Source organism: Saccharopolyspora galaxeae, assembly GCF_016526145.1.
GTDB lineage: Bacteria > Actinomycetota > Actinomycetes > Mycobacteriales > Pseudonocardiaceae > Saccharopolyspora_C > Saccharopolyspora_C galaxeae.
In genome coordinates this window covers 1-229745 of sequence record NZ_JADDUE010000008.1, presented here as the reverse complement: position 1 = coordinate 229745, position 229745 = coordinate 1, and the positions used below count along the sequence as shown (strand labels likewise).

204 protein-coding genes and 2 pseudogenes (1 of these 206 running past the window's edge) are annotated in these 229745 nt (G+C 69.6%); 101 read left to right on the top strand and 105 right to left on the bottom strand.

What is annotated here, in order from left to right:
- The 3 genes from INP57_RS19595 to INP57_RS19585 form a co-directional block, all read left to right on the top strand.
- Window positions 1-1461 carry the 3' portion of a PucR family transcriptional regulator gene (locus tag INP57_RS19595; RefSeq protein ID WP_200071725.1) on the top strand. 69 nt of this gene lie to the left of the window's left edge, so only the last 1461 of its 1530 coding nucleotides appear in the window; its start codon lies off the left edge, out of view; its stop codon occupies window positions 1459-1461.
- Between the two features lie 232 nt (window positions 1462-1693).
- Window positions 1694-2161: a GreA/GreB family elongation factor gene (locus INP57_RS19590; RefSeq protein WP_200071724.1), complete on the top strand. Its 468-nt coding sequence runs from the start codon at window positions 1694-1696 to the stop codon at window positions 2159-2161.
- Window positions 2162-2438: 277 nt separating this feature from the next.
- Window positions 2439-2693, top strand: a complete 255-nt coding sequence (locus INP57_RS19585; protein WP_200071723.1) for a hypothetical protein — start codon at window positions 2439-2441, stop codon at window positions 2691-2693.
- A gap of 91 nt (window positions 2694-2784) precedes the next feature.
- Here the strand turns inward: INP57_RS19585 and INP57_RS19580 are convergent, their stop codons facing one another.
- Window positions 2785-2949 carry a hypothetical protein gene (locus INP57_RS19580; RefSeq protein ID WP_200071722.1) on the bottom strand — a complete coding sequence of 55 codons (165 nt, stop codon included), beginning with the start codon at window positions 2947-2949 and terminating at the stop codon, window positions 2785-2787.
- A 541-nt stretch (window positions 2950-3490) separates the two neighbouring features.
- Between INP57_RS19580 and INP57_RS19575 the strand changes: the two genes are divergently transcribed.
- The 4 genes from INP57_RS19575 (at window position 3491) to INP57_RS30095 (ending at window position 7679) form a co-directional block, all read left to right on the top strand.
- Window positions 3491-3805 carry a hypothetical protein gene (locus INP57_RS19575; RefSeq protein ID WP_200071721.1) on the top strand — a complete coding sequence of 105 codons (315 nt, stop codon included), beginning with the start codon at window positions 3491-3493 and terminating at the stop codon, window positions 3803-3805.
- Between the two features lie 379 nt (window positions 3806-4184).
- A complete protein-coding gene (locus INP57_RS19570; RefSeq protein ID WP_200071720.1) occupies window positions 4185-4745 on the top strand; it encodes a zeta toxin family protein in 561 nt (186 codons plus the stop codon).
- A 151-nt stretch (window positions 4746-4896) separates the two neighbouring features.
- Window positions 4897-5109, top strand: a complete 213-nt coding sequence (locus INP57_RS19565; protein ID WP_200071719.1) for a hypothetical protein — start codon at window positions 4897-4899, stop codon at window positions 5107-5109.
- A gap of 203 nt (window positions 5110-5312) precedes the next feature.
- A complete protein-coding gene (locus tag INP57_RS30095; RefSeq protein ID WP_200071718.1) occupies window positions 5313-7679 on the top strand; it encodes a lysylphosphatidylglycerol synthase transmembrane domain-containing protein in 2367 nt (788 codons plus the stop codon).
- A gap of 36 nt (window positions 7680-7715) precedes the next feature.
- On the opposite strand, the gene INP57_RS19555 is transcribed toward INP57_RS30095, so the two are convergent.
- Complete coding sequence (locus INP57_RS19555) at window positions 7716-8381, bottom strand: TetR/AcrR family transcriptional regulator (RefSeq protein ID WP_374220957.1); 666 nt, start codon at window positions 8379-8381, stop codon at window positions 7716-7718.
- 196 nt (window positions 8382-8577) lie between these two features.
- Between INP57_RS19555 and INP57_RS19550 the strand changes: the two genes are divergently transcribed.
- The 3 genes from INP57_RS19550 (at window position 8578) to INP57_RS19540 (ending at window position 12299) form a co-directional block, all read left to right on the top strand.
- Complete coding sequence (locus INP57_RS19550; RefSeq protein ID WP_200071717.1) at window positions 8578-9381, top strand: SDR family NAD(P)-dependent oxidoreductase; 804 nt, start codon at window positions 8578-8580, stop codon at window positions 9379-9381.
- Between the two features lie 187 nt (window positions 9382-9568).
- On the top strand, window positions 9569-10696 hold the full coding sequence (locus tag INP57_RS19545) for a DUF5938 domain-containing protein (protein ID WP_200071716.1): 1128 nt from the start codon (window positions 9569-9571) through the stop codon (window positions 10694-10696).
- A 64-nt stretch (window positions 10697-10760) separates the two neighbouring features.
- Window positions 10761-12299, top strand: a complete 1539-nt coding sequence (locus INP57_RS19540; RefSeq protein ID WP_200071715.1) for an acyl-CoA synthetase — start codon at window positions 10761-10763, stop codon at window positions 12297-12299.
- A gap of 115 nt (window positions 12300-12414) precedes the next feature.
- Here INP57_RS19540 and INP57_RS19535 read toward each other — a convergent pair whose 3' ends face one another.
- Both INP57_RS19535 and INP57_RS19530 read right to left on the bottom strand, forming a co-directional pair.
- On the bottom strand, window positions 12415-13293 hold the full coding sequence (locus INP57_RS19535; protein WP_200071714.1) for a tagatose-bisphosphate aldolase: 879 nt from the start codon (window positions 13291-13293) through the stop codon (window positions 12415-12417).
- Between the two features lie 95 nt (window positions 13294-13388).
- Window positions 13389-14744 (bottom strand): FGGY-family carbohydrate kinase, encoded by a 1356-nt coding sequence (locus INP57_RS19530; protein WP_233627895.1) that lies wholly within the window; start codon window positions 14742-14744, stop codon window positions 13389-13391.
- A gap of 63 nt (window positions 14745-14807) precedes the next feature.
- Between INP57_RS19530 and INP57_RS19525 the strand changes: the two genes are divergently transcribed.
- Entirely contained in the window at window positions 14808-15371 is a 564-nt protein-coding gene (locus tag INP57_RS19525; protein ID WP_307850174.1) for an AAA family ATPase, read from the top strand.
- A 10-nt stretch (window positions 15372-15381) separates the two neighbouring features.
- Here the strand turns inward: INP57_RS19525 and INP57_RS19520 are convergent, their stop codons facing one another.
- Complete coding sequence (locus INP57_RS19520) at window positions 15382-16368, bottom strand: LacI family DNA-binding transcriptional regulator (protein ID WP_200071713.1); 987 nt, start codon at window positions 16366-16368, stop codon at window positions 15382-15384.
- Between the two features lie 308 nt (window positions 16369-16676).
- Here INP57_RS19520 and INP57_RS19515 point away from each other — a divergent pair, with 308 nt between their 5' ends.
- Together INP57_RS19515 and INP57_RS19510 are read left to right on the top strand one after the other, a co-directional pair.
- Window positions 16677-18050: a sugar porter family MFS transporter gene (locus INP57_RS19515; RefSeq protein WP_200071712.1), complete on the top strand. Its 1374-nt coding sequence runs from the start codon at window positions 16677-16679 to the stop codon at window positions 18048-18050.
- A gap of 112 nt (window positions 18051-18162) precedes the next feature.
- Window positions 18163-18390: a DUF2795 domain-containing protein gene (locus INP57_RS19510; protein ID WP_200071711.1), complete on the top strand. Its 228-nt coding sequence runs from the start codon at window positions 18163-18165 to the stop codon at window positions 18388-18390.
- Between the two features lie 178 nt (window positions 18391-18568).
- On the opposite strand, the gene INP57_RS19505 is transcribed toward INP57_RS19510, so the two are convergent.
- The 13 genes from INP57_RS19505 to INP57_RS19445 form a co-directional block, all read right to left on the bottom strand.
- Window positions 18569-18892, bottom strand: a complete 324-nt coding sequence (locus tag INP57_RS19505; protein ID WP_200071710.1) for a hypothetical protein — start codon at window positions 18890-18892, stop codon at window positions 18569-18571.
- Window positions 18893-18968: 76 nt separating this feature from the next.
- Entirely contained in the window at window positions 18969-19862 is an 894-nt protein-coding gene (locus INP57_RS19500) for a helix-turn-helix domain-containing protein (RefSeq protein ID WP_200071709.1), read from the bottom strand.
- 890 nt (window positions 19863-20752) lie between these two features.
- Window positions 20753-22057, bottom strand: coding sequence for a lipopolysaccharide biosynthesis protein RfbH (gene rfbH / locus INP57_RS19495; protein WP_200071708.1), 1305 nt, complete (start codon window positions 22055-22057; stop codon window positions 20753-20755).
- A gap of 82 nt (window positions 22058-22139) precedes the next feature.
- Window positions 22140-23084: an NAD-dependent epimerase/dehydratase family protein gene (locus tag INP57_RS19490; RefSeq protein ID WP_200071707.1), complete on the bottom strand. Its 945-nt coding sequence runs from the start codon at window positions 23082-23084 to the stop codon at window positions 22140-22142.
- On the bottom strand, window positions 23081-24067 hold the full coding sequence (locus INP57_RS19485; protein WP_233627894.1) for a Gfo/Idh/MocA family protein: 987 nt from the start codon (window positions 24065-24067) through the stop codon (window positions 23081-23083). The genes INP57_RS19490 and INP57_RS19485 overlap by 4 nt, the downstream gene beginning before the upstream one ends.
- Before the next feature lie 25 nt (window positions 24068-24092).
- Window positions 24093-25532: an NDP-hexose 2,3-dehydratase family protein gene (locus INP57_RS19480; protein ID WP_200071706.1), complete on the bottom strand. Its 1440-nt coding sequence runs from the start codon at window positions 25530-25532 to the stop codon at window positions 24093-24095.
- Between the two features lie 86 nt (window positions 25533-25618).
- On the bottom strand, window positions 25619-26812 hold the full coding sequence (locus INP57_RS19475) for a hydroxymethylcytosylglucuronate/cytosylglucuronate synthase (protein WP_200071705.1): 1194 nt from the start codon (window positions 26810-26812) through the stop codon (window positions 25619-25621).
- Complete coding sequence (locus INP57_RS19470) at window positions 26809-27381, bottom strand: TIR domain-containing protein (RefSeq protein WP_200071704.1); 573 nt, start codon at window positions 27379-27381, stop codon at window positions 26809-26811. Before INP57_RS19470 ends, INP57_RS19475 begins: the two co-directional genes overlap by 4 nt.
- A gap of 25 nt (window positions 27382-27406) precedes the next feature.
- A complete protein-coding gene (locus tag INP57_RS19465) occupies window positions 27407-28123 on the bottom strand; it encodes a class I SAM-dependent methyltransferase (RefSeq protein ID WP_200071703.1) in 717 nt (238 codons plus the stop codon).
- A 91-nt stretch (window positions 28124-28214) separates the two neighbouring features.
- A complete protein-coding gene (locus tag INP57_RS19460) occupies window positions 28215-29723 on the bottom strand; it encodes a glycosyltransferase family 4 protein (RefSeq protein WP_200071702.1) in 1509 nt (502 codons plus the stop codon).
- Between the two features lie 46 nt (window positions 29724-29769).
- Window positions 29770-30936, bottom strand: coding sequence for a DegT/DnrJ/EryC1/StrS family aminotransferase (locus tag INP57_RS19455; protein WP_200071701.1), 1167 nt, complete (start codon window positions 30934-30936; stop codon window positions 29770-29772).
- A 176-nt stretch (window positions 30937-31112) separates the two neighbouring features.
- A complete protein-coding gene (locus tag INP57_RS19450; protein ID WP_200071700.1) occupies window positions 31113-31478 on the bottom strand; it encodes a nucleotide pyrophosphohydrolase in 366 nt (121 codons plus the stop codon).
- 60 nt (window positions 31479-31538) lie between these two features.
- Window positions 31539-32576, bottom strand: a complete 1038-nt coding sequence (locus tag INP57_RS19445) for a GNAT family N-acetyltransferase (RefSeq protein WP_200071699.1) — start codon at window positions 32574-32576, stop codon at window positions 31539-31541.
- 601 nt (window positions 32577-33177) lie between these two features.
- Between INP57_RS19445 and rfbA the strand changes: the two genes are divergently transcribed.
- The 5 genes from rfbA to INP57_RS19420 all read left to right on the top strand — a co-directional run bounded on the left by rfbA (window position 33178) and on the right by INP57_RS19420 (window position 39093).
- Window positions 33178-34080, top strand: coding sequence for a glucose-1-phosphate thymidylyltransferase RfbA (rfbA, locus tag INP57_RS19440; RefSeq protein WP_200071698.1), 903 nt, complete (start codon window positions 33178-33180; stop codon window positions 34078-34080).
- A gap of 5 nt (window positions 34081-34085) precedes the next feature.
- Window positions 34086-35093 carry a dTDP-glucose 4,6-dehydratase gene (rfbB, locus tag INP57_RS19435; protein WP_200071850.1) on the top strand — a complete coding sequence of 336 codons (1008 nt, stop codon included), beginning with the start codon at window positions 34086-34088 and terminating at the stop codon, window positions 35091-35093.
- Between the two features lie 131 nt (window positions 35094-35224).
- Window positions 35225-35815, top strand: coding sequence for a TetR/AcrR family transcriptional regulator (locus tag INP57_RS19430; RefSeq protein ID WP_200071697.1), 591 nt, complete (start codon window positions 35225-35227; stop codon window positions 35813-35815).
- 66 nt (window positions 35816-35881) lie between these two features.
- On the top strand, window positions 35882-37543 hold the full coding sequence (locus INP57_RS19425; RefSeq protein WP_200071696.1) for an ABC-F family ATP-binding cassette domain-containing protein: 1662 nt from the start codon (window positions 35882-35884) through the stop codon (window positions 37541-37543).
- A gap of 71 nt (window positions 37544-37614) precedes the next feature.
- The gene (locus tag INP57_RS19420) at window positions 37615-39093 is read left to right on the top strand and encodes an MFS transporter (protein ID WP_200071695.1); all 1479 of its coding nucleotides are present in this window, start codon (window positions 37615-37617) and stop codon (window positions 39091-39093) included.
- Window positions 39094-39234: 141 nt separating this feature from the next.
- Here the strand turns inward: INP57_RS19420 and INP57_RS19415 are convergent, their stop codons facing one another.
- From INP57_RS19415 to INP57_RS19395, 5 genes and pseudogenes are all read right to left on the bottom strand, one after another.
- Window positions 39235-40407 carry a coiled-coil domain-containing protein gene (locus INP57_RS19415; RefSeq protein ID WP_233627892.1) on the bottom strand — a complete coding sequence of 391 codons (1173 nt, stop codon included), beginning with the start codon at window positions 40405-40407 and terminating at the stop codon, window positions 39235-39237.
- Between the two features lie 190 nt (window positions 40408-40597).
- A pseudogene (locus INP57_RS30540) lies at window positions 40598-40756 on the bottom strand (toprim domain-containing protein); the annotation flags it as partial.
- Window positions 40683-41363: a hypothetical protein gene (locus INP57_RS30535; RefSeq protein ID WP_200071692.1), complete on the bottom strand. Its 681-nt coding sequence runs from the start codon at window positions 41361-41363 to the stop codon at window positions 40683-40685. The gene INP57_RS30535 and the pseudogene INP57_RS30540, both read right to left, overlap by 74 nt.
- The gene (locus tag INP57_RS19400) at window positions 41263-42027 is read right to left on the bottom strand and encodes a class I SAM-dependent methyltransferase (RefSeq protein WP_200071691.1); all 765 of its coding nucleotides are present in this window, start codon (window positions 42025-42027) and stop codon (window positions 41263-41265) included. The genes INP57_RS30535 and INP57_RS19400 overlap by 101 nt, the downstream gene beginning before the upstream one ends.
- Window positions 42028-42083: 56 nt before the next feature.
- On the bottom strand, window positions 42084-42878 hold the full coding sequence (locus INP57_RS19395; RefSeq protein WP_200071690.1) for an IclR family transcriptional regulator: 795 nt from the start codon (window positions 42876-42878) through the stop codon (window positions 42084-42086).
- Between the two features lie 529 nt (window positions 42879-43407).
- On the opposite strand from INP57_RS19395, the gene INP57_RS19390 reads away from it, so the two are divergent.
- On the top strand, window positions 43408-44733 hold the full coding sequence (locus INP57_RS19390) for an MFS transporter (protein WP_295141707.1): 1326 nt from the start codon (window positions 43408-43410) through the stop codon (window positions 44731-44733).
- 63 nt (window positions 44734-44796) lie between these two features.
- On the opposite strand, the gene INP57_RS19385 is transcribed toward INP57_RS19390, so the two are convergent.
- The 3 genes from INP57_RS19385 to INP57_RS19375 form a co-directional block, all read right to left on the bottom strand.
- Window positions 44797-46188 carry an LLM class flavin-dependent oxidoreductase gene (locus tag INP57_RS19385; RefSeq protein WP_200071689.1) on the bottom strand — a complete coding sequence of 464 codons (1392 nt, stop codon included), beginning with the start codon at window positions 46186-46188 and terminating at the stop codon, window positions 44797-44799.
- 136 nt (window positions 46189-46324) lie between these two features.
- The gene (locus INP57_RS19380; protein WP_200071688.1) at window positions 46325-46828 is read right to left on the bottom strand and encodes a flavin reductase family protein; all 504 of its coding nucleotides are present in this window, start codon (window positions 46826-46828) and stop codon (window positions 46325-46327) included.
- Window positions 46829-46954: 126 nt separating this feature from the next.
- The gene (locus INP57_RS19375) at window positions 46955-48259 is read right to left on the bottom strand and encodes a flavin monoamine oxidase family protein (RefSeq protein WP_200071687.1); all 1305 of its coding nucleotides are present in this window, start codon (window positions 48257-48259) and stop codon (window positions 46955-46957) included.
- A gap of 409 nt (window positions 48260-48668) precedes the next feature.
- On the opposite strand from INP57_RS19375, the gene ribA reads away from it, so the two are divergent.
- Complete coding sequence (gene ribA, locus INP57_RS19370) at window positions 48669-49874, top strand: GTP cyclohydrolase II (RefSeq protein ID WP_200071686.1); 1206 nt, start codon at window positions 48669-48671, stop codon at window positions 49872-49874.
- Window positions 49875-49919: 45 nt separating this feature from the next.
- Here ribA and INP57_RS29695 read toward each other — a convergent pair whose 3' ends face one another.
- Window positions 49920-50288, bottom strand: coding sequence for a helix-turn-helix domain-containing protein (locus INP57_RS29695; RefSeq protein WP_295141695.1), 369 nt, complete (start codon window positions 50286-50288; stop codon window positions 49920-49922).
- 14 nt (window positions 50289-50302) lie between these two features.
- On the opposite strand from INP57_RS29695, the gene INP57_RS29690 reads away from it, so the two are divergent.
- The 4 genes from INP57_RS29690 to INP57_RS19350 all read left to right on the top strand — a co-directional run bounded on the left by INP57_RS29690 (window position 50303) and on the right by INP57_RS19350 (window position 54394).
- Window positions 50303-50911, top strand: coding sequence for a hypothetical protein (locus tag INP57_RS29690; RefSeq protein WP_233627890.1), 609 nt, complete (start codon window positions 50303-50305; stop codon window positions 50909-50911).
- A 102-nt stretch (window positions 50912-51013) separates the two neighbouring features.
- The gene (locus tag INP57_RS19360; RefSeq protein ID WP_200071685.1) at window positions 51014-51787 is read left to right on the top strand and encodes a class II aldolase/adducin family protein; all 774 of its coding nucleotides are present in this window, start codon (window positions 51014-51016) and stop codon (window positions 51785-51787) included.
- Window positions 51788-51834: 47 nt separating this feature from the next.
- Window positions 51835-53193 (top strand): MFS transporter, encoded by a 1359-nt coding sequence (locus INP57_RS19355; RefSeq protein ID WP_200071684.1) that lies wholly within the window; start codon window positions 51835-51837, stop codon window positions 53191-53193.
- 355 nt (window positions 53194-53548) lie between these two features.
- Window positions 53549-54394, top strand: a complete 846-nt coding sequence (locus INP57_RS19350; RefSeq protein WP_200071683.1) for a phenylacetaldoxime dehydratase family protein — start codon at window positions 53549-53551, stop codon at window positions 54392-54394.
- Between the two features lie 120 nt (window positions 54395-54514).
- On the opposite strand, the gene INP57_RS19345 is transcribed toward INP57_RS19350, so the two are convergent.
- From INP57_RS19345 to INP57_RS19330, 4 genes are all read right to left on the bottom strand, one after another.
- A complete protein-coding gene (locus tag INP57_RS19345) occupies window positions 54515-54943 on the bottom strand; it encodes a hypothetical protein (protein WP_200071682.1) in 429 nt (142 codons plus the stop codon).
- Window positions 54944-55103: 160 nt separating this feature from the next.
- Window positions 55104-56564, bottom strand: coding sequence for a helix-turn-helix domain-containing protein (locus tag INP57_RS19340; RefSeq protein WP_200071681.1), 1461 nt, complete (start codon window positions 56562-56564; stop codon window positions 55104-55106).
- 496 nt (window positions 56565-57060) lie between these two features.
- A complete protein-coding gene (locus INP57_RS19335; RefSeq protein ID WP_200071680.1) occupies window positions 57061-57345 on the bottom strand; it encodes a DUF1540 domain-containing protein in 285 nt (94 codons plus the stop codon).
- A 175-nt stretch (window positions 57346-57520) separates the two neighbouring features.
- Window positions 57521-57733 carry a hypothetical protein gene (locus tag INP57_RS19330; protein ID WP_200071679.1) on the bottom strand — a complete coding sequence of 71 codons (213 nt, stop codon included), beginning with the start codon at window positions 57731-57733 and terminating at the stop codon, window positions 57521-57523.
- A gap of 199 nt (window positions 57734-57932) precedes the next feature.
- Here INP57_RS19330 and INP57_RS19325 point away from each other — a divergent pair, with 199 nt between their 5' ends.
- Complete coding sequence (locus INP57_RS19325; RefSeq protein ID WP_307850172.1) at window positions 57933-58622, top strand: DUF1990 family protein; 690 nt, start codon at window positions 57933-57935, stop codon at window positions 58620-58622.
- Between the two features lie 502 nt (window positions 58623-59124).
- Here INP57_RS19325 and INP57_RS19320 read toward each other — a convergent pair.
- Entirely contained in the window at window positions 59125-59463 is a 339-nt protein-coding gene (locus INP57_RS19320) for an ArsR/SmtB family transcription factor (protein WP_200071677.1), read from the bottom strand.
- 77 nt (window positions 59464-59540) lie between these two features.
- Between INP57_RS19320 and INP57_RS19315 the strand changes: the two genes are divergently transcribed.
- Window positions 59541-60755 (top strand): MFS transporter, encoded by a 1215-nt coding sequence (locus tag INP57_RS19315; protein ID WP_200071676.1) that lies wholly within the window; start codon window positions 59541-59543, stop codon window positions 60753-60755.
- A 283-nt stretch (window positions 60756-61038) separates the two neighbouring features.
- Here the strand turns inward: INP57_RS19315 and INP57_RS19310 are convergent, their stop codons facing one another.
- The gene (locus tag INP57_RS19310) at window positions 61039-62199 is read right to left on the bottom strand and encodes a beta-ketoacyl synthase N-terminal-like domain-containing protein (protein WP_200071675.1); all 1161 of its coding nucleotides are present in this window, start codon (window positions 62197-62199) and stop codon (window positions 61039-61041) included.
- Between the two features lie 410 nt (window positions 62200-62609).
- Between INP57_RS19310 and INP57_RS19305 the strand changes: the two genes are divergently transcribed.
- Window positions 62610-65330, top strand: a complete 2721-nt coding sequence (locus INP57_RS19305; RefSeq protein ID WP_200071674.1) for a sensor domain-containing protein — start codon at window positions 62610-62612, stop codon at window positions 65328-65330.
- A gap of 7 nt (window positions 65331-65337) precedes the next feature.
- Here INP57_RS19305 and INP57_RS19300 read toward each other — a convergent pair whose 3' ends face one another.
- The gene (locus INP57_RS19300) at window positions 65338-66873 is read right to left on the bottom strand and encodes an aldehyde dehydrogenase family protein (RefSeq protein ID WP_200071673.1); all 1536 of its coding nucleotides are present in this window, start codon (window positions 66871-66873) and stop codon (window positions 65338-65340) included.
- A gap of 325 nt (window positions 66874-67198) precedes the next feature.
- Here INP57_RS19300 and INP57_RS19295 point away from each other — a divergent pair, with 325 nt between their 5' ends.
- A complete protein-coding gene (locus INP57_RS19295) occupies window positions 67199-68809 on the top strand; it encodes a GMC family oxidoreductase (protein WP_200071672.1) in 1611 nt (536 codons plus the stop codon).
- 188 nt (window positions 68810-68997) lie between these two features.
- Here the strand turns inward: INP57_RS19295 and INP57_RS19290 are convergent, their stop codons facing one another.
- Together INP57_RS19290 and INP57_RS19285 are read right to left on the bottom strand one after the other, a co-directional pair.
- Entirely contained in the window at window positions 68998-69240 is a 243-nt protein-coding gene (locus INP57_RS19290; protein ID WP_200071671.1) for a hypothetical protein, read from the bottom strand.
- Window positions 69241-69393: 153 nt separating this feature from the next.
- A complete protein-coding gene (locus tag INP57_RS19285) occupies window positions 69394-70935 on the bottom strand; it encodes a class I adenylate-forming enzyme family protein (RefSeq protein ID WP_200071670.1) in 1542 nt (513 codons plus the stop codon).
- 555 nt (window positions 70936-71490) lie between these two features.
- Between INP57_RS19285 and INP57_RS19280 the strand changes: the two genes are divergently transcribed.
- The 6 genes from INP57_RS19280 (at window position 71491) to INP57_RS19255 (ending at window position 77411) form a co-directional block, all read left to right on the top strand.
- A complete protein-coding gene (locus INP57_RS19280) occupies window positions 71491-72669 on the top strand; it encodes an acyl-CoA dehydrogenase family protein (protein ID WP_200071669.1) in 1179 nt (392 codons plus the stop codon).
- A gap of 534 nt (window positions 72670-73203) precedes the next feature.
- Window positions 73204-74589, top strand: coding sequence for a sugar porter family MFS transporter (locus tag INP57_RS19275; RefSeq protein ID WP_200071668.1), 1386 nt, complete (start codon window positions 73204-73206; stop codon window positions 74587-74589).
- A gap of 129 nt (window positions 74590-74718) precedes the next feature.
- Window positions 74719-75045, top strand: a complete 327-nt coding sequence (locus INP57_RS19270) for a response regulator transcription factor (RefSeq protein ID WP_307850170.1) — start codon at window positions 74719-74721, stop codon at window positions 75043-75045.
- 36 nt (window positions 75046-75081) lie between these two features.
- Window positions 75082-75519, top strand: coding sequence for a hypothetical protein (locus tag INP57_RS30385; RefSeq protein WP_307850169.1), 438 nt, complete (start codon window positions 75082-75084; stop codon window positions 75517-75519).
- 35 nt (window positions 75520-75554) lie between these two features.
- Window positions 75555-76037 (top strand): cytochrome P450, encoded by a 483-nt coding sequence (locus tag INP57_RS19260; RefSeq protein ID WP_307850168.1) that lies wholly within the window; start codon window positions 75555-75557, stop codon window positions 76035-76037.
- A 129-nt stretch (window positions 76038-76166) separates the two neighbouring features.
- Complete coding sequence (locus tag INP57_RS19255) at window positions 76167-77411, top strand: flavin-dependent oxidoreductase (RefSeq protein WP_200071667.1); 1245 nt, start codon at window positions 76167-76169, stop codon at window positions 77409-77411.
- 95 nt (window positions 77412-77506) lie between these two features.
- On the opposite strand, the gene INP57_RS19250 is transcribed toward INP57_RS19255, so the two are convergent.
- Window positions 77507-77983: a cupin domain-containing protein gene (locus INP57_RS19250; RefSeq protein ID WP_200071666.1), complete on the bottom strand. Its 477-nt coding sequence runs from the start codon at window positions 77981-77983 to the stop codon at window positions 77507-77509.
- A gap of 207 nt (window positions 77984-78190) precedes the next feature.
- On the opposite strand from INP57_RS19250, the gene INP57_RS19245 reads away from it, so the two are divergent.
- Window positions 78191-79840: an alpha-amylase family glycosyl hydrolase gene (locus tag INP57_RS19245; protein ID WP_200071665.1), complete on the top strand. Its 1650-nt coding sequence runs from the start codon at window positions 78191-78193 to the stop codon at window positions 79838-79840.
- A 120-nt stretch (window positions 79841-79960) separates the two neighbouring features.
- A complete protein-coding gene (locus tag INP57_RS19240; RefSeq protein ID WP_233627888.1) occupies window positions 79961-81304 on the top strand; it encodes an MFS transporter in 1344 nt (447 codons plus the stop codon).
- 16 nt (window positions 81305-81320) lie between these two features.
- Here INP57_RS19240 and INP57_RS19235 read toward each other — a convergent pair whose 3' ends face one another.
- Window positions 81321-82331, bottom strand: coding sequence for a LacI family DNA-binding transcriptional regulator (locus INP57_RS19235; RefSeq protein ID WP_200071664.1), 1011 nt, complete (start codon window positions 82329-82331; stop codon window positions 81321-81323).
- A 151-nt stretch (window positions 82332-82482) separates the two neighbouring features.
- On the opposite strand from INP57_RS19235, the gene INP57_RS19230 reads away from it, so the two are divergent.
- From INP57_RS19230 to INP57_RS19220, 3 genes are read left to right on the top strand one after another with little or no spacing between them, the layout of a single operon-like run.
- Window positions 82483-83622, top strand: a complete 1140-nt coding sequence (locus INP57_RS19230) for a cupin domain-containing protein (RefSeq protein WP_200071663.1) — start codon at window positions 82483-82485, stop codon at window positions 83620-83622.
- Complete coding sequence (locus tag INP57_RS19225; protein WP_307850167.1) at window positions 83615-84379, top strand: alpha/beta fold hydrolase; 765 nt, start codon at window positions 83615-83617, stop codon at window positions 84377-84379. The genes INP57_RS19230 and INP57_RS19225 overlap by 8 nt, the downstream gene beginning before the upstream one ends.
- The gene (locus INP57_RS19220; RefSeq protein ID WP_200071844.1) at window positions 84339-84992 is read left to right on the top strand and encodes a histidinol dehydrogenase; all 654 of its coding nucleotides are present in this window, start codon (window positions 84339-84341) and stop codon (window positions 84990-84992) included. Before INP57_RS19225 ends, INP57_RS19220 begins: the two co-directional genes overlap by 41 nt.
- 69 nt (window positions 84993-85061) lie before the next feature.
- Here the strand turns inward: INP57_RS19220 and INP57_RS19215 are convergent, their stop codons facing one another.
- The 3 genes from INP57_RS19215 to INP57_RS19205 all read right to left on the bottom strand — a co-directional run bounded on the left by INP57_RS19215 (window position 85062) and on the right by INP57_RS19205 (window position 89202).
- Window positions 85062-86096: a C40 family peptidase gene (locus INP57_RS19215; RefSeq protein ID WP_200071662.1), complete on the bottom strand. Its 1035-nt coding sequence runs from the start codon at window positions 86094-86096 to the stop codon at window positions 85062-85064.
- Between the two features lie 349 nt (window positions 86097-86445).
- Window positions 86446-88128, bottom strand: a complete 1683-nt coding sequence (locus INP57_RS19210) for a PstS family phosphate ABC transporter substrate-binding protein (protein ID WP_200071661.1) — start codon at window positions 88126-88128, stop codon at window positions 86446-86448.
- A gap of 213 nt (window positions 88129-88341) precedes the next feature.
- A complete protein-coding gene (locus INP57_RS19205) occupies window positions 88342-89202 on the bottom strand; it encodes an SAM-dependent methyltransferase (protein WP_200071660.1) in 861 nt (286 codons plus the stop codon).
- Between the two features lie 234 nt (window positions 89203-89436).
- On the opposite strand from INP57_RS19205, the gene INP57_RS19200 reads away from it, so the two are divergent.
- Window positions 89437-91416, top strand: a complete 1980-nt coding sequence (locus INP57_RS19200) for an eCIS core domain-containing protein (RefSeq protein WP_200071659.1) — start codon at window positions 89437-89439, stop codon at window positions 91414-91416.
- Window positions 91417-91554: 138 nt separating this feature from the next.
- On the opposite strand, the gene INP57_RS19195 is transcribed toward INP57_RS19200, so the two are convergent.
- Both INP57_RS19195 and INP57_RS19190 read right to left on the bottom strand, forming a co-directional pair.
- Window positions 91555-92529, bottom strand: coding sequence for a chitinase (locus INP57_RS19195; protein ID WP_200071658.1), 975 nt, complete (start codon window positions 92527-92529; stop codon window positions 91555-91557).
- Between the two features lie 48 nt (window positions 92530-92577).
- Window positions 92578-93609 (bottom strand): chitinase, encoded by a 1032-nt coding sequence (locus INP57_RS19190; RefSeq protein ID WP_200071657.1) that lies wholly within the window; start codon window positions 93607-93609, stop codon window positions 92578-92580.
- A gap of 289 nt (window positions 93610-93898) precedes the next feature.
- Between INP57_RS19190 and INP57_RS19185 the strand changes: the two genes are divergently transcribed.
- On the top strand, window positions 93899-94816 hold the full coding sequence (locus INP57_RS19185; protein ID WP_200071656.1) for a M15 family metallopeptidase: 918 nt from the start codon (window positions 93899-93901) through the stop codon (window positions 94814-94816).
- A 65-nt stretch (window positions 94817-94881) separates the two neighbouring features.
- Here the strand turns inward: INP57_RS19185 and INP57_RS19180 are convergent, their stop codons facing one another.
- From INP57_RS19180 to INP57_RS19170, 3 genes are all read right to left on the bottom strand, one after another.
- Complete coding sequence (locus INP57_RS19180; protein WP_200071655.1) at window positions 94882-95451, bottom strand: hypothetical protein; 570 nt, start codon at window positions 95449-95451, stop codon at window positions 94882-94884.
- 31 nt (window positions 95452-95482) lie between these two features.
- Window positions 95483-95647 carry a CDGSH iron-sulfur domain-containing protein gene (locus INP57_RS29685; protein WP_307850184.1) on the bottom strand — a complete coding sequence of 55 codons (165 nt, stop codon included), beginning with the start codon at window positions 95645-95647 and terminating at the stop codon, window positions 95483-95485.
- 70 nt (window positions 95648-95717) lie between these two features.
- Entirely contained in the window at window positions 95718-96356 is a 639-nt protein-coding gene (locus INP57_RS19170) for a HemK2/MTQ2 family protein methyltransferase (RefSeq protein WP_200071653.1), read from the bottom strand.
- Window positions 96357-96464: 108 nt separating this feature from the next.
- Here INP57_RS19170 and INP57_RS19165 point away from each other — a divergent pair, with 108 nt between their 5' ends.
- On the top strand, window positions 96465-97613 hold the full coding sequence (locus tag INP57_RS19165) for a carboxylate-amine ligase (protein WP_200071652.1): 1149 nt from the start codon (window positions 96465-96467) through the stop codon (window positions 97611-97613).
- The gene (locus INP57_RS19160; protein WP_200071651.1) at window positions 97610-98608 is read left to right on the top strand and encodes an iron-containing redox enzyme family protein; all 999 of its coding nucleotides are present in this window, start codon (window positions 97610-97612) and stop codon (window positions 98606-98608) included. The genes INP57_RS19165 and INP57_RS19160 overlap by 4 nt, the downstream gene beginning before the upstream one ends.
- Window positions 98609-98696: 88 nt before the next feature.
- Here the strand turns inward: INP57_RS19160 and INP57_RS19155 are convergent, their stop codons facing one another.
- The 5 genes from INP57_RS19155 to INP57_RS19135 form a co-directional block, all read right to left on the bottom strand.
- Window positions 98697-99629: a MaoC family dehydratase gene (locus INP57_RS19155; RefSeq protein WP_200071650.1), complete on the bottom strand. Its 933-nt coding sequence runs from the start codon at window positions 99627-99629 to the stop codon at window positions 98697-98699.
- Between the two features lie 76 nt (window positions 99630-99705).
- Entirely contained in the window at window positions 99706-100410 is a 705-nt protein-coding gene (locus INP57_RS19150; protein WP_200071649.1) for a GntR family transcriptional regulator, read from the bottom strand.
- A gap of 100 nt (window positions 100411-100510) precedes the next feature.
- Complete coding sequence (locus tag INP57_RS19145; RefSeq protein WP_200071648.1) at window positions 100511-101542, bottom strand: MaoC/PaaZ C-terminal domain-containing protein; 1032 nt, start codon at window positions 101540-101542, stop codon at window positions 100511-100513.
- 15 nt (window positions 101543-101557) lie between these two features.
- Entirely contained in the window at window positions 101558-102760 is a 1203-nt protein-coding gene (locus tag INP57_RS19140; protein WP_200071647.1) for a CaiB/BaiF CoA transferase family protein, read from the bottom strand.
- 68 nt (window positions 102761-102828) lie between these two features.
- Complete coding sequence (locus INP57_RS19135) at window positions 102829-104247, bottom strand: MFS transporter (RefSeq protein ID WP_200071646.1); 1419 nt, start codon at window positions 104245-104247, stop codon at window positions 102829-102831.
- A gap of 356 nt (window positions 104248-104603) precedes the next feature.
- On the opposite strand from INP57_RS19135, the gene INP57_RS19130 reads away from it, so the two are divergent.
- The 8 genes from INP57_RS19130 (at window position 104604) to INP57_RS19095 (ending at window position 116910) form a co-directional block, all read left to right on the top strand.
- The gene (locus INP57_RS19130) at window positions 104604-106298 is read left to right on the top strand and encodes a thiamine pyrophosphate-binding protein (protein ID WP_200071645.1); all 1695 of its coding nucleotides are present in this window, start codon (window positions 104604-104606) and stop codon (window positions 106296-106298) included.
- A 76-nt stretch (window positions 106299-106374) separates the two neighbouring features.
- On the top strand, window positions 106375-107574 hold the full coding sequence (locus tag INP57_RS19125; protein WP_200071644.1) for a CaiB/BaiF CoA transferase family protein: 1200 nt from the start codon (window positions 106375-106377) through the stop codon (window positions 107572-107574).
- A gap of 117 nt (window positions 107575-107691) precedes the next feature.
- Complete coding sequence (locus INP57_RS19120) at window positions 107692-109152, top strand: xylulokinase (RefSeq protein ID WP_200071643.1); 1461 nt, start codon at window positions 107692-107694, stop codon at window positions 109150-109152.
- Window positions 109153-109209: 57 nt separating this feature from the next.
- Complete coding sequence (locus INP57_RS19115) at window positions 109210-109635, top strand: pyridoxamine 5'-phosphate oxidase family protein (RefSeq protein ID WP_200071642.1); 426 nt, start codon at window positions 109210-109212, stop codon at window positions 109633-109635.
- A gap of 789 nt (window positions 109636-110424) precedes the next feature.
- Complete coding sequence (locus INP57_RS19110; RefSeq protein ID WP_200071641.1) at window positions 110425-113034, top strand: NB-ARC domain-containing protein; 2610 nt, start codon at window positions 110425-110427, stop codon at window positions 113032-113034.
- Window positions 113035-113629: 595 nt separating this feature from the next.
- Window positions 113630-113899: a hypothetical protein gene (locus INP57_RS19105; RefSeq protein ID WP_200071640.1), complete on the top strand. Its 270-nt coding sequence runs from the start codon at window positions 113630-113632 to the stop codon at window positions 113897-113899.
- Window positions 113892-114494, top strand: a complete 603-nt coding sequence (locus INP57_RS19100) for a DUF6879 family protein (RefSeq protein ID WP_200071639.1) — start codon at window positions 113892-113894, stop codon at window positions 114492-114494. Before INP57_RS19105 ends, INP57_RS19100 begins: the two co-directional genes overlap by 8 nt.
- A gap of 37 nt (window positions 114495-114531) precedes the next feature.
- Window positions 114532-116910 carry an ATP-binding protein gene (locus INP57_RS19095; RefSeq protein WP_200071638.1) on the top strand — a complete coding sequence of 793 codons (2379 nt, stop codon included), beginning with the start codon at window positions 114532-114534 and terminating at the stop codon, window positions 116908-116910.
- Here the strand turns inward: INP57_RS19095 and INP57_RS19090 are convergent.
- The 3 genes from INP57_RS19090 to INP57_RS19080 all read right to left on the bottom strand — a co-directional run bounded on the left by INP57_RS19090 (window position 116892) and on the right by INP57_RS19080 (window position 119865).
- Window positions 116892-117725 (bottom strand): methionyl-tRNA formyltransferase, encoded by an 834-nt coding sequence (locus tag INP57_RS19090; protein ID WP_200071637.1) that lies wholly within the window; start codon window positions 117723-117725, stop codon window positions 116892-116894. The genes INP57_RS19095 and INP57_RS19090 overlap by 19 nt on opposite strands.
- A gap of 74 nt (window positions 117726-117799) precedes the next feature.
- The gene (locus INP57_RS19085; protein WP_200071636.1) at window positions 117800-117982 is read right to left on the bottom strand and encodes a hypothetical protein; all 183 of its coding nucleotides are present in this window, start codon (window positions 117980-117982) and stop codon (window positions 117800-117802) included.
- A 281-nt stretch (window positions 117983-118263) separates the two neighbouring features.
- Window positions 118264-119865, bottom strand: coding sequence for a GMC family oxidoreductase (locus INP57_RS19080; protein ID WP_200071635.1), 1602 nt, complete (start codon window positions 119863-119865; stop codon window positions 118264-118266).
- Window positions 119866-120131: 266 nt separating this feature from the next.
- Between INP57_RS19080 and INP57_RS19075 the strand changes: the two genes are divergently transcribed.
- Window positions 120132-120965 (top strand): glycoside hydrolase family protein, encoded by an 834-nt coding sequence (locus tag INP57_RS19075; RefSeq protein WP_200071634.1) that lies wholly within the window; start codon window positions 120132-120134, stop codon window positions 120963-120965.
- Window positions 120966-120979: 14 nt separating this feature from the next.
- On the opposite strand, the gene INP57_RS19070 is transcribed toward INP57_RS19075, so the two are convergent.
- The 5 genes from INP57_RS19070 to INP57_RS19050 all read right to left on the bottom strand — a co-directional run bounded on the left by INP57_RS19070 (window position 120980) and on the right by INP57_RS19050 (window position 127795).
- Window positions 120980-122860: a S9 family peptidase gene (locus INP57_RS19070; protein WP_200071633.1), complete on the bottom strand. Its 1881-nt coding sequence runs from the start codon at window positions 122858-122860 to the stop codon at window positions 120980-120982.
- A gap of 176 nt (window positions 122861-123036) precedes the next feature.
- Window positions 123037-124446, bottom strand: a complete 1410-nt coding sequence (locus tag INP57_RS19065) for an Nramp family divalent metal transporter (RefSeq protein WP_200071632.1) — start codon at window positions 124444-124446, stop codon at window positions 123037-123039.
- Between the two features lie 74 nt (window positions 124447-124520).
- Complete coding sequence (locus INP57_RS19060; protein ID WP_200071631.1) at window positions 124521-126065, bottom strand: UxaA family hydrolase; 1545 nt, start codon at window positions 126063-126065, stop codon at window positions 124521-124523.
- Between the two features lie 429 nt (window positions 126066-126494).
- On the bottom strand, window positions 126495-126782 hold the full coding sequence (locus tag INP57_RS19055; RefSeq protein WP_200071630.1) for a hypothetical protein: 288 nt from the start codon (window positions 126780-126782) through the stop codon (window positions 126495-126497).
- Window positions 126783-126910: 128 nt separating this feature from the next.
- Complete coding sequence (locus tag INP57_RS19050) at window positions 126911-127795, bottom strand: DUF4231 domain-containing protein (RefSeq protein ID WP_200071629.1); 885 nt, start codon at window positions 127793-127795, stop codon at window positions 126911-126913.
- Between INP57_RS19050 and INP57_RS19045 the strand changes: the two genes are divergently transcribed.
- A complete protein-coding gene (locus INP57_RS19045) occupies window positions 127785-129527 on the top strand; it encodes a hypothetical protein (RefSeq protein WP_200071628.1) in 1743 nt (580 codons plus the stop codon). The genes INP57_RS19050 and INP57_RS19045 overlap by 11 nt on opposite strands.
- Before the next feature lie 46 nt (window positions 129528-129573).
- On the opposite strand, the gene INP57_RS19040 is transcribed toward INP57_RS19045, so the two are convergent.
- Complete coding sequence (locus tag INP57_RS19040; RefSeq protein ID WP_200071627.1) at window positions 129574-130512, bottom strand: sugar phosphate isomerase/epimerase family protein; 939 nt, start codon at window positions 130510-130512, stop codon at window positions 129574-129576.
- A gap of 114 nt (window positions 130513-130626) precedes the next feature.
- Between INP57_RS19040 and INP57_RS19035 the strand changes: the two genes are divergently transcribed.
- The 5 genes from INP57_RS19035 (at window position 130627) to INP57_RS19015 (ending at window position 135643) form a co-directional block, all read left to right on the top strand.
- A complete protein-coding gene (locus INP57_RS19035; RefSeq protein ID WP_200071626.1) occupies window positions 130627-131376 on the top strand; it encodes a GntR family transcriptional regulator in 750 nt (249 codons plus the stop codon).
- Window positions 131377-131647: 271 nt separating this feature from the next.
- Window positions 131648-132613, top strand: a complete 966-nt coding sequence (locus tag INP57_RS19030; RefSeq protein WP_200071625.1) for a tripartite tricarboxylate transporter substrate binding protein — start codon at window positions 131648-131650, stop codon at window positions 132611-132613.
- Window positions 132610-133149: a tripartite tricarboxylate transporter TctB family protein gene (locus tag INP57_RS19025; RefSeq protein ID WP_200071624.1), complete on the top strand. Its 540-nt coding sequence runs from the start codon at window positions 132610-132612 to the stop codon at window positions 133147-133149. Before INP57_RS19030 ends, INP57_RS19025 begins: the two co-directional genes overlap by 4 nt.
- Window positions 133146-134660 (top strand): tripartite tricarboxylate transporter permease, encoded by a 1515-nt coding sequence (locus INP57_RS19020; protein WP_200071623.1) that lies wholly within the window; start codon window positions 133146-133148, stop codon window positions 134658-134660. Before INP57_RS19025 ends, INP57_RS19020 begins: the two co-directional genes overlap by 4 nt.
- Entirely contained in the window at window positions 134657-135643 is a 987-nt protein-coding gene (locus INP57_RS19015) for a 4-hydroxythreonine-4-phosphate dehydrogenase PdxA (protein WP_200071622.1), read from the top strand. Before INP57_RS19020 ends, INP57_RS19015 begins: the two co-directional genes overlap by 4 nt.
- A 7-nt stretch (window positions 135644-135650) precedes the next feature.
- Here INP57_RS19015 and INP57_RS19010 read toward each other — a convergent pair whose 3' ends face one another.
- Window positions 135651-136307 (bottom strand): TetR/AcrR family transcriptional regulator, encoded by a 657-nt coding sequence (locus INP57_RS19010; RefSeq protein ID WP_200071621.1) that lies wholly within the window; start codon window positions 136305-136307, stop codon window positions 135651-135653.
- A gap of 104 nt (window positions 136308-136411) precedes the next feature.
- Between INP57_RS19010 and INP57_RS29680 the strand changes: the two genes are divergently transcribed.
- From INP57_RS29680 to INP57_RS18990, 5 genes are read left to right on the top strand one after another with little or no spacing between them, the layout of a single operon-like run.
- Window positions 136412-136708, top strand: coding sequence for an alpha/beta fold hydrolase (locus INP57_RS29680; protein WP_233627885.1), 297 nt, complete (start codon window positions 136412-136414; stop codon window positions 136706-136708).
- Window positions 136709-136714: 6 nt separating this feature from the next.
- Window positions 136715-137374 (top strand): alpha/beta hydrolase, encoded by a 660-nt coding sequence (locus INP57_RS19005; RefSeq protein WP_233627884.1) that lies wholly within the window; start codon window positions 136715-136717, stop codon window positions 137372-137374.
- Window positions 137371-138555 carry an LLM class flavin-dependent oxidoreductase gene (locus tag INP57_RS19000; RefSeq protein WP_200071620.1) on the top strand — a complete coding sequence of 395 codons (1185 nt, stop codon included), beginning with the start codon at window positions 137371-137373 and terminating at the stop codon, window positions 138553-138555. The genes INP57_RS19005 and INP57_RS19000 overlap by 4 nt, the downstream gene beginning before the upstream one ends.
- A complete protein-coding gene (locus INP57_RS18995; protein ID WP_200071619.1) occupies window positions 138555-139580 on the top strand; it encodes a zinc-binding dehydrogenase in 1026 nt (341 codons plus the stop codon). The genes INP57_RS19000 and INP57_RS18995 overlap by 1 nt, the downstream gene beginning before the upstream one ends.
- A complete protein-coding gene (locus INP57_RS18990) occupies window positions 139580-140746 on the top strand; it encodes an acyl-CoA dehydrogenase family protein (protein WP_200071618.1) in 1167 nt (388 codons plus the stop codon). The genes INP57_RS18995 and INP57_RS18990 overlap by 1 nt, the downstream gene beginning before the upstream one ends.
- A gap of 230 nt (window positions 140747-140976) precedes the next feature.
- Here INP57_RS18990 and INP57_RS18985 read toward each other — a convergent pair whose 3' ends face one another.
- Window positions 140977-141399, bottom strand: coding sequence for a nuclear transport factor 2 family protein (locus tag INP57_RS18985; RefSeq protein ID WP_200071617.1), 423 nt, complete (start codon window positions 141397-141399; stop codon window positions 140977-140979).
- 237 nt (window positions 141400-141636) lie between these two features.
- Between INP57_RS18985 and INP57_RS18980 the strand changes: the two genes are divergently transcribed.
- From INP57_RS18980 to INP57_RS18965, 4 genes are all read left to right on the top strand, one after another.
- Window positions 141637-142842 carry a trans-sulfuration enzyme family protein gene (locus INP57_RS18980; RefSeq protein WP_200071616.1) on the top strand — a complete coding sequence of 402 codons (1206 nt, stop codon included), beginning with the start codon at window positions 141637-141639 and terminating at the stop codon, window positions 142840-142842.
- On the top strand, window positions 142839-143744 hold the full coding sequence (locus INP57_RS18975; protein WP_233627883.1) for a dihydrodipicolinate synthase family protein: 906 nt from the start codon (window positions 142839-142841) through the stop codon (window positions 143742-143744). The genes INP57_RS18980 and INP57_RS18975 overlap by 4 nt, the downstream gene beginning before the upstream one ends.
- A gap of 89 nt (window positions 143745-143833) precedes the next feature.
- Entirely contained in the window at window positions 143834-144622 is a 789-nt protein-coding gene (locus INP57_RS18970) for an alpha/beta fold hydrolase (protein ID WP_200071615.1), read from the top strand.
- 163 nt (window positions 144623-144785) lie between these two features.
- Window positions 144786-145727, top strand: a complete 942-nt coding sequence (locus INP57_RS18965) for an NAD(P)-dependent alcohol dehydrogenase (RefSeq protein WP_307850166.1) — start codon at window positions 144786-144788, stop codon at window positions 145725-145727.
- A 142-nt stretch (window positions 145728-145869) separates the two neighbouring features.
- Here the strand turns inward: INP57_RS18965 and INP57_RS18960 are convergent, their stop codons facing one another.
- The gene (locus INP57_RS18960) at window positions 145870-146859 is read right to left on the bottom strand and encodes an aldo/keto reductase (RefSeq protein WP_307850165.1); all 990 of its coding nucleotides are present in this window, start codon (window positions 146857-146859) and stop codon (window positions 145870-145872) included.
- A 41-nt stretch (window positions 146860-146900) separates the two neighbouring features.
- The gene (locus tag INP57_RS18955; RefSeq protein ID WP_200071614.1) at window positions 146901-147791 is read right to left on the bottom strand and encodes an aldo/keto reductase; all 891 of its coding nucleotides are present in this window, start codon (window positions 147789-147791) and stop codon (window positions 146901-146903) included.
- A gap of 159 nt (window positions 147792-147950) precedes the next feature.
- Between INP57_RS18955 and INP57_RS18950 the strand changes: the two genes are divergently transcribed.
- Window positions 147951-148835, top strand: a complete 885-nt coding sequence (locus INP57_RS18950) for a helix-turn-helix transcriptional regulator (protein WP_200071613.1) — start codon at window positions 147951-147953, stop codon at window positions 148833-148835.
- Between the two features lie 25 nt (window positions 148836-148860).
- Here the strand turns inward: INP57_RS18950 and acnA are convergent, their stop codons facing one another.
- The 5 genes from acnA to INP57_RS18925 all read right to left on the bottom strand — a co-directional run bounded on the left by acnA (window position 148861) and on the right by INP57_RS18925 (window position 155832).
- On the bottom strand, window positions 148861-151536 hold the full coding sequence (acnA, locus tag INP57_RS18945; RefSeq protein WP_200071612.1) for an aconitate hydratase AcnA: 2676 nt from the start codon (window positions 151534-151536) through the stop codon (window positions 148861-148863).
- A gap of 267 nt (window positions 151537-151803) precedes the next feature.
- Window positions 151804-152682 (bottom strand): FCD domain-containing protein, encoded by an 879-nt coding sequence (locus INP57_RS18940; RefSeq protein WP_233627882.1) that lies wholly within the window; start codon window positions 152680-152682, stop codon window positions 151804-151806.
- Window positions 152683-152744: 62 nt separating this feature from the next.
- Complete coding sequence (locus INP57_RS18935) at window positions 152745-154244, bottom strand: tripartite tricarboxylate transporter permease (RefSeq protein ID WP_200071611.1); 1500 nt, start codon at window positions 154242-154244, stop codon at window positions 152745-152747.
- A complete protein-coding gene (locus INP57_RS18930; RefSeq protein WP_200071610.1) occupies window positions 154244-154840 on the bottom strand; it encodes a tripartite tricarboxylate transporter TctB family protein in 597 nt (198 codons plus the stop codon). Before INP57_RS18930 ends, INP57_RS18935 begins: the two co-directional genes overlap by 1 nt.
- The gene (locus tag INP57_RS18925) at window positions 154837-155832 is read right to left on the bottom strand and encodes a Bug family tripartite tricarboxylate transporter substrate binding protein (RefSeq protein ID WP_200071609.1); all 996 of its coding nucleotides are present in this window, start codon (window positions 155830-155832) and stop codon (window positions 154837-154839) included. Before INP57_RS18925 ends, INP57_RS18930 begins: the two co-directional genes overlap by 4 nt.
- A 479-nt stretch (window positions 155833-156311) precedes the next feature.
- Between INP57_RS18925 and INP57_RS18920 the strand changes: the two genes are divergently transcribed.
- The 4 genes from INP57_RS18920 to INP57_RS18905 all read left to right on the top strand — a co-directional run bounded on the left by INP57_RS18920 (window position 156312) and on the right by INP57_RS18905 (window position 159585).
- On the top strand, window positions 156312-156521 hold the full coding sequence (locus INP57_RS18920; RefSeq protein WP_200071608.1) for a hypothetical protein: 210 nt from the start codon (window positions 156312-156314) through the stop codon (window positions 156519-156521).
- A 122-nt stretch (window positions 156522-156643) separates the two neighbouring features.
- Window positions 156644-157174 carry an RICIN domain-containing protein gene (locus INP57_RS18915; protein WP_200071607.1) on the top strand — a complete coding sequence of 177 codons (531 nt, stop codon included), beginning with the start codon at window positions 156644-156646 and terminating at the stop codon, window positions 157172-157174.
- Window positions 157175-157348: 174 nt separating this feature from the next.
- Window positions 157349-157990, top strand: coding sequence for a TetR/AcrR family transcriptional regulator (locus INP57_RS18910; protein WP_307850164.1), 642 nt, complete (start codon window positions 157349-157351; stop codon window positions 157988-157990).
- Window positions 157987-159585 carry an MDR family MFS transporter gene (locus tag INP57_RS18905; protein WP_200071606.1) on the top strand — a complete coding sequence of 533 codons (1599 nt, stop codon included), beginning with the start codon at window positions 157987-157989 and terminating at the stop codon, window positions 159583-159585. The genes INP57_RS18910 and INP57_RS18905 overlap by 4 nt, the downstream gene beginning before the upstream one ends.
- A 100-nt stretch (window positions 159586-159685) precedes the next feature.
- Here INP57_RS18905 and INP57_RS18900 read toward each other — a convergent pair whose 3' ends face one another.
- The 5 genes from INP57_RS18900 to INP57_RS18880 form a co-directional block, all read right to left on the bottom strand.
- Window positions 159686-160939, bottom strand: coding sequence for an FUSC family protein (locus INP57_RS18900; protein ID WP_200071605.1), 1254 nt, complete (start codon window positions 160937-160939; stop codon window positions 159686-159688).
- A 97-nt stretch (window positions 160940-161036) separates the two neighbouring features.
- Window positions 161037-161192 (bottom strand): DUF6131 family protein, encoded by a 156-nt coding sequence (locus INP57_RS18895; protein WP_200071604.1) that lies wholly within the window; start codon window positions 161190-161192, stop codon window positions 161037-161039.
- Window positions 161193-161439: 247 nt separating this feature from the next.
- Window positions 161440-162159 (bottom strand): GolD/DthD family dehydrogenase, encoded by a 720-nt coding sequence (locus INP57_RS18890; protein WP_200071603.1) that lies wholly within the window; start codon window positions 162157-162159, stop codon window positions 161440-161442.
- A gap of 297 nt (window positions 162160-162456) precedes the next feature.
- Window positions 162457-163776, bottom strand: a complete 1320-nt coding sequence (locus tag INP57_RS18885) for an RbtT/DalT/CsbX family MFS transporter (protein ID WP_200071602.1) — start codon at window positions 163774-163776, stop codon at window positions 162457-162459.
- Window positions 163777-163793: 17 nt separating this feature from the next.
- Window positions 163794-164885: an alcohol dehydrogenase catalytic domain-containing protein gene (locus INP57_RS18880; RefSeq protein ID WP_200071601.1), complete on the bottom strand. Its 1092-nt coding sequence runs from the start codon at window positions 164883-164885 to the stop codon at window positions 163794-163796.
- A 350-nt stretch (window positions 164886-165235) separates the two neighbouring features.
- On the opposite strand from INP57_RS18880, the gene INP57_RS18875 reads away from it, so the two are divergent.
- On the top strand, window positions 165236-166159 hold the full coding sequence (locus INP57_RS18875) for a sugar-binding transcriptional regulator (RefSeq protein WP_200071600.1): 924 nt from the start codon (window positions 165236-165238) through the stop codon (window positions 166157-166159).
- Window positions 166160-166247: 88 nt separating this feature from the next.
- Here INP57_RS18875 and INP57_RS18870 read toward each other — a convergent pair whose 3' ends face one another.
- Window positions 166248-167285, bottom strand: coding sequence for a LacI family DNA-binding transcriptional regulator (locus tag INP57_RS18870; protein WP_233627881.1), 1038 nt, complete (start codon window positions 167283-167285; stop codon window positions 166248-166250).
- A 295-nt stretch (window positions 167286-167580) separates the two neighbouring features.
- Here INP57_RS18870 and INP57_RS18865 point away from each other — a divergent pair, with 295 nt between their 5' ends.
- On the top strand, window positions 167581-168804 hold the full coding sequence (locus INP57_RS18865; protein WP_200071599.1) for an MFS transporter: 1224 nt from the start codon (window positions 167581-167583) through the stop codon (window positions 168802-168804).
- Between the two features lie 239 nt (window positions 168805-169043).
- Here INP57_RS18865 and INP57_RS18860 read toward each other — a convergent pair whose 3' ends face one another.
- Window positions 169044-169652 carry a TetR/AcrR family transcriptional regulator gene (locus tag INP57_RS18860; RefSeq protein WP_233627880.1) on the bottom strand — a complete coding sequence of 203 codons (609 nt, stop codon included), beginning with the start codon at window positions 169650-169652 and terminating at the stop codon, window positions 169044-169046.
- Window positions 169653-169757: 105 nt separating this feature from the next.
- Between INP57_RS18860 and INP57_RS18855 the strand changes: the two genes are divergently transcribed.
- Window positions 169758-170807 (top strand): NAD(P)-dependent alcohol dehydrogenase, encoded by a 1050-nt coding sequence (locus INP57_RS18855; RefSeq protein ID WP_200071597.1) that lies wholly within the window; start codon window positions 169758-169760, stop codon window positions 170805-170807.
- A gap of 54 nt (window positions 170808-170861) precedes the next feature.
- Here the strand turns inward: INP57_RS18855 and INP57_RS18850 are convergent, their stop codons facing one another.
- Window positions 170862-171416, bottom strand: a complete 555-nt coding sequence (locus tag INP57_RS18850) for a TetR/AcrR family transcriptional regulator C-terminal domain-containing protein (protein ID WP_200071596.1) — start codon at window positions 171414-171416, stop codon at window positions 170862-170864.
- Between the two features lie 101 nt (window positions 171417-171517).
- Here INP57_RS18850 and bioB point away from each other — a divergent pair, with 101 nt between their 5' ends.
- Window positions 171518-172585 carry a biotin synthase BioB gene (bioB, locus tag INP57_RS18845; protein ID WP_200071595.1) on the top strand — a complete coding sequence of 356 codons (1068 nt, stop codon included), beginning with the start codon at window positions 171518-171520 and terminating at the stop codon, window positions 172583-172585.
- 3 nt (window positions 172586-172588) lie between these two features.
- On the top strand, window positions 172589-173722 hold the full coding sequence (locus INP57_RS18840) for an 8-amino-7-oxononanoate synthase (RefSeq protein ID WP_200071594.1): 1134 nt from the start codon (window positions 172589-172591) through the stop codon (window positions 173720-173722).
- A 138-nt stretch (window positions 173723-173860) separates the two neighbouring features.
- Here INP57_RS18840 and INP57_RS18835 read toward each other — a convergent pair whose 3' ends face one another.
- The 6 genes from INP57_RS18835 to INP57_RS18810 all read right to left on the bottom strand — a co-directional run bounded on the left by INP57_RS18835 (window position 173861) and on the right by INP57_RS18810 (window position 180546).
- Window positions 173861-174895, bottom strand: coding sequence for an acyl-CoA dehydrogenase family protein (locus INP57_RS18835; protein WP_200071593.1), 1035 nt, complete (start codon window positions 174893-174895; stop codon window positions 173861-173863).
- Between the two features lie 85 nt (window positions 174896-174980).
- Complete coding sequence (locus INP57_RS18830; protein ID WP_200071592.1) at window positions 174981-175835, bottom strand: phosphogluconate dehydrogenase C-terminal domain-containing protein; 855 nt, start codon at window positions 175833-175835, stop codon at window positions 174981-174983.
- The gene (locus tag INP57_RS18825; protein ID WP_200071591.1) at window positions 175832-176632 is read right to left on the bottom strand and encodes a sugar phosphate isomerase/epimerase family protein; all 801 of its coding nucleotides are present in this window, start codon (window positions 176630-176632) and stop codon (window positions 175832-175834) included. Before INP57_RS18825 ends, INP57_RS18830 begins: the two co-directional genes overlap by 4 nt.
- Entirely contained in the window at window positions 176629-177387 is a 759-nt protein-coding gene (locus INP57_RS18820) for a triose-phosphate isomerase family protein (RefSeq protein WP_233627878.1), read from the bottom strand. Before INP57_RS18820 ends, INP57_RS18825 begins: the two co-directional genes overlap by 4 nt.
- 64 nt (window positions 177388-177451) lie before the next feature.
- The gene (locus tag INP57_RS18815; RefSeq protein WP_200071589.1) at window positions 177452-179179 is read right to left on the bottom strand and encodes a dihydroxyacetone kinase family protein; all 1728 of its coding nucleotides are present in this window, start codon (window positions 179177-179179) and stop codon (window positions 177452-177454) included.
- The gene (locus INP57_RS18810; RefSeq protein ID WP_307850163.1) at window positions 179176-180546 is read right to left on the bottom strand and encodes an MFS transporter; all 1371 of its coding nucleotides are present in this window, start codon (window positions 180544-180546) and stop codon (window positions 179176-179178) included. The genes INP57_RS18815 and INP57_RS18810 overlap by 4 nt, the downstream gene beginning before the upstream one ends.
- A gap of 218 nt (window positions 180547-180764) precedes the next feature.
- Between INP57_RS18810 and INP57_RS18805 the strand changes: the two genes are divergently transcribed.
- Window positions 180765-181508, top strand: coding sequence for a FadR/GntR family transcriptional regulator (locus INP57_RS18805; protein WP_200071588.1), 744 nt, complete (start codon window positions 180765-180767; stop codon window positions 181506-181508).
- A gap of 133 nt (window positions 181509-181641) precedes the next feature.
- Here INP57_RS18805 and INP57_RS18800 read toward each other — a convergent pair whose 3' ends face one another.
- Genes INP57_RS18800 through INP57_RS18790 form a run of 3 tightly spaced genes read right to left on the bottom strand, consistent with a single transcriptional unit; the run spans window position 181642 to window position 185214 of the window.
- Window positions 181642-183816, bottom strand: coding sequence for a xanthine dehydrogenase family protein molybdopterin-binding subunit (locus INP57_RS18800; protein WP_200071587.1), 2175 nt, complete (start codon window positions 183814-183816; stop codon window positions 181642-181644).
- Entirely contained in the window at window positions 183816-184775 is a 960-nt protein-coding gene (locus INP57_RS18795) for an FAD binding domain-containing protein (protein WP_200071586.1), read from the bottom strand. Before INP57_RS18795 ends, INP57_RS18800 begins: the two co-directional genes overlap by 1 nt.
- Window positions 184762-185214 (bottom strand): (2Fe-2S)-binding protein, encoded by a 453-nt coding sequence (locus INP57_RS18790; protein WP_200071585.1) that lies wholly within the window; start codon window positions 185212-185214, stop codon window positions 184762-184764. The genes INP57_RS18795 and INP57_RS18790 overlap by 14 nt, the downstream gene beginning before the upstream one ends.
- A gap of 232 nt (window positions 185215-185446) precedes the next feature.
- On the opposite strand from INP57_RS18790, the gene INP57_RS18785 reads away from it, so the two are divergent.
- The 5 genes from INP57_RS18785 (at window position 185447) to INP57_RS18765 (ending at window position 190185) form a co-directional block, all read left to right on the top strand.
- Window positions 185447-186034, top strand: coding sequence for a TetR/AcrR family transcriptional regulator (locus tag INP57_RS18785; RefSeq protein WP_200071584.1), 588 nt, complete (start codon window positions 185447-185449; stop codon window positions 186032-186034).
- Between the two features lie 478 nt (window positions 186035-186512).
- Window positions 186513-187397 carry an isocitrate lyase/PEP mutase family protein gene (locus INP57_RS18780; protein WP_295144936.1) on the top strand — a complete coding sequence of 295 codons (885 nt, stop codon included), beginning with the start codon at window positions 186513-186515 and terminating at the stop codon, window positions 187395-187397.
- 165 nt (window positions 187398-187562) lie between these two features.
- Complete coding sequence (locus INP57_RS18775; RefSeq protein WP_200071582.1) at window positions 187563-188378, top strand: SAM-dependent methyltransferase; 816 nt, start codon at window positions 187563-187565, stop codon at window positions 188376-188378.
- Window positions 188379-188649: 271 nt separating this feature from the next.
- Window positions 188650-189315 (top strand): VOC family protein, encoded by a 666-nt coding sequence (locus tag INP57_RS18770; protein WP_200071581.1) that lies wholly within the window; start codon window positions 188650-188652, stop codon window positions 189313-189315.
- Window positions 189316-189366: 51 nt separating this feature from the next.
- Window positions 189367-190185 carry an SAM-dependent methyltransferase gene (locus INP57_RS18765; protein WP_200071580.1) on the top strand — a complete coding sequence of 273 codons (819 nt, stop codon included), beginning with the start codon at window positions 189367-189369 and terminating at the stop codon, window positions 190183-190185.
- Between the two features lie 18 nt (window positions 190186-190203).
- Here the strand turns inward: INP57_RS18765 and INP57_RS18760 are convergent, their stop codons facing one another.
- The 3 genes from INP57_RS18760 to add form a co-directional block, all read right to left on the bottom strand.
- Window positions 190204-190530: a DUF3099 domain-containing protein gene (locus INP57_RS18760; RefSeq protein ID WP_200071579.1), complete on the bottom strand. Its 327-nt coding sequence runs from the start codon at window positions 190528-190530 to the stop codon at window positions 190204-190206.
- Between the two features lie 110 nt (window positions 190531-190640).
- The gene (locus tag INP57_RS18755; protein WP_200071578.1) at window positions 190641-191060 is read right to left on the bottom strand and encodes a VOC family protein; all 420 of its coding nucleotides are present in this window, start codon (window positions 191058-191060) and stop codon (window positions 190641-190643) included.
- 141 nt (window positions 191061-191201) lie between these two features.
- Entirely contained in the window at window positions 191202-192230 is a 1029-nt protein-coding gene (gene add, locus INP57_RS18750; RefSeq protein WP_200071577.1) for an adenosine deaminase, read from the bottom strand.
- A gap of 375 nt (window positions 192231-192605) precedes the next feature.
- Between add and INP57_RS18745 the strand changes: the two genes are divergently transcribed.
- Window positions 192606-193433: a mycofactocin-coupled SDR family oxidoreductase gene (locus INP57_RS18745; RefSeq protein WP_200071576.1), complete on the top strand. Its 828-nt coding sequence runs from the start codon at window positions 192606-192608 to the stop codon at window positions 193431-193433.
- A gap of 130 nt (window positions 193434-193563) precedes the next feature.
- Window positions 193564-194340, top strand: coding sequence for a 3-oxoacyl-ACP reductase (locus tag INP57_RS18740; RefSeq protein ID WP_200071575.1), 777 nt, complete (start codon window positions 193564-193566; stop codon window positions 194338-194340).
- 143 nt (window positions 194341-194483) lie between these two features.
- Here the strand turns inward: INP57_RS18740 and INP57_RS18735 are convergent, their stop codons facing one another.
- The 5 genes and pseudogenes from INP57_RS18735 to INP57_RS29670 all read right to left on the bottom strand — a co-directional run bounded on the left by INP57_RS18735 (window position 194484) and on the right by INP57_RS29670 (window position 199254).
- A complete protein-coding gene (locus INP57_RS18735; RefSeq protein ID WP_200071574.1) occupies window positions 194484-195683 on the bottom strand; it encodes a hypothetical protein in 1200 nt (399 codons plus the stop codon).
- A gap of 187 nt (window positions 195684-195870) precedes the next feature.
- On the bottom strand, window positions 195871-197136 hold the full coding sequence (locus tag INP57_RS18730; protein WP_233627877.1) for a hypothetical protein: 1266 nt from the start codon (window positions 197134-197136) through the stop codon (window positions 195871-195873).
- A 208-nt stretch (window positions 197137-197344) separates the two neighbouring features.
- On the bottom strand, window positions 197345-197821 hold the full coding sequence (locus tag INP57_RS18725; RefSeq protein ID WP_200071573.1) for a hypothetical protein: 477 nt from the start codon (window positions 197819-197821) through the stop codon (window positions 197345-197347).
- 23 nt (window positions 197822-197844) lie between these two features.
- Window positions 197845-198678 (bottom strand): annotated as a pseudogene (locus INP57_RS29675) (NsdA family TPR-like regulatory protein); the annotation flags it as partial.
- A 33-nt stretch (window positions 198679-198711) separates the two neighbouring features.
- Window positions 198712-199254, bottom strand: coding sequence for a hypothetical protein (locus tag INP57_RS29670; RefSeq protein ID WP_233627875.1), 543 nt, complete (start codon window positions 199252-199254; stop codon window positions 198712-198714).
- Window positions 199255-199529: 275 nt separating this feature from the next.
- On the opposite strand from INP57_RS29670, the gene INP57_RS18715 reads away from it, so the two are divergent.
- Window positions 199530-199793 (top strand): hypothetical protein, encoded by a 264-nt coding sequence (locus INP57_RS18715; protein ID WP_200071572.1) that lies wholly within the window; start codon window positions 199530-199532, stop codon window positions 199791-199793.
- Window positions 199794-200492: 699 nt separating this feature from the next.
- Here INP57_RS18715 and INP57_RS18710 read toward each other — a convergent pair.
- Window positions 200493-201683, bottom strand: a complete 1191-nt coding sequence (locus INP57_RS18710) for an erythromycin esterase family protein (protein WP_233627874.1) — start codon at window positions 201681-201683, stop codon at window positions 200493-200495.
- A 181-nt stretch (window positions 201684-201864) separates the two neighbouring features.
- On the opposite strand from INP57_RS18710, the gene INP57_RS18705 reads away from it, so the two are divergent.
- The gene (locus tag INP57_RS18705) at window positions 201865-202572 is read left to right on the top strand and encodes a MerR family DNA-binding transcriptional regulator (RefSeq protein WP_200071570.1); all 708 of its coding nucleotides are present in this window, start codon (window positions 201865-201867) and stop codon (window positions 202570-202572) included.
- A 42-nt stretch (window positions 202573-202614) separates the two neighbouring features.
- Here the strand turns inward: INP57_RS18705 and INP57_RS30380 are convergent, their stop codons facing one another.
- Entirely contained in the window at window positions 202615-203811 is a 1197-nt protein-coding gene (locus tag INP57_RS30380) for a cytochrome P450 family protein (protein WP_200071569.1), read from the bottom strand.
- A gap of 245 nt (window positions 203812-204056) precedes the next feature.
- On the opposite strand from INP57_RS30380, the gene INP57_RS18695 reads away from it, so the two are divergent.
- From INP57_RS18695 to INP57_RS18685, 3 genes are all read left to right on the top strand, one after another.
- Window positions 204057-204812 carry a GntR family transcriptional regulator gene (locus tag INP57_RS18695; RefSeq protein WP_200071568.1) on the top strand — a complete coding sequence of 252 codons (756 nt, stop codon included), beginning with the start codon at window positions 204057-204059 and terminating at the stop codon, window positions 204810-204812.
- Window positions 204813-204899: 87 nt separating this feature from the next.
- On the top strand, window positions 204900-206261 hold the full coding sequence (locus INP57_RS18690; RefSeq protein WP_200071567.1) for a cation:dicarboxylate symporter family transporter: 1362 nt from the start codon (window positions 204900-204902) through the stop codon (window positions 206259-206261).
- Window positions 206258-207607, top strand: a complete 1350-nt coding sequence (locus INP57_RS18685; RefSeq protein WP_200071566.1) for a class-II fumarase/aspartase family protein — start codon at window positions 206258-206260, stop codon at window positions 207605-207607. Before INP57_RS18690 ends, INP57_RS18685 begins: the two co-directional genes overlap by 4 nt.
- Window positions 207608-207775: 168 nt before the next feature.
- On the opposite strand, the gene INP57_RS18680 is transcribed toward INP57_RS18685, so the two are convergent.
- The 5 genes from INP57_RS18680 to INP57_RS18660 are packed head-to-tail and all read right to left on the bottom strand — an operon-like array spanning window position 207776 to window position 214114.
- On the bottom strand, window positions 207776-209200 hold the full coding sequence (locus INP57_RS18680) for a rhamnulokinase (RefSeq protein WP_200071565.1): 1425 nt from the start codon (window positions 209198-209200) through the stop codon (window positions 207776-207778).
- Window positions 209201-209212: 12 nt separating this feature from the next.
- Complete coding sequence (locus INP57_RS18675; protein ID WP_307850161.1) at window positions 209213-211252, bottom strand: bifunctional aldolase/short-chain dehydrogenase; 2040 nt, start codon at window positions 211250-211252, stop codon at window positions 209213-209215.
- 32 nt (window positions 211253-211284) lie between these two features.
- Window positions 211285-212460, bottom strand: coding sequence for an L-rhamnose isomerase (gene rhaI, locus INP57_RS18670; RefSeq protein WP_200071563.1), 1176 nt, complete (start codon window positions 212458-212460; stop codon window positions 211285-211287).
- Window positions 212457-212816: an L-rhamnose mutarotase gene (locus tag INP57_RS18665; protein ID WP_200071562.1), complete on the bottom strand. Its 360-nt coding sequence runs from the start codon at window positions 212814-212816 to the stop codon at window positions 212457-212459. The genes rhaI and INP57_RS18665 overlap by 4 nt, the downstream gene beginning before the upstream one ends.
- Window positions 212816-214114, bottom strand: coding sequence for an MFS transporter (locus INP57_RS18660; protein ID WP_200071561.1), 1299 nt, complete (start codon window positions 214112-214114; stop codon window positions 212816-212818). The genes INP57_RS18665 and INP57_RS18660 overlap by 1 nt, the downstream gene beginning before the upstream one ends.
- Window positions 214115-214564: 450 nt before the next feature.
- Between INP57_RS18660 and lexA the strand changes: the two genes are divergently transcribed.
- The 3 genes from lexA to INP57_RS18645 all read left to right on the top strand — a co-directional run bounded on the left by lexA (window position 214565) and on the right by INP57_RS18645 (window position 217666).
- Window positions 214565-215218: a transcriptional repressor LexA gene (gene lexA / locus INP57_RS18655; protein WP_200071560.1), complete on the top strand. Its 654-nt coding sequence runs from the start codon at window positions 214565-214567 to the stop codon at window positions 215216-215218.
- 110 nt (window positions 215219-215328) lie between these two features.
- Complete coding sequence (locus tag INP57_RS18650; protein WP_200071559.1) at window positions 215329-216273, top strand: alpha/beta hydrolase; 945 nt, start codon at window positions 215329-215331, stop codon at window positions 216271-216273.
- Window positions 216274-216457: 184 nt separating this feature from the next.
- Entirely contained in the window at window positions 216458-217666 is a 1209-nt protein-coding gene (locus INP57_RS18645; protein ID WP_200071558.1) for a cytochrome P450, read from the top strand.
- Window positions 217667-217747: 81 nt separating this feature from the next.
- Here the strand turns inward: INP57_RS18645 and INP57_RS18640 are convergent, their stop codons facing one another.
- Both INP57_RS18640 and INP57_RS18635 read right to left on the bottom strand, forming a co-directional pair.
- Window positions 217748-218233, bottom strand: a complete 486-nt coding sequence (locus INP57_RS18640; protein ID WP_200071557.1) for a nuclear transport factor 2 family protein — start codon at window positions 218231-218233, stop codon at window positions 217748-217750.
- Window positions 218230-219123, bottom strand: a complete 894-nt coding sequence (locus tag INP57_RS18635) for an LLM class F420-dependent oxidoreductase (protein WP_200071556.1) — start codon at window positions 219121-219123, stop codon at window positions 218230-218232. The genes INP57_RS18640 and INP57_RS18635 overlap by 4 nt, the downstream gene beginning before the upstream one ends.
- Before the next feature lie 200 nt (window positions 219124-219323).
- Between INP57_RS18635 and INP57_RS18630 the strand changes: the two genes are divergently transcribed.
- The 3 genes from INP57_RS18630 (at window position 219324) to INP57_RS18620 (ending at window position 222457) form a co-directional block, all read left to right on the top strand.
- A complete protein-coding gene (locus INP57_RS18630) occupies window positions 219324-220166 on the top strand; it encodes an IclR family transcriptional regulator (protein WP_200071555.1) in 843 nt (280 codons plus the stop codon).
- 94 nt (window positions 220167-220260) lie between these two features.
- Window positions 220261-221112, top strand: a complete 852-nt coding sequence (locus INP57_RS18625) for an alpha/beta fold hydrolase (protein ID WP_200071554.1) — start codon at window positions 220261-220263, stop codon at window positions 221110-221112.
- A 160-nt stretch (window positions 221113-221272) separates the two neighbouring features.
- On the top strand, window positions 221273-222457 hold the full coding sequence (locus INP57_RS18620) for an acyl-CoA dehydrogenase family protein (protein WP_200071553.1): 1185 nt from the start codon (window positions 221273-221275) through the stop codon (window positions 222455-222457).
- A gap of 77 nt (window positions 222458-222534) precedes the next feature.
- On the opposite strand, the gene INP57_RS18615 is transcribed toward INP57_RS18620, so the two are convergent.
- On the bottom strand, window positions 222535-223320 hold the full coding sequence (locus INP57_RS18615; RefSeq protein WP_200071552.1) for an SDR family NAD(P)-dependent oxidoreductase: 786 nt from the start codon (window positions 223318-223320) through the stop codon (window positions 222535-222537).
- A gap of 111 nt (window positions 223321-223431) precedes the next feature.
- A complete protein-coding gene (locus INP57_RS18610; RefSeq protein ID WP_200071551.1) occupies window positions 223432-224610 on the bottom strand; it encodes an alpha/beta hydrolase family protein in 1179 nt (392 codons plus the stop codon).
- 151 nt (window positions 224611-224761) lie between these two features.
- Here INP57_RS18610 and INP57_RS30085 point away from each other — a divergent pair, with 151 nt between their 5' ends.
- The 5 genes from INP57_RS30085 to INP57_RS18585 all read left to right on the top strand — a co-directional run.
- The gene (locus INP57_RS30085; RefSeq protein ID WP_200071550.1) at window positions 224762-225385 is read left to right on the top strand and encodes a TetR/AcrR family transcriptional regulator; all 624 of its coding nucleotides are present in this window, start codon (window positions 224762-224764) and stop codon (window positions 225383-225385) included.
- A 30-nt stretch (window positions 225386-225415) separates the two neighbouring features.
- Window positions 225416-226171, top strand: coding sequence for an SDR family NAD(P)-dependent oxidoreductase (locus INP57_RS18600; protein WP_200071549.1), 756 nt, complete (start codon window positions 225416-225418; stop codon window positions 226169-226171).
- 124 nt (window positions 226172-226295) lie between these two features.
- A complete protein-coding gene (locus INP57_RS18595) occupies window positions 226296-227480 on the top strand; it encodes an NADH:flavin oxidoreductase (RefSeq protein WP_200071548.1) in 1185 nt (394 codons plus the stop codon).
- A 7-nt stretch (window positions 227481-227487) separates the two neighbouring features.
- On the top strand, window positions 227488-229149 hold the full coding sequence (gene casI, locus INP57_RS18590) for a steroid-22-oyl-CoA synthetase (RefSeq protein ID WP_200071547.1): 1662 nt from the start codon (window positions 227488-227490) through the stop codon (window positions 229147-229149).
- 387 nt (window positions 229150-229536) lie between these two features.
- On the top strand, window positions 229537-229745 hold a 209-nt coding region (locus INP57_RS18585), incomplete at its 3' end, for an adenosylhomocysteinase (RefSeq protein ID WP_200071546.1).

The following is a 229745-nucleotide window of genomic DNA, read 5'->3' as shown; positions in this document are numbered from 1 at the left end:
TCCCGGTCGACCGAGCTGCGGGGCGTGGTCCTGCAGGATTGCGCGGACGACCGTCCGGTGACCGGCGACGTCTACCTCGCCGTTGGCGCCGAGTCCGAGCTGCAGGCGATCCGGCGGGCGCAGGCCGCGCGGGCTTGCGTGGTGCTCGTCCGCGGTAGCGCGGAGCTGACCGAGGAGACGGTCTCGGCCGCCGAGCTCGCGGGGCTCGCCGTGATGCTGGTCGATCCCGCGGTGTCCTGGAGCGAGCTGGCGGGCGTTGTCTACGGCCTGGTGCTCGAAGGCCGCGAGACCGAGTCGGGGCGGGGGCCCACCGACTTGTTCGCGCTGGCCGACAGCCTCGCCGATGCGGTCGACGGCGCGGTCGTCATCGAAGACCGGTTGTCGTCGCTGCTGGCCTACTCGAGTTCGCACCACCAGGCCGACCCCGCGCGGCTGGCGACCATCGTGGAACGCCAAGCTCCGGCGCGGCTGCGCGAGCTGTTCGAGGTGCGCGGAGTGTTCGCCCACCTCGCGGTCTCGGACGAGCCGTTGTTCGTCGAGCCGGATCCGGCGCAGGGGCTCACCGGCCGGATGGTGGTGGCGGTCCGCGCGAATCGGGAGTTGCTCGGTTCGGTGTGGGTGGACTGCGGCGAGCCGCTGACCGGCGTGCGGCGCATGGCCCTGATCGAGGGTGCCCGCACGGTGTCGCTGCACCTGCTGCGCTCGCGCGCGAGCGCGGACCTGGAGAGGCAGGTCGAGTCGGACCTGGTGATGCGGTTGCTGGAAGGCACCGCTGCGGCCGCCGCGCTGGTCGGCAGGCTCGGGTTGCCGCCGGGGCCGCTGCGGGTGATCGCGATCCGCCCGAACGTCCTCGATGACCACTCCGGCCTGCTGCTGGCTTTCGACCGGGCGACCGCGGGCTTCGGCTGGTCGCGACCGGGCCGCAGCGCGTTGTCCGGAAACACCCTCTACACCGTGCTTTCCAGCGAGGACGTCGCGACCGCGCGGGCTTGGGTGGCCGCGTTGGGCCGGGTGCTGCCGGATCAGGTCAGCGTTTGGGCCGGGATCAGCGGGATGGCGTCGGCGGCGGAACTCTCCGCGGCGCGCCAGGAAGCCGAGGAGTGCTTGGCGCTGCACCAAAGTCGCTCGACCGATGCGCAACCGCGGGCGTACGACGAATCGTGGGACGAAATCCTGCTGCACCGGCTGCGCGCGGCGGCCGCTGCCGGGCGCACGCCTGCGCGCGGTCCGGTCGCCGAATTGCGCTCGTACGACCGCGAACACCGGACCGCTTACGTGGCGACGCTGGCCGCGTGGCTGGACGCCCAAGGCGAACTCGCCGAAGCGGGGGAGCGCCTCGGGGTGCACGCGAACACGGTGCGCTATCGACTGCGCAGGATGGCCGAGGTGACCGCGCTCGACCTGCAGGACCCGCGCAAGCGGCTGGCCATGATGATCGACTTGGCGGCCCACGAGGCCTGATGCGGCCCTGTGCGAAACCGAAAAAGACCGCACCGTGAGCTGTAGCTGACGAACAATGCTCCGGTGCGGGGCCTGGTCCATCCTGAGAGCAACGAAATCTCCGCAGCGGCCGCGGTCGCCTCGAGCGCAGCAACGGCCCGGTCGTGCGGCGCAGGCACGCTGGGATGCCCGGTGCCATTCGATGCTCGCCGGGCACTGCGAGCGGCCGCTGCATCGGAACACTGGAGTGATCATGGCCGATACCCAGCGCGCCTGGCTGACACCGCAAGCGCACGAGCGGCTCAGCGCCGAGCTCGCCGACCTGCTCGCGCCGGGCAACGGCGACACCGGAACGGGCGAGGACGGCTCGATCCCGGCTCAGCAGGAGCGGAAAGGCCGGATCAGGCAGATCCAGCACCTGCTGGCCTCCGCTGTCGTCGGCGAGGCGCCGCCGGACGACGGCATCGCCGAGCCGGGCATGGTGCTCACCGTCCGCTACGACGACGCCGGAGATGTCGAAACTTTCCTGCTGGGCACCCGCGAAGCCGAGCTCAACGACCTGGAGGTCTACTCGCCGGCCTCGCCGCTGGGAACCGCGCTGGTCGGTGCCCGGCGCGGTGAGCAGCTCTCGTACCAGGTGCCGGACGGCACCACGGTGCAAGTGACGCTGCTCGACGCCGTGCCGTACGGACGGCATGTGGAGCAGTCGATAGCGCAGTGACGACCTTCGGCTGCAACGCGCACATGCGACTGGTGAAAGCGCCGCTCGTCCGGAGGGGTCATGCCGATTTGCGGCGGACGGCGCGCAGGTCGAACGCGGAACGCCCGCACGATCGCGCTAACGCTGACAATTCGCTGAACCGCCTCTCATGTGCGCTTCAGTCGAACGTAATGCAAGCCGGTGAAGCTGTTCGTGCTCGCTTGGTGAGCAAGCTGATTTCGCCGCGCTCGGCAGCGATGTCCGAGTGCGGCGCCGGCGAATCGGGAGAGAAGTCTTGTTGAAAGCAATGCATTACCACCTGCTCGCCGCGGTGCTGGTACTGGCGGGAACGGGCGCGATCCTCAACGATCTCGCCTTCAGCCCGCAGGATCCGTCCATCTGGAACGAGCTCGGCATCGGGTTGCTGGTGTTCGGCCTGGTGGTGGCGAACTACCAGCTGAGCACGCGACTCGCGGAGCATGGGAAGACCGGTCGGTCCGGGACCGCCCGGCGTCGGACCGTCCAGCCGCATATCCCCCAGCCGCGCCGCTAGCGCTTTCCGGCGGTGGAAAGCGCATTCGAAGTGGCGCCCGTGCCACATCGGCGCGGGCGCCACCGAACTCCGATTCGGTGCCGGGTGGTCGCTACTTCTTGCAGTCCCAGCCATGGTGGTCATGCCGGCGGTGGCCGCCCCAGCCATGGCCACCGCCCCAGTGGTGGCCGCCCCAGCCGTGGCCGTTGCCCCAGCGGTGATCGCTGCCGTGGTGGCGGTTGCCGATGGACACGAACACGTTCTTCACGTTGCTCATGGTGGACACCTTTCCGCATTGCGTCGAGGTTTCTTCCCCGGGCCGAAGCAACGACCCGCCACGAGGGAACCTGTGATGCTCCGGGTGCGCCCAGAGGACTTTCGCCTCTGATGCATACCGTGCTCGACCATCGAGCGGTCCCCGCCCATCCGAGGGTTTCCGGGAACGCTCGCTGAGCCGAAGGACGAACTCGCCCGGCGAGAACTCTCCGGTTGCGCATCGGCCGGCGACGCGTTTGCGCATCGGCCGGCGACGCTGTGCGGATTTCTCGGCCGTGGTGTACGGGCGCACGCGCGTGATTTCCCCGGTAGCCGCTGAACAATCAGCGGCGCAGTCGTTCGTATCCGATGTGGATATCGGCTGCTCCGGGTAGCAGTGAGATGTCGCACCGCAGTCATCGGCAATATCGCGGACCGACGCGGGTAATCGTCTTGTTAGCGAGATCCGCGATCTCGCCGGCGAGGCCCCGGCTGCAGCAGGTTCGTTCGCCTTGCAGCCAGGGCCTCGGACAACCGCAACGAACGAGAGGAGTGCTCTCGAGATGCGCAACATCCATCGTGGCATTGCCGCCGGTCTGCTGTCCGCCCCGCTGGTCCTCGGACTCGGCGGTGTGGCGACCGCTGCCGATTACCAGCAGTACGAGACCCACGCGGGAGACGAGGGCGTGTCCACCAGCCAGACCTCGTCCAGCGCGCAGGACTCCGGCAACGGTCGGGCTTCCTACGAGCGGACCTCGGCCCAGGCCGGTGAGGACGGCGCGAGCGTCTCCGGCACGGCGTCGCACAACGGCGGCGGCCAGAACGGCGGCGGCCAGAACGGCGGCGAGGACGAAGGGCTGCTGAGCATCCTGCTCTGAGTTCCCGCCACTCCGGTCGTGTGGGCTCGCACCTCGTGCGGGCCCACACTGCTACGAGCTCCGCCGCTCGGTGTCCGAAGTGGACACCCGACGGCGGCGTGATCGGTAGCACCGCGCGGTCTCAGCTTCGTTCGCAGCACGGACTTCCTGCCGACCTCGCGAACGTGCCCGATGATGCGGCCGTGCTCGACTCCGGGTTCAGGAACCACCGCTCGTCGTCGAGCCGTGCTCTCCGTGGCCGTGCGGATGCGGTCGATACCCTCGCGGATGTGCAAGACGCGAAATGCCCGGATCGACGCGCAACAAGCCGATACCGCGCGCATCCGGCGCTGCGAGGAATCGTCCGTACCCGCCATTCGGCATCAAGCGAGGCCAAGTCGTGAAGGAATTCGAGGTCGTTCCGGTCGATCGCGAGCCGGCTCCGGTGATCTTCCTGGTGACCGGTGTGCCCGGCAGCGGCAAGTCGACCGTTGCGCGCGCCCTCGCCCAGCGGTTCGCGCTCGGGGCGCACGTCGAGGTGGACAAGTTGCAGGAGTTCATCGTCTCGGGCGGGCGCTGGCCGGGTCCGGAGCCGGAGGAGGAACCGGATCGGCAGCTGTTCCTGCGCGCGCGCAACGCGGCGCTGCTGTCGGACAGTTTCGCCGGTGCCGGAGTGGTGCCGGTGATCGACGACGTCGTGGTGCTCAAGCCCCATCTGGACTTCTACCGCGAGTCGGTGCGCACCCGGGATCTGAAGCTGGCCGTGCTGGCGCCGGATCCCGCGGTGGCCGGTGAGCGCAATCGCGGGCGGGACAAGGTGCTGGTCGACGACTGGTCCTTTCTGGACGAGGCGATGCGCGGTCAGATTCCCGGTGAGGGCGTCTGGGTGGACAACGCCGCGCTGACGGTGGAGCAGACGGTGGACGAGATCCTCGCCCGCAGCGGGGTCGCTACCGCGTGAGCGGGTCCGGCCGGAGTGGGCCGCCTCCGGTCGTCACCGTTCGTTTCCAAGCAGTCGGCTAGCCACACGTTCGAGTGAGTGCGTGTCATCGCCCGCGGACCTGCCGGTCTCCCCCGGCCAACGCACCCGGACTGCAAGGGGGACCGTGCCGATGACACCGAGCGGACCGTACGAGGGCGAAGTGCTGCACCTGTGGCTGACCGGCCAGATCGTGCAACTGCTCGACCAAGCCGGTGGCGATCCGGACCAGGCGTGCGCGGGCTTCGACGAGCTCGTCGCGCGATGGGGGCCGACGCCGATGGCACGGGCACTGTCCGAAGCCACGCGCCTCTACGACGACACCGTCGCCCCTTCCCGCCGATAGGAACCCGGCGGTCGACGTAGGCGGCCCGCGGCCGGCTCCGCGCCGCCGGTGCCTCCGACCGGCAGAACGGGGCCGGGGCCGCCTATCGTCGGGGCAGTTCCAGCGCTCGGCGGTCCCGGTGCCGATCGCGCGGCGGGTACCCGCAACGGGTGCGCCGTGCGCCGCCGGCCGGGACGAGCCGTCGAGCCGCGAGGTATTGGCGAGTGGTGCAGCGGGGGGAATCGCCGGACGGGGAGGGCAGCGCCTCCCCGGAATCCCGCCTGCGGTTGTCGATCGGGCGGCGCCCGCGGGACCTGCTGCGAGTGCTGGTCGCCGGAGCGCTGCTGACGCTGAGCGTGCTGCTGGCGCTGGTGCCCGCCAACCCCGTCGAACTCGCGATCCTGCGGCAGCTGCAGCGGATTCCCGCGGTGCCCGGCCCGTTCTGGGTCGCGTTGAGCTGGTGCGGGTCCTGGGTGGCCATCGCCGTGGTCGCGGCGGTCGCGCTGTACTTCAAGAAGATCCGGGCGGGGCTGCTGTGCGGCGCGGCAGGCGCGGTGACCTGGGGGCTCGCCGAGGTGATCCAGTCCGTCCTCGGCCCCCGCCCGGTTTCCGCCGTTCCCGCTCCGCCGCCCGGCAGCGTCCCGTTCCCCGCTACCGAGGTGGCGGTCGTGGTGGCGCTGACGGTGGTCACCGGCCCGTACCTGGGGAGCGTGACGAGGCGGATCGGCGGGGTGCTCAGCGTCCTGGTCGTGGTGGCCGTTCTGCACCTCGGGCTCTACCTGCCGCTGGGCGCGGCCGGGGGAGCGCTGCTGGGGTGGGGCACCGGGACGTTGTTCCACGTCCTGGCGGGCGCGCCCGGGCGCAAGGTCTCCGAACGGGTCGTGCAGCGCGAGCTGGAGCTGGCCGGGTGCGCGCCCGAATCGATCGTCGCCCTGCGCTACCGGCTGTTCGAGCCGCGCGAATTCGCCGTGCGCACCGCCGGCGGCGACACCCTCCGGGTCAAATCCGTGCGGCGGATGCGCAGGCGGGCCGGGCTGCTGCACGGGTTCCGGCGCTGGAACGCCTCACCCGATGCGCAGGAAGAACCGCGGCTGTCCACACCGCACCACGAGACCGAGCACGAGGCGTACGTCGGGCTGCTCGCCGAACGCTCCGGGGTGCGCACTCCCTCGGTCGTGCAGGTCTGCGACGCGAAGTTCGCGCCACCGCTGCTGGTGCTGCGGCACGTGGACGGCCGCAGACTCCCGGACCTCCCGCGCTCGGAGATCGACGACGAACTGCTGGACGCGATCTGGACGCAGCTGACCCTGCTGGCAGACGCGGGCATCGCGCACCACGATCTGCGGGCGAAGAACTTCCTCGTTGACGGCGAGGACCGCCCGTGGCTGCTCGGTTTCACCTTCAGCCACGCAGGGGCGGACGCCGCGCACCGGGCTCAGGACCTCGCGGACGCCTTGGTCTCGCTGGCTTCGGTCGTCGGCGTCGAGCGCACGGTGTCCTCCGCGGTCCGCGTGCTGCCCGCCGAACGGCTCGAGGCGGCGCTGGAACAACTCGGGCCGCTGAACGTGCCCCGCCGGATCAGCGCGCAGGCCCCGAAGGGGCGCTACCGGCTGGCCGCGCTGCGCGAAACGCTCGCGGACCGCACCGGAGTCGCGGTTCCGGGCCTGCGGTCACCGGTGCGGCCGGGCACCGTGATCGGCCTCCTGCTGATCGCCGCGGGCATCTACCTGCTGCTGCCGGAACTGTCCGGGATGGGCCGGGTGCTGGACGCGTTGCGCCGCGCCGACTGGGCATGGCTGGCGGTCGCGGTGCTCACCGGGCTGCTGGCGACCCTCATGTCGTCGATCTCCATGCTCGGCTCCAGCCCGAACGCCCTGCCGTTCTGGCGCACCCTCGCGGTCCAGGTCGCCGCCGGTTTCACCGGGCGCACGACGCCGAGCGGCGCGGGCTTCTTCGCCATCAACGTCGTGTTCATGGAACGCCTCGGGTTCCGCCGCTCGCTGGCGGTGGGCGTCACGATGCTCAACCAGGCCGCTGTCGGCGCGGTCGCCTTCGTGATCTGCGTGATCGGCCTGTTCAGCGGCGGGTTGTCCCGGATCGTGCAGAACCTGCGGATTCCGACGAGCGCGCTGTTCGTGGCGCTGGGAGTGCTGGTCGTCGCGGTCGGTGTCGTGTTCGGGATTCCTGCCGTGCGCAAGCGGATCGTCGGGTCCGCGGTGGAGGTCGCCCGCGAGCTGTTCGCGGTGCTGCGGCATCCGGTGCGGGCGGCGCTGCTGTTCGGCGGGTCGCTCGGCTACCTCGTGGTCTCCGGCGCAGGGCTGGCCGCGTGCCTGGCCGCCATCTCCGCGGATTTCTCCTGGGTGTCGGCGATCGTCGTGTTCGTCATCGGCAACACCCTCGGCCACCTCGCGCCGTCGCCGGGCGGGCTCGGAGCGGTCGAAGCCGTGCTGATCGCGGGCCTCGGGGCGATCGGTGTCCCGCCGACCGCCGCGGTGACGGCCGTGCTCACCTCGCGGTTGCTGACCTACTGGCTGCCCGTGCTGCCCGGCATCGCCATGTTCCGCTACCTGCAGCACCGCCACACCATCTGAGCTCGCCGCCGAAGGTTCGGGCGAACACCAGCAGGTTCAGCCGAACGCCAGCGCGAACACCCGGGGCAGCTCCGCTTCCAGGCGTGCGACCTCGTCGTCCCGCCCGCTGAGCGAATGCCGCAGCCCGGACTGGAAAACGCCGTCGAACACCGCGTAGGCGGTGCCGGGAGACATCGCCGGTCGCGCACCGGAAAGCTCGGCGTAGCGGGTGATCACCCGCCAGATCATCTCTTCCCGCCGCTTGTCGATCTCGCGCACGTCCTCGCGGAAGGACGCCTCGAACAGGCTTTGATTGCGCAGGTCGTACCAGAGCCGGTGCAGCGGCGCGTCCGCGCGCAGCGTTTCCAGGTACTTGGCGATGAATCCGTCGCGCAGCTGTGCGGCGCTCGTGGCGTTGTCGATCACCTCGTCGTACCTGGTGACGCACACGGCCTCGTACTGCCGGACCGCCTGGGTGACCAGGTCCTGCTTGTCCGCGAAGTAGTAGTGCAGCACCCCGTGCGAGAACTCGGAGTTGTGCGCGATCTCCCGCAGGCTCGTCCGCGCGTAGCCGAGGTCGGCCAGCGTGTGCAGCGTCGCGACGGCGAGTTCCCGGCGCCGCGCCTCGAACTTGTCGACCTGGCGGCGGGCGATCCGCTGCTGCTTCGTCTCGGTGACTTCCTCGGTGACTTTCTCGGGGACTTCCTCGGGGGCTTCGGTCACGTCCTCGTCCTGTCGGCCGGCTGCGGTGCGCGCGATGCGGCTGCCGCGAACAGTGTATCGGCAGGCGTACCGATCTTGCTTGACGACTGTCCAACGAATCCTTGACGACTGTCAAAGACGCTGTCTACGGTGCGATCCACACCGCACGGCCGATCTCGCGAGCCGTGCACGCAGCGATCTCAACGAGGAGATTCGGATGACCAGTTATGCCCTGACCGGCCGAAAAGCCCTGGTTACCGGGGGTGCGCGCGGATTGGGCGCGGGCATGGCCGATGCGCTGGCCAAGGCGGGCGCCGACGTCGTGATCGGCGACGTGCTCGAGGACGAGGGCAAGCAGACCGCGCAGTCGCTGCGCGACGCGGGCGCCACCGCGGAGTTCGTCGAGCTGGACGTCACCGACGAGGCGAGCTGGACCGAGGCGGTCCAAGGCGTGGTCCGCGAGATCGGCGGGTTCGACGTACTGGTGAACAACGCCGGCGTGGAGATCACCAGCCTGATCGTCGATCTCGATCCGGCCGACGTGCGCAAGATGCTCGAGGTCAACGTGCTCGGCACCGCGCTCGGGGTCAAGCACGGATTCCGGGCCATGCGTCCCGGAGGCGCGGCCGGGCGCGGCGGCGCGGTGATCAACATCGCGTCGGTGGCCGCGACGATCGCCTTCCCCGGCATCTCGCTGTACTCGGCGACGAAGTCGGGCATCGACCGGCTCACCCGCGTCGCCGCCGCGGAGTCCGGCAAGCTCGGCTACGGCGTCCGCGTCAACAGCATCTTCCCCGGTCTCACACCTACCGCGATGGGCAATCAGCTCGCGGCGGACTGCGCCGCGGCCGGTCTGTTCCCGTCCCCGGAAGCGGCCGCGCAAGCCGTCGTGGAGCAGACCCCGCAGGGACGCCTCGGGCAGGTCGACGACATGGCCGACGCCGTGGTCTTCCTCGCCTCCGACGCCGCGAAGTTCATCACCGGTGCGGGGCTGCCGGTCGACGGCGGCATGGGCATGTGACCGGTTCCGCGAAGCGAGTTTCACATAAGGAGTGTTTAGGAAGCGGTTTGCGTACTCCCTACGCGGCGTCGGCGCTGTCCTCGCCAGAAGACGCCTGAGAACCCGCCGGTGTTCGGCCTGAGTCCTCGCGCACCGCAAGCGGCTGACGCCGCTTCTTAAAAGAACCCAGTACGGAAGGAAGTTTTTCGTGGCCACTGACAAGCGCGTTGTCGTCTACGGCGCATCCGGCTACACCGGGCGGCTGATCTGCGAGTACCTGCGCGAGTACAACATCCCGTTCCTGGCCGCGGGCCGGAACCACCAGCGCGTCGCCGACGCCGTCGCCGCGGTGCCCGGCATCGAGACCGTCGAGTACGAGGTCGCCGAGGTCGAGCACACCGCAGCGGCGCTGGCCGAGCGGTTCCGGGGTGCCTCGGTCGTGCTCAACACCGTCGGCCCCTTCGCCCGCTACGGGCACGAGGTGGCGCAGGCGTGCCTGGACATCGGCGCGCACTACACCGACACCAACGGCGAGCAGAACTGGATGATCGACGCCGAGCAGCGCTGGGGCGCCGAGTTCGCCGCGCGGGGGCTGCTGCTCACCCCGGGGCTGGCGCAGATGTACAGCATCGGCGAGATCGCGGCCAACATCTGCCTGGAAACGCCCGGCCTGGACACCCTCGACATCGAGGTGTTCTGGAAGGGCTATCCCACGGTCGCCTCGACCAACACGATCCTCACCAACGCGGCGTTCGCCGAGGCGTACTACCTCGAGCAGAACGAATACGCGGCCTGGCCCGCGGAGGGGTGGCCCACCGAGTTGTCCGTTCCCGGCCAGCACGAGCTCGGTCTCGCGTTGCCGTGGGGCGGCACCTCGCATCCGGTGTGGTTCAAGAACGATCCGCGAGTGGCCAACGTGCGCGCGCTCGGCGGCGTGTTCAACCGCCCGCTGATGCAGGCCGTCCCGCAGATCGTCAGCTCCGCGCTGCAGCAGATGGAAGGTCTGTCCACGGCGGAGAAGTACCGGGTCATCGATGCGACATCGGCCGAGGTGCGCAGTGAGATGCCGCCGCGGGAGAACCCGCGCATCAACACCTCGCTCGACTCGGTCTACGCCTCGGGGCCGCTGGGCCGCGCGCACTGCGTGATCCACGGCAACTGCAACTACAAGCAGACCGCCCTGATGAACGTGCACGCGGCCGCGGAACTGCTGCAGCAGCCGCCGCGCAAGACCGGGTTCGCCTCCAGCTGCCAGGCCTTCGGGCACCGGGAGCTGCTGGGAACGCTGCGCGCGTTCGGCCTGGTGCTCGAGCCGATTCTGGAAGTCCACCAGTGATCCGGGTGCGCCGGCCGCCACGCGTGCCGGCCGGCGCACCGGCGACCCCCGTTTCGAGGTAGCGATGCAGCTGGCCGACTACTTGGACAAGGGCGCCTCCCTCGGAGGCGATCAGCCCTGCTTGACGACCAACGGTGAAACGCGCACCTATGCGCAGGTGCAGCAGCTGTCCCGGCGGATCGCGGGGGCGCTGCAAGGCTCCGGGATCGGCGAAGGCGACCGGGTGGCGGTGTTGTCGGCGAACGACCCGCTCGCGCTCACCTGCGTGTTCGGCGTTTCTCGCGCGGGAGCGGTGTGGTGCCCGGTCAATCCGCGCAACGAGGCGGCCGAGAACCGGCAGCTGCTGGAGATGTTCGGCTGCCGCTGCCTGTTCTTCCAGCAGAAGTTCGCCCCGCTCGTGGAGCGGATCCGCGGCGAGCTGCCGGAGCTGACCACCCTGGTGTGCCTCGACGGCGAAGCCGACGGCGCCGAGAGCTTCGACGCGTGGGTCGAACGCCACCAGCGGCAGCCGGCCGCGGTCTCGCGCACCGGCGATCAGCTCGCCATGCTCGCGGGAACCGGTGGCACGACGGGGAGGCCGAAGGGCGTTCGGCTGACCGGCACCAACATGGCGACCGCGACCGCGATGACGCTGGTGAGCTACCCGTTCGGCGAACGGCCGCGGTACCTCGCGCTCGCGCCGCTGACCCATTCCGCGGGTGTGCTCACCTTCCCGATCATGGCGCTCGGCGGCGAAGTCGTCATCATGCCGAGCCCGGACCTGGGCGAGTTCCTGCGGCTCGTCGAGCGGCACCGCATCACGCACGCGTTCCTGCCGCCGACGGTGATCTACGGGTTGCTGGAGCACCCCGATCTCGATTCGGCGGACCTGGAGTCGCTGCGGTGCCTCTGGTACGGCGCCGCTCCCATGTCTCCGGCGCGCCTGCGGGAGGCGCTGAGCAGGATCGGGCCGGTGCTCGGGCAGTTGTTCGGCCAGACCGAGGCGCCGAACATGATCTCGACGCTCGCCCCGGCCGAGCACTTCCGCCCGGACGGGTCGATCGCCACCGAACGGCTCACTTCGGCGGGGCGCCCGACCCCGCTGACCCAGGTCGCCGTGCTGGACGCGGCCGGCACCCCGCTGTCGAGGGGCCAGCGGGGCGAGGTCGTGGTGCGCGGGCCGCTGGTCATGGCGGGTTACCACAACGATCCCGAGGCCACTGCGGAAGTGAGCGAGCACGGGTGGCACCACACCGGCGACATCGGCTACCTGGACGAGGACGGCTTCCTCTACATCGTCGACCGCGCCAAGGACATGATCATCACCGGTGGGTTCAACGTGTACTCGGCCGAGGTGGAGCAAGCGCTGCTGGCGCACCCCGCGGTGCAGGACGCCGCGGTGGTCGGCCTGCCCGACGAGAAGTGGGGCGAGCAGGTGACGGCGGTCGTGCAGCTGCGCGCCGCGCAGCAGGCGACGCCGCACGAGCTGACGGCTTTCGCCAAGGAACGTCTCGGCAGCGTGAAGGCGCCGAAGCGGCTCGACATCTGGCCGGACCTGCCGCGGTCGAAGATCGGGAAGGTGCTCAAGCCCGACATCAAGAGCAGGCTCGGATCGGGCGGCTGACCGCCGACGCCGATGACCGCTGCTGCGGAATCTCCAGCAGCCGGCGGGGAAAGGCGGCGAGACGCTTCGCCGCGCAGCGCACCGGCGCCGACGGTGCCGGTGCGCTCCCGGCCCGCTACGCGTCGACTGCGGCTTCGAGTTCCCGCAACCGCGGCAGCGCCCGCTCGGTGAGCTGCCGCCCGCGGACGTCGTGGCTGACCGAGAGGCTGTCCTTCCACAGTGAACGCCCGGCCATCGCACCACCTGCACCGTTGTCGACCGCGACCTTGACCTGGCCGACGAACGTTTCGTGGTCTACTCCGGCCGACAGCACCGCCCACGGCACCCCGGCGGCGGCTTCGGTCACCGCGGCGCACGCCTCGGCCGAGCCCGGGTACTGCAGCTTCAGCACCTTCGCTCCGCACTCCACGGCCAGCCGCGCGCCATCGGCGACCAGCTTCGGGAACGCGGCCGCGTAGGCTTCGTCCGACTCGTCGTCGAGCTGGTAGGTGAGCAGCTCGACGATCAGCAGCACGCCCTCGTCCGCGCACTCCCGCACCAGGTCGCGAATCTGCTGCGCCACCAACGATTCCGGGCCCTGGCGGTCCGGGCGGGTGTAGAAGAGCATCTTCGCGACATCGCCACCGAGGTCGCGGACGCGGCGCGCCGTCACGCCGTCCACGTAGCGCGTGTGGCGCAAGCCCTCGACGGTCTCGTAGCCGGACGCGTCCATGCCGACGACCAGGCCGGTGTCCCGCGCGAGCGTGCCGTCGTCGACCACGCCGGGCAGCGCGACCTCGGCGTCGAGCAGGATGGCAGGCGCCCGGTTGGCGAGGAACCGGACGAGGTCGGCCTTGGCCTGCGCCAGCTCACCGGCGCTGATGCCGGCCTCCGGTGCGTCCTTCATCGCGGCCTTCATGCCGTTGCGCTGGTCGGCGGCGACGATCAGCATCCGGCCCGCCGGGGTGGAGATCGTCGCCAGGCCCCGGCGTTCGGGCGTCGTCAGTGCGTTCATCGGTGTTCCTCCTGCGTTTGCGGGTTCGGGTGCGGTCGGCCCGGGGAGATCAGGTCGGAGTCCGCGGGCCGGGTCTTCAGGCCGGGGCGGCGCGATCAGGCCGGGGCCGGAAGCAGGTGCGAGGCGATCCGGGCGGCGCCGAACGCGGTCTCCTGCGAGCGTTCGGATGCGGAGATCCGCGGCAGCACGCGTTCCCGGGCGCGGCGGACGCTGCGCATGTCCGCCCAACCACCGGTGAGCGTCGCCGAGCTCGCGGGCGGCAGCTCGCGGTCGATAGCGGCGATCAGCTCGCTGATCTCGTCGTTGCTGTGCCGCAGGACCGCGCCGAAGATCTCGGCGGGCGTCGCGCCGTCGGTCCGCACGGTCAGCGCGAGCTCGCCGTCGTCGTTGCGGGCACCGGAGACCGAAAGCCCGCCCGCTGGCAGCGCACCCTCGTAGGGCAGGTGCATCACGGCGGCGTCGAGCCGGTCGCGACCCGCCCGGACGGTGATGCCGGAGGTCTCCAGCGCACGCCGCAGCAGCAGCCCGGTCTTCACCCCGGCGACCAGCACGTGCTTGCCCGGCACGACGTGCCGGACCTCGTTGATGAGGTGCCCGGCCAGGCGGGCGCGGGCGGCGTAGCCGAGCGGGGCGTCGACCACCCGCAGCAGGACCTCCGCAGTGCCCATCGACACGTGGTACTGATCCGGCCGGATGGCGCCGCCGGCCTCGGCCGCCACTAGGTGGTCGTGACCGGCCACGGTGATCCGCGCACCGGCGACGGCGGCCGGGAACCGGTCCGCGACCGCGCCGAGATCCGTGCCCGCGGGTTCGATCGGCAGCAGCAGCTCGCGCGAGGCACCGAGCTCGGCGAGCATCGCGTCCCACGGTTCGCCGGTGTCCTGGTCGAGCAGGCCGGTGCGCGAGGTCAGCGACGCCTCCAGCGACGGCCTGCCGCCCAGCACGGTGGCGGCGAACTCGGGCAGGTTCAGCCAGCGGTGCCCGTGCGGCCGCAGCCCGCCGTCGCGCAGGTGCGCGAGCTTGGCCGCCGATGTCTGCGCGCCGAGGGGTAGTCCGGTCCGCCCGGCGAACTCGGCGCGGATCGGTTCGGGCAACGCCCGCACCTGCTCCGCGCCGCGCGGGTCGAACCAGGCGAACGCGGGGGCCGCGGCTCGTCCCGCCGCGTCGAGCAGCACACCGCTTTCGCCCATGCCCGCGATCGCGATCGCCTCGATCCGGCGGCCGGTGAGCCGGTCGGCCGCGCCCCGGACCAGCCGGTGCAGGGCGGTGACCAATCGCTCGGCCGGGAGGTCGGCGGTCCCGCCGGGTCCTGGACGCCAGGGTGTCGGGATCTCCTCGAGCACGAGCTCGGTCCCGTCCTCGTCGACGACGAGCATCTTGATCCCGGTGCTGCCGAGGTCGACGCCCGCCACGAGCCTGCCGCCCATCCGCCCGTCCTTCCATCCGCGCATGACTCCGGTGTCATGCACGACTATGTCACCGGTGACTTGAGTGGTTATCATCGGGACCATGACGTGCTGCTGTCAAACGGATCCGCCGTGGTGATCGCGGTCGCGGGCCCCGCCGGGAGCGGGAAGTCCACGCTCGGCCGGACGCTCGCCGAAGCGCTCCGGCTACCGCTGCTGGACCTCGACACGCTCAGCACGCCGCTGCTGGATCGCCTGCACGGGCCGGTTTTCGACGAGCACTGGCTCACGCATCCGCGCGCGGACGACATCCGCGCGGCGCGCTACGCGGCCCTGCGGGCGACCGCCGCCGAAGTGATCTCGACCGCAGGCTCCGCCGTCCTCGCCGCTCCGTTCACCGCGGAACTCACCGGCGGTCCGGAGTGGACAGAGCTGGTGCGGTCCGTCGCGCCCGCAGAACTGCACCTGGTCCACCTGCAAGGCGATCCGGAGCTGTTCGCGGCTCGGCGCGCAGGCCGCGGGGCCGAACGGGACGCGCACCGGCCCAGCACCGCCGCGCCACCGTCGCCCGCTGTACCGCACATCGCGATCGACGCGGAGCTTTCCCCGGCGCAGCAACGATTCCGCGTCCTGCGCGCGCTCGACCACCGAACGCCGGCGGACCCTGAGTGAGCCGCCTCCGTCAGCTCGCGGGCGGGAAGCAGGACTCGCGCTCGACCAGGCCGACCGGCAGCACCGTCTTGCGGCGGAACCGCCGGTTCGGGTGCTCCAGCCGGTCGAACACCCGCCGGGCCGCGTGCTCGCCGAGCAGCGCGGGGTCCTGGTCCACGACCGTCAGCGCGGGCGTGAGCAGGTCGGCCATCGGGAAGTCGCCGAAGCCGACGAAGGCGAAGCGGCGATCGCGCAGCACCGGAGCGAGCACCATGCTGCTGCGGGCGTTGGAGGAGAAGATCGCGGTCGGCGGCGTGGGCAGCGCGGCCAGCCGCTGCACGATCTCCGCCGCTCCCGCGCGGTCCAGCGCGCCGAAGACCTCGTAGTCCTCGCGGCGCGGCAGGCCGTGCGCCTGGAGCGCGCCCCGGTAGCCGAGCAGCCGGTTGCGGCTGGTCTGCACCTCGGCGATGTCGGCGACGAAGGCGATCCGCTCGTGTCCCCGCGCGATCAGGTGCTGCACCGCCAGGTGCGCGCCGCCCTTGTCGTCCTCCAGGAACGAGTCGGCGGCCACGCCGACCGGAGCGCGGTCGACGAACACGATGGGCAGCCGGTCGCGCCAGCGGGCCAGGTAGGAGTTGTCGGTGGCGACCGGCGCGATGACCAGCCCGCTCAGCGACTGCCCGAGCAGCTGCTGCACGAGATCGCCTTCGCGCTGCGACCCGTCGCCGGTGCTCGTGACCACTGTGGACATGCCGTGTTCGACCGCGACCCGGTTGACCGACTCGGCGACGGCCCCGAAGAACGGGTCGAGCATGTCGGGCACGACCACGCCGACGACGGGGGCGCGTCCGGTGCGGAACGTGGTCGCCACGGCGTTCGGCACGTAGTTGAGCTCGCGCAGCGCCAGTTCGACGCGCGTGCGGGTCTCGGGCAGCACGTGCTCGTCGTCGTTGAACACGCGCGACACCGTTTTCGCGCTCACTCCGGCGAGTGCGGCGACGTCTCGCATCGTGGTCATGGAACGGGCCGGACCTTTCGACGGATCACCGTGCGGTGCGCACGGGGTGCTTCGGCGCGCAGTCTATCCGCGCTCGGCGGCCGCGGTGTCCGACGCCCGCATCCGGCCTCCGGTGCTCAGCGCCGCGTCCCACGAACACACCGCCGTGACACCGGTGACTAGATGAAGCTTGACATCGGTGACATGGAGACGTCTACTCTGCGCGGACGGCTGCCGGCGCGCAGCAGCCGTCCGCCGGGCGTCGCGGCCCGGCCGATCGGCGCCGCGGATCGTGCTGCGGCAGGGGCGAAACTTGGGAGTCATCACGGATGAACGACAACGCCGTCGTTGAGAACCGGCGCCGGAGCCGGGGCGCAGGGGCAACGGTGATCGCGGCCTTCGGCGGGCTGCTGTTCGGCTACGACACCGGAATCATCTCCGCTGCGCTGCTCTACCTCGGGCCGGAGTTCGGGCTCGGCGACCAGTCCAAGGAGGTCGTGGTCGCCTCGCTGCTGGTCGGCGCGATCATCGGCGTCGCGGCGGGCGGCGCGATCATGGATCGCGTCGGCAGGCGCCGGACCCTGCTCGGGGTGGCGGTGCTGTTCCTGGTCGGCGCGGTCGCGTCCGGGACCGCGGGCGCGCTCGCGGTCCTGCTGGTGGCCCGGGTGCTGCTCGGGCTCGCGATCGGTGCCGCGTCGGTCGCCGTGCCCGCCTACATCGCCGAGATCGCACCCGCCGAACAGCGCGGGCGGCTGGTCTCGGTGAACCAGCTGATGATCTCCTCCGGCATCCTGATCTCCTACGTGACCGGCTACGCGCTGGCCGATGCGCAGGCATGGCGCTGGATGCTCGCCGTGGCGGCGGTGCCCGCGCTGGTCATGCTGATCGCGCTGCCGATGCTGCCGGAAAGCCCGCGCTGGCTGGTCGCGCAAGGCCGGGAGGACGAGGCACGCGCAGTGCTCTCGCGCGGGCGCGCCCGCGGCGCGGTCGACGCCGAGATCGCCGAGATCACCGCCGCGATGCGCGCGGAGAGCCGCTACAGCTTCCGCGACCTGCTCGGTTCGCGGTTCCGCCCGGGCATCGTGCTGGGCGTCGGCGTGGCCGCCACCAACCAGCTCGTCGGGGTCAACGCCGTCACGTACTACACGCCGACACTGCTCACCGACTCCGGATTCGGCGCGTCGGCGGCCATTCTGTCGTCGGTGGGTCTCGGCATCGCCAACGTGGTGTTCACGTTCGCGGGCCTGATGCTGGTCGACCGGATCGGGCGGCGGCCGCTGGTGCTCGGTGGTACGGGGCTGGTCGTGCTGTCGCTCGTGGTGATCGGTGCGGTGTATGCGTTCACCGATCTGCAGGGCGGGTGGGCCGCGGTGCTGCTGGCGTTCCTGATGATCTACCAGGCGTCCTTCTCGGCCAGCCTGGGCTTGGCGATGTGGCTGGTCAACAGCGAGGTCTTCCCGACAGAAGTGCGCGGCAAGGCGGGCAGCGCGGGCTTGGCGACGCACTGGATCCTGAACCTGCTCATCTCGGTGACGGTGTTGACGACCATCAACGCGATCACCCCGAGCGGCCTGTTCTGGCTCTACGCGGTGCTGGGCGGGCTGGGCCTGCTGTTCCTGCACCGGCGGTTGCCGGAAACCCGCGGTCGCACGCTGGAGCAGGTCGACGCGCAGCTCAACGGACGGCAACCGGTCGCAGGCTGAGCACCTTCGCGGGGATGGAGGGCGCAGCAGTGGTAGCGATCGCGGCGATCGGGTAGTCCGCCGGTGACGGCACGCCCGAGCAGACGGACGCGAGAGCGAGGGAAGGCGCAGCATGACCAAACGCGACGAAGCCCGGATCGACAAGGCCTTGCAAGGGCTCGAATTCCCCGCCACGCATGAACAGCTGATCGAGTTCGCGACCGACCGCGGGGCGGGCGCGGAAACCCTCACCGCACTCCGGGCGGTACCCGCCGGGCGCTATGCCAACAAGGAACAGGTCATCGAAGCGGTTCCGCAGGAACCCGAGGGAGACGCGCCCGGCGGCACGGCTCGCGGTTAGGGATGGTTGCGAGCGGTCGCGCGGCGGAGCCGCAGGCGTCCGCGCGAGCGGCCCGCCGCTTCGTGAAGCAGTTGACCGCGGCAGCGATGGCGACGTCGCTGAGCTGCCGCCGGGCTTGCTCTACTGCATGGGCGCGGATGCGGCGAGCGAGTACATCAGCGGCAGGCGGGCCGACCCGTCACGGCCATTCGAGGACGGTCGCGACGACGTCGACCACAGTGCCGGTGACCTCTTCAGCGAGGTCTGGGCGTTCGGCGAGGGCGAACGGGTCGGTCTCCATGCGCACGGTCACGTTGGCGCGGTATGCCTCGGCGTCGTGCTCGTCGAAGATGAACACGACATCGTCGGTGCCGTGCCAGGTGCGCCGGAAGATCATGGTTTGCGGCTCACCGCGGGCGAGTAACCGCTTGGCCGAGAACCCGGCCAGCGGTAATGCTTTGACCGCGCGCAGCGCGGGATAGGGGCCTGGTGGCAGGACAAGGGGCGGTTGCTCTGTTTGCACGAGCGGGAACGCTAGAAGCGTTCGCGGGCACTCCTGTGCCAGGTTGGCAACGCTAGCGTGGTTTCACTCGGTCAGTCTAGCGTCGTCCGCTGGGGCCGAGCCCGACTGCGTGGGCGAGGTAGCGGAGTTCGCGGCTTCCGGCCTCGCGCCGTTCGGCTCGCAGCCTGTTCGCGATCGCCTCGCGCGTGAACGCATCGTTGGCGACCCGCTGGGGCGCTTCTTGGTGAGCCAGCGTCAAAAACCGCAGTCCCTTGTCCCTGGTTCGTTTCGAGTCGAGCAGGACGCGACCGGTGTCCATCCGGAACTCGGCGCGTCGCGAGGGACTCGGGATGATCTCCACCGGGACCTGGTCGGCGAGTGCCGCCACGCGCGCATGGTCGCCTGCTTCGGCGGCCATCCGCTCAGCGTGACGGCTGGCCAACCCGGGCATCCCGGCCGCACCGAGGCGCTTGCTCGACCACATCGTGCTCGAATACGTGTGCAGCAGTGCGAGCAGGATGTTGTTGCGGTACCGGGGCTGCTGCTGCAGCGCGGCGTGCAACTCGGGGATGAGCGTGGGCAGCAGCTCCAGCTGCCCGTTGTAGTCGCTGAGTCCGTGCTGGAGGTGCTGGAGCCGGTCGATGTCCGCGGCGATCTCGGGCCACGGCCGGGCCGGGACGTCCGGATCGTCTCCGAGGTCGATCTCCAGCGCGGCCTCCAACGGCACCAGTGCCGTGTGCGCACGTCGCTCGCCCATGCCCGCGCCGTGGTCCCGTTCATCGCGGGTGAGATCGACCGGCGAGACCCGCAAGGCGTACGCCAGCGGTTCGAGCACTTTCCGCTTGTCGACCGCTCGGCGGCCGGTCTCCAGCCGACTCACGTACGAGGGGGAAAACCCGGCGAGCTCGGCGACCTGTCGCAACGTCATCTGCCGGTCCGACCGGATTTCCCTGATGCGGCGCCCGATGATGCCGGTGTCGTCGTCGAACACGGCCGCCACCTCCCGCGGGGTCGATCACAGCGTTGTCGAGGGCCACCGTACAGAGCGCGGCAGCCACCCGGGCAGCGGTGCGCGCCCGTCCTTTAGACACCCGCTTAGTACTGCAACGGCACTCAAAGCGGGTAGCCGCGTTGTCGGTAGTGGCAGTGTCGGGCTTGGTGTTGGCGTCGTCGGCGCCAGCGTGACCAGGACCAGACGTGTTGAGCCGGGTGGGGCGTCCGGGCGATGAGGTTGATCAACAGGCGGCGGAGCTCTGCTAAGGTGTAGGTGATCATGTCTGGCTGGTTGGCGCCGAATTTGGTTGTGTGGCGAGGTTTTTCGACACGGCCACGCGATCCGCGCATGCAGCCGTTCCAACTCCGCCGAGATCACATCCAGCACCATCCCGACCATGATCCACTACGATCCACAACCAGATATACCCGAGTGCCGTTGCAGTACTAGGACGTGCTTGTTGTTTTAGAAATCGAAGATCTTGTGTCCCGAGCAGCATCAGCACCTGGTCGTAGATCTCGGCGATGTTGGCGTTGCTGGACCGGCTCGCCCCGGCGGCGTCGAGCTTTTTTCTTCGCCTGCAGACCGAAATATAGCACGTGCTGGGTTGGGAGGATGTACTTCGTCCAGACGTCCTTGCCGTATTCCAGGGACTGTCCTTTGTGGCCAGAAAACTGCTCGGTATCCACCTGCCCGACCATCTCCTACCGCCTCTCGGCCAGGCAGATCCCGACAAAGAACATCGCCGAAGGCTCCTCGTCCAGTCTTTCCCAGACCGTGCGGGCCGTGATATCGCCGACCACATCCTCGGCCATGATGCGAGAGTCCAGATCGCTCCACTGGTCCACGCACTCCCCGAAACTTCCGCCACGACGAGGGGGCCTTCCTCAAGAGCGGGAACGAACGAACGAACGAACGGTGTCAACCACATGGTCAAGCATGTTATTGGTAATGCCCGGATACACACCGATCCAGAACGCACGGTGAGTGACCGCGTCACTGTTGACGAGAGCACCCGCCACGCGGTATTCGACGTCTTGGTATGCCGGATGCCGTGTCAAGTTTCCGCTGAACAGCAGTCGGGTTCGAACGGCGTTAGCCTCGAGGTGAGACTGGATCTCTTGCCGGGTGAACGACGCATCCGGTCGAACCGAAAGGACGAAGCCGAACCAGCTCGGATCACTGCCGGGCGTCGGCTCCGGCAACACCAAGCCCGGCAAGCCATCCAGCTCGGCTCGCAATCGCTGCCAGTTCTCTCGCCGCTTTTTCCCGAATTCGTCGATTCGGGCGAGCTGGCTCAGGCCCAATGCCGCCTGCAGGTCGGTCGTCTTCAGGTTGTAGCCGATGTGAGAGAAGATGTACTTGTGATCGTAGCCGTGTGGCAGGGTCCCCAGCTGCCAGTCGAAACGCCTTCGGCAGCGGTCGTCCTCGCCGGGCTCGCACCAGCAGTCGCGCCCCCAGTCACGATATGACTCGACCAACCGGGCAAGTTCCAGGCTCGAGGTCAGCACGCAGCCGCCCTCCCCCATCGTGATGTGGTGAGCCGGGTAGAAGCTGACCGTGCTCAGATGGCCGAATGTTCCGGTCGGGCGCGCCTGGTAGGCAGATCCCACTGCGTCGCAGTTGTCCTCCAGTAACCACAGGCCGTGTTCTTCTGCGAGCTCGGCTATCTCGGCCACTTCGAACGGATTGCCCAGGGCGTGCGCGATTGCGATGGCACGAGTCCTAGGGCCGATCGCAGCCGCCACGCGGTCGGCTGTGGTGTTGTACGTCTGCGGGTCGATGTCGACGAAGACCGGAGTCAGGCCATTCTGCACGATCGGATTCACCGTGGTGGGAAAGCCGGTGGCAACCGTGATCACCTCGTCCTCCGCCCGGAGACGACGGTCCCCGAGCTCCGGCGCCGTCAACGCTGACAGGGCGAGCAGGTTCGCCGACGATCCCGAATTCGTCAGGTGCGCCTTGCGCAAGCCGAAGTATTTGGCGAACGTACGCTCGAACCGCTGCGCATAGGTCCCGTGGGCGATGCGCATGTCAAGAGCTGCCTCCACCACCGCTGCGCGGTCCCGCTCGTCCAGCACCGCCCCGGAAGTCAGCACGGGGGTCGTCCCGGGTACGAATTCGCCGTCCTCGTGCCGCGCGTGGTATTCCCGCACCTGGTCGAGGATGGAGTCCTTGATGCTGCGATTCATGGCGACTCCCTGTCCGTGTCGGGTGCTGTGTCGTCCTCGTGCCTTTGGTGGCGGTATCACATGTGGCCGCCACGATCTCGCCTCACGTTCGCCGTTCTGCCGTGTCCCATAAGTCGTGCAGCGTCCGGTGCAACGAACGGGCTGGACGCCATCCCCATCGCCGATGAGCATGAGCGATATCGGCGCATTGCCAGTCCAGGCCGTCGTCAACACCCGGGTCAACGACCCCTGGGCTGCGCAAGTTCGCCGCAACGCCGCTGATCTGCACAAGTTCACGGACGAGGGTTCCGGTGTCGGTAGCTACACCGCCTCCGATGTTGACCACTTCCGGTTCCCTCTCGAAGGGATCGCCTGCGGCCCTTGCCACGGCGTCCGCCACGTCGCGGACATCGACCCAATCCCGCCACTGGATGCGGGTTGGCAGCGAGACCTCCGCCCGTTGGTTCGCTTCCTGAGCCTGTCGCAGCGTCGACACGACGCGGCCGAGCAGGCTCCTCGGCGGCACGTCGGGCCCGATCGCGTTGAACACGCGCAGCACTACTGCGGGCAGGTTGTGTTCCCGTGCGAGGGTCAGCACCCGGTCAGTCCCGGCCAGCTTGGATTTCCCGTAGTCGGTGCACGGCCCGGTCGGGGCGTGTTCGTCCAGCGCTGTGCCGCGCGGTACCGGTGCGTACTCGAAGGACGAGCCGAGATGCACCAACCAAGGACGGGGTTGCACGCGCGCCACTGCGAGAGCTAGATCCTCGGCGCAGCGGACGTTGGAGTCATCGAATGCCGCACGGGTTGGATCCCACACGGCCCCGGCGCTGTTGACCACTACAGAGGCGCCCGATCGGGTCACCAGTTCGGCGAGCTCGTCGGTACGGCTCGGGCCGGGTCGGACGGCGAACGTCCTGCAGCCTCGTACGGAACCGCCGCGCCTGCCGCCGACGACGACGTTCCAGCCGCTGCCGCGCAGCGCCTGGCAGATGTGCCGTCCAATGAAGCCGGAGCCCCCCACCACCACCGCGGTGCGTGCCGGATTCATCGGATGATCTCCGACGCGCAGTTCCGGATCCGCTCGATCAGTCGCGCCTGGCGCAGCACGTCCTCCGGCTCGTCGTGAGGTCGCGCGCTGCCGAGAACGGCGCCGGCGAACGCGCGCAGCGACGAGGCGAACTGGTCCTGCGCCGGCAATCGGATCTCTTCGACGCGGTCGTCGCGCTCGATACGGATGGTCGGCTGGTGCCACCAGGGCGGGGTGTAGGCGCGGTCAAGCACGATTCGTCCTTCGCTTCCCCACAGGGAGTAAACGCACCGGTAGGCGAACTCGAAACCGAACGACACTTGGGCGATGTGACCACTGGGTGTGTGAAGCAAGGCGTGCCCGGAAACGTCCACTCCGGACTGTGGGTCTCGAACCAGCACTGCTCCTTCCGGTTCCAGCTCTTGACCGAGCTGGAGGGTGGCGGCGCGCAGTGGATAAATCCCTGCGTCCAGCAGGGCGCCTCCGCCGAGCACGGGGTCGTATCGGTAGTCGTCCCCACACAGCGGGGGGAAACCGAACACACCCTCGAAGTGCCGCGGCTCGCCAATCGCGCCGTGTGCAACCATCTGACACACCCGCTCGTGTTGGCCGTGGTGCAGGAACATCAGGTTTTCCATGAGCACCCGACCACACTCAGCAGCCAGCGCGAGCATCCGCGAAGCTTGCTCGGCGTCCGTGGCGAAGGGCTTCTCGACCAGCACGTGCTTGCCCGCCCGGAGGGCCTTGCCGACCCATTCCTCGTGCAGCGCCGGTGGCAATGGCACGTAGACCGCGTCCACGTCGTCCGATTCGAGCAGTGCCTCGTAACTGTCCAGCGGTACGCCCCCGAAGCGCTCGGCGAATTCCCGGGCACGCTCCGGACTCCTGCTGGCCATGGCCGTCAGAGTCAACCCCGGAACGTCTCGCAGGGACGGCAGCGTGCGTCTCTGCGCGACGTCGGCGCATCCGAGCACGCCGATTCGGACCGCCTGAGATGCCGTCATCATGTCGGTGATCTGTCCCTTCCCCTCACCACAGGCTGTGTAAGCAGGCAACGAGGCTGCGGGCCTCCACGTTCAGGTAGTGGCTGTGCCGCAGCAGCGCCACGAGTTGCGGCAGGGTCACCCAGCGGAACCGTCCGGGTTCGTCGATCGGCAGGTCGTCTTCGACCTCGGCCACCACGTAGCGGTTTTCCGCCTGGAAAAATCGCCCGCCTTCTTCGGATTGGACCCGGTCGTAGCGGATTCGCTCAGGCCGCAGTTCCTGCAGTAGGTAGTCCAAGTACGGCGGCCGGTGTTCGAGCGGGAAGTCGCTATAGGTGTCGGGAATGCACTGCACGGTGGGTCCAAGCTCGACGGTGTCCATATGCCCATGCTGGACCCGCGCTTGGACAAGGAAGTGGGGCGTTCCGCGTATCCGTCTGCTCAAGAACGCCACAACACCGCGTCCGCACGGTGCCAACAGCGGTTGCGTCCATGCGGGCACCTCCCTGTTCGGAGCGATGACACGCGCACCGAGGATGCGGAAGTGCTTGCCGTCGGCGTGAGCGAGACCGCGCTCGGACACGTGCCACTTGGGCACTTCGGTCAGCGGAATACGATCGGCAACGAGATCCTGGCGGGCCTTAGCCTCGGTGAACCAGCTCAGCAGATCCACTGTGGAGTGACCGGGGTGAGCAGCGCCGACCTCGGAAGTCATCGACCGAGCCAGCGCGGTGCCGAACTCGGTCCTGTTCCCGACGGGGGAACCCAGCTCCGCGGTCAACGGCGCCGGGAGGCACGAAAGCACGGTCCGGGCGTCCATGTTCACCATGTTGTCGACGTCCAGCAGCGCGCGAAGGTCCCGCAGAGCGACCCAGCGGAAGTCGGCGGCCACCTCCACGTCCGCGTCGACCTCCACCACCATGTTGCGGTTTCGCTTCCGGAAAAACCACGACCCCTGTTCGGACTGCAGCACGTCCACCAGCACTCGTCGCCGCCCAGGCGATCGGAAGTGGTCCAAGTACCGGATAGACCCCCCGCGGTGCACCCGCATGTAATTGCTGCGGGTCGCCTGCACAGTGGGAGACAGCTGGACACCGCCGGGATTCCCGGGCTCCGCCTTGGCTTGCATCAGGCAGTGCAACACCCCGTCGATCCGCCGTACTAGGATGCCCAACAACCCGATTTCGGGCTGGTGAATGATCGGCTGCGACCACTCCGGCACCGGCGAGGTGCTCGCCTGCACGCGCAGCCCTTCCACGGAGAAGAACCGGCCGCTCTCGTGCCTAAGGTTGCCGGTGCTGTCCTGGAATTCCCACCCGCTGAGTTCCGCCAAGGGCACCTCCTGCACGGAGCAGGAGTTGTGCCGTCGTCTTTCGTCGAACCAAGTTCGAAATCCTCCGTCCAGCTGGACGGCCCGCTCAATGGCCGCGCCATCGACGACCCCCTCGTTCCGCCAGGGGAGCCCACGCTGCTCACTCGTCTCCAACCCGATTGCCTCCGACGTCTTGTCGTACGAACCCGCGGATGCGCCTGTGTGGCTCAAGCGCCGCGGGTGCGAACCGGTCCGCACTCCTACGTCTTGCCGCCGCGATCGATCAGCTTGAACAGGTGCTCGGCCACCTCGTCGGCACCGTCCGTGCCCACCGCCCGGACCAGGCCCGGCCAGGCGTCCGGTGGGGTGCGCCTGGTCTGGGAGATGGCGTCCTCGGTCCGCTCGACCAGCAGGCGGTGGACCTCATCGAGGTGGTCGAGCCCCCGTGCGATACCGCCGTAGACGACCTCGTTCGCCGCGAGCTCGCCATCGGCACGTGCTGCGACGGCCGCGAACTCGGAGACCACGAACTCCGGCCAGGGGACTCCGATTCCGTCGGCCACCGTGTCCCGGTGGAATCGGGCCTGGAAGATCCCGGCAACGTTTTGCGGCGGAAGCCGCACCAGCGGTGCCCCGGCCGTGCCGGCTTCGAGCAAGGTCATCAGTCCGGGCTGGGTCAGCACCATCTCGGACTGGCGCAATGCACGACCGAACTCCCCACGTCCGAACGGTCCCGCAGTGACCCGAAGCCCCTGCCCGTGCAGGTCGGCGAACTGCTTGACGAGCTCATCCGGGAGGTTGCCGCACACATGCACCGAGTCGAACCCGTGGCTTCGTAGCGCACGCAACACCGGCGGCACGACGAGTCGCGGATAGATCGTGACATCGTCGAGCTGAGGGCTCCGCAGTCCGCCGAGCACTACCAGCGCACGACCCGCCTCTGCAGACTCCACCGGTGTTGCCGACCCCAGGCTGCCGTCCGGGACCACAGCGCCGACCCAGTGCAGCCCCTCAACCCGTGTGAACAGTTCCCGCGCCTCTTCCGGCAGCTCCGGGCACCGCTGCGCGCAGTACACCGACACGTCGGCCGGCAACCAGTCCGTGTCTCCCGACGTCCACAGGAACGGCAAGGCATCGACGAACACGGTGGGCACACCCACGGCCTCCAACGCCTTCGCCGCGGGCGCGTCGAGAACCGAGAGCGCCGCCGAGATCCCTTCCGCTCGCGCCACTTCCGCGTAGGACTTCGGATCGTCCTCGCTGAGCTCGTACCAGCGTTCGATCCCGGAGTCCCGCAGCAACGGTCGGCCGAGACCGCTGCTCATTCCAACGAAGCGCATCGGGCGCGTCGTCTTCTCCCGGATGCGTCGCACGAGTGTGTCCAGGAGGCCCGCGCTGCCCCAGCCGAACTCGACACCGACGACAGCGACGGTCACCACTGATTCCGCGTTCATGCTGTCACCGTCGCGTCGCCGTTCCGGCCCGTCTCGGTCGGCACGACGTACGCCAGAGCCGAGTCCAGGTCCGCGTCGCGCCACGGCGACGGTCCCCACGCTTGTTGCCGCTCGATTAAGCGCAGTGTTGCGGCCACGATCGCGTTGGCGCCGGCCTCGTCGAGCCCAGCTGGCAGCGAGATCTGTTCGACCAACGTGATCGAGGCCAAACCGCGCAGCATGGGACTCGGTTCGACGTCTTCGTCTGCGGCGAGCACCACGGGCTTCCGTAGCAGGGAAGCCCATCCGAGCTCGAGCGCGACGCCGGTCGAGACGGGATTCCCCACGTAGGCGCACACCACGTCGCAACTCACCAACCCCCGCAAATCGCTGGGTACGCACTGCTCCGGGGGCAGACCCTTCGCGCCCCACCCCTCGTTGTGGTGGGCATTGAACACCGCCGCACCGGCGGTCAACAGCTGTTCGCGCAGCTGACCCAGCCGTTGTCGCCAGTGCTCGGTCACGTGCCCTTCTTCGTTCATGAACTGAACGAAAGGGGCTGCCAAGAACACTCTTGCCCGATCGGCCATGCCGGCACCTCCACCACGTTGTCGCTCAACCCGCGTTCCTGAGTTCCATCACGATTTGGCCGCGCCACGGCGTGCGCACCAACCGTCCGTCGCCGTAATGCGCGAACCAGGTCGCTCGCGGATGCAGTCCTGCGGCGCCCACCAGCTCGGTCACCTCTCCGTGGTGGGTCAGGTGAACTGGGGTCGTCACGGCTCGACCATCGATCAGGCGGGTCGTGTGGAAGTCGCCACCGCCTCGCCCCACCAGATCAGCAAAGACGTTGACCAGTACGCGCCGCACTCCGTATTGCGCCACGTTGTAGCGGTTGTTGAGGTCCAGGAAGATGGCGCCGTCGGGCGCCAGCAGTCCGCGGAGGTTGCGCAACCCCTCGAGGCGCTGTTGAGCCGACATATGTCCGAAGATGTTGCCCAGACAGGTGACAAGATCGAAGCCGCCCTCTAGGGCACGGCACTGCTCGTTATCCGAGACGTCGACCTGGCGCACCTCGGCGTTGGGAACGGTCTGACCGGCGCGGCGCACCATCTCGGCACTGTTGTCCGTCAGCCACAGGTCTTCGACGCCGAGTGCGCCAGCCAACCGCCCCACCCGAGCGCCATCGCCGCAGCCGATGTCCAGCATCCTCCGCACACCGGTCCAGCGTGTCCTCAGCAGGCGATCCACGGTGTCCAAGTACGGTCTGCGCTCTGCAGCGACCAGATCGTAGTGCTCTGCCAGTTCGTCGTAGAACGAGGAGGAGTCCACGAAACCAGATTTGCCGCTGCTCGCACCGTTCGACCTCATATCAGAACTCCCCTCCAACTGCACGCCGTGCGCAGTGGCCACACGCCTCGCCTCATCGGGTAGTTCCCAGCTCGTGCGTGTCGGTCTGCAGCGCCACGTAGGTGGCGACCTCTTCGAAGTCGAAACGCCCCCATTCGGCGGCTTCGGCCAGCGCCGTGTTGACGGCCTCCGGTGCCGTGTCGCGGAACGCTCGCCACACCCGGTCGGCAGCCTCGTTGAGAGCGTCACCGTCCCGTCCGGCGACGACTCCCGCGTAGTACCAGCGACGTGCACCTTGGCCGAGTCGCCGGAAGTGCTCGGGAGCAGCGGCGAGCACATCGCGCTCGCGTCGGTGCTCGGACTCCCACGCCTCCGTCGCCGGCGCAACACGGTCCCGATGCGCGCGGAACTCCTCGTACAGGAGGCGGGTCAGCGGGGACCACGGTTCGAACTCCGTCAAGGGGGCCTTGTGCTGCGCCCGCCGGTACAGGTCGTAGTAGTCATCGGCCAACGAGGCCCAGTCGAAGCGGTGCGCCTTCTCTCTCCCAACCGCGACGAGCCGCTCGCGGTAGTCGGTGTCCCGGAGCAATCGCAAGATGCCCTCGGCGAGGGAATCGGGGTCCGGAACGTCGATGAAGTGCGCTCCCCCCTCGCCTTGAAGGTATTCGGTAATGCCACCGGTGCGGGTGGCGATGACCGGGCAGCCCGCGGCCTGCGCCTCGACATTGACCAGACCGCCGCCCTCGGCAATTGAGGGGACGGCGGTCAGCGACGCCCCGCGCAACAAGGACGCGGCCGCATCGAGCTGCACCTCACCGAGGAACACGACGCGGTCGCGCACGCCGAGTTCGTCGGCCAACGCAGCCAGCTTGCCCCGCTCCGCTCCGTCACCCGCGATCACCAGATCGTGCCCGGGAATCTCGGCGGCCACCGTTGCGAACGCACGCACCAGCCGGTCGACGCCCTTCGACGCCTCCAACCGCCGCAACGACAACAGGTAAGGCCGGGGATGCGGATAGGGTGCAGCCTCGGCGAAGAAGGCGTAGTCGATGCCCACGTACGTGGCCTCCACCGGTGCGAGCTCGGGCATCGCGGACTCGGTCAACCGTGCGAGATCTGCGGAGGCGGCGGTGACCAGGTCGGCCTGCTGCATCGATTGGGGAACGAACTCCTGTCCGGTGAGCCAGACCTTCTCCGGTTCCGGGTCGCGCGGATCGGGAATGTCCCACCCGCCGATGGTGAGGACGACGGGGGCACCGCAGAGGCGAGCGATCATGAGCGCGTAGGCTGGCAAGGGTCGGCGTAGTCCGATCGCGTGCACCGCATCCGGCGGGTGCTCGCGGATGAGCCGCCCGACGGGTTCAGTCGTCTCGGAAAACTCCGACGGCAACAGCGGACTGGTCACGCGGTGGACCACGATGCCGTTGATGACCTCGGTCTCCGGCAGATCGTCCGGCCACCGCTTGGTCAACACGTGCACCTCGTGGCCCTCATCCACGAAGCGCTGCCCGACCTGGTTGATCGGATCCTGGCAGCCACCGGTGAGCGGCAGGTAAATGCTGCAAACAAATAGGATGCGCATGATTCACTCCAACAAGAACGTAGCTCAGTGGTGGCGCTACAGGGATTCAGATGGCGGCGCGAGAACGATCAGTCAGATGTTCGGTGATCACTTCGCACACCGCATCTACATCGTGCTTACACAGTCCCGCATGCACCGGAAGCGACAGCGTTCGACGCCAGAACCACTCCGTTTGAGGCAATTCCGCCGGCGTGTACATCGGATGGGAGTCGATGCGACGGAAGTGCACTCCCGTCTCGATTCCCGCCTTGTCCAACGCGTCCATAAGCTCGTCGCGATGCTCGACCAGCACGGGCAGGACGAAGTTGCCACTCGTCACACCGAAGGGACGATCCAGCATTCGTACGCCGGTCAAACCGCGCAGGTGACGGGTGTACCGGCGGACAAGAGCGGTCCTGTACGCGTTGATCTCGTCGAGCTCCTCCAACTGAGCCAAGCCGATCGCTGCGTGGATATCGCTCATGTTGTACTTGAAGCCGACTTCGTCGACCGCGTAATCCCAGCGAGCACTGGCCGGAGCGCTCTGCGCTGTTCGAGGCTTGTCGATGCCGAAACGACGTAACCGAGCCGCACGGTCGCGGGTGTCGGCATCTGGCACGACCAGCGCTCCGCCCTCGCCAGTCGCCAGGTTCTTCGTGGCGTGGAAGGAGAACGCTTGATAGGTCGCCGCTGACCCGATCGGGCGGCCCCTGTACTCGGCGCCGCACGCGTGCGCGCAGTCCTCGATCACCGCGATCCCGGTCCTCCGTGCTACGTCGTAAATGGCATCGAGGTCGCACGGGGTCCCCGCATAATGAACGATTATGACCGCGGCGGTGCGCGGTGATAGCACCGACTGCAGATGCTCCGGATCGATGTTTCCGGTACTCGGATTGATATCGGCGAACACCGGCATGGCACCCTCATACAGCACCGCGTGCCCGGTGGCGATGAAGGTGTTCGCGGGCAGCACAACCTCGTCGCCCGGCCCCGCGCCCGCCAGGCGCAACGCCAAGTGCAGAGCGGCGGTACCTGAGTTCACGGCGACGACGTGGTCGGACCCGACTTTCTGGCCGAATGCGGCCTCGAATTGCTCGGTAACCGGGCCCAGCCCCAGCCAGGGCGATTGCAGAACTTGGGCCACCCTCTCTTGGGCCCCCGGCGGAACTGTCGGGTGGAACAGAGGAATGCGATGCGGAACGGAAGCGGATTCGTTCGGGTGCGTGGTAGTCAATTTTTCTCCATCGCAGGAGAGGCCCGGTGAGGCCAGGGCTGCTCTTCGTGCCGTGTCGCGGTTTGCCGACCGCGAGGGGCGACGGCCAGCCCTAGCCGCGGGACGAGGACGCGAAGGCTCTCGACGGCTAGGTCGCGATGGTGGGGAAGCGTGCGCATTTCCGGGGCGTGGGCGCTCTACTCGGTCTCGGCTAGCTCGGTGTACTTCGCCGTGTTGCCCCGCGCCTTGTCGGCAGGGTAGCGACGTTCGTTCACGGCGAGCTTCTCCTCCGCGACCTCGACGATGTCGATCTCGGCGTTGCGTGCCAGTCGCAACAAGTAGTTGAGGATGTCGGCGAGCTCGTAGCCGAACTCGCGGCGGAACCGCGGGTCGGCCAACTCCCGCTGCGCGGCCTCGCCGTCTCGCCACTGCAGGAGTGCGAGCAGCTCTCCGCACTCGCCTCCGAGCGCCATGGCCAGATTTTTCGGGTTCTCGAACCGCGCCCAGTCGCGTTCCTCGACGAAGGCGAACAAGCGGTCGGCGTAGCGGTGCAGGTTACTCATGCATTGCGTCCCTTCGGGGTGGCGGGAGGCGGGATTCGGACGTGTGGGATGAGCGTCCGCTCAGCACAGGGCCTGTGCTGAGCTAGGAGGCACTCGAAGGCTCCACTGGACCATGCAGTGATCATCGCGGTAAGCACCCGGAAGCAGCGCCTCGACCTGCCAACCGTGCTGCTGCATGACACGTGAGACCATGGAGTCTGGAGGCTGGTGGGAATACATCCGTCCGCCGCTCGGGCAAGCGTAATGCGGCAACAAGACAAGCAACTCGGACAGTGCTGCCGCGTCGCTGGCGCACAGCGGCATCACCTTGACTGCCCCGCCCTTCTTCGGTCCTGCGGCCGCAACCCCGCGCACCTGCCCACCACCGTCAACCGCAACGCGCACGTCCTTGTACTTGACGTTGACGTCAGCGATGTGCCGCCGCCGGTATGCCGCGACGAGCGCATCGACCCAATCCGCGCCCAATCCCTCGCACACTGGGTCGAACGCTGACAGCACCAGCGAAGACAGTGCCGGTACGTCCGCATCGGCAAGCGGACGCACGGTCAGCGCACCTTGACCTGGACGTTCACGGGACCGCCGCAGTTCTTTGTAGAGAATGAGCTCGCACACCCCGCGCTTGTACTGCTCAAACGCCGAGCCGGCCAGGACGAAGCCGTGGTGCCGGAAGAATCCAAGCGCCGAATCGTTGGTCTCGGCCACCGTGCAGTACAGCTGGCGGGCTCCGAGTTCGCGGGCGAAGCGCTCAGCAGCATCGAGCAACATCCGGCCACCGGTTCCGCTCCGCCGTGCCGTCGGATGAACGATCAACGGGCTGATCTTGACCGTCCCTTGTCGCTTGTGGACGAGGTGCACCAGTCCGAGCTGGTTCCGCCCGTCGGTGAGCACAAACATCCTCTGCAGCAGGGAGAAGTGGCCGTTCCGATCGACACCACCGTTGAGGTGGGTGTCCAGAACGCGATCTGCGTGTGCGACGTGATCGCCGTCGTAGTGATCGGAGAGCGCTTGGTCGAACAGCGCATGCACGAACTCCCGATCGCACTCCGCGGCAAGTCGCACGCAGTTGTGCTCCCCTGTCGTCCCCACGGCATCGCGCACACCCCGCTCCTCGACCGCTTCGCGCGACACCCCGGCCGCCACCTTGGCAGATGTTTCGGAACGAAGCGTTCGACCACCACTACCGGATATATCCGCAGCCACGAACGATACCTCCAAGCCCCAAAGTCCCAGAACAAGCGAATACGACCGTGCCCAAAAATGACCGCGCGACGAGCTGCAAATACCTCGCTCGCTAACGCGTTGTGATTCGCACCCCCAAGCCCGTGAAGCTTTCCCCAGTTGCCAGACTAGCTATCCGTACGGCGTGGTGCGGACACTAGTCAAGAACCACGAAACGGGCAACCCATCACAGTGTTTAACTATAAATCCCAGCCTCTACACCCAAATGGAGCATTACTAAACCCAGACGCGCGCGGTACCAATAGTTTTCGGGTAGAAGCAAGCCGATGTCACAGGTGTGATAAGATTCACGCGACTCCCCATCCCTTGGCGGTACGGACACCACCCGCTACGCTTAGCGTCGAGCTGACCTGCTATTTTTCTGATCGCGCTCGCCGGTGCCAATCGAACGCGATCAGCAAGCCAGCGAGCATTTCGCTCACAGGATAAAGAATTTTCGACGCGAATGCCTGGGGGGCATATGAAGGGAATCGTGCTGGCCGGCGGAAATGGTTCGCGGCTGCGCCCGATTACTCGAGTCGTTTCCAAGCAACTACTGCCAGTCTACGACAAACCTCTGATCTACTACCCGCTCTCGGCACTCATGCTGGCAGGAATTCGAGAGATCCTGATCATATCCAAGCCCGCAGACCTTCCACTGTTCCGCCGGTTGCTCGGCGACGGTAGTCATCTGGGAGTGAGCTTCGACTACGCCGAACAACCTGAACCGAAAGGGCTTGCTGACGCGTTCCGCATCGGCGCCGACTTCATCGGCGCGGATCCGGTCGCCCTCGTTCTGGGAGACAACATCTTCTATGGTCAGGGGTTTCCTGACGTACTGCAATGCGAACGCAAGCGGGTGGACGGCGTCACGCTGTTTGGGTACGGGGTCGCTGATCCGCGCCGCTACGGCGTGGGTGAGCTCGGAGCCGATGGCGAACTGCTGTCGTTGCAGGAAAAACCGGAGCACCCGCGTTCGAACCAGGCCATTACCGGCTTGTACATGTACTCCAACGATGTTGTGGAGTTGGCGTACGAACTGGAACCGTCCGCGCGCGGCGAACTGGAGATCACCGACCTCAATCGCCGCTACCTCGGGCAGGGACGCGCGCGACTGAGCCCCCTCGGCCGCGGGTTCGCCTGGCTGGACGCTGGCACCCATGATTCGTTGGTCGAAGCGAACCAGTTCGTCCAAGTCCTCGAACAGCGGCAGGGTGTTCGCATGGCGTGTCTGGAGGAAATTGCACTGCGCATGGGCCACATCGACGCCGACACATGCTACGCGCTCGGCATCGTGCAAGAGGATTCGGACTATGGCCGCTACGTCGTCGAAGCCGCACGCCGGTTCGCGGAGCGACCGCTCGCTACGATCGTGGAGGCATGATCGTCATGCGCATCCTGGTAACAGGCGGCGCCGGCTTCATCGGCTCGCACTACGTGCGGCAGGTCGCGGCCAAGGTGTATCCAGCGTTCGCTCAGGCGAGATTGGTGGTGCTGGATCGACTATCTTACGCCGGGAGTTGGGACAATCTCTCCGACGCCACCGACACGGGCGATGTCGAGGTGGTGCACGGCGACGTCGCCGACCCCTCTGCTGTAGAGCGAGCAATGTCCGGAGTAGACGTCGTCATCCACTTCGCCGCTGAGTCACATGTGGACAGATCGATCACTGGGGGTGAGGAATTTGTGCACACAAACGTGCTGGGCACCCAGATTGTGCTCGAGGCGGCCCGTCGACATGACGTGCAACGGTTAGTCCAGATCTCCACTGACGAGGTGTACGGGTCAATCAAGCAAGGATCGTGGGACGAGAGGGAGCCATTGGCCCCAAGCTCGCCGTATTCAGCGTCAAAAGCGAGTGCCGATCTGCTGGCATTGGCCTACTATCGCACGTATGGATTGCCCGTGTGCATCACGCGGTGCTCCAATAACTACGGACCGAACCAGTTCCCGGAAAAAATGATACCCCTTTTCGTGACGAACTTGCTGGACGGGCTCCCGATACCGTTGTACGGAGATGGGGAAAATGTGCGGGACTGGCTACACGTGGACGACCACTGCCGCGGCATTCAGTTGGTGGCCGAATCCGGTCGGGATGGCGAGGTGTACCACATCGGCGGAGGCGCCGAGCTGACCAATCGACAGGTAGTGGAACGACTGTTGTCGGCCACCGGACGCGACTGGTCGTGGGTGCAACGGGTTCCTGACCGCCCGGGCCACGACCGACGTTATTCGCTAGACTACACTAAGACCGCTCGGGAACTAGGCTATCAGCCGAGAGTGGATTTCGAGACAGGACTCGCCGGGACGGTTCACTGGTACCGCAAGCACCGCCAGTGGTGGGAACTTCGAAAGGGGCCGCAGCGGCAGCAGGGCGTGGACCTCCCCCCACGCTGAGTCAACGGAAGGTGACTCGTCCGGACCGATGCGCCCGCAGGCTGTCCCGATATCTGGCATCGCCGCCGCGCACCTATCGACCACCCTGCCCCCGTCGCCACCACTGTCACAGCTGTGATAGCTTCATTGTCATGGTCGCTGCCACGTCCACGTCCGCGAAAAGCCGCATCGTTGAGGCGGCCGTTCGACTCGTCGCGCGTGGGGGAATCGCCGAGGCATCGCTGCGCAAGGTGGCCGATGAATCCGGCATCAACATCGGGTCCGTGCGGTACCACTTCGGCACCGCCGAGGGGCTGCTGGTAGCCACCGCCGAGGAAATCGGCGCACGGATGTCACGGCGGCTTGACTCCGCCTTGCCTGAGCCCGTCGTCGACCGGTACGCGACCGGCCCCCGAGGGCTGGTCGAAGATGTCTGCCGTGCCGTGCTGCCGGTATCGGAGTCCGACCGGCCGGAGCTGATCGTTCTGGTCGAGTTGATCCACGCGGCGCGCCTGCGTCCGGAGTTTCGGACCCTCTCGACGCGGATGGGGGACGACCTGCGCGCGGTCCTTCGCAGGGTATTGGAAGCTGTGCGGGTCCCCGATGCGACGATGGAGGCAGAGCGATTGAACGCGCTGGTCGGCGGTCTCACATTCGAGCTGGTTTACCCGCATGGCTCGCACGACCCCGACACTCTGTTCGTCGTGCTGCGTCGACACATCGCCGGGATCGTTCCGGCATAGCCGACGAGGCAACACGCGCACGGCCGAGTACCTCGATCCTTTTCACGTTCCAGGGAGTCGATCGCTTTGGGGCACGTTGAGCTGCAGAAAGTGCACTACGTCTTGCCCGATGGGCTGGTGCTTCTCGACGACGTCTCGTTCCGCGTGGGCGACGGCGTCAAAGCCGCGCTGATCGGCGCCAACGGTGCCGGCAAGACGACGTTGCTCCGCTTACTGTCAGGCGGCCTCGCTCCTACCGATGGCACCGTGACCAGCACCGGCGGGCTCGGCGTGATGCCCCAGTTTATCGGCCATGCCCGTGAAGACTCGACGGTGCACAGCTTGCTGGTGTCGCTGTCACCGCCTCGCGTGCATGCAGCGGCCGAAAGGCTGGAACAGGCGGAGAACGAGCTAATCGAGCGCGACGATGACGCCTCTCAGATGTCGTATGCGAACGCGCTTACGGAATACACCGATGCGGGCGGCTACGACGCCGAGGTGGTGTGGGATCTCTGCTGCACAGCGGCGCTCGGACACCCATACGACTCGATCAAATTCCGCGAATTGAGACATCTCTCGGGCGGGCAGCAGAAGCGGCTCGCGCTAGAACAGCTGCTACGCGGTCCCGATCAGGTCTTGTTGCTTGACGAACCGGACAATTACCTGGACGTGCCGGGCAAGGAGTGGTTGGAACAGCGACTGCTCCAAACCCCGAAGACGGTCCTGTTCGTCACCCACGACCGCGAGTTGTTGCATCGCACCGCGGAACGCATCGTGACCCTTGAACTGGGCGCGGTGGGCAACCATGTGTGGGTGCACGGTGGCGGATTCGCCACCTACGACGAAGCTCGTGACGAACGTATGTCCCGACTCGACGAGCTGCGGCGCCGTTGGGAGGAAGACCGCGCCAAGCTCGTGCGTCTAGTGAACGATCTCAAGCAGAAGGCGACCTACAACGACGGCATGGCCGCTCGCTACCAGGCCGCACGCACGCGCCTACGTCGCTTCGAGGAGGCCGGCCCGCCCGAGGAAGTCCCCCGCAAGCAACGCATGCGAATGCGATTGCGCGGAAACCGCAGCGGAAAGCGCGCCGTGATATGCGAAAATCTCGCTCTCGACGGTCTCACCAAACCGTTCGACGCAGAGTTCCGCTACGGTGAACGAATCGCCGTACTTGGCGCTAACGGCACCGGCAAGTCGCATTTCCTACGGCTGCTGGCGCGCGGCGGCAGCGACGGCCAGCAGGAACCATTCGACCAGCACGCACTGGCTCCGGTCTCCCACACCGGAGTCGTTCGTCTGGGTGCCAGGGTGACAGCAGGGATGTTCGCGCAAACCCACGAGCACCCTGAATTCAACGGACGCACACTATTAGAACTGCTCACCGCAGGCGGACAACGTCGGTCCGGGATGCCGCGGGAAGAAGCCAGCCGTGCACTCGCGCGCTACGACATCGTGCACGCTGCGCAGCGGCCGTTCGACACGCTTTCCGGAGGGCAGCAGGCCCGCTTTCAGATCCTCCTGGTGGAACTGGAGGGGGCCAACCTCCTGCTGCTCGACGAGCCCACTGACAACCTGGATCTGCTCTCGGCCGAAGCGCTGCAGGACGGCTTGGAGGGATTCGTGGGCACAGTCGTCGCCGTGACGCACGACCGGTGGTTCGCGCGCTCGTTCGACAGGTTTCTGATCTTCCACGACGACGGCCGAGTCCGCGAATCCTCCGAACCGATCTGGGAAACCGAAACCTGAATCCACAACCGAGGTCAAAGACGGCCGTGTTGCTGGAGTAGCACTGCCACCACATGACAACGAGGACACCGATGACACAGATTTCGCCGACCAGCAGTCGCCGCTGGTGGGCCCTGGCCCTGCTGGCCACGACGCAGTTCATCGTCGTGCTGGACATGACGATCGTGAACGTGGCGCTGCCCTCGATCAAGGACGCGGTCGGATTTTCCGACCACGGGCTGCAGTGGGTCGTCAACGCGTACCTTCTGACCTTCGGGGGCTTCCTGCTGCTGGGTGGCCGCATCGCCGATCTGGTGGGGCGTCGCCGAGTGTTCGTTCTCGGGCAGCTGGTGTTCGGGCTCGCCTCGCTGGCCGTCGGACTCACGGAGATGGCCGGGATGGTCGTCGCCGCGCGAGCCGCACAAGGGCTCGGCGCCGCCCTGCTCGCACCGACGGCGTTGTCACTGGTCGCGACGATCTTCACGAATCCGGACGAGCGCAACCGCGCGATGGGGGTCTGGGCGGCAGTAGCCGGTAGCGGCGGCGCAGTCGGGGTGCTGCTCGGCGGCATCCTCACCGACCAGCTCAGCTGGGAATGGGTCTTCTGGGTCAACGTGCCCGTCGCTCTCGCCGCAGCAGCACTGACACCGCTGGTGATTCCGGAAAGCCGTGACGAGCAGCCCTCACCGAAGCTGGACATCACAGGCGCCGTAACGGTGACCGGTGGCCTGCTGCTTTTCGTCTACGCCCTCGTCAGCTCGAAGTCAGTCGGCCGGACGTCGCTACACACACTTGCGCTGCTAGCGGCCGCGGTCCTGCTACTTGCGGCCTTCCTTGTGATTGAACGCCGCTCCGCACACCCTCTGGTAGAGCTGCGATTGTTCCGCCACCGCTCGGTGAGCGTTGCGAACCTGGCCATGCTGATCTTCAGCGCCAGTATGTTCACGATGATGTACTTCCTCTCCTTGTACATGCAGCAGGTTCTCGGGTACACGCCGCTGCAAACCGGGCTGGCATTCCTCCCGCAGGGAATCGGAATTATCGTCTTCTCCCAGATCGCCGGAACACTACTGGGTCGCCTGGGCACGCGCAGCACACTCACCACCGGGCTGGGCGTGGCATCCGTGTCGCTAGCCTGGTTCGCTGGCATCTCGACAGACGGCAATTTCGCCGTCGACGTTCTCGGGCCGTCAGTGCTGTACTCCGTCGGCGCAGGGCTAGCCTTCGTCGCGATCGCCAGTGCCGCTGTGTCGGAAGTACCGGCTGAGGACAGCGGTCTGGCCAGCGGGTTGATCAACGTTAACCAGCAGATCGGATCCGCGCTCGGCCTGGCGGTCGTAGCCACGCTAGCCGCTTCCCACACGGACCGGCTCGCAGAAGGAGCAATTCCCGGTCCGCTCGCCCTCACCTCTGGGTTTCGGTTCGGCTACCTCCTCGGCGCCGCCCTTGCCGCGCTCGCCGCACTATTCGTGGTCATCGCGGCCCCCCGGACTCGGGCCCCCGGACGCACGGAGGAAGCCGGACGCTCCATCGATACGGAGAGCCCGACCAGCAATGGGCGATCCAGCTGACCGCTTACGATCCCAGGCGCCCAATAGCGGTGTTGCTGCAGAGTCCCCTGCGGACTGAAGTCGGACCCGAAACCTCCACCTGCTGGCCGTAGCAACCGGAGAACTGCCGCCACCGGCTGTTCTAGCTCAGTGGCCTCGGCTTTACAGCTCCGGCTCGTGCGGCTCGGACTGCGGCGGTTCGAGTTCGGGCGGGGCAACCTGGTGTTCTTGTTGGAGCCCGTGCTGTGGGGACAGGTCCGCCTGGGCGTGCTGGGCGGCCGGCTGCATGGCGGCCTGCCTTTCGGTGGCCTCTTGTTGCCGGTTGGCGTCGGGCAGCTGAGCGCGGACGCGCTGCTCTTCGCGCAGGGCCTCGTGCTCGCGGTCGGCGCCCGCCGCGTGCTCGCGGAGCCGATCGGCCTCACGCACCGCGCGCTCCAGGGCCTCGGCGTCGCGCTCGGTTGCCAGGGGCCGAGCGTGCTCGTCGCCGCGCTCGGCCGCAGCAGCGCGGGTTAGCAGCACCCGGCGCTCGGCGGCATTACCGGTCTGGGCCTGCATCTCGCCGAGCCGTTCGGCCTGGGCGGTAGTTTCCTGCTCGCGCAGACTGGTTATCTGCTCGGCGAGCTCGGCGCGGCGCCGCAGGGCGAAGCGGCCGAGCCCGTCGCGTTCGGCCTCGGCCAGTGCGCGGGCCTCGGCGGCGGCCGCGGCCCGCTCGATCGTGGCGCGCCGGGTTTCGTCGAGCTCGTCGGCGTCGCGGGCGAGTTCGGCGCGCGACCGGAGGTCGGCCAGGTGCTCGTCCAGCTCGCGCGTGTGCGGGCCGGTGCCGGCGGCGATGTCTTCGCCGAGCTGTACCGCCTGGGCATCGGCAGTCTGGACCTGCTCGCGCAGCTCGCGCAGGCGGGTCTCGGCCGTGCGGACTCGCTCGGCGAGCTCGTCCTCGCCGAGCCTGCCGTGTTCGCGCTGGTGCCAGACCGCGGCCGGTGCGGCGGGTTCGGGCAGCTGCTCGGCGGCCACGGCGGGGTCGAGCGCCGCAACCCCGTCAGTCGGGACGGCGGCGTCCAACTCGGCCGGGCTCGGCTCTGCGTGATCGTCGACCGCGTCGACCGGCTCGGCGGCGAGGTGCTCCGGCGCATCGGGCTCGTGTTGGGCGAGCTGCACCGGGCCGCCGAGGTCAACGGGCGCGGTGGTGAGGCGGTGGTGGGCGAGGCGCTCGGCCATGCGGCCGGGGTCCACGCCGAGCTCGTGAGCGAGCCGGGCACCGGTGGTGACCGCGTCGGCCGCCGGGACCTCCCGCAGCGCCGCTGCTGCCGCATCGGCCGCGGCGATCCGACCTCTCAACCTCCTCGCGGTGCTGGGGCACGTGCTTCTCGAAGTACGTCTCGATGGCACGCTCGCCCAGGAAGTCCGCCGCGCTGCGCTGCTGTTCGATGTCCAGGAACGGACGGACAGCCGCGTCGGGGTCGCCAGCGTGCTGCTTTGCCCATTCGTTCGGGTCCGCCCCGTGCGGCAGGCTCACCACCCGGATCTGCTCGAACCGACCGGCGGCGCGGTGCACGGTGCGCTCGGCGGCCGCTTGCCCGGCCGCGTCCCCGTCCAGGGCGATCACCGCGCGGTCAGCCCCGGCGGCACGCACCGCGTCCAGATGGGTTTCGGTGACCGCGGTGCCGCTGGCCGCCAGCGGCACGATGTGCTGCTGTGGGTCCGCCCCGGCCAGGGCCAGAACGTCCATCGTTCCCTCCACCAGCACCGGCACTCCACCGGCCGCGACCGCGGCGCGCTGCTCGTGCAGCCCGAACACGCTCTCGGATTTCTTGAACAGCGCCGTTTCGGGGGGGGTTCAGGTATTTCGGGGTCCGGCTCTTGTCGAAATTTTCGTGCGGCGGTCGGCCGGCGAACCCGGCCACGCGCCCGTCGGCGTCGCGGAAGCCGACGACGATCCGGTCGCGCATCCGGTCGATGAGGCTGCCGGTGCGGGACTGCTTGGCCACTCCGGCGTCGAGCAGGTCTTGCTCGCTGAAGCCCTGGGCGCGCAGGTGGTTGGTGAGGTGGCGCCAGCCGTCGGGCGCATAGCCGATGGTGAACCTCTCGCGCAGCGTGTCGATCTCGTCGCCGAAGCGGCCGCGGAGGTAGTCGAGCGCCTCGGGGTGTGCGTCGAGCTGCTCGGCGTAGTACTCGCTGGCCGCGGTGGTGACCTCAGGGATAGCGGAAGCGGGCGTCGTCGGCGACGAGCGCGGCGTAGCGCTGGAACGGGATCGTGTCGTGTTCGTGGACGAACTCGATCCGCAATCCGGCACCGGCGACGGCGCTGATGACGTCGCCGAGGGTGTGGTGCCACTCGGTCGCGGTGTTGTGCGTCGTGGCGGCATCCCAGTCGGCGTACGAGCCGGGGGAGTCGTAGGTGCGCGCGCCGCGGGCGAAGTAGTCGCGCGCGGCGGTCGTACCGCGCTCGTCGTCGAGCACGTCGGTCAGCGGGTGGAACTCGGCGAGGTAGAGCCGCCCGCCCGGGCGCAGCAGGTCGGCCGCGGTGCGGGCCCAGCGCTCGATGTCGGGCAGCCACATCAATGCACCGTTGCCGGTGTAGACGACGTCGAACGCGTTCATCCCCAGCGCGTCGGCCGCGTCGTAGACGTCGGCGGCCACGAATCGGGCGCGTTGGCCGAGGCCGAGTTCGACCGCGAGACCGGTCGCGGTCTCGGTGGCCGGTGCGGAGAAGTCCACGCCGGCCACGCGAGCGCCGCGGCGTGCCCAGGACAGCGTGTCCAGACCGATGTGGCACTGCAGGTGAACCAGGTCGAGACCGGTGACGTCGCCGAGTTCGTCGAGCTGGAACCGGTCGATGTCCTCGTCTCCGGCGCGGAACCCGTCGAGGTCGTAGAAGGAACTGGCGGCGTTGATCGGGACCCGCTCGTCCCAGTGCTGCCGGTTGGTCTCGACCTGGTCGGGTGTGCTGGCGCTCATGCGCGGACCGTACAACCGCGCCGGATCATGCCCGCAAGCGAATTCCGCGCCGGTGCTCAGGCGCTCGTCGAATCGCGCCAGAACAGCTGGGTGAGGCCGGTGACGGTGCTCTGCATCTGCTGCAGCGCATCGGGGATGCGCGCGCGGCCGAAGCGGTTCCGCGGGCCGTTGAGGGTCAGGATCGCCAGCAGGGTGCCCGCGCTGTCCCGGATCGGGCTGGACACCGACAAGAGCTCGGGCTCGAGCTCGTTGTCGATGATGGCGAAGCCCTGCTCGTAGACCTGCTCGAGCTCCTTGAGCAGCGCCTCGCGGTCGGTGATGGTGTGCTCGGTGAACGCTTCGAGCTCGTCGGGGACGGTCCGGCGCAGCGTCTCGATCGGCTTCTCGGCCAGCAGCACCTTGCCGGTGGAGCTGGCGTGCATGGGGTAGTGCTGGCCGACCAGGTTGCGGGCCAGCACGCCGACGACGTGCGAGCCGGCGGCTTCGGCGACCAGGTCGAGCCCGTCCTGCGAGTTGGGGACCGACAGCGTCACGGACTCGTTGAAGTTGTCCGCCAGTTCCTGCAGCAGCGGCTGCGCGTGCGCGACGAGACCGGCGTACGGGTCGGCGCGGCGGCCGAGACGGGCGAGTTCCCAGCCGAGGACGTAGTTGGTGTCCACGCGGTCGACGAGCCCGCCCTTTTCCAGGCTGTGGAGCAGCCGGAACGCGGTCGGCCTGCTCAGCCCCGCGGCTTTCGCGAGCGTGGTGGCGGTGGCGCCGGTGCGCGGTTGGGCGGCCAGTTCGCGGAGCAAGCTGACGGCCTTGGTCACCGACTTGTTGGCCATCTCGGTCGGCTCGGGCGCGTCGCCCATCGCGTTCCCGCCTCCTGCTGGTTCGGGCCGCAGCCCTGGACCTCCGGTGCGCAGAACAGTTTAACAGGGGCGTTCACAAAGTGGACGCGATGTCCCGCGTCGCCGGTCCGAGGCGGCCGCGAAGCGGTGTTCGGCCGAGGTAGGGGCGACGTCGGTTCGGCCGCGTGCACAGGTCGTGCACGAGCGGGCACAGCTCCGCTCGCGCGGTCCTGTCCAGCGGCGCTGGTTGTTCCGGAACCTCCACATGGCGGTTTAGTTAGTGAACGTTCTGTTTGGAAACGGGCCAAGCGTGCCGTGGCGATCGGCTCTGGTCAATGCATCGGGGCAGGTTTGAACGCTTGACGTGAATACATGGCCCCTGTCGCTTTCTCGGCCACTTTGTTCACATTATGAACTCTCGTACCCGGTTGAGTTCCCGGAACGGGGCGGTCGGCACCGTGTGACGGCACAGCACAAGCATCTCCCGCCCGGGACCGGTACAGGGGGCGCGGCCATCCCGCGGGCGTTTCACCAGGGAAGGAACCAGCTGGTGACCACAACCAACGCAGTCGCGGACACCGCGCGCAGCCAGCCGGACAGGAGACGGTTCCTGATCCGGCTGACCGTCGTCGTAGCGGGCGGCATGTTCATCGACGGCTACATCCTCGGCATCGTCGGCACCGTGATCAGCGCGATCACCACCGACCTGAACATGTCGGTGTACGGCGAGGGGCTGATCGGTGCGGCCGCGCTGATCGGCATCTTCGCGGGCGGTCCGCTGGGCGGCTGGCTCGCGGACAAGTTCGGCCGCAAACCGATGTTCACCCTCGACCTGGCCATGTTCGTGGCCTGCTCGGTGCTGCAGTTCTTCGTCGACTCGAGCTGGCAGCTGTTCGTGGTCCGGCTGCTGATGGGCGTCGCGATCGGCGCGGAGTACTCCATCGGCTGGCCGCTGATGGCCGAGTTCGCGCCCGCGCGGCTGCGCGGCCGGTGCCTGTCGTTCGCCGAAGTCGCCTGGTACGTCGGGTTCGTCGTGGCCTTCGTCGTGGGCTGGGTGCTCACGACCTCGTTCGGCGCCGACTGGCGGATCGTGCTCGGCACCAGCACGGTGCCCGCGGTGATCTTGCTCTTCGGCAGGCTGGGCCTGCCGGAGTCACCGCGCTGGCTGATGAACAAGGGACGCGTCGCCGAGGCCGAGCAGATCGCCGACACCTGGATCGAGGATCGCTCCGACATCACCACCGAGCAGCAGCGCCGCGGCACGTTCGGGATGCTGTTCTCGGCGCAGCACTGGCGCGCGACGGCGTTCATCTCGATCTTCTGGTTCTGCACCGTGACGCCGTACTTCGCCATCGCGACGTTCTCGGCCAGCGTGCTGGAGCAGTACGGCCTCGGCGAGGACGGCCTGGTCGGCGCCATCGGGGTCAACGGTGTCGCGCTGGCCGGTGTCGTCGTTTCGTGCCTGCTCATCGAGCGCATCGGGCGCCGCAAGCTGACGATCCCGCAGCAGTGGGTGTGCGCGGTCGTGCTGGTGGTCATCGCGCTGTGGGCGTCGGCGCCGCCGACGATCGTGCTGGGCTGCTTCTTGGTCTTCGCGTTCGCCAATGCGATGTGCACCGCGCTCACCGGCGTGTATCCGGGCGAAGTGCTCCCGACCGAAGTCCGCGGGATCGGAACCGGCTTCGCGACGGCGGTCAGCCGTGTCGGCGCGGCGATCGGCACGTTCCTGTTCCCGTGGTCCATGCAAGACCTCGGCGGCGCGGCGACGATGCTCATCGCCGCCGGGGTCTGCGTCGCCGGTGCGCTGGTCTCGCAGGTGCTGGCTCCGGAAACGACCGGGCGCACGCTGGGCGAGATCTCCACGGAACAGCAGTAGCCGCGGGAAGGTGGCGCCCGGTGCCGGGCGCCACCCTTCTCTCGGAACGGTGAGCGCTCGCGATCAGTGCCCGGCGGCGACCGTGGGGCGGGGCGCGAGCTTGCTGCCTGGGTGGTCGTCGCGCAGCCGCACGGTTCCGGGGCCGTGCAGCTTTTCGCGCAGGGTCTTGCCCTCGTACTCGGTCCACATCGCCTCGCGGCGCTGCAGCTCGGGCACGACGAGCTCGGCGAAATCGGCGATGTCCTGGTACTTCACCGCGTGGCCGAGGTTGAAGCCGTCGATGCCGGTCTGCTCGACCCAGCTGATCAGCTCGTCGGCCACGGTCTGCGGGGAGCCGACGATGGTGGGCCCGCTGCCGCCGATGCCGATGAATTCGGCGATGTCGCGCGGGGTCCACTCCTTGTCCGGGTCCATCCGCGAGAACAGGTCGACCATGGTCTGCCCGGCGTCGGTCTTGACGTGCCGCAGCGGCACGTCCGGATCGAACCGGGACATGTCCAGCGCGGTCCAGCCGCTGTAGCGGGCCATCGCGCCGGAGTAGCTCACGAGCTTGCGGTACCGCTCGTACTTGGCGTGCGCCTGCTCGTCGGACGGGGCGACGACGACGTTGAGCATCTGCAGCACCCGCAGCGATCCCGGATCCCGCCCGGCCTCGGCGGCCTGCGAGCGCAGCGCTTCGACCTGCCGCTCGAGCGCGGTCTTGGACAGCGCGTTGACGAACACGCCCTCGGCGTGCGCGGCGGCCAGCGCGCGGCCCTTCGACGATCCGCCCGCCTGGAAGATCACCGGGGTGCGCTGCGGCGAGGGTTCGCAGAGCGCGAAGCCGGGCACGTCGAAGTACTTGCCGTGGTGGTCGATGTCGTGCACGCGCTGCGGATCGGCCCACGTGCAGCGGTCCTTGTCGCGGACGACGGCGCCGTCCTCCCAGGAGTTCTCCCACAGCTTGTAGCAGACCTCGAGGTGCTCGGCGGCCACGTCGTAGCGCTCGTCGTGCGGGGTCAGCTGCCCGTTGCCGAGGTTGCGCGCGGCGCTACCGGCGTAGGAGGTCACCAGGTTCCAGCCGATGCGGCCGTCGGTGAGGTGGTCGAGGGTGCTGAACTTCCGGGCCAGCGCGTAGGGGTGCTCGTAGCTGGTGGACCCGGTCAGGCCGAACCCGAGGTGCTCGGTGGCCGCGGCCATCGCCGAGACGACCAGGGACGGGTCGTTGGCGGGCAGCTGCGCGCCGTCGGCGAGCGCGCCTGCCGGGCTGCCCTGGTAGACGTCGTGGTAGCCGAGGTTGTCGGCGAAGAACACCCCGTCGAACCGGGCCTGTTCCAGCAGCTCGGCGTATTTCGTCCAGTAGTGGACGTCGCCGTAGCGGTGGCCCTGGTCGTCGTCGTGCCGCCACAGCCCCGCGGAGAGGTGTGCCGGGCCCTGGAAGTCGAAGGCGAACAGCCGGATGCGGCGAGACGGCATCGTTTGCTCCTGTTTCCGAACATGAAGGGAAAAGGTGGTCTAGTGCGGCGAGGCAGCCGCGCGCTGAGCGGGCGCGGCCCGAAGTCCACAGTGGATGGTGTGCCGATGTTCGCGGAGCCATCGGCGAGCGCAGTGATCAGACTCGGAGCTCGCGGTATCCGCCGAGCCGGCCGCGGTGGAACACCAGCGGCTCGCCGCCACCGGCGTCCAGTCGGCGCACTTCGGCGAGCACGATCACGTGGTCGCCGCCTGCCAGCTCCTGCACGGTCTTGCAGTCGATCCAGGCGTGCGCCCCGGCGATCAGCGGGTTGCCGTCGGCGGATCCGTGCCAGTCCACCGCGGCGAACTTGTCACCCTGCTTGCTCGACATCGCGCCGCAGACGTCGTGCTGGCCGTCGGCGAGCACGCTGGCGCTGAAATAACCGGCCGGTCGGATCTTCGGCCAGCTGCTCGACGTGGTCGCGACGCTGAAGCTGACCAGCGGCGGATCCAGCGACAGCGATTGGAAAGTGCCGACCACGAGTCCGGCGGGACTTCCGGTGGCGTGTTCGCGTCCGGCCACTACGACGACGCCGGTGGGCAGATGTCCCATGACGTCCCGGAAATGACGTGGCTCGATCGTTGGAGACGACAAGGTCATGAGCTTTCCTCCCAATCCAGGCTGCTGGAACCAGCGGTCGTTTCGGCATTTCCCGGTCGTTGCCTGGTCCACGGCGAAGCCGCTGACCAGCGGGTACGCACGCGGTCGGCACCGCCACCGGCGCCGCTACGCGCCTCCTCCGGAAAACTCCGCGTTGATTTCGCGGGCCACTCGGGTGCCGCTTTCGATGGCGCCGTCGATGAATCCGGCCCACACGTTGGCGACGTCGCTGCTCGCGAAGTGCAGGACGCCTTCGGCGCGCTGCTGCTCGGCGAAGTACCCGGTGAGCTGGCCGGGCTGCTGGATCAGCCAGGTCTCCCGGGAATGCGGATCGGCCATCCAGTCGTGTCCGGTGACTTCCAGGACTTCCAGGTCGTCGCGCCAGACGCGAAGCGCGGCGCGGACGGCGTCGATGTCGTGCGGCGAAATCCGGCGCGAGTCGGCGCCGAAGGACACCAGCACGGCGTCGTCCTCGCCGAGGAATTCGGTGCGCACCACCGAAAGCGGGTGCGAGGCCGAGGAATAGGCGAAGAACGGTTTGATCGGCCCGCGGACGCGGATCCAGACCTTCACGCCCTTCGAAGCCGTGCCTTCGGCGGTCGCGGCGCGCTTGGCGGGGCTCAGCGCGGGGGAGACGTCGAGTTCGCCGAGGATGTTCTGCGGCAGCGTCAGCACCACCCGGCCCGCGTTGATCCGATCTCCGGCCGTGGTGGTCACCACCGCACCGTGCGAGTCGTGCTCGATCCGGCGCACTTCGGTGGAAGTGCGGATGTCCGCGGTGGTGTCGGCGGCGATCGACTCGACCAGGCGGCGGGTTCCGGACGCGAGCCGGAACACCGCTGACGCCTCGTGCATCAGGTGCCAGGAACCGGCCGTGGCCGCGGTCCAGCGCAGTGCGCTGGTGAACGCCCCGTCGGCGGGCGGGGCGTTGAAGTGCCCCACCCACGCGGCTTCGTTGGCGCGGTACTGCTCCACCGGCAGGTTCAGCTCGTCGAGCTTGTGCTGGAGGCTGAAACCGTCGACGGAGTCCAGATCAGCCGCGGACAGCGGGGAATCCGGCCGCGGGATCCAGCGCATCGTCTGGTCCAGCAGCCCGCGCATCCCCGGGTCGATCAGCTCCATGAAGCCGTCCAGCGAGCCGGTGCGGACCTCGTCGCCCGCCAGCCAGTAGGCCTGCTCGGGACGCGGCCCGCGGGTGACCTCCAGGCCGTAGCGGGTGACCTCGGACCACGCGTGCGGCTGCACCCAGTGCAGCCAAGTGCCGCCGATCTCCAGATCGCGGCCGAGCCGGTGGTCGGTCCAGACGCGGCCGCCGAGGCGGTCGCGGGCTTCGAGCACGGTGACCCGCAGACCTTTCCGGCCGAGTTCGCGGGCGGTGATCAGGCCGGCGATCCCGGCACCGACCACTACGACGTCTGCTTGCTCGGTCACGTGAGAGCACTCCCTCGCAGTCGTGTGGGGACCGGCTGATTGCGGACCGGCCGGGACTTGCTGCTCGCGCCGAGTTCTTCCGGGCGGTCCGGTGATCCGCACGAAGCGGGTGCACGAGCGATGGCCGCCCACGACCAGGATGACTCGACAACGAACAGATTGTTCAATATACGAACACTGTCGTCGATATTGTGGGCACGGCCGCCGACGCCGTCAAGGGGCTCGTCGGGTGGCTTTCCATAGGGATGGCGGGGAAATCCTTGACGTCGCCGAGGGCCAGTGCCACTATCCGTGAACGTAACGTTCATTAAGTGAACGTCTTGCTCGGTATGTCGTCCGACGGTTCAGCGCGCACTCGTGCCCGACGGCGTGCGCGCACCGAGAGATAAGCGCGTGCAGGAGAAGATCGATGCCCAGCTCGAGCATTGCCGAAGCCCTCGCCGCCCTCGCGGCAGGCGGAAAGGTCCTGGTCGTCGACGACGAGGACCGGGAGAACGAAGGCGACCTGATCATGGCCGCCGAGCACGCGAGCACCGCCGAGGTCGCCTTCTTCCTGGAGCACACCTCGGGATTCCTGTGCGTGGCCCTCGACGACCGGCGGGCCGCCGAGCTCGAACTGGACCTCATGGTCCCGGCGGGCGACGAAAGCCACGGCACCGCGTTCCTCGTCAGCGTCGACTACCGGCACGGCACGAGCACGGGCATCAGCGCGGGCGACCGCTCGGCGACCATCCGCGCGCTCGCCGACCCCCGGCTCGCGCCTGCCGAGCTGGCTCGGCCCGGTCATGTCCTGCCATTGCGCGCCAAGCCCGGCGGGGTGCTGGAGCGGGTCGGGCACACCGAGGCCGGAGTCGACCTGTGCCGCGCGGCGGGGCTCAGCGGCGCGGCGCTGCTGTGCGAGATCGTCACGCCCGACCGCGAGCGGATGATGCGCCGTCCGGAGCTGGACGGGCTCGCCGCCGAGCACGACATCCCGATGATCTCGATCGCCGCGCTGGTCGATTGGATGCGCGACGGGCGAGGTGTCCGCCGCACCGGTCAGGCTTCGATTCCCACCGATATCGGGGAATTCCGCGCGATCACCTTCCGGGAGACCGGCGGGGTGGAGCACCTCGCGCTGGCGATGGGCGAGGTCGGCGGCGAGGACGTGCTCGTGCGGCTGCACAGCGAATGCCTCACCGGCGACCTGCTCGGCTCGCTGCGGTGCGACTGCGGCGCGCAGCTGCGCATGGCGATGGAGTCGATCGCAGCCGCCGGGCGCGGCATCGTCGTGTACTTGCGGGGGCACGAAGGCCGGGGGATCGGCCTCGGGCACAAGCTGCGCGCCTACGAACTCCAGCAGTACCAAGGCATGGACACGCTGGAGGCGAACCGGGCGCTCGGGCTGCCGGTCGACAGCCGCGACTACGTCCCGGCGGCCCGCCTGCTCGCCGAACTCGGCGTCGGATCGGTGCGGCTGCTGACCAACAACCCGGACAAGTGCCGCGCACTCCTGGAATGCGGCATCGACGTGCGCGAACGGATCCCGGTCGAGGTGGCGCCGAACGAGCACAACACCCGCTACCTCGCCGCCAAACGCGACCGGATGGGCCATTTGCTCCAGCAGCTCGCCTGAGCCTCCCGCCGGGAGCCGTCGGCTTTGCTGGCCGGACTGAGCGGATCAGCGATCGGCCGCTGCCGCGTGCAACTCGAGTTCGAGCACGAGCCGCTGCGCCGGGTCGCCCAGGTCGAGCGCGAAGAGTTCCTGCGCGCGGCGGAGCCGCTGGCGCAGCGTGTTCTGGTGGATGTGCAGGTCCGCGCTGGCGGCGCCGACATCGCCGAAGCGCCGCAGGTAGCAGCGCAGGGTGGCGGCGAACGCGGTGGAATGATCGCGGTCGTGGCCGGTGATGCGCTCGCCGTCCCCGCTGCGCAACAGCGGCTCGGCGCGGACGGAATCGACGAGTCGCTTGTGGACGAGTTCCACGCGCAGCTCGTCGGTCGTGTAGTGCCGCGGTGCCGCTCCGGAATCGCGAAGGTGCCCGAGAGCCACACTTCGCCGGAGAGGTGGTCGGGCAGCGCTTCCTGCGGCACCTGCCTGCGGTCCGGCAGGTTGGAGTAGGCGACGATCGTCTGACCGGTGTCCATGATCGCGATCGCGCCACCGGTCGCGGCGGCCGCCGAATTCGCCAGCACGAACAGATCACCGCCTGCCGCGGGCGCGGCATCGCCGCCCGGGTGCGTTGCGAGCAGGGTGGACATCAGCCGTTGGACACTGCTCCACGGCACGCGGTCGTCGATCGACACGACCGTGACGCCAGCGCGCCGTGCCCGGCCGAGGAAGTCGGCAGGTGCTCGCTCCCGGGCCTTGATCACGAGGACGCCCCGGGAATCGCTCGCGATGCGAACGGCGGAATCGCTCTCCGCGGCATCGCCGGTGTTCAAGCCGACGCCGAGCAGCAGGTGCCCCGGTCCGCCCGCTTCTCCCGCGTGCCGGTCGAGCAGTTCGACCCCGCGCACCGCCACGGTGTCGTCGCCGCTGACCGAAACTTGGACCACGTCGTGACGCAGTGCGCTGACCAGGTCGGAAAGCGGCAGTACCGGGCTCATCGTCGCGCACGTCCTCGGGCGTTCGACCTGGCAATGTCGATCCCGACGTTATCCGAACATCGATGATGTCCGGATCTACGTTGTTCCTGCGCGCACCGCCGGGCATGTTGGTTTCTCGGAAATCGCGGGCGGATCCGCGGACGACTCCCGGTCTCGAAGGAGGCGGCGATGACCGCTGTGCATCCCGGAACGATGGCGACCAAACCGATGAGCGAGGCGGAGTGGCAGGCCCGAGTAGAGCTCGCCGCCTGCTACCGGATCTTCGACCACCTGGGCTGGGTGGAGATGATCTTCAACCACATCACCGCGCGAGTTCCCGGCGAGCCGGGACACCTGCTGATCAACCCGTTCGGGCTGATGTACCACGAGGTGACCGCTTCGAACCTCGTCAAGATCGACCTGGACGGCAACGTCCTGTCCGATTCGGAGTGGCCGATCAACGAGGCCGGGCTGCTGATCCACTCCGTCATCCACGCCAACCGCCCGGACGCGCACTGCATCATGCACACCCACACCACCGCGGGCACCGGCGTGGCATGTCAGCGCGACGGCCTCGACCCGGACAACTTCTATTCCGCGCAGCTGCGCGACATGGTGGCTCACCACGACTTCGAGGGCATCACGGTCGACCCGGAGGAGAAGCCGCGGCTGGTCGCCGATCTCGGCGAGCGGAGCCTGATGATCTTGCGGAACCACGGGCTGCTCGCGCTCGGGCCGACCGTCCCGGCCGCCTTCGCGGCGTTGTGGACCCTGCAGCGCGGATGCGAGATCCAGCTCGCCGCGCAATCGGGCGGCCGTGCGCTGACCCCGGTCACCGAGGAGGCCGCGATCAGGTCGACGCGGGAGTCCTTCCAGCTGGGCGACCGCACCGAATCGGGGCAGAGCCTGTTCGACGCACTGCGGCGCAAGATCGACCGGATCGACCCCGGCTACGCCTGCTGACATCGCCGCTTCGCCGGTTCAACGACGACCTGACGATCGGATCCACCATGCCCGAGACCACCGCCACCAGTCGCGCGGAGCACCGCAGAATCGCCATCGCCGCCGCAGCCGGGACCACCATCGAATGGTACGACTTCTTCATCTACGCCCTTTGCGCCGGTCTCGTCTTCAACACCCAGTACTTCGCGGAACTCGGCGGGGACGCGCTGCTCGTGTCTTTCGCGACCATCGGGATCAGTTTCGTGTTCCGGCCGTTGGGAGCCGCCGCGGCCGGGCATCTCGGTGACCGGATCGGCAGGCGCGGGACGCTCATCTTCACGCTGCTGCTGATGGGCGGCTCCACCACGCTGATCGGCGCAATCCCGCCCAGCAGTTCCATCGGTGTCGCCGCTCCGATTCTGCTGGTGCTGCTGCGCATTCTGCAGGGCGTTTCCGCGGGAGGCGAATGGGGCGGAGCGGCATTGCTGGCCGTCGAGCACGCGCCGCGGAATCGGCGCGGGCTGTTCGGCGCTTACCCGCAGCTCGGTGCGCCCGCGGGGCTGCTGCTGTCCAACGGCGTGCTCGCCGCGGTCAGCGCCGCGACCTCGCAACAGCAATTCCTCGCCTGGGGATGGCGGATCCCGTTCCTGCTCAGCGTCGTGCTGATCGCGGTCGGCTGGTTGATCAGGGTGAAAGTCGCCGAAAGTCCCGTGTTCCGGCAGCTCCAGGACTCCGGCGGCCGGTCGCGCAGTCCGCTGGTGGCGGTCGTCCGGCGCAACTTCCCGATGCTCGTCGCGGGAGCACTGCTGTTCGCCGCGAACAACGCCGCCGGGTACATGACGACCGGGGGATACGTGCAGAGCTACGCGGTCAACACGCTGCGCCTGCCGCAGTCGGCCGTGCTCCTGGCGGTCATGGCCGGCGCTGTCGTGTGGCTGGTGACCACCTTGCTCGCGGGATGGCTTTCGGATCGACTCGGCAGGCTGGCGGTGTACCGGATCGGGTTCGGCATCCAATTGGTGTGGATGTTCCCGTTCTTCGCCCTGCTCGATTCCGGGAACATCGCGCTGCTGTTCCTCGCGCTCGTGCTCTACAGCGTCGGCCTCGGGCTCACCTATGGCCCGCAGGCGGCGCTCAACTCCGAAATGTTCCCCGCCTCCGTCCGCTACAGCGGTATCGCGCTCACTTACGCGACCGGTGCAGTGCTCGGCGGTGCATTCGCGCCCATGATCGCGCAAGCGCTGCAGTCCAGCACCGGTACGGTGCATTCCGTCGGTGCCTACCTCGCCGCTGTCACAGTGGTCGGTCTCGTCGTGGCTTGCGTTCTGAAAGACCGCTCCGGCATCCCCCTCACCCAAGAACGGCACGACACCGGATCGCACTCCGCGCACCCGGGCGGTGCTCGCGGCGGTGACCGAGCTCCGTGACGGTCCTGTGTGGACGGTTCGCGCCGTGCGCCGGTAACCCATGGGCGGGCCCGGCGCATCGGCGGCGACACGGCCGAACGGGTTCCGCTCGCAACGTGATCTTGTCCCCGGTCCGGAGATCGTTCATAGTGGCGGAGCAGCCGCAGTCGCGCCGAATTCGTCGCCGGTGAACGGAGCGTGCCGCCATGGAATCCGCGATCCCCCCGCACTTGGCGGACGAACGGACGCGGCCGGAGCACAAGTCGGGCGCGTTCCGACCGCCGTATCCCTCGTTCTCGGCACGGTTCGACCCGTCGGTGCAGCAAGTCGTCATGGCGTACTTCGGGGTGCAGCACTCCGGAGCGAACCGCCTGCGGTGGCCGAGTCCGCGCTGGCGCGGCTGGCAGGCACGGCGGCTTCGGCGCATCGCGAGCGGGCCCGGTACGTCGATGCGGCCGGCTACCGCACCACGGTGGAGATCCGGTATTGGACCGACCCGGCGGAGTACTCCGCATGGCTGGCGGACAACGACTTCTGGACCGCGGGACCGGCGAGCGAGCAGGCCGGGTTCTTCCTGGAAGTCGTGCAACCGAGCGTGCGGCGGTTCGAGACGCTGTTCTCCAATGATCGCCCGGAAGGCATCGCCGTCGCCGGTGCGGGGCTCAGCGGCGAGATCCGGGAACACGGGTACTGGGGCGGTGCGCGCGACCGGATGCCGCTGGCGCAGACGGATCCGCTCGCCCCTTCCGGAACAGTCGCGGCCCGGCGCGACGGCGACCGCGTCACGGTGGTGCCGAACAGCAACGTGTGCCTGATCCGCTCGGGCGAGGAATGGACCGAAACCGACGGCGACGAGCGCCGGATGTACCTCGAAGATGTCGAACCCGCGCTCCGAGCGGGCATGGACTTCCTCCGGGACGAGGGACTGGCGATCGGCTGCTACGCGAACCGGTACGCGCGAGTCCTGGCCGAGGACGGCAGCGAGACGGACAAGAGCTTCGGCCTGAGCTGGTGGCGCAGCCTCGAACACCTCGAAACCTGGGCCGAGTCCCACCCGACGCACGTGGCCATCTTCCGGGCGGCGCTGAAGTACCTGGCGGCGATGGGGCCCGCGGCGCGTCTGCGCCTGTACCACGAGGTCACGGTCGCGGAGCCGTTCTGGACGCGGTTCGAATACCTGGGTTGCCACTCCAGGACGGGATTGTTGCGCGCCGTTTCGTGACGGTTTTCGTTTCGGGTGCGGGCATTGCGGATGTGGCCCGTCGCGCACGTTGCGGCACCGCGATGTGAAGCGGCGGCGGCGCATGTGCTCCGCCGCCGCTTCCTCCCCCGCGCGGGAACGTCAGTCTTCGATCGCGCTCAGACTCTGCCCGTTGCTGCAGAAGTCCGGCCCCCAGCGCTGCTCGCAGACGTACATGCTCCCGATGTCGACGCCGACCTCGCCGCTGTTGGTCGTGTAATCGGTGCACCCGTCCCCCGGGCCGGTCCGGTCGTAGTAGTACTCGCCGTTTTCCGCGGCACCGCTGAAGTGCACGTAAACGGCGTGTCCATCATCCTCTCGGTCGCAGACTCTGAAGTGGTCGTGTTGGCCATCGGAGAACTGCGCGAAATCGGTGCCCTGTTCCTTCTTGTAGTAGTAGTCGTGCTGGTCATCCTGCTCGGCCGTGTCCTCGATCGTGAACTCGAACGCCGGACTCGAAAAGCCGACGAGCGCCGCGCCGAGAACGATCCCCGCCGTGGTGCCGCTGACCAGCGAACTTCGCTTGATCATCGGTGCTTCCCCAGTAGTGCATAAACTCCCCGCGGCCTCGAACGGAAGTCGCTGTCCGCGTCCCGCTCGAACGCGGCTTGCGAATCAAGACGTTAGCGGCGCTATTCGCCCCGGCCAATGTGCACGCCGATCAATTTCGGGACCCGATTGTGCACGGTGCTCAGCCGGTACGGGCGGCGGTGATGTCCAGCGCGTGGACGACGTCGTAGATGCCGCTTCCGATGGTCAGCAGGTCGAGGCTCAACGCGGTCTCGGCTGCGAGCAGGTGCGCGCGGACCGTGTTGCGGCTGATGTCCAAGCGGCGGGCGGCCTGCTGGGCGTCGGCGTTGGCGTCGATCCAGCCTTGCAGCGTGCGGCGATGCCGGGCTTGCAGCGGCCGCAGCAGGGAGTCGGCCCAGGCGAAGACGGCTTCGGCGCGCATCAGCTCGTCGAGTGGCTGCGGTCGTTGCCGGTCGTCCGCGTCGGCCCCGGCGCAGGAGCCGGTCAAGGCCAGCGCCAGGTTGACGGTGGCTCGGTCGCGGACGTCGTCGAGATCCAGTTCCAGCGCCCGTTCCACCCGCCCGAGGTGTGCGGCGACGGTGTTGCGGCTGAGCCCGAGCAACCGCGCTACGCCGGATCGGGGCAGGCCCATGACCAGCCGGGTGATGTCCGCGCTGGTCTTCGGAACCGAGTCCAGCGGCCGCAGCAACGCCCGGGCCCAATTGAGCGCGGGCCGCTGGGCAAGGACGCCTTCCAGCCGGGACCGGCCGTGGTAGGAGGCCACGCGGTCGGCGGTGGTGCGGGCGGCGGCCAGCGCGTGGACGGCCTGGGAGTATGCGGCGGCCGTCGCGTTGAGCGGCTGAGCGGCGCTGATGCCCAGCGCATAACCAGGGTTGTCGCGGACCAGGCGGCGCAAGAGTCCTGCCAGCCCCGGGTCGCCTTGACCTTCGCGCTCGGCGACGAGGCAGATCAAGTGCTCGTTGATGACCGGGCAGTGCACCATCAGATCGCCGCCGTGGAAACCGGCGGGATCCTGGTGGAGCACGGGAAGCCGGTCCCGGTCGGTCTGCGGGCAACGCAGCAGATAGATGCGCAGACCGGTTGCCTCCAGCAGCGGTGGAACGGCACCGCTGTTCATCCGGCGGGCCAGCACCGGCTCGCCCGCCAGCAACGCGTGCAGCACGCCTAACCGCACCTGGCGTGCCTTGTCCTGGTAGCCGCGGTTGGCCAGGTCGCCGTCTTCGGCTCGGCGCAGCAAGGTGAGGACGCTGCCGGCGTGCGAGGTCAGCGAGATCGCCTCGGGTGTCGGCTTGGAAACCCCGGCCACCACGAGCACTGGGTGCGGCTCACCGGACCCGAGCGCTTCGCAGTGCACGTGCAGCTGTTCGGTCTCGGTCGCGGCCGAGGCCAGCTGTCCACCGGCCATGCGTTCGAGCAGCGCAGCGAGCGCGGGCAACACCTCGCGCGGAAAGCCCGTGGTGCACGAGCGGACCGTTGCCCCGTACTCGACCAAAGCGACCTGGGCGCTCGTCTGCCTGCGCAGCCAGTGGAGAACCTTGCGCTCGTCCGGCGCGTCCCCCGATCTCGTCTGGCGCCGCACCTCGCGGAGCAACCCGTCCAAACCCGCACCCGCCACGACCATGCACCTCCCTGCGCCGAGCGTCCTCGCCGGTCAGGGGTGCTCGTCCCGGGGAACCCGGACTCCTGCATCTACTGCAAGCTTCCGACGACGACGCCGATCGCGGGCACGATAGCCGAGTTTTCGACGCGCAGAAGCCGGATTCCGGCACGATTCCCACGCAGGTTGGCCGCATCATCGGCTTTTGGAGCAGTATCGCGAGTTACCGCAACGCAGCGGTCACCGCCGTCGATGGGAGCGGCCTGCTCCGCACTCGGCGCGCGGGAGCCGGACTGGCAGACGGATCCGGGATATCGGGCGGAACACCGCGCAACTGCACCCGTGCGCGCATGAAACATCGCGGGTGGCCGTCGGCCCGGATACGGCTGACCGGCGGCCTTCCCGCGATGCTGCTCCCGCCCTCAGCGAGCGTTTCGCCTTTCGGCGTGGTCGATCCCGGGGCGCGGTGCGTTGTTCTTGTCGTGCGAGTGCGATCTCGGCGCGGCCGGGACCGCGGCAGTCACGCCGGCTGGTACGTCAGGCAGTCGACGATGTCCCGCTGCAGACCGACCGTGATGCCGGGTGCTTGGCATTCCAGGTCGACGTTGTGCTCGCAGTTGGACATCGTGCACGCGCCGACACGGCCGGTGGCGGACGGATCGCCGCCGCGCTCGGCCGCGGTGGTGAAGGTGTCGCACCGGGCGTCGGACTGCTGTCCCACGGTGATGGCCAGCGCGTGGCAGGTGTGGTTGTTGTTGTAGGCGCACTTCTCGGCGGTGCATTCGGTGACGGCGGGCATTTGCATGGGTTCCTCCTCGTGGTGGGATCCGCTCACTGTGCACCTGAGCGGGCGCAGCTGCGACATCAACTTCGCCCGTGGCAAATGACGGCCGGGTGTGCAGCGTGGGCGCGCACCCGCCCGGTGTCGATCCACAGTGGATGGCGAGTGTCCGGATAGCAGGACCCTTGTCGGGCAGTGCTTATTCGTGCTGCCCCACGGAATCGCCGATCAGCCAGAACATCGGCGGCCACAGGCCCACGAACAGCGCGCGGCGCTCCGCGTTGCCGCGCGCGCTCTGATCCACCGTCTTGGCCCGGATCCACAGCCCGATGCACAGCGCTATCGAACCCATCGACAGCAGGTGGAAATGATCGCTGCGAAGCCCCGAGCGGTGCAGCAGCTTCACCATCATGGCGCCTCCGCGGTGTTTCTCGCCGTCACTGCGGGTACGTCGAAAAGCGTAGTGGCACTCCGCTCGAAGCACAGGGGCTCGAAGCACAGGGGCCGAAGCACAGGGGTCCGAACTGCAGGGGCCGAAGCGCAGGGTTCCGGTGCCCCGGGTTCCGGTGCACAGGGAAGTGGGTCCAGCGTTGATGCGTTCGGGAACCTTGGTGGCGCGGTGGTTGCTCGGCACCGCGCTGGTGTCGTGGCGCTACCTGTGGCAGATCACGCCGCTGCACCGCAGCGAGTGCCTGGGCCGGGTGCCGGACGACACGCCCCCGCCGCTGCCTGCGGAGTTGCACGACGACCGCCTGCAGACCGCCGACGAGGGAGTGGGGTCGTTCTACCACCGCCGGTTCCGCGTGGAAATCCTCGACGCCGTGCTCGGACCCGGTGCGCTGATGCGGCGGGTGGCGGGCGAGTTCCAGCGGTTCGTGCCGTCCGAGGTGGTCGGTGTGCGCATCGGCGAGCAGGTCAGCGGCCCGCTCAAGGTCGGTGACGAACTGGTCGTGGAGATGCCGGGGCCGTGGGACGGCCCGGTCCGCGTGGTTCATGCCGCGGACACGTGCCTGCGGCTGGCGACGCTGCGGGGACATCTGGAGGCGGGCCAGGTCGAGTTCCACGCCGCGCGCGACGGCGACGTGCTCACCTTCGAGGTCCAAGCGTGGGCGCGCCCGAGCACGCGGCTGGTGCGGTGGCTCTACAGCAGCGTCCGGTTGGCCAAGGAAGCGCAGCTCAACATGTGGGTGCGCTGTTGCCGGGCCGCGGCGCGGGAAGCCGGTGGGCACCCGAGCAACGGAGTGGTGATCGAAACCCGGCAACTGCCCGAGGACGTCCGCGTCCAGCCGGACACCGCGTGAACTCGTTCGCCGACCCGCAGCAGGAGCGTTCGCGGAAATTCCGGCCGTGCGAGCCGGAACGTCCGCCACGCCGTGGCCCTTGCCGCGGGCCGGCGGGGTTCAGCAACCGAGCACGAACGGATCGCGAGCGGCCGATTCGTCGGTGTTGATCCACCCGTCTTGAGCCGGGTGCACTCGCGGACCGCTTCGGTGCGGGGACGCTGTGCTTGAACCCGGCACGCGGCGGCTTCGGGGACATCGCGCGGAAGGTGTTCACCGTCCCGATGTCCAAAGTGGACGACAGCCGGTGCGCGCGGGCGAGGTCGCGGGTCCGGCCCCGGGCCGCCAGGCCGTAGGGGAGTCGTTGGCGAGTTTGACGGCAGTACCTGTGGACCCGTTCCGCGGCGAGAACCGCCGAGCGCCCGCTCAGCCGGAAGTAGTCAGTGGCGCGCGGGTCCGGCGGCGTTCGCCGCTGCACCCGCGCTCCCATGTGGACAGTGCGCTGCGCCGCTCCGCGGCGGGCTCACCGCTTCGGGGGCGCGGCGTCGAGCACGGCGCTGAGCAGTCCGGGGAAGCGTTCGCCGAGTTCCCGCTCGCGCAGCCGGCTGGGGCGCGCGGTGCCCGCCAGCCGGGTCGAGACGATGCCGCTCTCGCGCAGGATGTGCATGTGGTGCGAGACGGTGGAGACCTTGATCGGCACGTCCAGCGCCGAGCAGGTGGATTCCCCCGCGGTTCGCAGGCTGCGCACGATCTGCAGGCGCGCCGGCTCGGCCAGCGCCTGCAGCACGACCCCGACGTCCAACTGCGCGAGGTCCGGCTGCGGCAGCCAGACTTCCTCGGATCCCGCCCTTGCGATGTCCATTGCCTCTTACGATACCCGTCGAAGCAGTATTACGATGATCTTCGTAATAGTCGACGTTCTTCGGAAGAGGGGGAAGGGTGACCCAGAGCGTTGCGGCGGGCACGCGCTGGCGCGCCCACGCGCTGGTCCTGGCGTTCGGCACGTTCGCGGTCGGCACCGACGCTTACGTGATCGCGGGCGTGCTGCCGGAACTCGCGCACTCGCTGGACATCGGGGTCGCCGCCGCGGGACAGCTGGTCACGGTCTTCGCGATCGGCTACGCGGTGCTGTCGCCGATGCTGGCCGCGTTGACCTCGCACTGGTCGCGGCGCACCGTGCTGCTGACCGCGCTGGTGCTGTTCGCGCTCGGCAACGTCGCCACCGCGCTCGCGCCCGGCTACGGTGCGGTGCTCGCGGCCCGGTTGCTCGCGGCGGCCGGCGCGGCGATGTACACCCCGAACGCCGCGGCTACCGCTGCGGCGCTGGCCGGTGCGGCCAAGCGTGGGCAGGCCTTCTCGATCGTCAACGTCGGCTTGTCGTCGTCGCTGGTGCTCGGTGCCCCGCTGGGAACGGCGATCGGGGCGCTGTGGGGGTGGCGGGCCACCATGTGGTTCCTCACCGTGCTCGCGGTGCTGATCGCGCCGATCATCGCGTGGCGGCTGCCTTCGGTGCAGCTGCCCGCCGCGGCGGGCCTGCGGCAGCGGTTCGCGCCGCTGGGAGATCGCCGGGTGCTCGGTGCGCTGGCCATCACGGTGATCGCGTTCGTCGGCATCTTCATCCCGTACACCTACATCAGCGTGGTGTACGCGCCGGTGATCGAAGGCAGGCAGGACCTGCTGACCGTGCTGCTGCTGGTGTTCGGCGTCGCGGGAACCGTCGGGAACCTCACCGCAGGGCACGTCGCCGATCGGCAGTGGCCGCGCCGGGTCGTCGTCGCGGTTGCGGTCCTGCTGGCCGTGGTGTTCGGGATCGCCGTCGTGGCACGGGAATCGCTGCCTGCCGCCATCCCGGTGATCGTGGTCTCCGGCCTGCTTTCCTGGTCGGTGCTCAGCCCTCAGCAGCACCGGGTGGTGGCGCTGCGGCCGGAGGCGTCCGCGTTGGTCGTCTCGCTCAACGCGGCGGCCGTCTACCTCGGGGTGTCGCTGTCCGGCGTGCTCGGCGCGGCCGGGCTGAACCTGCTGGGGCAGGCTGCGCTCCCGCTGCTCGGTTCGGCGTTCCTGATCGTGGCCGCGCTGCTGACCCTGGCCACCGGCAGGCCCCGCGAGCCCGAGACCGTCGAGCAGTCCCCGAGCGCGTCGGCGACCGGCAGCTGAACCGCGTCGCGCTGGACTTCCGGAGACCGGGCACATCTGGCGTTCACCGAACCGGTGCAGCCGTTCCGAGCCGAGCAGGGCAGCCGCGGCGCCGGTCGCCTGATGTCCAACGGCGACCCGCGCTCCTCGGAGCCGTCAGTCCCGTTCCTCGTGGTCGTGCGTTGCGCGTCCCGGTTCGCCGACGTCGAGCCGTCAGCGAACCGGTGGGTCGATCTCGCGCACGCACCGGGAAGAGCCGCGCCGGATTCCGCCGTTCCGGAAGTGGCCGCGAGCGCTGACCGGATCAGGCCGGTGGTGCGAGGACGACCGCGGAGTTGTGCCCGCCCAGGCCCAGCGACGCCTTGACGGTGAGTCCCGGCTCCGCGGGTGTCGGCCCGTCCAGCAGCCGCGGGTGGCCGGACGCGACCGCAGGCGGCGCCGGGATGAGCCCGTGCTCGTAGCCGAGGGCGGTCGCGCTGATCTCGACCGCGGAGGCAGCGCCCATGCAATGACCCGCGAGCGGCTTCACCGAGTAGATCCCGGCTTCGGGGGAGAACAGCTCGTCGAAGACGGCTGCCTCGGCGCGGTCGCACTGCGCGGTGCCGGGACCGTGGGCGTTGAGGTGGGCGACGTCGGCCCCGCGGACGCCGGAGTTCTCCAGCGCCTCGGAGAAGCAGCGGCTCACCTCGGTGTGCCCCGGGTCGACGGAGGTGACGTGGTGGGCGTCGTGCGACATCGCGCCACCGAGCAGGTCGGCGTAGGGGCGCGGTGAGCGCTTCGACAGCACCATGCCGACCGAGGCCTCGCCGATCACGAATCCCCGGCTGCCTTCCTGGAAGGGCCGGCAGGCGTCGAGCGGTTCGGCGTCGGTGATCGCGACCCCGAGGCGGTTGAAGTGCAGCACGTGCTCGGGGGTGGCCATCAGGTCGGTGTTGATGAACACGACGTCGTCCACCACTCCCGCATCCAGCCAGGCCTTCGCGGTCAGCAGGCCCGAGTTGCCCGCGGCGCACATCGCGGAGATGTTCATCGCCGGACCGTGGAAGCCGAACTCCTGCATGAACGTCGACATCGGGGTCGAGGGCATGAGGCCGAGGTAGTCGCGCACCCGCGCGTCCGATTCCTTGGCCGTGTAGAAGTCGTTCCACAGGTCGGTGTCGCCGAGCACCGTCGCGTGCAGCAGGCCGACGCGCCGTCCGGGCTCCCAGCCGCGGCTTTCGGCGTCGCTGATCGCTTCCCGGGCGGCGCCGCGCATGGCCCTGGCGAAGCGGCTCGGCCCGTCCGCCTCGTCCCCGCCGTCCGGAACACCGGCTACCCAGGCCGTCTCGTCGCGGCCGGGGCCGTGGCCGCCGGTGCGGGTGGCGGCCGGCTTGCTGCCCGCCAAGCCGTCCCAGAGGGCTTGGCGGCCCCATCCGTAGCCGGTCACCGCTCCGATTCCGCTGATTCCGCAGTGCTGCACGCTCATCGCCCTCCTGTCGGCGAGTCCTCGCCCACCGGGTCGTCGGCGGGCATCGCGCCCGGGGACCGTCTCGACGTCGGGTCGAACCGTACGGTGCCCGGCCACTCGGCAGCGTGAAGAAAAAACCGCGAGATCACTACCAAATGTGCGCGTCGTCGCTCATTCATAAACCCACACAGACTAAGATCGCCCTACAGTGAACATCCGCTATCGCTGTATGTATTCAAATTCGCGGTCTTCCCGGGCATTCCGAAGATCGGGCCCCGGCTGCTGCGGCCGGTTGGCGCAATGGAATCGTGGGAACCCCTGGGCCGATCGGGGCAGGACGAGCGACTTGCGCAGTGCGCCAGTTCGTCGTGGACTCGGGGAGTGTCCAGCCGTGCCGGGATGTACCCGAAGTCGCAACTGGACTGATCATGGAATTCGATCCGCGCGCGAGCCGGTCCCCGGACGATCTCGACCAGCAATTCCTCGATCTCGCGCTCGCCGTGCACAACGCGGTCGGCTGGTCGATCGAGCACGCAGGCGCGGACGTGGCGTGGATGCCGGGCATGGATGAGCTGCTGGGAATGGCCGGTGGCGCCGAGCGCGACGTGCAGGCCCGGTTGCTGGAACTGCTCGAACCCTTCCGGGCAGGCGCGGACACGACCGCCCGGGGGCAGGAGCTCGACCTGGAGCACCAGGTCTCCGGCCCGGACGGGGAAGTCCGGGTGCTGCACTTCCACGCCCGCCCGACGGGCCGGACCGGCGGGCTGATCGGGCTCGTCCGGGACATCACCGCGCTGCACCGGGACAGGCGGGCGCTGGCCGATCTCGCCGGGCGCTACCGGCTGCTGGTCGAACTCAGCCCGGACGTGATCCTGGTGCACCAGCACGAGATCATCAGGTACGCCAACACGGCCGCGCGCACCATCCTCGGCGCCGACTCCAGCGAACAGCTCGTCGGGCGCGACCTCACCGACATCGTCGCCCCGGCCACCATCCCGGAGATGCGCGAGCGGATCCGGTCGCTGACCCACCCCGGTGCCGCCACCGCGCGGTCGCAAGCCGACCTGCGGCGCCTCGACGGCGTCCCGGTACCGGTGGAACTGGTATCGGTGCTGACCAGCTGGGAAGGCGCACCGGCGCTGCAGGTCGTCGCCCGCGACGTCACCGCGCAGAAGGCCGCCGAGGCCGCGCTGCGCTACCAGGCCGCGCTGGTGCAGCACGTCAACGACGCGATCATCGCGACGGACCGCAACGGGCTGGTCACCAGCTGGAACCCCGCGGCCGAGGAGGTCTACGGGGTGGCCGCGGAGCAGGCGCTGGGCAGGCACGTAGCGGAACTCGTCGGCGCACCTCTGCAACCCGCCGACGTGCTCGCCATCGGAGGCGCCACCGAGACCCGGCACCGGCACAGCGACGGCTCCGCGCTCGTGATCCGGCTTTCGGCGGCCGAGATGGGTTCCGGATACGTGCTCGTGTGCGGCGACGAAACCGCGCGGCGGCGCGCCGAGCAGGACTTCGCCACCGTGGTCGACGCGCTCGACGAAGGCGTCATCGTGGTGGGCCCGGACGACGTCGTCGAGTCCGCCAACCCCGCCGCCGGGCGGGTGCTGGGCGCGGACACGTCCGCGATCGTCGGCTCGTCCATCGATACGTGGCGCCTGTTCGACGAGACCGGGACCGAGCTGCGGCCGGACGAGGACCCGTCGCGGACCACCCGGCGGACCGGGCGACCGCAACGCTGGCGAGTGCTGCGCCTGGAGCGCTCGGACGGGCACGGGGCTTGGCTGGCGGTGAACTCCAGGCCGCTGAACCCGCTGGAGAACCCGCTGCGCCGGGTGGTCACCTCGTTCACCGACATCACCGAGGCCCGGGCCAACCGGGAACGCCTGCAGTACGAGGCCAACCACGACCCGCTGACCGGGCTGGTCAACCGCACCCGGGTCCTGCAGCACCTGGGAGCGCCGCGGGAGCCGAGGCCGCTGGCCGTGCTGTTCCTCGACCTGGACAACTTCAAGCGCATCAACGACTCCCTCGGCCACGCCACGGGCGACGAGGTGCTGCGGGTCGTCGGGGAGCGGCTGGTGCGCACCGCGCCCGACGAGGCGCTGGTCGGCAGGCTCGGCGGCGACGAGTTCGTCGTCGTGCACAACGAAAGCGCCGAGGCGGTGCTCGGCGAACTCGGCGAACGGCTGCTGGCGACGCTCACCGAGCCGATCCACGTGCAGGGCAGGCGACTGCACGTCGCCGGGAGCATCGGGGTGGTGGTCTCCCGGCCGGGCGATGCGCGCGTCGCCCAGGACGTCCTGCGCGATGCGGATGTCGCGATGTACCAGGCCAAAACGCGCGGCGGCGCCCGGTGCGCGTTCTTCGGCGTGGAGTTGCGGGAACGCGTGCAGCGCAACATGGCGCTGGAACAGGATCTCCGCCACGCCGTGGAGCAGGACCAGCTCTGGGTCGCCTACCAGCCCATCGTCGATGCGGCCAGCGGGCGCACGGCGGTCGTGGAAGCGCTGCTGCGCTGGGCGCATCCGGTGCACGGGACGGTCTCGCCGGGCGAGTTCATCCCGCTGGCCGAGGAAAGCGACCTGATCGACCACATCGGCGCGCACATGCTTCGCGTGGCGTCCCGCCAACTCGCCGCCGAACGCCGCCGCCACCGGATCGACCTGCGGCTGAACGTGAACCTCTCACCCCGCCAGCTCGAAGACCACCGGCTTCCCGAGCTCGTGCGGCAGGCGCTGGCCGAGTCCGGCCTGCCCGCGCACGCGCTGTGCTTCGAGATCACCGAGCACGCGCTCATCCACGACCCGGATGCGGCGAACCGGATGCTCAACGGCCTGCGCGAGCTGGGCGTGCGGCTGGCCATCGACGACTTCGGCACCGGCAACTCCTCGCTGGCGCAGCTGTGGCGGCTGCCGGTGGACACCCTCAAGATCGACCGGTCGTTCGTGACCGAACTCGGCGAGTCCGACCGGCTCGGGGTCATCGTCACCAGCATCGTCGCCATGGCCCACGCGGTCGGTCTGGAGGTGGTGGGCGAAGGCGTCGAGACGCCTCGCCAGCTCCAGCTGCTGCGCGAACTCGGCTGCGATCAGGTGCAGGGCTTCTACCTGGGCAAGCCCGCGCCGCTCGCGGAACTCCTGCCCTGATCCGCGGTCACGACAGGAACCGCCGCACGATGCGGTTGCCGAACCCGTAGCGCACCAGCGAGTCGAGGTTGCGGACCACGCTGGGCGTGTAGGGGTACCAGATGTTCTCCTTCTTCAGCGGCCAACGGCTCAGCAGCAGCGGCTGGGGATGGGTGAACCCGCGCAGCGCGTCGGTGCCGTTGACCTGCCCCAGACCGCTGTCCTTGCGGCCGCCGAACGGGGCTTCGGCGACGCCGTAGATCACGGCCGCGTCGTTGTGCACCACCGAGCCGGTCGTCAGGCGCGCCGCGATCTCCCGGGCCCTCCTCGTGCTCTTGGTGAACACGCTCCCGCCGAGGCCGTACGCGCTGTCGTTGGCCCGGCGCACCGCTTCCTCGTCGTCGCGCACGCGCATGATGGCCGCCACCGGCCCGAAGGTCTCCTCCCGCATGATGTCCATGTCGTGCGCAGCGCCGACGACGACCGTGGGCTGGAAGTACAGGCCCTCCGCGGACCCGCGCTCGCCGCCGACGGCGATGGTGGCGCCCTTCTCCCCGGCGTCCCGGACGTGCCGGGTGACCACGTCGAGCTGCTTGTCCGAGAACAGCGGGCCCATGTCCTTGTCGCCTGCGCCGTAGCTGATCGCTGCCGCTTTTTCCCGCACCAGGCGGATGAATTCGTCGGCGACCTCGTCTGCCACGTAGATCCGCTCGACGCTGAGGCAGACCTGACCGGTGTTGAACATCGACAGGTACACCGCGCCGTTGGCGGCTCGCTCCAGATCGGCGTCCGCGCAGACGATCATCGCGTCCTTGCCGCCCAGCTCCAGGGTGCACGGGATGAGCCGCTGCGCGCTGCGCGCCGCGATGGTGCGCCCGGTGGGCACGCTGCCGGTGAACGAGATCTTGTCGACCTGGCCGTCGACCAGTGCGGCGCCGGTCTCACCGTCGCCGTGCACGACCTGCACCAGGTCCTCGGGAACGCCGGCCGCGTGCAGGATCCGCACCGCCCACTCGGCCGATCGCGGAGTCATCTCCGAGGGTTTGAGCACCACCCCGTTGCCCGCCAGCAGCGCTTGAACCACGGGATTCAGCGACAGCACGAAGGGCGCGTTCCACGGCGTGATCACGCCGACCACGCCGAGCGGCTGGTAGTGGATCCGCAGCTTCTTCAGCGGGCGGATGTAGCCGTGCACCTTGCGGCGCTCGTCGCGCAGGTCCCGGTGCGCCCGGCTGCTCCAGTGGTTGAGGAAGTCGCAGGCGGGCACGATCTCGATCGCGAGCGCTTCGGCGCGCGGCTTGCCGGTCTCGGCCTGCAACGTCGCGATGATCTCGTCGCGGCGCGCGACCAGTTCGTCGACGGCCGAGCGAACGATCGCGGCGCGTTCCTTGACCGGGCGGGCCGCCCAAGCGGCCTGCGCCGCCCGCGCGCGGCTGATCGCGTGGTCGACGTCGTCCTTGCTGCTGATGTCGAGTTCGCCGACGCACTGCTGGTCCACCGGACTGTCCAGGCGCAGGCGCCGGTGCCCGTCGGGTGCGCTGGGGAGCGGGTTCGCGATGGCCATCGGCTTGCCTCCGGGGACGGCGCGTACGGGCGGGTTTCGCCGCACGCGGACTGGAGCCGCCAGCGGCTGCTGGACTATGTAACAGGTTCTAATTCAGCAGTGGGCCGCTGCCTGAGCGGAGTCGGGGCATATCCGCGGACTGTAGAGGCGCGGGTACGGCAGCACAAGGCTCGTTTCGCGGCCGTCCGGGTTTTCCGGTTCGGTTCAGATCGCAGCCGAATCGCGGCGCGGAGATCCGCTGCCCATGGACAGTCGTTAGAACGAGTTCTACTCTTCGTCGGGAGATCGCGTCGCTGCACGCGGACCGACGGAGAAGGGCGCCAAGATGTCTCAGGCTGACTACGTCGTGGTGGGCGCCGGCAGCGCGGGCTGCGCGGTCGCGCGCAGGCTCGCCGAGGGCGGATCATCCGTGGTCCTGGTCGAGGCGGGGCCGCGCGATGACCGGGGACCGCTGAAGAGCCTGCTGAGCATCCCGGGCGCCATCGCGCCGCTGCAGTCGACCCCGCAGCTCAAGAAGCACTTCGACTGGGGCTACAAGTCGGTTCCGCAGTCCGGCGCGTGGCAGCGGGTGATCCCGCAGACCCGCGGTCGCGTGCTCGGCGGGTCCAGCTCGGTCAACGGGATGCTGTTCGTGCGCGGCAACCGCAAGAACTACGACGACTGGGCCGCCGACGGCTGCAAGGGCTGGTCCTACGACGACGTGCTGCCCGCGTTCAAACGGCTCGAGGACTGGGAGGACGGCGAGTCCGAGCTCCGCGGCGGTGGCGGTCCCATCAGGGTTCGGAAGGTCCGCAAGCTGACCGATGCCGCACGCGACTTCATGGACGCCGCCACCAGCCGCCTCGGCGTGCCGCGGATCGACGACTACAACGGCGAAAGCCAGGAAGGCATCGCGCCGTTCCAGCTCAGCGCCGATCGCGGCGTGCGCTACTCGTCGTCCAAGGGCTACTTGCACGACGACCGGCCGGGCAACCTGGTGGTGCTCACCGACGCCACCGTCGCCAAGGTGGTCTTCAGCGGTTCCCGTGCGACCGGCATCGAGGTCGCCGACAAGCGCGGCGACAAGAAGGTGATCAGCGCAGGCCGCGAGGTGGTGCTGTCGGCGGGCGTGTTCGGCTCCCCGCAGATCCTGATGCTCTCGGGCATCGGTCCTGCCGAGCACCTGCGCTCCCACGGCATCGAACCGCGCTCGGAGCTGCCGGTCGGCGACAACCTCCACGATCACCTGTTCGTTCCGGTGTCGTTCCGGATGGACTCGGCGCTGCGCAAACCGACCGCCTCCTACTTCGCCCGCGGCCTGCTGCGGGAGTGGTTCCGGCCGGGCTCGGGATGGGCTGCGGGCTCGCAGTTCGAGGCGTCCGGTTTCGTGCGCACCTCCTACGCCGGTTCGGTGCCCGACTTGCAGCTGCTGAGCCTGTACTGGGTTTACCCGATCCCGAACCAGGACTCCGACAAGATGGTCCGCCCGCCCACCAGCAAACCCGGGCAGAGCGTGTTCCCCACGCTGATCTATCCGCAAAGCCGCGGGACCGTCCGGCTGGGCAGCGCCGACCCGAAGGCGGCACCGCTGATCGATCCCGCGTACCTGAAGGAGCCGCAGGACACCGAGGTGCTGCTGGAAGGCGTCCGGATGGTGCGGGAGACGATGGCGGGTGTCGGGGACAGCCAGGGCGAGATCGGGCCGGGCGAGCAATACCGCGACGAGCAGGAGATGCGCCGGGCACTGCCCAACTTCGTGCACAGCGTGTACCACCCCGTCGGCACCTGCCGGATGGGCGCGGACGAGCGGGCGGTGGTCGGCCCGGACCTGAAGGTCCGCGGCGTCGAGGGGCTGCGGGTCGCCGACGCCTCGGTCATCCCCTCCATCACGGGTGGCAACACGAACGCCCCGTCGATCATGATCGGCGAGCGTTGCGCCGAGGAGATCCTGAGCTGACGTCCGCCGCAGGCGCGCCGCCTGCCTCCGGAAACGCGAAAGTGCCCGGCCCCACGAGCGGGACCGGGCACTTTCGCGTCGGCAGCGGGTGGCTCAGCTGCTTTCGCCCGCAGGTGGGCCGGCCCCGCCGGGACCGGCCACCACGCTGTCGAACCCCTCAGCCGCCCTGCTCGTCAGCTGCCGAGCCCTTAGCCGCCGAGCGAGTGCAGCGCGTCGAGACCGCCCACACCGGAATCGATCTCCACTTGGTCGTGCTTCCCACCCGAGCACAACATGATCGGGTCGTCGTTGGTGACGTCCAGCGCCGGGGTCCCGATCCCGCCGCCGTCGATGCACTCGTGGAAGTCCACGGCCCCGGCGGCCCCGGCCGATCCGAGCAAGGCCGCGCCGACGAAACCCGCGGTGACAAGGATTTTCTTCGTGGTGAGCACTGTCGTTCTCCCTCCCCTAGGCGTACGACACCGTGCATCGGCAGACTCCCGGACACCGGGCTCGTCCGCCCGCCGGAATTCCCGCCCGGGCGAAGGACGCTCACCCACATCGCTGTTCGTCCACGTCGGACCGCCCCGCGACGGCCAGGTCGCTCAGCGCCCGCGCACGGGAGCGCCCCACGCGGTCTGCTCGCGCAGCTGCCGCTTCAGCAGCTTGCCGCCGGGGTTGCGCTGGAGCGGTTCGGTGCGCACGTGGACGTACTGCGGGATCTTGAAGTCCGCGAGCGAGGCGGCGAGGTGGTCCAGCACCGCGGGCACCGAAAGCCGCTCGTCCTCGGACGCGGCCACGACGACGGCGCCCACCTTCTCGCCGAGCACGTCGTCCGGTACGCCCACCACCGCGGCGTCGGCCACACCGGGCGCGCTGGCCAGCGCGTTCTCCACTTCGACGGAGTACACGTTCTCGCCGCCGCGGTTGATCATGTCCTTCGCGCGGTCGACGACGTGCACCAGCCCGTCCTCGTCGATGCGGGCGAGGTCGCCGCTGTGCAGCCAGGAACCGGCGAACGTGCGGTCGGTCGCCTCCGGCTTGTTCCAGTACCCGGCGACGACGTTCGGCCCGCGGATGAGCAGCTCGCCCACACCGGCGGAATCCGGCTCGTGCAGCGCCAGATCGACCACGGGCGCGGCGAAGCCGACGGAATCGGTGTGCTCGGTCGCCCACTCGTGCGGCAGGTAGGTCGCGATCGAGGACGTCTCGGTGAGCCCGAAGCCGTTGCCCACGCGGGCCTGCGGGAACGCCGCCTTGATGCGCTCCACCAGCGAGGGCGCGATCGGCGATCCGCCGTAGCCGACGCGGGTCACCGCTCGCACGTCGAAGTCCGCGAAGTCGGGCTGGCTCAGCGCCAGCGCGTAGATCGCGGGCACGCTGGTGAGCACGTTGATCCGCTCGTCGACGATCGTGCGCAGGAACGGCCGCACGTGGAACGCGGGCAGCACCACGGTGGTGCCGCCCAGCGCGATCTGGACGAGCAACTGGGTGTTGCAGCCGGTGACGTGGAACAGCGGCACCGAGATCAGGTTCCGCTGCCGCGGGCCTTCCGCCCGGTCGATCCCGTGCACCCGCAGCACGGTCTCCACATTGGACAGGAAGTTCTCGTGGGTGGTCATCGCCCCCTTCGGGAAGCCCGTCGTGCCGCTGGTGTAGAAGATCGCCGCCAGCTCGTCGATCTGCAGGTCACCGGCCGCGTACGGCTCGCCGTCCGGCAGCGGGGCTTCCGGGCGCAGCACGGTTTTGGCGCCGGAGTCCGCCAGCACGTAGTCGATCTCGGGCTGGGCGAAGCGGATGTTCACCGGCACCGCGACCGCCCCGGCGAGTTGCGTGCCGAGGAAACCGAGCACCCAGCCGACTCCGGCGGGCAGCAGGTTGGCCACCCGATCACCGCGCTCGACGCCTGCCGCGCGCAGCCCGCCGGCCACCCGCGCCGCCCGGTCCCAGAGCTGCTGGTAGGTCAGCCGCTCGCCGTCGACCTCGACGAGGGCTTCCTGGCCGGGATGGTCGCGGACGGTGGCGCGGAACATCTCCACGAGCGAGGAGGGGAGGTCCGCGTAGTGGGCCACGCCCTGCTCGTCGCGGAACGTGCCGGAGGTGTCGAATGGTGCGGCGCCGCGCGGATGCGGGTCGATCGTGGTCACCTGCCGCTCTCCTTCCCTGCCTGCTCCCGGTTTTCGCCCGTTTTCCGTGATCGCCCGTTCTCGGTCGTCCGTTCTTGATCGCGGGAGCGTCGGCGCGGGTCTCGCATCGGGATCGTGCGGAGTCGCTGGTCGGTCCGCCCCGTGCCGGGGCGTCCTCGCTGATGTGCAGGTCGTGCCAGCCGGTACCTCGGGGCGATTAGATTTCACCGCGCGGGTGGCGTCAAGGCGCCGACCCCGTTGATCGTTCCAGCGGCCGTTCGGGTGCGTCGCGTTGATGTTGTCGACACCGTCCGATGATCGATGGTTGAATATCCGTTTCAGCGTTCTGATGAGTTCGAGTGCGGGCGCGAGATCTCGTCGGCTACTGGGTCTCGTCGGCTACTGGGTCTCGTCGGCTACTGGGGTGGAGCCGAGTTCCTCGGCTATCGGTGATCGAGCGGGAGTTCCACGCTCTGATCTTGCAAGTGTATCCGGCGAATCCGGCATTCCCGGCCCGGCTTTCTCGGTCCCGGCTTGCTCGATCCGCGTACCGCTTTCGCCGAAGAATGGATCATCATGGCACAACTGCACACCAGTCCCGAATTCGAGGCGCTGTCCGCCCGGCTCGACGACATCGCGCCGCTGCTGCAGGAGCAGGCCGCGGCGAGCGAGGAACTCGGCCGCCTCACCGACGAGGTCGGCGCGGCGTTGTGGGGCAGCGGCGCGTTCCTGACCAGCATTCCGCGGGAGCTCGGCGGCTACGAGTTCGCGCCGCGCCAGATCATCGACACCGTCGCGCGGGTCGCTTACGCGGACGCCTCGGCGGGCTGGGTGTTCATGGCGCTGCAGATGCTCACCGGCACGACGGCGGGCTTGCTGGGTCCGGCCGCGGCAGCCGAGTTGTTCCCCGATGCCCGCAACGGGCGGCACGCATTGTTCGCCGGGCAGGGGACCAAAATGGGGGATGCGGTTCGGGTGGACGGCGGTCACCGGATCAGCGGGCACTGGCATTTCGCCTCGGGCGTTTCGATGGCCAGCCACATCCACACCTCGGCGCGGTGCGCGGAAACGGGCGAGGCGTTCATCTTCGCGCTGCCGCTGGAACAGGTGACGCTCATCGACAATTGGGATGTGCTGGGCCTGCGCGCCACCGCGAGCATCGATTACGTCTGCGAGGACGTGTTCGTGCCCGACACCCACTCGCACGGAATCGCGACCACGGACGCGCGCCACGGCGGCGCGCTCTACCGCGTCGGCCTGTTGAACATGGCCTGCATCATCCACACCGGCTGGGCGCTCGGGGTCGGCAGGCGGCTGCTGGACGAGCTGCGCGAACTGGCCGCGAAGAAGTCCGGTGCACCGGGCGCGACGGTGGACACCGACCACTTCTACGCGGAGTACGCGCAGGCGGAGGCGAAGCTTCGCGCGGCGCGCGCGTGGGCGATGGAAGTGTGGGCGGGCAACGAGGACGCGCTCGACCGCGGCGGGATGCTGTCCACGGAGCAGGAAACGCTCAGCCGGCTCGCGCTGAGCAACGCGACCTGGTCGGCGCACGCGGTCGGGCAGACCGCGTACAAGTGGGCCGGTACCGCCGGGTTGCGAAGCGGCGCGCTGCAACGCTTCTTCCGCGATCTGCACGCCGGTACGCAGCACGTCACTTCCGGGCCGCTCGTGCTGCAGAACTGCGGCAAGTGGTTGTCCGGCCTCGCGCCCGAGGGCCGCTGGGTCTTCCTCGACCTGCAGGAGCAGGGGTGAGCGGGTGGCGGCGAGCACTGAGCGGGACCACCGGCTTTTCCGGGCACCGGCCGATTTTGAGCGGATCGGACAAAATTCGCCGAGTGTGCGCCGAAAAGCGCAACGGACTGGTTCTCGCCGACTCACCTTTTCGAGATGCCCATTGCGAAAGTGGTGGATGTACGGACCGGAATGCTCGTGCCACTCTGTCCGGCACTGCCGGTACCAGGGCCATGGTCCCAAGACCGCTGCACCGGCTCCGTGCGGAAAGGAAGTCCACATGGGGGAGTCGCACGACCTTCGCGGGCCCGGTGCGGTGCGCCCCGCTCCGGAGGTGATCGGCGGGGACGGTGCCTTCCGGAACCGGGCCTTCCGGAACCGGGCCTACCGGAACCGGCCCTTCCGGGATCGGATCTTCCGGAACCGCTGCTTCCGGCCCGCTCGGCCGATAGCATCGCCGCCTCGGCATCGCCGCGGTGGGGGGCCGCAACAACGCCGTCCCGGCCAGGAACGCGCGGGTTTCCGGCTTCTTCCTGCGGCAGAAGGGAAATGGTCATGGTAAGTGGGGATGCTGCGGAGAGATACGGCGCGCAGCGGCTCAGCGGCCCGGTGCTGGTGGTGCTCGCATCGGTCATCGCGGCCTTCGGCGGTTTGCTGTTCGGTTACGACACCGGCGTCGTGGCGGCTGCGCTGCCGTTCATCACCGACGCCTTCGCGCTCGACGACACGATGAAGCAGGTGGTGACCGCCTCGCTGCTGGCAGGCGCCGTGGTCGGGGTGATCGCGGGCGGGGCGTTGTCCGACCGCTTCGGACGCCGCACGACCCTGCTGGGCGTGACCGTGCTCTACGCGCTGGCCACGGCCGCTTCCGCGATCGCACCGGCGACCGGGTTCCTGATCGGCGCGCGGTTCTTCCTCGGCGTCGCGATCGGCATCTCGTCGCTGGTGGTGCCGACCTACATCGCGGAGATGTCGCCGCCGAAGAACCGGGGCGCGCTGGTGTCCCTGCACCAGTTCATGGTCACCGTGGGCATCCTGATCGCCTACCTCGTGGGGTACGGCCTGGCCGGGGAAGCCAGCGGCTGGCGGTGGATGATCGGCGTGGCCATCGCACCCGCGGTGCTGATGTTCCTGGGCGTGCTGATCCTGCCCGAGAGCCCGCGCTGGCTCGTCGCGAACGGGGAGCAGGAGCGCGCTCGCGGCGTGCTGGCGCGGACCCGTCCGGCGGAACGCGTCGCCGACGAGCTCGCGGAGATCATCGAGACCGTCCGGGAAGAGGGGCGGATCACCTACCGGGAACTGCTCGGCCCGCGCTTCCGGCGGTGGATCTCGGTGGGTGTCGTGGCCGCGGGCGCGAGCCAGGTCGTCGGCGTCAACGCGATCATCTACTACGTCCCGACGATCCTGGAGGACGTCGGCGGGTACGGGAAGACCACCGCCATCGGCGTCTCCGTGGCGGTGGGCATCGTCAACGTGCTGTTCACGATCCCCGCGCTGCTGTGGATCGACCGGATGGGCCGCAGGGTGTGGATCCTCGGCGGCACCGTGGTGATCATCGTGGCGCTGGCCGCGCTCGGGGTGGTCTTCCTGTTCCCGTTGCAGAGTACCGGGACGTTCGTCGCGCTGCTGATCGTGCTGATGGTTTACGAGTCGGCGTTCGCGTGCAGCCTCGGGATCGCGATCTGGCTGGTGAACAGCGAGATCTTCCCGAACAACGTGCGCGGCAAGGCGGCGTCGTTCGGGATCGTCACGCACTGGGGCCTGAACCTCGTCGTGTCGCTGACGGTGCTCACCCTGATCAACTCGATCGGCGCGTCTGGCGTGTTCTGGCTCTACGGCGTGCTGGGCGTGCTGTGCTTGGTCTACCTCTACCGGTGGCTGCCGGAGACGAAGAACCGCACGTTGGAGGAGATCGAAAACGATCTCACCAAGACCGGGTAGGCCCAGGCGGACTGACCGGGTCAGCGCTCGTTGCGGCCGGCGGCTGTCGAGCCGCCGGCCGCTTCTCGTCCGCACCGCCTTTCCGATCCGTTTCGAGCGCCGTAATGCCTGATTTCTCGCGGCATCGCGGTGCCGGACCGCTCCGGCAGGGCCGAAGGCGTGATGGTGCTGCTGCAGCCCGACGAGGCGCAGCGCTCCGCGATGGTCACCGGCAAGGAGAAGCTGCTCAGCGAGATCGACGCCCGCATCCTCGAAGGCGTCGCCGCCGGGGAGTCCACCGTGCAGCTGGCCGCCGAGCTCTACCTCAGCCGCGGCGGCGTCGAGTACCACGTGACCACCCTGCTGCGGAAGCTGAAGGTCACCAACCGGCCGGCGCTGGTGTCCAAGGGCTACTCGATGGGCATCCTGGACGTCGGCCAGTGGCCACCGCGGGTGCTGCCGGAATATGTGAAGTGACCCGGGTGTGCCCATTACGCAGGAGGGTGCGGATTCGTGAAGGCGCGTGAAGAGGCGACGAGGTTGTGGCGGCGGCTCGGGCGGACGTTGGGCGGACGGGCGCCGGACGACCAACAGCCTGCCGATGAGCCCGGACCCGCGCAGCGGGAGCAGGTGCCTTCCGCGCGCACCATCGACGGCTCCGCGGTGCGCAAGTTGATCATCGCTTGCGACGCGGGAATGGGCAGCAGCGCGTTGGTCGCCGCCCAGCTCTCCGAGCAGCTCGGACCGCACCGGGTGGCCGTCGTGCACGCGTCCGTCGGGGACCTCCCGGCGGACGCCGATCTGGTGCTGTGCCAGGAAACCCTGCTGGAGCGGGTGCGCAGGGAGGACATCGGCGGGGCGGTGCTGCTGGGTTTCCGCAGCTTCCTCGGCGACCCGGTTTTCGACGAGGTGGCGCAGGCGGTGCGGGACGGCGGCCGCCTTGGCGGCTGAGCACCGGCCGCCCCGCCCGCGCTGTCCGATTGCGGGTGCGCAACTGTTCGGCCTGCGGCACCGACCTGAAGATCCTGTCGAACAACCCGGACAAGCTCCCCGCGGCGATGAGCGATCCCGGCAAGATGGCGATCGCGGTCGAGGAAGTGCTGCGAGCCGCCAAGGCGGGCAGCTCGATGCTGCCGCGCTACGCCACCGACGACGTCGAGGTCGGCGATGTGACCATGCGCGCAGGGGACCTGGTGCTGCTGGACTTCACGCTGTCCAACTTCGACGAGGAAGCCTTCGACCGCCCGGAGGAGTTCGACACCACCCGCGCGCCGAACCCGCACCTGACGTTCGGGCACGGCATCTGGCACTGCATCGGCGCACCGCTGGCGCGGGTGGAGGTGCAGACGGCGTTCACCACGCTGTTCCGGCGGCTACCGGATCTGCAGGTCGGGGTGCCTGCCGACGAACTGCGCCACGAATCCGGGCAGCTTTCCGCGGAACTGCTGGAACTTCCGGTGACCTGGTGACCGCGCCCGTCCGTGCTCCGCGGACGTCGTAGCCGCCGGTGCCACTGCCGGTAGTCTGATTCGCGGATCTCGGCGATGCTTCGGCGTGGTCGAGGTCGAGTCGGGAGGTCGTCCGGACAGGAGGTTGCTGTGCAGGTCATCATCGTCGGAGCGGGGATCGGCGGGCTGACCGCGGCGCTGCGGCTGCACCAAGAAGGCATCGGTTGCGTCGTCTACGAGCAGAGCGAGCAGAGTGCCGAGCTGGGCGTCGGGATCAACGCGTTGCCGCACGCGGTCAAAGAGCTCGCCGAACTCGGTCTGCTCGACTCGCTGGACGAGATCGGGGTCCGGACCCGCGACCTGTACTACGCGCACCGGCTGGGTCCGGTGATCCTGCGCAAGCCGTGCGGGCTGGACGCCGGATTCACGCTTCCCCAGTTCTGCCTGCACCGGGGCAGGTTGCAGGGCATGTTGCTGCGGGCGGTCCGGGAACGGCTCGGCGCCGACGCGGTGCGCACCGGGCACCTGCTGACCGGCTTCGACCAGGACGCGAGTGAAGTCCGGGCGCACTTCGACCGGCGCGGTGCTGCGCCGGTCACCGTGCGCGGCGACGTCCTGGTCGCCGCCGACGGAATCCACTCGGCCGCGCGCTCCATCCTGTTCCCCGCGGAAGGAGCGCCGCGGTGGAACGGCGTCCTGATGTGGCGCGGCGCCACCGACTGGCCGGAGTTCGACGGCGGTCGTTCGATGATCGTCGCCGGTGGCACCGCGGCCAAGCTGGTGATCTACCCGATCGCGGAGGGCCGCAGCGCGGGCACCAAGCTCACCAACTGGGCGGTCTGCATCCGCACCGGGCAACCCGGTGCTGCGCCGCCGGAGCGGCAGGACTGGGCCAGACCCGGCGACCGGCGAGAACTGGCCCGGCACGTCGAGCGGTTCTCCTCGCCCGCGGTCGACCACGCCGGACTGGTCGCGGCCACCGAGGAGATCTTCGAGTTCCCGATGTGCGACCGCGATCCGCTGCCCGCCTGGTCGCATGGGCGGGTGACGTTGCTGGGCGACGCCGCCCACCCGATGTATCCGATGGGCTCCAACGGCGCCGGTCAGGCGATCCTCGACGCCACCGCTCTCGGCGGGCACCTGGCGCGGTGCTCCGACCCCACCGAGGCACTGCTGGCCTATCAGGACGATCGCCTGGCGGCCACCAGCGAGGTGGTGCTGCGCAACCGCGAAGGCGGACCGGAGAACGTCATCGACGAGGTCGAACGTCGTGCGCCGCAAGGCTTTTCGCACATCGACGAGGTGATCGACGCGGCGGAGCTCGAGGCAGTCGTGGCCGGCTACGCCCGGGCGTCGGGTTCCTCGCAGCAGCAGGTGAACGAGCCCGGTCGGTGACCTCCCGGGCGCCGCAGGCGCCTTTCTCCCGACCGGGCGCCGCAGGCGCCGTTCGCCCGACCGGCGCCGCAGGCGCCTTGCGCCGAACCGGTCGCTCAGGCGCCCTCCACCGAACCGGGCGGCAGGAAGTCGACGTCGTGCTGCGCCGACACCCGGACCACCTCGGCCGGGTCTTCGAGGTCGTGCAGCTTGTCGAACAGCTCCGCGAGCCGTCCCGCCGGGCTCACCCAGAACAGTCCGCGGGCGATGTTCTCGCTGCGGTTGTAGTAGGCGTGCGGGAGGCCCTTCGGCATCAGCACGGTGTCGCCGGGGCCCGCGGTCTCCCACTCGCCGTCGAGGTAGAGCGTGAACACGCCCTCCAGGATGTAGATGTGCTCGTCCTGGGTCGGATGTACGTGTGGCGGTACGCCGGTGCCCGGCGGGTCCAGCGTCTCGAACGCGAAGCTCGATTCGCTGGCCGCCTTCATGGAGTAGGTGTGGCCGAGCACGTTCCACACCTTGTTCCGCATGCCCTCCCGGGCCGGCGTGATCCCCTTCGGCAGGGGACCGAGCACGATTTCGTCGCCGGTCATCACACTTCCTGAGCCGATGGTTCGTCGGCTACGCACTCTGCGCCATCCCGTTGCCCGTGTACAGCCGCCAACGGGTGATCACGGGTGTGCTCCACCCGGCCGATTCGCCGTGGAAATTGCGCGGTGCGTGTTCCGCTCGAGGTGGCGGATGCGTACATTGATCTACTCTGCATACGTAGTCAAGACGGTGGGAGCGGGATCATGGTGGTGTCCAGGCGATCGTTCGTGCTCGGGACCGGTGCGGCACTCACGGGTGTGGCATTGGGTCCGCACTCGGCGTGGGCCGCGCGCGGAATGTCCGGTGTGGACGGTCCTTCGTGGCTGGCCGACACCGTGCTGTACCAGATCTATCCGCAGAGCTTCGCCGACACCGACGGCAGCGGCATCGGCGATCTGCGCGGCATCATCGAGCACCTCGATCACCTGCAATGGCTGGGAATCGGTGCGATCTGGGTCAACCCGGTGTTCCCCTCACCGCTGACCGACGCCGGTTACGACATCGCCGATTACACCGGTGTGCATCCGCGCTACGGCGACGAGGACGACGTCGCCCGGCTGGTCGAAGCCGCGCGCAGCCGCGGCATCCGGGTGCTGTTCGACCTCGTGGCCGGCCACACGTCCGACCAGCACGGCTGGTTCCTCGACTCGCTGCACGACGACACCGATCAGCGCTACGTCTGGGCCACACCGGACCAATTGCCCGGCGACGGCACGCTCCCGGCGGATTTCGTCGCCTCGCCAGGTCCGCGCGCAGGCGCGTTCCTCAAGAACTACTACGACACCCAGCCCGCGATCAACTACGGCTACGCGCGCATGAACCCGGACGAGCCGTGGCGCCAGCCGGTCGACGCCGAAGGTCCGATGCGCAACCGCGCCGCGATCCGCGAGGTCATGGATCACTGGCTGCGGCTGGGGATCTCCGGGTTCCGCTGCGATCTGGCCGCCACCTTGGTCAAGGACGACCCCGGCTGGCTCGAGACCGGCAAGCTGTGGGGCGAGCTGCGCGAGTGGGTTCGCCGACACCACCCGGACGCCGTGCTGATCTCCGAATGGGGTGATCCGGCCACGTCGGTGCCCGCGGGTTTCGACGCCGACTTCTACCTGCCGGTCAACGGTCCGGGCGACGGCGCACCGTGGAAGTCGTTGTGGCACGAGAACCCGTACTTCGGCGCCGAAGGCACCGGCACGGCGAAGATCTTCGTGGACGCGTGGACCGAGGCGACCGAGAACATCGGCCGCGGCCGCATCATGCTGCCGACCGCCAACCACGACAGCGCGAACCGGCTCAACGACGGCGTCCGCACGCCGGAGGAACTTCCCGCCGCGTTCGCGTTCCTGCTGACCTGGCCGACCATTCCCGCGATGTACTACGGCGAGGAGATCGGCATGCGGATGATCGAGGGCCTGCCCGATGTCGAAGGCAGCGCCGGACGCCAGCGCAACCGCACGCCGATGCAGTGGGACGCCGGGCCCAACGCCGGATTCTCCGGCGCACCCGCCGAAGACCTCTACGTCCCGATCGACCCGGACCCGAACCGGCCGACCGTCGAAGCGCAGCGCCGCGATCCGGGTTCGCTGCTGCACTTCGTCCGGCGGCTGCTGGCGTTGCGCAAGCGGTATCCCGAACTCGGCACGCAGGCCGACGTGCGGGTGTTCTCGGACGGCTATCCGCTGACTTACCTGCGTGGCGACCGATTCCTGGTCACCGTCAACCCGCGCCGCGACCACGCGACGATCACCGTTGCGGACGGCCGCGTGCAGCACGCCCGGCCCGTCGAGGACAGCGGTGTCCGCCTGGACGGCGAAGCGATGACCGTTCCGGGATTCGGCTACGCGATCCTCGATCTGAACGGCTGACCGGATTCGTTGCGGTTTGCCCGCACCGAATCTTGACGGTACGGGGGCCGCGGGCTAGCCTCCGACGAACTTCATACGTATGCACAATGTCCACCGGCGTCGTGACCCCTGGAGATGCCCATGTCAGTCGGAATGCCGGGCCCGCCAGCCCCCGCCCTCGCGGCAGACCAGCAGCAGGCGCCGGCGAAGATCCGCCGAGCGGTCTACGCGGGCGGCGTCGGCAACTTCGTCGAGCAGTTCGACTACGGGCTCTACGGCTACATGGCGCCGATGCTGGCCTCGTCGTTCTTCCCGGGCGGCAACAGCGCGGCGACGGTGATGAGCACCTACGCGGTCCTCGCCGTCGCCTGCGTGTTCCGCCCCCTCGGCGGAACGCTCGTCGGCCGCTGGGGCGACCGCGTCGGCCGGAAGAAGGCTCTGCTGTGGACGATCGTCATGATGGGCGTGTCCACCGCGCTGATCGGCGCCCTGCCGACCTACCAGCAGGTCGGCTTCCTGGCACCGCTGCTGCTGGTGCTCATCCGGACCTTCCAGGGGATGATCTCCGGCGGTGAGTACGTCGGCGCGGTCGCGTTCATCATGGAGTGGGCGAAGCCGCACCAGCGCGCCTACTACACCTCGTACGCCTCGAACAGCTGCTTCCTCGGCATCCTCGGCGGCGCGGGCGTCGCGGCGCTGGTCAGCACCGCGTTCGAGCAGCCGGTGCTGGAATCCTGGGGCTGGCGGATCCCGTTCCTCGCGGTGCTGCCGCTGTCGCTGCTCGGGTTGTGGCTGCGCAGCCGCATCGAGGAGACGCCGGAATTCATGCGCGAGACCGAAGGCGGCACGAACATCGTCAAGGCGCCGGTGCGCGAGGCGCTGCGCGAGCAGTGGCGCCCGATCCTGGTGTTCTGCGGAGCCTCGATCATGCTGGCGATCCTGTCCTACACCTGGGTCACCTACTACCCGGAGTACCTGACCAGCAATGTCGGGCTCACCCGCTCGCAGGCGCTGCTGTCCAACCTCATCTCGGTGGCCGTGCTGATGCCGCTGCTTCCGCTGGCGGGCAAGCTCTCGGACCGGATCGGCCGCAAGCCGATGCTGATCATCGGTGCGCTGGCGTGCATCTTCCTCGTCCCGCTGGCGTTCGCCATCGGCGAGCAGGGCAGCTTCACCGCCGCGGTCGGCAGCCAGCTCGTCTACATCGTCCCGGAGTTCTTCCTCACCGGGATCGTGACGACGTGTTCGGCCGAGCTGTTTGCGACCCGCACCAGGTTCAGCGCGAGCGCGATCGCCTACAACAGCTCGTTCTCGATCTTCATGGGTGTCACGCCGTTCATCGCGGCGTTGCTGGTCGACGGGTTCGGCACGATCTACGCGGTGTGGGCCTACCTCGCCGCGGCGGCGGTGCTGGCGCTGGTGGTGGTCACGGTGTTCATGAAGGAGACGTACCGCAGCGAGCTCGGCGCGAACAAGTTCGCCTGAACCGGCCCGTGACCGGTCATCCGCGGCGGGTGGCGGGAGGCGCGTGGGTTCCTCTGCGCACGAGTTCCGGTGCGAAAGCCACGCGCCGCGCGGGATCGCCCGCGTCACCGGAGAGGCGTTCGACGAGCAGCCGGGCGGCGGCCCTGGCCATCTCTTGGAGGTCGTAGCGGATCGTGGTGAGCGAGAAGGCCTCCCAGGACGCCATCGGCAGATCGTCGAAGCCCACCAGCGTGAGCTCATCGGGAATGCGGACGCCCGCCCGCAACGCGGCGTTGTAGGCGCCGATGGCCACCACATCGTTGCCGCAGAACACGGCCGTGAGGTCCGGATCAGCGGCGAGGAGTTCGGAAAGCCCGAGGTAGCCGGTGTCGAAGTCGTAGGAACCGCGGCGGATCCGGGTCGCGGGCAACGCGATGTCGGCCTCGGCGAGCGCGTCCACGAAACCGGCTTCGCGATCCCGCCCGGAGCTGGTGTCGGTCGAGCCGCCCAGCAGCGCGACCCTGCGGTGCCCGAGCGCGATCAGTTCCTCGGCGGCGAGCCTGCCGCCGCGTTCGTTGTCGACCACGGCCGAGTCGGCGCCGTCGCGCCCGTCGACGCGGTTGAGGAACACGAAGGGGATCTGCTTGCGCCGCAACGCATCGGGGAGCTCGGAGCCACTGGTCGCGGTCGTCAGCACCGCGCCGTCGATGGAATGGTCGAGCAGTCCCTCGGTGGCCAAGGCGTCGTCGGAACGTTCCGCCAGCAGCATCATGCGGTAGCCGCAGCGCTCCAGCTCGTCGTGCAGCGGACCGATCAGGTGCGGGTAGAACGGATTGGTCAAGTCGCTGACCAGCACGCCGATCCGGCGAGTGGTGTGCGTGGACAGGCTCCTGCCTGCCTCGCTCGGCACGTAGTTGAGGACCTGCGCGGCGTGGCGGACGCGGTCCTGCGTCGCCGCGGAAACCCGCGGATCACCGCGCAGCGCGCGCGAGACCGTCGCCTGGGACACGCCCGCGAACCTGGCGACGTCGTGACTCGTGATCGACATGGAACCTCCTGGAATACGGAGTCTAGTCGGCGTCATCGGTCGAGCTCTTGCACGGTGTTCGGCCCGGTCAGCACCCGGTTGGTCATTGACCGCCGCTCCGTCGCTGCGGTAGTACATACGTATTCATAGTTTTTGATCGGAGGGAGCGGGGATGCAGCAGCAGCCGGTACGGGTCAGCGAGGCCGAGAGCGCGCGGCGGACGATCCGGCGCAGCGATTTCGTGTCGTGCGACCAGGCGTTCATCGACTGCCGCACACCGGGTTCGCAGCGCAAGGAGAACTACGCGATGATCGGGCCCGGGGTGTCGCAGAACTCCAAGCAGGTCATCAACCTCCGCGAGCCGCACGGCTACAACATCGGCGCGGCCGCGATGCCGCAAGGGGTCACCAACAACCTGCACCTGCACTTCACCGCCGAGGTGTTCCTGTGCTTCCGCGGCGAGTACCTGCTGCGCTGGGGAGCTGACGGGGACGAGGGGGAGCTGGTGCTCCGCGAGGGCGACATCGCCTCGATTCCGACCTGGATCTTCCGCGGCTTCACCAACATCGGCCCGGACGACGGGTGGCTGTTCACCTCGCTCGGCCACGACGAGACCGGCGGCATCATCTGGGGCCCCACCGTGTTGCGGGACGCCGCCGGGCACGGGCTGCACCTGACCGAGGACGGCCGGCTGATCGACACGGTCGCCGGGGACGAGCCGCCGGACGACGTCGAGCTGGTGCGCCCGATGGCCGAGTCGGACATCGCGCGGCTGCGGTCGTTCTCCGCCGAGAAGATGCGGCGGCGCGTGGTGACCCAGGACGACCTGGAGTGGTGCTCGAGGCCGTTCCTGGATTCGGTGGTCACCGGCGGCGGTGCGGAACTGGCGCTGGTGGTCGGCTTCGGCATGACCGAGGACCTCGACCAGGAACCGCGGATCTACAACCCGCACGGGCACAACATCGCCTGGCTGCGCGCCGAACCCGGTGCCGGGATGCTCGGGCACCGCATCGAGCAGACGCAGGTGCTCATGGTCAAGGAGGGCCGCTGGGAGGTCACCCTCAACGACCACGAGCCGGTCGCGGTCCAGCTCGGCGAATGGGACATGCTCTCGGTGCCGCCCGGCGCGTGGCGCAGCATCCGGAACACCGGGGACGACACCGGCAAGCTCGTGGTGATCAATTCCGGGGATGGGCGGGTGCGCCTCGACTGGGACGAGGAAGTGGTCAAGGCCGCCGCCGATGCCGGGTACTCCATCGACCACAACGGCTACGTCGCGCCGTACGCGCTCGTGCCGCGCGCTCGTGGCTGACACGGTGGTGCTGGTGCCCGGGATGCTCTGCGATTCCGGGCTGTGGGCCGGGGTCGAGTCGCGGCTGGAACTGCCGGTCGTGCACGCGGAGCTGGACCGCCCGAGCGTCACCGGCATGGCCGAGCACGTGCTGTCCAGTGTGGATGGTCGAGTCGTGCTCGTCGGTCTGAGCCTCGGGGCGATCGTCGGGTTCGAGATCGCGCGACTGGCCCCGGAGCGGGTAGCCGGGTTCGCCGCGCTGGCCACGAACGCCGCCGCGCCCAGACCGGAGCAGCACGAAGGGTGGCGGCAGGCCGCCCGGCGCACCGAAGCCGGAGAATTCGCTGCGGTCGTCGAGGAAATCCTGCCGACCATGTACGCCGGGCAGCGGCCGTCGCCGGAGTTGGCGCGGGAATTCCGGGAGATGGCCGAGCGGATCGGCCCGCGACGGTTCCGCACCCAGCTGGCCGGCCAATCCACCCGGACCGACGCACGCGCCGTGCTGCGCACGATCAATGTTCCGTCCCTTGTGGCCTGCGGTACCGAGGACGCCTTGTGCCCACCGCGGATCCATCGCGAAATCGCCGACCACCTCGGCGACACCGAATTGCACGTGGTGCCCGCGGCCGGGCACCTGTTTCCGCTCGAAGCGCCCGATACGACCGCCGGATTGCTCAACGGGCTGATCCGGCGGTGCACTTCACCGATCCTGACCGAGGAGAACGACTTTGCCCGAAGTGTTGAAGCGCCCGGCGCCGCAGCCGACGGCGACCGATGACTCCGCTCCGCGTGACGAGGCCTTGCGCGAACGGGTCCGCACGATCATCGAGGACGTCCGCGTCCGCGGTGACGAAGCGGTGCGCGAGCATTCGCAGCTTTTCGACGGATGGGCCCCGGAGTCGTTCCGGCTGAGGCCGGACGAGATCGAGCGGATCGTCGCCACGGTCGGCGAGCAGGCGCTGGCCGACATCCGGTTCGTGCAGTCGCAGGTGCGTGCTTTCGCCGAGCACCAACGGGAATCGATGCGCGACATCGAGGTCGAGACGCTGCCGGGAGTGCGGCTGGGACATCGGCACGTGCCGATCGACGCCGTTGGCGCGTACGTGCCCGGTGGCCGCTACCCGCTGACGGCGTCGGCGCACATGACGATCGTGACCGCCAAAGTCGCCGGAGTGCCGCGGGTCGCGGCGGCGACTCCGCCGATTCGCGGTGAGATTCCGGCGCCGACGATCGCCGCCATGCACCTGGCCGGGGCGGACGAGATCTATCTGCTCGGCGGTGTGCAAGCGGTGGCCGCGCTGGGATTCCGGCTCTTGTCCGCCACCGCCGTCGACCGCAGCTACCACGTGCTGGAAGCCGCCGTGGCGGATCTCCCGGCCGATCCGGGATGAGCCCGGATCGCGCGCAGGTTCCGCAGCGAGGGCCGCCGAACCTGCGCAGCACCAGACGACGGCCGGCGCTCAGCCAGCGAAGCGGCGGACGCTGTTGACCTGGCCCATGTACTCGACCTCTTCGACGGTGACGTCCTGGCCCTCGGTAGGCGCGTGCACGATCTTGCCGCCGCCGATGTAGATCCCGTTGTGGCTGCCCGAGCTGTAGAAGAAGATCACGTCGCCGGGCTTCATCTCGCTCTTGGAGACCTTCTTGCCCGCCGACATCTGCGCCTTCGTGCCACTCGGCAGCGAAACACCGGCCTGCTGGTAGGACCACTGCACGAGCCCGGAGCAGTCGAACTGGCTCGGCCCCTTGGCGCCGAAGACGTACGGCGAGCCCTGCTTGCCCAGCGCGGCGTTGGCGGCCTGGATGGCGACGCCGGCACCGCCGAGCAGCCCGACGTTGCTGCTACCGCCGGACATCGATTCCTGTTCCTGCGCGCTGAGGCTGTTGTACTGCTGCTTGACCTTGGCGACCTGGGCGTCCGCTTCGCCCTTCTTGGCCGCGATCTCACCTTCCAGCCGGGCCGCGTCGGCCTCCGCCTGCGTGGCGCGGTTGCGCGCGTCCTGGGCCTGCTGCTCGGCGCCTTCGGCGCGGTGCGTGGCACCGGACAGGGTCTGCACAGCCTTGTTGTTGTCCTTGCCCAGCGCGTCCAGCGCCGAGGCGCGATCCAGGAAGTCGTTCGGCGACTCGCTGACCAGCAGCGCCGAGAGCTTGCTCATCCGGGCGCCCTGGTAGGACGCGCTGACCAGGCCGTCGACCTGCTGGCGGAACCGCTCCTCCTCGGCGCGCGCCTGCTCGGCGACCCGACCGGCCTGTTCGGCTTCCGCGTTCGCGCGGTTGAGGTCGTCCTGGCGCTTGGCGTGCTCGTCCTGCGCGCCCTTGTACGCCTCGGTCAGTTCCTCGGCCTTGCGCCCCAGGTCCTTGAGCTGCTTCTGGGCGTCCGACGCGTTGCCGGGCGGCTGCGCGATCGCCGCAGGGGTGGACACGCCGACGGTGGTGACGACCACCGTGGCGGCCAGGGCACCGCCCATCGAGCGCTTCAATCGGGACGACGACACTGAACGCACAAGACTCCTTTGCTGCTCCCACCGCCTCATCGACCCCCGACCGTCCGAGGCGCTATGCCCGAATGGCACCGAACCGGCCACGGTCCAACCGATTCGGCTCGATTCGCGTCCGCCACCTAATCGGTGACCGATCATCGCGAAGCCGCGCACAGGCTACGCAAACCGGTACCGCACGGTCCACAAGTGGGGGGTGTCGTGCCGCACAAATCGAGCTTTTCCGCTCGTGCGAGGCGGTTGTGAAGTTGCGGTGAGATCGGCGAGCGGTGCGCGGGCGATCACATTGCGGGAAACATCGGCGACGTTGTGCGATCAGCGAGATCCTTCCGCGGTGTCGAAGTGCTCATTGAGCGCGGCAGTCGGCAGTCGCTTTCCGGTCGGCGCATGGCGGGTAACCGGCGTCGCGCAGCATTCCCAAGGCTGGTTCCGCGGCCATGTACTGCTTGAATTTCCCGAGCAACGAGTCGGGGGAGACCGGTTCCGCGGTGTAGAGCTGCTCCACGGTCCAGAAGCGGTAGCGCGGAACGTTGTCCGGTTCGGGACGGGTCGCGTCGATCGGCACGACGGTGAGGTTCGCGTCCTCGGCGACTTCCCGGGCCGCGGCGCCGGCGTCGGCGTAACCGATCGCCCCTGGAGTGGTCCCGACCCTGTTCAGCAGGGCTTCGGTGTCGGCGGCCTGGCAGTGCACCGGTGCGTCCTGCCGGGACAGTTCGCGGCTGTCGCACATCGGCAGCGGTCCGCTCGAAGTGCCGGGCGCGATCTTGCGCTCGAACGTGCGGCGGGTGCCGGAAGAATCGTCCCGGTCCACGATCTTGATCGGGCCGGGGGAACCGCCGGCCACCTGACTCCAGTCGGTCTTCTCGCCGGAGAAGATGGCCCGCAGGTCGGCGGTGCTGATCTCGTGCACCCCGGCCTCGTTGTTCACCACGATCGCGTAAGTCACCAGGGCGACCGGTGCCGGCGGTTCGGACGCGGCGGTGTCCGCGGCCCGGCCGTCGGAGAACACCGCCCGGTCCGGAGCCGAATCGCTCCGCGCATTGCGCAGCGCGTCGAGTCCGTCGATGCTGCTGGTCGGGGCGACGTTTATTTTCGCACCGCTGCAGTCCTTCTCGTACTCGTCGGCGATCTCTTCGACGATCGGCAGGAACGCGCTGGAGCCGGTGATCTGGACTTCGCCGCTCGCGCAATGCGCGGGTTCGCGGGTGATCACGCCGAACAGCGAAGTGCCGATCAACGCTCCGGTGAGCAGCACGCTCAGCCCCACCGCCAGCCGGGTCCAGGTCAAGCGCGGCTGCGCCTTCTCGTCCTTGAACCAGCCGTTCTCGATGCGGCCGTCGACGCGGATCGTCTTGGTGATCTCGCCCGCCGGCGCGTCCTCGGGCTCCTGCAGTACCACGACGAGCTTGAACTTCTCGTTGCGCCGCAACGAGAGCCGGGTCAGCCGGACCCCGTGCCACTGCGGTCCCAGCTCGGTCGCCGGGGTCTGCTGCGCCGGTTCGATCGAGCTGGACAGGCGGCGGGCGAGCCAGTCCCGCAGGGCGCGCAGGTTGTTGCCCGGTTCCCGCGGCTGCTCCCGCCGGTTCGCGGCCTCCGGTGCCGTCTCGTCGGAGAAGAAGACCAGGTTGTTCTTGGCGCGCTGGTGCAGGTCGTCGGTGCTGGCCTCGGAGATCCGCGCGTCCCACACCACGCGGCGGCCGAAGGTGCACGAGATCGGCGTCTCGAAGTCCTTGCGCTCGATGTCGAAGCTGCCGACGTTGCGGATCCGGATGATGGCCACGCTCATCCGGTCCACAGTGGTGGTCAGGTGCCGCAGTCGCGGGTCCGCTTCGGTGGAGGCGATGTCCTGCGGGATCGGGTTCAGGCCGATCTTCGAGTTGTACAGCACCCGGTAGTCGATGCGTTTGCGCCGGATGACGAACCGGTCCGCCAGCGGCGCGGTGATCGTGATCAGAATCGCGAGCGCGATCGCGAGCGGGGTGCCGGGTTCGGCGACGATGCCGCCGAGTCCTGCCCACACACTGCCCATGTCCGTCGTCTCCTCGTGCGGCCGGTCGGCGACTCGACACTAGGAGCGATCACGGTCCGCACCGGGCGGATACGTCTGCCGTTCATCTGCTCTTCACCGGACGTCGGGTTCGCGAGGCCGGTCGAGGCGCATCGGGGCGGTCGCACTGCGACCAACGGAGCAGTGCAGCTCCGGGGGCTCGCCGAAGGCTTTCCGGCGAGCGACTCGAACCGTTCAGCCTTCGGCTTTGTAGCCGACCGCGGCGCAGACGACGGACTCGTCCGCGGTGTTGAACAACTTCTTGCCCGTTCCGGGGCTCGCGTCCTCGGGATGCCATTCCGGGGCCCAGGCCATCCCGGGCTCGATCAGCTCGAAGTCGCCGAACAGCGCGCGGGTCTCGTCCCAGCTCCGCAGCCGGACGGGATTGGCGGTCTGGTCGTAGCGCTGCACCAGCTGCAGGTACTCCGCGGCCCGCTGCGGCTGCGCACCGTCCACAGTGGCGTGTGAGATCGCCAGGTACGACCCGGCGGGCAGCAGGTCGCGGTACTGGACGAGCGCCTGCTCGACCTCGTCGTCGTCCGGCACGAAGTGCAGCACCGCGATCATCAGCAAGGCGATCGGTTCCGCCGGATCGACCACACCGGTGGCGCGCACCTGCTTCCACAGCGACTTCGGGGAACGCAGATCGGCCTGCACCACGGCGTGCCGTTCCGGGTCGCCGTGCTTGTCGAGCAAGCTCTGCGAGTGCGCCACCGCGACGGGTTCGTAGTCGACGTAGACCACCCGGCTGTCCGGGGCGACCTCGTCGGCCACGTGGTGCACGTTGCCGACCGTGGGCACACCCGAGCCGAGGTCGACGAACTGCCGCACACCGCGTCCGACCAGGTGCCGCACGATGCGGTGCAGCAGGTAGCGGTTGGCCAGCGCGACCGGCCGCACGATCGGGAACACCTCGAGGATCGTCTTGCCGAACTCGCGGTCGATCGCGTAGTTCGCCTTGCCGCCGAGGTACCAGTCGTACATTCGCGCAGCGCTCGGACGTTCGAGATCGATATCGCGTCCTCCCGTGCCGGCAGGTGTGTTCTCGGCCGCCATCAACGCTCCTCGCCGCCCGACTTGATCAACGAGCCGAGTGTATCTAGCCGCACCACCCTGGCTGAACCACCGCTTGATCGCGCCGGTGTCGAGCGCGTACCTGGAACGGGGTGCAGGGCTGCCCTTTCGGGCAACGGGTTGTGTCCGTCGACGGCTATCGATTCCGTGCCGTTTCTGCTGCCATGCGGGAAAGCCCTCTGGCGGAAGGTCTTGATCCGGGACGGAGACGGGCGGATGTACGCACACGAGCAGGATCCAGGACGGCGGGGCGTGACGACCCGATCGGCACGGCGAAACCCGGTGGAGGGGTCGGCACCGGGACTGCTCGCACTGCAACGCCTGGTGGGTAATGCCGCAGTCGCCGGATTGGTGCAGCGCACCGCCGTCGATCGGGCACTGGGTTCTTCGGGTGCGCCGATGGCCGGGCATGTTCGCGCGGACATGGAAAAACGGCTCGGTGCGGATTTCTCCGATGTCCGCGTGCACACCGGATCGGAGGCGGCGAGCGCCGCGCATTCGGTGCAGGCGAGAGCCTTCACCGCGGGTTCGCACATCGTTTTCGGCCGAGGCCATTACGACACCACGTCCGCAGTGGGCAAGCACGTACTGGCACACGAGCTGGCGCACGTCGTGCAGCAGCGCACCGGGCCGGTCTCCGGGACCGACACCGGTGACGGGATGAAAATTTCCGATCCGGGCGACCCGGACGAGCGCGCCGCCGAGGCGGACGCCACGCGGGCGATGCGCGGCGATCCGGCACCGGAACGGGACGCCCGGACGGCCGGGCCGAATAGCGGCGGACCAGATGTCCTCCAGCGCGCCGTCGGTGCCGAGCTGGAGGAGAACCATTGGCGCGTCAAGGATGAAGCGGGCAAGCCGGTCCCGAAAGGCACTGCGTTGGTGCACCGTCCGTACTTTCAGCTGCAGGCCGAGTTCGGCGGGGCGGAACAGTCCAACATCGAGATGGTGACCAACCCGCCAGGCGTGGTGAATCGCAACGAGTGGGACAAGATGCTGAAAGGAATGATCGCGCTCAAAAAAGAATTGCTGAAGCAGCGTCGCCAGTTCTCCGCGGGTGTGCTGAAAGGTGGTGTGGACGAGTATCAGCTGCTGCCTGCGCGAATTTTCTCGCCGAGTGTGCAGGTGACCGCCGGGGTGCCGCTCGCGGCGATGCACCAGCTGTTCACCGAATTGGAGGGACTCGGGGTCAAGATCACGCCCCGGGGTGATGTTCCGCAACAGCGACGTCCGGAAGGTGAAGCGCAGCGTCTCGGACCTGTCGTCGAACCGAGCAAGGATCTGCTCGGCTTCATAAACCTGCTGGACAGCTACCTGGAACAGGGTGCTGTGGACGCGAGGCGGACCTTTCCCAAGGGCGTGTTCCCCGTGCTGGCGCGCACCGATTTCGCGGCGATGTTCGGGATGTTGCCCGAGGCGGAACGGAACGCAATCGCGGCCGATGTGGACGCCTGGGTGCGGTTGGTGGCGGAACGACCCGAGCTCAAGGATCCACTGGAAGAGGATCGGCTGCTGAACCAATGGTTCGACGACCCGATGGACGACAGCCGAGCCATGGAGATCACCACCACCAGGACCGAGTGGCTGACGGAAATGGTTCCGCGCGACGGCCGCCCGGGACGGGATCTGCTGACCGCGCACGGCAAACTGGGCCCGGACGATGCGGGGCTCACCGACAGGGAGAAGGCCGAGCGACTCGCGGCCGAGGTGCGCCAGGACGTCAACCCGAAGCGCCGGGACGTCATCCCGAAGATCGGCGAGGGCGTCGGTCAACGCCCGTCGACCGAGCCGATCCCCATCCCGGAAGAAGGGCACGAGCTGCGAAAGCTGATCGACGAACTTCGTGAACTGTATGCCGGGATGGGGGCGCTCAAAACCAGGACGGACCAGGTGAAATACACCGGAGCCCGCTCCATGACTCCTGCGGCCATCGTCGAAATCAGGCAGACCGGGTCGGGGAAGTGGGAGCACCAGCTCGAAACGGTCTACCAAGCGGTCGAGCACGCCATCTCGACCGGTGGCACTTACACCAACGAACTGACCGATGAGCAGCAGCGCTTGCGCAGGAGTGGTGAGCAGGAGCGGAAAGCGGCGACGAAGTCGCTGGCACACCGGATCAAGATCCGCGTCAAGGCTCTCCTGCAAGCTGCCCGGCCGGACAAGGCCGGAAAGCGGCCGGCCGGGCGAAACGGCTGATCGCGCCGCGCTGCGCCGGTTCGTCGTTGCGCCCGAGGTGACGCGACCGCACCAGACGCGGTAACCGATCATCGTGCAAGCCGAAGGGCCGTCCCCGGGTGGGAACGGCCCTTCGGCTTGTGGTCGATCGGTCCCGGATCAGCCGGTGAAGTCCTGGAGGATCTTGGTGAACTCGTACGGCTGCTGGTCGATGCTGCTGCAGGTTGGGGAGACGCCGCCGCCGGGGCAGCTGCCGTTGTCCCGGCCCGCGGACCAGAACGACAGCAGCCCGATCTTGTTGGTGTTCGCCCACTCGACGAGCTGCCTGGCGTTGTCCTGGGTGAAGACGTTGCCGTTGTAGTTGCGCCCGATCATCGGCGTCACGCCCAGCTTCGCCTTCAGGTCGGCGTCGCTGAGGTCCGGCCAGATGCCCTTCATCTGCTCGAGCGTGCTCTCCGCGGCGGCGATCACCGCGTCGCCCCATGGCTTGCTGGAGCCGAACTCCATCGCCATCGGGTTCACGGTGACGTCGACGCCGTGCGCGGCCGCGCTCTGCAGCACCTGCAGCGAATACGGGTCCACGCCGGTTTCGTCGCCCTGCACGCGCAGCGTGTAGCTGACCTCGGTGCCGCGTTCGGCCTGCAGCTTGGCCAGCGCCTCGTTGACGGTGTCCTGCGGGATGTTCGCCTCGACGTCGACGTCGAGGTGGTTCGAGCCGGTGGCGTCGAGGATCTGCTTGTAGGCGCCGAGCAGTTCGTCGGCGGTGCCGCAGACGCTCTCCAGGTACGGGCCCATCGCGCCACCGGTGGCGACGGCGACTTCGCCGCCCTGCGCCCGCAGCTGCTCGATCTGGCCGAGGACGGCGGGATCGTCCAGCGCCTTCTCACCGCCCCACATCGGGGTGCATCCGGCGGCGCTGCCGAGCACGAACGCCAGCGTGAAGGTCTTCTGCCCGGTGGCTTCGGCGATCTCGGGCAGGGTGGGCTTTTCCTGCGTGACGTCCACGTATGGCGCGGTTTTCAGCGCAACGGGCTCGGGTGCGGCGGGTTCGGGTGCGGCGGCGCTCGTGCCCGCGGTCAGCGGGAGCAGCGTCCCGGCGGCGAGCACCGCGAACAGCTTGGTGAACAGTTTCATGCTGGTTCTCCGGGGAATCGCGGGTGGGGGATCACTAGTACTGCTGGATCACTGGTACCGAGAAACGATCTTGGTGAATTCGTAGGGCTGCTGCTCGACGCTGCTGCACTTGCCGTCCGCCCAGCCGACGGGCTCGGTGCAGACCCGGTCCCGGTTCATCGACCAGTACGACAGCCGCCCGATCCGGTGCTGCTCGGCGTAATCCACCAGCGCGCGGAAGGTGTCCTGGGTGAACAGCTCGCTGGGCTGGTCGGTGTGGCCGTTCATCAGGATCACGCCGGTGCGCGCGTAGGCGGCCGCGTCGTCGAACTCGGGCTGCAGTTCGCGCAGCTGGCGGTGGAAGGCTTCGGCCACCGAGATCGCGCTGTTGGCCATGTCGTTGCCCGGACCGCCGTAGTCGAAGTCCATGATCTTGAACAGGTCGATCTCGGCGCCCATGTCCTTGGCCCGCTGGATCTCCGCCTTGCCCGCCTCGTTGAGCCCGACGCTGGTCATCGGCAGCGTCAGCGTCACGTGCAGGTCGGGATTGCGCTGCTTGAGGGTCTTGACGGCTTCGAAACGCTTGGTCTCCCCGGGCACGTCGCCGAGGTCGTCGCCTTCGATGTCCAGGTCGATGTGCGTGAGCCCGTACTTGTCGATCACCTGCTGGTAGGCGTCGGCCAGCGCCGCCGCGTCCGGGCAGGCGGCGCCGAGCTCGATGCCGTTGTAGCCGCCGAAGGACACCGACACGTCGCCGCCAGCCTGGCGCACCGCGTCGACCTTCGCCTTGACCGCGGTGTCCGCGGCGACCTCCTGGCCGGGTTTGCCGTCCCAGGTGGGGGTGCAGCTGCCTGCGCCGGGTGCGAGGACGAAGGCGAAGACGAAGTCCTTCTGCCCGCTGGCCCGCATCGCTTCGCCGATGTCCTGCGGGTCGCTGTCCAGCGGCATGTAGTACGGCGCGGTGCGCAGGTCGCCCGGTGCGGCGGGCGCTGCCGTGACCGGTGCTGCCGTGGCGGGCGCTGCGGTGGCGGGCGCTGCGGTGAACGGCAGTGCGAGCACGCCTGCCAGCAGCGCCGCCCAGTGGATCGGTCTGTTCCTCACGGAAGTGCTCCCGTCTCCCGGCCCGGCCCATCGGACCCGGCGGTGGTGCGGTGCGGAGCCTCCGGCGCGCGGCGCGTTCGGCGCGGCTCGTGCGCTGCGGGTCTCCGCTGCGGGCTGGCAGGAACTTAGGTGGACTAGACCACTGAGTCAATGGATCACGACCGCATCCGGGTGAAGGTTCGGCCACCCTCCGCAGCCCGGCCGTCCTTCCGCGGCGTCCCGCTGCGCCACTCGTCCGACCGGGCGAGGTCGCTACCCGCGGCGGCGCGCGAGTGCTAGATACACGGCCATGATCCGATCAGTTCTGCGGCGCCGGCTGCGGGGCGCGGCGCTCGCGGTGGTGATCGTGCTCGGGCCGCTCGCGGCACCGGCGCACGGCGCCGAAAACCCGGCTGCCGCGAGCCACCCCGCCGCGAGCCACCCAGCCCCGAGCCACCCAGCCGTGGACCAAGTCGCCGCGGGCCGGGCCGTCGGCGAGCGGCCGCCGGAAGTCGTCGCGCTGCGCGACATCGACCCGACGATCGCCCAGGAGATCCGGTACGCGGGGTGGCACAACTTCACCGGCGCGCCGGTGCCCGGTTACCCGCAAGCCCCCCTCGGTGACCCGCAAGCCCCCCTCGGTGACCCGCAAGCAGAGTGCCTGCTGACGAGGCAGGCGGCCGAAGCCCTGCACGCCGCGCAGCAACAGCTGGTGCGCAGCGGCCACGGCCTCAAGGTCTACGACTGCTACCGGCCGCAGCGGGCGGTGGACCACTTCGTGCGGTGGGCCGCGGACTCCCGCGACCAGCGGATGAAGGCGGAGTTCTACCCGGCGGTGGACAAATCACGGCTGTTCGCCGACGGCTACATCGACGAGAAATCGGGCCACAGCAGGGCGAGCACGGTCGACCTCACGTTGGTCCGGCTGCGCACCGCGCCGCAACGCCCCTACTTCCCGGGCGAACCGCTGACGCCGTGCACGGCCGCGCCGCAGCAGCGATTCCCGGACAACGGCGTGGAAACCGGTACCGGTTTCGATTGCTTCGACCCGCTGGCGCACACCGCCGATCCGCGGGTGAGCGAGCTCGCCAAGGCAAATCGGCAGCGGCTCAGCACGACCATGGAATCCGTCGGCATGGCGAACTATCCCAACGAGTGGTGGCACTTCACCCTGGCTGCCGAGCCGTTCCCGGACACCTACTTCGACTTCCCGATCTCCCGCGGCTGACCGGCGCAGCGCTCGCACCGGGCGGTTCCACCGCGGCGAGCGGACCCCTCGACGCTCCTGGTGGCTCAACCTCGGCGGGTGATCTTGTCTAGCTGGCGCAGCACGGTCTTGCGCGCTTTGTGCTCGCGCTCGTGCCGGAGTGCCTGCTGCGCCTCGGGCGCGGTCAGCTTCCGCGCGCGCTGGGCCGCCTCGCGCGCGGAGAGCGCGTCCAGCTCGGCGACCTTGCGCGCGGACTTGGCCGCCTGCGGGTTCGGCGAATGCTGCTCACCGCGCCGCGACCCGGCCCGCTTGGTCCGCTGCGCTTCCCGGCGCTCGTGCGGTGCGAGTTCTTCCCACGCCTGTTCCGGGAGGTAGCGCTCGGTCCGGCCGTCGTGGCGCGCGTTCGCCGAGCCCGACTCGGTCATCCAGCGCTGCTCGGTCCACTCGGCCAGGTCATGCTGCTGCGCGGTCGGCCGCTGCGGGTGCCGGTAGCCGCCGCCGTGCTTCTCGTACTCCTGGGTGAGCAGCTGGCTCTTGCGCGCCGACCACTGTCCCGGCGCCCCGCCCTTGTCGGCGGCCTTGAGCTCTTCCTTCAGCCGCTCCCGAAGCTCGGGGTGGGTGTAGTCGGCTTGGTAGGTCTTGCGGTCCTTTGCCATGTTCCCGGATACCCACCTCGGGCCGTCGGGTTCACGTCTCGCGGACCCGCTTGCGGTGGCTGGTGTCGCAGAAGGGGTAGTCCCGGCTGCGGCGGCACGCGCAGATCGCCACGGTGAACCGGTCGGAGTCGACCTCGGTGCCGTCGTCCAGCACCAGCCGCACCGGCCCCTCCACCAGCACCGGGCCGTTGCGCACGAGCGTGACGCGGCGTCGTTGCCCGCCCTCCGGGACGGGGTGTCGTTGCCCGCCCGCCGGGGCGGTGCGTTCAGTCCGTCCGGTCCCCACGGATCACCACCAGCTCCTCTTCCCGCTGCCCGGGCATGATCAATCCCGAGTCCTCGAACGCGGTTGCCCGATCGTGCAGCACCGGCCCGAAATCCTGGTTCCGCCGATCCACGACGGCGGCTTTCAGATCCGCGCGGTGCAGGCGTTGCAAGGTCGCGTCCGGATCGGCGAGGGCGGAGTGCACCATCAGCAACGTTCCACCGCGCGCCAGCAGTTCCGGCGCACGATCGCAAATCCGGTCGACCAGCTTCCGGCCGTCCGGGCCGCCGTCCCATGCCCGAGCGCGACGGCGGTCGGGCGCGGAAGGCACGTACGGCGGGTTGGCCAGCACCAGGTCGAACCGCTCCGGGTAGTGCAGCAGCAGCGCGTCCCCCCGCCGCACCCGAACCGGCATCAGCAGCGCGTTGAGCCAGGCGGTGACGACCGCCCGGGCGGACACGTCTACCGCCGTCACGCGCGCGGCTCCACCGCGGACGGCCGCGACCGCCAGCGCCCCGGTGCCGGTGCCCACGTCCAGCACGTTGCTACCCGGGTGGATGCCCGCCTCGTCCAGCGCGTCCGTCAGCAGTCGGGTGTCGCCTTGCGGGCGGTAGACACCCGGCGGTTCGAGCAACTGCATAGCTCACGGGGTACCTGCCTCCGCCGCCGCGGAAACCGGGTTTCGCCCGCCGGTGGGGTGGTTATGCCGTTGGCCGATTCGTGCCGGACGCGGCGGAAGGAGCTACGGATGCGGACGCTCGGCGGGGACGATTCCGCGGAGCCGGGCCGCACCGTCGGGGTCGAAGAGGAGTTCCTGCTGGCCGATGCGCACACCGGTGCCCCGGCGGCGCGCGCCGGGGCGGTGCTGGGCGCGACCGGCCGGGACCTCGCGGGCGGAACCGTGCTCCAGCCGGAACTGTTCAGCAGCCAGGTGGAAACGGCCAGCGGAGTCTGCACCGCGCTGTCCGAGCTGGACGCACAGCTGGTCGCCGCCCGCGAGCGGCTCGCCGCGGCCGCGCGGCCCGCCGATCTGCGAGTGCTGGCGGCGGGCACACCACCGTTGCCCGGATCCGCTCGCCCGGCCGTTTCCGCCGGGGACCGCTTCGAGCGGGTCGCGCGCACCTACCGCGCCGCCGTTGCCGACTACCAGGCGTGCGGCCTGCACGTGCACGTCGGCCTGGCGGACCGGGAGCTGGCGGTCGCCGTGCTCAACCACCTGCGTCCCTGGCTTCCCGCGCTGCTGGCGCTGTCGGTGAACTCGCCGCTGCACCTCGGTTCGGACACCGGGTACGGGAGCTGGCGGATGGTGCAGCAGTCCCGCTTCCCCGGTTCCGGCGTGCCGCCGCAGCTGCGCTCGGCCGCCGACCACGACGAGCAGATCGCGAAGCTGGTGGACTGCGGCGTGCTGGTCGACCCGGCCCAGTCGTTCTGGCTGGCGCGGCCGTCCCCGCACCTGCCGACGATCGAGTTCCGGGTGGCCGACACCGCGATCACCGCGCGGGAAGCGGTCGCGCAGGCCGCGCTGTGCCGCGCTCTCGTGCGCACCGCGCTCGCCGAACTGCGCGCCGGCCGGGAGGCTCCGCCGGTGCGCGACCAGTTCGCGCGGGCCGCGGTGTGGTGCGCGGCCCGCGACGGCCTCGCCGGTTACGGCGTCCACGTGTCGCGGGAATGCCGGCTGCCCGCGCCCGATCTGGTGTCCGAGCTGATCGAGCGAGCGGCGCCCGCGCTGGCCGAGACCGGCGACCTGCAACGGGTGCGGTCGGTCGTGAGCGAGCTGGTCCGGCACGGCACCGGCGCGCAACGCCAGCGGGCCGCGGCCGCGGCGGGCGTTCCGGAGCTGCTGGACCTGCTGGCCGCGGGCGCCGATTCCCGCACCGAACGAGGAGCGCACGCATGACGGTCATGACCGATGCCCCCGCACTGCCCACTCCGCGCGGCCCGCTGTCGGCGGCCGTCGTCGACGCGCTCGGGCAGCCCCCGCCCGGCCCGGTGCTGCCGCTGCTTCAGGCGCGCACCGCGGAGCCGTTCGGCGACGACCTCGCCCTCGCCCTGCACACTTGCTACGAGCTGCACTACCGCGGTTTCCGGGACACCAGCCCGGAATGGGAGTGGGAGCCGGGACTGCTCGGTTTCCGCCGCGAGCTCGAGCGCACCTTCCTGGACGCGCTGCGCGCCGCCACCGGCGGGTCCGACGACGTCTCCGGCGTGCTGGACGACCTGCTGGTGGAACCGGTGCCGGGCAACGGCGTTTCGCACTTCCTGCGGGACGAGGGCGAATGGTGGCAGCTGGGCGAGTACTTCGCGCACCGTTCGATCTACCACCTCAAAGAGGCCGACCCGCACGCCTGGGTCATCCCGCGGTTGCAGGGCCGGGCGAAGGCGGCGCTGGTGGCGGTGGAGTTCGACGAATTCGGCGGCGGGCACGGCGAACGGGTGCACGCGCGGCTGTTCGCCGATCTGCTGGCCGATGCCGGGTTGAACCCGGGTTACCTGCACTACCTGGACGACGTGCCCGCGCCGCAGATCGCACTGGTGAACCTGATGTCGATGTTGGGGCTGCACCGGGGATTGCGCGGCGCGCTCGTCGGCCACTTCAGCGCAGCGGAGATCACCACCGCCCCGAGCGCCCAGCGGCTAGCCGATGCGCTGCGCCGCCACGGCGCCGGGCAAGCGAGCGTGCACTTCTTCACCGAGCACGTCGAGGCCGATGCCGTGCACGAGCAGGTCATGCGCCGTGACGTGATCGGCGACCTGCTCGACCGCGAACCGGGCCTGGCCGCGGACGTGGTCTTCGGCATCGAGGCCACCGGCGTGCTGGAGGGCAGGCTTGCCGAGTGCCTGCTGGGTGCTTGGCGGCGCGGCGAAAGCTCACTGCGCCACCCGCTGCCGTGAGCGGGGCGGTCGCCAGAACCGTTGGGACGGAACGGATCCGGTCCACCCGCAGCGTTCCGCCCACAATGTACTGAATTGTTCGACGTCGTCACGCGAGCGGTGCGTGGGCCCATCCGACGGCGGTCTTCCGGCCGTCCTGGTTCTGCACCCAGACTTCGCTTTGCATGTGTCGTTGCCCGCGGTGCTCGACCGGGCCCAGGATCGCGCCGCGGGCGGTGACCTCGTCTTCGACGTAGAACGGGCGGATGAACTTCACCGACAGGTGCCCGCCGCCGATCCAGGTGCCGCTGTGGAACGCGGTGAGCATTTCGGACAGGTAACCGACTTGCTGCATCGCTTGGGCGACCGTGCGGTCCATCCCGGACCGGGCCGCGCCGGCGGTGTCGGTGTGGATGTTGGAGAAACCCCGGCCGCCCCAGGAGAAAACGTACATCTGCTCCTGCGTGACCTGTTTGTGCACCGGGGCGATCGGAGTCCGCGCCGCGAGGTCCCAGGACGCTTCCGCGGCTGGTGCGACATCGCGGACCTCGCCGGTGACCACTGTGGACGGAGTTGATGCGGTGCTCGCGCCGACCACATCGGCCGCGTGCACCCGCATGATCTCCGTGCCGCGGTGCTTGAGCAGCAAGCGCCCGTCCGCGCCGCGGGCCTCGGCCTCCATCACCACGTAGCCTTTCCCGCGCCGCACCGCGGTTTCCACGTACCGGCCGCTGAGCGTCACCGTCTCGCCGATCACGACCGGCGAATGCAGCGAGATCTCCTCGTGCGTGTGCAAGCCCTGGGCGGTGTTGCCGTCGTAGGCGGCGTAGAACAGGAAAAGCAGCTCGTTGGACAGCACTATCGGGCTCGCCGCGGGCCGCCCGCGCGCATCGGTCAGCCGACCTGCGGCCGGGTCGTCCTGGGCGAAGGCGTAGTTGCGCACCATCCGCTCGTCCACGACCACGTCGAACGGGCCGAATATCTCCGGGATCTCGATGTTCTCGAAAGTCGCCTGCTTCGTTCCGGTCCACCACTTGTTCATGGCCACTCCTGGTGAGGGGGCGCTCTCGCGCGCGATCGCCGCGACGAGGCGCCGGTTGTGCGACCGCAGCCGCTGATCAGGCGTCGAGCCGGACGACGAACGGGAATTCCGGCCGGGTCCAGCTCAAGGCGTATTCGACGGCGAGGCCGGATTCGTCGTGCGCGGTCCGGTGCGCTTCGGTCAGTGGCGCGCGCACCGCGACCTGCAACAGCCCGGCGAGCTCCTTGGTGGCGGCGCAGGCGGTGATCTCCTGTTCCGCCCAGCTGACGGCCACGCCGCAGCGCTCGGCCAGCGTGCGGTACAGCGATCCCGCGACCAGCTCGGCGCGGGCGAGCCCAGGCGCGGCCGCCACCGGAACCCAGGACTCCTGCACCGCGGCGGGAGTTCCGTCGACGGTGCGCAGCCGGAACAACCGGACCACTTCGGCGGTTTCGTCGAGCCCGAGCACCTCGCCGACCCGGCCGGGCGGGTGCACCACGGCGCGCCGCAGCTCGGTGGTGGTGACCTCCTCGGCGACCTCGTCGCCGAACGGACCCAGCCGGTTGAGCCGCCGGGACCGCACGCGCGGCGGGGCCACGAAGCTTCCCGCGCCGCGCCTGCGCACCACCAGCCGCTCCCGCACGAGCGCGTCGAGGGCCTGGCGGACGGTCATGCGGCTGACGCCGTAGCGCTCGGCGAGTTCCTTCTCGCTGGGCAGCCGATCCTCCGGCGGCAGCGAGCCGGTGGTGATCTGCTCGAGCAGATCACCTCGGATGACCTCGTACATCGGGCGCGTGGCCACGGCGGGAAGCTCCTCGGGGTGGTGGGATGACCGGCGCGGTTGACGGCCGCCAGGGTAGCCCCCGGCCACCGGGCCGGCCGCATTCGTCGCGGACGCAAGCTCAGACTCCGAGAGCCGCGGTCCGCAGCTCGTGCGGGGCCGCCGCGGGAACTTCGGCGCGCGCCCAACCGGCGGTGCTGAGCTTGCCGTCCGCGCGCCGCACCCACACTTCGACGTCGACGCCGAGCCGGTCGGCGTCCAGTTCCTGCACGCCCGCGACCACACCGCCCACCTCCAGCGGATCGAAGACCTCGACGGGATTGAGGAACTTCACCCGCAGCCAACCACTGGTGAACATGCTCGACCCGAAGAACCTGGTCAGCATGCCGGTGATCAACCCGCACTGCTGCTGCCCCTGCACGATGGGAATGCGCAGCCCGGACGCGCGCGCCACCGCCAGATCGCTGTGGGTGTTGCGGACGTACTCGCCGCAGCGGGAGAACACCGACGCCTGCTCCTGCGTGATCGTGACGTGCAGCAGGGGCAGTGGCGCGCCCGGACGCACCGACGACGTCCCGATGACGGCCGTAGCGGCGTCCTCGTCGTAGCTGCCGTCCACGACCTTCCCAGCGCCCTGCCCGCCGGTGCCGTTGCGGCCCGCGACATCGCCGGGCTGGGTGCGCAGGATCTCGATGCCGCGGTGGCGCAGGATGCTGCGCCCGTCGCTGCCGGTCGCCCCGGCTTCCATCACGACGTAGTCCTGGCCGCGCTTGCTGTAGGAGTCGACGTAGGTACCGGACAGCGTCACCCGCTCGTCCAGATGCGCGGGGTCGTCGAACCAGAGCTGTTCCTCGGTGTGCAGCCCCACCGTCCGGCTCGCCGCGTAAACCGTGGTGAACAGCTGGACGAGGTCGTTGGACAGCAGACCGGCGTGCGCGATCCGCCCGCCGAACGGGCTCGGTCCGAAGTGCCACGGGTGGTAGTCGTCCTGCGTGAACGCATAGCGCTTGATTTTGTGGTCGTCGGCGACAACGGTCGCCGGGCCGAGCGGTTCGGGGATCTCCAGGTTCTCGAAGACCGGTTCCTTCAGACCGGCCTCGAGCTCCACGCCCCGGGCCACTAGGCGCGGATCGGTCAAATCTCGCCAGGTCATCCGATTCCCTCCATCTCAGATCACGCCTGCGGCGCGCAGGGCGGTGAGCCGGTCGGCGTCGAAGCCGAGCAGGCGGGCATACACCTCGTCGTTGTCCTCGCCCGGCAGTGGCGGTGCTTTGCGGACCGCGCCGGGTGTCGAGCCGAGTTTGAGCGCCAGGCCCGGCAAGGTGAGCGGGCCCAGCTCGGGGTGCTCGACCTCGATCATCATGTCCCGCTCGCGGACCTGCGCCGAGTCGGTGGCCGCGGCGACGCTGTTGACCGGGGCGTACGGCACGCCCGCGGCGGACAGCAACTCGCCGAGGCGTTCCACGGTGTGCAGCCGCGTGAAGCCGCGGACGATGTCATCCAGCGCTTCGACGTTCGCCAGCCGCGCGTGCTGGCCGGCGAAGCGTGGGTCCGCGGTCAGTTCCGGCTTGTCCATCGCGGCGGCCAGCCGCGGGAACAGCGCGTCCGTCCCGGCGTGCAGGTACACGTGCCCGTCGGAGGCCGGATAAGCGTTGGCGGGAACGGTGATCTGGTCCCGGTTGCCGCTGCGCTCGGCGTCCTGACCGAGCATCCGCCACGCCGTGGGCAACGTTCCCATGCAGGAGAAAAGCGCGTCCAGGCAGGAGATGTCCACGTGCTGGCCGCGGTCGGTGCGGGCGCGGGCGGCCAGCGCCATCATCGCGCCCATCACGCCGTGGAACGCCGCGATGTGATCGGCCACGAACGCACCGGCCAGAGTCGGCGGGCCGTCCGGCGTTCCGGTCATGCTCATGATCCCGGACGCGGCCTGCGCGATGGCATCGAACATCGCGCGGTCCCGGTTCGGGCCGGTCTGGCCGAAGCCGGAGATCGACACCAGCACGGTGCGCGGGTTGGTCTCGTGCAGCCGGTCCCAGCCGAGCCCCATCTTCTCCAGCGTGCCGGGCCGGAAGTTCTCCACGACGAGATCGCTGCCGCGCACGAGTTCTTCCAGCACTGCCAACGCTTCCGGGCGTCGGGTGTCCAAGGTGATGCCGTGCTTGCTGCGGTTGTAGTTCAGCGTGTAGAGGCTGTGGCCGTGGTAATGCGGCACGTGGCGGCGCGAGTCCTCCCCGCCGGGACGCTCCACTTTGATCACTTCGGCGCCCATGTCGCCGAGGATCTGGCAGCAAAGCGGACCGGCGATGAACCGCGACAGGTCGAGTACGCGCAAACCGTTCAGCGGCGGAGCCTGCTCGGAGGCTGCTGTCATGGTGTTCCCCTTCCCGGCGGCGGGTCCGTTCCTGCTCGAAAAAGACCACAGTGGACGAGCTGGCAGGATCAGCCGCGGGGCGCGGCGGCGCTTTCGACGGTCGTGTCCGCATCGTCGAGCCCGGTCTTGCTCGTCTCCGGTGCCAGCCACGCGCAAACCAGGCCGATGAGGATGAACCCGCCGGTGATGGCGGCGACCGGCCACGGATCGCCGCCGGTGGCGATCAGCAGCGCGGTGGACGCGGCGGGCCAGAGCCCGATGAGGATCCCGGGCAGCTGCGCGGCCAGCGAGATGCCGGTGTAGCGGACCTTGGTGCCGAACAGCTCCGCGAAGAACGCGGGCTCCACCCCGTACATCGGCCCGACCGAGAGCACGTAGAACCCGACGTAGACCACGTACATCAGCACGACCGAATTCGTGTCCAGCGCCCAGAAGAACGGGAACACCAGCACCGCACCGGCCACGGCGCCCACCGCGAACAGCGCGCGGCGACCGTACCGGTCGGAGGCGATCCCGGACGCGCCGTAGCCGAACAGCGCGAGCACGGCGGCGAGCGTCCCGGCCAGCAGCACGTCGGTCTCCGGCAGGTCGGTGTAGCTCTTGGCGTAGGCGAGGCCGATGGTCAGGATCAGGTATCCGGCGAACACCTCGCCGAGCCGCATCCCCATAGCCAGCAGCAGCGGCTTGCGGAAGCGCCGGAGCACCTGGCGCAGCGGCAACTTGTCGGCCTCGGCGGAGTCCTGCTCGACGCTGCGCTGCGCCGCGCGGAACGACGGCGTCTCGGTGAGTTTGAGCCGAATGACCATACCCAGCGCGATCAGCACCCCGCTGAGCAGGAACGGCACCCGCCAGCCCCAGGAGAACAACTGCTGCTGATCCAATGTGGACACCCAGGCGAAGATGCCGGTGCTCAGCACCAGTCCGACCGCGTTGCCGATCTGCGGGAAAGTCCCGTACAGCCCGCGTTTCCCTTCTGGCGCGAACTCGACGGCCACCAGCGAGGCCCCGCCCCACTCGCCGCCGACGCCGAGCCCCTGCACCAGCCGGCACACCACCAGCAGCACTGGCGCCCACACGCCGATCGCCGCCGCGGTCGGCAGCAGTCCGATGAGGAACGTCGCGGTGCCCATCATCAGCAACGTCGTGACCAGTGCGGCCTTGCGCCCGATCCGGTCCCCGAGGTGCCCGAACACGATGCCGCCGATCGGGCGGGCGAAGAACCCGACGCCGAACACCGCGAACGCCGAAAGGGTGCCGATCAGCGGATCGTCGCCGGGGAAGAACAACCGGCCGAACACCAGCGTGGAGGCGGTGCCGAAGATGAAGTAGTCGTACCACTCCACGGCGGTGCCGACGAGGCTGGCGAACGCCGCGCGCCGAGCGAGGCGCCGGGACGCGTAGCCGTCCGCGCCGCTGGGTTCGTCGCGGGCACCGGCTTCCTCCGGGCCGGGCGGTTGTGCGGGTGAGGATGCCGGACCACTGACCATGTGCTGACTCCGTTGTCACTGCGGTTGAGGTCGCTGCGGTTGCTGCTCGGATTTCTGCTGCCCCGTCGCCAGGGGGCGGTGTCGCCGCGTGCGCTGCGGGCCGGCCGGACTCGGGACGAAAGAAGACTAGACAACTAGTCTGGACACGGTACAGTAAAGCCCCGGCGCGCAGCGCCAGTCAAGAGGTCCCTGCCCCGCGAAGGTCCGCGGCCCCGCAGGATTTTTTCCCGCACACCGGCCGATTCCGAGGCCGGTTCCCCGGATTCGACGTGCTCGGGCGGCCCGGCTCGCACGGCTGCGCCCGCGACAACCCGCCGTAGCACCGGCGGAAACGCTCAACGCGAAGGGATGCACGGATGTCGGAGAAGTTCACCGGCGGGCGGCTCGTCGTGCGGATGCTCGAATCGCTCGGCGTCACCCACGTTTTCGGCGTGGTCGGCGGGCAGACCCTCGCGATCACCGACGCCCTCATCGACACCCCGTCGATCGAGTTCGTGCACACGCGGCACGAAGGTGCCGCGGCGGTGATGGCCGATGCGCACGGCCGTCTCACCGGTCGTCCCGCGGTGGCCATCGCCACCACCGGGCCGGGTGCGACGAACCTGCTCACCGGTGTCGGCGGCGCGTTTCGCGACTCCAGTCCGGCGATCATCATCACTTGCAACAACAACGGCGAGAACATCCACAACGACGACGCGCAGAACGCCGATCACGTGCAGCTGTTCAAGCCGTTGACCAAGTACTCCCGGCTGGTCGCGCACGGTTCGGCGATCAAGCAGGCGATGGCGGAGGCGTACGTGAACGCGATGACCGGCAATCCCGGTCCCGTCCACCTCGACTTCGCCCGGGACACCATCGAACAAGCGCTCCCGGAGGCACCGCCGGTTCCCGCGGTGCACCCCGCGCGCGAGTGGGTGCAAGACCGCCCGATCGCCGCTCCGGACCAGATCGAGGCCGTCGCCGAGCGGGTGCTCGCTGCCGAACGTCCGGTGCTGTGGCTGGGAAACGGCGGCAACCGCTCGCGCGCCTGCGATGCGGTGCTGGCGCTGGCCGAGGCGCTGAACATCCCGGTGGTGACCACGTTCAACGGGATCGGCGCGGTGCCCACAACGCATCCCTTGGTGTTCGGCGCGTTGTCCCGGATGGGCACGAACCTCAGTTCCCGCGTGGTCGCGGAGTCGGATCTGGTGCTGGCGCTGGGAAACAGCCTCAACGCGGTCTCCACCGGCCGGTGGCGGCTGCGGCTACCGGAGATCGTGCAGGTCGACGTGGACCCGGCGGTGATCGGGCGCTACTACGCGGAGAGCACCACCGGTGTCGTCGGCGACCTCGCCGTGTTCAGCCGCGACCTGCGCACGGCCACCGCAGGGGGAGCCGAACGGGCGCGCGCCGGCCGCGCCGGATGGATCGAGCAGCTCCGGCAGGCCGAGCGGGATTGGTGGCAGCTCTCGGAATCCCGCACCTCGGAAACCGAAGGCCGGATCGCGCCACCGGCCGCGGTCCGCGCGCTGCGCGAGGTGTCCCCGGCCGAAACGGTGCTCATCCCGGATGCGGGCAACCCTGGGGTGTGGTCGTTCCTGTGGGAGATGGACCTGCCGCACCGCTACCTCAAACCCGTCGGTTTCGGAAACATGGGTTTCGCGCTGCCCGCCGCCATCGCGGCCGTCGCGGTCGAGCCGCAGCGGCCGGTGCTCGCGCTGATCGGCGACGGTTCGCTCGGGATGAGCCTGGGGGAGCTGGAAACGCTGGCGCGCGGGGGCGGGCCGGTGGTGCTGGCCGTGTTCAACGATTCCAGCTACGGCAACATCCGCCAGGAGCAGGAGTTGCACTTCCGCGGCCGCACCACCGGAGTCGACTTCGGCGAGATCGATTTCGCGCAGGTCGCGGCCGGGATGGGGGTGGCGGCCCTGCGCGTCACCGAGGTCGGCGAGCTGATGGCCGCCGCGAAGGACGCCTTCGCCACCGCCCGCCCGTTCCTCATCGACGTCGCGCTGGACCGCACGGCGAACGCCTGGACCTATCCCGCGTTCGCGCCGCACCGCCCGGCCTGATCCGGGTGCCGGTAGCGGGATCGATGTGCTCCGATCGCGCCGGGCGGCCCGCCCGGCGGCAGGGAAGGGGAAGGCAATGACGCCATCCGCAACGCCCGGCCCGCTCGGCGGGCTCAAAGTGCTCGACCTGTCGAGGTTCATCGCGGGACCGGTCTGCGCGCAGATCCTCGCCGATTTCGGCGCCGAGGTCGTCAAGATCGAACGTCCCGGCGGTGAGGACGCGCGCCACCACGAGCCCTACTACCGGGGCGAGAGCGTCTACACGATGCTCTACAACCGCAACAAGCACGGCGCCACGCTCGACACCCGCCACCCGAGCGCGGCCGCGATCCTCGAAGACCTGGTCCGCTGGGCCGATGTGGTGGTGGAGAACTACCGGCCGGGCACGATGGAGCGGATGGGGCTGGGCTACGAGCGGCTGACCGAGCTCCACCCGGAGATCATCCTGGTGTCGGTCTCCGGGTTCGGCCAGACCGGCCCGATGGCGCAGCGAGCGCTGTTCGACGCGATCTCGCAGGCTTCCTCCGGGCTGATGTCGATCACCGGTGAGGCTTCCGGCGAGCCGACGCTGACCGGCACCTACATCGCCGACTACGTCAGCGGCTACCAGGCGGCGATCGGCGCGTTCGCCGCGCTGGCGGACAAGAAGGAGACCGGGAAGGGCCAGCGGGTCGACGTCGCCTCGCTGGATTCGATGTTCGCCACCCTCGGCACCCGCCTGATCGCGCACCTGATGCTGGACCTGGACATGCCGCGCAGCGGCTCGCGGGACCTGCTGACCGCACCGGTCAACGTGTACCGGGCCCGCGACGGCGACGTCTACATCCAGGCGGGCACCAACGGCCTGTTCCCGAAGCTGTGCCGCAGCATCGGCCGCACCGACCTGCTGGAAGTGCCCGAGTACCGCACCGTCCCCGGACGGATGGCGGATCAGGAGACGCTGGAGCAGGCCGTTGCGGACTGGGCGAAGACCCGCACCTGCGCGGAAATCGGCGACCTGCTCGACGAAGCGGGCGTCCCGTGCGCGAAGGTCGAATCCGTCGCCGAGGTGGCCGCTTCGCCGCAGATCGCCGCCCGCGAGATGATCGCGGAGGTCGAGCACCCCGATCTCGGAGTGCTCCGGTTGCCCGGCAACCCGGTGAAGATGGACCGGAGCCAGCCGACCACCCGCAAGGCGCCGCCGCGGGTCGGCGAGGACAACGAGTACGTCTACCGCACCATCCTCGGCCGCACCGAGGAGGAGCTGGCTGAGCTGCGCGACAGCGGTGCATTGTGAACCGCGTGCTGAACGCCCGTCGCCGAACGAGCGCGCACGCGGCCGGTGCCGCTCGAAACGCACCGACGGGCGCGGGTCGGGCAGCGGGCCGCGAGGTTGGAGGTCCAGGATGAGCGGATGCCGATGAGTGCCGCGCAACGCGGTGTGGTCGCCGTCGACGCAGGCACGTCCGCGGTCCGCGCGGCGCTGGTCACCGAATCCGGCGAGGTTCGCGACCGCAGCCGCGTGGAACGCCCCGACCGCGGTGGCGAGCACTTCGACGCGGAGCGGTTGTTCAGCGACGTGGTCTCGGCGGTCGCGGCGCTGGACCTTACGGGCCGGACGGTCTCCGCCGTGGTGATCACCGCGCACGTCGGGACGGTCGCGGTGGACGAGGGGCTGCGCCCGGTGGACCGCGCGGGCGGCTGGTCCGATCCGCGCGGCCTCGCCGAGCTGCAGGCGATCGACGGCGAGCTGCGCGAAGCGCTGCTGCAGGCATCGAGGCGCCCCGCGCTGAGCGGCGGATTCCTCGCTCGCGCGCTGGCGCTGCTGCGCACCCCGGAAGCCGCTGCCTGGGTGCGGCACCTGCTCACCCCGAAGGACTTCCTGGTCGCCAGGCTCACCGGCGAGATCGTCACCGACGGGGTGCACGCCGCCTACACGCTGCTCGCGGACGTCACTGGCCGGTCGTGGAACGAGACCGCAGTTCGTGCGCTCGGGATCGACCAGGCGTGGCTGCCCCGGCAAGTGCGGCCCGCGGACGTCGTGGGCCGGGTGCACCGCGAGGCTGCCGAGCGCTGCGGACTGCCGTCCGGGACACCGGTGCTGGCGGGCGGGCCGGACGGGTCGATCGGGACGGGCCTGCTGCTCGGCTCGGACACCGGTGCCATCGCCGATGTGGCCGGCACGACCGACATGGTGGGGCGGCAGCTGGACGACGCGGATTCGGCACCGCCCGCGGCGATGCTGAATCCCGCGCTGATCGGGGACCGCTGGCTGGCGGGTGGCGCGTCCGGGATGACCGGGGGCGCGGTGGCGCGCTGGCGCCGGCTCCTCGGTCGCGTCGAGGACGACGAGTTCGAAGCGGTGCCGCCCGGCTCCGAAGGGCTGGTGGTGTTGCCGTCCACCACCGGCAGCCGGTTTCCGCGCTGGCGCCCCACCGACCGAGGTGCCGTGCTCGGCCAGACCCCCGCGCACTCCGCGGCCCATTTCCTGCGCGCGGCGCAGGAAGGTGCGGCGTTCACCGTCCGGGAAGGGGTGGACCTGCTGGACCCGCCGTCCAACGGCGCACCGCGGCCGATCGTGCTGGCAGGCGGCATCACCCGGTCACCGGTCGCCGCCCGGTTGCGGGCGGATGTGCTGGAGCGGACCACCATGGTGTGCTCCGACCCGGACGTCACGCTGCTCGGCGCCGCCGCGGTCGCCCTTGTCGCCACCGATGCGGCCGGGAACTTGGACGAAGCCCGCACGCTGCTCGGTTGCCGACTGCACGCCATCGAACCCGACCCGGCGCGAGCCCGGCGATACCGCGACCTGTTCGCGTCCTGGCGCGCCGTGCGGGACAGCATCGAACCCGCGCCGGCGGCGTGCTCGTCGTGAGCTGCGAGCTTCCGCGGACGCGGGCGATCGTCGGTGACCGCCGCTATCTTCGAGTGCATGGCACTGTCTGCACAGGAACGAGAGCAATTCCTCGCCGAACCGCACACGGGATCGCTCGCGGTGGCGTGGACGAACGGTCGCGCGCCGATGACGGTCCCGATCTGGTACCACTACTCGCCCGGCGAGGAGCTTTGGATCAGCACCGGGGCGCAGTCGCGCAAGGCCGAAGCGATCCGCGCCGCGGGCCGGTTCAGCCTGCTGGCGCAGCGGATCGAGCCGACCGTGCGCTACGTCTCGGTGGAAGGTCCGGTCACCCGGATCGAGGCGGGGAGCGAGGAAGCCTCCCGGCGCATGGCCGAGCGGTACCTGCCGCCGGAGGCGGCCGCGAACTTCGTGGAGTACGAGCGCACGGAGCTCGGTGAGCACGTGACCATCTACATGCGCCCGGAGCATTGGCTGTCGGCCGAGATGGGGTCGTTCTAGCAGGAAGTCCGGTGGCGGTCCCGCACGACCGCAGGCTCCGCCGCTCGCGAACCGGCCCGGAACGCGCGCCGATACCGGCCACAGTGGACACTCCGCGATCGGAGCGTCCACTGTGGCCGATTCATCGGCCGTCGCGGACCAGGGCAATGATTTCGGAATCAATTTGTTTGCGGCAGTGCTGGTTCAGTAAGCAACGATTATTGTTCGTGCGCCCGGCCGAGTTCGGCCGGGACGAACTTGCGCTCGTCATTCGTCGTTCGGAAGCGACCGCTCGTCGATCGGTATGCCCGCTCGTCGCAATCCTGCTCGATCCCGCAGCGAATTCAAGTTCAAGTAAGTTGACTGTCCCGCATCAGGACTGGATTAATCGCCGGTATCGGCGATTGCTGCATATTCCGAAGAAGCGTGTGCGGACGTTGTGCCGGGGAGAAGTGGTAGCGAGCGACAACTGATCAACTTATCGCAGGAGGCGTGTTCGCGCGCCTCCCGGAGCGCACAGCACCGGGCCGAGTCAGGGGTGCGAGCTCGGTCCGCCTCGGGCGAACCGCAACGGCGTGCCCGTTGCGTGCTCGCTGATGGAACCGTCGCCCGGGTGCTTTCGGGCGGAATTCGCGCGCTGCCGGAGCTTCTCGTTCCGCAGCGGTAGCCCATGTCCGCCCGTTCTGCCTGCATCGGGCATCGTCCCCGCGATGTCCGGGCGGCGCTTCGGTTCTTCGGCGTTGTGCGGCCGGAACTCGAACTAGTCGGACGTGTGGACCGGTCCGGTCCGCGGAGAGGAACTGTAGATCCTTGTCGGAAAGGTCGGAAGGCGACGACGCCGCAGCGGAAGTGGCGTCGACGTCGAACCAGGTCGGCGACCACGTCGGTCTGGCGATGCAAGTCGGCGGCAGTATTTCCGGTGGTCTCACGATCAACACGGGCGGATCGTCGTCGGTTCGCCCGAGCACCGGAGACTCGTTGCCGATTCCCGCGCATTCCGCGGTGCCTCGCCCGGAGCTGCTCGACGAACTGATCGAGGCATTGCGCGGTGCCGCCGGAACCGAGCTGCCGACCGGCGTCACCGGGGACAGCGGGTTCGGCAAGACCACGCTGGCCACAATGGCGTGCCGCGACGCGCGGGTGGCCGAGTCGTTCCCCGACGGCGTGCTGTGGACGACGATCGGGTACGACGCCGCCGGGCCGGACCTGGCGACCAAGCTCAACGAGCTGTCCGAGCGGTTGTCCGGAAGCCGCCCGTCGTTCACCGGCCCGGACAAGGCCGGTGAACATCTCGGCAACCTCGTGGCGGACAAGCGCTGCCTGCTGGTGATCGACGACGTGTGGCGGCGTTCGCAGCTGGAACCGTTCGCGGCCGCGGGCACGAACTGCCGCAAGCTGGTCACCACCAGGTTCCCGGAGTTGCTGGCGCAGGGCGCCGCGCCGGTGACTGCCGGGGCGATGCAGCCGGACCAAGCTCAGGCCGTGTTGTGCGCGGGGTGGTCGACGCACCATCCGGATCAGGTGGATCCGCTGCTGGCCCGCACGCACGGGTGGCCGTTGATGCTGGCGCTGGCCAATCGTGCCGTGCACAAGTACGTCAACGGCGGGCGTTCGCTTTCCGATGCGGCGCGAAAAGTGGCCGATCGGCTCTCCCGCGGTGCGCAGGAGGTGGACCGCACGGCCGTGACGCAGCGCTGCGACACGGCCTCGGCCATGATCGAGCTGAACCTGTCCCTGCTCGGCGAGCAGCACCGGCAGCGGTGCTTCGACCTCGCGATCTTCCCCGGGGACGCGTTCATCCCGCCCGAGACGTTGCGGACGTACTGGGGTCGTGTCGCGGGCATGACCGCGGACGCGGTCGAGGATCTGCTCGCGCGGCTCGACGAGCTGGCCTTGGTGCAGCGGTGCTGGGTCGGCGACGCACCCGCCGTTCAGGTGCACGATGTCGTCGGTGACTACCTGCGCAAGCGGGTCGGCGCCGAGCTGCCCGAATACCACCGGGCCTTCCTGGGTTCGTTCCAGCCGAAATCGGCGGGGAAATCGGGATCGGGAGCCGCGGCGGTGTCGCCGGAATCCGATCCGTACCTGCGCGCGCAGGGCCATTTCCACCGCCGTGCGGCGGATCGGTCCCAGCCCGGAGTGCAGATCCCGGCGAGCTCCGCGCTGGCCCGGGAATCCGCGGGGCGCAAGGCGTCGCGCGGCCGCCGGGTGCGCCGGACGGTGTTGGTGGGCGTTCCGGCTGCCGTGGTGCTGTCCGCGGGAGTCGCGTTCGCCGCGCAGCTGGACGTCGGCCGCGACGGGCCACCGGCCGAACCGCCGCCGGTGCGACAGATGCCGCCTGCGCAGATTCCCGGGCCGCCACCGGCCACGACGCCCAACCCGGCACCCACGCCGGAACCTCCAGCCGCCGCGGAGCCGCCACCGCAGGCACCGCCCGCATCGTCGGCCGAGTGCGACCGCCCCGACTGCGATCTCCCGGCCCGTTCGACGGCTCAGGCCGGGGACGGCAGCCTCGTCACGCTTGGGAGCGGCCCGGGCACGGTGCACCGATACGTGCAATCTTCCGCTGCAACGGCACCGGAACCGGACGGCGATCTCGGTGTGAGCGCTATGGCCGAAACCCGTCCGGTGCTCGTGCCGGACCGCAACGGAAGGCTGGTCGGGTTCGTGACCGACACGGCCGGGAGGCTGCTGTACAACCCGAACGTCGAGCCGGGCGTTCCGTCGCAGGCAGACGACTGGAAAGAGATCGCGACCGGCATGTCCGGCACGCCGGCGGCGGCCCAGGACCGCAGCGGGAACCTCGTGGTGATCACCAGGGACTCCGGCGGGAGCGTCTGGCGACTGGCGCAGAACGAGGGCTGGAAACGCAAGATGCTGGACGGAACGCTGACCGACGAGGACCCGAAGGTCCACCGGGACGATTCGGGCTTCTTGCGCGTGTTCGTGCTGGACAGGAGCCACTACATGCGCACATGGGCGCAGGAGGTCTCCGGCGACTTCAAGTTCCGGGAGCCTCCTCTCGGCAACGCCCAGCTGCACAGTCCACCGGCGGTGATGATGATCGACGACCGGCTGGTGCTGTTCGCGCTGGACGGCAATCGCGCCTTGCGGCAGCTGCCCGAGAGCCGGGACCTCGGCCCCAACCAGTGGCCGCAGGAGTGGTATCCCGTTCCCGAACTCCCAGACGCCTACACCGGCCTGCCGATCGTGGCGTCCGACGAGTCCGGAGCCGTGAACATCTTCGTCCGCCACCAAGATGATCCGAGCCGGGTGTCCTACGCCCACCTCGGAGGCATCCCGGACGAACTCGGCACGCGGATGCAACCGATGCTCTCCGCAACGCTCCAAGGCGGCGCGTTGGTCGTGCAAGGATGGCGCCCGAACGGGGCAGCCGTGGTCAGCGAGCCCCCTGGCTGAGCACCTGGGGTGCGGTCGCGGCACCATGACCGGTCCCAGCGCGGACGAACCTCCTGCGCGCTGACGGTCGCCGCGACCCCGGCGGCGGAAACCCGGGCCGTGAGCGGAAATTCGCTCACGGCCCGGATCGTCCATAGTGGAACAGAAGCCGCGTTCACCGGACGACCGGATCCGGTGGCCCGCCGGCCGGCGCACAGTGCACCCGTGGAATCGTCTCAGCGCGTTCGCGGCGGTGGCGGAGGTTGCAAAGTAGGCGGTCTTCCCGTCCAAGTAGATGAGTTGCGGGCCTGCATCGTGCCGAACGCACTGGAGATCAGCGCCTGGACTTCCTCGCTGACCGGGTACTCGGTAGCGGTGGCCGCCCAGGAAATCACCTGCGGTTGACCCGAACAGCGGCGACCGATCGACGTGGTGGGTTCACCGAACCGGGCCGGACATCGACTCCGAACGTTGGAACATTGATCGGGTCGCGCCGCCGACCATGATCAACATGGTACTGTACGCGCCGGTAACGGCACGAACAGTATCGATCGAGCTGTGGACGGCCGGTATTCCGCTCTCCACGCGGCCGTTGGCGGTATCGGAGGTGGGGGAGATGGCCCGGAGCTGGGAGGCGGATCCTTCGTCGCCGCTCGCGCGGCGGCTGGGCAAATCCGCCAGGGAACTGGGAACCAGCGGCGACGACGACGGTTGCCCGGACGTCTGGGAACTGGCCAACGGCGATGTCGCCGTGATCGGCCGCGATCTCACCGGCGAGTACGCAGGCCGGTTGCCGGACGGGGCGATGGTGGCCGCCGACGAGCGGCTCGTGGTCGTGCCGCGCGCGACCTTGCTGGCCGCCAAGGAGGACATCCCCGATGCGTGAGCTGCTGCAAGCGGCGCGCGGTGCGCGGTTGCCGCTGAAGGACTACCAGGCGGACTTCCAGCAGCACTTCTGGCGGATCGGCGCGGCCGGGTTCTGGAAGCTGGAACGGCAGCAGACCTTCGCCGAACCCCGCAGCCCGAGCTGGCAGGCGTTCGCCCGCGGTGCGTGGGACGAGGCGATGCACCGCCTCGAAGACCAGCGCCCGGAAATCGCGGACTACTACCGCAGAATCGCCGAGGCCGGTTTCCGCACCAAGCGCGTCCGGGTGCTCGCCGAACCGCTCACGCCGTACCTGCGCTGGGAGCTGCAACTGCTGCGGTTGCGCAGCGAGTACGGCGCCGGAATGCGCGTGGTGCGCGAGGACCAGGTCGAGCGGTTCGAGGAATCCGGCCCGTTGCCGGAAGTTTGCACGCTCGGCGACGAAGTCATGTACGAGGTCCGCTACGACACCGATGGCGCGCTCGCGGGCGGAATCCGCTACCGCGACCCCGAACTGATCGCGCGCTGCCGCGGCTTCATCAGGGACCTCTACGACCGCGGGGAGGAGTTGGCCGCGTTCGCCGACCGCTCCGGGCTCGTACCGGGCGTGCGGTGACGTGACGGTTGTGCCGCGACGGGGGTGACCCGAGCAGATGGAGCAGGCGCACGGCCGGACGTCCCGGAACCGCTCGGAGATCTCCGGAGATGCTGCCGATGTCGTGCAGGCTGGACGCGTGTACGGCGACGTCCACTTCCACGGCGGCGACCGCGCGCCGGTCGACACGCCGCAGCAACTTCCCGGGAACGTGCGGAGTTTCGTCAACCGCGTCGCGGAGACGGGCGATCTCGACGCGGTCCTCGAGGACGCCGATCCTCCCGGGGTGGTCGTGATCACCGGCACCGCCGGGGTCGGCAAGACTTCGCTGGCGGTGCACTGGGCGCACCGGGTCCGGCACCGCTTCCCGCAGGGCCAGCTGTACGTGAACCTGCGCGGCTACGACCCGGGCGAGCCGGTGACCGCCGGGGAAGTGCTGGACCGCTTCCTGCGCGCGCTCGGCGTACCGGCCGGGTCGATCCCGGCCGAGCCGGAGGATCGCGCCGCGCTCTACCGCTCCCGGCTGGCCGACCAGCGGATGCTGGTGCTGCTGGACAACGCGGGCTCGGTCGGACAGGTGCGGCCGCTGCTGCCCGGGACCTCGGATTGCCTGGTGATCGTGACCAGCCGCAGTCGGCTGTCCGGGCTGGTGGTGCGCAACGGTGCGCGGCGGGTCGACTTGGGCGTGCTCACCGCGGACGAGTCCGCCGAGCTGCTGCGCGAGCTCACCGCGAGCTACCGCGCGGCCGATGACCAGGCCGAACTGCTGGAGTTGGCGCGGCTGTGCGCCCGGTTGCCGCTGGCGTTGCGCATCGCCGCGGAACGCGCCGCCAGCAGACCGCTGATGAGCCTGGCGGACCTGATCTCCGACCTGCGCGACGAATCCTCGCTCTGGGACGCGCTCACCGCCGAGGACGACGAGGAATCCGACGCCGTGCGCACCGTCTTCGCCTGGTCCTACCGGGCGTTGCCGCAGGACGCGGCGCGGCTGTTCCGGCGGCTTGGGCTGCATCCCGGCCCGGAGTTCGGCACCGACGCCGCGGCCGCGCTGCTGGACGGCTCCACCGCGCAAGCCAAGCGGTTGCTGGACGTGCTGGTCGGCGCGCACTTGATCGACCAGCGTGCGCCGGGTCGTTACCAGCTCCACGACCTGCTGCGCGCCTACGCGGCCGACCAGGCGTTGCACGAGGAGTCCGAGCAGGACCGGTGGCTCGCCGTGCGGCGAGTGCTCGGCTGGTACGCGCGCTCGGCCGGTTCGGCGTTGGGCGTGATCTTCCCGCACGCCCGGCGCCCGGAGTTCGCGCCAGGGGACCGGATCGCATTCGACGACCGCACCCGTGCGCTGGAGTGGTACGAGGCGGAACGGGTGAACCTGGTCGCCGTGGTGCGGGCCGCGGCCGAGCACGGTGCGCACGAAACCTCCTGGCGACTGGCCGCGTTGCTGCGCAACGCGCACGCCAACCGCAACGAGTTCGACGACTGGTTCACCACCGCCCGGATCGGGCTGGCCTCGGCCGAGCAGATCGGTGACCGCTACGGCGCGGCGGAACTGCACGAGAGCCTCGGCAAAGCGCATCTGCAATGCCGCGGACTCGCCGACAGCGAGCGGCACCACCGGGCGGCGCTGGAGATCCGCCGGGAGATCGACGACCGGCCCGGCCTGCTCGCCTCGATCAATGCGCTGGGCCTGGTGGCGCTGCGCGCCCGGGAACTGACCGAGGCCCGTGCGCGTTTCGAACGCTGCGCAGACCTGGCCCGGCAAGCGGGCGACGTCGGCTGGCAGGCATTGGCCGCGTGCAACCTCGGGGAGGTCCGGTGCGAACTCGGCGACATCCCGGCCGCCGCGGCGCAGCTGAACACCGCCCTGCGCAGGTACCGGGAACGCGGCGACCGCGCCCGGGAAGGCAACGCGCTGTTCCTGCTCAGCCGGGCGCAGCGCGAATCGGGCGACGCACCGGCCGCGCACTCGGCGATCTCGGAAGCCCTCGCCCTCGCCGCGGAATTCGGCAACCGCATGTGGGAGGCGTACTGGCTGACCGAGCTGGCCCGGGTGCAGCGCGCGCTCGGAACACCCGGCGAGGCGCTGAGTTCCTACCAGCGCTCCTTGGTCCTGCAGCAACAGCTGGGCGACCGCAGCCGGGAAGCGATGGCGCTGCACGGCATCGGTGAGACCTACCGCGAACTCGGACGTTTCGGCGACGCCGCCGACTTCCACCGGCGCGCAGCAGCGATCCACCGGGAACTGGGCGACGACTGGCAGCTCGCTGCGGCCGCCGATGGTCTCGCAGCCGCCGCAGCAGCCGGTGGTGAGTCGGAGCGAGCGGTGGATTCCTGGCGGGAGGCCGCGGGCTGTCTGAGAGCTTTCGAGGACCCGGTCGCGATGGCGATGCGCGAGCGGGTCGCGCGCCGGATCCGCGATCACTCCGCGCAAGCGTAATCCGTTATCCACAATGGACCGTCCGCGCACTCGACCCGGACACCGTCGCCCGGAGTCGTGCTGGTGCGCAGGATCCGCACCTGCTTCCCGTTCAGCCGCGCGGTCGGGCTCCTTCGCATGAACCGGTTGGTGCGCACCTGGTTGTGGATGTCCGTGGCGCGGTTCGACCAGTCGACGACGGAGAAACCGGGCTCCAGGTATCCGGCCCGAGTGGCCGCCGACTCGTCCTGCGGTTCGCCCTGATCGCCTGCCGCGACCCGGCCCAACGCGGTGCCGAGCAGCTCCCGGACGACCGGTTCGATCCGTTCCCACAGCAGTTCTTGCGTCATCTCCTCGTCGAGGGGAATTCCGCTGCGTTGAGCCAGAATCGGCCCGGCGTCGAGCTGCTCCGTCATGCGGTGCACGGTCACGCCGATCGACGGATCGCCGTTGCGCAGCGCCCAGTGCACCGGCGCGGGACCGCGGTATCGCGGCAACGACGAGGGATGCACGTTGAGCGCGCCGTCCGGCAGGCTCCGCAACAGGTCTGCTGGAAGCGGCCAGTTGAACCCGTAGACCACCGCGAGATCCACCTGGTAGCCGCGCAGCGCGCCGGTCAATCCCGCGGCACTGCCGGGAACCAGGAAGTCGACGTCGCCGGGTATCGAGCCGAGCAGCTCACCGGCGGCCTTCCCGGTCCGCGCCCGCCCGGGCCGCTTCGCCGCGGTGTGCACGTAGGCGACGGGGGCGTAGCCGTGCTGTTCGCAGCATTCGTGCAGCGCGGCGAACTGTTCGGCACCGAACGAGAACAGCGCGGCACGCTTCGTGTCCGACATGCTGTTGATCATGGCACGGCGGCGGTGACCGGGAAATGACCGCCAGGTTCGCGAACGGTGCGGTGCGACCGCGCTCAGGGGCGCTTGCCGAGGCGCTTGGCGTGCTTGCAGTCGGGGCAGGTGACGCTGCCGTGGAAGGTCTTCGTCCGGTACGTGTGCTCCGGGAACGCCTTGCCGCACAGCGAGATCGCCCGGCTGTCCCAGATCGAGACGTTCGCGCGGTGGGTGATGCCGTCGTGCATGACCTCGGCTTGCATGAGCTTACCTCCCAGTGTTGCTTCCTTCTTCCGAGCTAATCCCTCCCCGATGGGACGCATATGAAATCACCGGCGGTAACTGGGAGGCAATGAATTTTCCCGTGTTGCTCCGTTGTGCGGTCGTGTTGCTGCGACGAACGGTTGGTCGTGTTCGGGCAGTCGAGGTTCTGCCCGTAGCCGTGCGGATTTCGGACTGCTCTATCCGAGTGTGATGACGCGGTGGACGCCGCCGACCGGGGAACGGCACCAGCCCTCGCCGGCGGTCCCGCAGTCAGCCTTGGTCAGGCGTCTTCGAGGATGTAATCGGCCGCGTGCCAAGCCAACGCCGTGACCGGCCCGTTGAGGTTGCCGGAAACCATGATCGGCAACACCGAGGCGTCCACTACGCGCAGCCCGGCCACACCGCGCACGCGCAGCCGCGAGTCGACCACGTCGTCGTCGTTCGGCCCCATCGCGGCGGTCCCGCTCGCGTGGTAACCGCAAGCGCCGCCGAGCAACCCGGCGTCGATGATCTCCTGATCGGTCTGCACGTCGTCCCCGGGCGAGATCTCGTGCTCGATCCGCTGCGCGAGCGGCGCGGTGCCGAACAGCCCGCGAATCACGCGGAAGGCGGCCGCGGAGGTCGTTCGGTCGTGCTCGGTGCTGAAGTACCCCGGATCGATATCCAGCGGCGCGTCCGGATCCGCCGAGGTGATGCGGACGCCGCCCGCGCTGTCCGGCCGCAGCAGGTAGGCGATGCACACCATCCCCGGCTCCTGCTCGAGCTGAATGCCCTTGCCGGGTTCGGGCGGCAGCATCGAGTACGGCGCGACTTGCAGCTGCGCGTCGGGGCGGGCGAGCTCGGGGCGGGTCTTGAAGAATCCGACGATGTCGAACGACGGCGCGGCCATCGGCCCGCCTCCGGTCGCCTGGTACTCGGTCATTGCCCGCTGCTGGGCCTCCGGCGTGTTCAGCAGCCGGTTGTACCCGATGTCCTCGGCGAGCCGGAACTGCGCGTAGAGCACGCGGTGCTCGCGCATCCGGGCGCCGACGTTCGGGCTCTCCGCGGCGATGCCGACCCCGGCGGCGCGCAGCGTCTCGCGATCACCGATCCCGGAGAGCTGAAGGATTTTCGGCGTGGCGAGCGCCCCGGAGGACAGGATCACCTCGCGGATGGCGCCGTATTCGACGGCCCGCCCGTCCTGCCTGGCTCGCACGCCGCACGCCCGGTCACCGTCGAGCACGACCCGATCGACGTCGGTGCGCAGCGCGACGGTCAGGTTCGGCCGGTTCATGACCGGGTGCAGGAACGCGGTCGCCGCACTGCACCTGCGGCCGTCGCGGATCGTGGCCATCGTGTAGCCGATGCGTTCCTCGTCGGTCTCGTTGAGGTCCCGCGCCCGCTGCCAGCCGAGTCGGGTACCGGCGGTGAGCACGTCCTCGAGCAGCGGGTCACCGCCTTCGGCGGTCGAGAGCTGCAGTGGGCCGCCCGCGCCGCGCGCTTCGGTGGCGCCGAGCGGGTTGTCCTCGATCGTGTTGAAGACCGGCAGCATCTCGTCCCAGCCCCACCCCGGGTTGCCGAGCTCGGCGATCGCATCGTGGTCGGCGCGGTTGCCGCGGTTGTAGACCATGCCGTTGACCGAGCTGGACCCGCCGAGCGTCTTGCCGCGCACCCAGTGCTCGACCTGCCGGGCCGGTCCGAACGGGCGAGTCGGGTAGTGCCACGCGGTGCTGGGATCGCCGATGAGCTCGGCGAATCCGCGCGGCATGGCGATGAGCGGGTTCGCGTCCTGCTCGCCCGCCTCGATCAGCAGCACGCTGACATCGGGATCGGCGGAGAGGCGGTTGGCGAGCACGCAACCAGCTGTTCCGGCGCCGACGATGATGTAGTCGAACCGCGTCATGGAGGTGCTCCTTCCCGATGGTGGTGCTCGGCTTCCAGTCCGGCGTGCGCCGAACTCGGGCGAAACCGCTGCGCGGGTGAATCCGGGGCGCGGCGCGAAATCCGGGAAAATTCGTGCCGGGACCTGGCGCGTGCGCGTTCCTATGATGCTCTCGAACTTTCCTGGTCGTGCACACCTCGAAGAGGACTCATGCGGAAATCAGCTCGCTTGCTCGCCGGTACCCGCACGTCGTTCGGCCTCGGCGTGGCCTGCCATCGGGGGATTTGATGGTCGCCGGGACATCGCTGCGGACCGCGCTGGCGGCGGTGGTGGCAGTGCTGCTCGCGCCCTCGGCCGCAGCAGCCGGGCCGGGAACCGTCGAAGATCCCGGCAAGAAAGGTGTCAGCGCGACCGATGTGTCCGGTGTGGACGAAGCGCTCGGCGACGCCGGTACGAGCTGGTTCTACGACTGGTCCGCCGATGAGCAGGGCATCGCAGCACCGGAGGGCACGGAATTCGTCCCGACGATCTGGGGCGCCGATGCGGTCAACCGGCAAGAGCTGGACGAGGCGAAGAATTCGGGCTCGACGCTGCTGAGCTTCAACGAACCGGACATGGTGGAGCAGGCGAACATGTCCGTCGAGCAGGCACTCGATTTGTGGCCGCAGCTGCAGGAAACCGGGATGCGGCTGGGCGCACCCGCGGTGGCCACCGGTGCCGATCAGGAAGGCGGCTGGCTCGACCGGTTCATGCAGGGCGCGGCCGAACGCGGCTACCGGGTCGATTTCATCCCGCTGCACTGGTACGGCGCGGATTTCTCACCCGCGGCGACCGAGCAGCTGCGCAGCTACGTCCAAGCCGTTCAGGACCGCTACCGGAAACCGGTTTGGCTCACCGAATACGCGCTGATCGATTTCTCCGGCGCGACGCCGCGCTACCCGAGCCAGCAGCAGCAAACCGAGTTCGTCCGGAACTCCACCGCGATGCTCGAAGAACTGCCGTTCGTCGAGCGCTACGCCTGGTTCACGCTCTCCACCGAAACCAGCCCCACCGGCCTCTACGACGGCGCACACCCCAACCCGACCGGCAACGTCTACCGCGAGGCCGGGAACACGGGCTAGTCCCGGCCGGGCGGCTACGCCCGTCCTCCCAGGTGTCGCGCGAGGAAGCGCTCCGCGGCGCGGAACATGGCGATCAGGTTCTCCGGGTTGACGAAGCTGTGGCCTTCGTCGGGGAAGACGAGGTAGTCCACATCGGCCTCGCGGGCGCGCAGCGCGTCGACGATCAGGTCCGATTCGGCTTGCACGACCCGGACGTCGTTGGCGCCCTGCACCACCATCAGCGGGGTGCGGATCTCGGGTATCCGGGTGATCGGGGAGCGGGCGAGCATGTCCGCTTCCTGCTGCGGGTCGCCGGGATCGCCGACGTAGCGGAACCAGTTGGCGATCAGGCCCGGTTTGGCGAATTCCGGCACCGTCCGCATGAAGTTGGCCAGGTTCGAGATGCCGACGTAGTCGATGGCCGCGGCGAACCGGTCCGGGGTGAAGGTGATGCCGACCAGGGAGGCGTAGCCGCCGTAGGAACCGCCGAAGATCGCGACGCGGTCCGGATCGGCGTACCCCCGCTCGACGGCCCAGTCGACGCCGTCGATCAGGTCGTCGTGCATCGCGCCCGCGAATTCCCCGATCGCGGCCCGCATGTGGGCCTTGCCGAAGCCGGTCGAGCCGCGGAAGTTCACCTGAAGCACGGCATAGCCGCGATTGGCCAGCAACTGCACGGCTTTGTCGCACCCCCACGAGTCCCGCGTCCACGGTCCACCGTGGACCATCAGGACCATCGGCAGTCCGGAGGGCTCGATCCCGACCGGCAACGTCAGATAAGACGGCAGCGCCAGCCCGTCGCGCGCGGTGATCGTGACCGGGTGCATCGCGGCCAGCGAATCCGGGTCGAGGTGCGGGTAGGGGCGGAACAGCAGCCGGCATTCACCGGTGGCGTGGTCGTAGAACCAGGTCACACCGGGATCGCGGTCGCGGGTGAAGGAAACGATCCAGCGCAGGCCGTTCTCGTCCGAGGAGACCTCCGCGAGATCGCCATCGGAGAGCGGTTCGAGGTTCTTGAGCACCTCGGCGAAATCTGGATCGAAGGCGTGGATCACCTGGCGCTCGCCGAGATAGCGCGCGCCCAGCAGCTCGCCGGTGCCCCGTTGCCGGATCAGCGGCGATGGCAGGGCCGCGAAGACGTGCGCGCGGGTGTCGAGGTCGAAGCTCGGGTGGCTGTCGACCTCGGTCTCGGCACCGGTGGTCAGGTCGAGCCGGACCAGGCGGGTCCGGTCGGTTCCCCGATTGGATCCGATCCATGCCGCGGTTCCGTCCGGAGTGATCTCGAACGGCCAGACGCCCACCGGGTAGTCGTCGCCGTCGAAGGTCGTGATCCGGTGCGGTTGAGCGGTTTCACCGTCCCAGCGGGACAACTCGATGTCGCCGTCGGCGGTGTAGCGCAGTGCGAACAACTCGCGGCCCGCGGTGAGCCAGGACGCGACGTCGCCGGGATTCCGCGCCAGCAGCGTGAGCTCGCCGGTGGCGATGTCGAGTTCGTGCAGGTCGAATTCGGCGGCTTTGCGGGCGTTCAGGTGCAGGACGGCTTTCCCGGGACGCGTGGCGGGCTGTTCCAGCGCCAGGGTTCGCACGCCGGGAAACGGGGTCATGTCGACGGCCGGGGCGTCCGGGTCGTGCAGATCCACCCGGTGCACGTGCCAGTTCTCGTCGCCGCCCTCGTCCTGGGTGTAGAGCAGCCAGCGCGGTTCGTTCGTCCACTGGTAGCTGAGCACGCTGCGGGAATCATCAGCGGTGACGCAGCGGGGTTGAGCACCGGAGTCGAGGTCTTGGACCCACACGTTGAGCCGGTCCCGCCACGGCGCCAAGTAGGCGATCCTCGTTCCGTCCGGCGAAATCGATGCGCCGGCACGTTCCGGTTGGCCGAAGAAGTCCTCGACCGGCCGCAGATCCGGCAGTGCCATGTCGTTCCTCTCGTTCGGTGACGCGCGGTGAGCCGTGCTCCACGAAAAGCCGTGCCGCTGCGGCACACTCAAGTGCGCGCAGCGTGATCTGCGGCACCTTTCGCGGTTTTGCACGGCCGTTGGCGTCTCCGGCCGGGAGGAGGGGACCGTGGAGCGAGCGGTTCGGACCGGGGTGCTCAGCCGAACTCGACGCCGACGGTGGTCAGCAGCGTGTAGACGCCGAGCAGTCCGATCGCCGCGCTGCTGATCACCAGGGCCGCGTTGAACGCGCGGCTTCCGCGCAGCCGCGGGTCGGTTTCGGTGTTGCGCAGGTACCACACCGCGACCACGACACCGACCAGGAACAGCGCTCCGGAGATCCCGCCGACCTGGACCATGACCACCGGTTCGGACAGCAGCAGGTAGGCCGCGCTCCAGGTGATCGGCAGGGCGACGGTGAAGATCCGCAGCCACCTCGTCCGGGCCCGCTGGTCGGTCCAGTCCAGCACGCCGAGCAGGGCCAGCGTGTTGGTCCACACTCGAGCCCAGGAGGGCAGCGAGGCCCACAGCGTCGAGCCGAGCACCGCGATCGCGCCGATCAGGAACAGCACGCCTGCCCAGTTTCCAAGGGTGTCGGTGTACATCCTGGACAGCGTGGTGAGCATCCCGTTGCCCTCGGGAACGAGTCCCTGCGGGTGCAGCACGGCCGCGCCCATGACGAAGAAGGCCAGCGTCGCCAGCGTGTAGACGACCCACGACAGCAGCGCGTCCCGGTACATCACCCGGATCCAGCCGTCGGCCCGCTTCGTGCGGGCATCGCTGCCGTCGGCCGGACCGGTCCAGCGCGCGTAGCCCTTCTCCAGGCACCAGTACTGGTAGGCGATGATCTCGTCGGACCCGATGCCGGTGATGCCGAACGCGGCGATCGCGACGCCCACCACCCCGGGCGGAATGCCGAATGAGAGTCCACTGAGGACATCCGAGGTCCCGTAGGCGAACGGCGTGAACGGCAACCCGGCGGCGATCACCACGGTGATCACGACGAAGATCGCGACCAGCGCGGCCGCACCCCGTTCGATCAGGGAGTAGTGGTTGGAGTAGAGCAGGACGATGGTCGCGGCGGCCAGCGCCACCGTCCACACTGCAAGCGAAGTCGTCCCCAGTGGATCGCCGCCCACCGGCGCCAGGATGCTGCACGCCGTTGCGGTCGCGCCGATGACGCCGCCCAGCTGGATCAGCTTGGCCACCGCCATGATCAGCCACAGCACGGTGATCCACCCGATCCGCCCGATCCGGGGCGCGACCTTGTTGCACCCGGTCATCACCGGCTGGCCGGTGGAGATCGTCCAGCGGGCGAGCTCGATCTGCACGGCGACCTTGACGAACGTGCTCACGATGATCAGCCACAGGATCGCGAATCCGGCCTCGGCGCCCAGCGCCGTGGTCGCGATCAGCTCGCCGGAGCCGACCACCGAGGCGCTCACGATCAACCCTGGACCGAAGAAGCGCAGGCTCGCCCGCCAGGTCCGGGGCGGTTCCCGGATCTCGTCGGCGGTCAGCGCGTAAGGATCTCGTTGCGTGTCAGGCGATTCCGCGTAGGTGGACATCACGAGCCTCCAGGCAGGGGAGAGGCGCCCGAGCCGGCGAGTGGCCTATTCCGCCGCTCAGCGGGATTCCGGTTTCACATGACGGTGCCGAGGTGCCACGGGACGAATTCCTCCTCGCCGTAGTCGAATTCCTCGCTCTTGGTGCGTTCGCCGGAGGCGACCCGCACCACGTGCTCGAAGATCTCGTCCCCGAGTTCGTCGATGGTGGTCGCGCCGTCGACGACGCCTCCGCAGTTGACGTCCATGTCTTCGCGCATGTGCTCGTACAGCGGGGTGTTCGTGGCGAGTTTGAGGCTCGGCACCGGGGTGCAGCCGAAGGCCGACCCGCGGCCGGTGGTGAAGCAGACGACGTTCGCGCCGCCCGCGACGATCCCGGTCACCGACACCGGGTCGTAGCCGGGCGTGTCCATGAAGACGAAACCGCGGCTGCTGACCGGAGCGGCGTAATCCACGACGTCCCGCAGCGTGGTGGTCCCGCCCTTCGCCACGGCACCGAGCGACTTCTCGAGGATCGTGGTGAGACCGCCCGCCTTGTTCCCGGGGGACGGGTTGTTGTCCATCGAGCCGCCGTTCTTCGCGGTGTAGTCCTGCCACCAAGCGATCTTGTCGAGCAGCTTCTCGCCGACCGCGCGGCTTTCGGCGCGACGGACCAGCATGTGCTCGGTGCCGTAGATTTCCGGTGTCTCACCGACGATTCCGGTGCCGCCCTGCGCGACGAGCCGGTCTACTGCCGCACCGAGCCCGGGATTGGCGGTAATACCGGAGTACGAGTCCGATCCGCCGCAGTTGGTGCCCAGCACCAGCTCGCTCACCGGCACGGTGCTGCGCCCCGCCTTGTTCGCCTCCGGCAGCATTTCGGTGAGCCGCGCGACGCCTTCGCGCACCGTTTTCGCGGTGCCGCCCAGTTCTTGGATCGTGGTGGTGACCACGGGCAGGTCCGCCCGCAGCGGCACGTCCCGGGTCAGCTGCACGATCTGGTTGTCCTCGCACCCGAGCCCCAGCACGAGGAATCCGGCGAAGTTGGGGTGGGTGAGGTAGCCGCGCATCACCCGCCGCAGCACCTCGATCCCTTCGCCGTCCGGCGCCATTCCGCATCCGGTGCCGTGGGTCAGCGCCACCACGCCGTCGACGTTGTCGAAGTCCTCGAGCGCTCCGGAGAACCGCACCTGCTGCGCGATCCGCTTGGCCGCGGTGGCCGAGCAGTTGACGCTGGTGAGCACGCCCAGGTAGTTGCGGGTGCCGACGCGCCCGTCCGAACGCACGTAGCCCTGGAAGGTGGTGCGTCGCGGCTCGGGGACCACGTCTTCCGCGCGCGCTTCGGCGGCGAACTCGTAATGCCGCTCGAACTCCCGGTATTCGAGGTTGTGCAGGTGGACGTGCTCGCCGTGCCGGATGTCGACCGCCGCGAAGCCGATCACCTGCCCGTAGCGGCGCACGGGCTCGCCAGCCGCGACCGAACGCACCGCGATCTTGTGCCCGCGCCGGACCTCCTCGCGGACGCTGATCAGCTGTCCACCTGCGCGGACTTCGAGTCCCTCGGCCAGATCGGACCCGGCGATCGCGACGTGGTCGGACTCGTGCAAGTGGACGACCGTCGGAGCTTCCGCTGTGGCAGCCATCGGCACTCCGTATTTCCGCGGTACAGGGGTATTTCCGGAGGTATAGAGCCTTTTCGGAGGTACAGGCCTTTTCGGAGGTACAGGGGTCTTCCGGATCGGATGGGTGTCCCGCGATGTCGCCCGCTGTTCGGGGCGTCCGGGCTGTTCGGAGGTTCCGGGGTGGGTGGCGCTTCCCGGGCCGGAGCGGTGTTCCGGGTCTGTGTAGGCTGTGTCACGACCGGGTCGATCCGGAAACGCTAAGGTGGCGGCGACCGGGTGTCAACGTGCCGAGCGGATTCTCCGCGCGGCCGAACGAGATCCGGGCTTCGCCTGCGCTTCTGCCCTGGCCGCGGAAGCGGTCACTTCCGGTCCACATCGGACACTGGAAGATCGCCGACGGGCGAGCATCCGACCGGTACGGCGCACCCGCCGCGTTACCGCTGTGGGCGGTTACCCGCCGCCGATTCCGTAGCGGATGAAGAACTCGTGCTCCACGTCCGGAGCGTTCAGGACGGAGCCGGGAACGGAATGGTCGGGCTGCTCGCCGCTGGTGTCGGCCAGCGGCACGTGTGGCGGCAACCCGGTCACGCGGACACGCTTGCCTGCGAGCTCGCAGTACTCGACCGGCGGGTCACCGGTCAGCTCGGCCACTTCGCGCTCGGCCTGCGCCGCGCAGACGGTGCAGGTCCCGTCCGCGTCGGCCGAAGCGCTGTCGCGGCCGCATTCCTGGCATCGCATGTTCTTACCGTAACCACTCCGTCGCGGCGCTGTCAGCGAAACCGCACGATATGGGCGTGCGGTAGGCATTCGTCCGCGCGCCCGATGCGACCGCCGGAGCGCGCTGCTGACTCGCCGCGCTGGAACGATCACCGCGCCCTGTTGGCGTGCCACATGGTGTGTTCGCGGCTGATCGCCGTTTCGGCGTCGACCACGGCGTCGGACCACTCCTGCTCGTCGAGGTCGTGCGAGAGCTGGTCGCGGACCGCCGCGAGTTCGTGCGAAGCCAGCACGTAAGCGGTCGCGGTCGAGTTGTGCTGGCGGGTGGAGTTCCACGCGGCCAGCGCCGAGACCAGTGCCGCCACGATTCCGGCGAGGTCGAAGTCGACGAGGCCGAAGGCCTTGGCCAGCGCGCCCGCGATACCCGCCACTTCCATGATCAACGTCAGGGTCCAGAAGATCCGCGCGCGCCGGTGGTGGTAAACGGCCTTGTCGGCGTACCAGTCCTGCTGGTCGCGCACCCGGCAGGTCAGGTACGCCTCCTTGCGCGCGGCCAGCGGGGCACTTCGCATCGCGCGCATCCGCTCGCTGATCGCCGGAGCCGTGCTCGGCTGCGGCGGAACCTCCGGCATGTTGCGTTGCAGGGCGCGGATGCGCTCGACGAACTCCTCGTCGGCTCGCTCGCCGTTGAACGGAGCGGCGGCCGCGACGTAGCGCCAGGTCAGGGTTTTCAGCGACTCCGCGAGAGCACGGCCTTCGTACCAGAGCTTGTCCGGCCGGTTCCCGGCCACGGCCAGCTCCACGGCCATCACGCCGATGAAGGCGAGTGCGGTCCCCACCGCGTACAGCTCGATCCCGCCGCCGACGGGAAGTTCGAACGCGGCGAAGACGGCAGCCGCGACGGTGAGCACCAGCCGGGCTCGAACGGCGCGCAGATAGCTGCGTTGCTGTGCCACCGAGACGGCATCCGCCGCCTGGAACAGCCCCGGGTAGTCCTGGGGTGCCAACGACTGCAACCGATCGGTGCTCGACATCCACGCTCCGCACATTGGGGATGATTCAGTCGATCTCGCGGCGGGCGCATTCGGAAAGCCGCCATTCGGGTGTAATCTGCAGCGCTGCGGATTTCGGCGGCGGTGTTCGCGCGCGAATATGCATAACGGCGGCTGGTGTGCGCCGAATTGTCGGGTTCATTGCGCCGACGTAATCGCGGTGATGGGCCCGGAGCCGCCTGCAACATCGTCGGTCGATACTCTTCGGCCTCCACCGGCGGTGTGCGACGGATCCATCGAGACGGCGACGACGAAATCCGACGATAGGACGGGAATGGCAGAACGGGACCCCTCCCAATCGCCTGCTGCGCTCGAGCGGTCTCTACAACGTGGCAGACGGCTGGACAGGTGGGGCTCGGTCGCAGTGCTGGCGGGCGCTGTGTGCCTGCTGGCAGATTTCCAGCACGACTCGATCTGGCTGGGCGCACTGGAGTTTGTGGTCGGCTTCGCCTTGGTCGGCGTCGGAGTGTGGGCGCTGGTGCGCGGTCGCCGGCACTTGACGCCGGTGGTGCCCGGCCTTCGGTTCTTGCCCGCGGACGCGCGGGTCGTGCTGTATCTCCGGTCGTTCTCCGATGATCGAGGCTTCGCGCGGATGGGGGGAACGCGGATTCGCGACGTGTTGCAGTGGCCGCCGACACTGGCCGATCTCCGCACGGAGGAGCAGCAGGTCGCCCGCGGGGTCGCGGCGTTCGGCCGGATGGTCGCGCTCGGCAAGCCCTCGGATCAGCTACCGCAACCCGGTGCCGAGCGCAGCTACGTCGCCGACGAGCAGTGGCAGGACGAAGTGCTCACCGGGCTCGACCGGGCCGGCCTGGTCCTGCTGGCCGCCGGTCCGGGGAAGGGCCTGGAATGGGAAGTCGATCAGGTGGTGCGGCGTGATCCGGCTCGGCTGGTGATCCTCGTCAGCCGGGACCGGTCGCAGTACGCGCAGTTCCGGGAATCAGTGCACCAGTACTTTCCGAAAGGATTGCCGGACTATCCGCAGCCGCGGGCGCGGCACCGCCTGTTCCGGGGCCGGTACGTCCGTGCCGCGATCTGGTTCGATCCGGACTGGACACCACACCTGGAAATGCTCGACGGCAAATACCCGCTCAGCGGTGCCGCCACCCGGACGCAGCACGCATTGCCACGCGCGTTGCGGCCGGTTTACGAACGGGCCGGTGTGCCGGTACCGCGCAAGAACAGGCCGACCAAGCCGCGGCCGAAGGAGGTGGTGCTGGGCGTTGTGCTGTTCGCTCTCCCGCTGCCCGCTCTCGTAGTGACGTTCTGCCTCCTTTTTTACAGCGCGGCCCTCGGGGTGGTGAAGTTCTTGGTCGGCCCCGGCGGCTCCAGCGGCGGAGGCGGCACCTACACCAGCAGTGGCCTGCTCGCGACCGGCAATCCCACCCTCGACTTCCTGATCATAACCCTGTTGGTCCTGCTGATCTGGCCGTTACCGGTGGCCTTGTGGATGCGCCGGGTTTTGCGCGGCGGGCCGGTGGCCATTCTGATGCTGCAAGTGGCCGGTATTTCGCAGGGAATCGCGCTGCTGGTGTCCGCGATACCGTTGGGAATTTTCTTTCTGATAGCCGGTGGTCTCGCGAGCTTGACGTTCGGTGTCGCGCCGCTCTGGCTCGGGATCAACACATTCGTGGTCAATCTCGCCGCCCCGCCCATCGCCACGCTCCTTTTCCTTCGCCGCGACGTTCGAGAATGGGCCGAATCGCGAACGTGACGGGCAACGAAAGGTTGCCGGTGTCGCACCGAGAGGAGCGCGACGTTCAGGCGGCGGCCAGCTTCACGGCCAATACCCGGCGCAGGTAATCCCGGTTGCGGGCGGAGACGCCGAGGCCGTCGCCGCCGTAGTGCTCGGTGCAGATCGGGCCGTCGAAACCGGCTTCCAGCGCGAGTTCCAGCGCTTTGCGGTAGTCGATGGCGCCGCTTTCGACCGGGGCCGGTGAGGTGGCGTAAGCCCCGGTCGCGGGGTCGTGGTCGCGGTAGTAGTTCTTGATCTGCCAGTAGTTGGTGTAGGGCAGGGTCGGCACCAGCAGCTCCTCCCAGTGCGGCATCGGACGGTGCAGCCGCACCAGGTTGCCGATGTCCGGGTTGAGCCCGACGTTCGCCAGGCCGATGTCGCGCACCAGCCGGACCGCGCTTTCCGGCGTGCCGAGGAAGGTGTCCTCGTACATCTCCAGCGACAGCGCCACACCCCGGCCCGCGGCGCGCTGACCTGCGGCGCGGAACCGCTGCACGGCCAGTTCCCAAGCGCGTTCGTCCGCCGGGTCGTCGCCAGCGCCCGGCTGGTGCCAGAACCAGACCGCGGCGCGCTGCGCATCGGTCAGCGGCCGGTGCAGCCCGGCGCAGACCACTCCGGCGCCCAGCTCGGCCGCGGCGTCGATGCTGCGCAGCAGGTAGTCGAAGTTGGCGGCCCCGGTGTCCGGGTCGAGCACGCTGCGCCGGGTCACCGACAGCGCGGAGACGGCCAGCCGGTTTTCCTGCAGCGTGCGGGCGAACTCCTGGCGGCGCTGCGGGCTCAGGTCGGCCGGGCGCAGCCAGCTGTCGGTGAGGTCGAGGTGCTCGAACCCCTCGGCGGCGACCTCGCGCAGCACTCGTCCCCACTGCTGCGCGGGCAGATCCTGCACGGAGCGGCCGTCGCGGGTGGTGCCCGGGAATTGCAGGAGCGCGGCGCCGATCGGCCAGTCCTGAGCGGTGTGCGGCATGGTCCTCCGGCCTCGTGCGGGGAAAGCGTCGATCCAGATCCAACACCATATAGGATCTATGTTGGGCCCGGTAGGCTCGGCGAGTGCAGCCGTTTCGCTAGGATTTCGGGTGCGATGACCAGTGATGACAACCGCGCGGCGGCCGTGCGCCCGCCCGCCCGCAAGCAGCCTGTGGTGGCGCGGCGCGCGCTGCGCGACGGCGTCTACGACGCGATCTTGGAGAAGCTGCTGGACGGCTCCACGCCGCCGGGCAGCTCGCTGGGCATCGACCCGCTGGCGCGTGAGCTGGAGGTCTCGCCGACTCCGGTGCGCGAAGCGCTGGTGCAGTTGGAGCACACCGGCCTGGTCTCGCGGGTGGCGCTGAAGGGCTATCGCGTCGCCGAGCCGATGACCGACGAGCAGCTGGCCGAGCTGTTCGACATGCGCAGCGTGCTGGAGACCGCCGCGGTCGAACGCGCCGCGGCCAACGCCGACGACCTCGTTCCGGAACTGCGGGTCGCGCACGCCCAGCACGTGCTGTGCGCGCACCGGGTGCGCAAGCTGCGCGGGCCGGGCGAGGAATCCGGTGCGGGGCCGGGCGATTTCGCGGATCTGCGCGAGTACTTCGCCGCGGACTGGGAGTTCCACCGCACGATCATCCGCGCTGCGGGCAACCGATTCCTGCTGCAGAGCGCGGACTCGCTGAGCGCGCACGTGCACCGGCTGCGCCAGACGGCCGACCGCGGCACGATCGACATCGATCAGGCCGTCGACGAGCACGCCGCGATCCTCGCCGCCTTCGAGTCCGGCGATCCGGAGCAGCCGAAGATCGCGATGCGCGAGCACCTGGCCGCGGTCGCCGGGCGGTCCCGCGCGGGCGGCTGAGCCGCAGACACCCAGCGCTGGTCAAGCGGCGGGTCCGCGCTTTCGTCGGCCGGGGCTCAACTCCGGTCGGCGCGCGCCGGCGCATGAGCGGAGGCCGGCGGGCTTCGGCAGCGGTCCGCCCGGGCCGCTTCGGCCGTTTCCCTTGCCGCGGCTCTTGCCAAGAACCGCACGTGCACCTTAGCTTGCTCGCACATATCCAATAGGATCTCGGATCTGCGGCTCCGCATCATGCCGTCGCTGCGAGGTCCGTGCGGGACAGAAGGCTCTGACGATGAGGTCATCCCTGCGCTTGGCACTGGCGTTGGCCGGCGCCGTTTCGCTCGTCTCGGGGTGCTCGACGCTGAACGCGCGCCCCGCCGTCCCCGACGATTGGACTCCGCGCGGGTCGGTCTCCGCAGTGGTCGCGTTCGCGCCCGGCGGCGGCAGCGACCGGTCGGCGCGCGTGCTCGCGCAGGGGCTCAACGAGCTCGACGCGGGTTTCAACGTCAACGTCGAGAACACCGACGGCGGTTCCGGCGCGGTCGGGTGGGCGACCTTCCTGGCCGAGGAGGGCAACGGCAACGCGCTGCTGGTCGCCGAGACCGCGCTGAACACCTTGCCGCTGGTCTACGACGTGCCGTTCACCTATCGCGACTTCACCCCGCTGGTGATGTTCGCCGAGGACTCGCGCATCGTCGTCGCCCGCAAGGACACCCCGTACAACAGTTGCTCCGAGCTGGTGGCCGCCGCCGGAAGCCGGTCCATCAAGACCGGTTCCAGCGGCAAAACGGGAGCGGATGCCTTGGTCGTGGCGGAGTTCGAGCGCAACGGCGGGAAGTTCCCCGTGGTGCCCTACGGCTCCACCGGTGAAGTGATCACCGGGTTGCTCGGCGGGCAGATCGAGGCCGCTCCGGCCAGTGCTTCCTCGGCGAAGCCGTACTTGGAAAGCGGTGACCTCAAGGCGCTGTGCACGCTGAGCGGCGAGCGTTACGACGACCCCGTGCTCGGCTCGCTGCCCACTGCGCGGGAGCAGGGCCTCGACGCGCAAGTGACGATGTGGCGCGGGATTTTCGCTCCGGGCGGGATCGACGAGGTGCAGCGGGAGTACTGGATCGACGCGATCCACCGGGCGATGCGGTCGCAGGCTTATCGCGACTACCTGGCCGAGGACCTGCTCATTCCGGCGGATCTCGCGGGCGCGGACTTCGCCCGCTACCTCGACGAGTACGACCGGCGGATGCGCGAGGTGTTCCGATGAGCGACGTGCAGGACGTGCAGGCCCGGGGACGTCGTCCGGTGCTCGCCGCGCACCTCGTGCTCGCGGCGGTCGGTGCCGCGTTCTTCCTGGGATCGTTCGCCTATCCCTGGACCAATCCGGAGGACGGCACGATCGGCGCGGCGGTTTTGCCCCGCACGGCAGGGTTTCTGCTGCTGATCGTGGGAATCGGCCTGTGCAGGCAGGAGTTGCGGTCGGGTTCGGTGCTGGAAGGTGACGGCCATGTCGCGGCGGAAGCAGCGCACGATTCCGCGCAGCTGCGCGAAATTCGCCGCAAGCTGGTGTTGGTCACGGCCGGGATGTTCGTCGCAGCACTGCTGATTCCATTCCTCGGAATGCTGCCCGCGTTGGCATTGCTGACGTTGTGCCTGACCAAGTTCGTCGAGCGGTTGCGCTGGCGGACCTCGGTGGCGGCTGCGGTGGGCGTGCTCGCGGTCTCCTACGTGCTGTTCATCGTGGTGCTGCGGGTGCCGTTGCCGTTCGGCCTGCTGGATCCGGCCGTGTGGAGGGCGTCGTGATCGAGCACATCATCACCGGCTTCGGTGCGGCGCTGAGCGCGGAGAACTTGCTGTGGTGCTTCGTCGGCGTGCTGCTGGGCACGATCGTCGGCATCCTGCCTGGGCTGGGCTCGGCGACCGGGGTGGCGATCCTGATCCCGGTCACGCTGACCTTCGACCCGCTGACCGCGCTGATCATGCTCGCCGGGATCTACCACGGTTCGCAGTTCGGCGCGACGATCACCGCGATCCTGATCGCCACGCCGGGGGAGGCGTCCTCGGTGGTGTCCACTCTGGACGGCTATCGGATGGCGCGGCTGGGACGGGCCGGTCCGGCGCTGGCGATCTCCGCGCTCGGTGCGTTCGTGTCCGCGATGGTGTCGCTGGTGGCGCTCGCGGCCGTGGCGCCGGTGTTCGCCCGGCTGGCGCTGGACTTCGGGCCGCCGGAGATGCTGGCGGTGATGATCCTCGGGTTGTGCACCATCGTGGTGTTCTCGGGAAGAAACCTGTTGCTGGGCACCGGATTGGGCCTGGTCGGCGTGCTGATCGCCTGCGTCGGCGTCGATGTCGGCTCCGGCACGCCCCGCTACACCTTCGGGCAGGTGCAGCTTTTCGGCGGGGTGCCCTACGTGGAGGTGATGATCGGCCTGTTCGCCATCGGTGAGCTGCTCAACCAGCTGCACATCGGCATGGCCGAGCCGATCCGCACCCGCTTCCGCGACCTGCTGCTGACCCGCGAGGACTTGCGCCGCGCCACTCCGGCCACGGCGCGCGGCACGGTGGTGGGCTTCCTGCTCGGCTGCCTGCCCGGAGCCGGTACGACGCTGGCCTCGTTCATGGCGTACGGCGCGGAGAAGCGATTTTCCCGCAATCGCAAGAAACTCGGCACCGGCGCCATCGAAGGGGTGGTCGCTCCCGACGCCGCGACGAACGCCGCCTCCAACGCGAACTTCGTGCCGACGCTGGTTCTCGGCGTCCCTGGCGGTGCCACGACCGCGGTGTTGCTGGGTGCTTTCCTGATCTACGGCATCCAGCCGGGCCCGTTGTTGTTCGAGAACCAGCCGGTGCTGATCTGGGGCTTGCTGGCCTCGTTCTTCATCGGCAACCTGATCCTGCTGCTGTTGAACCTGCCGCTGGCGCCGGTGTTCGCGCAGCTGCTGCGGGTGCCGTACTCGATCCTGTATCCGCTGATCATCGTCACCAGCCTGGTCGGCGCGTACTCGGTGAAGAACAACATGCTCAGCGTGTGGATCGTGCTCGTGTTCGGCCTGGTCGGCTACGCCATGAAACGGCTGGGGATGCCGGTGGCGCCGCTGGTGCTCGGGCTGGTCATCGGGCCGCTGTTCGAGAAGGCGCTGGTGCAGACCTCAGCGCTCGGTGAAGGGGACGTGCTCTCGCAGATCGCGGGCAGCGGCACCGCGCTGCTGGTGCTCGCCGTGGCCGCCGCGCTCGCACTCGGACCGGCGTTGATGCGGGCGTTGCGCGGGCGCGCGCCCGCGAGCGCCGAACAACAGGAGGAGAAACAACCATGACCGCTGCCAGGCCGCGCGTCGCGGTGACCCTCGGAGATCCGGCCGGGATCGGTCCCGAGCTGATCGCCCGCCTGCTCGCCGATCCGGAAACCACCGCGGCCGCGGACATCGTGCTGATCTCCGACGAGGACGAGCTGAAGGTGGCAGGTGCGGATTCCGGCGCGCCCATCGCCTTCGCCACCGAGCCGGCCGACGGCTTGCCGCTGCTGCACGACAACGGCTCCGCCCGGCCGGTGCCGAGGTTCCGGCGCCGCGAGTCCACTGCGGAGGGTGGTCGCTGGTCGCTGGCGAACCTGCGCAGCGCTCTGGACATGGCCTGTCGCGGCGAGGTCGACGCGATCCTCTTCGCCCCGCTGAACAAGACTTCGCTGCACCTGGCGGGAATGACCGAGAACGACGAGCTGCGCTGGTTCGAGAAGGTGCTCGGCGTCGAGGGGTTCACCTCGGAGCTGAACGTGCTACCCGGGCTGTGGACCGCGCGGGTCACTTCGCACGTGTCGATCGGACAGGTCGCCGAAGGAGTCACTCGTGAAAACGTGGTGTCCGCGGGGAGGTTGCTGCACGAGGTCCTGCTTGAGTCCAGTGTGGACCATCCGCGGATCGGGGTGTGCGCGCTGAACCCGCACGCGGGTGAAGGCGGCAAGTTCGGCCGCCACGAGATCGAGATTATCGGACCAGCGGTCGAAGACCTGGCGGGGGAGGGGATCGACGTCCGCGGCCCCTTCCCATCGGACACGATATTCTTGCGTGCCAAGGAATTCGACGGAATCCTGACGATGTACCACGATCAGGGCCAGATCGCGATGAAGCTGCTCGGCTTCGACGGCGGGGTGACCATCGCTGGCGGCCTGCCGGTGCCGATCTGCACTCCGGCGCACGGCACGGCGTTCGACGTGGTCGGCGAAGGCGTGGCCAACACCGGATCGGTGCGCAACGCCTTCGACCTCGCGGTGCGGATCGGCGGCCGCAGGCGCGTCGGCTGACTCCGGACTACTTCCGCCTGCGTGCGGAGATGGTCGCGGCGGCATCGCCCATCGCGCCGAACAGCTCCGTGGCGTCCTCGACCAGCTGCTCGCGGCCGACTTCGAGCGCTCCGTCGGTCCAGGCCAGCAGGAGTTCGCTGAAGCCGCCGACGAGTATCGAGCCGGTGAGCATCCCGACCTGCTCGCTCGCGGGCGCGTTGCGTCTGGCGCTGTCGGCCTGCACGTAACCGGCGATGCTGAACCCCGTCTCCAAGCGGCGGCGGTTGAGCTTTTCGTTGCCCAGCGCCTCCACGTACAGCACCCGCGCGCGCCGGTGGTCCTCGTCGACGAAGCGCACCGTCGTTTCCACCACCGCCCGCAGAGCCGCCCGCGGATCTTCGCCCACCGCCCGCACAGCAGTGGTGACTTCGGCGTGCAGCTCGGCGACGAGCTGGTCGTACAGGGCCACCACGAGGTCGTCGAGGTCGTCGAAGCTTTCGTAGAAATAGCGCGGATTCAGCCGCGCGGACTGGCAGATCGCGCGCACCGACGTGGCCGACCAGCCTTCGGTGCCCAGCAGTTCCAGGGCTGCCGCCAGCAGCAGCGAGCGCCGTTCGGCGACCCGGTCGGCGGCGGGGACGCCCGCCCAGCGGGTCGGTTTCGGATGATCGTCGGAGGTTGGCAACGCCCGTAACCTTAACCTAGAGTCTGGAAACGGGCGTTACCAGAATGGCCGTGCGGCTCGCGCCCCGCACGGCCGCCCATTTCCCGCCTGCCGAGGGAGCCGCGATGCCGGAGCGCACAGTCGCTTGCCAGGGTGTTGATCTGCACGTCGTGGAGGAGGGCAGCGGGCCGCCGGTGATCTTCGCGCACGGTTTCCCGGAACTCGCCCACTCCTGGCGCCACCAGCTGCCCGCGGTCGCCGCGGCCGGGTATCGGGCGGTGGCGCCCGATCAGCGCGGCTACGGCAAGACCTCGCGGCCGCACCGGATCGAGGACTACGACATCACGCACCTGGTCGGCGATCTCATCGTGCTGCTCGACGACCTCGGCGAGCAGAAGGCGATTTTCGTGGGCCACGACTGAGGATCGATGGTCGCGTGGCACACGGCGCTGCTGCATCCCGACCGCGTCGCGGGAGTGTGCGGGATGAGCGTGCCGTTCCAGCCGCGCACGCCCATTCCGCCGACCGAGGCGATGCGGGCGCGGTTCGCGGGCTCGTTCTTCTACATCCTGTACTTCCAGCAGCCCGGTGTCGCCGACGCCGACCTCGGCGCCGATCCGGAAAAGACGATGCGACGGCTGCTGTCGGGAGTCCACACCGACGTCGACTCCCCGGGTGGTCTGGTCTCCGCCGACGACGGGCGGGGATTCGTGGAGCGCTTCCCGGAACCCGCGGCGCTGCCGGATTGGCTCAGCCAGGCCGAATTCGACTTCTACGCCGCGGAGTTCCGCCGCACCGGCTTCACCGGCGGGCTCAACTGGTACCGCAACTTCGACCGGAACTGGGAACGCACGCCGCAGCTGGAAGGTGCCCGGGTCGAAGTGCCCAGCTTCTTCATCGGCGGCGCCGCCGACCCGGTGCTGGCCGGAGTTTCCCCGTCCACGCAGGAGCAGTGGCTCACCGACCACCGGGGCAACGTGCTCGTCGACGGTGCGGGCCACTGGGTTCAGCAGGAAGCGCCGGACGAGGTCAACGCCGCCCTCCTGCGCTTCTTCGATTCCGTCAGCCGCAACGAGGTGACCGCATGACCGATGGCAGGCCCCTGAACTTCGGTGTCTTCTACGCCCCCTTCCACCCCGTCGGGCAGGACCCCACGCTGGCGCTGGAGTACGACCTGGAACGGGTCGAGGCGCTGGACCGCTTCGGCTTCGACGAGGCGTGGTTCGGCGAGCACCACTCCGGCGGCTACGAGATCATCGCATCGCCGGAGATCTTCATCGCCGCAGCCGCGCAACGCACCCGGCACATCAAGCTGGGCACCGGTGTGGTGTCGCTGCCGTACCACCACCCGTGGCTGCTGGCCGATCGGCTGGTCACCCTGGACCACCTCACCCGCGGCAGGCTGATCTTCGGTGCGGGACCGGGCGCGTTGCCGACCGACGCGCACATCATGGGCATCGATCCGGTCGATCAGCGCCGCATGATGGAGGAATCGCTGGAGACGATCCTCGCGCTGTTCCGCCGCGAGGAGCCGATCGACCGGCGTACCGACTGGTTCGAGCTCAACGAAGGGCGCTTGCAGGTGCGCCCGTACTCGTGGCCGCATCCGGAAGTGGCCGTGGCGGCGATGGTTTCGCCGTCCGGGCCACGGCTTGCGGGCAAGTACGGTGCTTCGCTGCTGTCGTTGTCGATGTCGGCAGCGAGCGAGGGGTTCGCCGCGATCGGCAAGGCCTGGCAGGTCGTCGAGGAGCAGGCGCAACTCGCCGGGCAACCGGCACCGGATCGGTCTACCTGGCGCGTGCTCGGCACGATGCACCTCGCCGAGACCAGGGACCAGGCCATCGAGGACTGCACCTACGGGCTGCCGGAGTTCGCGAACTACTTCGGCGGCGGAGCGGGTTTCGTCCCGCTGGCCGAGAACACCGGCGGCGAGCCGAAGTCGCGCCGCGAATTCGTCGCGGACTACGCCGAATCCGACAGCGTTGTCATCGGAACCCCCGACGACGCCATCGCCTACATCGAGCGCCTGCTGGAGCAGTCCGGCGGCTTCGGGACGTTCCTGCTGCTGGGTCACGACTGGGCCGCGCCGGACCGCACGATCAACTCCTACCGGCTGTTCGCCCAGTACGTCCTGCCGCACTTCAAGGGCCGGTTGGCCGCGCCGCGCGCGGCGCAGCAGTGGGCGGTGGACAAGCGCGATCAGCTCTTCGGCCGCGCGGGCCAGGCGATCAGCAACGCGATCGAGTCGCACGTGCGGGAGAAGGGCTGATGCGCGCCGCCGTGCTCAACGCGGGCCGGATCGCGGTCCGCGACGACGTCGCCGCCCCGCGGCCCGGCCCCGGTCAGGTGCTGGCGCGGGTGCGGGCGTGCGGGATCTGCGGTTCCGACCTGCACTTCGCCCGGCACGGCGAGCGGATGCTCGCGCTCGGCAGGGAAATGGACGGTACGGGCGGCTCGGCCGATCTCGTCGAGCTCGACCGCGACGTCTACATGGGACACGAGTTCTCCGCCGAGGTGCTGGAATTCGGCCCGGACACGGAGGAATCCGCGCCGATCGGCGCGCACGTGACCGCGATGCCGCTGCTTACGAGTCCGGGCGGTATCCAGCCGATCGTCTACTCGAACAGCGTCAACGGGGGTTACGGCGAGCAACTGCTGTTGTCCTCCCAATTGCTGCTCGAAGTCCCCAATGGACTTCCCGCGCACCACGCGGCGTTGACCGAGCCGATGGCGGTCGGCAGCCACGCGGTGAATAAATCCGGGATTCAGCAAGGCGAAAACGCTTTGGTGCTCGGCTGCGGACCGGTCGGGCTGGCGGTGATCGCGGCGCTGCGGGTGCGGGGCATCGAACCGATCCTGGCTTCCGATTTCTCGCCCGCGCGGCGGAATCTGGCCGCGGACATGGGCGCGCACCGGACCGTGGATCCCGCCGCGGAGACTCCGTGGGGCGCGGATGGTGACGGGCCGCTCGTGGTGTTCGAGGCCGTCGGCGTGCCGGGAATGATCAACGACGTGCTGCGTCGTGCACCGCGCGGGACGCGGGTGCTCGTGGTCGGCGTGTGCATGGAAAACGACACGATCAGCCCGTTCTTCGGGATCAGCAAGGAGATCAACGTCCAGTTCGCGCTGGGGTACGACCCGGCTGAGTTCGCGCGGTCGCTGCGTTCGATCGCCGAAGGGGAGATCGACGTGGCACCCCTGATCACTGCGCGGATACCGCTCGACGACATCGGCTGGGCCTTCGAAGCCCTCGACCGCCCGGAAGAGCACTGCAAGATCATCGTGGAGCCGTGATGACAGACTGGACCGAGGTCGCGACCGGGCTGGCCGCGGAATTCGCCGAAACCGCCGCGGAAACCGACCGAAGTGGACAGTTCCCGGTGCGGAACATCGAGCGCATGAAAGAGGTCGGCTACCTCACCATCGCGGTGCCCGAGCAGTTCGGCGGCGGTGGGGCCGACCTCGCGACCGTCGCCGCGTGCCAGCGGATCCTCGCCGGCGGCTGCGCCTCCACGGCGCTGGCGGTCAACATGCACGTCTTCGGCCTCGGCTCCGCGGCCGAAGGCTGGTACGCCGGAGATCGCGGCGCCGAGCAGCTGTTCCGGATGGTCGCGGGCGGCACGATCGTCGGCGGCAGCCTGACCGATGCGGCCACCGGCCTGAACGTGCGCACCTCGGCGACACCGGCCAAGCCGGTCGACGGCGGCTACGTCATCTCCGGGCGCAAGTCGTTCTGCTCGCTGGCTCCGGTGCTGAACTTCTTCTGGGGCACCGCGGCCGATACCGAGACCGGGAATCTGCTGCTGTTCGGCCTGAATCGGGAAACGCCGGGCCTGAACTTCGTGGACACCTGGGACACGATGGCGATGCGCGGCACCGGTTCCTGGGACGTGGTCTTCGATGACGTCTTCGTGCCCCATGCGGCCGTGCAGCAGGATTTGGCCGCCAATGACGAAGAACTCGTCTGGGATGCCGCCAGGGAACGCGGATTCTCCTGGTTCGCCTTCACCATCGCCTCGATCTACCTCGGACTGGCCCGCACGGCCGTGCGCTTCTCCTACGACCGCGTGACCAGCCGGACCGTCACCGGCGCTTCGCTGCCGATGGCGCGCCAGCCCGCGCAGGTCTACGGCGCGGCCGAGATCGAACTGCTGCTGCGGCCCGCGGAGGCGCTGGTCGCGGACGGGCTGCATCGCCGCGCCGAGACCGGGCTGCTCAGCCCGGCCGACCTCAACACGATCAAGCACGTGGCCGTGAACGCGGCCGACGAAGCCGTGGACCGCTGCATCCGCATGGTCGGTGGCCAGGGCATTTTCCGGAAGCTGCCGCTGGAGCGGTACTACCGCGACGTGCGCGCGGGCCAGTTCCACCCGCCGAACAACGACGTCGCGCTGGAAACGATCGGCAAGGCCGCGCTGAACATCGATCCCGGCGCCGAGCCGCGCTGGCCAACGGACTGAGCGCCATCCGGGGTGTTCGGAGTGAACGGACCGCTGGTCCGGCTAGATTGGTCAAACGGTCCGTTCACTCGGACCCTGTTCGCGCGGTGCGACACCGGTAGGCCGACGCGCCGAAGCTGCATCCGGAGTGAACGGAACTCTGGTCCCACTGGATTGGTCGAACAGGCCGTTCGCTCAGGGACGTCCGATCGAGCGGGCAGGCCCGCTCCCGGATTCCTGGAGCGGGCCGATCACTCGGCGGGTGCCAAGCCTTCGGCGACGAGTCCGGCGTGGACGGCCTCGCCCAGCGCGGTGACCGCGCTCAACGGCCGGACCATGACCGTGAACTCCGAGATCAGGCCGTCGTCGTCGAGGTGGATCAGGTCGATGCCGTGGATCTGCTTGCCCGCGACGGTCGCCCGGAACACCAGCACGTGCGCGTCGGTGGCGTCGCCCGCATCGGTCTCCGCCGTGCCGCCAAGGTCGCCGACGTAGCGGAACTCCTCGAAGACCCGGTGCATGAGCACGCCGAACACGCCGAGGACCGTGCTGCGGCCCTCGAACGGCCGGAACTTGATCGGGCTGAACATCCGCGGTTCGGCCGCGAACAGCGGCTCCAGCGCGGCGACGTCGCGCTGCTGCACGGCGGTGCGGAAGGTGTCGATGGTGTCCACGCGGGGTCCTCGCTCGTCGGGATGATCAGGTGCGGCGCCGACGATACCTGCGGCGCGCACGACCTCGATCGACGTTCGGCCGCGGGTCCGGATGGCGGGCGCGGTTCCGGAGCCTGCCTTGACCTGGTGATCAGCGTCGAGAACGTGCCTAGGATGGTGTCACGATCAGCAACCGCAGCAGCCGCAAGATCGCAGCCGCGTCGTGCTCTCGCTGCGGTCCGGACGAAAGGAACACGGATGTCCACTCCGGACAGGCACGATCCGTCCACAGTCGACGAGCTGACCTGGGCGGTGCACGGCGGCAATTCCTCCGACGCCTTCGGTGCGCTGCGCACTCCGCTGGTGGCGGCGAATTCCTACGTGCTGCCCGAGGACGCCTCGCAACTGAGCTGGTCGGACTCCAGCGAGCTGATCTACGCGCGCAACGGGCACATCAACCAGCGCGCGCTGGAGACCAAGCTCGCCGCGCTGGACGGTGGGGAAGAGGCGGTGGTCTTCGCCAGCGGCGTCGCCGCGCTGCACGCCATGTTCTTCACGCACCTGCGCAGCGGTGATCACGTGGTCGTGTCGGCAGTGGCCTACGAGGCGGTGCACCGGTTGTTCGCCGAGCTGCTGCCGGAGCGCTACGGCATCGAGGCGACGTTCGTGGAATCCACCGACCTCGACGCGGTGCGCGCGGCGATGCGCCCGGACACACGACTGGTGCACGTCGAAACCATCGCGAATCCGACCACCGCGGTAACCGACATCGCCGCGGTCGCCGAGATCGCGCACGAGGGCGGTGCGCTGCTGAGCGTGGACGGCACGTTCACTCCGCCCCCGCTGTACCGGCCGCTGGCCGACGGCGCGGACGTGGTGATCCACTCGCTGACCAAGTTCATCAACGGCCACGGCGACGCGATGGGCGGCGCGGTGATCGGCTCGCACGAGCTGGTCGGCAAGATCCGCGGTGATGCGGGCGTGGACGTCGGCGGGGTGCTCGCGCCGTTCAACGCCTGGTTGATCATGCGGGGTTCGGTCACGCTGCCGCTGCGGCTGCGCCAGCACCTCGCGAACGCGCAGCGGATCGCCGAGTTCCTGGCCGCCGAGCAGCGGATCGCCTTCGTCGCCTATCCCGGGCTGACCGACCATCCGCAGCACGAGCTGGCGAAGCGCCAGTTCGGCGACCGCGGCTACGGTGCGGTGCTTTCCTTCGCGCTGGAAGGCGATTCCGAGGTGCAGAACCGGTTCGTCAACGCACTGCGAGTGATCACATCCGCGGTCTCGCTCGGGCACGACGAGACGCTGATCGTGCACGTCGCACCCGGCACGCGCGGCGGGGACAAGTACTACCCCGAACCGTTCCAGCGCTACGGGCACCTCCGGCTGGCGGTCGGCCTGGAGGAGCCGGGCGACCTGATCGCCGACATCCGCGCAGCGCTCGACACCGCACTGCCCGCTTGACCAACGGGAGAGTCATGCTCACCGGACTCAGCGCGTTCCCGCTCACCCCCATCACCGACGACGGCGTGGACGAGGAGGCGTTCGCCGCGCTCGTCGGGCGGCTCGCGGCCGCGCGCGTCGACTCGATCACCGCGCTCGGCTCCACCGGTTCCTACCCGTACCTCGACCGCGAGGAACGTGCCCACGTCGCGCGGCTTGCGGTCGAACACGCCGGGAACACCCCGGTGCTCGTCGGAATCGGCGCGCTGCGCACCCGCGGCGTCCTCGAACTCGCGGAGGACGCGCAGGCCGTCGGAGCTTCTGGAGTGCTGCTCGCGCCGGTGTCGTACCAAGCGCTGACCGCGGACGAGGTGTTCGGGTTCTACGAGGACGTCGCGGCCGAGCTGTCGGTGCCGCTCGTGGTCTACGACAACCCGGGCACCACGCACTTCACCTTCACCGACGAGCTCTACGCCCGCGTCGCCGAGCTCCCGAACGTCGCCTCGATCAAGATCCCCGGAGTCCCTGCCGATCCGGGCGAGGCCGGGCGGCGCGTGTCGCGGCTCCGCGCGCTGCTGCCCGCGGTGACGATCGGGGTCAGCGGTGATCCGCTCGCCGCGACCGGGCTCAACGCCGGGTGCGACGCCTGGTACTCGGTGCTGGCCGGGACGGTGCCGGAACCTGCGCTGGCGATCACTCGCGCCGCCCGCGGCTGCGCTGCGGCGTCCGCAGCCGCGGAATCGGAGCGGCTGCGACCGCTGTGGGAGTTGTTCGCCCGCCACGGCAGCCTCCGCGTCGTTTCCGCGATCGCCGAGCACCTCGGGCTGGTCGGGCACCCGAACCTGCCCCGCCCGCTGCGTGGTCTTCCCGATGCGGACCGTGCCGCGGTCGCAGCGGTCGTCGACCGGCTTGAGCTGCGCTGAGCAACCGCAGCTCGACGGACGTGGGGCCTTCGCCCGGGCTGAGCGCGTGGAGGTTCCGGCGGTTCGCCTGCGAGCGGTAGGCTCCGGCCGTGCAGCATGATCAGATTCGAGGCGCTGACCTGGCGTTTCAGCAGTCCGGCAGCGGTGACCGCGACCTCGTGCTGGTGCACGGCTTCCAGCACGACCACAGGGCGTGGAGCCCGCTGGTCGACCGGCTCGACCAGGAGCGATACCGGTTCACGCGGTTCGACCTGGTCGGCTGCGGCGCGAGCGGACGCCCGGCCACGCCGCAGCGCTGCACGATCGACGAGTACGCCGCCGACCTCACCGCGCTGTGCGACCGGCGCGGCATGGACCGGCCCGTCGTGATCGGGCACAGCCTGGGCGGTGTGATCGCGCTGAGCGCCGCCTTGGAAGATCCTGAGCGGTTCGCCGGGATCGTGCTGGTCGCCCCGTCGTCGACCTCCGGTTTCGACTTCCTGCCCGATGAGGCCAGCTTCGAGGCGCTCGCGCACCCGACGCGGGAGCAGCAGCAAGCGTTCGCCCGCGCAGCGTTCCGCCGCCCACCGCCCGAGGAATACCTGCGCGACCTCATCAGCGCGGTCGAATCGGCGTCGCCGGAACACATGGAGGGCGCGGCCCACGCGATGCGGACGTTCACCCGCCAACCGGACCTCGCCGCCCTGGCAGCTCTGCCGACACTGCTGGTCTGCGGTGATCGCGACAAGCACATACCGCTGCGCAACCACCTCGCCACGCAGCAGGCCATCCCGCGCTGCGGTTTGCAGGTGTACTACGACATCGCGCACGTTCCGTTCGTCGAAACTCCTGACACCTGCGCGGCCGACATCGAACGATTCCTCGCCACGATTCCGTGAGCACCGGTTCGGGCCGGAGTCCGCTACGGTTGTGAAACCGAACATCCTGCTTGCCGGGGGAGTGGGCCATGAGGAGCACCGTGGGCTGGCAAGCCGACGGCGCCGGGACCGCGTTGCGGCGGTTCCGCTCGCACGTCGGGAACTGCGGGACGACGACGTCGCCGTGCGCGTGGACTACTGCGGCGTCTGCCATACCGATCTCCACGCCGTCCGCACCGGCAACGGCGAAGTACCGGTCGTGCCCGGTCACGAGTTCACGGGAGTGGTGACCGACGTCGGGCGTGCGGTCACCCGATTCGCCGCCGGTGACGGGGTGGCCGTTGGCAACATCGTCGACTCGTGCGACGTGTGCGCCATGTGCCGGGCAGGGCAGGAGAACTTCTGCCACGAGTTCCCGACCCTGACCTATGGCGGCACCGACCGCCACGACGGAACCACCACGCTGGGGGCCTACTCCCGCGAGTACGTCGTCCGCGACCGCTTCGCCTACCCGCTTCCCGCCGGGCTCGATCCCGCGTCCGCGGCTCCATTGCTGTGCGCGGGGATCACCGTCTGGGAGCCGCTGCGGGCCCTCGGTGTCGGGGGCGGCACCCGAGTCGCGGTGGCCGGGCTCGGCGGCCTCGGGCACCTCGCGGTGAAGCTCGCCGTCGCACTCGGGGCGGAGACCACGGTCATCAGCCGATCCGCCGACAAGGCCGACGACGCCCGCCGCCTGGGTGCCCACGACCTGATCGCGTCCACGGACCGACGAGGAATGACCGCGGCTCGGGACAGGTTCGACGTCGTCATCGACACTGTGGCCGTCCCGCACGACGTCGCCCCTTACCTCGGACTCGTGGCCCTGGACGGAACCCTCAGCCACCTCGGACACCTGGGCTCGGTCACCGTGCAGGCCACCGATCTGCTGATAGGACGCAAGAAGCTCAGCTCGGCGGGTAGCGGGGGCCGTCCCGCGACGGCCGCCATGCTCGAGTTCTGCGCCGAGCACGACGTCACCGCGGACATCGAACTCGTCCCCTCAACGCGCGTGCGCGAAGCTCTCGACCGCTTGGCGCGCAACGACGTCCGCTACCGCTTCGTGCTCGACATGGCCGATCTGACGTAGTCCATCGCGGAACACGCGTGCGCGGCCCCCGTGCCAAGCTTGGGCACGGGAGCCGGTTTCGCATCACAAACCGGAGAATTTGGCTCTGTACCGCCCGAATCTCCTTCTGTAGCGCGGTTTCCCGACCGCGCCGACCGCGGCCTCACAGGCCGACCATCGACATCCCGGTGGCGTTGTAGCGGTCGCCCTGGACGCCGACCTGGGCGGCGAGGGCGTCGAGGTCGGCCACCTCGTCGGCGGACAGCGCGACCTGCGTGGCCGAGGCGTTCTCGTCGACCCGCTCGCGGCGGCGGGTGCCGGGGATCGGCACGATCCACGGCTGCTGGGCGAGCAGCCAGGCCAGCGCGATCTGGCCGGGCGTGGTCGCCTTCGCTTCGGCGAGGGTTCGGACGTGGGTCACCAGCGCCTCGTTGGCATCGATGTTGTCCGCCTCGAACCGCGGGATCGTGGTGCGGATGTCGCCGGCCGCGAACTCCGTCGAAGCGTTCACGGTGCCGGTGAGGAACCCCTTGCCGAGCGGGCTGAACGGGACGAACCCGATGCCGAGTTCGGCGCACGCGGGCAGCACCTCCGGCTCGGGATCGCGGGTCCACAGCGAGTACTCGCTCTGCACCGCCGTGACGGGGTGCACCGCGTGCGCCCGGCGGATCGTGCCCGCCCCGGCCTCGGAAAGTCCGAAGTGGGCGACCTTGCCCGCGTCCACCAGTTCGCCGACCGCGCCCGCGACGTCCTCGATCGGCACGTCCGGGTCGACGCGGTGCTGGTAGAACAGATCGATCCGGTCGATGCCGAGCCGTTGCAGGGATTCGTCGGCGACCCGCCGGATCTGCTCGGTCCGGGAGTTCGTCCCGTTCATCCGGCCGTCGGTGATGTTCCAGCCGAACTTGGTGGCCAGCACCACCTGCTCGCGAAGCGGTGCCAGCGCTTCGCCGACGAGCTGCTCGTTCACGTACGGGCCGTAGACCTCGGCGGTGTCGATGAAGTCGATGCCCGCTTGCTCGACGGCGTAGCGCAGCACCCCGATCATGTCGTCGCGATCACCGGGGTTGGGCCCGTAGCCCTGCGACATGCCCATGGCGCCGAGACCGACCGCGGACACTTCCAGTCCTTGGCCGAGCGTGCGTGTGTGCACCGGTTTCCTCCTGTGCTGATCTTGCGACGGGCCGAAAGCGCTCAGGCTTCGGGAACGTCGATGGCGAAGTTCTCGCGGTTGATGTCCTCTGGTGCCGGGCCGCCGCGGACACCGGTGTCGAGCGCGTCGATCGCGGCCAGCTGCCCCGCGGTCAGCTCGAAGTCGAACACGTCGAAGTTCTCCGCGATGCGCGACGGCGTCACCGACTTCGGGATGATCTGGCGGCCCTGCTGCACGTGCCAGCGCAACATCACCTGCGCCGGGGTCTTGCCGTGCGCGGCGGCGATCTCGCCGATCGCGGGATCGGCGAGGGTGCTCTTCCCGTACTCGCCGAAGCCGGGGTAGAAGGTGATGCCGCCGATCGGCGACCAGGCTTGATTGCGGATGCCGCGCTCGTCGTCGTAGGCCAGCAGCTCGGACTGGCGGAAGTACGGGTGCACCTCGATCTGGTTGACCGCGGGCACGACCTGCGTCTCGGCCAGCAGCCGGTCGAGGTGGTGCGGCATGAAGTTCGACACGCCGATCGCGCGGACCCGGCCGTCGGCGTGGAGCTTCTCCAGCGCGCGGTATGCCTGGATGGTCAGGTCGAACTCGCCGGGCAGCGGCTGGTGCAGGATCAGCAGGTCGAGCCGCTCGGTGCCGAGCTTGCCGGTGGCCTTGTCGAAGGCGTGCAGCGTCTCGTCGTAGCCGAAGTCGTTGATCCAGACCTTGGTCTCCAGGAAGACCTCGTCGCGGTCCAGGCCCGAGCGGCGGACCGCCTCGCCGACCTCCCGCTCGTTGCCGTACGCGGCCGCGGTGTCGATGAGCCGGTAGCCGGTCTCCAGCGCCGCCTGCACGGCCGCGGTGGTCTCTTCCGGCTCTGCTTGGTAGACGCCGAACCCGATGGCGGGCAGCACCACTTCGTTGTTCAGCGTGAGGTTCGGAATCGTCATGTCCTCGACGCTAAGCCCGCCACCACCGGCCCGGCAGTGTCCGCAGAGCCGGGTACCGGCAGTACCCCCGTGCCGCCGGGCGCGGGCTCAAGGGCGTCGCGGGCTCAAGGGGTATTGCCGGACCCTCCCTCCCGCGCGCGAGGTGCTTAACCTGGAGGTATGGGCCAGACGGAGCACCGCGCCGAGGTCCGCGAGTTCCTCAGCTCGCGGCGAGCGCGCATCACCCCCGAGCAGGCGGGGCTGCCCGCCTACGGCGGGAAACGCCGGGTCAAGGGCCTGCGCAGGGAAGAAGTCGCGATGCTCGCGGGCGTGTCCGTCGACTACTACGTGCGTATGGAGCGCGGCAACCTCTCGGGCGCTTCCGAGCCGGTGCTGGACGCGCTGGCCCGCGCCCTGCAGCTCGACGAGGCGGAACGGGACCACCTGTTCGCGCTCGCGCGGGCCTCGGGGCAGAGTCCGAAGCGCCGCCGCGCCTCGCCGACCAGCGTGCGGCCGACCGTTCAGCACGTGCTCGACGCGATCACCGAGGCCCCGGCGTGGGTGCGCAACGCGCGCCACGACATCGTCGCGATGAACCGGCTCGCCCGAGCGCTCTACTCACCGGTCCTGGAAGATCCGCGCCGCCCGGCCAACACCACGCGGTTCGTCTACCTGAACCCGGCCGCCCGCGACTTCTTCGTCGACTGGGACCTGATCGCCAACGACGGGGCGGCGATGCTGCGCCTGGAGGCGGGGCGCAATCCGCACGACAAGGAGCTGATCGAGCTGGTCGGCGAGCTGTCCACCCGCAGCGAGGTGTTCCGCCAGCGCTGGGCATCGCACGACGTGCAGTTCCACCGCAGCGGGCAGAAGCGGCTGCACCATCCCGTCGTCGGCCAGCTCGACCTCGACTACGAGTCGATGGAACTGCCCTCCGAACCGGGCCTGACGCTCAACGTCTACACCACGCCGCCGGACACGCCCACCGCCGACGCACTGAAGATGCTCGCCAGCTGGGCCGCGACTCAGGACCTGGTCGAGGACGCGCCCGGCGACCACGGCTGAGCGGCGCCCGCTCGGGGCGGTGCCGTTACTCGGCGGCGGGCAGTGACTTGCGGACCACGTAAGGCAGCGTTCCGCCGTGCTCGAGGTAGCTGATCTCGCTGTGCGAGTCGAGGCGCAGCCGCAGCCGCAGTTCCCGAACCGCTCCGCCGAGCCGGGTGATCGTCATCGTGACCCGGTTCAGGCCCACTTCGAGTGCGTCCGGGACGTGCAGGTCGAGTTCGTCGCCGGGGTGGAAGCCGTGGTCGTCGGCGGATTCGCCGGGCTCGAACACCAGCGGAAGCACGCCCATGCCGATCAGGTTGCTGCGGTGGATCCGTTCGAAGTTCTCCGCCACCACCGCGCGCACGCCGAGCAGCGACTGGGCTTTCGCGGCCCAGTCCCGGCTGGATCCGGCGCCGTAGTTCCGGCCCGCGATCACTACGAGCGGGATTTCCGCGGCATGACAGGACATCGCGGCGTCGTAGACCGGGCTGACGTGCCCGGCCGAGTCCAGCGCGCGGCCGCCGGATCCGGATTCCTCGCGCAGCAGCAGGTTTTCGACGGCTCGGTTGGTGAACGCGCCGCGCAGCATGACTTCGTGGTTGCTGCGCCGGGTGGAGTACTGGTTGAGATCGCGCGGTTGAGTGCCGCGCTCGCGCAGGTACTCGCCCGCGGCGCTGTCCGCGGGGATCGCACCCGCGGGGGAGATGTGGTCGGTGGTGACGTCGTCCCCGAGCCACAGCAGGACCCGGCCGTTCCGGAAGCCGAGCCCGGCCGGGGGAGTGCGGGAAAGTCCCGTCAGGTAGGGAGGTTTGCGGATGTAGGTGGAGTCCTCGTCCCACGAGAACCTGGTTCCCTCCGGCGCGGGCAAGGCGTGCCAGTGCTCGGTTCCGTCGCGGAGCTTCGCCGTGTTCGCGCGGAAGAGCTCCGGTTGCACGGAGTCGGCCACGACGCGCTGAACGTCCACATCGGACGGCCAAAGGTCCGCGAGGTGCACCGGATCCCCGTCGCGGTCGTGGCCGATCGGGGTGGTGGTGAAGTCGTGCAGCACCGACCCGGCCAGGGCGTAGGCGACCACCAGCGGCGGCGAGGCGAGGTAGGCCAGCGAGATCTTCGGGTTGATCCGCCCGGCGAAGTTGCGGTTTCCGGAAAGCACTGCGGCAGGCGTGAATCCTCGTTCGACCAATGTGTCCATATCGGACTGCAACGGCCCGGAGTTGCCGATGCAGGTCATGCAGCCGAATCCGGCGACGTGGAAACCGGTGTCGGCCAGCGCCGCGAGCAGTCCGGCCGCGTCGAGGTAGTCGCTGACGACGCGGGAGCCCGGTGACAGCGAGGTCTTCACCCACGGCTTGGCGCGCAGGCCGCGCTCGGCGGCACGCTGGGCCAGCAACCCTGCCTGCACCATCAGCGCCGGGTTCGCGGTGTTGGTGCAGCTGGTGATCGACGCGATCGCGACCGCGCCTGCGGGCACGGGTTCCGCGAAGGACCTCGGTTGTTCGGAAAGCCCGAGTTGCCCAGCGGGTTCCTCGGAGCCGCCCGACGCGGGTTCCGGATTTCCCGCAGCCGCGCGGAAAGTGCCCGGCACGGCCGAAAGCGGGACGCGCTCGTGCGGCAGTCGCGGACCGGCCACGCTCGGTTCCACGGTGTCCAGGTCGATCGTGATCGTCTCGTCGTAGACCGGTTCCGGTTCGGCTCCGGTGCGGAACAATCCCTGCGCGCGCAGGTATTCGGCGACCACTTCGCGGTGCGCCGCGTCCCGGCCGGTGAGCGCGAGGTAGTCCAGCGCGTTCTGGTCGAACGGGAAGAACGCGCAGGTCGCGCCGTACTCCGGAGCCATGTTCGAGACCGCGGCGCGATCGGCCCAGCCGATGCCGGTCGCGCCGGGGCCGACGAACTCCACGAACTTGTCGATCACGCCGTGCGCGCGCAAGACCTCGGTCACCGTGAGCGCCAGGTCGGTGGCGGTCACGCCGCTGCGCAGCCTGCCGAGCAGCCGGACGCCCACCACGGTTGGGAACGGAACGACGACCGGTTCGCCGAGCATCGCGGCCTGCGCCTGCAATCCGCCCACGCCCCAGCCGACGACGCCGATCGAGTTGATCATCGGTGTGTGGCTGTCGGTGGCCACCAGCAGGTCCGGGTGCAGCAGCGGCGCATCTCCCGCCGGGTCGGTCCACACCACGCGCGCCAGCGACTCCATGTTGACCTGGTGGATGATCCCGGTCCCCGGCGGCACCACCCGGAAGTTCTCGATGCTGCGCTCGGCCCACCTGATGAACTCGTAGCGCTCGCGATTGCGCCGGAAGTCGATCAGCAGGTTGCGCTCGGCGGCGTCGGCGGTGCCGTACTCCTCGGCGATGACGGAGTGGTCGACGGTCAGGTCGACCGGGATGGCGGGTTGCAGCAGTGCCGGGTCACCGCCGAGGTCGGCGACGCCGTCGCGCATTCCGGCGAAGTCGGCGAGCGCGGGCAGGCACGTCGTGTCGTGCAGCATGATCCGGTTCGGGTGCAGCGGCACCTCGCAGTCGCCGCGGCGTTCGAGCGCGCGCCGCAGGACCGCCTCCAGCGAACCGGGGGCGCGGCGGGCGACGTTCTCCAGCAGCACGCGGATCGCGTAGGGCAGCGTGGCCAGCTCCCGCTCCGCGGCCAGCTCCAGCAGCGGAACGTACCGATACGCACGCTCTCCAACGGCAAGTTCAGCAGTCCGCGCAGCACCCATACAGCGATTGTACTAAACCGCTCACAAGTACAACACTCGCTGGAAGTGGCCGCCCCCGCGCCGACACGCCCGTACGCCACCCGAGCAGCCCAGGCGCATTCCGAGTGAACGGAACTTTGGTCCGGCTAGATTGGTCGAACGGGCCGTTCACTCGGGAGTTCCGGCGCGGGTGGCGCGGCGCCGACACGCCCGCGCGTCGCGCGATCAGCGGGGGTGCGTTGGGAGTGAACGGAACTTTGGTCCGGCTAGATTGGTCGAACGGGCCGTTCACTCGGATTGAGCGGCGGGGATTCGGGTTTTGAGCTCGCGGACCTCGTCGAGGTGCTCGTGCAGGAAGCGGGCCGCGGCCGCGTGGTCGCCGGTTTCCAGCAGATCGAGCAGTTCCAGGTGCTCCCTGGCCTGGCGGACCAGGCGTTGCCGGTCGGTCTGGTGCCGGTACTCGACGAGGCGGCGCACCCGGTTGACCCGGCAGACCGCGTCGAGCAGGTAGGCGTTGCCCGCGCAACCCACGATCATCTCGTGGAACTCGGCGTTGACGCGGAACAGCTCGCCGCGCGGCAGCAGCAGCGCGTCCCCGCGCAGCAACGATTCCTGCTGCTTGCGGTGCAGCGCGAACTTCTCCGCGTCGATCGCGAAACCCGGTTCGCGCACCGCCGCGGGCTCCACGATCATGCGGAAGCGGTAGCTCTGATCGTGCGCCTGCGCGGTGGACAGCAAGTGCTGGAACGCCCAGCCGCGGCCCGGCCTGCGCCGGATCAGGTCCTCGCGCTCCATGCGCAGCAGTACCCGATCGGCCTCCCGCGTCGTGAGGCCGTAGCGGCGGCGTACTTCGGCGGTGGTGAACTCGCACGCGAACCGGCCGCTGAGGTAGTCGTCACCGATCCGGAAGTAGGCGTCCTCCTCGTTGTCCGGTCCCGCGGAAAGGTCCACGTGGGCCAATTCGCGAGCGGCGCGAGTGAGGAAGTACCCGCGGTTCGGTTCCTGCGCGACCAGCCCGAGTTCGGCGAGGTAGCCGAGCGCTTTGCGCACCGGCGACCGCGAGATGCCCAGCGCGTCGGCGACCCACTGCTCGCGCACGTGCGCGCCCCGGTCCAATTCGGAGCGTCGAATCAGGTCGACGACCTGCATCGCGATGCTTGGGGGCATGATCTCCTCGCCGGTCTGGTCGCCGACCATGCTAATCGGGCGGCTCGCAAACCTCCGCCCGGTCAGGCGGCGGTTCGCCGCGAGCGCCGCCGCAGCACGAGCGTGCCGACCACGGCGACCGCCAGCACCGCGTACAGGCTCACCGCGATGGGACTGTCGAATAGCACGAGCACGTTGCCCTGGCCGACGGCCATCGCCCGGCGCAGCTCCTGCTCCGCCAGCGGCCCGAGGATGACGCCGATCAACACCGGCGCCAGCGGAACCCCGGTACGGCGCAACAGGAAACTCAGCAGACCGACCAGGTAGACCAGCACGATGTCCGATACCGCCAGCTTCGACGCGTAGGCGCCGAGCGTCGCGAACACGGCGATCGCGGCGTACAGGTAGTGCTGCGGGATGCTCAGCAGCTTCGCCCAGACCGGCGCGAACGGCAGGTTCAGCACCAGCAGCAGCACGTTGCCGATGAACAGGCTCGCCAGCAGCGCCCACACCAGCTCGCCCTCGTCCTGGAACAGCAGCGGCCCCGGCTGCATCCCGTACTGCTGGAAAGCGCCGAGCATGATCGCGGTGGTGGCCGAGGTGGGCAGGCCCAGCCCGAGCAGCGGGACCAGCGACACCGCGGTGGTCGAGTTGTTCGCGGCCTCCGGCGCGGCGACGCCCTCGATCGCGCCCCGGCCGAACTCCGAACCGCCGCGGCGCCGCGCCAGCCTCCGTTCGTACCCGAGGGACAGGAACGTGGGGATTTCCGAGCCACCGGCCGGGATCGCGCCGAACGGCAAGCCCAGCGCGGTGCCGCGCATCCACGGCAGGAACGACCGGCGCACGTCTTTGCGGTCGAGCCAGGGCCGCCCGGTGTCGATGTCCTGCAGCCGCTGCCCGCTGCGGTTGCGCGCGGCGACGTGCAGGACTTCGCCGATGGCGAGCATTCCGACGGTCACCACGACGACGCTGATCCCGTCGAGCAGCGGACCGGATCCGAGCGTGTAGCGCGCCACGCCGGTCTGCGCGTCGATGCCGACCACGCCCAGCGCCAGGCCCAGCCCGAGCGCGGTCAGCCCGCGCACCGCCGAGTCGGCGACGACCGCCGCGGTGGCCGCGAACGCGAACAGCACCAGCGCGAAGTACTCCGCAGGCCCGAACCGCAGGGCGAAATCGACCAGGAACGGCGCGCAGAACACCACCGCGACGCAGGCGATCGTGCCGCCGACGAAGGAGCCGATCACCGAGGTCGCCAGCGCCTGCGGCGCACGGCCGCGGCGGCTCATCAGGAAGCCCTCGAAGGCCGTGGCCATCGACGAGGACTGCCCCGGCGTGTTCAGCAGGATCGCCGTGGTGGCGCCGCCGAACTGCCCGCCGAAGTACACCCCGGCGAGCATGATGAACGCGCCGGTCGGCTCCAGCCGGAAGGTCAGCGGGATCAGCATCGCCACCGCCATCGAGCTGCCCAGCCCCGGCAGCACCCCGACCGCCGTGCCCAGCACCACGCCGACGAAGCACAGCAGCAGGTTCACCGGCGTGAGCGCGTCGGCGAACCCGCTGAGCAGGAGGTTCCAAGCGTCCATCACAGCACCTCCGGCAGCAGGCCGACCGGCAGCGCGATGCCGAGCCCGGCGGTGAAGGCGAGCTGCACGGTGCACGAGAACACCGCTGCCACGCCCAGGTCGAACAGCGCCCGCGAACTGCCGAGCGCCCGCGCGACGCCCCAGAACAGCGCTGTTCCGGCGGGAATCCAGCCGAGCAGCAGGAGCACCACGAGGTGCACGGCCAAGGTGGCGACCACGAGTCCGAACGCGCGCCGGTCGAACGACGCCTCCGCGGCCGGTGCGCTGACCGTCGGCTTTCGCACCGCTTGAATGGTCAGGACGCAGCCCAGTGCGATCAGCAGGACGCCGACCGCGATCGGGAACCACTGCGGTCCCAGGTAGCCGACGTTGAGCGGCAACGGCAGCCGAAGTCCCTGCAGCACCAGGAAAAGCCCGGTCACGAGCACCAGTCCTGCGAGCACCCGGTCCGCCCGGGGCGAGTGCGGGTCGGCTGCCTCGTGCTGCCCGGTGCTTTCGTGCTGCCCGGTGTTTTCGTGCTGCGCACTGCCTTCGGGCTGCCCGGTGCCTTCGGGCCGCGCGGGTTCCTCGTGCTGCTCGCCGGAAGCGGTCGTCATGCCAGCCCCAACCTTTTGGTGATCTCCCGGATCCGCCCGGTCTCCGCCCGCAGGTAGCGGTCGTATGCCGGGCCGTCCACGAACGCGTCGATCCAGTTGTTGCGCCGCAACGCATCCCGCCACTGCGGGGTGGCGACCAGCTGCCGGGCGAACGCGCGCATGTCCTCGGCTTGCGCCGGTGTGATCCCCGGTGCGGCGGCCAGGCCGCGCCAGTTCGACAGCACGATGTCGATCCCGGTTTCCCGCAGGGTCGGCGCTCCGGGCAGATCGGCGGTGCGCTGCGGCGCGGAAACGCCCAGCACCCGCAGCTGCCCGGCGGTGACCTGATCGCTGATCTCGTTCGTGTTCGCCACCCCGACGTCGAGGTGGCCGCCGAGCAGCGACGCCACCATCTCGCCGCCGCCGGAGTAGGCGATGTAGTTCAACCCCGCAGGCCCGACCCCGGCGGCGCTCGCGGCCGAGCCCGCCAGCAGGTGGTCCAGGCTGCCGATCGAGCCGCCCCCGACGACCACGCCTCCCGGATCGGCCCGCCACCGGCCCATCAGGTCGTCGATGGTGCGCAGCGGGGAGTCGGCGGGAACGACGATCGCGTCGTAGTCCTCGCTGATCTTGGCGATCGGGGTGGTGTCGGCGACCTCGGCCGGCGAGCCGTTGATCTCGACGCCGCCGAGCATCGTCGTGCCGGTGAGCAGCAGCGTGTTCGGATCGCCGGGCTGGTTCACCAGCCGTGCCAGGCCGATCGTGCCGCCCGCGCCTTCCACGTTGAGGACTTCGCTCGCGGCGGTGAGGTCGTTGGCCTGCGCCGCGTTCTGCAGCTCGCGGGCGGTGGTGTCCCACCCGCCGCCGGGCGCGGCCGGAGCGATGATCTTGAGCTTGTCCCGCGCTCCCGCGCCGGAGCCTGCGGACTCGTGCGCCTCGGCGATGCCGGCGACCACCAGCACCAGGCTCAGCATGGTCACGACCGTGCGCAGCAGGATCTTGCGTGTGGTCACGGTGTCGACCTCCGTCCCGCGCGGCGGGCGCCGTCGGCCGGGCAACGATCGGCGGTGATCGCCATGGGTCTCCTACGCGCCGCTCCTGGTCGGCGCTCCGGTCGAGCGCCCCAGGTGCAAGTCGTACTAAGTTGCGAGTCCGAACAATAAGCATCGGGCGGGTGGCGGTCAACGGCCGGTGTCCGCGAAGTGCTCCGGCGTTGGTCCGGGCTGCGGGTGGATCCGGAAGCCGCGATCCGCCGCGGAGGGCGCTGCTGTCTAGCTACGTTCGCGTTGCCCGATGTGGTCCGTTGGCCAAGCGCGCGATCCGCTGAACGGCGGTATCCACAATGTCTGTCCACTATGGATCGGCTGAATGGAAAAGCCGCCGCCCGCCCCGGTTTTTCGGCGCTAACACGACGCGGCCGCACCCGCGTACCGCGTCATCGGGAGCCGGTACCGGCTGGAGAGCAGCACATGTCGCGGTGCGATGGGGGACCGTGTGGTCGAATACCGACGAGTTGCTGCACCGCCCGGTGGCGGTCAAAGAGCTGAAGCTCTCGCCGGAGCTTCCCGCGGACGACGCCGCCGAACTCCAGGAAAGGCGCTTCGCGAAGCACGCGCGAGGGCCGTGCTGGCGCAACCCGACGTCTCACCGCCGCCGCGCCGATGAAATCGCCTTCCTGAACTGGTTCCGGTTCCACCGCTGACCGCTCCGGGCGATCACCCGTTGCGGTGCGTCGTCGGGCCGAGGTGGGCCGAGCCGGGTATGACGTTGCGCGGAATCGCCGATCTCGACACCGCAAGCCGGCGATCCGGACGGAGGAAAGTCATGAACCGATCTCATCTCGTCGCCATCGGCGCGCTGGCGGCGCTCGGGTTCGCCGCGGCCGCGCCCGCGTTCGCCCAGGGTGAAGCGGCCCCCGGCGACATCGTGCATCGCGGCCAGATCGCGAGCGCGGCCGACGGCACCCGCTGGGTGCTGGACGGCGACACCGGGCCGCAGATCGACAGTGCGCAGCTGAAGAACCGGCCCGAGTACACCAGCCACAAGTGGATCATCTCCGATGCCGGTGGCGACCACGTGAGCATCAAGAACGCGAAGACGAACAAGTGCGCGGCCACCGAGCTCGTCGAGCCGGACTCGGCGGTGCAGGTGCGTCCGTGCGAGCAGCACGACGACTTGCAGAAGTGGAAGGTCGAACCGGGCGACGGCGGAACTCTGGTGATCACGCCGAAGAACGATCCGGCGCTGGCGGTTTCGGTCCGCGAGCTCAGCAAGCCCGGTGGGCGCAGTCCGCTCGTGCTGAAGGACCGCGCGAGTTCGGAAAAGTCCAGGGAAAGCCTGTTCACCCTGCCCTGATCGAACGCGCCGCCGCAGCCCAGCGGCCGAGAGGGCCTTCGCGACGCACCATCCGCGAAGGCCCTCTTTTTTTGTCCCACGCACCCGAGCGACTGCCGCAGCAGGTCGCGAGCGCGACAGGGCGAACGACCCCGCCGTCTGCACTCAGCAAGCCATAGTGCAAGAATGCACTCCGTGGCTGATGGTGCAAACCCGGGTTTCCAGCGTCGGATGCGCACGGCGCAACGGCTGACCACCGCAGCGCGCCGGCGCACCGCCGAGCAGGGCCTGCCCGGCTTCACCGTCGACGAGATCTGCGACGAGGCGGGCATCTCGCGGCGCACCTTCTTCAACTACTTCGCGTCCAAAGAGGACGCAGTGCTCGGCTTCACGACGCTGTGGGACCAGCACGAACTCGAGGAGCGGTTCGCCGCCGAGGGCGCGGGGAACGCGAGCGGGCTCTCCGAGCGGTTGCCGGAGGACTACGCCGCGCTGATCGTCGCGCGCTGGACGGAGATCGGACTCACCCCGGAACACGTGGCCGACCTGGTCGCCGCGATCGACCGGGAGCCCCGGTTGCTGTCCCGGTTGTTCGAGTCGCTGCGCGCCCGCGAGCGGGCCGACGTCGAGCTGGTGCAGCGCCGTGCGGGTCTGCCCGCGGGGGATCTCCGCGCCGAAGTCGTCGTGCAGGTGGTCAGCGCGCTCGGGGGCGCCTGCATGCGGGAGTTCCTCTGCCCCGGGAACTCCGACCCGTTGCGCACGATCATGGAACGTCGGCTGGGGGCCGCGCGGGGGGTCTTCGCGGGGGCGCTCGGCCAATCCGGAGGAATGACATGAGCGAACCCGACTCCGGCCCGAAGCTGCTGCTCACGCAGCGGCGGGTGTGGATCATCTTCAGCGCGCTGATCGCGGGGATGCTGCTGGCCAGCCTGGACCAGACCATCGTGTCGACCGCGATGCCGACCATCGTCGGCGATCTGGGCGGGGTCGAGCACCAGGCGTGGATCACCACCGCTTACCTGCTGGCCACCACGATCGTGATGCCGATCTACGGCAAGTTCGGCGACGTGCTCGGCAGGCGGCGGCTGTTCCTGGTCGCGATCGCGCTGTTCACGCTCGCCTCGATCGGCTGCGCCCTGGCCGGTGACTTGTGGACCTTCGTGACGTTCCGCGCCGCGCAGGGACTCGGGGGCGGCGGGCTGATGATCCTGTCGCAGGCGATCATCGCCGACATCGTCCCGGCCAGCGAACGCGGCAAGTACCTCGGCCCGCTCGGCGGCATCTTCGGGCTCGCGGCCGTCGGCGGTCCGCTGCTCGGCGGCTTCTTCGTCGACCACCTGTCGTGGCACTGGGCGTTCTACATCAACGTCCCGGTCGGCATCATCGCGTTCGCGATCACCTACTTCGCGTTGACGCTGCCCAACAAGCGAGCCACGCAGCCGTTGGACATCCCCGGTGTGGTGCTGCTGGCGGCGGCGACCACGAGCCTGATCTTCTTCACCGACTTCGGCGGCGACGCCGCGCACGGCTGGAGCGCGCCGGAAACCTGGATGTGGGGCGCCGGGCTGGTCGTGGCCGCGGCGCTGTTCGTGTTCGCGGAGTCGCGCGCGACGGACCCGATCATCCCGCTGTCGCTGTTCCGCAACCCGATCTTCATCAACGCCACCGCGATCGGGCTGGTGCTGGGGCTGAGCATGTTCTCCGCGCTCGGTTTCCTGCCGACTTTCCTGCAGATGTCCACCGGAACTTCGGCCGCGGTCTCCGGCATGGCGATGCTGCCGATGATGGGCGGGCTGATGCTCACCTCCATCGTCTCCGGCCGCCGGATCACCAAGACCGGGCGCTACAAGCTGTTCCCGATCCTCGGCACGATCGTCACCGGCATCGGCATGGTCGCCATGACGAGCCTGTCCGCCGAGACGCCGGTGTGGTTGCTGTGCGCGTTCCTGTTCGTGTTCGGCGCGGGCCTCGGGCTGATCATGCAGGTCGTCGTGCTGGTGGTGCAGAACTCGGTGAGCCCGTCCGTGATCGGCACCGCGACCAGCACGAACAACTACTTCCGCGAGGTCGGCGGGGCGCTGGGCACCTCGGTGTTCGGCACCATCTTCTCCACCCGGCTCACGGAGAACCTGAAGGTCATCTTCGCCGGTGCCGGAGCATCGCCGGAACAGGCGCAGAGCGCGGCGGGCTCGGTGGCCCCCAGCGCGCTGGAACAACTGCCCGCGCCGATCAAGGACGCCATCGTCGGCGCCTACGCCGACGCGCTGGCCCCGGTGTTCTGGTACCTGGTCCCGTTCATCGGCGTCGCGTTCCTGCTCGCGCTGCTGCTCAAGCAGATTCCGCTGTCGGAGGTCGCAGGCCTGGTCGCCCGCGGCGAGGCGATCGGCGGCGAGGAAGCCGAAGCCCTCGAAGTGGCCCGGCGCTCTTCCTGACGTGACGTTGCGGGCGCCGTCGACGCTCGTCGTCTCGGATAGTGCGTTGTCGGTGCTGCAGGAGTTCTGCCTCCACGACGCGGTTGTGGTGTAGCCGAGGTCATTCGCTTCGTTCCGCAGCGGAGCCTGCGGTTTGGGGTTCTTCCCGGTCGGGTTCGAGCAGGTGTGACAGGGAATGGCGGGCGTGGATGAACTCTTCGACCAAGCGGTGCGCGTCGGTTTGCAGGGCGCCGTAGATCGGCCATTGCCGCGGGCTGTCGAGCGTTTCGTCCCCGGCCTGTTCGGCGAGCTCGCGGTAAGCGCGTTCGGCCCGGGAAGTGGCGTCGTCGAGTTCGCGCAATTGTGGCGTGTCGTCGGCGCTGTGCAACCGGCCGAGGTTTCGAGCCGCTTCGGCCGCTGCAGCGAGCAGTTCGGCGTAGCCGATGATGAACCGGTGGTGTGCCCGGTCCTGCGGGTGGTCGGTGGCGGCGGCGTTGTGCACGCCGCGCAGGCCGGAGTTCAGTTGCTCACCCGCGCGCTCCAGCGCGTTGAGGATCGTGCGGTGGCCGGCGAAGGAGGTGGAGTCCCGCATGAACAACCTGCGCGGGTTGAACCGCATGGTCTCGGCGGCGTGCTCGACGGTGGCGCGCGCCTGCGCCACCGACTCCGGCAACTGGTCGGCGCGGTGCTGCCACGCCTGCGCCGATTCCCGGTCCGGCACACCGCCGTGCAAGCCCTCCGACACGTCGGTGAGCAGGTCGCACAGCGAGTGGGCCAGTGAACCGATGCCGTGCTCGGCGCTGCGGTAGCGCATCGGCGGCACGATCACGAGGTTGGTGAGCACTCCCAGCGCGCAACCCAGCAGCACCAGCCCGGCGATGCTGGCCAGCTGGAGATAGCTGGCGGAGAGCGCGGGTGACTGGGTGAACGACGAGTAGGCGAACAGCGCGGCCACCCCGACCTGCGGTCCCTGCTGGCCGAGTTTGCGCCAGCGCCCGAAAACCAGCGCGACCAGGATCAGTACCGCGAACGTCCACATCGCGGCACCGAGCGTGGGCGTGAGCACCCCGGCCAGAACCACGCCGGCCACCATCGCCGCGGCGTAGCGGGCGGACTGGTCCACCGACTGCGACACCGTCGCCTGCACCATCAGCAACGCGGTGAACGGGGCGAACGTCGCCGAAGGCGCGTGCAGCAGGTTGTTCGCGATCAGCCAGGCCACGGCTGCCGCGAACACGCTCTTCACGATCGACAACATCGCGTCGCGGTCCCGGCCGGCGTGGCCCAGACCTCGCCGCAGCGTGCCGATGAGGCGTTCGGCGCGTTCCTTCGCCCGGTGGACCGCGGTCCGTCCGGTCGTGTCGCCTCCGGTCATGGCTTCGCGTCGCCCTCGGAACATCGGGGCTCGGTTCGTGCGCACGGCGGGGCGATGCGGGTTCCGGTCCATCCGCACGCCAGTCCACTGTGGCCGGTCAGAACCAGTGGGCGCGGCCGCCGACCTTGGTGCCCATTCGGCCGAGCACGAACAGGACCAGGCCCGCGACGATCAGGATGCCGCCGATCGTGTAGAGGACGGGGACGCTCAGCACCAGGCCGAGGATCAGCAGGATGACACCTAGGGTGATCACGGGGATCTCCTCCAAGCGCAGTGGGGCAAGACCCTCTTCGCCTACCCGGTGATCCGGGATGTCAATCACTGGGTCGGCTGATGCGCGTAGTGCCGATCGCGACTGCGCTCGGTCCGTCGTGGCAGGGCGGCGGAAGCTCGGGTGCCGCGCGGCGGCGGAAGTTCCGGTGCCGCGCGGCGGCGGAAGTCTCGGTGACCGGCGCAGCGAACCCGAGTTATTCCACTGTGGATAGATGTCGGATCGAGCGTCAGCGGATGGTGAATCCGCCGTCCACCCGCAGGTCGGTGCCGTTGACCATGGCGGCCTCTTCGGTGGCGAGGTAGGCGACCGCGGCCGCGATCTCCGCCGGCTCGGCGAACCGGCCCGCCGGGATGTCCTCCCGGTGCGCCTCGCCAGCGGGGTTGTCCCAGGCGGCGCGGCCGAGCTCGGTGAGCACCACGGTCGGCGAAACCGCGTTGACGGTGACGCCGCTGCGCGCCCACTCGAAAGCCAGCGTCCGGGTCATGCCGAGGATTCCGGCCTTCGAGGCGCTGTAGGCGACGTGCTGGTCCAGCGCGACGCTCGCGGCCTGCGAGGCGAGGTTGATGATCCGCCCGGAGCCCTGCTCGACCATGCCGCGCCCGACCGCCTGGCACATCAGGAAACTCCCGGTGAGGTTGATGTCCAGGGTCGCGCGCCAGTCGTCCATGACGATGTCGGCGGCCGGTGCCAGCCGGGCGACACCGGCGGAGTTGACCAGCACGTCGATCCGGCCGTGCCGGTCGAGCACCTCCCGTACGCAGTCCTGCACCGAGTCCGGTTCGGAGACGTCCACCCGGTGCGCCGAAGCGCACGACTCCGGCAGGTCGGCGACGAGGTCGGCGCCCGCGACCGTGGCCCCGCGTTCGGCCAGCACGCGGGTCACCTCGGCGCCGATCCCGGAAGCCGCTCCGGTCACCAGGGCCACTTTCTGCGTGAGTTCAAACATGGCTGAGTCGTCCTTGTACGTGGTTTCCGCCCGGAGGCGGCGAAACACCTGCGTCGCGCACCGGCGGCCTCCGGAGTGAACGGACCGCACGCCCAATCTAGTGGGACGAACAGGCCGTTCACTCGGAGAGAACCGGTTGGACGGGTGGGGTTGGGGTGTTCGGTCTTGCTGAGCGAACGGACCGTTGGTCCCACTGGTTCAGGCGAACAGGCCGTTCACCCGGAAACCCGGGCGCCGGTCGGCACCGGACCAGCCGCTTGCCGGGCGAAGCCGCCGGATCCGGTGCCGGGCGCAAGGTCAGGCAGTCGCCGCGGCGGGCTTGCGCCGCCGGTTCTCGTCCTCCGGCACCTTGAGGAAACCGACCATCACGAAGGCGGCCGCGTAGAGCACCACGAACGCCCAGACCACGCTCACGTTGCCGAGGCCGACAGCCAGCACGACGGCGGGCACGGCCGAACCGAGGAACGCCGAACCACCGGCCGCGGTGGTGTACATGGCCATCGCGGCGCCCTTGTAGTCCGGGGCGAGCGCGGGCATGATCGCGCCCATCGGCACGAACCCGGCCAGCAGCGCGCCGAACAGGCAGCCCGCGGCCGTGGCGGTCCAGAAGCCCCACGACGTTCCGGCGGGCACCCAGTGCGCCACGTACCACCAGGCCAGCAGCCCGACCGCGGAGCCGAACACGCCGAACCACTGCACGGTGCGCCGCCAGCCCCAGCGGTCGCCGATCGCCCCGAACACGGCGTTGACCAGGATGTTGGACGCGTAGACCAGCGTCGTCATGATCAGCCAGCGGGACTGGCCCCAGCCCAGCTCCTCGGCGATCACCGTCGGCAGGATGATGAACATGCCGTACTGCGGCGCGGTGTTGATCAACCGCACCAGGAAGCCCATCAGGATCTTCGGCCGGCGCACGGTCAGCTGCAGCCCGGCGGTGAGCACCGCGGCGGTCGAGTTGCCCGCCGGTGCGATGCGGCTGTCGCCGTGCGGCTCGCGCACCGCGAACTGGCCGAGCAGGAAACCGATCACCACCAGCGCGATGGAGGCCACCATCGCACCGGTCTCACCGGCGGTCCCGCCGCCGAAGGCCGGGATCATGCCCAGCGCGTACAGCGAGCCCAGCGTGGGCAGGCCGCCGGTGAACATGACGTAGAACCAGCCGACCGCCTTGCCGTTGCGCTCCACCGGCGTGACCACGTTGACCCAGACCAGGAACGCGAACGCGAACAGCGGGTAGCCGAAACCGCGCAGGAAGTAGGTGAGGAACACCAGGGGCAGGCTGCCCATGGCGAGGCTGGCGAGGAACAGCAGCTCGAAGACGATCCACACGGCGGCGCCCAGCTGCATCACCCGGCGCGGTCCCCACAGGTCGGCGAGCGCTCCCGACAAGTAGCTGCCGATCAGCGCGGCCAAGCTGTACATCGAGATGATGGTGCCGACGGTGGCGGTGCCGGAGCCCAGCACCTCGCCCATGTGCGGTTCGATGAAGTTCGTCTCGGTGCCGTTGCCGGTCATGAAGATCAGCACGGCGAGGAATCCCCAGCGCAGCGAGTGCGGGATGCCGATCCGGTCGAGGAAGGTCTCGCGGGCTGGACCGGTGGTGGTTGCGGTGTTCATCGTGTTCGTCCCCGTATTCACTTGTTGGGCAGGATCGAGACCTTCACGGACGCGCCCGAGGTGTCCGCGACCAGGTCCAGCGCCTGCTGGAACTCGCCCAGCCCGACCTGGTGGGTGCAGATCTGCTCGACCGGGATCTTGCCCTGCTCCAGCAGCTTGATCGCGGCGGGCCAGCAGTGCGGCCCGAGGTGCGCGCCGAGGACGTTGAGCTCCTTGTCGTCGGAGATGATCGACCAGTCGACCGTCACGTCCGAGCCGAACACCGAGTACTCCACGTACGTCCCGAGCTTGCGCAGCAGGTTCAGCCCCTGGCCGACCGCGGGAGTGGCACCGGTGCCCTCCAGGTAGACATCGGCCCCGTAGCCCTCGGTCAGCTCGGCGACGCGGGCGACCACGTCGTCCTTGGCGGGGTTGAACGTCACGTCGGCACCGCACTGGCGCCCCAGCTCGAGCTTGTCGTCGTCGAGGTCGAGCGCGACCAGGGTCATCGGGTTCTTCTGCCGGGCCCCGGCGATCAGGCCCAGGCCGATGGGGCCGCAGCCCGCGACGACCACCACGTCGCCGAAGCTGATGCTCGCCCGCTCCACCGCGTGCAGCGCGCAGGACAGCGGCTCGGCGTACGCGGCGTGGTGCGGCTTGAGCTCGTGCGAGACCTTGTGCGCGCGTGCGTTGATCGGCACGAGCGTGTACTGCGCCATCGCGCCGTTGTAGTTGCGGAAGCCGAACATGTCGTGCGGCCCGCACATCCAGTACTGGCCGCGGCGGCAGTAGCGGCATTCCTCGCAGGGCACGATCTGCTCGCAGGCGATCCGGTCGCCGAGCTCCACCCCGTGGTGGTCCAGGCCCTTGCGGTCACCGGCCACGACGACCCCGACGAACTCGTGCCCGGGGATGACGCCCTTCTGCGCCCAGGCGGCGCGGTTGTCGTCGCCCCAGAACTTCGCCGCGCCGTGGTAGCACTTCAGATCACTCGCGCAGACGCCGACCGCTTCCACCTCGATCAGCAGCTCGCCGTGATCGGGCGTGGGCACGTCCACCTCTTCGAGCCGGTAGTCCTCCGGGCCGTGCACGACTACCGCCTGCATCCGGCTGGGAATGGATTGCGGCACCTTTGCCTCCATTGCTGGTCAACTGTTGAAAAAACGGCCTGCGCTGCAACAACAGCGGACCGTAGGCTCGCACGACGTCGCAGGCGCCGGGTGCCGAGGCCGCCGGTGCCGAGTCCCGCTGCCGTCCGGTGGAGGGCGGCTCACCCCGGACGTGACCAGCGAGAAGGCTGCTCGGCCCGGCAGCTCGCCGGCCGGGTGTCCCGGCCTGGCCCGGCCAGCAGCCACGCACCGATCTCCCTCACTCGATCAGCCCAACGTCAGGCGAAGTGCGGTAACCTTCCGTTCAATACCGCTCATACGTCAATAGGCGTCGCTCAAATGAGCGGTCACTCGGTAGGACGGGGGAGCACGTGGGACCGGAGCGCCAGATCCTCGCCGCGCTCGTCGCAACGCAGCACTACTTGAACAAGCAGACCAAGTCGCAGATCGCGGAAGATCTGTCGCTGTCCCGGTTCCAGGTGGCGCGGCTGCTGGAGGCGGCGCACTCGGAGGGCATCGTGCGCATCACCGTCGAGCTGCCCTCCGGCGTGGACGCCGACCTGTCCAACCGGCTGCGCAGGCACTTCGGTCTCAAGCGCGCGCTGGCGGTGTCGACTGCCGATGAGCCTGCCACCCGGCGCAAGCAGCTCGGCCAGGCCGCCGCCGACCTGCTCACCGACGTGGTGACCGAGGACGACTGCCTCGGCATCGCGTGGGGCCGCACGCTCAGCGCGATCCCCGGTGCGCTGAGCAAGCTGGCGACCTGCCCGATCGTCCAGCTGACCGGGGTCGCGGGCACGATCTCGGAAAACACGATGGAGCTGGTCCGCCAGATGTGCGCGGTCAACGGCGGGCACGCGAACCCGATCTACGCGCCGCTGGTGGTCGCCGACGCGGCCACGGCGCGCGGGCTGCGCGGGCAGGCCGGGATCTCCCGGGCGCTCGAACTGCACGGGATGGTGACCCGCGCGGTGGTCGGCGTCGGCAGCTGGGACCCGCCGGACTCGCAGCTGCACGATTCGCTGCGGGTGGAGGAGCGGCGCAAGCTCTCCGGCCGGGGAGTGCGGGCCGAGATCTGCGGGACGCTGCTCAACTCGGACGGCGAGGTCGTCGAGGGGCTGGAGGACCGCTGCATCGCCGTGCCGACCGCCCGGCTGCGCGAGATTCCCGAGGTGATCGCCGTCGGCGGCGGCAGTGCGAAGATCAAGGCGGTGCTCGCCGCGATCCGCTCCGGGTTGATCCACGGGCTGGTCACCGACGCCAGGGTCGCGGGCGAGCTGCTGGCGCTCGGTTGAGCGCGCCCGGGCTGATCGGTGAGCGCCCGACCGGCCCCTGAGCGCCCGACCGGCCCCTGAGTCCCCGGCTGACTCCTGAGCGCCCGGATCAGTCCGTTGCGCGGGGTGGGCTCGTGCTGCCGCGCACCGTGAGTTCGGGAGTCAGCACGACGTCGGTGCTCGTGGCGCGTTGCTCGTCGAGGCGTTCGGTGCAGGAGCGGATGGCGAACTCCGCCATCCGCCCGGTGTCCTGGTGCACCGTAGTGAGGTCCACATAGGACAGACCGGCGCTGTGGCTGTCGTCGTAGCCGACCACGGAGATGTCGCCGGGGACGTGGACCCCGGCCCGCAGCAGCGTGGTGATCAAGCCGCCGGCGCACAGGTCGTTGCCCGCCAGGACCGCCGTGGGCAGGTCGAGCCTGCTGAGCAGTTCCCGTGCCGCGTCGGCTCCGGACTCCTCGGTGTAGTCGCCGGGCAGGACCTCGATGTGCGCGTCGAGCCCGTGCTCGCGCATGGCCGCGCGGTAGCCGTCGCGGCGTTGCGCGGCTCCCGGCAGCGTTCCGCCGTCGACGTGCGCGATCTTGCGGTGTCCGAGGCCGATGAGGTGGCCGACGGCCAGCCGAGCGCCTCCGGTGTCATCGGTGCGCACGCTGTCGATCCCGGCGGCGCCGGTGTGCTGGCCGATCTCGACCACGGGAATGCGCTCGGCGATCCGGCCGAGGTGCGCGGGCGCCTCCACGGCCAGCCCGATGAGGATCAGCGCTTCGCAGCGCAGTCCGAGCAGCTCGTCGACGGTGTGGCGCACGTTGCGGCTGGGCAGGATCGCGCTGAGCACGATGCTGTAGTCGAGCCGTGAAGCCGCGGCGTAGAGCGCTTCCACGACGTGCGGGTCCAGCGAATGCCCCAGCGTGAACAGCACGCCGAGCTGGCGGCTGCGTGCGCGGCGCAGCAGCTGGGCGGCGATGTCGGCGTGGAAACCGAGGTCTTCGGCGACGCGCAGGACGTGTTGCCTGGTGCGGGGGTTCGGCCCCGGCTTGTCGCCGAGGACCAGCGAGACGGTCTGGCGCGAGACACCCGCCTCGGCTGCGACATCGGCCATGGTGGGGCGCTTGCCACGGGCGGTGTTCCGGTCCTGCGGACCTGGCATTCCCGTTCCTCCTGGCCGACCCGTCCGACCGGCCGCTGCTGACTTGTCGCTCCGGACGGCCGCGCGGTCACCGGCAGGGTACTCGTCGCCGTTGCCGCGAGTGCTCGCGAGTCACATCACAGGGGCGTGGCTTGAAGGCCGCGCGGATCGACTGGAACCCTGTATTTGGCACGTGCTAAAAGAGCTGCTCCGCGGTCGGTCCCGATCGCCCGAGCGCCAGGGCGGGTGCCGCGTGGTCGGCCCGGTGTCGTGCCGCCGCTTCCCGATCTCATCCCGTCGTGAAAGGTCATGTTCTATGGCTCCGGCGTTGCTCGCGCTCGCCCTGGGCGCGTTCGCCATCGGCACCACCGAATTCGTGATCATGGGGCTGCTGCCGCAAGTGGCGGCAGGGCTGTCCGTCCCGGTCGCCGACGCGGGGAACCTGGTCTCCGCCTACGCGCTCGGCGTCGTGCTCGGCGCACCGCTGCTCACGGCGTTGAGCACCCGGTTGCCGCGCAAGAACGCGCTGGTGCTGTTCCTGGGGATCTTCGCGCTCGGCAACCTCGCCACCGCGTTTGCGCCCGGGTACGGGACCGTGTTCGTCGCACGGATGCTGGCGGGGCTCCCGCACGGCGCCTTCCTCGGCGCGGGAACCCTCGTCGCCGCGCACCTGGTGGGACCGGCGAAGCAGGCGACGGCGGTGGCGCGCGTGCTGCTCGGGCTGACCGTCGCCAACATCGTCGGCGTTCCCGGCGGCACGTTCCTGGGGCAGCTGTTCGGCTGGCGGGCGGCTTTCCTGGTGGTGGCCGCGATCGGCGCGCTGGCCGTGCTCGGAGTGCTGGCGTTCGTGCCGAGCGTGCCGATGCCGCAGGGGATCGGCCTCAAGCGCGAGCTGTCCGCCCTCGGCACGCGCCAGGTGGTGCTCGGCCTGGTCACCGGCGTGTTCGGCTTCGCGGGCGTGTTCGCGGTCTACAGCTACATCTCGCCGATGATGACCGGGCTCGCCGGGCTGCCCGAGTCCGCGGTGCCGGTGGTGCTGGCGCTGTTCGGCGTCGGCATGACCGCGGGCTCGCTCGTGGTGGGGCCGCTGGGCGATCGGGCGCTGCGGCCGACGATCTACGGTGCGCTGGCCACGCTGGCGGTCGTGCTGCTGGTGTTCAGCTTCGCCGTGCACACCGCGTGGTCGGCGGTGCTGATGACGGTGGTGCTGGGCGCGGCCGGGTTCGGCGTGACCGCCCCGCTGCAAGTGCTGATCATGCAGAAGGCGGGCAACGCGCCGACGATGGCCGCCGCCTCGAACCACTCGGCGTTCAACCTCGCCAACGCGGGCGGGGCGTGGCTCGGCGGCGTCGGGATCAGCGCCGGGTTCGGTTACACCTCGCCCGCGATCATCGGCGTGGTGCTCACGCTCGTGGGGCTCGCCTTCGCGCTGACCGCGGGCCGGATGGACCGCGGCGGTGCGTCGGCCGGCCCGCGGCTGGTGGCCAACCGCCAACGCCAGGGGTCCACCGAGGCGATCAGCGCCGCCGAGCGGGACTGACCGGCAGCACTTCGTTTCAGTACGATCTTTGGTCTTGTCTTGTCAGCGGCGGAGCCGCTGAGCAGTGGCCATGCAAGCAACCGGCACCGCGGCGGGTTCTCAGCGGCTTCCTCGCGAGGACAGCGATTTCGCCGCGTATGGGCATACGTCAGAAATCGATCCCGGAGCGAGGAAGGCGCTGAGGTTCCGCTACCGGCACCGCCACGCAGACCTTTCTGGAAAAACTCCTTAGTGACGACCTAAAGACGGCTCGGGTCCCCCGCGAGCCGATGCCCGTAGATCGCGCTGCGGGCTGCGCGGGTGGATTTGCGCACGACCAGTTCCGCGGAGTAGCCGTGCTTGGCGAAGACGCCGTCGAGCCAGAACATGCCGTAGCCGTGCGCCTGGGTGAACAGCTGCTCCATCAGCTCCAGGGCGTCCTGCGGCGTGTCCGAAACCTCCAGGCAGCGCAGCAGGAACTGGTCGGTCAGCCGCCGGGTCTGCTCGTGCAGCTCGGCGTACCGGGGACCGTGCAGGCCGTCGGCGTAGATCAGGTGCATCCCGGCGCGGCGTTCGATCAGGTACTCGGTGTAGGCCCCGGCCGCGGCGGCGAGCGCGTCCGCGGCGTCGGTGTGCTGCTCGGCGGCGTGCTGCACGCGCTCGGTGAGCAGCTGGGCGGTCGTGGTGGCGACGGCGGCCAGCAGGCTCTCGCGTTCCGGGAAGTGCCGGTACGGCGCGCCGGGGCTGACGTTGGCCCGCCGGGCCGCCTCGGCGACCGAGAAACCGGCCACGCCCCGTTCGGCGATCAGCTCCAGCGAACTGCGCACGAGCGCGGCCCGCAGGTCGCCGTGGTGGTACTTGCCGCCCATGCCGTGGATCACGTCCTCCGGTCGGAATAAGTGGCCGTGCCGCTATGTATTGATGTAAGAGGGCTCTCACGCGAGCCCTTCGCAGAGCTGTTCCTTGGAGGGTTCATGAGCACGACCACGCACGCTATCGCCGCGCCGACGCCGGGGGCACCCCTCGCGCCGACGACGATCGCGCGACGTGATCTGCGTCCGGACGACGTATTGATCGACATCGCCTACGCGGGCATCTGCCACAGCGACATCCACCAGGCCAAGGGCGACTGGGGCGAGGGCATCTTCCCGATGGTGCCCGGCCACGAGATCGCCGGCGTGGTCGCCGCGGTCGGCTCGGACGTGACGAAGTACCAGGTCGGCGACCGGGTCGGCGTGGGCTGCATGGTCGACTCCTGCGGCGAGTGCGAGTACTGCCAGCAGGGCACCGAGCAGTTCTGCGTCCAGGGCAACGTGCAGACCTACAACGGCGTCGGCTTCGACGGCGAGAACACCTACGGCGGCTACAGCAAGCAGGTCGTGGTCAAGGACGCCTTCGTCTGCCGGATCCCGGACGGCATCGGGCTCGACGTCGCCGCTCCGCTGCTGTGCGCAGGCATCACCACCTACTCCCCGCTGCGCCAGTGGGGGGCCGCGCCCGGCAAGCGGGTCGCCGTGATCGGTCTCGGCGGGCTCGGGCACGTGGCGGTGAAGCTGGCCGCGGCGATGGGCGCCGAGGTGACGGTGCTCAGCCAGAGCCTCAAGAAGCAGGAGGACGGGCTCAAGCTCGGCGCGCAGGACTACTTCGCCACCGCCGACGAGTCGACCTTCGAGACCCTGCGCGGGCGCTTCGACCTGATCCTGAACACGGTCTCGGCGAACCTCCCGGTCGACTCCTACCTCGGGCTGCTGCGCGTCGGCGGCGCGATGGTCAACGTCGGTGCGCCCGGCGAACCGCTGTCCTACAACGCCTTCTCGCTGCTGGCGGGCAACAAGGTGCTGGCCGGATCGATGATCGGCGGGCTGCCGGAGACCCAGGAGATGCTGGACTTCTGCGCCGAGCACGGCATCGGCGCGGAGATCGAGCTGATCTCCGCCGACCAGGTCAACACCGCCTACGAGCGGGTCGAGAACAGCGACGTCCGCTACCGCTTCGTCATCGACACCGCCACCATCGGCGCGTGATCTCGGGCCCTCGTCGCTCCGGTCGCGCGCCGGAGCGACGAGGGTGACTCCTCGCTAACCGTTCACCCGGGAGCGCAGGCCGTCCAGCACGAGTTCGAGGCCCTGCTCGAAGTCGGACGCCCTGGCGGGTTCCCGGTCGATCGCCCCGGCGCTGGCGGCCTGCAGCGCGGTCTGCTCCTCCGCGGTGTGCCCGAACACGAGGTGCAGCAGGGCGCGAGTGGCGACGTCGACCACGTCCTGCGGAAGGCCACCGTCGCGCAGCGCCGCGCGCAGCTGGCCCGCGGGCTCGCCGGCGCCGAGCCCGAAGGTGTGCGCGGTGAGCACCACTTCGGCGCCGTCCCGGTAGGCGAGCATCGCGTCCCGCAGCTCGCCGCAGAGCTCGACCACGCGCCGGTCCCACTCCTCGGCCCGCCGCGGCCGCTTGCCCCGGGCCACGATCTCGTCGGCGACTGCGGTCAGCAGCGTCTGCTTGTTCGGCACGTGGTGGTACAGCGCGCTCGGTTGCACGCCGAGCTCGGTGGCGAGCCGGCGCATCGTCAGCGATTCCAGGCCGTATTCGTCCAGCACCGCGATCGCGCGGTCCACGACGTCGCTGCGGTGGTAGCGCACCCGAACCCTCCCCGGTTGACCGGTCGATCCCGCCATCCTACCCTGAACACCGTTCAGCTGAACGCTGTTCAGGTTGCTGTCCTCCGACACCGGGAGAAGCGATGCGCGCCACCTTCCAGCAGCTCGCCGATGGCGTCCTCGGCGGAACCCCCGCCACGCCCGAAGATGCGCTCGCGGTGCTGCGTGCCGACGACGCCGAACTGATGTCCGTGGTGGCCGCGGCGGGCCGGCTGCGCCGCGCGCACTTCGGCAACACGGTGAAGGTGAACTACCTGGTCAACCTGAAATCCGGGATGTGCCCGGAGAACTGCAACTACTGCTCGCAGGCGCTCGGCTCGGACGCGCCGATCCTGAAGTACTCGTGGCTGTCCACCGACGAGGCGTTGCAGCAGGCCGGGGCCGGGTTGCAGGGCGGAGCGGGCCGGGTGTGCCTGGTCGCCTCCGGCCGCGGACCGTCCAATCGGGACATCGACAAGGTCGCCGAGATGGTCGGCGCGCTCAAGGGCGAGCACCCCGATGTGGAGGTCTGCGCCTGCCTCGGCTTCCTGAAGGACGAGCAGGCCGAGCGCCTCAAGGAGTCCGGTGTGGACGCCTACAACCACAACATCAACACCGCGGAGAGCAACCACGCGAACATCGTGCAGACGCACACCTACGCCGACCGCGTGGACACCGTTGAGAAGGCGAAGGCAGCGGGCCTCTCGCCGTGCTCCGGTCTGATCGCCGGGCTGGGGGAGACCGACGAGCAGCTGGTCGAGGCGGTGTTCGCGTTGCGGGAGCTGGATTCCGACTCGATCCCGGTCAACTTCCTGATGCCGTTCGACGGGACCCCGTTCGAGAACACCTGGGAGCTCACGCCCGCGCACTGCGTGAAGATCCTGGCGATGGCGCGGTTCGTCTGCCCGGACCGGGAGGTGCGGATCGCGGGCGGCCGCGAGATGCACCTGCGCTCGCTGCAATCGATCGCGCTGCACGTCGCCAACTCGATCTTCCTCGGGGACTACCTCACCTCGGAGGGCCAGGAGGCCAAGGCGGACCTGGAGATGATCCGGGACAACGGTTTCGTCGTGCTCGGATCCGAGGAGGACTTGGCCCAGCGGTCCGCAGCTCCGGTCGATCCGGCGATCCGCCGCCGCGGGGCGGGCACCGCCGTGGTGCCCAACGCCTGACCGATGAACGGCTGGCCGCAATGGTTGGCCGAGCGGCGCAGCGTGCGCGAGGACGCCGGTTTGCAGCGCACGTTGCGGCCGCGGGCGGCCGACGAAGACTTCATCGACCTCGCGGGCAACGACTACCTCGGGTTGAGCCGCCATCCCGAGGTATGCCGGGCGGCCGCGGACGCGGTACTGGAGTGGGGTGCGGGCGCCGGCGCCTCCCGCCTGGTCACCGGTACGACCACGCTGCACGCCGAGCTGGAGCGCGAACTCGCCGAGTTCACCGGACGCGAGGCTGCGCTGGTCTTCTCGACCGGATACCACGCCAACCTCTCCGCGGTGACCGCGCTGGCGGACAAGCAGACGCTGATCGTCTCCGACGCGCACGTGCACGCCTCGCTGATCGACGCGGCGCGGCTGTCCCGGGCGGCGATCGAGGTGGTCCCGCACAACGACGTCGCCGCGGTCCGGGCCGCAGTGGCCGAGGCCGGTGACCGGCGCGCGATCGTGCTGACCGAGTCGGTCTTCTCGGTGCTCGGCGACGCGGCGCCGCTCGCGGACCTGGCCGCGGTCTGCGCCGAGCACGACGCGCTGCTGGTCGTGGATGAGGCGCACGGGCTCGGTGTCGCCGGGCCCGGCGGTCGCGGGCTGGTGCATGCGCAGGGCCTCGCCGGGAATCCGCAGGTGGTGGTGACCGCGACGATGTCCAAGTCGCTCGGCGCGATGGGCGGTGCGGTGCTCGGCTCGGTCGCGCTGATCGATCACGTCACGAACGTCGCCCGCCCGTTCATCTTCGACACCGGCCTGGCACCGGCTCCCGCCGCGGGTGCGCAGGCCGCGCTGCGCGTGCTGCGGGAGCGGCCGGACCTCCCGTCATGGATCCACCGGCGCAGTGGCGAGCTGGCCGAGCGGCTCGGCGTGCGGTCGTCGGCGGGCGCGGTGCTCTCGGTGCCGATGCCGTCGCCGCAGGTCTCGGTCGCCGCGCAGGCAGCGGCGCGCGCTCGCGGAGTCCGGGTGGGCTGCTTCCGGCCGCCGTCGGTGCCGGACGGGATCTCGCGGCTGCGGATCACCACCCATGCCGGGCTGGACGAGCAGGCCTGGTCGGACGCGGTCGAGGTGCTGGCGAGCATCGCCGACGAGCACCGGCGGTAGCCCGTACGTCCACAGTGGACGACTCGGGCGATTCCGCCGTGCCGGGTGTCGGACACCTGCGGCCGTCGCGGTTGTCGGCGACGCGCACCGGACGAACCGCCGTGGGGAACGGTCAGGAAACCCGGCGATGCGTGGAGATCACCCCGAATCGCCCGCCAGCCGCGTCAGGATGCCGTCCTTGATCGCCGGTCGGGACGCCGCGACGAGCGTGAAGGTGGCCTCCCGCACCAGCCGCTGGCCGTGCGCGCCCGCCAGCAGCGCGGAACTGCCCGCGGCGGTGACGACCCCACCTGCCGCGCGCAACGCCAGCTCAGCGGCGTCGGCTCTGGCCGCGGCGATCGTGGAGTCGTCGCCGGAGGCGGTGCTTTCGGCGAAAGCGGCATCGAGCTGCTCGCGCACCGCGTCCCGCTCCGCCTCGAGCCGGTCGGCGGCCACCGGGCGTCCCGCCTCGGCGATCAGCCTGGTGCAGCGGCCCGCCAGCCCGAGCGGCATGGCGCCGTTGAGCCGCGCGCTCGCGGACTGCGCGGCCAGCACGTCGGCCAGCGGGACCTCGTCGAGCACCCGCTCGGTCGGCAGGTGGTAGCCGTCGAAGAACAGCCGCACGGTCGACGATGCCTGCGCTGCCACCAGAGTCAGCGGTTCGACCCGGATGCCGGTGGCGGGAGCGGCGTCGATGAGTCCGTCGACGACCATTTCGCCGTGCCGGGCCGACAGCCGCAGCACGTCCACCAGCCCCCAGCCGGTGACGAACGGCGCTTCGCCGTCGAGCCGGTAGCCGCCGTCGACCGGGGTGGCGTGCAGCCGCGGCGGCTGCGGGATCGCCCCGGCGAACGAGACACCGCCGCGCAACTTCCCGCGCACCGCATCGGCGAGGTGGCGTTCCCGCAGCTCCGAGCGGTCCGTGGTGGCCAGCCCGCGCACCACGCCTTGGTGCTGCGCCCAGGTGAACGCGGTCGCGAAGCAGCCACCGGCGAACGCCTCGAAGATCAGGGAACGCTCGGCGAGGGTGATCTCCGGCCCGCCGTGCTCGGCCGGAGCCGCCAGGCCGTAGAAGCCCTCCGCGGCGAGCAGGTCGAAATGCCTGCGCGGAACGACGCCCTCTGCATCCACTGTGGACGCGTCCGGGAACAGCACGTCGTCGGCCAGGGCTTGCGCCCGCTGCACGGTAACCACGCAGCCGAGGTTAACCCGCCGCGGGCCGCCGTCGAGGCGTTCCGCATCGTGGCGTGGTGCACCGAGCAGGCACGGCTGCCCGCGCTCAGCGCTCGATGCGCTCCAACCGGAGCATCCGGGTGATCACCGCGTCCAGCTCGGCATCGTCGAAGATCTTCTTCCAGTCGTCCTTGACGATGCTCTCCCGGCCGTAGTCCATCGCGATCTTGCAGGCGTCCGAGAACGGGTTGTCGCCCTTGAGCGTGTTGGCCAGCGCGACCTGGGTGTGCCCCAGCAGCATCGCCCGCGCGGCGGGCTCCGGGACGCCGACGGTGTGCACCGTCTCGTGCAGCGCTTCCCGCAACAGGTCGCCGACCATGCAGGCCACCGTCTCCACCAGCGTGGGCTCCAGGTAGGCCAGCTGCTTGACGGTCACCCAGTGCACGTCGAGCACCGGCGCGTACATCGCGCGGATCACCGATTCCGCGACGGCCCGGTGCTGCTCGTCGCCGGACTCGATCGCGGCGACGACATCCTGCGGCGCGGCGATGCCGCCGAAGGTGTCCGCCAGTTCCTCCGGAGTCTTGCGCTGCAGGAACACCGAGGGGTGGCACGGGTGCGCGACCACGTACGCGAGGTCGTCGCGCTCGGCGAGCAGGTTCGCGTACGCCGCGGCCGGATCCAGGGTGACCAGCACCGAGCCGGTCTTGAGCTGCGGAACGACCTGCTCGGAGACCGCGCCGAGCACCGTGTCCGGCACCGCCAGGATCACCACATCGGCGTCCTTGATCGCGACCGCGGTCCCGGTCACCTCCCGGCCCGCGCCGGTGACCCGCTGCTGCCCGGCGGGGGAGTTCTCGCTGTAGTACACGGTGTGCTCGGTGCGCTGCAGGTTGTCCGACACCCGCATCCCCATCTTGCCGCCGGCCCCGATCACGGCGATGGTCAACTGCTCGGTCATGCCCGCTGCCTCCTCAGGTGCTCCAGGTTGTGCGCGGTCCACTCGCGTTCGACCGCGCAGGTCGTGTGCGCATCGCCCTGCCAGGGCAGCCAGTGCTCGATGACCTCGTTGATGCCGCGGTCTTGCGGGCGCACCTGCCGCAGCAGGTGTTCGCGGTCCAGCAGCCCGTCGCCCAGCGGTGCGCCGATCAGCGAGAAGCCCACCCAGCCCGGCGACCGGACGAACTCGAAGTCCTTGACGTGCACGTTCCGCACGTGCGCGGCGGTGCTTTCCACCACCGAGGCCGGGTGTTCCAGCGCGGCGACCACGTTGGCCGGGTCGAGGCAGATGCCCAGGTGCGGATCGCCGACGCGCTCGACGAGCTCGACCAGCGTGCCGGTGGGCACCTGCTCGTAGGTCTCCAGCGCGATCGTCACGCCCGCGGCCGCGTACTCGGGCAATACCTCGCGGAGCCTGCGTTCGGCCTCGTCCAGGTCCGGCTTGTCGTCCGCGGTGTGCATCATCGAGCGCACCAGCCGCGCTCCCAGCAGCTCGGCGAGTTGCAGGAACCGCCGCAGGTGTTCGGGTTGCAGGCCGCGGGTGCCCAGTTCCAGTTCGACGCCGAGCCGGTCGGCGGTCGCGCGCACCGCCCGCAGCTGCTCGCCGGACATCGACTCCAGCGGCGGGTAGTCGCAGATCTGGAACAGCGACACCCCGTGCCGGGCGGTGTCGGCGAGCATGCCGGTCAGCGACAGCGGTTCCGGCGCGTGCTCGGACCACTGCCAGAAGTAGGCGTAGGTGCTCAGCCCGATCGTCATGGTGCGGACACCTCGTCCAGGATCTGCTCGAACGCCCGCGGATCGTGCGCGAAGCGGCCGAGGAACAACCCGTCCACCGAATCGCCCAGCGCGGTCAGCAGCCCCGGCTTGGCGCTGCCGCCGTAGATCACCCGGCTGCCGCTCAGCGCCGGGTCCGCCGCGACACCGGCGCGCAGCGCCGCGCAGACCTCGCCGATGAACTCCGGCGACGCGGGCTCGGCGGCGCCGATCGCCCACTGCGGCTCGTAGGCCACGACGATCGGGCCGAGCACGCCGTCCGAGCGGGCGGCGTGCAGCGCCGAGTCGAGCTGCGCACGGCAGGTCCGGATCGCCCGCGCCGGTTCGCCGCGGTCCTCCTCTCCCAGGCACAGCACCGGAGTCAGCCCGTTGCGCAGCGCGGCCGCGGTCTTGCCGGCGATCACCTGCTCGTCCTCGCCGAAGATCCGGCGCCGCTCTGCGTGGCCGACCTCCGCGTAGCGGCAGCCCATTTCGCGCAGCTCCGCACCGCTGACCTCGCCGGTGTAGGCCCCTTCGTCCTCCCAGAACAGGTCCTGGGCGCCGATGGCCACCGGCGTCTCCTGGCAGCGCTGCACGGCCGGGGCGAGCGCAGGGAACGAAGGCAGCACGAACAGCTCGGCCGCCGACTCGCGGACCGCCGGGTGCCGCCCGGCGATCTCTGCGATCTCGGTGCAATACCGCAGCGTGCGCTGGTGGCCGAAGTACATCTTCAGGCTGGTGCCGATCAGCCGGGTCATCGGTTCTGCTCGCATTCGTCCTCGGCGATTTCCCGCAGTGCGCGGGCTTTTTCGTGCTCGGTGCTCATGCGCCTGCTCCCGCGCTGAGCTCGGCCTGCACCGAGCGCACGATCAGCGCCAGCGACACCGCACCCGGGTCGGGCGTGCCGAGGCTCCGCTCCGCCAGCGGCCGGGCGCGGCCGAGCTGCGGGCGCAGCGAAGCGGTCGCCTCCGCTGCCTGTTGCGCGGCGGTCGCGGCCAGCCCCGAAGCGGTCGTCAGCGACGATCCGGCGGCGAGCGCGCGTTCCAGCTCATCGGCGAACGGCACCAGCGCGTCGACCAACGTCTTGTCGCCGAGCTGCGCCTGCCCGAGGCGGATCACCGCGTCCTTGGCGGCTCGTACACCTGCTGCGATGCTCTGCGCGGAGAGTGCGGAATCGTCGCCGAACTCGGCTCCCAGCGCGCGCAGCGCCGCACCCCACAGCGCTCCTGAAGTCCCGCCAGCCTGATCGGCCCATTCGTCGGCGGCCCGGCCGAGCAGGGTGCCAGCGCCCGCTCCGCCCGCGGCGGCTTCCCGCGCGGCCAGCACCGCGGCTTCCGCGCCGCGCTGCATCCCGATGCCGTGGTCGCCGTCGCCCGCGACCGCGTCGATCCGGCCCAGCTCCGCGGCATTGTCGTCCACAGTGGATTTGACGGTCTCCAGGGCGGCCAGCACCCGCACCGCCGCGGCGCGGGATTCCGCCGAAGCGCGCGGAATCTCTTCGAGCTCCAGCGCGGCCTGCGCGGACTCCGGACCGTCTTCGGCAGCCGGGAGCTTGCGGTAGGCGGGGGAGTCGGCGGGCGCGCGCCAGAACCGCTCCAGCTCGTCGTCCAGCCAGCACAGCGTGAGCGAGGCCCCGGCCATGTCGAAGCTGGTCACCAGCTCGCCGACCTCCGGTTCGACGACCACCAGCCCGGCTTCGGCCAGCAACTCGGCCACCCGCCGGTAGACCACGAACAGCTCTTCGTACTTCACCGACCCGAGTCCGTTGAGCAGCACCGCGACCCGGCTGCCGGCGACCTGCCCGACCCCCTCGGGCACTTCCGCGAGCACCTTCTGCACGAACAGCTCGGCCAGCCCGTCGGCGGTGGGGACTTCCTGCTCGTCGATGCCGGGCTCCCCGTGAATTCCCATGCCCACGGCCATTTTTCCGTCGCCGACGGTGAACAGCGGCTGGTCAGCGCCGGGCAACGTGCACCCGCCGAAGGCCACGCCGAAGGATCGGGTGCGGGCGTTGGCGTGCGCGGCGACCCGGGCGACCTCGTCGAGGCCGTAGCCTTCCTCGGCGGCAGCGGCGGCGGCCTTGAACACCACGAGATCCCCGGCCACGCCACGACGCCGGTCCACATCGGACGGTTCCGCGCTGGAGACGTCGTCGGTGACCACGACCGTGCGGCAGCCGATTCCGTCGCCGATCAGCCGCTGCTCGGCGAGCCCGAAGTGCAGCACGTCGCCCGCGTAATTGCCGTAGCACAGCAGCACTCCGCCGCCGTTGTCCGCCGAGGCGGCCACCGAGTGGACCTGCCTGGCCGACGGCGAGGCGAACAGGTTGCCCATCGCCGCCCCGTGCGCCAGCCCGGGCCCGACCAGGCCGCCGAACGCGGGGTAGTGCCCGGAGCCGCCGCCGATCACCACGGCGACCCGGCCTGGCGGGGTCTGCCCGCGCCGGATCACTCCGCCGGAGACCTGGCGGAGCCGGTGCTGCTGGGCGGTCGCGAAGCCGTTCAGCATTTCCGCGGCGAACGCGCCCGGATCGTTGAACAGTCGTGTCATGGGTTCTCCTGCCGGTGTGACGATCGGTCGGCGGCCGTGCGGGTCTGCTCACCCGTCCGGTCTCCGCGGCCCAGCAATACCATCAGCACTGCCGAAAGCAGCAAGAATCCGCCCACGACGAACATCGGCAGCACGTAGGAGCCGGTCCAGTCGAACAGCGCGCCGGTGACGTAAGGCGCGACGAACCCGGCGAAGTTGCCGACGGTGTTGATCAGCGCGACGCCCGCGGCGGCGGCCATTCCGCCGAGGAACCGGGTCGGCAGCGTCCAGAAGTTCGGCAGCGCGGCGAAGATCGAGCACGCGGTGACCGTGATGACCGCGATGGTCAGCTCCGGCGAGCCCGCGAACAGCGCCAGCGGCACGCTGACCGCGCCGAGCAGCGCCGGTCCCCAGATGTGCCAGGGACGCAGACCGCGCCGGGTCACGTCCCGCGACCACAGGTAGAGCACCACGGCGGCGGGCAGGTAGGGCACCGCGGTGATCAAGCCTTCCTCGAACACGCCGAAGCTGGTGGAGAACCGCTGCTCGAACCGGCCGATGATCGCGGGCAGGAAGAACGCCAGCGTGTAGAGCCCGTAGATGAACCCGAAGTAGAGCATCGACAGCGCCCACACCCGGCCGTTGCGGAACACCGCGCGCACTCCGCCGCGGCCCGCGGGTTTCTCCTGCTGCTCGGCCGAAAGTTCCGAAGTCAGCCAGTCCTTCTCCGCGGCGGTGAGCCATTTCGCCTGCGCGGGGCTGTCGGCCAGGTAGAACCACGCGACCACGCCCAGCACGATCGCCGGGATCGCGACACCGAAGAACATGAACCGCCAGCCCTGCAGGCCGAACACGCCCTGCTGCTGCATCAGGTAACCCGCCAGCGGCGCACCGAGCACCGTGGTCAGCGGCTGCGCCAGGTAGAACAGCGCCAGGATCCGGCTGCGGTAGCGGGCGGGCACCCACAGGCTCAGGAACAGCACCGCGCCCGGGAAGAACCCGGCCTCGGCCACACCGAGCAGAAAACGCAGCACCGCGAGCTGGGTGAAGTCCTGCACCCACGTGAACAGCAGCGCCACCGCGCCCCACGACACCATGATCCGGGCGAGCCAGCGGCGCGCCCCGACCTTCTGCAGGGCGATGTTGCTGGGCACTTCCAGCAGCAGGTAGCCGATGAAGAACACGCCGGAGGCGAAGCCGAACTGGGCCGCGGTCAGGCCGAGGTCGCTGCGCATCCCGTTCGGCGCGGCGAAGCTGATCGCCGTGCGGTCCAGGTAGTTGACGAAGAACATCAGCGCCACGAACGGCACCAGGCGGACCGCGACTTTGCGGATGGCCGCCTTCTCCACGCCCGGGCGGCGTTGCCGCGAGGTGGTCGAGGTGTCCACATTGACTCCTTGCTGCGGTGCGGGAGCGTCCGGTGCTCGGCGGAGCGGCCGGAGCGGTCCGGGCGGCCGTGGTCTGGCGGCCGGAGTGGTCCGGGCGGGCCGGAGTGCGGGGCCGGGAATGCGGGATCCGCGAGCCGCGGCCAGTATTGAAATCCAGCGACGAACCTGTCAACCGGTTGACCAATTTTGCCGCGACGGATCTTGCTAGGCTCGGTCCCATGTCCACTCCGAACGGGTCCGAGGCCGCGGGCATCGGCGAAGCGCTGGGCAGCGTGCCCGCGGGTACCGCGGTCGGCGAGGTCGCCAAGCGGCTGCTCGACCTGTTCACCGCCGGGGACCTGCAACCCGGCACCCGGCTGCCGCCCGAGCGCAGCCTCGCCACCTCGCTCGGCGTGGGGCGCTCGGCGATCCGCGAAGCGTTGGCGGCGCTGGAGATCCTCGGCATCGTGGTGGTGCGCCCCGGCTCCGGGACGTACCTGCGCGGCAGCGCTTCGGAATTGCTGCCGCAGACGTTGAGCTGGGGATTGATGCTCGGGGAGCCGCGCACCCGCGAGCTCGTCGAGGTGCGCAACGGGCTGGAGGTGCTGGCCGTGCGCAGCGCGGCCGAGCGGTGCACCGCAGAGGACCTGGCCGACCTCGCCGCGCAGCTGGACGGGATGCGGCAGAACCTCACCGACTTGGCGAAGTTCGTCGAGGCCGACCGGCTGTTCCACCTGCGCATCGCGGTGGCTTCCGGCAACGTCGTGCTGCAGCAGCTGTTGCAGAACGTCCGCTCGCTGCTGCGGATCTGGGTCGAGCGCGCGCTGGCCGACCGGACGCACGCGGAACTCGCGCTGTCCGAACATCAGGGGATCTACGACGCACTGCGCGCAGGCGACGCCGATGCGGCCGCCGCCGCGATGAGCGCGCACATGGGCACCGCCGCCGGACGGCTGGCCGAGACCCTGGACCAGGACGGCTGAGCAGCGGCGCTGCTCGGTCACCGCTGAGCGGCTTCGCCGCTCAACGACCGGAAGTCAGGATCGGTGTCCACTGGGGACGAAACGGCGTGCCGCCGGGAGCCTCGGATCGAAGCTCCCGGCGGCACGGGGCAACTCACTGCTCCAGCAGATCTTCCAGCATGATGGGGATGTTGCGGACGCGGATGCCGGTGGCGTTGTACACGGCGTTGGCCACCGCCGCCGCCATGCCGACGATGCCGATCTCGCCGACTCCGCGCGCCCCGAGGGTGTTCTGCAGCGTGTCGGGATACTCGACGAACTGCACGTCGACATCGGGGATGTCGGCGTTGACCGGCAGCAGGTAGCCGGCGAAGTCGCCGTTGGCGAACCGGCCGTCCGGCTCGATCTCCAGGCCCTCGTGCAGCGCCGCCGACACGCCCCAGATCATGCCGCCCGCGAGCTGGCTGCGCGCCGTCTGCTCGTTGATGATCCGGCCCGCGTCGAACACGCCGGTCATCCGCGAGACCCGCGCCTCCCGGGTCCACTTGTGCACCCGGACCTCGCAGAACTGCGCACCGAACGAGCTGAACGAGTGCTTGGTCAGCTCCTCACCGGGCGTGGACGAACCCGTCGCGGAGATCGATGAGCGGCCGACCGCGCGCAACAGCTCGCCGAAGGTCATGCTGCGATCACCGGCGAGCAGCCTGCCCGCTTCGTAGACCACCTCCATGCCCTCGAACGGCGAGCCCGGCGCCGCCGCCAGCTCGAGCAACGCGTCGGTCACCTCGGCGGCCGCGACCACGACGGCCGAACCGGCGCTGGCGGTCGCGGTCGAACCGCCGGACATGCCCCCGGGCGGCAGCGCCGAGTCGCCCAGCCGCGGCGTGATCAGCTCCTGCGGGATGTCCAGCGATTCGGCCCCCACCAGCGAAAGCACGGTCAGCAGGCCCGTTCCCGGGTCGGCTCCGCTGGTCGCGACTTCCGCCCGGTCGTCGGCGTGCAGCGTGATCCCGACCGTGGCGGGGAACCGGAGGGCCGGGAACATGGCGGTCGCCGTGCCCTGCCCGACGAGCCAGTCGCCATCGCTGCGTTCCCCCGGCGGGCGGTGCTGCCAGCCGAACCGCCGCGCACCGGTGCGGAAGCACTCGTCCAGGTGCTTGCTGGACCACTGCAGGTCTTTTCCGGGCGGTGCCGCCGAGTTGTTCCGCAGCCGCAGCTCGATCGGGTCCATGCGCAGCGCGACGGCCAGCTCGTCGATCGCGCTTTCCAGCGCGAACGAGCCGGGGGCCTCGCCGGGTGCGCGCATGAACGTGGTCGGCGGGAGGTTCAGCGGGACGATCTTCTGGCTGATGGCCAGGTTCTGCGTCGCATACCACTCCCGCGAGGTGCCGTGCGAGGTCGGCTCCACGAACGACCGGTCCGCGGACGTGCTGCACGTCGAGTCGTGCCGCAGCGCGATGAGCGTGCCGTCCCGGTCCGCGCCGAGGGCGATCCGCTGCACAGTGGCGGCGCGGCCGGCGGTCGCGGTGAAGACCTGCTCGCGGCTCAGCGCGGCCTTGACCGGCCTGCCGAGCGCCCGAGCCGCGGCCGCCGCCAGGAACGCCGGGGTCGAGGTGACGCCCTTGCCGCCGAAAGCCCCGCCCACGAACGGATTCACGGCCCGGACCGATGACGGGTCCGCTTCCAGCGCGTCGGCCACCTCGGCCGCTTGCAGGTGGGCGCCCTGGTTTCCACTGTAGACCGTCAAGCCATCGGAATCCCACAGCGCGACCGCGGAATGCGGCTCCATCGGGGCGTGGTTCTGCGTCGCGGTCCGATAGGTCGCGTCGACCACCACCGGGCTGCCGGCGAAAGCGTCCTCGATGGACTCGACGCCGTCCGCGAGAACGCTCAAGGAGGGCGGCGATCCGTCCATGGCGGGCGGTGCGTCCTCCGCGGTGGTGAGCCCTTCGTCCAGCGAGGTCCGCGCGGGCCGCCGGTGGTAGGAGACCTCGATGCGCATCGCCGCGTCCCGCGCCTGCTCGAAGCTCTCGGCGACCACGAACCCGATCGGCTGGCCGTAGTAGCTGACTTCCTTGTCCTGCAACGGAACCCAGACCTTGCCGGCGACCGACGAGGTCGGTGTGCGCAGCGGCAGCGGCTCGAACGGCGTGTACACGCCGAGCACGCCGGGGGAGCTGCTCGCTGCGGTGACGTCCATCGCCGCGATCTCCCCGTGCGCGATGGTGCTGACCACGACGTATCCGTGGGCCATGCCGGGGAAGTTGCGGTCGGTCCCGTAGTCGGCCCTGCCGGTGACTTTCAGCGGCGCGTCCAGCCGGTTGACCATCAGTGGCTCCCCTCGGTGAGTTCGAGCAGGGCGCGGACGACGGTCCGCCGCAGCAGCGGAACCTTGAAACCGTTCGACGCCAACGGGCGCGCGCCCTCGGCCGCCAGCGCAGCGGCGTCCTCAAAGGACTCCAACGTGGCGGGCGCGCCGCGCAACGCGGCTTCGACGGCGCTGAGCCGCCACGGCACGGTCGCCACACCGCCGACCGCGACCCGGGCGTCGGCGATCTTCTCGTCCTGGACGTCCAGCGCCACCGCTGCCGAGCCCAGCGCGAACTCGTAGGACTGCCGGTCGCGGACCTTCACGTAGGTCGAGCGGGAAGCCCAATCCAGCCGCGGAACCACGACCTCGGCGATCAGCTCACCGGGCCGCAGGTCGTTCTCCACCTCGGGCGAATCGCCCGGCAAGCGGTAGAAATCGGCCAGCTTGACGGTGCGCTCGCCCGCCTCGCTGATCAGCCGGAGCTCCGCGTCGAGCGCGGTGAACGCGACGGCGACGTCGCTGGCGTGCGTCGCCACGCACGAGTCGCTGGTGCCCAGCACGGCGTGCATCCGGTTGGCGCCTTCGAGCGCGGGACAGCCGCTGCCCGGTTCCCGCTTGTTGCAAGGCATTTCGACGTCGCGGAAGTACGTGCACCGGGTGCGCTGCAGCAGGTTCCCGCCGATGCTGGCCATGTTCCGCAACTGCTGCGAGGCGCTCAGCAGCAACGCTCGCGAGATCATCGGGTACACGCCGGGATGCGCCGCGACGTCGCTCATCCGCTCGAGCGCACCGATCCGCAGCCCGTCTGCGGTGTCGATGCCGCGCAGCGGCAGCGCGTTGATGTCCAGCACGTGGCGCGGTGCAAGAACATTGAGCTTCATCAGGTCGACCAGCGTGGTTCCGCCCGCGACCGGCGTTGCCGGTTGCGCGAGCGCGTCCTGCACGGTCTCCGGGGCGGTGAGTTCAACGGGGCGCATCGGCCTGCCTCGCTTGTTCGATCGCGGCGACGATGTTCGGGTAGGCCGCACAGCGGCACAGGTTGCCGGACATGAACTCGCGCACGTCCGGGACATCCTGCTCGACCGCGGCGGCGGCCGACATGACCTGCCCGGACGTGCAGAACCCGCACTGCAGGGCGTCCTGCTCCACGAACGCGCGCTGCACCGGATGCAGTTCGTCCCCGGTGGACAGTCCTTCCACGGTCGTCACGGGCTGGCGCACGGTGGCTGCCAGGGTCAGGCAGGACAGCACCGGACGGCCGCCGACGTGCACCGTGCAAGCGCCGCATTGCCCCCGGTCGCAGCCCTTCTTCGGGCCGGTGATGCCGAGGCGTTCCCGCAGCGCGTCCAGCAGCGTGACGCCGGGATCCACCTCCAGATGTTCCGTTCGATCGTTGATTTCGAGCGAGATGTCCAAAAGGTCTCTTCTCCGCAGCTACTTCGCGGCCGCGCGGCACGGGTCCGCGGGCCTTGCGGCACATTGGTGGGAGACGGCCACGCCGAGTCGGCGGCCGGGCAGTGCAGTGGATGTACAGAAGCGGATAATCATCCGCTATGTGAACCGAGACTAGCGGATTAGAATCCGCTTCGCAACGAAGGCGGCGCACCGGCTCCGGCGCGCGCCGCGACTCGCGGAGTACGGAGGAACGATGGGGACCGGCTCGGTCAACTCCCGGCGCGCGGACACCCGGCGCAACCACGAGTGCATTCTCAACGCGGCGGCCGAGTCGCTGGCCGAGTCGGGCGAGCTGTCGTTCAACACCATCGCCAAGCAGGCCGGTGTCGGCGTCGGCACGGTGTACCGGCACTTCAGCGCCCCGGAAGAGCTCATCCTCGCGGTCTACCAGCGCGAGGTCGACGCCCTGGTCGAAGTCGTGCCGAAACTGCTCGAAATGCACCCGCCGCAGCAGGCCTTCCGGGTGTGGACGACCGACCACCTGACCCATTACATGATGACCAAGCGGGGTCTCGTCGACGCCCTGCGCGCCGCGACCGCATCCCGCGGGGAGTTGCCCGCGAACACGCACCAGATGGTGCTCGGTGCGGTCGCCGAACTGCTGACGGCGAACATCGCGGCCGGGACGGTGCGCGCGGACCTCGATCCGGAGACGGTGTTCCGCGGGCTCGGCGGACTGCTTTTCCTCGATCCGAGCGGCGATTGGCGCAACCAGACCGAGAACCTCGTCGATCTGGTTTGGCGGGGGATGCGCCCGGACGAGGACGGCGCGCCCCGCTGATCTCTCGGCGGCTACGACGAACGACGGGCCGGGCGGTTGGAGAACCGCCCGGCCCGTCGCGTTGCTGTTTCCGGTCTTGCTGAATCGTGGTTGGTGCTTGCAGGTTCGGTGCTCAGCCGACCGCCAGGGCGGTGAAGAGCATTGCGATGGCCAGCACGCCACCGGCGATGATGATGATCAGGCTCGTCGTCTTGCTCATGGCCGCTCACCCTCCGGACCGCAGCGCGGCGCGCGCACTCGGGGCGACCCGCCCGGATGTGCCATGAACTGCGAAAATCGTTGAGGCGCGAAGAACGGCGCGGTGCGAATGAGACGTAGTTCGCACAACCCCACCCCCGCAGTTGAGGGGGCCGGCGCAGCGCGAGCGAAGCCCGTGCCGCGGATCCGAGCGCGGGATCGCGCCCTCGCTCCCGCCGGACCGGAGCGCCGGTCGAGTGCGCGACGATGCGGGGAGAACGTTGCGACCAAGGAGGAACACGTGTCGGAGTTCGCCGGGCCGCGCCCGAACGTCCGCAGGAAGCTCCGCGAATCGCTCACCGACGCCGCACCGGTCGTCGCGCCGGGCGTCTACGACGGCATCACCGCGCGGCTGGCCGAGCAGGCGGGTTTCGGCGCCGTCTACCTCAGCGGGTTCGGGGTGGCCGCGTCGCTGCTGGGCAGGCCGGACATCGGGCTGGTGACCGCGACCGAAATGGCCGACACCGCCCGGCGGCTGTCCCAGGCCGTGGACGTGCCGCTGATCGCCGACGCGGACACCGGCTACGGCAACGCGCTCAACGTGGTGCGCACCGTGCACGACTACGAGCAGGCCGGGGTCGCCGCGATCCAGCTCGAGGACCAGGAGTCGCCGAAGCGCTGCGGCCACATGTCCGGCAAGAGCGTGCTCGACGTGGACGAGGCGTGCGCCAAGATCCGCGCCGCCGTCTCGGCGCGCACCGACCCGGACCTGCTGATCATCGCGCGCACCGACGCCGCCGCGGTGCACGGCCTGCCCGCGGCGATCGAGCGGGCCCGCCGGTTCGCCGCGGAAGGCGCGGACGTGCTGTTCGTCGAAGCTCCCCGCACCGTCGAGGACATCGAGACCGTGGCGCGCGAGCTGTCCGGGCACTGCTTGCTGTTCAACCGCGTGGAAGGCGGCAACACCGCCGAGATCCCGTTCTCGCGGCTGGCCGAACTCGGTTTCGGCGTGGTGATCTCGCCGGTCAGCGCCCTGTTGGCGGCGACACCGGCGATCCGCGGAATTTTCGAGACGTTCCGCGCGCAGCACTCGACGGATTCGCGGGACATGGAGACTTTCCAGGGATTCCTGGAGACGATCGGGTTGCCCGGCATCCGCGAGCAGGAGCAGCGGTTCAGCTCTTGAGCGGCTCGGCCGCGCGCTGGTCGGAACGACGCAGCGCGTTGCGTCGATCGCATCCGGTGGCGATCCCTCCTTTTACGCGCGCGGACACCTTTGCGATCATGACCGGGTCGGCGCGCCAGGCGAACCGGGGACCCTGGGTGCGGACGGATTCGGAGGGGTAGCAGGTTGAGTCAGAACGCGGCCGACGATCACCGGACAGGCATCGATTCGACCGTGCCGCATTCGGCTCGGTTCTGGAACTACCTGCTCGGCGGCAAGGAGAACTACGAGGTCGACCGGGAGATCGGCGACTACGTCCGCGAGCACTTCCCGCGGATGGTCACCGTGGCCCGCGAATCCCGGTTGTTCCTCGGCCGCGCGGTGCGGTACGCGGTCGAGCAGGAGGGGATCCGCCAGTTCCTCGACGTCGGCACCGGCTTGCCGACGGCCGACAACACCCACGAGATCGCGCAGCGCTGCGCGCCCGATGCCCGGATCGTCTACGTGGACAACGATCCGCTCGTTCTCGTGCACGCCCGTGCGCTGCTGACCAGTTCCCCGGAGGGTGCGACGAACTACGTGCACGCCGACGTGCGCGAACCCGCGGTGATCCTCCGCGAAGCCGCCGCGACCCTGGATTTCGCGCAGCCGATCGGGCTGGTGCTGATGGGCGTGCTCGGCCACGTCGCCGACACCGATGAGGCCGCGAGGATCGTCGCGGAGCTGCTGGAAGCGTTGCCGCCGGGCAGCGTGCTCGTGCACTACGAGGGCACCGACACCCACGAGGAAATGGTCGCCGCCAACGACCAGTACGCGACCAGCGGCGCGATTCCTTACGTCGTGCGCACTCCCGATCAGGTCCGCGAGCTGTTCCGCGATCTCGAACTCGTCGAACCGGGCGTGGTTCCGGTGAGCCTGTGGCGCCCGGAGGTCGACGATCCGCGCGCGGACGTCGACGGCTACGGCGGCGTCGGCCGCAAACCGGAACCCGGGAACGACTAGCTGCGGGGCGCCCGGCGTTCCCTGGACGCGGTACGACGCGCGGCCCTCTCGTGCGCTTGGCGAAGCAGCGAAATCGCGCCCTCTACGTGTGTGCCCCGAGGCTCGCATCGTCGCCGCACTCATCGCCCAGCGCGCCCTGGCGCTGCTTCGCGCAGGCAGCACCATGTCCGAGATCATCGGTGGTCGCCAGCCCGCGCAACCGTGACCGGACGCGACGAAGCCGTCCATCCCTTGTGGTCGGTACCCCTCCTGACGTTTAGGCTGGCGAACGATGTTGCGGATCGATCACATCGCGCTCGGGGTGCAGAATCTGTTCGAGGGAGCCGAGCGGCTGCGGGCCGAGACGGGCCTCGGGGACCGCGAAGGCGGCTGGTTCCCGAACATCGGCGCGGCCAACCGCATCGCCGCGCTGGGTCCGCGGCAGTACCTCGAAGTGGAGAGCGTCATCGATGCGGTCACCGCCGAGCGCACCACAGGCGGGCGGTGGTTCCTCGACCAGCTCCGCGCAGGTGACGTGTTCCTCGGCTGGTGCGCGGGCGTGGACAGCCGCGAGGAACTGGACCGCTACGCCGAGTGGTTCGGCGTGCCGGTCGAAGAAACCGTGACCCGCGTGGCCGCGGACGGCTCGGTGCGCGGTTCGCCGCGAACGCCGAGCGCTCCGGAAGCGTGGCGCCGCGGACTGCCGAACGTGTTCCACATGGACCCGGACACGCACCCGGCGAACGACGCGCCGCACGGCCGGGAACCCGGCGGGATCGCGTGGATGGAGGTCGGCGGCACCGAGCGGGACATGCGCGAATGGCTCGGCTCCGGCGTCGACGATCTGCCGCTGCGGTTCAACCACCGCCCGCACGGGGTGTACGCGGTGGCGGTGCGCAGCTCGCCCGAGGAGCACGAGACCGTCATCCGCAGGCGCCCGGTGCTGCTCGGGCAATGATGACGGCGTGAATCCTCCGCGAGACCTCGCAGTTCGGTTACGGTTTCGGGCATGGATCACGACGCGGAGCTGGCCGCCCAAGTGGCGAACGCGGACTTCGACCGCGCCAACATCGCCCGGATGTACGACTACCACCTCGGCGGGTCGGCGAATTTCGCGGTGGATCGGGAAATGGCCGATCAAGCGCTGCGGATCGCGCCGACCGAGCGGGACTACTGCTGGGCCAACCGCGGATTCCTCGGCCGGGCCGTGCGGCATCTGGTGACCGAGGAAGGGATCGACCAGTTCCTCGACCTGGGTTCCGGCGTGCCGACCGTCGGCAACGTGCACGAGATCGCGCAGGAGCACAACCCGCGCGCCCGCGTGGCCTACGTGGACTGGGAGGTCATCGCCTGCCACCACGCCCGCTACCTGCTCGGCGAGAACGAGCAGGTGAGCGTCACCGAAGCCGACGCCTGCGACGTGGAGACGGTGCTCGACGCGCCGGGCGTGGCCGGACTGCTGGACTTCGACCGGCCGATCGCGGTGCTGGCCTTCGGGATCCTGGACATCATTCCCAGCCCCGACGGGGCGGCGCTGGTGACCCGCTACCGGGACAGGTGCGTGCCGGGAAGTGCGCTGGCGGTGTCCAACAACGCGCAGATCACGCGCACCGATGAGGAAGTCGCCGGGCTGCGCTACCTGCTGTCCTCGACTTCCACGCCGCAGCTGCACCTGCGCACACCGGAGGAGGTCGCCGCGCTGATGCCCGGCTACACCCTGCTCGAACCGGGCGTGGTGCCCGCTGCGAAGTGGCGGCCCGACGAGCCGGTCACCGAGGAAGAAGCCGCCCGCGGCAACGTCTACGGCGCGGTCGGCATCCTTCGGTAACCGCGCGGGTAGCGGCTGTCAGGGCTGTCGCTGGTCGGTGTCGATGTGGTCGTGGTGGCGGTCTTCGACGGCGCGCCGCTCTTGTCGCCGCATGCGGCGCCTGCCCGGACGTGCGGTGCGGTCATTGGCGAGAACGACCGCCACCCACGGCAGCGCCCCGGTGACGATCACGATGGCCAGCGCCAGCCACCAGATGTGCGCGAGGAGTCCGGCGGCCGTGAAGCCCACCAGGTGCACCACCATCAGCACGGCGTAGACGCGCTTGCGGTGCCGCTGCTCCTCGTCGAACGACGGTTCGGCGTCGGTGATCAGCGCCGGGTCGTCCGATTGCCGTCCGCGTCGCATCGGCACCTCCCGCGTCGGTCGCCTCGTGGCGAGCCGCCGCGGGGCACCTGAGAGGCTTACCCGCGGCGGGGCGCGGGTTCACCCGCGCGGCGGCCCGAACTCGGCCCGTTTCAGACCGCGAAGACCTGCGAGTCGTCGGCGAACGCCTTGAACTCCAGGGCGTTGCCCGCCGGGTCGTGCAGGAACATCGTCCACTGCTCACCGGGCTGCCCCTCGAACCGCACGTAGGGCTCGATCACGAACTCGGTGCCCGCCGCGCGCAGCCGGTTCGCCAGCTCGTGGAACTCCGGGACGGTCAGCAGCAGGCCGAAGTGCGGCACCGGCACGTCGTGACCGTCGACCGGGTTGTGCACGGCCGAGCGGCGTTCGGGCGCCAGGTGCGTCACGAACTGGTGGCCGTGCAGGTTCCAGTCCACCCAGGTCTCCGCGCTGCGGCCTTGGTCCAGTCCGAGCACCTCGCCGTAGAAGTGGCGTGCCGCGGACAGGTCGTCGACGGGCATGGCCAGGTGGAAGCGGGGGATGGTGCTCATGGGTGTGCTGCCTTCCTGCGCGTGGGCGGGCGGTGGATCGCACAACGTCGGCGGGGAGTCGCCGACATCTCACGAAGACGCCGGGAACCGGCGCAGCGTCGAACCGCCCGGACCCTACGATGCTGCGCCGGTCCGCGGCCATCACCCCTGGTTGTGCCCGGCCAGCACGGCGTCTATTTCGTTCGTCAGCCTCGCCTTCTTGCCGAGTTCGAGGAAGCCGGCCTGCACTCCGTTGCGAGCAAGTGCGGCCAGGTCGGTGCGATCCAGGCCCATCCGGTTCGCGGTGCGGTACTCCTGGGTGAGGTCGGTGCCGAACATCGGCGGATCGTCGCTGTTGAGCGTGACCAGCAATCCCTCCCGCAACATGCGCGGCAGCGGATGATCCTGCAGACCGGCCACCGCACGAGTGCACAGGTTGGAAGTCGGTGAGACGTCCAGCGGAATCCGATGTTCCCGCAGGTGCTCCAGCAGCGCGGGGTCGCTCATGCTGCCGATGCCGTGGCCGATCCGCTCGGCGCCCAGGTCGCGCAGTGCCGACCAGACCTGGTCCGGCCCGCCCGTTTCCCCGGCGTGCGGCAGGCTGCGCAGACCCGCGGCCCGCGCGCGCTGGAACAGCTCGGCGAACGGTTCCCGCGCCACTTCCAGCCCGCCGACGCTGAAACCGACAACACTAGCCGGACCGTGCGCCAATACAGCGTCCAAAGTGGATGATCCTGCTTCGACGCCGAAATCCCCGGCGAAGTCCGGCACCCAGCGGACGGTGATGTCGTGCTCGGACTCGGCCGAGGTGCGTCCTCGCTCGAGCCCCGCGAACACGACGGCGGGCGGGATGCCGCGCCGGAGATGGCCGGACAGGCTGAAGTTCATTTCCGCGTAGCGCACGTTCTGCCGCGCCAGTGCGCGAATGGTTTCGGCGGCCAGCAACGCGAAATCCTCCTCGTCGCGCAGCACGCGAGCGGCGCTGCGGTAGACGTCGAGGAAGTGCGGAAAGTCCCGGAACTCGTACCAGGAACGGATCTCTTCCAGCGATTGCGGCAGGTCGGCGATGCGGTGCTTGCGGGCCAGTGCCAGCAGCGTGCCCGGCTGCATCGACCCTTCCAGGTGCACGTGCAGCTCGACCTTGGGCAGGGCGGTCAGGAAGTCTTCGAGCGAGCTGTCGGTGGTGTGCATGACCGGTCCTTCCGGCGATCGGCACTCTCTTTCCGAACCGCGAAGCGCGGTGAGACCCCGGAACCGCGAAGTGCGGTGGCATCGGCTGGATCTCAAGCCCGTCACCAGGCGAGATCGCCGCGCTCGTGGTCCTGCCCGTAGAGCGGAAGTGCGGGCACGACCCAACCGACGACGCTGTTGGTCGGCGCGCGGGTCTGCACGTCGGGCAATGCTAGATCACGCTGCGTGCCGAGTCGACCGCCGGCATCGTTCCTGGCCACCCGCGCATGCAGGTGCTGCGGGCGCGGGCGCTGCTGCGATCGGGTACTTGCCGTGCATGGAGAGTGCTGATCAGGATGGTTTCGCCGTGATCGCTACCTGGCGGGAGACGTCATCTTGGGAGCACTGACCGGAAAGATCGCACTCGTTACCGGATCCGCCCGCGGTCAGGGCCGCTCGCACGCGACCCGGCTCGCGGAGGCCGGGGCCGACGTGATCGCGGTGGACCGCTGCGAAACCGTGCCGGAGATGCCGTACGCCATGCCGGATCCGGACGACCTCGCGGAGACCGCGCGGCTGGTTCAGAACCACGATCGCCGGATCGTGACCGCTCAGGTGGACGTGCGCGATGGTGACGACCTGGCTTCCGTGGTGGCGAAGGGCGCCGCGGAACTGGGCGGTCTGGACATCGTGGTGGTCAACGCCGGGATCTCGACGGTGCTGGCTGCCGAGGGAACCTCGGACTCGCAGACCTGGAACACCATCGTCGCCACGAACATGACCGGCGTCTGGAACACCGTGGAGGCGGCTCTGCCGCCGCTGCGCGAAACCGGCCGTGGCGGGTCGATCATCATGACCGGATCGACCGCGAGCTTGAAGGGCCTGGTCGGCGCGCCCGGCACTCCCGCGGTGCTGGCCTACACGGCGGCCAAGCACGGCGTGGTCGGCCTGATGAAGTCTTACGCGGTGGGGTTGGCGAAGGAGAGCATCCGGGTCAACACCGTGCATCCGTCCGGTGTGGACACTCCGATGCTGGAGAACGACTCGCTGCGCGAGTATTTCGCCGAGCATCCCGCGGACGCGGAGATGCTGCGCAACGCGCTGCCGGTCAAGATGCTGCAACCCGGCGACATCAGCGATGCCGTGCTGTGGCTGGCCTCGGACGCTTCCCGCTACGTCACCGGTGTGGGGTTGCCGGTGGATGCGGGGTTCCACGTCCTTTGAGCCCGGGTCGCACCGGCTCGAGGTGCGTTTCGTCCGCCACTGCGGACGTTTCGGGGATTTCGGGCGCACGGCCGCGAACGGGCGGGCCCGGGATCGCATCGCCACCGGCGGGCGCCGATACCGTGTGGCCATGGACGAACGTGGTCAATGGCTCACCGATCGGCTCGTGCTGGTCACCGGCGGCGGGCGCGGCCTGGGCAGTTCGATCGCGCGGGCGTTCGCCGGGCAAGGCGCTCGTGTTGTGCTCAATTACCGGCGCAGCCGCGAACGGGCGGAGGCGCTCGCCGCGGAGATCGGCGACCGGGCGCTCGCGGTGCAGGCGGACGTCACCGACGAGCAGCAGGTGCACGCGATGTTCGAGACGATCGCGCAGCGTTTCGATCGGCCGGTGACGACGGTGGTCAACAACGCGCTCGCGGATTTCTCGTTCAACGGCGAGTCCCGTTCGCACGCCGGGGAAATCGGCTGGGGCGAGTTCGACGCGCAGTTCCGCGGTTCCGTCAGCGGCGCGCTGCACACGACACGAGCAGCGTTGCCGCAGCTGCGCGCGCAGGGCACCGGGCAGATCATCAACATCGGCACGAACCTGTTCCAGCGCCCGGTCGTGCCGTATCACGACTACACGGCGGCCAAGGCCGCGCTGCTGTCGCTGACCCGGACGTTCGCGGCGGACCTCGGCCCGGACGGGATCACCGTGAACATGGTCTCCGGCGGCCTGCTGCGCACCACGGACGCCAGCGCGGACACCCCGGAGGAGGTCTTCGACGGAATCGCGCAGGCCACTCCGCTGCGCAGGGTGGTGACTCCGGAGGAGTTCGCCGATGCGGTGCTGTTCTTCGCCTCGCCGTGGGCGCGCGCGGTGTCCGGGCAGAACCTGGTCGTCGACGGCGGGCTCGTGAACGGCTGACGCGGCCGGTCGCCGCGATCCGCGCACGAGTCCGCACACATCGGATTCGCGGATTCGGTCGGCGGTGCAATGCTTTTCGCGGTGCACGTCCGCTGTGGACCGTCGAGACGGTCGGCCATCGGTGCCCGCATTGCAGCGGCCCGTCATTCCCGGTTGCGGCGACCGATCCGGGCGAGCGCGGATTTCGATTCCGCCAGCACCCGGTACGCGCGGGACAGCGCGGCGTCCTGCTCGCACAGGTGGCGCAGGCTTTCCCGCACTCCGCTGGGCGCTTCCGGGCGTCCCAGCGCGCGTTCGGCCGTCGCCTCCAGCTCGGCATACCGTTCGGCCAGCCCGGCGAGGGCTTCGACGGCGACCTCGAGCACCTCGCCCTGCTCGGCCTGGTCGGGGTGCTGCGCCGGCCCGCCCGCGTCCGGCGCGGGCAGCAGCTCCTTCAGATCACCGACGACGTGGTAGCCGCGCCGGATCAGCTCGGCGACCATCCGGTCCGCCCGCTCGTGCACCCATTCCCGGTCCTCGTCCGGCAGTCGCAGCGGCGTGCGGGACGAGCGCTGCCCCAGGATCTCGGTGGCGATCCCGTACTTGACCACGCCGTCGTGCCCCGGCCAATCGATGCGGCCGTCGAGCTGCTGGTTGAGGCGGTGCACCAGCTCGGTCTCGGCCACCCCCAGCGACCGGTTCGGCCGCTCGACGGTGGCGTCGAACGCGGCGGGGTCGATCTCCAGCAGCTCGCAGAAGCGCTCCCAGAGCAGCTCCGGCGGCTGCTCCGGCGGAACCGTGACCACGTGGACGCGTTCGGCAGGCACCTCGGCCGCCCACCTGCGCAGGATCGCGGGCAGGTCCTGGCGTTCCCAGAACAGCTCGCTGAGGTAGTGCGGTTCCGGGCCGCCGCGAACGCCCGCGACGAACTCGGCGAAGCTGAGCACGTGCCGGTTCTTGATGTCCTCCTGCCACACGGCCGGGATCTGCCGCGCCAGGTCGCGGGCGGTGCAGACCAGGTGCAGCTCGGCGAAGGCCAGGTCGGACACCGCCCGCTCGACGGCCGCCGGGTCGGCGGTGCAGAACAGTTCGTGCGAGAGCACCACCGTGCCCGGCCACTGCCGCGCGTCGTCGACGAGCCGCGCCCACGCGCCCGGCACGTTCTCGTCGAACCAGTCCTCCTGGAACTGGACTCCCTGCAGGTCCATCGACGCGTGGAAGTGCGCTTCCGGGACGTCGCCCGGGTAGCGCACGCCCGCCGCGGCCAAGGAGTCCTGGTTGCGCCAGAGGACGTCCTGGAGATAGGTGGTGCCCGTCTTCGGGGAACCCAGGTGCAAGTACACCCGGCGGCCGTCCTGAGTCATAGCGGCCCGACGATAACCAGCCGCCCCGACCGGTCCGCTCGCGGCTCGCGGAGGCTCAGCTCCGGTCACCCCGGGTTCGGGCCGCGCACCTCTCGGTGCGCAGCGAGGCCAGCGGCGGCGGAGCAGGTAACCGGCGCGGGTGCTGCCGCCGCGTGCTCACCGCACCGGTGTCAGTGCAGCGGCGGGGTCACCGCGTCGGGCGCCGGTCGCTTTCCCGTTGCAGCGCGCGGAAGTCTTCGATCCACCCGTAGCTGCGCCCCGGCAGCCCGTCCGGCCCGGGTTGCACGGTTTTGGACGCGAACAGGCTGTTGAACAGCCACGGCTTCGAGTTCTTGTCCCAGTTGGTGACCATCGCGTCGTCCTGCGCGATGCCGTAGGTGGCCAGCGCGAGCTTGCCGGTGTCCCGGAACCGCTGCACCTGGTTGCGCAGGAAGTGCTTGTGGTTCTCGTACCAGGGGCTCATCGACAGGAAGTCGTTCCACTGCTGCTGCGGGAACCGCTTGTCGATCGCGGCGTCGACGACCTGCCACACCTTGGTGTCCGCCGGGAAGCCGTATTGCTTGGCGAACTTCCCGGAGACGGGCTGTTCCATCTGGTCCTCCCAGAACAGCACCAGCGAGAACTCGGTGGCCAGGAACTTCTGGTCGGGCCGCAGCTTCGGCAGCACGTAGTCGAGGTACTTCTGCACGTTCTCCGGCTTCGCCACGTGCGGGTGGATGTCGACGCCTTCGATGGCCGGTGTCTCGCGCACGAAGGTCATCCACCGCTCGGTGGCCGGGGTGTGCCATTCCGGCTCGTCGAGCCGGTTCAGCGCGCCCATGTACAGCCGGGTCTTGCAGTTCGGCCCGAACTCGCGATCGCGGTAGGAGATGACGTGCTCGGCGACCGCCTCGTAGAAGTTGTTGAGCTTCTCGTTCTTGTCCTGATCGCGGGTCTCGAAGAACGGCTCGTTGCCGATCGTCAGGATGTCCATCCGGTTCATCGCGGCGGGCAGCACCTTGTCCACCCTGGCCAGTTCCTCGTCCATCGCCGGGGTGCCGGGCTGCGGGATTTCCTTTTCGTGGTACTGGAACTTCAGCGACAGCAGCGTTCCGTAGCCCCGGTCGGCGGCCTCGAGAAGCTTGCTGATCTGGGGCTGCTTCGCCGGATCGTCCTTGTCGGCGTCGCGCATCGTGTAGAAGCCGCGCAGCCAGCTGGCTTCGACTTCCTGGAGTTCGGGGAAGGTGACGATCTCCGCGTCGCCGTTGAAGTTCGCGCCGAGCACGCCGTCCGGAGCGGCCGAGCCGGTGGGACGGGCTTGGGTGGCGTTCCGTTGTGCGGCCGGGGAACTGCAGCCGGCGATCCCGAGCGCTCCCGCAGCGCCCACGGCCCCGAGCAGCCCGCCCAGCCGGCGTCGCGAGATGGCTTTCGGCTCGCCCGGCCGAGACGAGTGTTCCGGACGGTGCTGCTGCATGGGTTCCTCCGCGCGCTGTCGGCTGTGCGTACTCCTTCTCCGGAAGCTTCCCACCCGAGCACCGGTGACCCAGCGGTGCGCCACTTCTGCCGTCCGGTTCAGGGAATTCCCTTCGCTCGGTGGTTCAGCGCTGCTGCCGCGCGTGCGATCGGCGCACGACTCTGCGCAGCCTCGATTCCCGATGGTGACCTGCGGAAAAGGGTTGTGATCAGTCGCGGGCGGCGCCTTCCGGCCACACGATGGTGAGGGGAATGCCGCGTTCGCGTGCGGCGTGCACGACGTCGCCGGTACCGCCGTGGCCACCGGCGGGCTGACCGTCCCAGACCGCGAGCATCTTGTCGACGGAGCTGAGGACGTGTTCGCTCGCGGCCATGTACGCGTCCCGGTTCGACTCGGCGAACGGCATGGTGTGCACCTCGGCCGCCTTCCCGAGCAACTCCTCGAAATCTGCCGCGTTGTCCGGTTTCACCTTGCGTGCGCGGTAATCGGCGGCGGGTAGCACGACTTCCAGCGAGCCGCCCGCCTCGAGCACGGCCCGCGCGAACAGCTGATCGGCACCGCGCGCGAGGCAGCTCAGGCCGGTCAGACCGGCGTCGTACCCCGCCAGCTCAACGTCCAGCACCTCGCGCACCAGGACACTTGTCGCAGGGGTGAGGTTCGTGTGGCCGGTGATTCCGATGCGCACGGTCGACACCTTTCATTCGGGGCTCAAGCAGAGATCACATCACGTACCGCGTCGCGGGTACTACGTACCTTGGGTGAGGTGCCGAACCGTTGGGACTCGCGATAGAAGTCCCGTAGCTTTTCGCCTACGCGGCCCGAGGACCATGTTGCCGCGATCGGTAGTGCCGACTCGATCAGCTCGCAGGAGCGGTCGGGTTCCGCAGTGACGAGGTGAGCTCGGGCAAGCCCGATCAAGTCGAATGCTCGGTTCCGCACGAAGGACGGATCGCGAAGAACGAGCGCACGTCCGATGTAGTCCTGCGCATGGCGTGCCTGCTGGGGTTGTGCGCTGGTGACGGAGAGATCCCGCCAGCGTGCACCGAGCACTCCGTACAGCTCAGCCACGTCGAGCCCGTGCGCGTTTTGGTCGACGCCGTTCGGATCGTCCTCGGCGAAGTGGTCTTCGGCCAACCTGGCTGCTCGCCGAAAAGGTTGCACGGAACCGGTTTGTGCGTAGGCCCACGCTTCCCGCGTTGCTAGCAGTGACCGAAGTCTTGGGCTGGCCGCTCTGCGGGCGCCGTACTGCGCGAGCTGTACCAACTCCAGACCGTCTCCTGGCTGCCCGAGGTCGAAGCAGTGGCGAGCGAATGCGGCGAGCGTGCTTGCGGCGAAGGTGGCATCACCACCGACTTTGGCGAACTGCACCGCAAGCGAGTAGTACCGCTGAGCGGCCAGGTGCAGACCGGAATCCCACGACATCGATGCCGCTATCCGGGCCAGCTCGGCACCGACGAGGAAAGCTGGCTGCGTGTTGGGGCCGTCGCCGATGTCTCGAAGACGATCAGTGAGCTCATTGAGTTGGGCGAGCACGGCCTTGCGGGTGAACCGTCCTGCCGGTGACTTGCTCCAGGTCTAAAGCTGGCTCGTGATGTCCTGCCAGCTTGCGAGTTCAGCCTCAGTGATCACCGAATTGCCTGGAAAGCGGTAGTTCAGCGGAGCCAGCCAGCCTCGAAGAGGTTCGGTAAGAACAGCACCAGCAGCGGCCGTCGCCGTACCCAGTGCTTCGCGGCGTGAAAGTGTCACATCCCGGCTCGTCAGTTCCTCGGCAACGGTTACTACCTCAGCAGGATGCCATGCAGTGGCCGACAAGTCGGTAGTCGCGGCGGGTGAAGGTTCGGTGCAGTGCTTGCGGGGAGTGAAACCGAGGTCCCGATCGGTCTTCGCGCCGAGTACAGCACGGAAACCCGCTCGATAGGCACTGCTGGGCCAGCGCACTTCTCCTCGTTCGTATCGGGAGACCTGATGCCGATCAAGGTCGTAGTGCTTCCCGGTAGCCGTGTACAGGTGCCGGTTGACCTCTTCAGCAAGTTCGGACCGCGACATGCATTCACCAGGAACTCGGCGGGAGTTGATTGCTTCGCGCGCGGCACGCAGGAGCGAGTTCGGAGTGGGCATCGCCTCTCCCTTCGAACACGGACTGTGTCAGAACTTATACCATGGGTCACATTGAGATCTGTCCCGGCATGACCCGGAATCCGTGTCGAACCGTTAGCGCTCGACACCGAACATGGGGGCATGACCAGGAAGAACAAGCTCCGTTTCGATCAGCGGCATGCAGCTTCGGAGGCAATTTCCACGGCCGGATTCTTGCGGGAACCTGCTCAGGTGGCTCGGTTCGCGGTTCCGGTGAGTTACTTTCGGCCGCAGCGCTGTGTTTGGGCGGTGCCCCAATGAGCGCGCCCGACTACCCGGTGCGTGTGCGCCTCCGGGCCGGTGTGGTCGGTGAGGCGAAGCGGGTCGTGCATATCACGATGTCGTTGCCGGGTGGTGGCTATGTGGCGTTGTGCGAAGTGCGGCTGGCGGGCGCGGATGCCGAGTTGATCTCGGATTTGCTGGGGATGCCGTGCATGGTGTGCACGCGGATTCTGGCGTTGCGATCGCAGGTTGCCGATCCTGCGGAACTCAACGGGCCGCGCCCGGAGGTCGAGCCGTGATGGCGTGGATGACGTCGGAGTGGTGCTCGACGTGGCACGTGGTCGACCGGGTCGCGTGTGGTCGGGTCGTCGTTTCTACGTGCGGGCATCCGCTGGTCGGCCGCATGTCGCGGGTCCTGAGTGGACCGTTGCCCGCGGACTCGCGCGCGGTGTGCCAGGCGTGCGTGGCGGTGACCGGTGCCTGCGCCGAATCGGACAGCACCCGGGCCGCGGTGCTGGCGACCGCACTGGATGCGCTGGCCGGACGCGGATCGTTGTGCGCACCCGGACAGTCGCCGCCGGAGTCGGCAAGCGGGCTGCGAATCGAGTGGCCATGCGGCGATCCGCCCGATCAAGCGGTCCATCCGGGACGTGCGGGGAAACTCCGCCGCTGCACCGGAAAATGGCTCGCTGTCGCCTAGCCTCGCCAGACTCGGGTCGCCGCTGCCCCCCCCGGACCGGCGGCCCGCGCCTCGCCGGGCGAGCGCCCTGGCGAGGCACCCAATCCCCGGCGCCCGCACCCCTCCCCGCGGTCGCCGGTCGGCCGGGCAGCGGACTCCCACTTCCACCGCTGCCCGGCCCCTCCCATCCCGGGTGAACGGACCGTTTGACCAATCTAGTGGGACCAAAGTTCCGCTCACTCCGAACGCACCCGCCGGACTTACCGAGTGAACGGACTGTTGGTCCAATCTAGTGGGACCGACGGTCCGCTCACTCCGGTCACGTGGTGCGAGGTTCGGAAGCGCCGGTGATGAACGCGATCGCGTCGATGCCGTCGAGGTCGGCTGCGGCGAGTGGGAAGTAGCCCGTTTCCGGCGGGATTCCGGCGCGGGCTTCGAGCGAGTGGTGCGCGAACGCCTCGCTCAGCGGTGCGGGGAAGAGCGCTCTGTCCGGAGTGGACTTCGCCAGGACGCCTTCGGCGGTTTCCGGGGCGGGGGCGGTGATCCCCGACTCGGCGGCCGTGCCGAGGTAAGAGGCGATCACGGCGTAGCCGGTCCCGATTCGTGCCGCCGCGCCCGCACCCCCGCTCCACCAGCGCAGGTCCATGTCGCCGAGCCGCAACGTGCTCGGATCGCGCCGGAGGTGCTGGTTGTGGGCGAAGACCAGCGTCGGGCCGCTTTCGGTCGCTGCGATGGCTCGCAGATTGGCCGCCATCATCGCGTCCCGGATCGCCAGCATCCGCGACATCCGCTCCGATTCGGACGGTGCGGAGTCGGCCATCACGGCGTGGTAGCGCAGCAAGCCTTGCGCAGTGCGCGCGAACAGCCGGGCGCGGTCGTGCTCGCCCGGTGACGCGACTTGTTGCAAGCCAGGCGTTTCCGATTCCAGCACGCCGACGAGGTCATCGGTGATGACACGAAGTTCGCGCGCCTCCGGCGAATTTCCCGTGCACCGGGCCGGATCCAGCATCGCATCCGGATGGGTCCACGCAGCATCTTCGCCGAGCAGCACGTCGATGGTGTGCATGTCATGCGGAATGCGACTCGGGGAGAGGTGCGCGGTTAGGTGCTCGTACAACGCCGAGAGCGGTAGCCGCGGGCTCGACGCGCCGCTCATCTCCATCGGAGCGTCGAACCCGTAGAAGCGGACCTGGTCGTGCGGGGCGCGATCCTCGTTGTGCTCGCGCAGCCAGATCAGCAGCTCCCGGTTCGATGGCAAGTCGCCGAAGCCGTGGCTGAACCCCGTCGCGAGCACTTCGTCCAGGTCGTCGCGCTCGCCGGTGACGTAGTCGTCGACGGCCAAGCCGGCCAGGCAATCGCTTTCGATCGCGACGGAGCGGTAGTCGTGTTCCGACACCAGGTGCCGCAGCACCTGGTTGCGCAGCAACGGGAAAGCTTCGGCGCCGTGCATGGGCTCACCGAAGCCGAGCAGTCGCGGTGGTTCCGGTCTGGAGGCCAGGAACCCGTCCAATGCAGCTCCGAGACCAGTGCCTGCCCGCGTGAAGTGCTGCCCTAGTGAGCTGATCGATGGTGCCATGGAATCCCTTCGGTCGATGCGCACCCCTTCGATCGTATCGTTGAACTTCCGGTTGAAACTTCGAACAGAGACTCACCGGTAAAATGCCTCGAACCTTCAACGGGAGGGCAGCGGTATGTGGGAGGGTCGGTTGCGGCCCGCGGATCTCGCGCGGGAGCACGGCCTCTCGACGCAGGCGGTGCGCAAGTACGAGCAAGCGGGCATCCTGCCCCGGGCCGCGCGCGGACCGCAGGGATACCGGCGATACTCCTCGGCCCACGCGCAGGCACTTCGCACGTTCGTCGCACTGCGGCCCGGCTACGGGCGGCGCGCTGCTGAGATCCTGCGCGCCGTCAATTCCGGTTCGGAGGAAACGGCATTCCGGCTCATCGATCAGGGTCATGCCGAGTTGGCGCGGGACCGTGAAACCCTCGACGAGGTAGCTCTGGCGCTGAGCGAACTGCGACCGATGCCCGATGAGCAGCCCACGCCACCCACCATCGGCAAGCTGGCGCACCGGCTCGACCTGCATCCGGCGACCCTCCGAAAATGGGAGAACGCGGGGATTCTCCGCCCGCAGCGGGATTCGGCGACCGGGTACCGCCACTACGGTCCCGAAGCGGTGCGCGATGCGCATCTGGCGCACCAGCTGCGACGGGGCGGATACCTGCTCGACCAGATCGCCGCGGTGGTCGCGCGCGTGCGCGACGCGGGCGGCGTCGCGCCGCTGGAGGAAGCCCTGCGCACCTGGCGCTCCGCTCTCCAGCAGCGGAGCAGGTCGATGCTGGGCGGCTCGGGCGAACTCGCCCGCTACCTCGAACTCGGTGCCAGCGTCGAGCGGTAACGCAGCACGAAGCGTTGCAGCACAGCGGTTTCCGCATCCGGATCAACCACCGTGCAGCAAGACCGGGAACTCCTGCAGGTCGTTCTGTGTGAGCACGGGCTGGTTCTGCACCGCGGGCACTGCCGCGCGCAGCCGGGGAAACCGCTCGAACAGCGCGGGAAGCGCGATACCGGCCTCCATTCTGGACAGTCCCGCTCCTGGGCAGACGTGCGGGCCGTGGCCGAAGGTCATGTGCCTGGCCGCATCGGCGCGGTCGATGCGGAACTCGTCCGCGTCCGGCCCGTGATGCCCGGTGTCCCGGCCGATCGCGCGATACGACAGCACGACTCCATCGCCTTCGCGGATCACCTCGCCACCGACTTCGATGTCCGCGGTGGCGAACCGCATCAGCAGGTGCGTGGTCGGCGTGTCCCAGCGCAGCGCCTCCTCGATCACCGCATCCCAGCCGATTTCGCCGGCCAGCACCATGCGCAGCTGATCGGGGTGGTCGAGCAGCGCCCGCACGGCGTTGAGGATCAGGCTGACCGTCGTCTCATGCCCCGCGCCCACCATCGCTTTGAGGTTGCCGAGCACTTCCTGCTCGGTGAGCGGTTCGCCGCCTTCCTCGGCCGTGATCAGCGCACTGGTGAGGTCGTCGGCGGGTTCGGCGGCACGCGCCCGCACCAACTCCAGGAAGATGTCGTCGAGTTCGGCGAAGACCGCCAGCCGCTCGTCCTGCGGCGTCAGCATCGAGAAGAACGCCTTGTAAAGCGTGTGCAGCCGAGCGCGCAGGTCGGCCGGAACGCCCATCAGCGCGCTGATCACCGCCATCGGCAACGGCTGCGCGAACAGCTCTTTGAGATCGACCGGGCCGTGCTCGCCCTGTGCGGCGAGTTCGTCGAGCAGCTCCCGGACGGTGCCGGCGATCAACGGCCGGATGTTCTCCAGCCGCCGCGGCGTCATCGCCTGCGCCGTCTTCGCGCGCAGTCGCCGGTGTTCCGCTCCGTCCACTGTGAACATCGAGCGCCCGGGGTCGATCATGCCGATCAGCGGCCAAGCACGGGTGACCGCACCGGTGCGCCACAGCTTCCACCGCCCGATGTCTTTGACCAGCCGCGGATCGGTGAGCAACCGCCTGGCTTCGGCGTGGCGGGTGACCGACCACGCGGGTACGCCGAGCAGCTCGACGCGCACCAGCGGACCGGCCGCGCGCAGCGCGCGGGTCTCGCCGTCGAGATCGCGCACCAACGGATCGATCACGATCGGATCGGTGCTGCTCGCCGGTCCATCGAACGGGTCTGACGCGGAAGATCTCATGATTCCCCCTCGGGCAGCGGACCCGCGAGGACGCCGGATCCGCGACCATTCGACGGCGCCAACCGTAACGCCGGGCAAATCCGGGCGAGTGCGTTTTGCGGTTTTCGGCAGGAGTTCGTGGGCCGAGTGATCAACCGGTCGTATGTCGCGGCGTATCAACCTGCGCGCGACGTGGGATGCTGTGCGGTATGGACGCGCGTGCTGTGAACGGGGCGAAGGAGCCGCGCTACTTGCAGATCGCCCGCGGCCTGGCGGGCGAGATCGCTCACCAGCGCTGGGCGGTCGGGGAGCGGATGCCGCCCGAGCCGGAGCTGGCGTCGTCGTACCAGGTCTCCCGCGAGACCCTGCGCAACGCGCTGCGCGAGCTGGAGTCGCGCGGCCTGGTCTCGCGGCGCAAGGGGGACGGAACCCGCGTCGAACGGTCCGCCCCGGCGCAGCGGTTCGACACCTCGCTGGGCAGCCTGGAGGAACTGACCCAGTACGGACGGGACGCGGTCCGGGAGATCACCGCCACGCAGCGGATCACCGTGGACGCCGAACTGGCCGCGGTGACCGGGCTCGCTGCCGGTGCCGTCCGCACGCGGCTGACCACGCTGCGGCGGGCGCCGGACGGTTCGGCCGTTTCCTGGTCGCAGGTCTACCTCTCGCCGGACGACGCCGCGGCCATCGCCGACGACCTCGGCAGCAGCACTCGGCTGATCAGCGATCTCGTGCAGGAACGCACCGGGCGATCCACCCACCGAGTCGTGCAGCAGGTTCGCGCCGTCGCGCTGCCGCACGAGCCTGCCGACGCGCTCGACCTGGAACCGGGCAGCCCCGGACTGGAGTTCGTGCGCTGCTACTACGACCCGGACGGCGAGCTGTTCGAGGCGACCGTGGGCGTGCACCCCGCGGAGACGTTCAGCTACCGGACCACGCTCGTGCGGTCCGGCCCCTCCGCGTAACTCGCGGTCCGTCGGTTGACAACCGGCCCAACCGCACCGCAATGTGTCTAGACATAAAATGTGTCTAGACGCAGAGGGGTGTCGAGCATGGGATCAGCGGAGCAGCCGCCGCCGGGCCGCCGCCCGAAACGCCGCTGGTACGCGGGAATCGGCAACCAGGTGCTGATCTCGATCGCGCTGGGGATCGCCGTCGGCGCGGCGTTTCCGCAGTTCTCGGCGAACCTGAAGGTCGTCGGGGACACCTTCCTGGATCTGATCAAGATCGGGGTCGCGCCGCTGGTGTTCCTCACCGTCGTCATGGGCATCACCGCGGCGGGCGATCTGAAGAAGGCGAGCCGGACCGGGCTGGTCGCGCTGATCTACTTCGAGGTCGTCTCCACCGTCGCCCTGCTGCTCGGGCTGCTGGCGGGCAACCTCTCCGGCGTCGGCATCGGTGCCGGGGCGCTCCAGGGAGCGGGCGCGGCCGAGGAGGTCCCCTCCGGCGAAGGCGGCGACGAAGGGTTCCTCGCCACGGTCGTGCCGGACAACTTCGTCGGCGCGTTCAGCTCCGGCCATCTGCTGCAGGTCGTCGTGATCGCGGTGTTGCTCGGTATCGGCGTGCTGACCCTCGCGCCGCCGGTGCAGGCGCGGTTCACCGCGGGTCTGGAAACGGTCTCGGAAGGGTTTTTCGCGCTCATCAACGTGATCATGCGGCTCGCGCCGATCGGGACCTTCGGTGCGATCGCGTACTCGGTGGGCACCAACGGTTCGGCGATGCTGCTGGCGCTGGCCGAGCTGGTGGCGGAGTACTGGATCGTGGTGATCCTGTTCGTCCTGGTCGTGCTCGGCGGGATCTGCCTCGCGGCGGGGGTTAGCGTGCTGCGGCTGCTGCGGGCGGTGCGCACCGAGCTGACCCTGGTGCTCGGCACCGCCTCGTCCGAAGCCGGACTGCCCGGGCTGCTCAAGAAACTCCCGCGGATGGGCCTGTCCCGGCAGACGGTCGGCTTGGTGATGCCGACCGGATATGCGTTCAACCTGGACGGCACCTCGATCTACCTGGCGCTGTGCACGCTGTTCCTGGCCAACGCCTACGGCGTGCCGATGGGTGTGGAACAGCAGCTCGGGCTGCTGCTGATCATGCTGCTGACCTCGAAGGGCGCGGCCACGGTATCCGGCGGCACGTTCGTCGTCTTCGCCTCGACGGTGGCCGCCACCGGATACCTGCCGGTGGACGGGGTCGCGATCCTGTTCGGCGTCTACCGGGTGATGTCGATGGCCATTTCGGCCTGCAACACGTTCGGCAACGTCGTCGCCACCGTGGTCATCGCGCGGTTCAACGGCGACCTCGACCGCGCGCGGCTGCGCGAAGTCCTCGCCGATCCAGCCGTGCTCGACCGCGAAGCCGACGAGTCCGAGCCCGCCGAACCGTCCGCGCGCACCACAGCCGCGACCTCTGGGAGTCCACAGTGAACAGCTCAGTCTTCGATTCCTTCCTCTACCGCGACATGTTCTCCACCGCCCAGATGCGCGAGGTCTTCAGCGACACCGCGTTCGTCGCGCGCATGACCGAAACGGAGGCCGCGCTCGCTCGAGCGCAGGCGAAGACCGGTGTCGTGCCGCACGAGGCCGCGCAGACCATCACCGACTCGGTCCTTCCGGATTCGCTCGACCACGAGCGGCTGCGCGTCGAGACCGGGAACGTCGGTTACCCGGTGCTGCCGCTGGTCACCCAGCTCGCCGAGCAGTGCGGCGAGGCCGGCGGCTACCTGCACTGGGGAGCGACCACTCAGGACATCATGGACACCGCCACGATGCTGCAATGCCGCGACGGGCTCGACCTGGTCGCGGCGGCCTTGGACCGGGTGCGCGCTGCGCTGCGCCGACTGGCCGCCGAGCACGCGGACACCGTCGCGGCCGGCCGCACGCATCTGCAGCACGCGCTGCCGGTGACGTTCGGATTCCGGGCCGCCGTCTGGGTTTCGGCGCTGGACCGGCACCGCGAACGGCTCGCGCAAGCACGTGAACGGGATCTCATGGTGCAGTTCGGCGGCGCTGCGGGAACCCTCGCATCGTTGGGCGACGGCCCCGAAGGACTCGCAGTGCGGTCCGCGCTCGCGACCGAGCTAGGGCTGCGCGACCCCGGGATCACCTGGCACGTCGCGCGCGACGGGCTCAACGAGATCGTCTCGCTGCTGGCCGCGATCGGCGGCTCGCTCGGCAAGATCGGGTGGGACGTGATGATGATGTGCTCGTCGGAGTTCGGCGAACTCGCCGAGCCGTTCGTGCCCGGCCGCGGCGCCAGCTCGACCATGCCGCAGAAGCGCAATCCGATCTCCAGCGAACTGCTGGTCGCCACCGCGAAACTGCTGCGGGACAAGGCTTCTTCGATGCTCGACGCGATGATGCAGGACTTCGAGCGGGCCACCGGCCCGTGGCACCTCGAATGGGCCGCCGTGCCGGAAGCCTTCCAGCTCGCGGCTTCTTCGTTGCACCAGGCCGAATTCATGCTCGGCGGGCTCGAAGTGGACGTCGACCGGATGCGGGACAACACTTCGCGCACCGGCGGCCTCATCGTGGCCGAGGCCGTCATGATGGCCGTCGCGCCCGTGCTCGGGCGGCAACGCGCGCACGAAGTGGTCTACGACGCTTGCCGCAACGCGATCGAGCGGGGCGACGACCTCGCCCGCGAGCTGCGCCACCATCCCGAACTCGTCGAGCAGCTCGGAGAGAACCGCATCGACGAGCTCTGCGACCCGGCCAACTACCTCGGCAGCGCCCGCGCCATGACTTTCGACGTCGTCGGCCGATCGGAGTGAACGGAGCACCGCAGCTCGGAGTGAGCGGACCGTTGGACCGGCTGGATTGGACGAACGGTCCGCTCACTCGGAACGCTCCAGTGCGGGCAGCGTGGCGCCGACTCGCGCATCAGCCACGCGAACGGCGTAGGTGGGTTCGGAGCGAACGGGATTGGTCTAGCAGTCCGTTCACTCCTGGTGGAACGGGGTGTAGGTGCGCAGGTCGCAGGTGCGGCGCACGAGTGCCCGCAGGGATTCGAGGCTGCCGGTGATCGCGCCGGCGGTGCGGGCCTGCACGAGGATGTTGCCGAGGGCGGTGGCCTCGACCGGGCCGGCGATCACCGTTCGGCCGGTCCGATCGGCGGTGAGCCGGCACAGCAACGCGTTCTGCGAGCCGCCGCCGACGATGTGCACTGTGGACATTGAACGGCCGGTGAGTCGTTCGACCTGGTCGATGGAGTGCGCGTAGGCCGCCGCGAGGCTTTCCAGGATGCAGCGCACGAATTCGCCGCGGGTTCCCGGAATCGGCAGGTCGTGCTCGGCCAGCCACGCCGCGATGCGCGAAGGCATGTCGCCCGGCGGCAGGAACCGCGCGTCGTCGGTGTCGAAGACGGGGACGGCTCCAGGCGGCACCTCGGCCGCCTCGGCCAGCAGTGGCTCCAGCTCGACCGACGGGTCGGTCCTGCTCCACTGCGCGACGGACTCGCTCAGCAGCCACAGCCCCATCACGTTGTGCAGGTAGCGGATCCGGTCGTCGACACCGCGCTCATTGGTGAACTTCGCGGCACGGCCCGCTTCGGACAGCACCGGCCGGTCCACCTCGACACCGACCAGCGACCAGGTACCGCACGAGATGTAGGCGAAATCCTCGCCTTCGGCGGGCACTGCCACGACCGCGGAAGCGGTGTCGTGCGAACCCACCGCGGTGACCGGCAGCGGCCGATCGGTGCCCAGCTGCGCGCAAATCTCCGGTGAGACCTCGCCGATCCGGTCTCCCGGCGAGACCAGCGGCGGCAGCAGGCCGTGCTCGACTCCGAGCCGGTCGGTCAGCTGCCGCGACCAGTCGCCGGTGCGCACGTCGAGCAAACCCGTCGTGGAAGCGTTCGTGCGTTCGGCGACCTGCTCCCCGGTGAGCCAGTAAGTGAGCAGATCCGGGATCAGCAGCATCCGATCCGCCAGCGCCAGGAAACCCGAACGCCGGTCCGCGGCGAGCTGGAACGTGGTGTTGAACGGCAAGTGCTGCAAGCCGTTCAGCTCGTACAACTCCTGCGGAGAAACCAACTCGTGCACGGCATCGACCGCCGCGGCATTGCGGTCGTCCCGGTAGTGGTGCGGCTGGCCGAGCACGCGGCCGCCGCGCAGCAACGCGTAGTCCACTGCCCAGGAATCGATGGCCAGACCGGCCAAACTCGCTTCCCGCAACGCTGTCGCTAGCCCGTCGCACATGTCGCGGTACAGCTCCAGGACGTTCCAGTGCAGCCCGTCGCGGGTGCGCACCGGCCGGTTCGGGAACCGGGAGACGGTGCGCATCCGCAACTCGTCCGGGCCGACGTGGGCGAGCATCACCCGGCCGCTGGTGGCGCCGAGGTCGACCGCGGCCACCGCATCACTCATGCCGCCTCCTCATCAACGCAGGAACGCTGCCGCGACACCTGCGTCGACGGGCACGTGCAAACCGGTCGTATGGCTGAGATCCCCGCCCAGCAGGGCGAAAACCGCGTTCGCGACGTTTTCCGGCAGCACCTCCCGCTTGAGCAGCGTGCGCTGCGCGTAGAAGGCGCCCAGCTCGTCTTCCGGAACCCCGTACACCTTCGCCCGCTGCGCACCCCAGCCACCGGCGAAGATCCCGCTGCCGCGCACCACGCCGTCGGGATTGACCCCGTTGACCCGGATCGAGTGCGCGCCGAGTTCGGCGGCCAGCAGCCGGACCTGGTGTGCCTGGTCGGCCTTGGTGGCCGAGTAGGCGATGTTGTTCGGCCCGGCGAAAACGCCGTTCTTCGAGACGATGTAGACGATGTCGCCGCCGAGTTCCTGTTCGACGAGGACTTTCGCGGCCGCCTTGCTGACCAGGAACGAGCCCTTCGCCATCACGTCGTGTTGCAGGTCCCAGTCGGCCGCGGTCGTCTCCAGCAGCGGTTTCGACAGCGACAGCCCCGCGTTGTTGACCACCACGTCGAGTCCGCCGAAAGCCAGCACGGCCGCCTCGACCGCGGCCGCGACGGCGTCCTCGTCGGTCACGTCGGCGGCCACGCCCACGGCCACGTCCGCCGAACCGAGTTCGGCCGCTGCCTCCCGTGCCTTGGCTCGGTCGACGTCGGCGAGCACGACGTTGGCGCCGTCGCGGGCGAGTCGTGCGGCGGTGGCCTTGCCGATGCCGGAGGCGGCACCGGTGACCAGCGCGACCTTGGTCGCGAGCGGCTTCGGCGCCGGGCGCCGCTGGAGCTTCGCCTCTTCCAGGGCCCAGTACTCGATGCGGAACTTCTCACGCTCGTCGATGGGGGAGTAGTGCGACAGCGCTTCCGCTCCGCGCATCACGTTGATCGCGTTGACGTAGAATTCCCCGGCCACGCGGGCGGTTTGCTTGTCCGCGCCGTAGCTGAACATGCCCACGCCGGGAACCAGCACGATCGCCGGGTCCGCGCCTCGCATCGGCGGTGAGTCCACAGTGGCGTGCCGCTGGTAGTAGGCCGCGTAGTCGGCGCGGTATCGCTCGTGCAGCTGCCTGAGCCGCTCGGCCGATTCCTCGATCGAAGCGTTCGGGGGCACGTCCAGCACCAGCGGTTTCACCTTGGTGCGCAGGAAGTGGTCCGGGCAGCTGGTGCCCAGCTCGGCCAGCCGGGGATGCTCGGAGCGAGCCAGGAATTCGAGCACTTCCGGACTGTCGGTGAAATGCCCGACCTGGCGCTTGTCGGTGCTGACCAGCCCGCGCAGCACGGGTGCCAGCGCGGCGGCCTTCTTGCGCCGTTCGGCTTCCGGCAGCGGCTCGTAGCCGTCGAGCACCGGGCCGAACGGCCCCGGCTTGCCGTGCTCGGCGATGTATTCGGCCGCGGTGTCGATGATCCACAGCGAATTGCGTTCGCATTCCTCGCTGGTGCCGCCCCACGCGGTGATCCCGTGTCCGCCCAGGACGGTGCCGATCGCGGCCGGGTTCCGCCGCTTGATCTCGGCGATGTCCTCGCCGAGCTGCCATCCGGGGCGGCGCCACGGAATCCACACCACCTTCTCGCCGAAGATCTCGCGGGTGAGTTCCGGCCCGTCGGCGGCGGTCGCGATGGCGATCCCGCTGTCCGGGTGCAGGTGGTCGACGTGGTCGGCCTCCACCAGCCCGTGCATCGCGGTGTCGATGGACGGCGCTGCTCCGCCCTTGCCGTGCAGGGTGTGGTCGAAGGCCGCGACCATCTCGTCCTCGCGGTCCACGCTCGGGTACACATCGGACAGTGCGCGCAGCCGGTCCAGCCGCAGCGCCGCGAGCCCGTCCTCGGTCAACGTCCCGAGATCACCGCCGGAACCCTTCACCCACAGCAGATCGACCGGCGCCGCGGTGACCGGGTCGATGTCCCGTCCCTTGGCCGAAGTGTTGCCGCCCGCGTAGTTGGTGTTCTTCGGGTCGGCCCCCAGCCGGTTGCTGCGGGCGATCAGTTCTTCCTTGACTGCCCTGAAATCCACGCGGTCGTCGTCCTTTCCTGCTCGGTCGTTCATCAAGCACCCCACCCGGCCTGCGCGCCGCCGACGCGTTGCTCGGCCAAGTGCTGCTGGTGTCCGGATTCGGCGTAGGCGCGCAGCGGCTCGGCGGGCAGCCCGCGCGAGGCGCGCCATTGCGCGAGGGCCGGTCGCACATCGGTCTGGAAGGCGTCCATCAGCACCTCGTTCGCACCCAGAACATCGTGCTGTGCCTGCGCTTCGGCCAGCGCCGCGCGGTCGACCAGCAACGCGCGCGCGGTCATCTCCTGCACGTTGAGCACCGAGCGGATCTGCCCGGGGATCTTCTCCTCGATGTTGTGGCACTGGTCGAGCATGAAACGCACCGGCGAGTCCTCGTCGAGCCCGCCGCCCGCGACGACCTCGTGCAGGATCCGGAACAGCTGGAACGGATCGGCAGCGCCGACGATCAGGTCGTCGTCGGCGTAGAAGCGCGAGTTGAAGTCGAACGAGCCGAGTTTCCCCAGCCGCAGCAACTGCATCACGATGAACTCGATGTTCGTGCCCGGCGCGTGGTGCCCGGTGTCCAAGCACGTGAACGCCCGCTCGCCGAGCGCGCTGACCTGCACGAACGACGTTCCCCAGTCGGGCACGTCGGTGTGGTAGAAGGCCGGCTCGAAGAACTTGTACTCCAGCACGAGCCGCTGCTGCGCACCGAGCCGCCCGTAGATCTCGGCCAGCGACTCGGCGAGCCGGTCCTGCCGCGCGCGCAGCGAGTCCTGGCCCGGGTAGTTGGTGCCGTCGGCGAGCCAGATCTTCAGATCGGTCGAACCCGTGGCGTGCATGATGTCGATGCACCGGAAGTGGTGGTCGATCGCCTTGCGCCGCACCGCGGGATCGGAGTGCGTGAGGCTGCCGAACTTGTAGGCCTCGTCCTGGAACGTGTTGGAGTTGACCGTGCCCAGCGCGATGCCGAGTCCTTCCGCATGCGCCTTGAGCGCGGCGAAGTCGTCCACGTCGTCCCACGGGATGTGCAGCGCCACCTGCGGTGCCAGTCCGGTGAGTTCGTGCACCTTCGCGGCGTCGGCGATCTTCTCCTGCGGCGTGCGCGGCGTGCCGGGCGTGCCGAACACCTTGAACCTGGTGCCGGAGTTGCCGAACGCCCAGCTGGGCAGCTCGATGGACTGGCGAGCGAGGGTGTCGGTGATCTCGCCGAAACCAGCCGGGGTGGTCATTCTCGGTCTCCTTCGCTCGGGTCGTGCACATTGGACGCGAGTTGGTCTTCGAGGTGGAAGACCTCTTCGAGGATCGTGGCCGACCGGTCGGCGCGCCCGCCGATGAACAGCTCGGCCATGTGTTCCTCCCAGACCGCGGCGACCTGCGACGCCGCGAGGCGGGCGTCCGAGCGGTCCGCGGAGTCGGTTTCGTAGTAGCCGATCAGCAAGCCGTCGGGTCGCAGGAACAGCGAGTAGTTGCGCCGTCCGGACGCTTCGATGGCACGCAGCATCTCCGGCCAGACGGCCGCGTGCCTGCGCCGGTATTCGTCGAGGCGGTCCGGATCGACTCGCAACTGGAAACAGACTCGGGGCATCAGGCCACCACCGCGTCCGATGTGGGCGCTGTTCCGTAGCGCTCCTGCTCGATCTGGCGCAGGCTCTTGCCCCGCGTGCGCGGAGTCCACAATGTACCGATGAGCAGCGATGCGGTCAGCAGCGCGAGGATGAGCAGTCCGAGCCCGTCCAGCCCGATCCGCGTCAGCAGCACCGGGAACCACACGCTCAGCAGCCCGACCAGCACCCGCGCGGCCAGGAACAGCACTCCCTGCGCGCTGGCGCGATACCGGGTCGCGAACAGTTCGCTGGTCCACAGCCCGTAGAACGCCTGCGCGCCAACCCCGGCGGACACGCCCCAGCCGATGGCGAAGAACAGCAACGTGAAGGTGTTCGCGGGCGCGTAGATCAGCGCGGCCCAGGCGAGGATGCCGAGCGCGGCGCCGCCGCAATACAGCCATCGGCGGCTGACCCGGTCGGCGAGCAGCATGAACCCGAGGTAGGTGGCCGCGCTGGTGCAGCCCCACAGCAGGACTTGCAGCAGGTATTGCTCGGTCTCCGAGGTGACGCCTGCGGCGTCGTACACGCGCGGCTGGAAGATCCCGGCCTGCCCGGCGACGGCGTTCCACAGTGCATAGACGCCGAACAGGAACAGCAGTGCCGTCAGGTTCGCCTTCTTGCTGAACAGGCCGCGCAGGCTGCCCAGGAAGGACATCTGCGCGCCCGGTTCCTCGTTGCGGCTGCGCCAGATCTCGGACTCCGCCAGCCCGCGGCGCACCCACCAGGTCACGGCCGCGACCACGAACAGGTGCGCGAAGATCAACCGGCTGCCGAGCAGTCCGAGCGGGCCGACGAGCACGGCCAGCAGGTAGCCGATCATCGGCCCGATCGACCACGCCAGCTGCGCGGTGCCGACGTGCGCGGCCCGCTGGTGGTCGGGGGCCTCCTCGGCGATGTAGGTCCACGACGCGGTCACGCCCGCACCGACCGCGATGCCGGTGAGCACGAACGCGGTCAGCAGCATCCCGTAGGAGACGGCGAACACCGCCAGCAGCACGCCAAGCATGTACAGCAGCAGGTCGTAGGTGTAGATGAACTTCCTGCCGTAGCGGTCGCAGAGCGGTCCGCCGATGGCCGCGCCGACCGCGGCGCCGAAGGCGTTGGCGCTGAGCGAGGCCAGCAGCCCGACCGCGAGGTCGTCCAGGCCGAACCGGTCCTGCCACAGGCTCAGGCTGGTGGCGATGGCGATGATCGAGCCCGCTTCGATGTAGTTCGACATGGCGACGGCGATGGTGGCCCGCCAGCCCGTCGTGCGCTTGCTGCCTGATCGGACCCCCATTGGTCCTCCTGTCCATCGGCCTTGATGTCGCAGGCGCCGGGGTGGTGCCGCACGGTAGGTGAATCGTTTTAAAGTGCGGACCACCATAGGGGCAGGCGGTGCCGCCGACAAGGCCCCGTTCCGCTCAGCGGTGAAACTCCCGTTATATGCCGGGAAGATCGATGTCACCGCGAGCTGTTTGATCGCTGTGGGTGGGTTGCGGATCGATGTTCCCGCGGGCATGTGCTGAGTTGATGTGTAACGGTTCAATCGGATGGATCGGAGTGGCCAGCAGGTGCGCGCGAAGGCGGCTCGGTGCCGGTCACCACGCGCGGTCGCTGACGCGGGCCGCAGTGGCGGGCCGGGGCGAGGCAATCACGGGCCGGACGATGCAGCGACCGGCGAGCCGCGCGCCTCGCCGAACCCGTGCCGGTGGCTCGTTTTCCGGTGCCGGGATTTAAAATTCGGCGGATGACCGCATTCGATGATCTCGAGCACCTGGACACCTCCACGTTGCCGCCGCGCCAGCAGCGGATCCTGGTCGCGATCCGGGACTGGGTGGTGCGCTACGGATATTCGCCGAGCACCCGCGAGATCGGTGACGCGGTCGGTCTGCGCTCCTCGTCGTCGGTCTCGAAGCACCTGGCGAGCCTGGAGGAGAAGGGTTTCCTGCGCCGCGGCACCTCGGTGTCCCGGCCGATGGACGTGCGCGCTTTCCTGCACGAGCCGCGCGCGGCGGAACCGGCCGACGACTCGGTGACCGTGCCGGTGGTGGGCGACATCGCCGCGGGCGCGCCCATCGCGGCGGACGAGCACACCGACGACGTGCTGGCGCTGCCTCGCGAACTCGCCGGGCGCGGCACCGTGTTCGCGCTGCGTGTGCGCGGTGACTCGATGGTCGACGCGGCGATCTGCGACGGGGACATGGTCGTGGTGCGCCAGCAGCCCGAGGCGCATTCGGGCCAGATCGTCGCCGCCATGCTCGACGAGGAGGCGACGGTGAAGGTGTACCGCCGCCGCAACGGGCACGTCTTCCTGGAGCCGCGCAACGCGGACTACGACGTCATCGACGGTGACGAGGCCGTGGTCCTCGGCGTGGTCGTGTCGGTGCTGCGCAGCTTCTAGTTCCTCGGGGCCGCGAGTCCATAGTGGACGACGGTGCCGGGCTTCCCGATCATCGCCGCACTGGCGGCCGTCGGTAGCGTGGCCACCGGCAACGGCGACGGGAGGACACGATGGCGAAGCTCGATCTGCGCGTGCGGCTGCTCGGCCGGCTGATGAAGCTGCGGCCGGTTACGGACCTCGACGAGGCCCGCCTGCTCGAACTCCAGCAGAAGACGGTTCCGCGAAACGCCGCGACCGACCTGCTTTTCGGCGGAGTCGCCGACGGCGTGGCGCTGACCGATGGCTCGGCCGAGGGCGAGACCGGCCGAATCGCGGTCCGCAGCTACCGGCCGCGCGGTGCCACGGGCGCACTGCCGCTGGTGGTCAACTACCACGGCGGCGGCTGGACGCTGGGTTCGCTGAGCCAGTCGGACTGGTTGTGCAGCCAGGTGTGCGCCGCCACCGGCGCGGTGGTCGTCTCGGTCGACTACCGGCTCGCGCCCAAGAACCGCTGGCCCGCGGCTCCGGAGGACTGCTACGCCGCCCTGGTCGACCTGGTGGACCGGGCCGCCGAGTTCGGCGCGGATCCCGAGCGCGTCGCGGTGATGGGCGACAGCGCGGGCGGGAACCTCTCCGCGGTGGTCAGCTTGATGGCCCGGGACCGCTCCGGGCCGCGGATCTCGCACCAGGCGCTGATCTACCCGGGGGTCGACCTGACCCGCAGCAGCCCGTCGATCGATGAGAACGCCGACGCCCCGATCCTGAGCAAGGCCGACACCACCGTGTTCCGCGATCACTACCTCGGCGGTCAGGACCCGCGGCACCCTTATGCTTCGCCGCTGTTCGCGGACCTTTCCGGGCTGCCGCCCGCGCTCGTGCAGATCGCCGAGCACGATCCGATCCGCGACGACGGCGCGCGTTACGCCGCGGCGTTGCAGGAGGCCGGAGTGCCCACCCGGCTGACCGAGTACGTGGGGATGCCGCACGGCTACCTGTCGTTCCCGCGCCTGTGCCGATCGGCCCCGCAAGCCCTGGCCGAGATCTGCGCGCAGCAGCGGGCCGCGTTCGCCGGTTAGTCGCCCGCCGCCGCGGATTCGGCGCAGCTGTCGCACGTGTCGCACCGCGACGAGCCACGCCGCGGGCGGACTCGAAGCGGTTTAAATCAGCTGAATTAGATGCTACGGTGCAACTAAATGGCAGGCGCCGAACGCGGGTCCGCGAACGGCGGGCCGGTGCGACGAATTCAGCGAGGGGCGGCCGATGACCTCAGTGGAACCCAAGCGCTACCCGTTCAGCGAACCCGAACGGCTCGATCCCGAGCCGTTGTTCGCGGCGTTGCGCGCGCAGCAGCCGCTGATCCGCGTCCGGTTGCCCTACGGCGAGCCCGCGTGGCTGGCGACCCGCTACGACGACGTCAAGCTGGTGCTCGGCGATCCGCGGTTCTCCAGAGCGGCCGGGGTGGGCCGGGACGAACCGCGGTTGCGGCCGCACCTCGGCGCCACCGGCAACATCCTGAGCAAGGACCCGCCGGAGCACAGCCGGCTGCGCAGGCTGGTGATGAAGGCGTTCACCCAGCGCAGGGTGGAGCGGTTGCGCCCGCGGGCGCAGGAGATCGCCGACGGTCTGGTCGATCGGATGGTCGCGGCCGGAACTCCCGCCGACCTGGTGGAGGACTTCGCGCTGCCGCTGCCGATCACCGTCATCTGCGAGCTGCTTGGCGTGCCGTTCGAGGACCGGGCCGATTTCCGCGTGTGGTCCGATGCCTTCTTGTCCACCACGAAGTTCACGCCCGAGCAGGTGCGGGAGTGCGTGGACCTGTTGCGCGAGTACATGACCGGGCTGATCGCCGAGCGCCGCGAGCAAGGCCGGGACGATCTGCTCAGCGCGCTGGTCGCCGCGCGCGACGAGGACGACCGGCTCTCCGAGGACGAGATGCTCTCGCTGGCGGAGTCGCTGCTGGTCGCGGGGCACGAGACCACTGCATCGCAGATCCCGAACTTCGTGTACGTGCTGCTGCGGCATCCCGACCAGCTCGCGCAGCTGCGCGCCGACCTGACCGCGGTGCCGCGCGCCGTGGAGGAATTGATGCGCTTCGTCCCGCTCGGGGTCGGTGCGGGCACTCCGCGCTATGCCCTCGAAGACGTCGAACTCGGTGGCGTGACGGTGCACGCGGGTGAGCCGGTGCTGCCGACCACGACTTCGGCCAACCGCGACGAGTCGGTCTACACCGACCCCGAACGGCTCGACCTGGAGCGGGAGGCGCAAGCCAGCCACGTCGGTTTCGGGCACGGGCCGCACCACTGCCTCGGCGCGCCGTTGGCTCGGATGGAGTTGCAGGTCGCGCTGGACACGCTGCTGCGGCGGCTGCCCGGACTGCGGTTCGCCGGTTCCGAGGACGGAATCGAGTGGAAGAACGGGTTGTCCACCCGCGGACCGGCGCACATGCCGGTCACCTGGGGCGAGCATTAGGACGCTTTCCCGGTGTGCGGCTGGTACTTCGCGGAGACGCGCCTCTCCGAAACACGATCAGCAACGTGCGGCGCAGCGTGCTCACCGGTTCAGCACGCCCGCGTCCGCGAGCAGTCGCCGCGCTTCGGCCCGGCCGTCGAGGAGCCGGCTGGTGCGGCGCACCACGCGCCAGCCTTCCGGGCCGCGACGCAGTTCCCAGCGGTTCGCGGTGGCGCGCCGGACCCGGAACTCCGCGCCGTGCTTGGTGATCAGCTGCGAGTGGCAGGTCGCGACCGCGTGATCGCCGTCGAGCACGACGTGCGGGAGTCCGGCGAAGTGCGCGCAGCCGTCGGTGATCAGCCGTTGGTGCGCTCCGGAACGGACCATCGCGGAAAGCTGGGCGTGCCCGTGCATTCCCCCGGTGTCGACGTCGTAGTCACCGTCGGCTTCCCACAGCTGGGCCACGGCTTCGGCGCTACCGCTGTCCACGAGCGGGCCGTAGGCGGCGATCAGCCGGGTGATCGCCGCTTCGTCCTCCAGCGCGCGCAACCGGCGCTCCAGCAGTTCGAGGCGTTGCACATCGGTCATCGTGTTCCGTCCGATCTCGCGTAGTCGAACGAGAATCCGAGTTCCCGCCCGATTTCGCGCAACGCGGCCAGCTGTTCGCAGTAGTGCTCCGCGGAAGCCGCGGTGATCCGCACGCCGGCGATGGTCGCCCCGGCTTCGCGCAGCCGATCCAGTGCGCGGGCGGCCGATGCCGCGGCGCCGGTCGGATCCAACGCATGGTTCGGGCTCAGCACGACGTCGAACCCGGCAGGCGGCTCGGCCCGCGCCAGCAGCGAGGAAATCTCCGCCAGCGGCAGGCCGAACGGCACCCACCCGTTGCCGAGGGTGAGTGCGCGCCGCAACGAGCGGCGGGTGCGCCCGCCGACCCACATCGGGACTTCGTCCTGGACCGCGTGCGGTTCGACCACCACGTCGTCGAAGTCGTAGAACTCGCCGTGAAAAGCCGCCTCGCGGGCGGAAAGGCAGGCGCGCAACGCCCGCATCGCCTCGTCGGCCCGCGCGCCGCGGTCGTCGAACGGTGCACCGAGCAGGTCGAACTCCGCCCGCAGGCTGCCGACTCCGACGCCGAGCACGAGCCTGCCGCCGCTGAGGCGATCCAGCGTGCCGTAGCGCTTCGCGATGGCGAGCGGATGGTGGTAGCTGAGCACCACGACCTGAGTCGCCAGCCGGATGCGGCCGGTGTGCGCGGCGAGGTTGCCGAAGGTCGCCAGCGGGTCCCAGTAGGTGCCGCCGCGCTGCGCGGCGTCCTCGGCGGGAACCGCGACGTGCTCGCTGCAGGTGAGGTGGTGGAAGCCGAGGCGATCGGCGGTCGCCGCGATCAGGGCGAGCTGGTCGATGCCCGCCTCGCGCTCCCACTCGTCGTGCGAGCCGGGCAGTTGCACCACGACCGGCGTGACGATCCCGATCCGCACTGCCGACCTCCCTGAACACGCATGGAGAACGTGTTTCTACAACGGTGCACGTTGCGGCGCTTCACGATGTCCCGTTCAGCGGGAGTTTCCCGTGCTGCGCGGGCTTTCTCGGCGCCGGTGACGCCTTCCTCCGCTCGCGGCGCGCTGTTAGGTTGGCTACCAGAATTCGTTTCAATTCCGGTTGGCTCGGGAGGTCGACGATGACCGCTGGCAGTTCCCCGACCGCGGCCGGTCCGCCGCACTCGATGGTCGAGCGGATGACGCTGATCATGGACACCTTCGACGGACGCAACCACCACCGGAGCCTGGAGGACATCGCGCGGTTCAGCGGGCTGCCCCGGTCGACGACGCACCGGATCCTCAACCAGCTCGCCGGGCTGGGATGGCTGGAGCACACGTCGTCCGGATACCGGCTCGGCAGGCGGGTGCTCGACCTCGCGGGGCCGGATGGCGAGCACGGTGCGATCCGCGAAGCCGCCGCGGCGGTGCTGCACGAACTGCAGACCCGCACCGGCATGGTGGTGCACTTGGCGGTGCTCGCCGGGTCGGAGGTGTGCTACCTGGACAAGGTCGGCGGTCCGGCCGCGGCCGCGGTGCCTTCGCGGGTCGGCGGCCGCGCGCCTGCGCACTCGACGGCGCTGGGCAAGGCGATGCTGGCGGTGCTGGAACCGGAACAGGTCGATTCCCGCGTGGCAGGCCGGATGACCCGGTTGACCAGCAGCACCATCGGTGACGCGGCAGGACTGCACGCGGAGCTGAGCCGGATCCGGCAACGCCGCGGACTCGCCTACGAACGCGGGGAATGCGCTCCCGGCATCGCCTGCGTCGCGGCCACCGTGCACGGCCCCGACGGTTCGCTCGCGGCGTTGTCGGTCGTCGGCGGTCCGGCCGCGCCGCTCGAGGCGCTCGGCCCGCTGGTGCTGAACGCGGCCCGCCGCGTTTCGCTGAACCTGGCCCCGGAACCGCCGAACCAGCGGCCGGCCGGTGCCCCGCAGCCCGCGGACCGGCTGGTCGCCGCCCGCGAGCCGGGCGGCTCGGGCTGACCGGGGGCGCTCCCGCTGATCGGGACTGCGGCTCCGCCGCACGCGGGCGCGGCAATACCGTCCACCGGCAGGCGCGATGGGCTGAGGACGGGACATGGACCACGAGTCGACGGCGCGGGAACTGGCGACGGATCAGGGAGTGCTGCGCTACCACGAGGCGGGCGAGGGCCCGCCGCTGCTGTTGCTGCACGGTTCCGGTCCGGGCGTGACCGGCTGGCGGAACTTCCGCGGCAACCTCCCGCGTTTCGCGGAGCGATTCCGCTGCCTGGTGCTGGAATTCCCCGGTTTCGGCGTCAGCGACCCGACCGACGAGCACCCGATGCTCGCGGCGGGCAACGCGGTGCTGCGGTTCCTGGACGGGCTCGGGCTCGATCAGGTCGACGTGATCGGCAACTCCATGGGCGGGCTCGTCGCCACCCGGGTCGCCATCGCGGCTCCGGAGCGCGTCCGCAGGCTGGTGACCATCGGCGGCGTCGGCGCGCAACTGCTCAGTCCCGGGCCGGGCGAGGGGATCAAGCTGCTCGCGGAGTTCACCGACGAGCCGACCAGGGAGAAGCTGGTCCGCTGGCTGCGTTCGATGGTGCACGACCAGTCGCTGGTCACCGAGGAACTCGTCGAGCAGCGCTGGGCGCAGGCCACCGATCCGGACACGCTCGCCGCGGCCCGCCGGATGTACAGCAGCAAGGCGCTGGCCCGGCAGGCCGAGGCGATGGCCGCTTCGGACGCGCCGCCGTACTGGTCGCAGCTGCACAAGGTGCGTGCTAGGACGTTGCTGACGTGGGGCCGGGACGATCGGGTCAGCCCGCTGGACATGGCCCTGGTGCCGATGCGCACCATTCCGGCCGCCGAGCTGCACGTGTTCCCGGACTGCGGGCACTGGGTGATGATCGAGCAGCAGGAGGCGTTCGAAAGCGCCGTGCTGGCCTTCTTGGGCCGGGAGGGCTGAAGGCGTCGGTCCGTTGTGGACGGACGGGGTCGTGCCCTGATTCCGCGCGGCACCGCCACCGGCGTGCATCGGCGATATCGCGCCGTAGCGCGGTTTCCGGCGGTGCCACGACGCGTGACATGACGGTCCTATGTGGATAGAAGGCCGGAAGTGGGAGGACATGGGCATTCAGGTGGTCGAGGCCGTCTCGGCTGCAGCGGACCGGATCCGCGAGCAGGCTCCGCGCAACGAGGCCGCTGGCAAGCTGACCGGCGAAGCCGCGGCCGCGTTGCGCGAGTGCGGCGTGATCCGGATGCTGCAGCCGCGCGAGCACGGCGGCATGGAAGCGCACCCGCGCGAGTTCGCCGAAGCGGTGCTGGCCATCGCCGCGCTGGACGGTTCGACCGGGTGGGTCGCCGGGATCGTCGGCGTGCACCCGTGGGAGATGGCGCTGGCCGACCCGGCTCTGCAGCAGGCCATCTGGGGTCCGGACCAGGACACCTGGATCGCCTCGCCGTACGCGCCGATGGGCGTGGCACGGCCCGTCGACGGCGGCTACTTCTTCAGCGGGCGCTGGCAGTTCTCCTCCGGAACCGACCACTGCGACTGGATCTTCCTCGGCGGCCGCGTTGCGGAACCGGACGGCACGCTACCCGAAGCGCCGGAACACCTGCACCTCGTCCTGCCGCGTGCGGACTACGAGATCGTCGAGGACTCGTGGGACGTGGTGGGGCTGCGCGGCACCGGCAGCAAGGACATCGTCGTCGCGGACGCGTTCGTCCCGGCGCAGCGCGTGATCCCCTTCCGCAAGCTCGTCGACGGCACCGCCGCGCGGGAGGCCGGACTGGCGAACCCCACCTACCACGTGCCGTTCTCCTGCGCGTTCCCGCTCGGCATCACCGCGGCGGTCGTCGGCATCGCGGAGGGCGCGCTCGAACACCACCTCGCCTACCAGCGCGGCCGCACCCAGATCACCGGGACCAGGATCAAGGACGATCCGTACGCGCTGACCGCCATCGGCGAAGCCGCCGCGGAGATCTCCGCGTCCCGGACCGCCCTGCTGGACAACGCTTCCCGGATGTACGACCTGGTCGCCGCTGGGCACGAAGTCACCTTCGAACGGCGCGCGATCGGGCGCCGCGAGCAGGTGCAGGCGGCATGGCGCGCGGTGCGGGCGGTCGACGAGATCGTCGCGCGGTCCGGTGGGAACGCGATGCGGTCGGACAACCCGATGCAGCGCTTCTGGCGCGACGCGCACATGGGCCTGGCGCACGCGATCCACGCGCCCGGAGCGGTGCTGCACGCCTCGGCGCTGGGGCAGCTGGGGCTGCAACCGCCTCCGGGCCCGTTGCGCAACATGATCTGACTGCGGAGCGAGTGAACGGCCTGCTCGTCCAATCTATTGGGACGAACGGTCCGTTCACTCCAGGTGGAAGACGCCGCTCAGCCGCCGATCAGGCGCCGGGTCGCCTCGTGCGCGGCGAGGATCCGGTCCGCGCGGGGGAATTCGTTGCGCTTGCGCGCCGCCCGCTCGTTGCCACCCGCGATCCGCACCGGACCGTCCGCGAGGTGCTCGAGACCCTCCCGCGCCACGTCATCGGGTTCGGCGACGTCGAGCCCGGGCAGGTCCAAGCGCAACCCGGCGCGCTGCATCGCCGGGGTCCTCGTGACGCCGAGCACCAGTTCCAGCACGTGCACGTCGAACTCGCGCAGCTCCAGCCAGAGTCCTTCGGCGAAGACCCGGCCGAACGCCTTCACCGCGGAGTAGACGCTGATCTCGGCCTGGCCCATGAACCCGGCCATCGACCCGACCAGCAGGATTCCGCCGCGCCGCCGGTTCTTCATCGCCTCGCCGAAGTGCCGCGCCAGCGCGAGCTGCGCGGTGATGTTCAGGTCGATGACCTCGCGCGTGCGGTCCGGATCGCCGGTGACGAACTCGTGCCCGTAGGTGTTCGCGCCCGCGTTGAAGATCAGCAGGCCGACTTCGAGGTCATCGGTCGCGGCGTGGATCTCGTCCAGCGCGGCCGGGTCGAGCAGGTCGAGTTCGAGCGTGCGGGCCTCGGCTCCGGCGGCGCGCACCGCTTCGGCCGTGGCTCGCAGCGGTTCCGGTTTGCGGGCGATGAGCACGCTGTTGATGCCGGCATCGGCCAGTCGCCGCGCGAACGACTCGCCGACGCCTTCCGAACCTCCGGCGATGACGGCCCACGGGCCGTAGGTCGAGCGGTCCATTGCTTGCGCCTTTCGACTGCTTCCGGTGTGCGGCCGTGCTCTTTCCGGTTGCGGAACATAAGTGCGCGCGCTCGCCGCCACCGACGCGATCTCGCTGGCCGGGACCGGTGCTCAGGTGCACGTGCCCGCAGGCGGCCGTCCGGCGCGGACCGCGTCCACGAACCGCTCGGCGTCCGGCAGGGACTCGGCCAGCACCTGCCGGTGCTCGGCACCGTCGTAGACCCGGTAGCTGACCTGCCCAGAACGGCGGCACAACATTCCGACGAGCTGATCCGTCCCCGGCTTGCCGACCAGCGCGTCGTCGGTGCCCTGCAGGACCAGCGTCGGTACGCCGAGGGCCAACCGGCTCGGATCCTGGCTGCGCAGGTACGCGGTGAGCGGACCGAGCTCGGCGTCGTCCCGGAACACCCGCTGGGGCCGCATCCGCGCCGCGGCCTCCCGGACGTCGTCCTGGCAGCCGGTGCGACCGACCTCGAGCAGCGGGCGGATCTCGTCGGCGACCAGCTCGTCCGCGGCGATGCCGGGGTCGGCCGCGGCCGCGCCGAGCAGCAGCGGGGACAGGAACGGCAGCGCGGCGGTCACCTCCGGAGTTCCGGCCCGGGCGCGGAAGAACTCCGCGGTCCGGTCCACCTGGAAACCGCCGGGCGCGATCGCCACTGCGGCACGCAGCGGCACCTCCGAACGAACCCGTTCGGCGGCCGCGAACAGCGCCGCCTGGCCGCCTTGGCTGTGCCCCATCGCGAACCAGTCCGCGCCGATGCCGGGGTTCGCCCGCCGCGCGGCGCGCACGATGTCGACGACCGTGTTCGCCTCGCTCACGCCGTTGAGGTAAGGGTGCTCGCCGGGCGTGCCGAGACCTTCGTAATCGGTACGCACCACCGCGTAACCGGCCGCGACCCAGCGGTCCAGAACCTGGTCGACGAGTCCGACGTAGGAGTGCGCCGGTCCGCCAGGACGGTCCGCGGACGGGGCGCAGGCATCCGCGGTGCCGGTGGTCCCGTGCGCCCAGCTGATCACCGGCCAGCCGCCCGGTGGTGGCGCGGCGGGAACCGAGACCGTTCCCGTCACGGTGATCGGCTCGTCCCGCGCGTTCGCGGAGCCGTAGGTGATCAGCGCTTCGCTGCGCGCGCTGGGCAGCCTTCGGTGGTCGAGCTCGACCGCGCTCGACAGGCTTCCCCGCGTCGGGGCGAGCTCCGGCTCCTGCCGGACACCTCCGGAGGAGCAGCCGGAGGCGGTCAAGCCGACCGCGAGCAGCGCGGTGAGCACGTGGTTCGCGACAGACCGGAGCATGCGGTCCTCCCGGGCCGGATTCGCTGCCGCCGAAGAAAACCGCGCCGCGGCGTCCCGGCGGCGGTCCGGTCCCACTCACCGGTACCGGCCCGGCCGGCGCCGGTCCGAGTCGGATACACATGGGCCGGACGAGGCGAACGGAGGGGTGCCAGTGCCGCGCATCGCCGAGGCGAGGACGGCTGCGGAGCCCAGCTCACCCGGCCAGGTCGAGCGGCGCGAGCGCATCCTGCGCGCCGCCGCGCACATCGGCGCGGAGAAGGGCCTCGAGCGGGTGCAGATGCACGAGGTGGCGAAGGACGCCGGGGTCGCCATCGGAACGCTCTACCGCTACTTCCCGTCCAAGACCCACCTGTTCACCGCGGTGATGGCCGACCGGGTCGAGCGCTTCGACGAGCGCACCCGGTCCGGTCCCGACCCGGCTGCCGAACCGGCGGAAGCGGTCGCGCAAGTCCTGGTCAGCGCCAGCCGGGAGCTGCTGCGCAAGCCAACGCTCGCGGTGGCCATGCTGCAGTCGTCGAACACCGCGAACGCCGCGACGGTGCCCGACGTCGGCCGGATCGACCGGACCTTCCGCGGCCTGATCCTGCGGGTGCTGGGCATCCGGACGCCCACCGCGCAGGACATGGCGCTGGTGCGGTTGCTGCTGCAGCTCTGGTACGGCGTGCTGCAGGCCAGCCTCAACGCACGAGTGTCCATTGTGGACGCGGAGTCCGACATCCGGATGGGCGCCGAGCTGCTGCTGGCGCCGCGCTCGAACTCATGCGACCGGAGCTGACCGCCCGCGGAGGCGAGACAGGAGGCCACGATGGGAGATCTCGACGGCAAGGTCGCGATCGTGACCGGCGCGGGCCAGGGCGTGGGCCAGGGGATCGCGTTGGCGCTGGCCGGCGCCGGTGCGTCCGTGGCCGTGCTGGGCCGCACGGAGTCGAAGCTGGCGCGGACCTGCGAACTGGTGCGCGAACGCGGTGCGAACGCGGCGCCGTTCGGCTGCGACGTCACCGATCTGGACGCGATCCCGGGGCTCGTCGCGGACGTCGTCTCGGCCATGGGCGGCGTGGACATCCTGGTGAACAACGCTTACTCCGGCCTCTTCGGACCGCTGCTGTCCATGAAGGACAACGACTTCCAGCGAGGATTCCGAAGTGGACCGTTCGCCACCTTCGCGTTCATGAAGGCGTGCCATCCGCACCTGGCCGAACGCGGCGGGAACATCATCAACCTGGTGACCTCCGCGATGGTGCGCTGGGATCCGTCGAACTACGGCGCCTACGCGGCGGCCAAGCAGGCGATCCGATCGCTGACCCGCACCGCCGCCGCGGAATGGGGACCGGACGGGATCCGGGTCAACTGCATCGCCCCGCACGCGCTGTCGCCGAGTCTGGAGGCGTGGGCCGAGGCGAGACCGGCCGAGGCGGCGGAATTCCGCAAGACGATCCCGCTGCGGTACGTCGGCGACTGCGAACAGGACATCGGCGAGGCAGTGGCGATGCTCGTCGGCCCGCAAGCTCGGTACCTGACCGGAGCCACCATCCCCCTCGACGGCGGCCAGGCGGATTTCTGAGCGCCTGCCTAGACGAAGTTCAAACCGCAGTCCGCACTCCCGGTCAGCAGGATCGCGACCCGGACCCGGCGGCGCTGCGGGCTAGCTTGGCGTGGCGTCCGCGCAACCGAACGGAGGTTCCCGAGTGAGCGAGCCGCAGTCCGCACCCGACCCGCTGCAACCCGCCCGGCTCGGCCCGGTGACGCTGCGGAACCGGGTGCTCAAGGCAGCCACTTTCGAAGGCAGGACGCCGAAATCGCTGGTGTCCGACGACCTGATCGAGTTCCACCGCCAGGTCGCGGCCGGGGGCGCCGGGATGACCACGGTCGCCTACTGCGCGGTGTCGCCGGACGGGCGCTCGGCCAAGCACCAGCTGTACTGGCGTCCCGAGGCGCTGCCGGGGCTGCGCCGCCTCACCGACGCGGTGCACGACGAAGGGGCCGCGGTGTCGGCCCAGCTCGGGCACGCCGGTCCGGTCGCACCGGCGTTGGAGCTCGGATCTCCGGCGCTGTCGGCGTCCCGCCGGCTGCACGCCGCGAGCATGAGCCTGACCAAGGCCGCCTCCGCCGCCGACATCGACCGGATCGCCAGGCAGCACGCCGAGGCGGCCGAGCAGGCGATCGAGTGCGGCTTCGACGCGGTGGAACTGCATTTCGGGCACAACTACTTCATCAGCTCGTTCCTGAGCCCGAACCTCAACCGCCGCAAGGATTCCTACGGCGGCGAGCTGCGCAACCGGGCCCGTCCGGCGTTGCAGACCGCCCGCGCGGTGCGGGACGCGGTCGGGGACCGGATCGCGGTGCTGGCGAAGCTGAACATGGACGACGGGGCGCCCGGCGGGTTCTGGGTCGACGAGGCCGCGCAGGTCGCGCGCTGGCTGGAAGCCGACGGCAGCGTCGACGCGATCGAGCTCACCGCGGGCAGTTCGTTGCGCAACCCGATGTACCTGTTCCGCGGCGACGCGCCGCTGCAGGAGTTCGCCGGTGCGATGAAGCAGCCCGTCAAGCTCGGCGTGCAACTGGTCGGCAAGGCCCTCATCCGCAGCTACCCGTACGAAGATGCGTTCTTGCTGGAACAGGCCCGCCAGATCCGCGCTGCCGTCCGGCTGCCGCTGGTGCTGCTCGGCGGCATCACCAGTAAGGAAACCATGGACCTGGCGATGTCCGAGGGCTTCCAGTTCGTGGCGATGGCCCGCGCGCTGCTGCGCGAACCGGACCTGATCAACCGAATTCAGGCGGGCGAACGCGACAAGTCGTTGTGCATCCACTGCAACAAATGCATGCCGACGATCTACCGGCGGACCCGCTGCGTGCTCGTGCCCGAGGGGTGAGCGGCCGATGGAACGGACGATCGCCGACCAGCTGTTGGCGCGGCAGGGCGACCGCAAGGCGGGGCTGCGCACCAGAGAGCGCACCTGGAGCTGGGACGAGGTCGTACAGGAGAGCGCGGCCCGGGCGGCCATCGCCCGCGAGTTCCGCGCCGACGGCCCGTTCCACATCGGCGTGCTGCTGGAGAACGTGCCGGAGCACATCTTCTGGCTCGGCGGTGCCGCACTGGCCGGAGCGACCATCGCCGGGATCAACCCGACGCACCGAGGTGCGGACCTGGAAGCTCAGGTCCGGCATGTCGACTGCCAGCTGATCATCACCGACCGGACCGGTTGGGACCGGCTGGCCGGGCTCGACATCGGCGTCCCGCCGGAGCGGTTCCTGCTGGTCGACGAGCCCGGGTACGGCGAACTCGTCACCGCGCACGCCGAACCGCCGCATGCCCACGACGGCGTCGACGAGTCCGCGCTGTTCCTGCTGCTGTTCACCTCCGGCACCACCGGGACCTCGAAAGCCGCGCGGTGCACGCAAGGACGGCTCACCCGCCTCGGCTACGCCACCGGCGAGAAGTACGGCGTCACGGCCGACGACGTCTGCTACTGCTGCATGCCGCTGTTCCACGGCAACGCGCTGATGGCGCTGTGGGCTCCGGCGCTGGCGGCGGGTTGCACCGTGTGCTTGACGCCGAAGTTCTCCGCTTCCCGGTTCATCGACGACGTCCGGTACTTCGGCATCACGTACTTCACCTACGTCGGAAAGTCCATCGCCTACCTGCTCGCGACACCCGAACGCGACGACGACGGCGACAACACGCTCACCCACGCCTTCGGCACCGAAGCGTCCCCGGAGGACCAGGCCGAGTTCGCCCGCCGCTTCGACTGCGTGCTCCAGGAGGGCTACGGCTCCAGCGAGGGCTCCGGGCACGTCCGCAACGATCCGGACGCGCCGCCGGATTCCCTGGGCAAGCCGTCCAGCGAAGCGGTGGCCGTGGTCGATCCGGACACGTTGGGCACCTGCCCGCCCGCCCGGCTGGACGAGTACGGGCGGCTGCGCAACCCGGGCGAGGCGATCGGGGAGATCGTCGACAAGGCGGCCGCCGCCCGGTTCGAGGGCTACTACAAGAACGAAACGGCCGATGCGCAGCGGGTCCGCAACGGCTGGTACTGGACCGGTGATCTCGGCTACCTCGACGAGCGCGGTTTCCTGTACTTCGCCGGCAGGCAGGGTGACTGGATCCGGGTCGACGGCGAGAACTTCTCCGCGCTGCTGGTGGAACGGGTGCTGCGGCGGCACCCGGACGTCGTGCTGGCCGCGGCGTTCGCGGTTCCCGATCCGCGCACCGGCGACCGGGCCATGGCGGCCGTCGAACTGCGCGGCGGTGCCGAGTTCGACCCGGCGGAGTTCGCCGGTTTCCTCACCGCGCAACCGGATTTGGGAACCAAGGCGGTGCCGCGGTTCCTCCGCGTCTCGACCGGACTCCCGACCACGGGATCGGACAAGCTGCGCAAGAACGTGCTGCGCGAGCGGGCCTGGCGGTGCGCGGACCCGGTGTACTGGTGGACCGGCCGGGGCGGCCCGGACTACCGCTTGATGAGCGACGAGGACAAGTCCGCGCTCGAAGCCGAGTTCGCCGCGCACGGGCGGCAGCGCGTGCTCCCCGCGGATTCCTGAGCACGCCCGCGCGGGGGTCGGGAGCGGCGTTGACGCGTCGCTGCGGAGCCTGCCACACTTGATGCCAAATCGATCTCGGGCTGCAATCGAGCCACCCTGCGACCCAGTCAGGTCGTGGTGTCGGCCGATGGTCGAGAGGCGCTGCAACGGACCAAGTCCGCCACGCTCGACCACCGGTGCAGCCGGAAGGACGGTGAAGGGCGCCTCCGAGAGGAGGCGCCCTTTTCGCATTTCGGCCGACCGGTGTTGCCGCGGAAGCAGGGGCGCTTCTGCGAGCACTCGTTCGCTTTCCCGCGCACGGCGCGGAAGTCTTTCAAGCCATGCGCTCGTGGTGCGTGCGGCACCACGCGCCGTGGCCAACTCGCTGAGGAACGGAGCTGAAGAATCATGAGCGTTAATTTGCAGAAGGTCAATGGCCTCGATTTCGCCGTTGCTGATCTGGGTTTGGCCGAGTCGGGTCGGCATCAGATTCGGTTGGCGGAGCATGAGATGCCGGGTTTGATGGCGACTCGCCGGGAGTATGCGGATTCGAAGCCGTTGAAGGGCGCGCGGATCGCAGGTTCGTTGCACATGACGGTGCAGACGGCGGTGCTCAT

Excerpts from the sequence above, each read along its gene's own strand:
- INP57_RS18680 (WP_200071565.1), bottom strand. The coding sequence starts at position 209,200 with ATGAGTGATGCGGTGGCCGCGGTCGACCTCGGCGCCACCAGCGGCCGG.
- INP57_RS19450 (WP_200071700.1), bottom strand. The coding sequence starts at position 31,478 with ATGAGTAACCTGCACCGCTACGCCGACCGCTTGTTCGCCTTCGTCGAG.
- INP57_RS19515 (WP_200071712.1), top strand. The coding sequence starts at position 16,677 with ATGAACGACAACGCCGTCGTTGAGAACCGGCGCCGGAGCCGGGGCGCA.
- INP57_RS19005 (WP_233627884.1), top strand. The coding sequence starts at position 136,715 with ATGGTCGCGTGGCACACGGCGCTGCTGCATCCCGACCGCGTCGCGGGA.
- INP57_RS19165 (WP_200071652.1), top strand. The coding sequence starts at position 96,465 with ATGCGGACGCTCGGCGGGGACGATTCCGCGGAGCCGGGCCGCACCGTC.
- INP57_RS18935 (WP_200071611.1), bottom strand. The coding sequence starts at position 154,244 with ATGGACGCTTGGAACCTCCTGCTCAGCGGGTTCGCCGACGCGCTCACG.
- INP57_RS19565 (WP_200071719.1), top strand. The coding sequence starts at position 4,897 with ATGACACCGAGCGGACCGTACGAGGGCGAAGTGCTGCACCTGTGGCTG.
- INP57_RS19195 (WP_200071658.1), bottom strand. The coding sequence starts at position 92,529 with ATGAAACTGTTCACCAAGCTGTTCGCGGTGCTCGCCGCCGGGACGCTG.
- INP57_RS19170 (WP_200071653.1), bottom strand. The coding sequence starts at position 96,356 with ATGCAGTTGCTCGAACCGCCGGGTGTCTACCGCCCGCAAGGCGACACC.
- INP57_RS18770 (WP_200071581.1), top strand. The coding sequence starts at position 188,650 with ATGTTGCGGATCGATCACATCGCGCTCGGGGTGCAGAATCTGTTCGAG.
- INP57_RS18890 (WP_200071603.1), bottom strand. The coding sequence starts at position 162,159 with ATGTTTGAACTCACGCAGAAAGTGGCCCTGGTGACCGGAGCGGCTTCC.
- bioB (WP_200071595.1), top strand. The coding sequence starts at position 171,518 with ATGCGCGCCACCTTCCAGCAGCTCGCCGATGGCGTCCTCGGCGGAACC.
- INP57_RS19125 (WP_200071644.1), top strand. The coding sequence starts at position 106,375 with ATGACGCCATCCGCAACGCCCGGCCCGCTCGGCGGGCTCAAAGTGCTC.
- INP57_RS18630 (WP_200071555.1), top strand. The coding sequence starts at position 219,324 with ATGACCGCTGGCAGTTCCCCGACCGCGGCCGGTCCGCCGCACTCGATG.
- INP57_RS18915 (WP_200071607.1), top strand. The coding sequence starts at position 156,644 with ATGAACCGATCTCATCTCGTCGCCATCGGCGCGCTGGCGGCGCTCGGG.
- rfbB (WP_200071850.1), top strand. The coding sequence starts at position 34,086 with ATGCGCATCCTGGTAACAGGCGGCGCCGGCTTCATCGGCTCGCACTAC.
- INP57_RS19065 (WP_200071632.1), bottom strand. The coding sequence starts at position 124,446 with ATGTCCACCTACGCGGAATCGCCTGACACGCAACGAGATCCTTACGCG.
- INP57_RS19510 (WP_200071711.1), top strand. The coding sequence starts at position 18,163 with ATGACCAAACGCGACGAAGCCCGGATCGACAAGGCCTTGCAAGGGCTC.
- INP57_RS18865 (WP_200071599.1), top strand. The coding sequence starts at position 167,581 with ATGGCTCCGGCGTTGCTCGCGCTCGCCCTGGGCGCGTTCGCCATCGGC.
- INP57_RS18955 (WP_200071614.1), bottom strand. The coding sequence starts at position 147,791 with ATGACGATTCCGAACCTCACGCTGAACAACGAAGTGGTGCTGCCCGCC.
- INP57_RS18795 (WP_200071586.1), bottom strand. The coding sequence starts at position 184,775 with ATGCGCCCCGTTGAACTCACCGCCCCGGAGACCGTGCAGGACGCGCTC.
- INP57_RS19100 (WP_200071639.1), top strand. The coding sequence starts at position 113,892 with ATGCGTGAGCTGCTGCAAGCGGCGCGCGGTGCGCGGTTGCCGCTGAAG.
- lexA (WP_200071560.1), top strand. The coding sequence starts at position 214,565 with ATGACCGCATTCGATGATCTCGAGCACCTGGACACCTCCACGTTGCCG.
- INP57_RS19025 (WP_200071624.1), top strand. The coding sequence starts at position 132,610 with ATGAGCGACGTGCAGGACGTGCAGGCCCGGGGACGTCGTCCGGTGCTC.
- INP57_RS18755 (WP_200071578.1), bottom strand. The coding sequence starts at position 191,060 with ATGAGCACCATCCCCCGCTTCCACCTGGCCATGCCCGTCGACGACCTG.
- INP57_RS19360 (WP_200071685.1), top strand. The coding sequence starts at position 51,014 with ATGACCGCTGTGCATCCCGGAACGATGGCGACCAAACCGATGAGCGAG.
- INP57_RS19330 (WP_200071679.1), bottom strand. The coding sequence starts at position 57,733 with ATGATGGTGAAGCTGCTGCACCGCTCGGGGCTTCGCAGCGATCATTTC.
- INP57_RS19420 (WP_200071695.1), top strand. The coding sequence starts at position 37,615 with ATGACACAGATTTCGCCGACCAGCAGTCGCCGCTGGTGGGCCCTGGCC.
- INP57_RS18980 (WP_200071616.1), top strand. The coding sequence starts at position 141,637 with ATGTCCACTCCGGACAGGCACGATCCGTCCACAGTCGACGAGCTGACC.
- INP57_RS19250 (WP_200071666.1), bottom strand. The coding sequence starts at position 77,983 with ATGACCGGCGACGAAATCGTGCTCGGTCCCCTGCCGAAGGGGATCACG.
- INP57_RS19105 (WP_200071640.1), top strand. The coding sequence starts at position 113,630 with ATGGCCCGGAGCTGGGAGGCGGATCCTTCGTCGCCGCTCGCGCGGCGG.
- INP57_RS19430 (WP_200071697.1), top strand. The coding sequence starts at position 35,225 with ATGGTCGCTGCCACGTCCACGTCCGCGAAAAGCCGCATCGTTGAGGCG.
- INP57_RS18815 (WP_200071589.1), bottom strand. The coding sequence starts at position 179,179 with ATGACACGACTGTTCAACGATCCGGGCGCGTTCGCCGCGGAAATGCTG.
- INP57_RS19155 (WP_200071650.1), bottom strand. The coding sequence starts at position 99,629 with ATGAACAAGTGGTGGACCGGAACGAAGCAGGCGACTTTCGAGAACATC.
- INP57_RS18820 (WP_233627878.1), bottom strand. The coding sequence starts at position 177,387 with ATGACCCGGCTGATCGGCACCAGCCTGAAGATGTACTTCGGCCACCAG.
- INP57_RS19580 (WP_200071722.1), bottom strand. The coding sequence starts at position 2,949 with ATGAGCAACGTGAAGAACGTGTTCGTGTCCATCGGCAACCGCCACCAC.
- INP57_RS19475 (WP_200071705.1), bottom strand. The coding sequence starts at position 26,812 with ATGAACGCGGAATCAGTGGTGACCGTCGCTGTCGTCGGTGTCGAGTTC.
- INP57_RS19185 (WP_200071656.1), top strand. The coding sequence starts at position 93,899 with ATGATCCGATCAGTTCTGCGGCGCCGGCTGCGGGGCGCGGCGCTCGCG.
- INP57_RS19395 (WP_200071690.1), bottom strand. The coding sequence starts at position 42,878 with ATGGGCGACGCGCCCGAGCCGACCGAGATGGCCAACAAGTCGGTGACC.
- INP57_RS18840 (WP_200071594.1), top strand. The coding sequence starts at position 172,589 with ATGAACGGCTGGCCGCAATGGTTGGCCGAGCGGCGCAGCGTGCGCGAG.
- INP57_RS19335 (WP_200071680.1), bottom strand. The coding sequence starts at position 57,345 with ATGCAAATGCCCGCCGTCACCGAATGCACCGCCGAGAAGTGCGCCTAC.
- INP57_RS19060 (WP_200071631.1), bottom strand. The coding sequence starts at position 126,065 with ATGGCTGCCACAGCGGAAGCTCCGACGGTCGTCCACTTGCACGAGTCC.
- INP57_RS19460 (WP_200071702.1), bottom strand. The coding sequence starts at position 29,723 with ATGCGCATCCTATTTGTTTGCAGCATTTACCTGCCGCTCACCGGTGGC.
- INP57_RS19310 (WP_200071675.1), bottom strand. The coding sequence starts at position 62,199 with ATGAGCGTGCAGCACTGCGGAATCAGCGGAATCGGAGCGGTGACCGGC.
- INP57_RS19535 (WP_200071714.1), bottom strand. The coding sequence starts at position 13,293 with ATGAACGCACTGACGACGCCCGAACGCCGGGGCCTGGCGACGATCTCC.
- INP57_RS18950 (WP_200071613.1), top strand. The coding sequence starts at position 147,951 with ATGGGCCAGACGGAGCACCGCGCCGAGGTCCGCGAGTTCCTCAGCTCG.
- rfbH (WP_200071708.1), bottom strand. The coding sequence starts at position 22,057 with ATGAATCGCAGCATCAAGGACTCCATCCTCGACCAGGTGCGGGAATAC.
- INP57_RS19575 (WP_200071721.1), top strand. The coding sequence starts at position 3,491 with ATGCGCAACATCCATCGTGGCATTGCCGCCGGTCTGCTGTCCGCCCCG.
- INP57_RS18825 (WP_200071591.1), bottom strand. The coding sequence starts at position 176,632 with ATGACGATCGGGCTGAGCACCTACGCCTACTTCTGGCAGTGGTCCGAG.
- INP57_RS19115 (WP_200071642.1), top strand. The coding sequence starts at position 109,210 with ATGGCACTGTCTGCACAGGAACGAGAGCAATTCCTCGCCGAACCGCAC.
- INP57_RS18900 (WP_200071605.1), bottom strand. The coding sequence starts at position 160,939 with ATGACCGGAGGCGACACGACCGGACGGACCGCGGTCCACCGGGCGAAG.
- INP57_RS18885 (WP_200071602.1), bottom strand. The coding sequence starts at position 163,776 with ATGAACACCGCAACCACCACCGGTCCAGCCCGCGAGACCTTCCTCGAC.
- INP57_RS18730 (WP_233627877.1), bottom strand. The coding sequence starts at position 197,136 with ATGCAGCAGCACCGTCCGGAACACTCGTCTCGGCCGGGCGAGCCGAAA.
- INP57_RS18645 (WP_200071558.1), top strand. The coding sequence starts at position 216,458 with ATGACCTCAGTGGAACCCAAGCGCTACCCGTTCAGCGAACCCGAACGG.
- INP57_RS18625 (WP_200071554.1), top strand. The coding sequence starts at position 220,261 with ATGGACCACGAGTCGACGGCGCGGGAACTGGCGACGGATCAGGGAGTG.
- INP57_RS19075 (WP_200071634.1), top strand. The coding sequence starts at position 120,132 with ATGGTCGCCGGGACATCGCTGCGGACCGCGCTGGCGGCGGTGGTGGCA.
- INP57_RS19130 (WP_200071645.1), top strand. The coding sequence starts at position 104,604 with ATGTCGGAGAAGTTCACCGGCGGGCGGCTCGTCGTGCGGATGCTCGAA.
- INP57_RS19295 (WP_200071672.1), top strand. The coding sequence starts at position 67,199 with ATGTCTCAGGCTGACTACGTCGTGGTGGGCGCCGGCAGCGCGGGCTGC.
- INP57_RS18600 (WP_200071549.1), top strand. The coding sequence starts at position 225,416 with ATGGGAGATCTCGACGGCAAGGTCGCGATCGTGACCGGCGCGGGCCAG.
- casI (WP_200071547.1), top strand. The coding sequence starts at position 227,488 with ATGGAACGGACGATCGCCGACCAGCTGTTGGCGCGGCAGGGCGACCGC.
- INP57_RS18620 (WP_200071553.1), top strand. The coding sequence starts at position 221,273 with ATGGGCATTCAGGTGGTCGAGGCCGTCTCGGCTGCAGCGGACCGGATC.
- INP57_RS18690 (WP_200071567.1), top strand. The coding sequence starts at position 204,900 with ATGGGATCAGCGGAGCAGCCGCCGCCGGGCCGCCGCCCGAAACGCCGC.
- INP57_RS19275 (WP_200071668.1), top strand. The coding sequence starts at position 73,204 with ATGGTAAGTGGGGATGCTGCGGAGAGATACGGCGCGCAGCGGCTCAGC.
- INP57_RS19550 (WP_200071717.1), top strand. The coding sequence starts at position 8,578 with ATGACCAGTTATGCCCTGACCGGCCGAAAAGCCCTGGTTACCGGGGGT.
- INP57_RS19205 (WP_200071660.1), bottom strand. The coding sequence starts at position 89,202 with ATGGCGGCCGAGAACACACCTGCCGGCACGGGAGGACGCGATATCGAT.
- INP57_RS18610 (WP_200071551.1), bottom strand. The coding sequence starts at position 224,610 with ATGCTCCGGTCTGTCGCGAACCACGTGCTCACCGCGCTGCTCGCGGTC.
- INP57_RS18715 (WP_200071572.1), top strand. The coding sequence starts at position 199,530 with ATGAGCGCGCCCGACTACCCGGTGCGTGTGCGCCTCCGGGCCGGTGTG.
- INP57_RS19305 (WP_200071674.1), top strand. The coding sequence starts at position 62,610 with ATGGAATTCGATCCGCGCGCGAGCCGGTCCCCGGACGATCTCGACCAG.
- INP57_RS19485 (WP_233627894.1), bottom strand. The coding sequence starts at position 24,067 with ATGACGGCATCTCAGGCGGTCCGAATCGGCGTGCTCGGATGCGCCGAC.
- INP57_RS19345 (WP_200071682.1), bottom strand. The coding sequence starts at position 54,943 with ATGATCAAGCGAAGTTCGCTGGTCAGCGGCACCACGGCGGGGATCGTT.
- INP57_RS19030 (WP_200071625.1), top strand. The coding sequence starts at position 131,648 with ATGAGGTCATCCCTGCGCTTGGCACTGGCGTTGGCCGGCGCCGTTTCG.
- INP57_RS18640 (WP_200071557.1), bottom strand. The coding sequence starts at position 218,233 with ATGACCGATGTGCAACGCCTCGAACTGCTGGAGCGCCGGTTGCGCGCG.
- INP57_RS19050 (WP_200071629.1), bottom strand. The coding sequence starts at position 127,795 with ATGTCGAGCACCGATCGGTTGCAGTCGTTGGCACCCCAGGACTACCCG.
- INP57_RS19470 (WP_200071704.1), bottom strand. The coding sequence starts at position 27,381 with ATGGCCGATCGGGCAAGAGTGTTCTTGGCAGCCCCTTTCGTTCAGTTC.
- INP57_RS19145 (WP_200071648.1), bottom strand. The coding sequence starts at position 101,542 with ATGACCTGGCGAGATTTGACCGATCCGCGCCTAGTGGCCCGGGGCGTG.
- INP57_RS19160 (WP_200071651.1), top strand. The coding sequence starts at position 97,610 with ATGACGGTCATGACCGATGCCCCCGCACTGCCCACTCCGCGCGGCCCG.
- INP57_RS19055 (WP_200071630.1), bottom strand. The coding sequence starts at position 126,782 with ATGCGATGCCAGGAATGCGGCCGCGACAGCGCTTCGGCCGACGCGGAC.
- INP57_RS19210 (WP_200071661.1), bottom strand. The coding sequence starts at position 88,128 with ATGGGCAGTGTGTGGGCAGGACTCGGCGGCATCGTCGCCGAACCCGGC.
- INP57_RS19070 (WP_200071633.1), bottom strand. The coding sequence starts at position 122,860 with ATGGCACTGCCGGATCTGCGGCCGGTCGAGGACTTCTTCGGCCAACCG.
- INP57_RS18705 (WP_200071570.1), top strand. The coding sequence starts at position 201,865 with ATGTGGGAGGGTCGGTTGCGGCCCGCGGATCTCGCGCGGGAGCACGGC.
- INP57_RS19000 (WP_200071620.1), top strand. The coding sequence starts at position 137,371 with ATGACCGATGGCAGGCCCCTGAACTTCGGTGTCTTCTACGCCCCCTTC.
- INP57_RS18800 (WP_200071587.1), bottom strand. The coding sequence starts at position 183,816 with ATGGTCAACCGGCTGGACGCGCCGCTGAAAGTCACCGGCAGGGCCGAC.
- INP57_RS19380 (WP_200071688.1), bottom strand. The coding sequence starts at position 46,828 with ATGACCTTGTCGTCTCCAACGATCGAGCCACGTCATTTCCGGGACGTC.
- INP57_RS19340 (WP_200071681.1), bottom strand. The coding sequence starts at position 56,564 with ATGGTCGTGGCGGGTGCGGGTTTGGACGGGTTGCTCCGCGAGGTGCGG.
- INP57_RS18665 (WP_200071562.1), bottom strand. The coding sequence starts at position 212,816 with ATGCCCCGAGTCTGTTTCCAGTTGCGAGTCGATCCGGACCGCCTCGAC.
- INP57_RS18805 (WP_200071588.1), top strand. The coding sequence starts at position 180,765 with ATGTCCACTCCGAACGGGTCCGAGGCCGCGGGCATCGGCGAAGCGCTG.
- rhaI (WP_200071563.1), bottom strand. The coding sequence starts at position 212,460 with ATGACCACCCCGGCTGGTTTCGGCGAGATCACCGACACCCTCGCTCGC.
- INP57_RS19490 (WP_200071707.1), bottom strand. The coding sequence starts at position 23,084 with ATGAATCCGGCACGCACCGCGGTGGTGGTGGGGGGCTCCGGCTTCATT.
- INP57_RS18990 (WP_200071618.1), top strand. The coding sequence starts at position 139,580 with ATGACAGACTGGACCGAGGTCGCGACCGGGCTGGCCGCGGAATTCGCC.
- ribA (WP_200071686.1), top strand. The coding sequence starts at position 48,669 with ATGCCCAGCTCGAGCATTGCCGAAGCCCTCGCCGCCCTCGCGGCAGGC.
- INP57_RS19540 (WP_200071715.1), top strand. The coding sequence starts at position 10,761 with ATGCAGCTGGCCGACTACTTGGACAAGGGCGCCTCCCTCGGAGGCGAT.
- INP57_RS18830 (WP_200071592.1), bottom strand. The coding sequence starts at position 175,835 with ATGACCGAGCAGTTGACCATCGCCGTGATCGGGGCCGGCGGCAAGATG.
- INP57_RS18905 (WP_200071606.1), top strand. The coding sequence starts at position 157,987 with ATGAGCGAACCCGACTCCGGCCCGAAGCTGCTGCTCACGCAGCGGCGG.
- INP57_RS19590 (WP_200071724.1), top strand. The coding sequence starts at position 1,694 with ATGGCCGATACCCAGCGCGCCTGGCTGACACCGCAAGCGCACGAGCGG.
- INP57_RS19080 (WP_200071635.1), bottom strand. The coding sequence starts at position 119,865 with ATGACGCGGTTCGACTACATCATCGTCGGCGCCGGAACAGCTGGTTGC.
- INP57_RS18995 (WP_200071619.1), top strand. The coding sequence starts at position 138,555 with ATGCGCGCCGCCGTGCTCAACGCGGGCCGGATCGCGGTCCGCGACGAC.
- INP57_RS18740 (WP_200071575.1), top strand. The coding sequence starts at position 193,564 with ATGGACGAACGTGGTCAATGGCTCACCGATCGGCTCGTGCTGGTCACC.
- INP57_RS18870 (WP_233627881.1), bottom strand. The coding sequence starts at position 167,285 with ATGCCAGGTCCGCAGGACCGGAACACCGCCCGTGGCAAGCGCCCCACC.
- INP57_RS18695 (WP_200071568.1), top strand. The coding sequence starts at position 204,057 with ATGGACGCGCGTGCTGTGAACGGGGCGAAGGAGCCGCGCTACTTGCAG.
- INP57_RS19280 (WP_200071669.1), top strand. The coding sequence starts at position 71,491 with ATGGCACAACTGCACACCAGTCCCGAATTCGAGGCGCTGTCCGCCCGG.
- INP57_RS19240 (WP_233627888.1), top strand. The coding sequence starts at position 79,961 with ATGTCAGTCGGAATGCCGGGCCCGCCAGCCCCCGCCCTCGCGGCAGAC.
- INP57_RS19095 (WP_200071638.1), top strand. The coding sequence starts at position 114,532 with ATGGAGCAGGCGCACGGCCGGACGTCCCGGAACCGCTCGGAGATCTCC.
- INP57_RS19530 (WP_233627895.1), bottom strand. The coding sequence starts at position 14,744 with ATGCGCGGATGGAAGGACGGGCGGATGGGCGGCAGGCTCGTGGCGGGC.
- INP57_RS19230 (WP_200071663.1), top strand. The coding sequence starts at position 82,483 with ATGCAGCAGCAGCCGGTACGGGTCAGCGAGGCCGAGAGCGCGCGGCGG.
- INP57_RS19015 (WP_200071622.1), top strand. The coding sequence starts at position 134,657 with ATGACCGCTGCCAGGCCGCGCGTCGCGGTGACCCTCGGAGATCCGGCC.
- INP57_RS29670 (WP_233627875.1), bottom strand. The coding sequence starts at position 199,254 with ATGCCCACTCCGAACTCGCTCCTGCGTGCCGCGCGCGAAGCAATCAAC.
- INP57_RS19400 (WP_200071691.1), bottom strand. The coding sequence starts at position 42,027 with ATGAGCGCCAGCACACCCGACCAGGTCGAGACCAACCGGCAGCACTGG.
- INP57_RS19140 (WP_200071647.1), bottom strand. The coding sequence starts at position 102,760 with ATGACAGCAGCCTCCGAGCAGGCTCCGCCGCTGAACGGTTTGCGCGTA.
- INP57_RS19235 (WP_200071664.1), bottom strand. The coding sequence starts at position 82,331 with ATGTCGATCACGAGTCACGACGTCGCCAGGTTCGCGGGCGTGTCCCAG.
- INP57_RS18785 (WP_200071584.1), top strand. The coding sequence starts at position 185,447 with ATGGGGACCGGCTCGGTCAACTCCCGGCGCGCGGACACCCGGCGCAAC.
- INP57_RS19320 (WP_200071677.1), bottom strand. The coding sequence starts at position 59,463 with ATGGACATCGCAAGGGCGGGATCCGAGGAAGTCTGGCTGCCGCAGCCG.
- INP57_RS18860 (WP_233627880.1), bottom strand. The coding sequence starts at position 169,652 with ATGGGCGGCAAGTACCACCACGGCGACCTGCGGGCCGCGCTCGTGCGC.
- INP57_RS19040 (WP_200071627.1), bottom strand. The coding sequence starts at position 130,512 with ATGCCGCACACCGCTCAGGACTGGCCGATCGGCGCCGCGCTCCTGCAA.
- INP57_RS19120 (WP_200071643.1), top strand. The coding sequence starts at position 107,692 with ATGCCGATGAGTGCCGCGCAACGCGGTGTGGTCGCCGTCGACGCAGGC.
- INP57_RS18650 (WP_200071559.1), top strand. The coding sequence starts at position 215,329 with ATGGCGAAGCTCGATCTGCGCGTGCGGCTGCTCGGCCGGCTGATGAAG.
- INP57_RS18855 (WP_200071597.1), top strand. The coding sequence starts at position 169,758 with ATGAGCACGACCACGCACGCTATCGCCGCGCCGACGCCGGGGGCACCC.
- INP57_RS19520 (WP_200071713.1), bottom strand. The coding sequence starts at position 16,368 with ATGACCACGATGCGAGACGTCGCCGCACTCGCCGGAGTGAGCGCGAAA.
- INP57_RS19090 (WP_200071637.1), bottom strand. The coding sequence starts at position 117,725 with ATGTCGGACACGAAGCGTGCCGCGCTGTTCTCGTTCGGTGCCGAACAG.
- INP57_RS19355 (WP_200071684.1), top strand. The coding sequence starts at position 51,835 with ATGCCCGAGACCACCGCCACCAGTCGCGCGGAGCACCGCAGAATCGCC.
- INP57_RS19085 (WP_200071636.1), bottom strand. The coding sequence starts at position 117,982 with ATGCAAGCCGAGGTCATGCACGACGGCATCACCCACCGCGCGAACGTC.
- acnA (WP_200071612.1), bottom strand. The coding sequence starts at position 151,536 with ATGGGTGCTGCGCGGACTGCTGAACTTGCCGTTGGAGAGCGTGCGTAT.
- INP57_RS19135 (WP_200071646.1), bottom strand. The coding sequence starts at position 104,247 with ATGGTCAGTGGTCCGGCATCCTCACCCGCACAACCGCCCGGCCCGGAG.
- INP57_RS18735 (WP_200071574.1), bottom strand. The coding sequence starts at position 195,683 with ATGACTCAGGACGGCCGCCGGGTGTACTTGCACCTGGGTTCCCCGAAG.
- INP57_RS18660 (WP_200071561.1), bottom strand. The coding sequence starts at position 214,114 with ATGGGGGTCCGATCAGGCAGCAAGCGCACGACGGGCTGGCGGGCCACC.
- INP57_RS29680 (WP_233627885.1), top strand. The coding sequence starts at position 136,412 with ATGCCGGAGCGCACAGTCGCTTGCCAGGGTGTTGATCTGCACGTCGTG.
- rfbA (WP_200071698.1), top strand. The coding sequence starts at position 33,178 with ATGAAGGGAATCGTGCTGGCCGGCGGAAATGGTTCGCGGCTGCGCCCG.
- INP57_RS19200 (WP_200071659.1), top strand. The coding sequence starts at position 89,437 with ATGTACGCACACGAGCAGGATCCAGGACGGCGGGGCGTGACGACCCGA.
- INP57_RS18765 (WP_200071580.1), top strand. The coding sequence starts at position 189,367 with ATGGATCACGACGCGGAGCTGGCCGCCCAAGTGGCGAACGCGGACTTC.
- INP57_RS18930 (WP_200071610.1), bottom strand. The coding sequence starts at position 154,840 with ATGACGACCGCTTCCGGCGAGCAGCACGAGGAACCCGCGCGGCCCGAA.
- INP57_RS18760 (WP_200071579.1), bottom strand. The coding sequence starts at position 190,530 with ATGCGACGCGGACGGCAATCGGACGACCCGGCGCTGATCACCGACGCC.
- INP57_RS18940 (WP_233627882.1), bottom strand. The coding sequence starts at position 152,682 with ATGCCCCCAAGCATCGCGATGCAGGTCGTCGACCTGATTCGACGCTCC.
- add (WP_200071577.1), bottom strand. The coding sequence starts at position 192,230 with ATGCACACCACCGACAGCTCGCTCGAAGACTTCCTGACCGCCCTGCCC.
- INP57_RS19035 (WP_200071626.1), top strand. The coding sequence starts at position 130,627 with ATGACCAGTGATGACAACCGCGCGGCGGCCGTGCGCCCGCCCGCCCGC.
- INP57_RS19180 (WP_200071655.1), bottom strand. The coding sequence starts at position 95,451 with ATGGCAAAGGACCGCAAGACCTACCAAGCCGACTACACCCACCCCGAG.
- INP57_RS18615 (WP_200071552.1), bottom strand. The coding sequence starts at position 223,320 with ATGGACCGCTCGACCTACGGCCCGTGGGCCGTCATCGCCGGAGGTTCG.
- INP57_RS19385 (WP_200071689.1), bottom strand. The coding sequence starts at position 46,188 with ATGCCGTCTCGCCGCATCCGGCTGTTCGCCTTCGACTTCCAGGGCCCG.
- INP57_RS19300 (WP_200071673.1), bottom strand. The coding sequence starts at position 66,873 with ATGGCCATCGCGAACCCGCTCCCCAGCGCACCCGACGGGCACCGGCGC.